Genomic DNA, 230,686 nt, shown 5'->3' with positions numbered 1-230,686 from the left:
TTTCCCTAAGATCAGGTTTGACAAAACTTTTTTCGCCGCTAAGATAAGCCTCCACAACGATTCCTCTGTAGTTCAGTCGGTAGAACGGCGGACTGTTAATCCGTATGTCACTGGTTCGAGTCCAGTCAGAGGAGCCAAATTTAAAAAGCCTGCTTTTAAAGCAGGCTTTTTGCTTTGCTGGTGAGGGGAAATATGAACGCTCTGTTTGTCTACGGCACGCTGCGCCCGGGCCACTCTAATGCGCATATCCTTGAAAACATTGGCGGCGCATGGCTGGCCGGTTTCGTAACCGGCACGTTCTATGAACGTGGCTGGGGAGCGGCGGCAGATTTTCCGGGGATCGTCCTCCACCCTGATGGCCCCCGCGTAGAAGGTTATCTGTTTATTTCCGATAACCTTGCCGCACACTGGCAAATGCTGGATGAATTTGAAGACGGTTATGACCGGGTCGAGGTCATGGTGACCACACCTGACGAGCAACAGGTTAAGGCCTGGATTTACCAGCTACAACCGCGCTCTGAGTCATAAAAAAAGGCTCTCTGTCACCAGAGAGCCTTTTTCACAATTCACTGCGATTACTCGCTTTTTGCTTCGCCGTTCTTGATTTCACCCATCACTTTCAGCTTCTTAGAGATGTCACGACGTTCTTTAGACAGCTCAGCATTTTTGATGATGTAATCATCAACACGGTCTTCGTAGTCGCTTTTCATGCTGGCAATGATGCCCTGAATAGCTTCAACGCTCATGCCTGGTTTGATGTAGTCGCTCAGGTTGTCGAGCAGCAGAACACGTTTCTGGTTGTCACGGATCTTCTTCTCAACGTCCTGGATTTCACGCTGCAGTTTGTTTTTGCGGCGGAACAGGCGGACGAATTCCAGAACATCCTGGAACGAAGGCTTGGTAGTTTCCATTTTTACACCCCTGATAATGTGAGATTCGGATTCGTTAAAGCAACCGTTGTAACATTAACCTTACTGACAGCGGCCGCGAATGACAATGAGTATATCGTTTAAAGCTATCATAACCCCAATTGCTGCTGAATCGAAGCAGCAGGCGTCACATCCGCGTTTTATTTGCGCAGTGCCCGGCAAATCAGATGTGATAACAGCTCAAGCTGTCGCGCCAGTTCCATGCTCAGCCAGACATAGCCATGAATAGGTGTTTCGGCCACGTTATCGCTCTGGCGTTCGTTGATTAACTGCTTAAGCTCAGCGACGATCTCATTCAGACGCTCGCTGTTGGCCAGTATCGGCTGCGGGTTACCTTCGTAGAGCGCATGGGCGATGGTCAGCAGTGTTTGCTGCGTCATCTGCTGGGTCTCTTTGAGAGTCTGCGCGTTAAGCATCAACAGATGACTCGGGCGAGAAGCCCAGTGCGCGTTAATTTGCAGCTCAAGCATGCATACCAGATTGCGGCTTACCGTCTGGATAGCTTCGAAAATCGCTTTCTGAATATGGGTTTCTTTGCTGGCGGGCGTGATCAGGCCGCGCATTTTGACCACGTCGTTGAGGATGGTTTGCAGATGCTTTTCCAGCCTGGGGCGCTCAACCAGATTAGGGGAAAAACCGGCCTGATAGACGCGGTTAAACGCGGTGACGTAGTTGGCCATCTGAATACGCCAGTGCAGAAAAGCACGCTGCGGCCAGATACCGGTAAAGAGCATGGCCAGCAGTGACCCCAGGATAACATCCCCGCTTCGCCACAGCGCCGTGGTCATATCTCCGGCAGGGGCACCGACAACCACCGCGAGGGTAATCCCGATCAGCAGCGCCTGATACGGTCTTTTGCCCAACGCCAGCCAACCGCAAAGGAACATAGCGGCACCGCACCATGCCAGCATGACCGGAAACGAAATAAGCTCCAGCTTCAGGGCAATGAGCCCGAGTGCCGAACCTAAAACGGTCCCACCAATTCGCTCGAAGGCACGCGGAACAACGTTTCCCCAAAACGAGATGGGCCCCATCACCACAACAAGCGTAATAAGCGGCCACGTCCCTTCCGGAACATCCAGCAAGCGGACCAGGACAAACGTCAGCACAAACGCCAGCGCGATGCGACACCCATGCACCACACGGTAATGTTTGTACAACCGAATTTCAAAAGGGGTTAATGATTTGTCGGGACGCACACCCGCACTCCAGCTACACGGCAAACCACAATTGTACTGTGTTTTCAGCCGGGCGGATCACACCCGACTGAAAAACCCTTCATTTAGCAGGTTTAAACCGTTTTATGCTCAACGGCGATAAACATTTCGATATCCCAGTAGCCGTCTGCGTTGCCATCATTAAGATAGCGCTCGAAACAGGGTTTAGGGGCAATCTGGTATTTATTATCCTGTAGAAGGGAGTTGAAGAATTGATACCACGGGGTCGCAAAGTCGTAGTTTTCCACGCGCGCCATCGCCACGGCATAATCGCCGGCCACGATTTCCGTCATCATGACGCCTTCGCTGTTTTCCGGAATAACGAAATCGTCCGGTACCGTCACAGCCGTATCACAGCGCAGTTTTTCTGCCGGAACCTCATCCGGGTTATCGTAATAAACCGCAACCCACTCAAGAGGCTGAATGTGGCGACCGTCCACCCACATCACCAGCTGCTCAAAGCCCTGTTTTACCGTTTGTTCCCACGGTCCAACCAAATGAAAACCGGCAATCTTACGTTTCTGTTGCTGCTTAATGCTGTAGTCCATGCTGCCTCCACCCATTACTGTATATTTATACACTATAAAGCAGATTTTAACTGTTCAGCAAACGAAGAGTGTTTATTATGTGAGCAGACTCGCAACCCTGCCAGTCTGCTCACAAGCATTAACAGATGTATTTAAAGTGAGTGATGAAGGTAATCGCTCAGACGAGAGAAGACACCGCCTTTATCAACAGCTTCCAGGGTGACCAGAGGCCAGTGCGCGACGACTTTATCACGGTCATAGAGCTGAATCTCCCCAACCCGCTGATGCGCCGCAATCGGTGCTTCCAGCTCTTTTTTATCCAGCACATATTTGGCTTTGATGTTGGGGACTTCCGCTTTTGGCAGCGCCAGCCAGAAGTCCTGGTCGGTACCCAGTTTCACCTGCTCCTTATCGCCGTACCAGATACGCTCTGTACCTACTTTTTTACCGTTTTGCAGGATCTGCACCGTATCGAAGTTCTGCTGCCCCCAGTGCAGCAGTTTACGGGCCTGGTCCTCACGCCCTTTCGGACTGTCGGCCCCCATCACCACCGCGATTAAACGGCGCTGCCCATCAACCGCGGAAGCAATCAGATTAAAACCTGCGCCCGAGGTGTGCCCCGTTTTAAGCCCATCTACGTTCATGGTTTTATCCCACAGCAGGCCGTTACGGTTTTGCTGGGTGATCCCGTTCCAGGTGAGGCTCTTTTCACTGTACATATGGTAAAAATCAGGTTCGCCATGAATGATGGCCCGGGAGAGGACGGCCAGGTCATAAGCGGAACTGTGCTGCCCTGGCGCATCCAGCCCGTGAACGGTTTCGAAATGGGTATCGCGCAGGTTCAGCTTTTGCACATAGTCGTTCATCATCTTCACAAACTGCGGCTGCCCGCCCGCCACGTGATCGGCCAGCGCCACGCAGGCATCGTTACCGGAATCCACAATCAGACCACGGCTCAGGTCGCGCACGGTGACGCGATCGCCCTCTTTCAGAAACATCAGCGACGAACCGTCAAAAACCGGGTTGCCTTTTGCCCAGGCATCGCGCCCGACGGTGACAACGTCATCGGGTGAAATACGATGGCTATCAATGGCCCGATCAACCACATACCCCGTCATCAGCTTGGTCAGGCTTGCCGGATTACGTTGTTGATGTTCGTTGCCCGCCGTTAAGATTTGACCAGTCGTGTAATCCATCAGCACCCAGGAGCCAGCCTGAATAGCAGGAGGCTGCGGCGAAAAATCCAGTGGTTCGGCCGCAAAAGCAGATGAGACACTCGAAGCGAGTAAAGAAACAGCAATAAACAGACGGCGTTTCAACGGTATATCCTCAGGTCATTAAAAATCGCTGACCTTTTTACGGGAGTTCTGATGTCGTTACCTGGCTTAATTGCAAAAAAATGTGACAGGAAGCCAATTTTCCGCTGAAGTCGTCTCGCAAATTTTTACCCCAGAGGTGCTTTTTATTCGGTCTGACCCGTACGATCGTTTACCATAGTGGCGTCATTTTTTAACAGGATGGTATTACTGGTGTCTGACTCTGCCGCTCGCCCGACTTTTTTATTTCACGACTACGAAACCTTTGGTACGCACCCGGCGCTGGACCGACCGGCGCAGTTTGCCGCCATCCGTACCGATGACGACTTCAATATTATCGGCGAGCCTGAGGTCTTTTACTGCAAACCGGCTGATGACTACCTGCCGCAGCCTGGCGCGGTTATGGTTACCGGGATTACCCCGCAGGAAGCGCGGGAAAAAGGCGTTAACGAGGCAGAGTTCGCCCGACGCATCCACGATCTGTTTACCGTCCCCAATACATGCGTGGTGGGTTATAACAACATTCGTTTTGATGATGAAGTGACGCGCAATATTTTCTATCGCAACTTCTACGACCCATATGCCTGGAGCTGGCAGAACCGTAATTCTCGCTGGGATTTACTCGACATAATGCGCGCCTGCTACGCATTACGCCCGGAAGGTATTAACTGGCCGGAGAATGATGAAGGACTGACGAGCTTCAGGCTGGAACATCTGACGCGTGCCAATGGCATTGAGCACAGTAATGCCCACGATGCGATGGCAGACGTGTATGCCACCATTGCCATGGCGAAGCTGGTGAAAACCGCTCAGCCAAGGCTGTTTGAGTATCTGCTGAGCCACCGCAGCAAACAGAAATTGACCACGCTGATTGATGTACCGCAGATGAAACCACTGGTGCATATCTCCGGTATGTTCGGTGCCTGGCGCGGCAACACCAGTTGGGTTGCGCCACTGGCCTGGCATCCGGACAACCGTAATGCGGTCATTATGGTGGATTTAGCTGGCGATATCTCGCCGCTGCTGGAACTCGACAGCGATACCCTGCGTGAACGGCTTTACACACCAAAAAATGAACTCGGCGATCTGCCTGCGGTGCCGGTCAAACTGGTGCATATCAATAAATGTCCGGTACTGGCGCAGGCCAATACGCTGCGCCCGGAAGATGCTGACAGACTGGGCATTAACCGACAACACTGCCTGGATAACCTGAAAGTGCTGCGCGAAAACCCGCAGGTGCGTGAGAAAGTGGTCGCCATTTTTGCAGAAGCAGAACCGTTCGTTCCGTCTGAAAATGTGGATGCCCAGCTATACAACGGTTTCTTCAGCGATGCCGACCGCGCGGCGATGAATATCGTCCTGCAAACCGAGCCGCGTAACCTGCCGGCGCTGGATATCACTTTCGCTGACAAGCGCATTGAAAAGTTGATGTTTAATTACCGTGCGCGTAACTACCCGGGAACCCTCGATGAAGCGGAACAGGAACGCTGGTTGCAGCATCGTCGTAATGTCTTTACGCCGGAGTTCTTGCATAGCTATGCTCAGGAGCTGGAGATGCTTTATGCACAATATGAAGGGAATTCTGAGAAACAGGCACTGTTGAAATCCCTGTTCCAGTACGCGCAAGAGATAGTCTGAGTGATGGGTATAAAAAAAGCCGGAGGCGATGTCTCCGGCTTTTTTTTATTGCGTTAAAACTCAGGCAACATCTTCGTCGTACTGAGGAACCGGGTTGCGGAAGCTTTTTGTTACGCAGGCCAGGTAAATCAGACCGATAGCACCCCAGATCAGACCCAGAACCATAGAGCTCTCTTCCAGGTTAATCCACAGTGCACCAACAGTCAGTGCACCACACACAGGCAGCACCAGATAGTTGAAGTGGTCTTTCAGCGTCTTGTTGCGCTTCTCACGGATCCAGAACTGAGAGATCACAGAGAGGTTAACGAAGGTGAACGCCACCAGCGCACCGAAGTTAATCAGCGCAGTTGCTGTCACCAGGTCAAATTTAATCGCCAGCAGAGCAATAGCACCAACCAGCAGTACGTTCCATGCAGGAGTACGCCATTTCGGATGAACATAACCGAAGAAGCGAGTCGGGAACACACCGTCGCGACCCATCACGTACATCAGACGAGAAACACCTGCGTGTGCCGCCATGCCGGACGCCAGTACGGTTACGCTTGAGAAGATCAGCACGCCCCACTGGAAGGTTTTACCTGCCACGTACAGCATGATTTCAGGCTGTGACGCATCCGGATCTTTAAAGCGAGAGATATCCGGGAAGTACAGCTGCAGGAAGTAAGAGGCACCGATGAAGATCATGCCGCCAATCAGCGCTGTCAGGAAAATCGCTTTCGGGATCACGCGCTCAGCGTCTTTGGTCTCTTCTGACAGAGAAGAGATGCCGTCAAAGCCGAGGAACGAGAAGCACAGAATTGTCGCACCGGTGATCATCGGCACAACATGCGCACCTTCAGACCAGAATGGACGCGTGCTGGTCAATGTACCTGCACCTTCACCGTGAGAAACACCGTAAATGATCAGGCCAACGATTACCGCAACAATACCCATCTGCAGAATAACAATCAGGGTGTTGAAGTTAGCCACGGTCTTGATGCTACGCAGGTTAGAGATGGTCATAAAGGCCACCAGCGCCACAACGAAGATCCACGACGGTACGGAAGGTACCAGTGCTTCAAAGTAAATTTTTGCCAGCAGAATGTTGATCATCGGCATGAACAGGTAGTCCAGCAGTGATGACCAGCCCACCATAAACCCTACCGCCGGGCTAATGGATTTCTGTGCATAGGTGTACGCAGAGCCTGCGGACGGGAAACGGCGAACCAGTTTACCGTAGCTCAGCGCAGTAAAGAGAATAGCGACCAGCGCAAAGGCATACGCCGTTGCAACGTGACCGTCAGTGAGGCCTGATACGATACCGAATGTATCGAACAGCGTCATCGGTTGCATATAGGCCAGGCCCATCATAACAACCGGAATCAACGTAAGTGTTTTACGTAATTCCACGCGAGAGGTGTTTGGAGTTGCGTTATGCGACATAGTTATTCTCCTTTACGGTGATAACCGCCACGTAAGCGAAAAATTGCCCCATTTCTTTATTCCTCAGCGACAACAACTGTCGGATTTTAGTAAATATCTATCCGGTACGAAGCCCGGCCTCTTGGTTTTTAGTTTCGTTTCGTACATGCAAAAAAAAATAACCGACGCCTTTTATATCGTCGATTATTCATTTGGTTGCAGCGGCCGCATTTTGCCCCACATCGGATACAAAAGGCAATACTTTGCAATGCCCTGGGTGATTTTCTTTTTGCTAACTGGCTGATTTCTCGACGCTGGCCTGAGAGTAAACGGCAGCGATAGCACTATTTGCTAAAATCTCGTCTCGCCACCAGCTGCTTGCCAGTCCAGAGGTTTGTTCATTCCAGCCCACCCACGCTGATTCATTACTGCTTTGAGCAAGCACCTGTTTTTCAACCAGCGCCCCGCTATCAATAAACCGCTGCGCAAGATAACGAGGCAAATAGCCGCAACCCAGACCACTGATTTGCAATTCCAGCTTGGTTTTAAAGTCAAAAACGGTAATGGCTTCCTGCTCATCAAGTAATTGCGAGGAAACCGCACACTCTGGCCGTGAACTGTCCCCCACTACAATCGCACGGTAGCCTTTAATAATCCGGCGATTAATAGGCTCTGGCTCCTGAGCAAGCGGATGATGCGGCGCAACGGCGAAAACCTGCTCCAGCACGCCCAGACGGGCAAAACCAAAATCACTCAACTGGGGAGGTTCATGGAGCGCACCGACGAAAATATCCGCCCTTCCCTGAATTAACGCATCCCAGGAACCGCCCAGCACACCGTTTATAAAGATAAGCCGGGTCACGCTGTGGTGTTGATAAAATGCCTCAATCAGCGGCGTAAGAAGCGAAAACGGAAAGGTATCATCGACTCCTATAACCAGCTCATTTTCCCATCCCTGATGAAGTTTGATGGCCTGTTTTTCCAGTTCGCGAACGGTATGGAGGACTTCACGTCCTTTTTCCAGCAGCATCTGCCCGGTACGGGTAAAACGCGCGCGGTGCCCGGAGCGATCGAGGATCTGAATATTGAGATCGCTTTCCAGTTTTTGAACGGTGTAGCTCAGCGCCGAAGGGGTTTTGTAGAGCTTTGCTGAGGCGGCTGCAAAGCTCCCTTCTTTTTCCAGTGCATCCAGAATAATAAGAACATCAAGCAGCGGTTTCATGCTCGCCCCCTTCTGGTGTGCGATCGTCTCCGCTGCGAGACTTATTCCATGGGCATCACCAGCGGATCGGGATACTGATACTCAAACCCCAGCTCATGACAAATGCGATTGCCATCAACAATTTTGCCTTTACTTTCATCCTTTGTCTCACCAAAAACCGGCGGAGCCAGGCCCAACTGACGTGCCATAAGCGGGTAAAACGTACTACGCGTCGGATGAGAAGGCGCACATATATTATAGATGTGTCCACCTTTGGGAGCCTGTAAGAGTAGCTCAATTGCGCCAATAACATCGTCAAGATGCACAAGATTGACAACATGTTGCCCGTCTGGCGCTGACTTCCCGGCAAAAAAACGCCCTGGATGACGCCCAGGCCCCACCAGACCCGCCAGACGGACGATATCAACCTGCGTGCCAGGAAGATTATGCAGCCAGTCTTCCAGCTCTTTCAGTACCTGACCGCTCGCGGTAACAGGATTGCGCCCGGAGCTCTCTTTCACCACACCTTCGACATCGCCATAGACTGACGTCGAGCTGGTAAAAATAATGCGCGGAACATGGTGTGCCAGCGCGCTGTCGACAATCTCCTGCATCGCCTGCAGATAAAACGACTCACCCGGGCCACTGCGCCGCGCGGGTAGCGTAATCACCAGCGCATCGACGTTCATCAGCGTGTCCAGATCGTCAGCATCACACACCAGTTCGGGTTCCAGACGCAGTTCGACACCATCAATACCGCACATGCGCGCTGCTTCTACCCCATCCGCCGTGGTTTTGCTCCCGGTCACTTGCCAGCCTTTCGCGGCTAATGACATCGCCAGCGGCATTCCCAGCCATCCTAAACCGACAATCGCGACCTTTTTCATGCGAATTCTCCTGACTCGTACTCGTCTTTCATAAGGCTACGCCAGCCCGGCAGAACACACAATTCATAGCATCAATATGAAATGAATTAATGATCAAAAAAAGCCCTTGCAATATGTTGCACAACTGGTTTAGGTTAAAAGACATCAAATGAATAAGCATTCATCGAGAATTTATATGACACGCGTTCAATTTAAACACCACCATCATCACCATCATCCTGACTAGTCTTTCAGGCGATGTGTGCTGGAAGACGTTTGGATCTTCCAGAGGTGCATGAACGCATGAAAAAGCCCCCGGAAGATCTTCTTCCGGGGGCTTTTTTTTGGACAAAATTCAGACAGGTTAAAACAGGTTAACGAGGAATAAAGAATGTTAGATAACTCACGTTTACGCATAGCTATTCAAAAATCAGGTCGTTTGAGTGACGATTCACGCGAACTGCTGGCCCGCTGCGGGATCAAAATTAACCTGCACACCCAGCGCCTGATTGCTCTGGCTGAAAACATGCCCATCGACATTCTGCGTGTGCGTGATGACGATATCCCTGGCCTGGTGATGGATGGCGTCGTTGACCTCGGCATCATCGGTGAAAACGTGCTGGAAGAAGAACTTCTCACCCGCCGAGCACAAGGCGAAGACCCGCGTTACTTCACCCTGCGTCGTCTGGATTTCGGCGGTTGCCGCCTGTCACTGGCAACGCCGGTCGATGAAGCCTGGGACGGCCCGGCTGCACTGAACGGCAAACGTATCGCCACTTCCTACCCTCACCTGTTAAAGCGTTACCTGGATCAAAAAGGCGTGCAGTTTAAATCCTGTCTGCTGAACGGCTCTGTTGAAGTTGCACCGCGTGCGGGTCTGGCGGACGCCATCTGTGACCTCGTCTCAACTGGCGCGACGCTGGAAGCGAACGGCCTGCGCGAAGTGGAAGTTATCTATCGCTCAAAAGCCTGTCTGATTCAGCGTGACGGCGACATGGCCGATGCCAAGCAGCAGTTGATCGACAAGCTCCTGACCCGTATTCAGGGCGTGATCCAGGCGCGTGAATCCAAATACATCATGATGCACGCGCCAACCGAGCGTCTGGATGAAGTGATTGCTCTGTTACCAGGTGCCGAGCGCCCAACCATTCTTCCACTGGCGGGCGATCAGCAGCGCGTGGCGATGCATATGGTGAGCAGCGAAACCCTGTTCTGGGAAACCATGGAAAAACTGAAGGCGCTGGGGGCAAGCTCTATCCTGGTGCTGCCTATTGAGAAGATGATGGAGTAACGGCCATGGGTTTTAACACAATCATCGACTGGAATAATTGTAGCGACGCACAACAGCGTGAGTTGCTGATGCGCCCGGCGATTTCCGCCTCCGAAAGCATTTCACGCACCGTGGCGGAGATCCTTGAGAACGTCAAAGCTCGTGGCGATGACGCGCTGCGTGAATACAGTGCCAAATTTGATAAGACTGAAGTGGATGCGCTGAAGGTTACTGAACGGGAAATCATTGATGCCAGTAATCGTCTGGGTGATGACATCAAGCAGGCGATGGCCGTCGCGGTGAAAAACATCGAGACCTTCCACACCGCGCAAAAGCTGCAAACTGTGGATGTTGAAACCCTGCCAGGTGTGCGTTGCCAGCAGGTGACCCGCCCGGTAGCGTCCGTTGGGCTGTATATCCCTGGCGGTTCGGCTCCACTGTTCTCCACCGTATTGATGCTGGCTACCCCGGCGCGTATCGCGGGTTGTCAGAAAGTGGTGCTCTGCTCTCCGCCACCGATTGCCGATGAGATCCTCTACGCAGCAAAGCTGTGCGGCGTACAGGCGGTCTATAAAGTGGGTGGCGCACAGGCGATTTCCGCCCTTGCGTTTGGCACCGAATCCATTCCAAAGGTCGACAAAATTTTTGGCCCGGGCAACGCCTTCGTGACCGAAGCCAAGCGCCAGGTCAGCCAGCGTCTGGACGGTGCGGCAATCGACATGCCTGCCGGTCCGTCTGAAGTGTTGGTCATTGCCGACAGCGGTGCAACACCGGACTTCGTCGCGTCCGACCTGCTGTCTCAGGCGGAACACGGCCCTGACTCGCAGGTCATTCTGTTGACGCCGGATGCCGATATGGCAACACGCGTCGGTGAAGCCGTTGAGCGCCAGCTTGCAGACCTGCCCCGCGCCGAAACAGCACGTCAGGCGTTAGCCGCCAGCCGTCTGATTGTGGCGCGCGATCTGGCGCAGTGCATTGCCATCTCTAACCAGTACGGCCCGGAGCACCTGATTATTCAGACTCGTAATGCACGCGATCTGGTCGAAAGCATCACCAGCGCAGGTTCGGTTTTTCTGGGTGACTGGTCACCGGAATCCGCTGGCGATTACGCGTCCGGCACCAACCACGTTCTGCCGACGTATGGTTATACCTCAACCTGTTCAAGCCTCGGCCTGGCGGATTTCCAGAAACGCATGACTGTGCAGGAGCTGTCCCGCGAAGGGTTTGCCTCACTGGCGTCCACCATTGAGACACTGGCTGCTGCTGAACGCCTGACCGCCCACAAAAATGCCGTTACGCTGCGCGTTGCAGCCCTGAAGGAGCAAGCATGAACATTGAAGAATTAGCCCGTGAAAATGTCCGTCAACTGACTCCGTATCAGTCTGCACGTCGTTTAGGTGGTAAAGGTGATGTCTGGCTGAACGCTAACGAATTTCCGACAGCAGTACAGTTCGAGCTGTCTCAGCAAACGCTGAACCGCTACCCGGAGTGTCAGCCAAAGGCCGTTATCGAAAACTACGCGCAGTATGCAGGAGTGAAGCCGGAGCAGGTGCTGGTTAGCCGTGGAGCCGATGAAGGTATTGAGCTGCTGATCCGCGCCTTCTGCGAGCCGGGCAAAGATGCGGTGATGTACTGCCAGCCTACCTACGGCATGTACAGCGTCAGCGCGGAAACCTTCGGCGTGGCGTGTCGCAACGTCCTCTCGCTCGACAACTGGCAGCTGGATCTGCAGAGCATTGCCGATAATCTCGATGGCGTAAAGGTGGTGTTTGTCTGTAGCCCAAACAACCCAACCGGGCAGATTATCAACCCGCAGGATATCCGCACCCTGCTGGAGATGACGCGTGGGAAAGCCGTGGTGGTCGCTGACGAAGCCTACATTGAGTTCTGCCCGCAGGCGACGCTGACAGGCTGGCTGGAAGAATATCCGCACCTGGTCGTGCTGCGTACGTTGTCGAAAGCTTTCGCCCTCGCCGGTCTGCGCTGTGGATTCACACTGGCCAATAAAGAGGTCATCGACCTGCTGTTGAAAGTGATCGCCCCTTACCCGCTTTCGACGCCGGTTGCCGATATTGCAGCACAGGCGCTGACCCCACAGGGGATCAACGCGATGCGCGATCGTGTGGCGCAAATCCTGGAGGAACGTCAGTATCTGGTGACCGCCCTGAAGGATATCCCGTGCGTGGAGCAGGTGTTCGATTCGGAAACCAACTACATCCTGGTGCGTTTCACTGCCTCCAGTGCCGTATTTAAATCTTTATGGGATCAGGGCATTATCTTACGAGACCAGAATAAACAACCTTCCCTGAGCGGTTGCCTGCGCATTACCGTAGGCACCCGCGCAGAGAGCCAGCGCGTGATTGACGCCCTGAAAGCGGAGAAAGTATGACCCAGAAGATCCTTTTTATCGATCGTGACGGCACCCTTATTTCGGAGCCACCAGCCGATTTTCAGGTCGATCGTTTCGACAAGCTGGCTTTTGAACCGGACGTGATCCCCGTACTGCTTAAGCTGCAAAAAGCCGGGTATAAGCTGGTGATGATCACCAATCAGGACGGTCTGGGTACCGACAGCTTCCCGCAGGCGGACTTTGACGGCCCACATAATCTGATGATGCAGGTGCTGACCTCACAGGGTGTGGTCTTTGATGAAGTGCTGATTTGCCCGCATATGCCAGCCGATGAGTGCGACTGCCGTAAGCCGAAAGTGAAACTGGTGGAGCGCTATCTGGCGGAAGATTTGCTGGATAAAACCAACAGCTATGTCATCGGCGATCGCATCACCGATATTACGCTGGCGGAAAACATGGGTATTGCGGGGCTGCGCTACGATCGTAACGGTCTTAACTGGGCGAAAATTGGTGAGCAGCTAACCAAACGTGACCGCTATTCCCACGTTGAGCGCAACACCAAAGAGACGCAGATTGACGTGAAGGTCTGGCTGGATCGCGAAGGTGGCAGCAAGATCCACACCGGTGTGGGATTCTTCGACCATATGCTGGATCAGATTGCCACCCACGGCGGTTTCCGCATGGAAATTACCGTAAAAGGCGACCTTTACATTGACGATCACCACACCGTGGAAGATACCGGCCTGGCGCTGGGTGAAGCCCTGAAGCTGGCGCTCGGCGATAAGCGCGGCATCAACCGTTTTGGCTTTGTCCTGCCGATGGACGAGTGCCTGGCGCGCTGCGCTATGGATATCTCCGGACGTCCGCACCTTGAATATAAAGCCGATTTCAACTACCAGCGCGTGGGTGATCTCAGCACTGAAATGGTTGAGCACTTCTTCCGTTCATTGTCATACACCATGGGCCTGACGTTGCACCTCAAGACCAAGGGCAAAAACGACCACCACCGCGTGGAGAGTCTGTTCAAGGCTTTTGGCCGTACCCTTCGCCAGGCGATCCGCGTGGAAGGTGACGCCCTGCCTTCATCGAAAGGAGTGCTGTAATGAATGTGGTGATTCTGGATACCGGATGCGCCAACCTGAACTCCGTAAAATCGGCGATTGCGCGCCACGGCTATGAGCCGGTGGTGAGCCGTGACCCGGACGTGGTGCTGCGCGCCGACAAACTCTTTTTACCGGGCGTGGGAACCGCGCAGGCCGCGATGGATCAGATTCGCGAACGCGAGTTGGTCGACCTGATCAAAGCCTGTACCCAGCCGGTGCTGGGCATTTGCCTGGGTATGCAGATCCTGGGCCGCCGCAGTGAAGAGAGCAACGGCGTCGACCTGCTGGGTATTATTGAAGAAGACGTGCCGAAAATGACCGACCACGGCCTGCCTCTGCCGCATATGGGCTGGAACCGCGTGTACGCCAAAGCGGGCGACAGGCTGTTTCGCGGCATTGAAGACGGCGCATATTTTTACTTCGTGCACAGCTACGCCATGCCGGTGAATCCGTACACCATCGCTCAGTGCAATTATGGAGAAGCGTTTACCGCAGCGGTGCAGAAAGATAACTTCTTCGGCGTGCAGTTTCACCCGGAACGCTCTGGCGCCGCAGGCGCGCAGCTGCTGAAAAACTTCCTGGAGATGTGATGATTATTCCCGCTTTAGATTTAATTGACGGCACGGTTGTTCGTCTTCATCAGGGCGATTACGGGCAGCAGCGTGACTACGGGAACGACCCACTGCCACGTCTGCAGGATTACGCGGCTCAGGGTGCAGAAGTGCTGCACCTGGTGGATCTCACGGGCGCGAAGGACCCGGCGAAACGCCAGATCCCGCTACTCAAAAAGCTGGTCGCTGGCGTGAATGTCCCCGTCCAGGTAGGTGGTGGCGTGCGCACTGAAGAGGACGTTGCGGCTCTGCTTGAAGCTGGTGTGGCGCGCGTTGTCGTTGGCTCTACCGCCGTAAAAGACCCCGAAGTGGTCAAAGGCTGGTTCCGCCGTTTCGGCGCAGATGCGCTGGTACTGGCGCTGGATGTGCGCATCGACGAACAGGGCCGCAAACAGGTCGCGGTCAGCGGCTGGCAGGAGAACTCTGGCGTGACGCTGGAAGAGCTGGTTGCTATTTATCAGCCCGTTGGCCTGAAGCACGTGCTGTGCACTGATATCTCCCGCGACGGCACGCTGGCGGGCTCTAACGTCTCGCTGTATGACGAGGTCTGTGCACGTTTTCCGCAGGTGGCTTTCCAGTCTTCGGGTGGAATTGGCGATCTGAAAGATATCGCCGCACTGCGCGGAACGGGCGTGCAGGGCGTGATCGTTGGACGCGCCCTGCTGGAAGGAAAATTTACTGTGACGGAGGCGATTCAATGCTGGCAAAACGGATAATTCCTTGCCTGGACGTGCGCGATGGCCAGGTGGTGAAAGGCGTGCAGTTCCGCAACCACGAGATCATTGGCGATATCGTCCCGCTGGCAAAACGCTATGCTGATGAAGGGGCTGACGAGCTGGTGTTTTACGATATCACCGCTTCCAGTGATGGCCGAGTGGTCGATAAAAGCTGGGTAGCGCGCGTAGCAGAAGTGATTGATATTCCATTCTGCGTGGCGGGTGGGATTAAATCAGCTGAAGACGCGGCCAAAATTCTCTCGTTTGGTGCCGACAAGATTTCCATCAACTCCCCTGCCCTGGCAGATCCGGAGCTGATTACTCGCCTGGCCGATCGCTTTGGCGTGCAGTGCATTGTCGTTGGGATCGACACCTGGTATGACGACGCAACGGGCAAATATCACGTTAATCAGTATACCGGCGATGAAAGTCGAACCCGTGTTACCCAATGGGAAACTCTCGACTGGGTGCAGGAAGTGCAGAAGCGTGGCGCGGGCGAAATTGTCCTCAACATGATGAACCAGGACGGCGTGCGTAACGGCTATGACCTCGAACAGCTGAAAAAAGTGCGTGCGGTTTGCCACGTCCCGCTGATCGCCTCCGGCGGTGCGGGCACCATGGAACACTTCCTGGAAGCCTTCCGCGATGCAAACGTCGATGGCGCACTGGCGGCGTCCGTGTTCCACAAGCAGATTATTAATATTGGTGAGTTAAAAACGTTCCTGGCCGGCCAGGGCGTGGAGATCAGGGTATGTTAACAGAGCAACAACAGGCACAGCTGGACTGGGAAAAAACGGATGGATTACTGCCCGTGGTTGTCCAGCATGCCGTTTCCGGCGAAGTATTGATGCTGGGGTATATGAACCAGGACGCCTTAGCCAAAACCGTCGAGACCGGTAAAGTTACCTTCTTCTCGCGCACCAAACAGCGTCTGTGGACCAAAGGTGAAACCTCAGGTCATTTTCTGAACGTGGTCAGTATAACGCCGGATTGCGATAACGATACCCTGCTGGTTCTGGCAAACCCAATCGGACCAACCTGCCACAAAGGGACCAGTAGCTGCTTTGGCGAGGCGAGCCACCAGTGGCTGTTCCTGTATCAACTGGAACAACTGCTGGCAGAGCGTAAAACAGCGGACCCTGAGAGCTCCTATACCGCGAAGCTGTATGCGAGTGGAACCAAGCGTATCGCGCAAAAGGTAGGAGAAGAAGGCGTTGAAACGGCTCTGGCCGCGACGGTGCATGACCGCGAGGAACTGACCAATGAAGCGTCTGATTTGATGTATCACCTGCTGGTGCTGCTGCAGGATCAGGAGCTGGATTTGACGGCAGTGATAGAGAATCTTCGGAAGCGTCACAAATAAAAAAGACCGGGGAAACCCGGTCTTTTTTTGTCTGCGAATCAGGCTTTTGGCTTGTAGCTGCGCAGCGCGTTGCGACCCAGTACCACGCCAGAACCGATAATGCCGCCAAGCAGGACTGCCAGAATTAACGCGATGGCCTTTTTCGGGCTGTCACGACGGACAGGGAGATCTGGCTTCATGACGTAACGATATACGTGGATGGTGTCCGGATTCACGTTCAACTTCTCGATATCGAGTAAGTTTTGTTTCGTCTGATAATACGTGCCTGAGAAGACCAGCGGGCGAGACGCTTCGTTATCAATCATCGATTTCAGCGCTTCGCTTCCCAGTAAGAACATCGTCTCCTGGGTTACATCCTGGGTTTGCTGGATCTGCGGTGAGCTAATTTTCGCCGCTTCCGCATTCTTGAGCGCTTCAGAGATCTGTTTGATACGTAGTTCTTTCTGCTCCTGAGCAACCTTCTCCTGGTTTTCCAGCGAGTCATTTAGCATTGTGATCTGCTGCTTGATGTTGTCCTTGAGGTCAAGAGAGAGCTCTTTCGCCGTTTGCTCATCTACCTGCTGAATGTACTGCGCCAGCTGTTTTTGCGCTGCCTCTGCAGATTCCCCCTGATAGGAGACGCTTAACGGCAACGGCTGGCCCTTCACTGCTGGTTCAATAACTAGTTTTTCAGGAAACTTCTGGTTTTCTAGCGCTTGAGACAATGCCGAGAAAGATGAGTTAAAACGACCGATAGCGCGCGTTTGAATGTCAAGCATGGAAGGTGCTGCACTACCATATAGAATGTTCAGTGCATTGGAGTAAGTTGCTACCTGTGCTGCGTCAGGCTGAGCAATGATAGCGGACGAGGTCCATTTTTCTTTTGCGACAGTGATATAAATACCCGCCAGGACGATAAAAACAGCAACAAAAGCGCCAATTACCCACTTTCCACGCCACAGTTGAAGCACTAAATCAAGTAAATCAATTTGCTCCGGACCATTACTGCTATTAACCGGAGTATTGTTGTTCTGCGTCATACAATCCCTAACAGATAAAAAAGGGCAAAAACATGATGATTACATAGTGTATCTGTTGGCAGCGATTTTTCTATCAGAATCCGATGAGTTATATCGGAAAGATGGGTTATATAACTCGCGGCCAACGCGCTATCATATAGCAATTCTGATGCCTCTGGCATCGACAAGATCGAAAAGTTAACGAGGGAAATATGAAATTTTTAGTTACTGGCGCGGCAGGTTTTATCGGCTCTCATGTCAGCAAACGCTTACTGGATGCCGGACACCAGGTCGTCGGGATTGATAATCTGAATGATTACTACGATGTCAATCTCAAGCTGGCACGTCTGGACTTGCTGAAATCCGGGAATTTCACCTTCCACAAAATGGAGTTGGCCGATCGTGAAGGAATGGCGACATTGTTCGCCACTGAGAAGTTTGATCGCGTGATTCATCTGGCCGCGCAGGCAGGCGTGCGCTACTCGCTTGAAAATCCGCACGCTTATGCGGATGCTAACCTGGTCGGTCACCTTAACGTGCTGGAAGGTTGTCGTCATAACAAGGTACAACACCTGCTGTATGCGTCATCAAGCTCCGTTTATGGTCTGAACCGCAAGATGCCGTTCTCAACAGATGACTCCGTAGACCACCCGGTGTCACTCTATGCGGCGACCAAAAAAGCCAATGAGCTGATGTCGCATACCTATTCCCATCTGTATAACCTGCCAACCACCGGCCTGCGCTTCTTTACCGTGTATGGTCCATGGGGCCGTCCGGATATGGCGCTGTTTAAATTCACCAAAGCGATGATTGAAGGCAAAAGCATCGACGTTTACAACTACGGCAAGATGAAGCGCGACTTCACTTACATTGACGACATCGCCGAAGCCATTATTCGTCTGCAGGATGTTATTCCTCAGGCCGATGCAGACTGGACCGTCGAAACCGGCTCCCCGGCGACCAGCTCCGCGCCTTATCGTGTTTACAACATTGGTAACAGCTCCCCGGTCGAGCTAATGGATTACATTACGGCTCTGGAAGAGGCGCTCGGTAAAGAAGCAGAGAAAAACATGATGCCAATTCAACCGGGTGACGTGCTGGAGACCAGCGCAGATACGAAAGCGTTGTATGATGTTATTGGCTTTAAACCGCAGACCTCGGTCAAAGATGGGGTTAAAAACTTTGTCGACTGGTATCGCGCCTTCTACAAAGTCTGAAAATAAAAAAACCCGGTTATATGACCGGGTTTTTTTACGCGCTTTAAGGGTAATCAATCGCTACCGAACAGATCGCGGGTATACACTTTATCCGCCACGTCCGCTAGCTCTTCTGCCATGCGGTTAGAGATGATCACATCTGCTTCCTTCTTGAAAGCATCCAGATCGCGAATCACGCGGGAGTGGAAGAACTCATCTTCCTGCATTGCAGGTTCATAAATAATGACCTGAACACCCTTCGCCTTAATACGCTTCATAATCCCCTGAATGGAAGAGGCGCGAAAATTATCGGAACCGCTCTTCATAATCAGACGATACACGCCCACCACTTTCGGCTGACGCGCGAGGATGGAATCAGAGATGAAATCCTTACGTGTGCGGTTGGCATCAACAATCGCTGAAATCAGGTTGTTTGGTACAGCCTGATAGTTGGCCAGCAGCTGCTTGGTATCTTTTGGCAGACAGTAGCCACCATAACCAAATGACGGGTTGTTATAGTGGTTACCGATGCGTGGGTCAAGGCAAACACCTTCGATGATCTGGCGGGTGTTCAAACCCAGGCTCTCTGCGTAGCTGTCCAGCTCGTTAAAGTAAGCGACACGCATTGCCAGGTAGGTGTTTGCGAAGAGCTTGATCGCCTCGGCTTCGGTAGAGTCGGTAAACAGTACCGCAATATCCTTTTTGACAGCACCTTCCTGAAGCAGTGCTGCAAAACGCTCGGCACGCTCTGAACGCTCCCCAATAACGATACGCGAAGGATGCAGGTTATCGTACAGCGCCCTTCCCTCACGGAGGAATTCCGGTGAGAAGAAGATATTATCGATACCGAACTTTTCTTTAATGGATTTTGTGAAACCAACTGGGATAGTTGATTTGATAACCATCACCGCCTTTGGATTAATCGCGATAACGTCTTTGATCACCGCTTCCACCGTAGAGGTGTTGAAGTAGTTGGTTTTTGGATCGTAGTCCGTTGGTGTCGCGATGATAACGAAATCCGCATCACGATAGGCGTCTTCTTTATCCGTTGTTGCACGGAAATTCAGTGGCTTGTTAGCAAGATACTCCTGGATCTCTTTATCGACGATCGGGGACTTCTTCTGGTTAAGCATGTCCACTTTGGCCTGCACGATATCCAGCGCGACTACTTCATTATTCTGCGCAATCAGGATACCGTTTGAAAGGCCAACATAGCCTGTTCCGGAAATGGTTATTTTCATTCGTTTGGCTTCTTCAGTATGAGTTTCTGGTGACATTCAAACAGTCACCACAATGATTAACTGGTGGTTTTTTATCGCTAACACTATTTAGCTGTCAAGGTTACCCATGGGCAGATGAACGCACTTCATCCAGCATAGTGACTGCCGGAACAGCGCTCAAAGCGCCTTATTTCCAGCAGTATTGCGCATTTTCATGATGCCGCAGACCTTATTACATGCAGGTTCAAATCAGACTAATCCCTTAGTCAGATTTTGTAGGTATTGCCCGTAACCAGTCTTTTTCAAAGGCTCCGCAAGTTCACGAAGTTGTTCAGCACTGATAAACCCTCTGCGGAATGCAATCTCTTCAGGACAAGACACTTTCAGCCCCTGACGTTCTTCGATTGTCGCGATGAAATTACTTGCCTCAATCATGCTCTGGTGCGTCCCGGTATCCAGCCATGCATAACCGCGTCGCATCATCGCGACAGATAATCGACCCTGCTGCATATAAAGTCGGTTGATATCAGTTATTTCCAGTTCACCCCGCGCTGAAGGGCTCAAGCTTTTCGCCATCTCAATGACATCGTTATCGTAAAAATAGAGGCCCGTTATGGCGTAGTTACTTTTCGGTTGCAGAGGCTTTTCTTCAAGACCGATCGCCGTCCCGTCTTTGTCGAACTCAACCACGCCGTAACGCTCTGGATCGCGGACATGATAGGCAAATACGGTCGCCCCATCTTCCTTGCTGGCTGCGTCCTCAAGCAATCGGGGGAGATCGTGTCCATAGAAAATATTATCCCCTAAAACCAGCGCACAATTGTCTTCTCCGATAAACTCTTCACCAAGAATAAACGCCTGAGCTAAACCGTCGGGGCTCGGCTGTATCTGATATTGAAGGCGCAGCCCCCATTGACTGCCATCACCCAGAAGTTGCTCAAAGCGAGGGGTATCCTGCGGTGTACTGATGATCAGAATATCTTTAATGCCGGCGAGCATCAGTGTTGAAAGCGGATAGTAGATCATCGGCTTGTCGTAAATGGGCAACAATTGCTTACTTACCGCCATTGTGACGGGGTAAAGACGAGTGCCCGAACCACCCGCTAAGATAATACCTTTACGCTTCGCCATTACTTGCGCTCTCCATAATTCTGCTCAATCCAGCTCTTATAGGCACCACTTTTTACATTAGAGACCCATTCCGAATTGTTCAAATACCATTCAACCGTTTTACGTATACCGCTCTCGAAGGTTTCCAGCGGTGTCCAGCCTAGTTCACGACTAATCTTATGTGCATCTATAGCATAACGACGGTCGTGGCCAGGACGATCTGCAACATAGGTTATCTGTTCGCGATATGATTTTTCCTTCGGAACGATTTCATCCAGCAAATCACAAATGGTGTGTACAACCTCAATATTTTTCTTTTCGTTGTGACCGCCAATATTATACGTTTCACCAGGTTTACCTGTTGTCAGAACGGTATAAAGCGCACGAGCGTGATCTTCCACATACAGCCAGTCGCGAATTTGGTCACCTTTACCGTAAATCGGTAAAGGCTTGTTCTCAATAGCATTAAGAATAACCAGCGGGATAAGTTTTTCCGGGAAGTGGAAAGGTCCATAATTGTTTGAGCAGTTAGTGACTATTGCTGGCAAGCCGTAAGTACGGATCCACGCCCGGACTAAGTGATCGCTGGACGCTTTTGAAGCGGAATACGGGCTACTCGGTGCGTATGACGTCGTTTCTGTGAAGAGCGGTAATGGTGCGGAATCAGCTTGTTCATCAGGGTGAGGTAAATCACCATACACTTCATCAGTCGAAATATGATGAAAACGGAATGCTGCTTTTGCCATGCCATCCAGTGAAGACCAGTAAGCGCGGCTGGTTTCCAGCAGAACGTAGGTACCGACAATATTGGTTTCAATGAACGCTGCTGGCCCTGTAATAGAGCGATCGACATGACTTTCCGCCGCCAGATGCATTACTGCATCCGGACGATGAACGGCAAAAATGCGCTCCATGACCGCTTTGTCACAGATGTCAGCATGTTCGAATTCGTAACGTGCGTTATCGCTGACGTCTCGCAATGATTCCAGGTTACCGGCATAGGTCAGTTTATCAACGTTAACAACGCTATCCCGAGTATTGCTAATAATGTGTCGGATAACCGCGGAACCGATAAAACCGGCCCCGCCAGTAACAAGAATTTTCACGCAATCTATTCCGTTAAAAAGTGAGTGGACTGGGCGGGATAAAAAAGCCCGGTATCGCTACCGGGCTTGATGGAATGGCAACAACTAAATCAGATTAATCGAGCCATTCGGTGTGGAACACACCTTCTTTATCAGTGCGTTTGTAGGTATGCGCACCGAAGTAGTCACGCTGTGCCTGAATCAGGTTGGCAGGTAGAACGGCAGCACGGTAGCTGTCGTAGTAAGCCACTGCAGCGGAGAAGGTCGGAACCGGGATACCGTTCTGGACAGCGTAAGCAACCACGTCACGCAGCGCCTGCTGGTATTCGTCCGCAATTTTCTTGAAGTACGGTGCCAGCAGCAGGTTCGCGATACCGGCGTTTTCTGCATACGCATCGGTGATTTTCTGCAGGAACTGCGCACGAATGATGCAGCCCGCACGGAAAATCTTCGCGATCTCACCGTAGTTCAGATCCCAGTTATTTTCGTCTGATGCCGCACGCAGCTGAGAGAAGCCCTGTGCGTAAGAAACGATTTTACCCAGGTACAGGGCACGGCGCACTTTCTCAACGAACTCGGCTTTGTCACCTGCTGGTTTGGCCTGCGGGCCAGACAGCACTTTGGATGCCGCAACGCGCTGCTCTTTCAGAGAAGATATGTAGCGAGCGAATACGGATTCAGTAATCAGAGACAGTGGTTCGCCCAGATCCAGAGAGCTCTGGCTGGTCCATTTACCAGTACCTTTGTTTGCTGCTTCATCCAGAATCACATCAACCAGGTATTTACCCTCTTCATCTTTCTTGGTGAAGATATCTTTGGTGATGTCGATCAGATAGCTGTTCAGCTCGCCCTTGTTCCACTCGCTGAAGGTCTCTGCGAGTTCTTCATTAGAGAGGTTCAGGCCACCTTTCAGTAAGGAGTACGCTTCAGCGATCAGCTGCATGTCGCCGTATTCGATACCATTGTGAACCATCTTCACATAATGGCCCGCACCGTCTGCACCGATATAGGTCACGCATGGCTCACCATCTTCAGCAACAGCGGCAATTTTAGTCAGGATAGGAGCAACCAACTCGTACGCTTCTTTCTGACCACCAGGCATGATGGATGGGCCTTTCAGCGCCCCCTCTTCACCACCGGAAACACCGGTACCGATAAAGTTGAAGCCTTCGGCAGACAATTCACGGTTACGACGGATGGTGTCCTGGAAGAAGGTGTTACCGCCATCAATGATGATGTCACCTTTATCCAGGTAAGGTTTCAGGGAATCGATAGCAGCATCGGTACCTGCGCCCGCTTTCACCATTAACAGGATACGACGAGGCGTTTCCAGGGACTCAACAAACTCTTTAACCGTGTAGAAAGGAACCAGTTTCTTACCTGGGTTCTCAGCGATGACTTCTTCGGTCTTATCACGGGAGCGGTTGAAAACGGAGACGGTATAACCACGGCTTTCGATGTTGAGCGCCAGGTTGCGCCCCATCACTGCCATACCGACAACGCCGATCTGTTGCTTGGACATTACATACTCCTGTCAGGTGTGGTCACCACGGCTTATGCGCGGCTTGAAATGTGGTTGAGATGTTAACTCAGTATTAGGTGACATGAATAGCTTTTGCTGATCTATGTCACACTGATTGCACAATCCAGGTACAGTCAAGCCGCCAGAATTACGCTGGCGGCGGCCCCTCACTTCCTGAGCAAAGCCAGAATTTCTTGTGTCTTCTCTTCCATCAGCGCCGTATCCGCACGGGACTCCACGTTCAGGCGTACCACCGGCTCAGTGTTCGAAGAGCGCAGATTGAAGCGCCACTGCGGGAACGCCATGCTGATACCGTCCGTGCGGTCAATTTCCAGCGCGTGCAGGGCAAAGTGGTGCTCCACGCGGGCAATGGCCTCGGCTGGCTGTGCCAGCTTGCTGTTGATCTCCCCGCTCGCCGGGAATGCCGCCATACGGTCGCGTACCAGCTCGCCCAGGGTCTGCCCCTTCAGGCACAGCAATTCCGTCACCAGCAGCCACGGGATCATCCCGCTGTCGCAGTAGGCAAAATCACGGAAGTAGTGGTGTGCGCTCATCTCGCCGCCGTAAATGGCGTCTTCTTCGCGCATGCGCTCTTTGATAAAGGCGTGGCCGGTTTTGGACATCACCGGCGTACCGCCCGCCGCGGACACCACATCGACGGTGTTCCAGGAGAGACGCGGGTCATGAATGATTTTCGCGCCCGGGTTTTTCTCGAGGAACGCTTCCGCCAGCAGACCGACAATGTAATAGCCTTCGATGAACTGTCCTTTCTCGTCGAACAGGAAGCAGCGGTCGAAATCGCCGTCAAAGGCGATACCCATATCCGCGCCGTGCTCAATTACCGCGTTGCGGGTGTCGTCGCGGCACTCCGGCAGCAGCGGGTTAGGAATACCGTTCGGGAAATTGCCGTCCGGGGTGTTGTGCACTTTGACGAAGGTCACCGGCACGTTCAGCTCTTTAAAGCGCGCTTCCAGGGCATCGACAACCGGGCCGGCCGCGCCGTTACCGGAGTTAATGACCAGCTTCAGCGGCTTGAGGTTCGCCACGTTGATGTAGCCCAGCAGGTGGTCGATGTACTCTTTTTGCAGATTGATTTTTTTGTAGCTGCCGCGCTTCGCGTCGTTCACCGGCGGGAAATCATTAGCTTCCGCCAGACGCTGCACGTCGCGCAGACCGGTGTCGCCGCTGATTGGGCGCGCGCCCTTGCGCACCAGCTTCATACCGTTGTAGTCCATCGGGTTGTGGCTGGCCGTCACTTCGATACCGCCATCCACGCCCAGGTGGAAGGTGGCAAAGTAAATCTCTTCGGTCCCGGAGAGACCGATGTCCAGCACGTCCACGCCCGCATCCTGCAGCCCTTTCGCCAGCGCCAGCTTCAGGGATTCGCTGGTCAGACGCACATCACCGCCCAGCACGATGGTCTGCGGTTTTAAATATTCGCCGTACGCGCGACCAATGCGCCACGCGATGTCTTCATTCAACTCTTCGCCCAGCTTGCCGCGAATATCGTAGGCTTTAAAACAAGTTAATATATCCATCATATAATTTATAACCGAGTAGTAAGAATAATCAAGGCTTTAGGAATAACTGCATACATTTTGCCAATTTTCGGTATAAAATAGCGAACCGCCAATTAATTTGATGTTTTTTCATTATAGAAATTATTTCTTGAGTACTTGAAATGGCATTCTCTATTTTAGTACTTTCCCCTCCCAGTCGCATTTTAACAAAAATCTCATTAAGATAGGATACTTTAATGTTATCGCGCTGTAACATTCTAATCATTTGATCATAATCAGCTGCGATTTTGAAATTAAGATCAAAAAGACCATTGTCTTGGTACAGCTTTTTTTTCATATAAAATGATGGATGAGGAGGAGCCCAACCGAATGATATTTTACTTTTCCTGAACTCACCACTTCGCCAATAACGTTTTATTTTACTGGTGTTTTCTCTATCAATAAAAACCAAATCACCATAGACAAGATCAGCGTTTGAGAAATGAAACTCATTCACAATTTTTTCTACGATATCAGGATTAGCTAAAATATCATCGGAGTGGATAAAACCAATGACATCACCCGTCGCCATTTTGACACCTTTATTCAAAGCATCATAAATACCCTTGTCTTTTTCGGAAACGATTTTTGTCACCCGAGATGAAAGTCGGTTTATAAGTTCAAGTGTGCCATCTGTGGATGCACCATCAACGATTATATATTCAATGTTTTGATATGTCTGAGATTCAACAGAATTCAAAGTGTCAGCTAAGATTTTCTCACTATTATAAGTTGCGGTAATTATACTTACCTTCATAATTGGTCCCAACCAATGAAATTTATATCATAAAATAAATAAGGTAACTAATATCCTACGCCGTCAGATGATATTCTGACAACATCATCCTCGCCCAAATATGCACCTGAACGAACCTCTATTATTTCAAGTGGAATCTTCCCTGGATTCTCAATTGCATGAGGAACACCTACGGGAATAAAAGTTGACTCGTTCTCAGCAATTAAATAGCTTTCGTTCTCTAAATGTACTTTTGCTGTGCCGCTGACGACAACCCAGTGTTCAGTTCGATGAAAGTGAATTTGCTTAGCCGTTATCTGACCCGGCAAAACTATGACATGTTTAACCTGGAAGCGATTACCTTCAGCAATAGTGTCATGACTACCCCACGGCCGAAAAATTTCTCTGTGCTGAAGATATTCAGAACGATTTTTACTTTTAAGTTGCGAAACTATGTTTTTAACTTGCTGTACTTTGTCTTTATGTGCAACAAGTACTGCATCTTTAGTTTCGACAACTACGAGATCTTTTATGCCTACAGCTCCAATTAACCTGTGTTGCGAATAAAGATAACTGTTTGATGATTCTTCAGTTAACACATCTCCTCGGACGGCATTTCCTTGCTCATCCTTACTACTTATTTCCCATAAAGCTGACCATGAACCAACATCGCTCCATTTTGCATCTAAGGGAACAACAACTGCATCTTTCGTTTTTTCCATTACAGCGTAGTCAATAGAATCTTCAGGGCAATCATTGAAAATTTTCTGATCAAGTCTGATGAAGTCAAGATCAATACAGGAATTCATCAAAGTTTTCTTACAAACGTCTAAAATATCAGGGCGATATTTTTGTAATTCTTTAAGGAATATGGAGGCCTTGAACATAAAAATCCCGCTATTCCATAAATAATCACCGCTTGACAAATACGCTTCAGCGACCGTCTTTTCAGGTTTTTCGACGAAATCAGCAACTTCGTAGCCACCGTCAGCAATTTTGGTTCCAGTATGAATATAGCCATATCCAGTTTCCGGTGTTGTAGGAACTATACCGAAAGTGACCAATTTATTCTGCTTGGCAAAATGTTCCGCTTGTTCTAGAGCCTTGGTAAAACTAGTTTCATCCTGGATCTCATGATCAGCAGCCAAAACCAGAAGAATTGGATCGTCACCATCCGCGCAAGCCTTAAGAGCAGCAAGCGTAACAGCAGGAGCAGTATTACGACCAGCGGGTTCCAGTATAATGCCACTATGTTTAATCTCTTCTTTTCTTAATTGCTCTGCAACAATAAAACGATGAGCTTCGTTACAAATAATCAATGCTGGACAGTGTTCAACACTATGCAGGCGACGTAACGTCTCTTGGAGCATAGTTAAATTAGTATTAAGAGACAGAAATTGCTTTGGATATAATGTACGAGATAGTGGCCACAATCTTGTACCAGATCCACCAGCCATAACAACAGGAAGTAACATTGAAATTACCTTGCGATAAAATAGTTTTTGGTAAACTGATGTACTGTGGAATCGTTCAACAGATCATCTATCCTAAACCACTGGAAGCGATCATGCTGCTCAGAGGGTAGATTTAATAGCTCAATATCGATAATTATTTCATAGCCATGAACAATATAATGCGTCGAAAAATCATGTCCCGAGAAGTTATCGATATAGAAATGTTCGTAGATCCCCAAGAACGTTGCTGATTTTCTATATATATTTACCCCTAACTCCTCGGTTCCAATCCGATTAAATGCTTCATCTAAAAGCTCATCTTTTAAAATTCTGCCACCGGGGACAAACCAGTAATCTTGGGCTGGACGATTAAGGCGCTGCCCGAGCAGCACCTTACCATTACTATTTTTAATAATGAGGTCAATTGAAATAAGAGGAGCATTTTTAACTACAGTCTGGAATAAACCTCGCTCTAATTTCATCTAATTATCAACTCCTGAAAGAAGCAAGATTGTCGAGATACCATGCATACGTAAGTTTAAGGCCAGCCTCCAATTCATAGCGGTATTCCCAGCCTATTTCCTTTAGACGATTGACGTTCATTAGTTTTCTCGGCGTTCCATCCGGTTTTGTAGAATCGAAGATAATTTCGCCAGTAAAGTTGACAACGCGTGCAATAGTTTCCGCCATCTCTCGTATTGTACAATCAACACCGGTACCCACGTTAATATGGGAAAGCATTGGTTCTGTGATGCTAGCATAAACTGCAGGTTCAAGTTCCATTACATGAACTGATGCTGCAGCCATATCATCTACATAGAGAAACTCACGCATTGGTTTGCCAGTCCCCCATACAACAACCTCTTTATCTCCTGCAACTTTAGCTTCATGAAAGCGTCTCAGTAATGCTGGAATGACGTGTGAATTCTCGGGATGAAAATTATCATTTATGCCGTAAAGATTTGTTGGCATTACACTGCGATAATCTCTACCATACTGGCGATTATAAGATTCGCAGAGTTTTATGCCTGCTATCTTAGCTATTGCATATGGTTCATTAGTGGCTTCAAGTGTGCCAGTTAATAGCGCTGACTCACTCATTGGCTGCTCGGCATGTTTCGGATAGATACAGCTTGAACCCAAGAAAAGAAGTTTTTGAACACCAGTAATATGTGCAGAATGAATGATATTGCTTTCAATCATTAAATTCTGATAAATAAATTCAGCGGGAAAAGTGTTATTTGCATGAATCCCACCAACTTTTGCCGCTGCTAAATAAACTTCATCTATTTTTTCATTCTTAAAAAAGTCGAGCACATTTTTTTGTGATGTGAGATCTAGCTCAGAATGAGTTTTTACAATAAGTTCAACATCATTTCTAGTATCCAAATTACGACATATAGCCGAACCAACCATACCTCTATGACCAGCAACAAAAACTCGTTTCATCATTATTCGCCTTAGTGTTCTAATGATACAGAAACATCGTAGCCGTGACTCTTCAGAAGAGCATGCTGTTTCGCTTTCTCTAAATCACTAGCAACCATTTCAGCGCACATTTCTTCAACTGTAATTTCTGGAGTCCAACCCAATTTGTTTTTAGCATTTGCAGGATCACCTAAAAGGGTTTCAACCTCTGCTGGACGGAAGTAACGCGGGTCAACACGGACAATGACGTCGCCAATACTTACACCTGTAGCACATTCAGAAGTTTTAGCAATAACAGTAGCAATTTCGTCGACACCAGTACCCGTAAATTCAATTTCAATACCAGCCTCTTTTGCCGACATTCGAACAAACTCGCGCACAGTAATCTGCTTACCCGTTGCAATAACAAAATCTTCAGGTTTTTCCTGTTGTAACATCATCCACTGCATTCTGACGTAATCTTTAGCATGTCCCCAGTCACGAAGTGAATCCATATTACCTAGATAAAGGCAACTTTCTATACCTTGCGAAATATTTGCAATTGCACGGGTAATTTTTCGGGTAACGAAAGTTTCACCACGACGCGGAGATTCATGATTAAATAATATTCCGTTGCAAGCGTACATTCCGTAAGACTCTCGATAGTTGACAGTTATCCAATACGCATACAATTTCGCAACAGCATAAGGAGAGCGAGGGTAGAACGGTGTAGTTTCTTTTTGAGGTATTTCCTGTACTAAACCGTACAATTCGGAAGTAGAAGCTTGATAGAATCGAGTGTGTTTTTCAAGACCACATATTCTTATAGCTTCCAGTAAACGAAGAGTCCCAATAGCATCAACGTCAGCAGTATACTCTGGCGATTCGAATGACACAGCTACATGCGATTGAGCTCCAAGGTTGTAAACTTCATCTGGTTTAATTTCTTGAATAAGTCTCACAAGGTTAGATGTGTCAGTAAGGTCACCATAGTGTAAGAAAAATCTCTTATTCTCAGCATGAAGATCTTGGTATATATGATCAACCCGCTCGGTGTTTAACGATGATGCACGTCGTTTAATGCCATGTACTTCATATCCTTTTTCTAATAAAAACTCAGCAAGGTAGGAACCATCTTGTCCAGTAACACCAGTAATGAGAGCTTTTTTCATTTTATACTCCTATGAAACCTTTTAATCTATTCAACAAAATTGCGAGCGAATTCTTCTTTAAAAGAACACAACGAAATACCGCATTACCAAAAAACAATATACAATCAACTATAATCTTTGTACTTAAATGTTTCTTTATTAACTTCCTAAATAATGCCCCCTGACCATAAGCATACAATAAATGTTTAGAATAATCAGTTGGTCTTGGGGGGTGGTAGACAGCTACGTTTTTATCACTAGAAACTTTAACTAGATTATTTTCACTAAAATAGTCAAATAAAAAAATAACGTCCTCACCACTTTTATAGCGAGTGTTAACACCTGGTCCATAGTTAGTGTCAAAACGTAAATCTTTAAGATTATCGACTCGTAACAAATAAGACCATACATACGTATTGTACACAGGATCTGCTTTAACTACTGCAATATCATTACTCCCATTACTTTCAACACCCACAATTTTTGGACTATCAAAAATGATATTAACCTTCGGTGTTTCTCTACAAAATCTATATTTATGTATGAATTCTGAAGCCTGTATTGACCAATAAATGGTAGCATCGTGGAAAATCAAGAAAGTGGTTTTCAATTCAATGCTTTTTTCTATACACATGTTTCGGGCATTTGAAACACCAAGCATTTTAATTCTACTGATATACAACCATTCCTCTTCTGTTTGGTAAAAGAGTTGCTCTGTAAAACTTTCGTCCTGTATAACGACATAAGCAATACATCCCTCACCGAAAACAGATCGCAAATTATTAATTGAACTCTTTAGTTCAAACTTATGAAGTTCCCATTCCTTATTGGTGATAGCAACACCAATAAGCAACTCAATATTATTTTCCACATAATACTCCAGCCATAATCAATTTAGCTCTGATAAATTGGTAGGGCAAGGCAAATATACCACGCTTACTCATTATAATTTTCATTTGAAGTGGCAAACTAGAATCCCAAATACTTCTGAGCCTCTCAATCCACATTTTATATTTATTGCAATCCTGAGAACTAATTCCAGTATTGTCAAATACTGAAACGATGAAATTCATTTTATGTGAGACTATATTTAAAAAATTATCAATCAAGTGTTTATAATCTGCACAATACTTGTAATCAATGGAAAATGTTCCATTATCAAATAAGCTTCTGCGGTAGAATATGCTTTGATGATTTATCATGTATGATGTTAAAAATTTGATATTTAAATCCTGCTCATACTCAACACCGTCTGAGAGATATTTTCCAAACATGAAATTTACATCATCACTAGCCTCTAATATATTTTCTTTAACCTTACTTAAGGTATTTCCATCATAAAAAACATCTCCAGCATTTAAAAAAACAATCCATTCACCTGAAGAAAGAGCAAGGCCTTTGTTCATCGCATCGTAAATGCCATTGTCTTTTTCACTTATGTATTTAGTTATTAATCGGCTATTCTCCAGCAAAGCAACTGTACTATCTGTTGATTTACCATCCACAACAATATATTCAAAATCAACATTGCTAGACTGTTCATTTACTGAGGATAATGTTTTCTTAAGACCTAAATAATCATTATATACAACAGTAATAATAGTGATCAATGGCATCACAAACTTCTCCCGGTAAAGAACAAAAACGAATCTATGATATTATAAAAATCCATTGTTCCTTTCATTGCATACTGGTAAATGTTTCCCTCAGTATCACTAAGATGAATAAGCAATTTAGATACCGACAGGATCAAGAAAATAGAAAGAATAAATCGATTCTTTGTAACCGTAAGCGACATTAAAACTAATGGAGATAACATCAAAACATAGCGATTTGAGATATCCGAAAAAGATGGGTAAAGACCGATAATATAAAAGCCAATTAGAATCAAATATATATCAAACCGATAATCAGAAAACTTAATTATTTTTGAATCAAATACATTATATACGCCAAGTATAAATGTAAAGAACAATATGTAGACGAGATATTTAGCAGGTGTGTAGTTAATATTTTCAACTTCTGAGTATGCTCCAAACTTTGCAATAATAGCGGAGTAAGTCAAATATAAAGCTATAAAAGATAGCACTATTAACGGAAGGAAATATTTTGAAAATAAAAGGCGAACCCCTTTCCTTAAAGCCTCCATTAATATAACTATAGGTATAAACATAATATGACTTAAACCAGTCAATGGTAAAAAAATAAATCTACTTTTTTTATCCCAAAGAGTTAAGTATATAACAAAAAATGAAAGCCCCCATGCTTGTCTATATAAATGATAAAATGTATAAGGTATTGTGTAGGCAAAAAAGCATATACCTATACTAAAAATCACTACCGCATATCTTTCACTTGCTTTAATGGAAAAAACCATAAAGCAAATTGACCAAATTAAAACCTGAATGAACAATATAACATTAACATTAAAGCCAATTTGGCTGAACAACCACCAATAAAATCTGGAAAATGGCTCAATACTAAAAACATCAAGTTGTGAAGTCAAGGCATGTAAAAGTGATGAATTTGAGATTTCTTTGATAAAAGGTATATAACGAGTTGTGTCATCTCCGCTTTGCTCACTAAATCTAATAAAATATTCTCTATTTACGATCAAAATAGAGTATGAAGCACATATTAAGAAACAGATTCCTTTATTAATCTTAACTAATACATTAATGAAAGAAATTAGCACAATTGACAAAAGGGGATGGAGGAATAAAATTAATCCAATACTTGTAAAACCACCTATTAGGCTATTTATGTAAGGCTGTTGCTGAATATTTAATTTTGTATTCACGTAATCCCTGTTTTATATTAAATTACTTCGTATTACTGAACTTGGCAATAGCATCTTGGTAGACTTTAATATATTTAGGCATTAAGTATACAGATGACCATTTTTTCCTTGCATCACTTGATGCATTTTGTCTCAGAATGGATTCCTGTTCAGGGTTATTAAGTACCCATGCAATCCCTGCAGCTAAGTCATTATAGTCAAAAGCGTTTGCTAAATAACCGGTTACTTGATGAGAAATAATATCCGGTAAACCAGTGCAATTGAATGCCACAACAGGACAACCACAGGCTTGTGCCTCAGTCGCTGTTTGCGGTAAATTATCCTGACGGGATGGAACGACCATTACATTTGCCGCGCTGTAAATCAATGCCAGCGTAGTATCATCGTGAATATGCCCCAACCATTTTACCTTAACTGGAAGATTAATATCTCTTTCCGGTTTACTTTGACCAAAAACCATGCATTGTACATCATCAATATTAGGAACCTTGTTGGCCAACTCTTCGATTGCGGCGCTAAAGAGATCGTAGCCTTTTCTCATATCCAGACTACCTCCGAAAGCGCCAAATAAAATTATTTTTTTATTCTTATCAAGATTTAATACATCCCTGCAAAATTCTTTTTCAATCGGCTTAAATACTGAAATATCTAAAATATTCGGAAGTGTGTATATGGTATTATTTTTAAACAACGCACTCTTTTCTATGCAACTTGATAACCACTTGCTTGGTGAAATGATTGCCATATCAGTATCCCAGGAACGCCGTTTTCTCCTCCATACAATTCTATCTAAATCAATTGTTTTATTCCGAATATAACCATTAAGCCATCGACTTTCTGTCGTGTCACAAGCGTAATGCTCCAAACCACAAAATGGCCACATATCATGGAATGTCCATATGATGGGCTTATTAATTTTTCCAATATCCTCTATTGATAAAGTCTCACCACCCACCCAATGAATATGTACAACATCAATGTCCATTTGATTAATTATTTTCGCCCAAGCAGAAGGTAACCAATTACCGCTACGATAGCCAGATCCATCTGTTTTCGTTATATTGTTAATAATATTACCGACAGGAGTTCTAATTTTATCAATTATTTTTTTCAGTTTCCCCTGAGGTCCAATAACGGTGTAATCATCAGATAGCTTGTTTCTAACCATCATCCTAGAATCAACATTCGCCTCAACTAAAGAACGATGGTGCCTGTAGGCTGCAATAGCAGCCCCACCGACTTTATCTGAATTTGATAATATCAATATTTTCAAGAGAATATCCTTTTTTATAATAGAGTACTATATGCAAATTATTATTTTAGCATCCTATAATATCTCTGATATCAATCGTAACGTTTTAGTGTTTTTTTAAATTGAAGACTAAATGTTAAATTATCAAGTATATTACCTTTACACTCTTCTTTATTTTTTGAGAGGGTATCTTTCAGAGCATTTATTAGTTCTTTTTGAGTCATATCGGAAAGAGAAATTGCCTGTGAATTGTATTTCTCTGCTAAAGATTGCACCTTACCCTTACCAAGGGTATAGTCAAGCGCTATTGATGGAATATCAAACGCGAGGCCGAATACAAAGGAATGGAACCGCATTGCTAACAATGCATCAGCCTGCACAAATTGCTTGCAGTATTCTCGTGGTTCTAATTCTCTACCACAAAGAGAATAATCTATATTTTCATTAGGAATTTGACAATTTCTAAATAATTTCCTGTAAAACCATCTATCATCAGATCCAAAATGATTCGTGCACATAGGCAATGGTTTAATAACAATATCTTTATTTTCTTTCACTAAAATTTCTAACGATTCAACGACTACTTTTTCATAATTGTCTTTTATAGCTATTGCATCATCTTTACTGAGGTGTTTCGCATATTCTTTCCACGGAAAGTCTCTGAGTCCAAGGAGCAGTATCTTAGAATTGCCTTTCTCTTTTACCTCATCTGGTAATGCACTATTTTTAAGTTCGGCATTCACTGATTTAAGCCAAGTAAATGCGGGGTCTTCTGCCACAACATCATTTTGCGCATCGACGCCAAGATATATCGCATTCTGCTTAGATTTCTGGTCTCTATAAATCCTCTCATCAGATAGCTCAAGAATTCTCTTAATACTATTATTAAATCTTGCATCGCCAAGCGGGCCCACACCACAACCGGCAATGATGGTCTTCGCATTAGCTTTTTTCGCATTTTCAAAAATAACTTGCATTGGTGCGATAGAATCGATAGCCATTAATGGCCCCCCACCAAACATTACAAAATCGGATTTACCGGATAGCAGTAGGGCTTGCTCAATTGTGACCACTTTACAATTTTTAAATTCGACCATTTGTCTGGTCGTCATTTCTGTGATGTATGGATACAAAGATGCAATGTGAATGAGTACATTATTACCAAGAGCATCTTTTATAGTTTGAATTATCCCACCAATAATTGCTTTATCACCTAAAGTCTCTGTTCCGTACCATCCACATATCAAAATATTTATTTTTGAATCATCAAAACTTACTACATCAGTAATATTTTGCCGATAATTTATAATACTTTTATTGTATTTATAAATATTTCTTTTTTCATTAATTACAGAAAAGAATGGTATTTTCTTGATTTTGGTTTTAACATTAAATCTTTTATCCAAATTTTCAAGAAAGATTTTACGATAATGTTGTGGAGATGGAATTCCTACATAGTCATGATGACATGTATCGCATTTATTTTGTACAATCGTACGGAGATGCTCCTGATTGTCAAAAAATGCTTTTTCCGGATCTCCTGTTGATATATCCGACATTAGTACTTTACTTTCAACTGCACAATATGCCAATTCACCTCTAGCAGTGATAGTTGCCCCTCGATGTTTCCAGTCACAACCTGCAGCTCGCGGCGCATTATGAATAATTTGTCCTATAAGTGAACGGTAAAAATGTTTTTGCAGAGGGCTTTGCTCATAATGTTCAATAAGTCCTTCCAGAAACTCAACGAACTCATATTTTTCTTCAAAGGTTAAAGCATAAGGTTCAATAAGATTTTCAGTATATAACCTTTTATGAGGTACCCCTTGACGATATTTTATGTAAACCTTGTTTTTTATGCAGAATTCTAGCAATTCATGTAAATGATATACATTTTCTTTTATTACTGTGCATCCAATTCGAATGTTACTAACGAATTCACATTTTTTAAGATGCTTAAGAACGTGTTGAGCATTTTCAAAATTTCCACTCCGACCACGTACAGCATCATGTACTTTGCCATATCCGTCTAATGAAACCATTACATCAAAGAGAATGTTAGTACCTGGCAACAAGGCACCGATTTTATTAATTTGCTCAATAACCTGTTTATACTTATAGCCATTAGTAATTAAAGAAATCTGTTTTAGTTTTGGAAGAGCCTTGATACAAGTTGCGACAATATCACTAAGATCTTCACGAAGGGTAGGTTCTCCACCATTAAAACCAATAGCTGCAACTTCACTAAATAGACTACTCTTTAGCCCTGATTGTAATTGTTCTACGGTTATGTCGTTGCTTTTTTTATTCTCCCAAATCCTACACATCTGACAACGAGAATTACAAATATCGATAACAGGAAACTGTATTACGATTGGTTTAGATAACTCTTTTGTCTCATCGATAAAAAGTGGTTTCAGACGTTGTACTATGCTTGTAATATTCATAATTTCACTTCATTTAAAAAATGTTTAATAGATTTAATCAAAATAAAAGGCGAGAATGCTGTTAACTTAAGCCAAAACATTCTTCTCAAATCTTTATGGAATAGATCGAAAAAGAAAAAAGCCATGGCAAGTCCCAAAACAGTCGCAACTGCAGCTCCTATACCGCCATATTGAGGAATGAGTAATATATTCAATGCAAAATTAAGAGCAAGCCCTGTTAAGTTTCTATAAAGATTTAGCTTTAGTTTTTTTTCTGCAACAAGCCACGAGCCCGAAACAATTCCCATACATAAGAATATGCCAGCCCAGATATGTAATTTTAGAATTATTGAACTTTCTGCATATTCAGCTCCATATACGATATGGATTATATAATCACCGATGAAATTTACAAAAAGACCTGCGGTTATTGATAACCAGACGAGTAAAGACATTATATTACTTAAGTGATTCATTACGTCTTGTTTATCAGTTTTGTATTTACGCATTAAAACTGGAAAAACTGCAGCGACTATCGCTGTAGGAATAAAATACCATGCTTCACTAATTCTCGTAGCTGCCGAGTAAATACCAACACTTGCGTCTCCTTGTAACCGCTGAAGCATTATTTGATCCATTTTCATGAATACAATTGCGCCAAAACCTGCAATTATTTCAGGCCATGACTCTTTCAAAAGCCCCTTAGCCTTAGGATATGAAAAATAACTCAAGGATATTTTGGTATAAACATTATATTTTGTTTGAGAAACAATTAATATTAGAATTCCAGCAACGGCATATTCGATTAAAATTGTTGCATAAAAATATATTATATCGGCTTGGATATAAACAAACCAGACACGAAGCGCAGATGATAGAATAAACCCCGCTACCCGACAACTTGTAGCGACTTTAAAAACAGATTGTCCTTGGAGATGATAATCGATCACATCAAATGATACGAAGAACACAGATAATAGTGATATTATGTATACGATATCATCAATATTACCAAGAGACAGTATGTATAGTGTTATGATTGCAATTGCACATAATGAAGATATCAACCTTAGTGTTAATGCGGTCGTGACTATTTGCTTATGTTCTATCTCAGTTGCGCAATTTGCTGATTCTCGAACGAGAATACGATTGAAACCTAATGAAGTTACAACTAAAACTATTGCAATGATTGCTGTTATATAATTATATTTCCCGAAACCTTCCGGACCTAGATATCTGGCCATAAGCGCACTTACAACCACGGTAACAGTCAACCTGATTATTTTCTCTGACAACTGCCAGATTACATTTTTAATTACCATTGAATAACAGTTCTTGACAAAAAAACACGCTACCGCCCCTGGCTCTACAGCTACCAGTGCACTGAATACAGCACGATTGATTATCGCGTAATCACTAACTTAAAATACCACATAGTAAAGCAGGATACTGCTCACATTTGTCGCTCACCTTATCTATTGACTTACCATAACATCGCATAACACATTGAAATATAAGAATTACGCGTTTTAATTTAGCTCTACGTTTTATACAAAATGGCAACATTCCAACTTGCACAAAGCTAGCATTGTATATGTTGCCATTTTGTAATACTTGTATCTATAACAACATCATACTCTTACTCGTTTTGTAAAATTTTATGGATAGTAGCCCTAAATTTTGCCCCTTCCTTCAGATTGCGCAGTCCATAGTTCACAAACGCCTGCATATACCCTATTTTCTTACCGCAGTCGTAGCTGTCACCAGTCATTAGCATAGCGTCAACAGACTGTTTTTTCGCCAGCTCAGCAATCGCGTCGGTCAGCTGAATACGGTCCCAGGCACCTGGCTCGGTTTTTTCCAGTTCGGCCCAGATATCGGCGTTCAGCACATAACGGCCAACCGCCATCAGGTCTGAATCCAGCGTCTGCGGCTGATCCGGTTTTTCGATGAACTCAACGATGCGGCTCACCTGCCCTTCTGTCTCCAGCGCTTCTTTAGTCTGGATAACAGAGTACTCGGACAGATCGCCTTTCATGCGTTTCGCCAGCACCTGGCTGCGGCCTGTTTCATTGAAACGTGCCACCATTGCCGCCAGGTTATAACGCAGCGGATCGGCAGAAGCGGTATCAATAATGATATCCGGCAGCACAACGATGAATGGGTTATCACCCACTACCGGACGTGCGCACAGAATGGAGTGGCCGAGGCCCAGCGGCTGCGCCTGACGCACGTTCATGATAGTCACGCCAGGAGGACAAATGGACTGCACTTCCGCTAGAAGTTGACGTTTAACACGCTGCTCCAGCAGCGCTTCGAGTTCGTAAGATGTGTCAAAGTGGTTTTCTACCGCATTCTTGGACGAGTGCGTAACAAGAACGATTTCTTTGATTCCTGCAGCAACAATCTCGTCGACGATGTATTGAATCATCGGCTTGTCGACGATCGGTAGCATCTCTTTTGGAATAGCTTTTGTGGCTGGCAGCATATGCATGCCCAGACCTGCTACCGGAATGACTGCTTTCAAATTGATCATTATCTCTTCCACCTTAAATGATTGACGTAGTATAGCCCTGACCAAGGAAAGTGCCTGAGGAAAGAAGGCTAACTCGTCTAATACGCATCAAGTTTCAATTCAGGACTCACTTTACTTCAAGTGTGACCCAGAATCGTCGGAAACCCTATCAATAAAGGCGAACAATAAGCTATTTCCGACAAATCCCAGTCCTGATTAGCTATTCAGAAATAAACGTGATGTCATCTTTCTTCTCATGCACAAACTCATACTTCAGCGTACGGTCCAACCCCTGAGATAAGGAATAAAGTGCTTTAAAACCAGAATTATGCACTTTGGTGGCATCAAACTGTGTGGTTGCGCAGAATTTTTTTACTCGCACTGAACTGATGGCATATTTCCTGCCAGTTATTCTACTCAAGATATCAAAGCAGTAACCACCCAACATCCCCACCGCATACGGAAGATGAACGGAAGGAATTTTTTTGTTAAGGCTTTTTTCAACCTCACTCACCAACTGGTTCATGTTTAGATCCGGCTTGTCGACGTAGTTAAAAACGTCGTAGCCTGGCTTAGTATTAGCCATCCTAAATTTGATGAACTCAACGATGTTGCCAACATAAGCCATTGATTTGTAGTTTGTGCCAGCCCCAACCATTGCGAATTTTCCACCAGCAATTTGCTTCAGCAGATTGTAGACATTCCCGCGGTTGCGCTCACCAAAGATAACTGTTGGACGGATAATCGTCAGAGAACGTTCCTCTGGAGCTTGGCTGAACCATTCGCGCAGTACTTCTTCCGCTTGCCATTTACTCTTACCATAATGATTGAATGGATCGTGCGGATGAGATTCGTCAGGGTTCACTTTATTGAGGCCATAGACGGCTACCGAACTGGTAAAGATAATGTTCTTAACATTATTTTTTTCCATAGCCGAGAGAACATTACGTGTACCCTGCACGTTTACATCATAATATAGCGACGTTGGACTAACATCATCTCGATGCTCAGCGGCAAGCAGTACTACGGTTTCAAAACCAGCAAGCGCCTGATCCAACTGATCCTGATTACGAATATCACCGGAAACAGTAATGTCTGGGTAGAAATGGCTCTGCTGTTTGTCGAAGTTAGTAACATCAAATTCTGTCTGTGAAATCTCGATCAAACGGGTCCCAACAAAACCTGACGCGCCAATAAACAAAACTTTATCGTTCATAAACCACTCAATGCGTTATGTATGTTTGGCCAACCTCCGGTTATCGCTATCTTCCCTGAGGTCTCGCTATTCATAAGACGAAAATTGCAAAATAGTGGCTTCGATTATAAACCCTAAATTCACTGAATTCAGTAACAAATTTTAGTGGACAACTCAGACTTATCGACGTAAGCCCAAGATACTTACTTTGCTTTAGAGGGAAGCGCAAAATTCAGCCTTTCCACATTCACAACCTGCTGATCCACCCGGTCAATATCCACCGAGCTTTGTCCCTTCTCATTAACGGCTTTGATGTTTGCCAGCGACAACAACGTCTCGTTTTTCGCCATAAACTTACCCCGCACATCCTTGCGCAGATCGAAGTTAATCTTCAGGGCTGGTCCCACGGCAGCTTCCTGCATCACGTTGATATTACGTAAAAAGAGATGTTGCGGTTTGTTGTGCAGTTCCAGGGTAGCACGCTGCATCTCGACGTTGGTAATCGCCACAAATGAAGTCGCGTTTCCGGATGAAATTTGTATTCCGCGCAGCTTATACGCCAACTGGCGATTATCAAGGTGGATATTGTTAAGCTTGAAGTTCTGCGGAATGGACAAATAATCGCCTTTTATTACCCCATAACCGATTAACATGCCGGCACTATTGACCATGTCGACATTATCAATAATGAAATTATCACAACCATAAATAGCGACGGTGGCGTTGTCTATTCCCGCCTTTTTACTGAAATCGGGGGTTATGTTTTTGGCCTTGATATTGCGGATAACAAAATGTTTACCGTTTTCAACGTGCACTAACTGACGACAGTTGCTGCCAGTGATGTTTGCCACCACAAAGTTCTTAACTGTCTGCTTTTCCGGGTAATCATTATCGTAAGTGCTCCCGGCAAGGCCAATGCCGATACCCCAGTTGATCTTGCCGTTAGTGCAGTTAATGTTGTCGATGACATGGTCGGAGATTAGGATATTGCGATCGTTGATGGCCACGTTCCACTCGATCGCGTCGCCCTGCAGATGGCTGAATTTGCTGTTGGTGATACGGGCACCGTCCACCTGGTTATGGAAGCCCTGGCGCAGGATGGCGTAGTTGGCCTGACTCACGCTGATGTTATCAATCACCAGATTGCGCATCACGCTGGGTTTCTTACCGCCGATGTAGATCTGCGCCACAGGGCCAAAACCGCTCATGGCCAGCCCTTTAATAACGCAGTCGGAGCCACGCACATCGAGAGTGATATTCTCTGTCCGTCCCTCGTCTTCACCGATCACTTTACTGCCTTCCTGCAGAACAAAGCGGCCACGCCCGTTGCCCGTTAACGCCCCGCGGATCAGCAGCGTTTTACCGTCAGGAATGAAAATACCCGTATTGATGTTTTCGCAGGTGAGCCCGGCAGGCACAACGACGGTATCTCCGTCGTTAAACGCCTGCTTAAAAGCGGCGATCCAGTCGTTGTTATTGTACTGATTAACGGAGACCGTTCTTCCGGCTGCCGCCCGCGCAATGCGGGACGACAACAGCGGCGTAGCTGCCAGAACGGACAGAGAAGAGACAAAGGTGCGTCGGGTAATCTTTTTCAGCATACAACCTCGGCGTTACAGCGTTTGCAGCAGGCTTGCTAACTGGCGATTAATCACCTGCTGGTTAAAATCAGTTTCAACTTTTTGTCGGGCATTGTGGAGCACAGGCTCCAGCGCCTGCTGGTCGATGTCGCTAAATGCCGCTAATCGATCGGCCAGCGCCAAAGCATTATTCTCCGGTACCAGCCAGCCGGAATGGTCAGACTTAATCAGCTCAGGGATCCCGCTGTGCAGCGTAGAAACCACCGGAATACCGACGGCCATCGCCTCCATCAGCGCCACCGGAATACCTTCCATATCACCATCGGCACCCGTCACCGAGGGCAGCAGAAACACATCCGCCTCATCAAGCATGACCTTCACTTCGTGGCTTGGCTTGAAGCCTGGCATCTCGATGACGTCTTCCAGTTGATACTGTTCAATCAGCGTGCGCAGTCGACGCTCCCACGGCCCAATGCCGAGAATGCGATAGTGGAAATCCACCCCGCGCGCTTTCAACTGGCGGCAGGCTTCGATGGCCACATGCAGACCTTTCTTTTCCGTCAAACGCGCAACAGAAATGATCTGCAGCGGTTTACCCGGCACCTTCACCGGGCGGCGGGTAAACCGCTCTAAATCAACGCCCATCCGCGAAACGGTAATTTTCTCCCCCGGACAGCCCATATTTTTCAGACGCCCGGCCCACAGGTCGCTGATGGGCAGCATCATATCTCCGCGCCGGAAAAGCTGCTGATACTCCGGCGTGTAGTGGTTCAAAACTTCGCGGCTGGAAATGTCGATACCGTGGAAAATGGTCGCAATTTTACCGTCAATCACGCCCAGCTCGCGCAATTTCGCGGCGGTGACACCCGCCGGGCCAAAGTGGGCGATAAACACATCCGCACGATACGGCTGCGCCGTTTGTCCGCAGATGGCCGACAGGATCAGATTGCGCGACTCCGCCCCATAGCGGGAAATATTCAGCGCCCGCCATGTCGATGCGCGATGGAATCCACGTAAAGTCTGGCTGGCGCGGTGGCGTAACTTATTCAGCTTCCCGGACGGCTCATCCTGCAGCCAGCGGGTTTTCGCCTCCAGCCCATACTGGGTATAGGCCGCATGGGTGTTTTTGGTATCGCCCTTTTGCAGGGCGATAATCTCCACGTCATATCCCATATCGATAAACGCGGTGATTTGGTTCAGGACAAACGTTTCAGACGACAGCGGAAATTTCAGTAAGAAGAAACCAACCTTCATTTCCCCTCCCTGATGCGGTCAAGCACCGATTTCACCATCCCGATCCCCTTTTCACGTTCGGCTTTCACCGCCACGGCCAGGCGTTCGTTAATGGCAGGTAACTGACCCAGGGTGTCCCCCACCATCGCCCCGAGCGAACCATCCAGCAGATGACGAATATCCACGGCCATTTCCGGCATTCCAAGCTGCTGCATAATCCCGGCTGACTTGTGCTCATAGTTAATGGCAATGGCTGGCGTACCGAAGTTCATGGAGATAATCGCCGAGTGCAGGCGGGTACCTACCGTCAGATCACAGGCAGAAAGCAGCTTGCCCATCTCAAGATCGTTCAGTTCATCCATCACCACGTGATAACGGGACGGGTCATTAACCAGGCTGCGCAGATTCAGCGCGACCATGCGATCATCTTTGTTGTAACTGTCGATACCGGTACAGGTGGAGAGCGCCAGCACCTGATAACCGCTGTCCAGCACGCGGTTCACCACGTCGGCGAAGGCTTTTTCATACGCTGCCTGCGTCGTGCCTAAACGTTTATCGAAAGGAGCGAGCTCACGCAGGGTAATGGCGACCGTCTTCTGTTTTGTCGCCACATCCAGCCAGTGCCGAACGGCGTAGCTTGGCTGGAAGCTGTCGTCCTGGTGATCCACCAGCCAGGCCGTGTCCACACCGTGCTCAACTTTTGAGGTGTCGATCTCGCTGCGTTTCATCATCTCAAGGCTGACTGACTCACGCAGGATCAGGGCATCGCAGTGGCCGAAGACATAGTTTGCCAGCTGGTTAAACTGCGGGTCCTGGAATGGCCCGACACTGTGACCAATCATAAACAGCGGCTTTTTCGCCATGAACGTACACAGCGCATGCTCAAACTGCGGCACGCCGTAGAGATCGACGAAGAACGAACCGCCGACCTGGATAATGGCGTCATAACCCGACAGCAGACGAACGAAATCAGTAAAGCCCTGCGCGATAGCGATGTTACGCAGTTTGCCAGTATCGGTCACACGGGAAAGTAGCACCTGGTGCTGGTAACGACGACGAAGGACTTTCTTCACGCGTCCCATCACGCCCGCGGCGTTGTTGTGCTGTTTCATCTGGCTGTAAAGCGGGTCACCCATTACCGGGCGGTTCAGTAGCCAGGATGAACTCACCGGATAACGGCTCATCACATCCACTTCGGTCTCAGGCTTAAGGGTGTTAATTGCATCCAGTAAACCGCGCAGGATGGCGCTGTCGCCACGGTTGCCGCAGGTATGGTTGCCAAGAATAAGTAATTTCATAATGGCCTCTTTAATAACTAGCCTGCGCGAAGCAGCGTTTTCATTTTTTCGTTACGGCAAAACTGACGTTTCATCTCCACCACCAGCGCATTGCGTGACAGCACAATCATCACGCCGAATGCCAGCGCACCCGCCACTACCTGCAGCACCAGCAGCGCGGCCAGCGGCAGATGACCATTGAGGAACACACCCAGGCCGTAGCTCACCGCCAGGGTTGGCAATGAGAGATAGAACGGTAGCCACAGGCTCAGGATGTACTGACGGTAGCTGGAGCCCAGCACCGGCTTGATCATGATGAAGTAGCTCAGCACGGTATTGACGATCTGCACCAGCAGGAAGCCCAGCGTAACGCCGATGGCCCCCGCCATATGTCCGCCGACAATAATCGCCGGAATAAACAGGAAGGTTTTGAACACGTTGAATTTAAAGCTGATATCCACGCGCGCCTTCGCCATCAGCAAAGACCCAATCGGATTCCCCACAGAGCGCAGCAGCCCCACCACGCACAGCAGCTGTAGGATCGGGATGATGCCGTTCCACTTCTCGCCAAACACCAGTGGCACGAAGTTGCTGGAGACAACCATCAACCCCAGCAGCACCGGGAAGTTAATAATCCCCACCACGGAAAGCAGCTTATAGAAGTTGACGCGCAGCTTTTCGGTGTCGTCCTGAATCTTGGCAAACGCCGGGAACAGCACGCGGGTAATAATCGGGTTGAGCTTCATCGGAGGAACGACCGCGACGTTATAGGCCAGGTTGTAGCCGCCAGCTACGCTCGCGCCGAGAATACGCGCCAGCACCAGCGTGGAAAGGTTGGTGTTGACGTAGTTGATAATGCTATCTGCCGTCAGCCACGCGCCAAATCGCAGGTTGGAGGAGACGGAGGCCAGTGAGAAATGCAGTCCCGGACGGTAAATCTTGCGGCCAAAATAACCGAACAGCAGCGTACGTACGGCAGAGTTAACCAGATACCCCAGAATCGCGGTCATCGCCAGCGGCCAGAAATGGGCGCTTACTACGGTGAAGGTAAAGCCCGCCAGAACGGCACTGGTCTCGATCATGCCGATCTTGTTGAATTCCAGCTCTTTTTGCATCAGCGCGCGGAACTGCTGCCCGTGCGGGATCACCACAAAGGCAAACGACAGCGTACGCATCAGGGGAGCCAAATCCGGGTTATGCAGCACGCTGGCGATGGTATCGCTCAGCAGGAACACCAGCACAAACACGAAAATCCCCAGCCCCACGTTCAGCCAGTAGAGCGTGGTCAGCTCAAGATGGCTGATCTCTTTACGCTGGATAATCGAGTTGGCGATACCAAAGTCAGACAGCGTATCGGCCAGGGCGATAATCACCAGCGAGACGGTCAGCAGGCCGAACTGGTGATTATCAATAATGCGCGCCAGCACGGTCATCTGCACCAGGCCGAGGCCAATGATGACGATGGTCGCCATCGCTGACCATTTGGCGCCGCTGATGGTTTTTTCACGTAAGCTCATCTTAGTACGCCGCTTTGTTCACGAAACCTTTGAAGATGGTCAGAAAAACAATCTTGATATCGAACCACAGACTCCATTCGCGAATGTATTCCAGGTCGAACTCGATGCGTTTTTCCATTTTTTCCAGCGTGTCGGTTTCTCCGCGCCAGCCGTTGATCTGTGCCCAGCCGGTAATACCTGGCTTCACTTTATGGCGCAGCATGTAACCTTCAATCAGCGAGCGGTACTGTTCGTTATGCGCCACCGCATGCGGACGCGGGCCGACAATCGACATCCCGCCGGTGAACACATTGATAAACTGCGGCAGCTCATCAAGAGAGGTACGACGCAGGAAGTTGCCCACACGGGTGACGCGCGGATCGTTCTGCGTTGCCTGCGTCACCACCTTGTCATTCTCCATCACCTTCATGGAGCGGAATTTCCACACCATGATCGGCTTACCGTCCATACCGTAGCGGGTCTGGCGGAAGATGACCGGCCCCGGAGAGCTCAGCTTCACCGCCAGGGCAATGCAGCACAGTACCGGAGAGATCAGCAGCAAAATCAGCGAAGAGAGCACGATATCTTCCAGGCGCTTCAGCACGCGGTTAATACCCGACAGCGGCGTGTCGTACAGCGGTACGACCGGCACACCGTTCACCTCTTCAATGCGGGAGTGAAGAATGTTGAAGGTAAAGACGTCCGGGATCAGGATCACCGAACAGGTGGTGTCCGCCAGTTCACGCATCAGTTTCTTAATACGGGATTCGTCTTTCATCTGCATGGCAATGTAGACGTTGTGAATTTTGCCGGCTTTCGCATCGTCAATAAGCTGATCGTAGTTGCCCGCCCAGTCCGACGGCACACCACCCGGTTTGGCGTCGTGGTAGATCCCCACCACTTCAAAACCTAACCACGGCTCTTTGCGGAAGCTTTCGAGCAACACCTGCCCCACCGGCAAATCACCGGCCACGGCGACAAAGCGACGGTTATAACCCCGGTTACGCAGCCAGCCCGCGCCAAAGCGGATCAGGGAACGGCACACCACCATGCCGACGCTGGTCAGCAGATACCAGCACAGATACGTCACCAGACGATTATCGAAATCATGGCTGAACGCTACCAGGCCCGCGCTGAAGATCAGGCTTAAGGTCCAGTTCTGCAGCAGCAGCATCAGTTCGGTGGTCATTTTCACACCGCGCCACGAGCGATAAAAATCGGTCATCCCACCGATCATCTGAAACACGACCAGCGCAATCAGTGCCATCAGCAGATGCATGTATAAGAACGATTGCCCGCTAATCCAACACACCGCCCATAATCCACCGACCATGATGGTGATATCAGAAAAACGCTGCACCATAGAGATTAACGATGCATTCGTTCTCGCTCGCTCGCGTTTTTTTAGATTCGTCATCGTTGTTCCTGTTTTCGGTTTCCCCTCCCACCGGGAGGGGCAATTTTTACTGATTCAACAGCGCCAGAATGTCCTTCGTTCGTGCTTCCATCAGCGCAGTATCCGCACGGGATTCCACGTTCAGGCGTACCACCGGCTCAGTGTTCGAAGAGCGCAGATTGAAGCGCCACTGCGGGAACGCCATGCTGATACCGTCCGTGCGGTCAATTTCCAGCGCGTGAATAGCAAAGTGCTGCTCCACGCGGGCAATGGCCTCGGCTGGCTGTGCCAGCTTGCTGTTGATCTCCCCGCTCGCCGGGAATGCCGCCATACGGTCGCGTACCAGCTCGCCCAGGGTCTGCCCCTTCAGGCACAGCAATTCCGTCACCAGCAGCCACGGGATCATCCCGCTGTCGCAGTAGGCAAAATCACGGAAGTAGTGGTGTGCGCTCATCTCGCCGCCGTAAATGGCGTCTTCTTCGCGCATGCGCTCTTTGATAAAGGCGTGGCCGGTTTTGGACATCACCGGCGTACCGCCCGCCGCGGACACCACATCGACGGTGTTCCAGGAGAGACGCGGGTCATGAATGATTTTCGCGCCCGGGTTTTTCTCGAGGAACGCTTCCGCCAGCAGACCGACAATGTAATAGCCTTCGATGAACTGTCCTTTCTCGTCGAACAGGAAGCAGCGGTCGAAATCGCCGTCAAAGGCGATACCCATATCCGCGCCGTGCTCAATTACCGCGTTGCGGGTGTCGTCGCGGCACTCCGGCAGCAGCGGGTTAGGAATACCGTTCGGGAAATTGCCGTCCGGGGTGTTGTGCACTTTGACGAAGGTCACCGGCACGTTCAGCTCTTTAAAGCGCGCTTCCAGGGCATCGACAACCGGGCCGGCCGCGCCGTTACCGGAGTTAATGACCAGCTTCAGCGGCTTGAGGTTCGCCACGTTGATGTAGCCCAGCAGGTGGTCGATGTACTCTTTTTGCAGATTGATTTTTTTGTAGCTGCCGCGCTTCGCGTCGTTCACCGGCGGGAAATCATTAGCTTCCGCCAGACGCTGCACGTCGCGCAGACCGGTGTCGCCGCTGATTGGGCGCGCGCCCTTGCGCACCAGCTTCATACCGTTGTAGTCCATCGGGTTGTGGCTGGCCGTCACTTCGATACCGCCATCCACGCCCAGGTGGAAGGTGGCAAAGTAAATCTCTTCGGTCCCGGAGAGACCGATGTCCAGCACGTCCACGCCCGCATCCTGCAGCCCTTTCGCCAGCGCCAGCTTCAGGGATTCGCTGGTCAGACGCACATCACCGCCCAGCACGATGGTCTGCGGTTTTAAATATTCGCCGTACGCGCGACCAATGCGCCACGCGATGTCTTCATTCAACTCTTCGCCCAGCTTGCCGCGAATATCGTAGGCTTTAAAACAAGTTAACTTTTCCATGATGACCCCTTTTTCAGGCAACAGTCAGCCCGCCCGATTAACAGGCAAAATTGTTTTTATTCATTCGTAGGCCGGATAAGCGAAGCGCCATCCGGCGTTAAAGACGGTGTTACACGCGCCCGTAGCGGTCCTGGAAGCGCACAATGTCGTCCTCTTCCAGATAAGAGCCAGAACGCACTTCAATTAAGTCGAGCGGAATTTTCCCGGGGTTCTCCAGACAGTGGGTCGCCCCCAGCGGAATATAAATGGACTCGTTTTCACCCAGCAGTTTGACTTCACCGTCAATGGTGACTTTAGCGGTACCCGCCACCACCACCCAGTGCTCGGCGCGGTGATGGTGCATCTGCACCGACAGACCCTCACCCGGTTTCACGGTGATGCGTTTCACCTGATAGCGATCGCCCGCGTCGATGGAGTCATATTTCCCCCACGGACGGTACACTTCGCGGTGAATGTGGTGTTCATGACGGCCATCGGCCTTAATCTTCTCCACCACTTTTTTAACGTCCTGCACTGCGTTACGGTCAGCAATCAACACTGCGTCTTTGGTCTGCACCACCACCAGATCTTTCACGCCCACCGTGGTAACCAGCCCGGATTCAGCGTAAACGTAGCTGTTTTCCGTCTTATGGCTGATTACATCACCATGGTGGACATTTCCCTCCGGGGTGTGGGCACTGATCTCCCAAAGTGATGACCAGGAGCCAACATCGCTCCAGCCCGCATCCATCGGTACCACGACGGCATCAGCCGTGCGTTCCATCACCGCATAGTCAATAGACTCTTCCGGGCAGGCGAGGAAAGACTCTTCATCCACGCGGATAAAGTCGAGATCCGGGTCCACCACTGCCATCGCTTTTTCGCAGGCGTTCAGAATATCCGGACGATATTTTTCCAGCTCTTCCAGATAACGTCCGGCGCGGAACAGGAACATCCCACTGTTCCAGTAGTATTCACCGCTGGCGACATACGCCTGCGCGGTTTCCAGATTCGGTTTTTCAACAAACTGCGCCACGTCAAACGCCACGCTGTCGCCTTCACCTGGCGTCACGCTACCACGGCGAATGTAGCCATAGCCAGTTTCCGGGAGATCCGGCACGATGCCGAACGTCACCAGTTTGCCGCTCTCGGCATAAGGAATGGCCGCACGCACTGCATTGCGAAACGCCTCTTCCTGCTGAATAACGTGGTCTGCCGCCAGCACCAGCATCAGCGGGTCGCAATCCGGACTGCTGCGCTTTGCTGCCAGTGCTGCCAGGGCGATAGCAGGCGCGGTATTACGACCGGCCGGCTCCAGAATGATGTTTTCGGTGAGTTTATTCAGCTGGCGCAATTGCTCAGCCACAATAAAACGGTGCTGTTCGTTACAAATCACCACCGGGCTTTCACACTCCACGCCATGCAGACGGTTCACCGTGGTCTGCAGCATGGTGAGATCCCCTTTCAGGCAGAGGAACTGTTTTGGATAGAGCACGCGGGACAGCGGCCACAACCGGCTACCAGAGCCACCAGCCATCACAACCGGATACAAAGTGGTTTGACTCATGATTTATCCCCGTATATCTGCAATAAATTGGCTCAACACGTTCTCTTTTTCGAGCGTGCGTTCGGCATATTCACGTGCCACCGTGTTCACTTTTGGCATGGCAAGTGCCTGTTCAATGCCGGTGACCAGCGCCGGGACCGATTCCGGCTCCACGCATACCGCAATCCCCGGATAGCTGTCACACAGCTGGCCTAATTCTGTTTCGGCTTCTGCCGTAATCACCGCGTTACCACCCACTGCCAGAATGTTGGTCAGTTTGGACGGCAGCACCGCATCCGCCGCGCCGCGCTTCTGCACAACCAGATGGCAATCACCCATCTTCAGTAGTGCAGGCAGAGCTTCGTAGGACTGAAGCGGGAAAAATTTCACGTTGGTCAGGCCGCGTTCGCTTGCCATTTTTTCCAGCCGCACCTTTCCACCGCCCTGCCCGACAATCACAAACATCCACGGCTGCTTGCTGAGCAACTGGGCCGCTTCAATCACGCTCTCCAGCCCCTGCTTTTCACCGATGTTGCCTGAATAAAGAATGATTTTTTGATCATCAGGCAAACCGAGCTGGGCGCGTAGCGCCTGAGCGTCACTTTCAGTTACGTCGCGAAAACGCGCCACTTCGGACCAGTTGGGGAAGAAGATCACCTTCTGAGCCGGAACGCCCTTCTCCTGCGCTTTGTTCATCATTGAGCGCGAGATGGTCGAGACATAATCCACGTTATGCAGACCGCTACGCTCAAACGCGCTGGCGAGTTTCGCCACTTTGCCGCCTTTACTCTTGCCTGCCATCCCCAGGCCAAGCATGGCGTCCACTTCATAATCCTGAATATGCAGCAAGGTGCGCGCGCCGGAGAGTTTGCCCAGCAGGCGCATGCCTGGTGTGCAAAACAGCGTCGGCACCACACCGATGATGCGATCCGGCTTCCAGCGACGTTGCGCCATCAGCGGGAAAAAACTGCTCAGGGCAAAGCTGCCAAGGTGAATCAAGCGTTTCAGCGTTGACGGCTGCTTAGGTACATACAGCGGGCAGCGCCAGACGGTCGCCGCGCCCTCTTCGCGACGGTAGCGCCAGCTTGAGTAGCGCTCGCCCACTTTCCATTCCGGGTAGTACGGCGGCGCGGTAATGACCCGCACGTCATGTCCCTGGCTCGCCATCCACTCGACCATCTCGCCGGTGTATTTCCCGATACCGGTTAATTCCGGCGAGTAGTTGATTCCATACACCAAAATTTTCATAAGCCCGGCACTCCAGCCTGACGATCCGCAAGGAAATACGCCCGACTGTTGTCGTGGACGTTGTCGCTCGCGAGCAACGCCTCTGGCGTCTGCCAGCGGTAGTCGTCATGCTGAGCATGAGGCAGACGCAGGTCTGCCTCACGCACCTTCAGGCGGAACCCCAGCACGATGTAGTGCGTGCTGAACCCGGAGCCCGAAAAGTTATCGTCATAGAAGTGCTGCCAGACCCCGAAAAACTGGCCCGCAGCCATCGGCTGTTGCAGACCCAGTTCGCCCAGAGTGAGGCGCTCAAAGGCATCTGTAAGCGTCTCATCCTTCTGCACGCGCCCGCCGGGCACGAACCAGAAGCCCTGTGCAGGACGGTTGGTTCGTTTCCCCAGCAAGAACTCGCCGCGTTCGTTCTCCACAATCAAATCTATTGAGATGAGCGGAGTGGAACGAACGATCGTGGCAAAATCTTCCTGACTTAAAAACATCATTACCCCCGGAAGCGGTGCTGGTTTTCCAGGAACCACTGGTAAGTACTGGCCAGCCCCTGCTCCAGTGACACCTCGTGGTACCAGCCCAACTGATGCAGACGAGTCACGTCCAGCAGTTTGCGCGGCGTGCCGTCCGGTTTCGTGGCGTCAAACACCACGCGGCCTTTGTAGCCCACCACCTGCGCGATGGTTTGCGCCAGCTCGCGGATGGTGCAGTCAATGCCAGTGCCCACGTTGATGTGCGACAGCATTGGCTCGGTGTTCTCCTGCCACACTTCGCGATCCAGCTCCATCACGTGAATGCTGGCGGCCGCCATGTCGTCCACGTGCAGGAATTCACGCATTGGCGTGCCACTGCCCCACACCACCACATCCGGCGCGTTTTCGGCGGTCGCCTCGTGAAAACGACGCAGCAGCGCCGGGATCACATGTGAGTTGCTCGGGTGGAAGTTGTCGTGCGGCCCGTACAGGTTGGTCGGCATCACCGAGCGATAGTCGCGGTTATATTGACGGTTGTAAGACTCGCACAGCTTGATCCCGGCAATCTTGGCGATGGCATAAGGTTCGTTGGTCGCTTCCAGCGTCCCCTGCAGCAGTTCGCTTTCGGCGATTGGTTGCTTCGCCATTTTCGGGTAGATACAGGATGAGCCGAGGAACAGCAGCTTATTCACGTTGTGCAGGTGCGCCGCGTGAATGATGTTGCTCTCAATCATCATGTTCTCGTAGATGAAATCTGCCGGGTAAGTGTTGTTGGCGACGATGCCACCCACTTTCGCCGCCGCCAGATACACCTGGTCAATGCGTTCGTTTGCAAAGAAGTCCTGTACCGCACGGCTATCGAGCAGGTTCAGCTCGTCACGCGTACGGACAACCACTTCAACGTCACCGCGCTGCTCCAGCTGGCGAACAATCGCGGAACCCACCATTCCGCGATGACCGGCGACAAAAATACGTTGTTTTGTCATTCTCAGGACTCCAGCGCGATGGCAACCTCGTAGCCATGAGACTTGAGCAGGGAGTGTTTTTTCGCTGCTTCAAGATCTTTGGCTACCATCTCGGAAACCATCTCCTGCAGAGTGGTCTCTGGTTTCCAGCCCAGGGTCTCGTGCGCTTTGGTTGGGTCACCCAGCAGGGTTTCCACTTCAGCAGGACGGAAGTAACGCGGGTCAACCTGAACAATCACGTCGCCTGGTTTCACGCCCGGTGCGTCGTGGCCAGTGACGGAAACCACAATGCCCTTCTCATCCACACCAGTGCCTTCGAAGCGCAGTTTGATGCCCAGCTGTGCCGCAGCCATTTCAACGAACTGACGGACGGAATACTGCACGCCGGTCGCAATGACGAAGTCTTCTGGTTTGTCCTGCTGCAGCATCATCCACTGCATTTTCACGTAGTCTTTGGCATGCCCCCAGTCACGCAGGGAGTCCATGTTGCCGAGGTGCAGGCAAGACTCCAGGCCCTGAGCGATGTTGGCAATTGCGCGGGTGATTTTACGGGTCACGAACGTTTCGCCGCGGCGTGGAGATTCGTGGTTGAACAGAATGCCGTTACAGGCGTACATGCCATAGGATTCACGGTAGTTTACGGTGATCCAGTAGGCGTACAGTTTTGCTACCGCGTAGGGTGAACGTGGGTAGAACGGCGTGGTCTCTTTCTGCGGGATTTCCTGCACCAGACCGTACAGCTCAGAGGTAGATGCCTGATAGAAACGGGTTTTCTTCTCAAGACCAAGGAAACGAATCGCTTCCAGCAGACGCAGCGTGCCCATGGCATCAACGTCAGCGGTGTATTCCGGGGATTCGAAGGAGACCGCAACGTGGCTCATCGCGCCCAGGTTGTACACTTCATCCGGCTGCACTTCCTGCAGAATACGGGTCAGGTTGGAGGTATCGGTCAGGTCGCCGTAGTGCAGATGGAATTTCGGGTTCGCCGCATGTGGATCCTGATAAATATGATCCACACGTTCAGTATTGAAAGAAGACGCACGACGTTTAATACCGTGCACTTCATACCCTTTTTCCAGCAGTAACTCTGCCAGGTAAGAACCATCCTGCCCGGTAACGCCGGTGATGAGAGCGACTTTAGACATGTTTTATTCCTCTACATATGAATTTAATCAGTTTCAACGCGTTCGCGTATCACCACTGCGGGGTTGCCACGGCAAACTTTATTTGCCGGTAGCGATTTAAAAACGCTGCTGCGGGCACCCACTACCGTGCCATCGCCAACAGAAACACCCGGTGCAACAAAAACATCTGTTGCCAGCCAGCATTTTTCACCGATCGCAATTGGTGACGCGGTAATATCAAAATGCTGACTCATAAAATCGTGGCTGCCGGTGCACAGATAACACTTCTGTGAAACCACCGAATTTGCGCCAATCGTAATTTCGCCAAGGGTATATAACACCGCGTCATCCCCTACCCATGCGTAATCCCCAAGTGTTAATTTCCATGGATAGGTAATTTTCACTGAAGGTCGGATGACTACGTTTTTTCCGATTTTTGCGCCAAACAGGCGTAATAAAAATGCCCGCCAGCGGTACAATATTTGTGGCGACCAGGCAAATAACGTTGCCTGAACGGCCCACCACAACTGCACCTTAATACCGTTGCCTCCGCGAAAGCCTTTCGGCACGGTGAATCCTTTAAGATCCTGCATTGCGTTTCCTTATATTTCAGGCTTTGTTATATAAGGCTTTGGTTTTACCCGTGGTCTTCAGACGTAATAAATAAGACAGTTCTGCCCAGAAAGCCGGCACGCGCAATATTTTACGCTGCACGCTTTTTGCATCCTTACACAATTCCAGATTATTCGAGGTTGACACACCGCCCATGGAAAACTCAGACACCAGGCCTTTAATTCGACGGAACGGGTAACCAGACTTATATAAACTGGCTGCCAGCGCATAATCGGATGACACTTTATATTGCAAGTCGTATGGCTGCTTTTTCAGACCTTTTACCGGAAAGAAAATGGCCTGATGACTGGCGGGTAAACTGTGGTAGATATACCAACCCGGCTTTGCACTACGGCAAACTTTATGACCATCACCGAAATCCAGCAGCGCATCACCAATCACCATGGCATCATCTTTCTGTCGTGACAGTTGACGAGCAAATTGCGCCACGTCGTCGTGGAACACATCGCCAGAGTTCAGGAAGATCGCATAGCGCCCCTGCGCCATCTCAATGCCTTTATTCATCGCATCGTAGATGCCTTTATCTTTCTCACTGATGTAGCGTAAATTGAACTCACCGTTGAGTTTTTCCAGAAACTCCGCCGTGCCATCGTTCGACCCACCATCAACCACGATCCATTCAAAAGTGAGGCTTGGATCGCGCGCCAGATTGCGCAGCGAGCGCCAGGTTTTTACCACCCCTTCGTAATTACGAAAAGCGACAGTAATGACGCTTAGAAACATAAGACCACCTCGTCATGAATTCGTAATATTAAGCGCTTTACGCAGAATAAACGGACAAACAATTAAGAAAGCATATTCCGGGCTAAATATTGAACCGGTAAAAAACAGCGACACTGGCGTAAACAGATAAAGTTGCACGCGAAAGTTCTGGTTATCACCAAACGCGTTAATCATCATTTTGAAAACTTTAAACAGATACCAAATTGTCAACAGTACGGCAAACCACGAAAAATAAATAATTAACAGATACAGACCATTGTCTATGGTTTTACCGACATCCGCACCGTTAAAGATTCCGAATGATGCAACATATTCGTAAAGTGAGCCGAATCTTACTACACCATCAATATGGGTTAAGGAATAACCCACCATCACCAGCGGACCAATGATGCGATAATAAGACGAAGACCCTTCTGTTCCCAAATCACCCAGACGTTCTGAGATGTAAGGGAAAGCAAATATCACGCCTACCATAAATACCGTCAGGGAGATAATCGCCAGCGGCAGTTTTTTCTTAATCGCCTCTTTGTTCAGATACTGGAACGCCCACTCAAGCAGGTAAAACAGGATAAATGTCATTACCCCTGAGAACGATCCTGACAGAACAATTCCTGCAAGAATCATAGCATCGGTCTTAGGCGTTTTGATACCAAACTGTTTGATGCTGAGCCAAATTGAGATTAACGCCAGAGCGAAAAACGCCGGTTCAAAATAGAGGGCTGTGGTACGCTTCCCGCCAAACTTGATGAAGTTCAATACATAGCTGTTACTGTAAATGAGATACTTCGAAATTATCTCCATCAGGCTGCTGCCACCGGTCAAAATAATTTGCATCATTTCCAGTGCAGCAAGCATAACAATTAACGCAACGGCAATATAAAAGAACCTAAGGATTTTCCGATAATTGTGCGGAGAAATCGTTTTAAACCGAATACTCCAGACCATTCCGATAATAATGACAATATAAACAAACAGCATGGTCGAGGTGACGTATTTACTGGCATCCAGTGACTGACCAAAGATGTAGTTAAATAACGTCAGGCCCGTGCCCATCCCCAGGGCAATCATCAGCTTCTTAAGGTTGATTTTATCGACATACAGCAGAAGCAGGACAGGCAAGAAAGTGACGATAGTTATCGGGAAGCTTTCGCCAAGCTGGGCAATCTTAACGTTAACCAGCAGGTAGATCAGCGGCAGCAGGAGATAACTACAGATTCTGATAGAACGAGACATACTCCTCCAGCATCTGTTGTCCACTGTAGGCCTTGCGGCTGCGCTTGCGGAACGATTCCAGGTCAGTACCAAATACGGCCTGCGCGATATCGGCTTTCGGCAGTTGCACCAGCGGCAGCACCTCGTTTTCAGCGAACGTTTTACCGCCCGATTTTTCCAGCACTTCGCGCGCAGCGTCGCTGTGGGTGGCAATCACCGGCACGCCGATAGAGAGCGCTTCGCAAAGGATCAGGGGGTAGTTATCCACCCGGGAGCTGAACACCAAGGCATCCATTTCGTTCAGTGCACTCATCAGTTTGCGTTTGTCGGTTTCAAATCCGTGATTGACCACGTTTGCCCCTTCGAACGGGGAAAACTTGCCGAAGGTGTGCAGCTCGATTTTGTCACCCAGCGCCATCATGTCGCGCACCAGTTGCTGATTGGTTTTACCGTCGTAACGCAGGTCATGCGCAACGATAGCGATTTTCGGTTTGCCCGTGGTTTCGGCCACCGGAGTCAGCTCGGCAAGAATGGCTTCCGTCGCCACGTCGATGCCGTTGTTGATAATCTTGCAGCGCCCTGCCCCGTAAAGACTGTTGAACGCATCCGCCACATGCTGGCTTGGAGAGATAAACGTGCACCCCAGCGAAAGCATGTCGCGGAACAGCTGGCGCTTACCTGCCACCAGTTGATGAGCACGATCCACTTTCACCGGTGGGTAGTTACTTAATGTCGGGCATTTCTGGCAGTTATTTTTCCAGCCTTCGCAACCGTCGGTAAACGCACAGCGGCCAGTTACACTCCAGTGATCGTGCAGCGTCCAGACAAAGCGGGTGTCCGGTTTATGTGCCTGCACGTTCTCACAAAACGCCACCACCTCTTCCAGGTTGAGCCAGTAGCTGTGCAACACATGAAAATGCAGCACCACCGGACCAGTGGTTCGCGTCACAGTGCGGTAAAGGTTATTCAGGTTGCCAAACAGATCGCGGTTAAACAGGCGAAACAGCGCAATGTTGGCAATCGACGTCAATCGTGGGGTCTGTTTCAACACCTGCGGATAGCGATCGTGGCTAACGCTTTTCTTGCCGCCCTTGCCATAGCCGTAAATAAAACGAGACTGAAGTCCTTTTTGCAGCGCGCGCTGATGCAGATCCAGCGCCACGCCGGCCGCCCCGCCTTCTGCGAGGCGTACGTTAAATTGCAGAATATTCATTTAATCACCTTCACGCGGGCTTTTTCTCCCACCACCAGCGCATTATCCGGAATGCTGTCCAGCACCACGCTGCCAGCGCCAATGGTGACGTTATTACCAATCGTAATATCGCCAATGATCACCACGTTCGCGCCGAGCTCGACGTTATTGCCGATAACCGGGCAGGCAAGACTGTCTGGCCCACGGTTACCGATGGTGACCGCATGACGAATAGTGAAATCATCCCCGGCGACCACGAACTTGTTGATCACCACCGCATAGCCGTGGTGGATGGTAAAGCGGCGGCCAATGGTGGCTGCGGCCTGAATCTCATAACCAAAAAAGCATTCGGTGATGATGCGGTACAGCACCAGCACCGGTGCCGCCCAGATATTGTTCAGCACATTTTTCTTGCGCCACACCGAGCAAAAGTGCGCGATGCGGTAGGCCAGGACCATGCAGCACGGGCGCAGGCTCCAGCTGTTTGCGCGGCAATCTTCCAGAAACATTATTTCCCCCGAAGCCCGTCAGCCAGACGCTTGCCGTTACGCACGGACAGCAATGTCAGCAACGTGCGCCAGTTCATGCGCTTGTTGCGAATCTGATAGAGGGTAAAGAGCTGATACTTCCGGCTGGCACGGTCAAACTTGTCCTTGTGCTTGCGGTAAAAATGGAAGTAACCCGAGAACTTCTTCGGCGAGGAGGTGATTTGCATCTCCCCGTGGTTGATATGCAGGATCTGCGTGGCCTCTTCCACTTTCCACGGCTCACCGTATTCCACCACCATCCGCAGGAAGATGTCGTAATCCTGCGCGGCCTTGAGTTCGGTATCGAACAGGCACTCTTTAAAGCGCCACGCCCAGGTAAAGACCTGGTTACCAATAATGTTGCGCTTGTAGAAAAGGCGTCGGGAGTACGGTGATTTCGGGTACAACGGCAGGCTGGCAGGCTGCGAGTAGACTTCGCCCTGACAAACATAATCGTTGGCATACAGGAAAGCATGCGTGACCAACTGTTCCTTGTGCGACAGGAATGTCGACAGACGGTTCGGCGTCCATTCGTCATCGTCATCAATTCCGGTCAGATATTGCCCTTTGGCCTGCATAATCGCCTGATTACGTACCGCACACGCGCCGGAGTTGATCGCGTTATGGGTATAGCTAACGCGTGGGTCATTGAGGTCAGTGACAAACTTTTGCAACTGCTCATACGAAGAGGAACAGTCATCTACGATGATCAGCTCCCAGTTATCGTAATCCTGTCGCAGGACGGATTTAATCGCGCGGATCGCCAGTTGCTGACGATTCCATGTCGGCATATAGATAGAAACTAAAGGGCGTTGTGTGGTCATGGTCTTCCCCTTATCCCTCACCCCGCCCCTCTCCCGGAAGGAGAGGGAGAAAAGCTGCTCTCCTCTCAGAGGAGAGGGTTAGGGTGAGGGGGATTTTTATTTGCTGTCAGATTTGTATTCGTACTCGTAGTAACCGTAATCCTGATACCCGCTCGCGCGACGGAAGATGGAGTTCAGGATCACCCCTTTGACCTCAATCCCGTTCTGTTCGAAGCGGCTCAGGCTGGTTTCCACTTCTTTAATGGTGTTCACCGCATAGCGCGCGACCATCAACGTAGTACCAGCAAGACGGCCAACCACGGCGGCATCGGTCACGGCCAGAATTGGCGGGGTATCAATTAGCACCAGGTCGTAATGCTTACTTGCCCACTCCACCAGCTCGGCAAAACGCTCGCTCATCAGCAGTTCAGATGGGTTCGGTGGTACCTGTCCACGTGGGATCAGGTCGAATTTCGGGATCGTTGTCGGTTTCGCACTCTGGCTGATCTCACCTTTGCCGAGCAGGATTTCCGACAGACCATTTGTGTTGTTGGTGCCCAGCAGTTCATGGGTATAGCCTTTGCGCATATCGCAGTCGATCAGCAGAACACGCTTGTTAGTCTGGCTGACCACCGCCGCCAGGTTGGCGCAGACAAAGGTCTTACCGATTGACGGGCTAACACCGGTTAACATCAGGACGTTGTTTTTGGCCTGCATCATGGCGAAATGCAGACTGGTGCGCAGGCTACGGATCGCTTCGATGGCAAGGTCGGTTGGGTTACCCACCGCCAGCAACTGGCTTTGTTTGTAACGCTTAACGCCTTTGATGGTTTTGACGCTGTCACGGGACTTTTGCCATTCAGACAGCGGGATGCTGGCGTAGACGTTGATACCATTCTCTTCCAGCACCTGCGGGCTTTCGATACCGCGGTTGAACAGCGAACGCAGCAGCACGCCAACGATGGAGAGCATCAGACCGAGAATAATGCTGCCGAGAATAATCAGCGCTTTCTTCGGCTTCAACACACCAGGCTGAGTAATGGCCGGGTCAACAATACGGACGTCCCCGACGGTACTGGCTTCGGTGATTTTCAGCTCCTGCTGTTTGTTCAGCAGTTGCATATAAACCTGCTGGCCCGATTCCACGTCGCGGGTCAGACGCACGATCTCCTGCTGCGTTTTCGGCATCGCGGTCACACGGCCGTTGAGTTTTTCCTTTTCCTCTTCCAGCGTGCGGCGTTTCTCAAGTAGCGTGCGGTAGGCCGGGTGACGTTTGGTATAGAGCTTAGAAATCTCGGCTTCTTTGAAGGTCAACTCGTTAAGCTGAGCATCAATGTTGACCATCGAATCGAGAACCGATTTCGCCTCCAGCGGCAGGTCGACAGAGTCTTTATCCTGACGATAAGCGTTCAGCTTGTTCTCTGCGTCGTCCAGGCGAGCGCGCACTTCCGGCAGCTGTTTCGCGAGAAAGGCCAGGCTTTTCGCTGCTTCAGCAGACTTACGCTCGACGTTCTGCTCAAGATAGTTGCGGGTGATGCTGTTCAGGATATTGCGAATCTGATCTTTATCTTCACCGGTAAAGGTCATGCTCAGTACACCTGTGTCCTTACCGTTTTCGGTGACGGTCAGATTGTTTTGCAGATTGTTGATCATCCCCAGTGTGGAGAATTTAGTGACGGTAAACTCCCCCCCTTCATGGGCGTTAATCGCGCTGACCATCATGCTGACGCCTTCTTTGGTCAGCATCTGTCCCACTTCGCCGCGCGCGCTAAAGCCCGCATCGCTGGTCAACTGGTACTGTTTCGGGCCAAGCACCGTCAGGGTAAACGTCTGATCGGCAGCCCCTTTCGGCAGCACGAAGTCAGTGACTTTCACCGTGTCATTGTTGCGCCCCATCAAACGATCCCAACCGGCACCAAATACCGGGAAGGTATTTTTGGTGACAGAGATATCGAGCCCGAGGTCGTGAACTGTTTTACCCAAAACCAGACGCGACTGGATCAGCTGAATTTCAGCGTCGGATGCCGGCGGTTTGTTCGCCAGCGCAGAACCGATATCCTGCACTAGCGAGTTGCCGGTATTTTGTTCAATCTGCACCAGCGCATCAGCGCTGTAGATAGGCGTTGCGAACAGCGTATAGACGACAGCGGCAGCGGCAAACACGGCGGTGATCCCAAGCACCCACCACTTTGCCTCTACGACCGTGCCGACCAGGCGCCCAATATCAATTTCATCACTGCCCGAAGTCGGGGCGGCAGAAAGTCTTGTTTTTTCTGTCATTGTTATCCCTGCTGAGCTTTCAGTGCCTGCGCCCATTGTTGGGCAGACTGGTCAAGTAAGGTGTAAACCGCCTCGAAGGCCTCATGGCTTTTGCGATACGGGTCAGGGATTTCGCGTTCATTGTCCCAGTGACCAAACAGCATCACTTTCCCGCGCATCTCCGGTGCGATATCGCATAGCGCATGAATATGGCGTTTTTCCATCGTCAGGATCAGGTCATATTCACGGCACATCCGGCCGGTGACCTGGCGGGCAATGTGGCCATCAAGAGAAAGGTTATGATCCCGGGCCACGCTCGTTGCGCGCTCATCAGCACCTTTGCCGACCAGCGCCCCCAGCCCTGCAGACTCAACGACCAATGCAGGCTGGTACTGTTTCAGCAACCGTTCAGCCGTGGGGGAACGGCAAATGTTCCCCACGCATACCACCAGAATTTTGTTAAACATCATGGATTACCAGGTATGAATGTCGCGCGCCGTATCCGTCATGTAGCGAACGCCACTGATGGTTGGCAGCAACTGGTTGATCAGACGGTTCCAGCGAGCAACCGGCGCGGTGGTGACGTACACCACATCGTATGGCTGGAGACGGAACTCCGTGGCCATTACCAGAGAGGTCGCATCGGACATATCCAACTGATAAATGTTGGCAATCTTGCCTTTCGCGCTGCCCTCACCTTTCAGCGGACGGATCACAAAGATGCCGCTGGCGTTAGACGAGGTCAGATCGATACCTTCCGCATTGCCCAGCGCTTCGGTCAGGGTCATACCGCTGAAGTCCATTTTGAGGGTGCTCTGTTTCTTCACTTCCCCCATCACAAAGACTTTCAGATCGTCATTGCGTGGCACGTAAAGAATGTCACCCGGATAGAGCAGCCGGTTCTGGGTCAGATCGCCGTTTTGCATCAGCGCCTGCAGAGAAATACGCTGCTCTTTACCGTTGTGGGTCAGCACCACGTTGCGCCAGTCGGCACCATCGGTTAAGCCACCCGCAGAGTTAATGGCGTCCAGCACAGTCAGTGGGACGTTGGTGATGGCCTGCTGACCTGATTTGTTCACCTGGCCGGAGATATAGGCCTTTTGCGAGCGGAATGCGGCGATATTAACGTCCACCTGCGGGTCAGCGATGTACTGCGCTAAGCGGCCGGTAATATCACTACGGATCTCGGCAAGCGTTTTGCCGGCAACATGAACTTTGCCGATATAGGGATAGAACATGGTGCCGTCAGACTGCACCCAGTTCCCGGTGTCGCTTGAGCTACGGTACTGACCCGCAGGGGTGGTCAGTTCAGGGTGGTCCCAGACGGTCACGTTGATAACGTCACCCGGCCCCACGCGGTACTGGTAAGCGGCAATCTCCTGGTCCAGAGACATATTCGGCTGGGCAACATTTGGACGTGGACGCAATTGTTCCACCAGACGCGGCGTGAGTGGATAAACATTCACCATTTTGTCGAGATCAAAATCGGCATCTTGTTGTTTAATCACGTCCTTGCCCATCGTGGACATATTGCTGCCGGGAAAGACCGTACAACCGCTCATCAAGAGTGCAGATACCAATAATGGCATCAATTTCATTTTGGATTTCATCATTGATTATTTATCACTTTGGCAGAGTAATTATCCCGTTCAATTTAAATAAGCTCGAGCTGTATTGGGTTTCAGCATGCAGTTAATCAAATAGAAATATAACTGGCATCAGTCCTAAAAAAAGCTTATTCATCCATTGGCTCTTGACAGAATAACCGGGGCTGATTCACACGCTTTCAGGCACGCTACCGCCCTTGGCTTTCAGTTACCAATCCACTGACTAAACAATGTGTTATGGATAGACGCCCTCTTGAGGATGGTCTTCTGGAAATATATCAACCGCCTGAAACATCCAACGGATAATGAATAGCCCTGTCTGAAGACCAAAACAATAATTGCAACACCGAGATTTAACATTTGGTGCCGGGAGAATTGTTGCAGCTTACCTAATAGCAGGCAAGGAGACATCTCTCTCAATATCTGTTTTTAAGATTAATATTAAGAGCAAAGTTTTTACCTTTTAGGATTTTCTTTATATTGACAATATAAAAATAAAAACCATTAGCTGCGATATATCCTAAAATTTCTTTCTGTAATTAAATCTACGTATTTACCTTATTTACAGTTTGAATCTCTGACACTCTGTTTAGCACAACGTATTAAGAGAAATCGCATCCCGGCATTGCAATTTCTTTCAGCTTTATCCATGATCGAAGTGTGACATTAGTCATATAACAGAAGGTATTGCTCTTACTATGGAATGGATTGCCGATCCATCAATCTGGGCCGGGTTGGTTACGCTGGTCGTCATCGAATTAGTTCTCGGTATTGATAATCTGGTCTTTATCGCCATCCTTGCTGAAAAGCTTCCCCCTTCCCAGCGCGACCGCGCGCGCGTGACGGGCTTACTGCTGGCGATGGCGATGCGATTGCTGCTGCTGGCGTCAATTTCCTGGCTGGTCACGCTAACTAAGCCGCTGATTACTCTCTACAGTCTCAGCTTTAGCGCCCGCGATCTGATCATGCTCTTCGGCGGGTTGTTCCTGTTGTTCAAAGCCACAGTAGAACTGAACGAACGGCTCGAAGGGAAAGACAGCGAAAATCCCACCCAGCGACGGGGAGCTAAATTCTGGCCGGTAGTGGCACAGATTGTGGTACTGGATGCGGTCTTCTCTCTGGACTCAGTGATCACTGCCGTCGGGATGGTGGACCATCTTGCCGTCATGATGGCTGCGGTGATTATCGCCATCACGCTGATGGTAATGGCGAGCAAAGCGTTGACGCGGTTTGTGAACAGCCACCCGACCATCGTCATCCTCTGCCTGAGCTTCCTGCTAATGATTGGCTTTAGCCTGGTAGCCGACGGTTTTGGCTTCCATATTCCTAAAGGCTACCTGTACGCCGCGATCGGCTTCTCGGTGATGATTGAGTCACTGAACCAGCTCGCCATATTCAACCGTCGCCGCTTTTTGTCGGCAAACCAGAGCCTGCGCCAGCGCACTGCCGATACCGTGATGCGCCTGCTCAGCGGACAAAAAGAGGACGCAGAATTAGATGCCGAATCTTCTGCGATGCTGGCCGATCATAACGACGGGCAGATCTTTAACCCGCAGGAGCGGCTAATGATTGAGCGGGTGCTCAATCTGAATCAGCGTTCAGTCAGCAGCATCATGACTTCACGTCATGATATCGAGCATATTGACCTGACAGCACCGGAAGAACACATTCGCGCATTGCTGGATAGAAATCAGCATACCCGTGTGGTCGTGACTGGCGGTGAGGAAGAGGAAGAGTTGCTGGGGGTGGTACATGTCATCGACCTGCTGCAACAACAGTTACACGGTGAAGCGTTAAACCTGCGCGTGCTGGTGCGCCAGCCACTGGTGTTCCCCGAGGGGTTGCATCTGCTCTCTGCCCTTGAGCAATTCCGTAACGCGCGCACACACTTCGCTTTTGTAGTAGATGAGTTTGGTTCGGTTGAAGGGCTGGTCACGCTCAGCGACGTGATGGAAACCATCGCCGGTAATTTGCCAAACGAGGTAGATGAGATTGATGCCCGCCACGACATCCAGAAAAATGCAGATGGCTCATGGACAGCCAACGGCCATATGCCGCTTGACGACTTGATTCAGTACGTCCCCCTGCCGCTGGATGAAAAACGTGAGTATCACACCATTGCTGGTCTGCTGATGGAGTATTTGCAACGTATCCCGCAGCCGGGGGAAGAGGTTCAGGTGGGGGACTATCGGCTCAAAACGCTACAGATTGAAAACCATCGCGTGCAGAAGGTTCAGATCATCCCCCTGCGGGATGAGGACGAGATGGATTTTGAGGTGTAAAAAAGCCGGGTGGCGCTTGCGCCTTACCCGGCACAACCTACATCAAAGCTTATCCAGCAACTTCTTCACATCCTTGCCTGTCTGTGAATCTTTATTACGATCCGCCCAGTTGTTAAGCCGACGTTTGGCCTCATCCTGCAGATGCTTACGCAGGATCTGATCCACCTGAAGACTGTAATTCAGCGCCTGCCATTTGCCATAAACGCTAAGCGGGACCGGTGTCTCTTTCAGGAAGTCAATCAGCTTACTTTCACCCTGCCAGCCGGAAAGTACCCTGATATTAAAACGTGTATCCGCCGTTTCTTTCACCAGATCCAGTGAACCCTCCCCCGTCAGCGACAGCACGGAAGAGACTCCCTCCATGCCGTCCAGAGTAAGCAGCCCGTTATCCAGCGTCATGTCGGTGGTGAAATTGTCGAGTCGCGTTGCGCTGTCGTAGTTTTCCTGGGCTTTCACATCACTGCTGCGTTCAACTGCCTGCTGCACCAGTTGCTGGAAGTTAAGCCCTTCCATACGGGAGTCTTTCAGGTCGACATGCGCCTGACCTTGCCACTCGCGACGGAAAGCATCGGCATCAATTTTTGTGCCGGAGAAGTCGCCTGCCAGCGTCAACTGCCCGGTCAGAGATATCGGGTAGTTAAATGCTTTCAGGATGGTGCCGATCTCCACGTTATCGAGACGCGGCTGGAATTCGGCGCTGGGAACATCTTTACGGACATCCAGAGTACCCGGCAGTGAGAGGTGTCCAGCCCCTAGTTTACCGCTCAGTTCGGAGATCACCAGCAAACCGTTATGGTTAAACATCTGGCTGCTTACATCAGTAAAATCAATACCGCGCCAGCGCAGGCTATTGGCTTTCAGCAGGATATCTGCTGTAAATCCGCGCAGCGCGTTATAGTCAGGTTGTTCAAGATTGGACGAGATAACCGGACGCGACATGGGTGCCTGGCTTTGCCCCGTTTGCGTGACATCGCTGTCTGTTTCGCTTGCAGGCAGAGGGGGCAGCAGGTTCTCCAGGTTAAGTTTGTCAAACTGTAGATTCAGAACCCACTTAGGTTTTTCCTCAAGAGAGACACTCGCCTGCCCTTTCAGGCTACTGTCATTCGCCTGCAGGTTGAGGTTATCCAGTTCCAGCTGTTTTTGTTCTTCGCGCCACACGGCCTGCAACGTCCCCTGACCGGTTATCCCCTGAGTGGGAAGATCGGCTCCCGTCAGTTGCCAGTTCAGTTGTTGAATGTCGGCGGTAAGCTGATGCGGATAATCGGACGCATTCACACTGGCATTCAGTGACAGGGTCAGATCGCGCTGATCGCGGTTCACCCGGCCGCTAAAATCCAGCGAGGCAAGATGATGCTCATCCTGCTCCATATTCAGGTTGATATTTCGTACGGTGACCTGCTCATCACCTTCATGCTGGAAAACCAACACACTATCGGCCACCTTCAGTTTGCCGATATCAAATGACCAGCCCGTATCAGACGGTTCATCTGGCAAGGTATTTTCTCGCGGCGCAACCGGCGCATTTGCGTTCCGCACAGCTTCGGTCTGCGGAGTGAGCTGGATCACCGCGCCTTTCAGCATCACCTGGTTAACCTGCAACTGGTGAGAAAAGAGCGGGATCAGCGCCACATCAAGACGCATGTTGTCTGCAGAGACCAGTGGTAAAGATGCCCCCGGCGCCGTTAATGACATACGACCAGAGAGAATGCTGAGTTGTGGCCAGACGTGCCAGCGCAGCGGCCCATCAAGCTTCAGTTGATAACCACTACGAGCCTCGACCTGCCGCACCATATAAGCGCGGAAATCATTTGGGTTAACCAGCAGAACCAACGCTGAAAGGCCAGCAACCAGCACCACCAGCAAAATCATCAGCGTTGTCAGAACTCTTCTCATGGCATCCTCAGTGGACTAACTGATCAGTCTTTATCAATACGGCTGGCAACCGCACCCTGCTGGTCGCGATATTTTGCGTCCTGACGGCGGTTATAAGGACGATCAGCCGGGCCAGTCAGCGGTTCAAAGCTCAGCGCACCAATCATCATGCCCGGGCGCAGCGCCAGAGGCAGTTTACCGGCATTGAAGAACTCCAGCACAATACGGCCAGACCAGCCGGGATCAATACGGTGCGCGGTCACGTGAACCATCAACCCCAGTCGCGCCAGTGAAGAGCGACCATCCAGCCAGCCAACCAGGTCCGCCGGCAGCGTCACGGATTCATACGTCACCGCCAGCGCCAGTTCACCTGGGTGCAAATAAAAGGCTTCGCCTTCGTCGATGACGATTTCATCACTCATCACGCGATCAAGCGCGGCGCTGACTTCATCCTTCGGCCCGCTGAGGTCGATGAACGGCGCGGTATGGCCACTAAAGGTACGGAATTTATTCCCCAACCGCACATCAACGGTCACACCATTGATACGCTCCACCGGTGGACGTGGGGTAATAGACAAACGGCCTTCATCCAGCCAGGCTTCAATATCGCGATCACAAAGACGCATGGCACTTTCTCCTTTCATGCATCGTACCCTGAGGCGGTAAACACTCAGGGTAAAACCAGGTTATCTCTGAACGGTACACAATTCACGCGGCTTATTCAAAAAACTGGCTGATTTTCGCTTTTAAGATATCAATAGCAATGCGGTTTTTGCCCCCACGCGGCACGATGATATCGGCGTATTGCTTGGACGGTTCAATGAATTGCAGGAACATTGGACGGACCGTTTTCTGGTATTGCGCCATGACGGAGTCCATCGAACGACCGCGCTCATTAACGTCACGTTTGATGCGGCGCATCAGGCAGATATCCAGCGGGGTATCGACGAAAATTGAAAAGTTCATGGATTCACGCAGACGGGCGTCCGTCAGGAGCAGAATGCCTTCAAGGATGATGACCTTCTTCGGCTCGATGCGGATAGTTTCCTGAGTGCGGGTATGTTCTACATAACTGTAAACGGGCAGTTCAATCGCCTGACCGCTCTTAAGTGCTTCCAGATGCTGGAACAGTAAACTGTGATCCATTGCATTTGGGTGGTCATAGTTGGTTTTTACGCGCTCTTCCATCGACAGATGGGATTGATCTTTGTAATAGCTGTCTTCGGGAATGACGCCGATGTGCTCATCACCTACTTGTTCACGCAGTTCGCGATAAAGCGTACTGGCAATTAGACTTTTACCTGAAGCCGATGCGCCGGCGATGCCTATAATGACGCACTGATGAGACTTATCAGTCATAAATTTAGCGACCTGATTAACCTGGATGTTAAGGAAGGACGACGCCGGAGCGTCAAACGCGGCAATTATAGGGATTTCGGGGGCGTGATACCAGTCGAAAGCGCAGGTTCTGCGAGACAGCCTGAAAAGTGACGTATTATTCCTTTAGTGAAATTTAAACGGACACTTTTTCAGCAATCAATATGAATTTTATAAAGAGTAACTATTTAATAAGTCTATGATGTCAAATTATGAGCAGTCACCATATGAATTGTAAATTGTTTGTACTAGCATAAACCAAATTATCAAATTCACTCGTCCGGACTTCTTTCCTGGCGGCATGGCGTCTCTGGATAAAGCGGTAATGAATAAACAATACCAGCGGGTTTTGGTTACCACCCCACATCCTTTATTACGACTTGTCTGTCTGGGCCTGGTCACCTTTATCTTTACCTTATTTTCGCTGGAGCTTACTCGCTTCGGTACTCTGCTGGCGCCGCTCTGGTTTCCCACCGCCATCATGATGGTGGCGTTTTACCGCCACGCCGGAAAAATGTGGCCGGGGATAGCCCTGGCCTGTTCGTTTGGCAATATTCTGGCTTCATGGATGCTGTTTTCGTGGGGGGCGACAAGCTTCATCTACCCCTCAATCAACGTTATTGAGGCTGTGATTGGCGCGTTGTTACTGCGTAAATTGCTCCCGTGGTATAACCCGCTGCAAAATCTGAATGACTGGATCCGTCTGGCCATTGGCAGTGCGCTGGTGCCACCACTGGTGGGCGGTGTTCTGGTCTATTTTCTGGCCCCCGCTCCAGAACCACTGCGTAATTTCCTCGTCTGGGTCTTGTCTGAAGCCATTGGTGCGCTGGCGCTGGTGCCATTAGGGTTGCTGTTTAAACCGCATTATCTGCTGCGACATCGTGACCCGAAATTGCTGCTGGAAACGCTGACCACCATGGCAGTGACGTTAGTCCTCAGTTGGGCAGCGATCACCTGGCTGCCGTGGCCCTTTACCTGCGTTATCGTTCTGCTCATGTGGAGTGCTGTGCGCCTGCCGCGAATGGAAGCGTTCATGGTGTTTCTGGTCACCGTCATGGTAGTTTCCCTGATGATCGCCCGTAACCCTGTGGCGCTGACCACTCAGCATACTAACGCCATGTTGAATGCGCCGTGGCTACCGTTCCTGATGCTGCTCCTGCCTGCCAACGTGATGACTATGGTGATGTATGCTTTCCGTGCAGAACGCAAACATATTACCGAGAGCGAGGAGCGTTTTCGTAACGCGATGGAGTATTCCGCCATCGGTATGGCGCTGGTCAGCATCGAGGGCAAATGGCTTCAGGCCAACAAGGCACTGTGCAACTTTCTCGGATACAGCCAGACCGAACTCCAGTCACTCACCTTCCAGCAGTTAACCTGGCCGGAAGATTTACATACCGACCTGGAACACCTGACACAACTGGTCAACGGAGAGATTAATACCTATACCCTCGAGAAGCGCTATTACACGCGCAATGGAGAGGTGGTCTGGGCGCTTCTTGCTGTCTCTGTCGTGCGCCATACCGACGGTTCACCCCTCTATTTTATCGCCCAGATCGAAGATATTAATGACCTGAAGCAGACCGAATGGGTCAACAAACGCCTGATGGAGCGTATTACGCTTGCCAACGAAGCAGGGGGTATCGGCATCTGGGAGTGGGATCTGGAGCCTGACATTATCAGTTGGGATAAGCGAATGTTCGAGCTGTATGAAATACCGCCGCACATCAAGCCCACCTGGCAACTCTGGCATGAAGCGATGCTGCCTGAAGATCGCGTACATGCAGAAAAAGTACTGCGGGACTCCCTGATTTCCCGTCTGCCGTTTAAGCTTGAATTCCGCATCCGCGTGAAGGAAGGCGTGCGCCATATCCGCTCCCTGGCGAACCGGGTGCTGAATAAGCAGGGCGAAGTTGAACGCCTGCTCGGTATCAACATGGACATGACCGAAGTTAAGCAACTCAACGAGGCCCTGTTCCAGGAAAAAGAGCGTCTGCACATAACCCTCGACTCTATCGGCGAAGCGGTGCTGTGCACCGATATCAACATGAATGTCACCTTCATGAACCCGGTTGCCGAGAAAATGAGTGGCTGGCTGCAGACCGAAGCTATCGGTCAGCCCATCCTGCGGGTGCTGCATATTACCTTTGGTGAAAAAGGGCCGCTGATGGAGAACATTCATAGCGGTGATATGTCCCGTTCCGATATCGATCAGGACGTGGTCCTGAACTGCCGCACCGGCGGTAATTTTGATATTCATTACAGCATTACGCCGCTCAGCACACTGGACGGACAAAACATTGGCTCGGTTATCGTGATTCAGGATGTGACTGAGTCGCGCAAAATGCTGCGCCAGTTGAGTTACAGCGCCTCCCACGATGCCCTGACCCACCTGGCAAACCGGGTTAGCTTTGAAAATCATCTCAAACGACTCTTGCAGACCGTTCGCGAAACGCGCCAGCGTCATGCTCTGGTCTTTATCGATCTTGATCGTTTCAAAGCGGTCAACGATACGGCAGGCCATGCCGCAGGTGATGCCCTGCTCCGGGAGCTCTCTTCATTAATGTTGACCATGCTCCGCTCGAGCGATGTGCTGGCGCGTCTGGGCGGAGACGAATTCGGTTTACTGTTACCGGACTGCAACATAGAGAGCGCACGTTATATCGCCAGCCGCCTGATCCATACCATTAATGGCTATCACTTTATGTGGGAAGGTCGCCTGCACAGAATTGGTGCCAGCGCAGGTATCACGTTGATTGATGAAAATAATCATCAGGCATCTGAGATCATGTCACAGGCTGATATCGCCTGTTATGCCTCGAAAAACAGTGGGCGCGGCATAGTCACGGTTTACGAACCTCAGCAGGAGCGGGATCACAGCGCACGTAGCATGATGTCACTGGATGAGCAGTGGCACATGATTAAAGACAATCATCTGATGATGATAGCCCGCAGTGTTGCCTCACCACGCATACCGGAAAGCTGTAACTTCTGGCTCATTTCGTTACGCCTGTGGACCAGCCAGGGCGAAGTACAGGAAGAACACGCCTTCCGATCTGGCCTGGCGGAACCTGAGCTGTTGCACGCTCTCGACAGACGTATCTTTAGTGAGTTTTTCCGTACCTCTGCCGCACAGGTCGCGAGTAAAGGTATGGGGGTCGCACTGCCGCTTTCTGAGGTCGGTTTAGCCAGCATAACGCTGGTCGATGAACTTCTCGACCTGCTGGATAAAAGCCCAATGCCAGGTCGCCTTCTGCATCTGGTTATTCCTGCCGATGTGGTATGCAACCCGGATGATAACCTGCAACGCGGGCTGCAAAAGCTTCGTCAGGCGGGCTGCCGTGTGATCTTCAGTCAGGTGGGGCGTGACATGAACGTCTTTACCCACCTGAGCGCGAATATGGCCGACTATCTGATGCTGGACGCGGAAGTGGTGACCAACGTTTATGGCAATCTGATGGATGAGATGATGGTGACTATCATCCAGGGCCATGCCCAGCGTCTGGGGATGAAAACCATCGCAGGTCCCTGTAATCAGCCGATCATGATGGATACACTCTCTGGCATCGGGCTCGATTTTATTTATGGTGACACGATTGCCGAGCCACAGCCGCTGGATCTACTGCTCAATACCAGTTATTTCGCTATCAACTGACGGCGCCCAGCCGTCGGTATACCAGATGTGCAGTAGTGCGTAAGAGCGCCAGGGCTGCCAGCGCTGAGCATAGCGACGAATTTGCGCTGGCGTCATCCCAGCGAAGCGTTGCTTAATCAGATAATCATCCGGCAGAAAAACATCCTTCGCCTGCCAGCCGCGCAGTGCCAGATAGTTTGCCGTCCAGCGCCCTATTCCAGGCCGCTGCTGTAACGCCTTCATGCCTGCCTCAACGTCCTCAGGTGGCGTCAGCGGAAACGTGCCGTCAATCACCGATTGCGCCAGATGAATCAACGACTCTGCACGTTTAACCGGCATCCCGAGCGCTTTCAGCGCCAGCGGGTCCGTTGCGGCCAGCGCTTGTGGTGTGGGGAAGCAGACATAGCCTGGCGAATCGTTTACTGGTTCACCACACAGCGCGACAACGCGTGAGGCCAGTTTTGCCGCCATTGCCACACTGACCAGTTGCCCGAGAATGGCTCGTACGCCCTGTTCGTAAGCATCCATTGCTCCCGGCAAACGTAAACCAGGCCGTGCAACGCCGAGATCGCCAAGCGTCTTGTGAATTTCATGCGGATCGCAGGCCAGATCGAACAGACGCCCAATACGCTCAAGACAGGTTTGCGCAACCGGGATTAACCCGGGGCTCAGTGTCACCTGTAGCGTGTGGGTCAGGTTATCCGGTGTGACGCGAAAGATCCCCTGGTGCCCCTCACAGGCGAAACTGCGCTCGTAATAGTGGTCAGTGACGGTCTCGACACCCTCTACCGCACGCGCGCCAAGAAAGCCAAACATCCATTGCCAGTCGTAAGGGGGTTGCCAGGTCAGGGTATACATTGTCGCTCCTTTTTTGTTCCCCTCAGCATAAACCGAAAGACCTTGTTTCGCCTTGCTTTCATATTCCTGTTGTCGCGATGCAGACATTTCGTTAAAGTCTCGCCCCTTCTCACTGGCATGGGGATTATTCGTGTTTATTGGATTTGACTACGGTACGGCAAACTGCTCGGTTGCAATTATGCAGGACGGACAGCCACAGCTCCTGAAAATGGAAAAAGAGAGCACGCTGCTGCCATCAATGCTCTGCGCACCTACCCGCGAAGCAGTCAGCGAATGGCTGTTCCGCCATCATCAGGTTCCGGCCACCGCGGCGGAGACTCAGGCATTACTGCGCCGGGCTGTCAGTTTTAACCGCGAGGAAGATATCGACGTTACGCCTTCCAGCGTGCAATTCGGCCTCTCTTCGCTCGGGCAGTACATCGAAGATCCCGAAGAGGTTTACTTCGTTAAATCACCAAAATCTTTCCTGGGTGCCAGCGGTCTGAAGCCACAGCAGGTGGCGATGTTTGAAGATCTGGTCTGCGCCATGATGCTGCACATTCGCAATCAGGCGCAAACCCAGGTGTCGGAAGCGATCACCCAGGCGGTGATTGGCCGTCCGATCAACTTCCAGGGACTGGGGGGAGATGACGCTAACCAGCAGGCGCAGGGTATCCTTGAACGTGCGGCGCACCGTGCTGGCTTCCGTGACGTAGTGTTCCAGTATGAGCCCGTTGCGGCGGGACTGGATTTTGAAGCCACACTGACGGAAGAGAAACGCGTATTAGTCGTGGATATCGGCGGCGGTACGACGGACTGCTCGCTGCTGCTGATGGGGCCACAATGGCATAACCGTCGCGACCGCGAAAACAGCTTGCTGGGGCACAGTGGTTGCCGCATCGGCGGTAACGATCTCGATATTGCCCTGGCATTCAAGAGCCTGATGCCACTGCTCGGCATGGGCGGACAAACTGAAAAAGGGATCGCTCTGCCAATCCTGCCATGGTGGAACGCTATCGCGATTAACGACGTTCCGGCGCAGAGTGATTTTTACAGCACGGCAAATGGCCGTTTCCTGAACGACCTGGTGCGCGACGCGCAGGACGCCGAAAAAGTCGCCCTGCTGTATAAAGTGTGGCGCCAGCGCCTGAGCTACCGTGTGGTGCGTACTGCAGAAGAGAGCAAAATCGCCCTTTCCGACCGCGCTGAGCATGCGGTCTCCTTGCCGTTTATCAGCGACGATCTGGCCACTGCGATTTCTCAGGACGGGCTGGAGGCCGCGCTCGCGCAGCCGCTGCAGCGTATTCTGGAGCAGGTGCAGCTGGCGCTGGAAAACGGTAAAGAGAAGCCGGACGTTATCTATCTGACCGGGGGGAGCGCGCGTTCACCGCTGATCAAAAAAGCGCTGGCGGAACAGCTGCCGGGTATTCCGATTGCGGGTGGCGATGACTTTGGCTCCGTTACCGCCGGTCTGGTGCGCTGGGCGCAGGTGATGTTTAGCTAGTCTCATTGTGCCGGGTGGCGTATCCGCTCCACCCGGCTAAAAAGAGCACCATACTCAGACCATTCCTGACAGTCTTCCATATTTCCTCCATTTTTCCGCTATGTTGCCTGACTAAACTAGTATCATTCCCCGAAGTATTCAGGATGAGAACGTATAACGATGAAAGGCCGTAATAAATCCCGCTGGGCAATCGCCGCTGGCATCATTGTGGTGGTCCTTGCCGCCGCCTGGTACTGGCACAGTCAATCCGCAAACTCCGCAGCCCCCGCGGGTGCCACCAGCCAGCCACAACGCCCAACGGGTGGAGGGCGTCACGGTATGCGCGGCGGTGCGCTGGCACCTGTACAGGCGGCTACGGCGGTAAATAAAGCCGTTCCGCGCTATCTTACGGGTCTTGGGACGATTACCGCCGCCAACACCGTAACAGTACGCAGCCGTGTCGATGGCCAACTGATGGCCATTCACTTCCAGGAAGGTCAGCAGGTCAAAGCGGGGGATCTGTTGGCGGAAATCGACCCGAGCCAGTTCAAGGTGGCGCTGGCCCAGGCGCAGGGACAGCTCGCGAAAGACAACGCCACGCTCGCCAACGCCCGGCGCGATTTAGCACGCTACCAGCAGCTGGTGAAAACCAACCTGGTATCGCGTCAGGAACTGGATACCCAGCAGTCGCTGGTCAACGAAACGCAGGGCACCATTAAAGCCGATGAAGCCGCCGTAGCCAGCGCACAACTGCAACTGGACTGGAGCCGCATCACCTCGCCGATTGACGGGCGCGTCGGCCTGAAGCAGGTCGATATCGGTAACCAAATCTCAAGTGGCGACACCACGGGTATCGTAGTGATCACCCAAACCCATCCGATCGATTTAGTCTTTACCCTGCCGGAAAGCGAAATTGCGACGGTGGTGCAAGCGCAAAAAGCCGGTAAGGGGCTGGTAGTGGAAGCCTGGGACCGCACCAACAAGCAGAAACTCAGCGAAGGTTCCCTGCTCAGTCTGGACAACCAGATCGACACCACCACCGGCACCATCAAGCTCAAAGCACGGTTTAATAACCAGGACGACGCCCTCTTCCCGAACCAGTTCGTCAATGCGCGGATGCTGGTTGCGACTGAAGAAAATGCAGTGGTGATCCCTTCGGCAGCCCTGCAGATGGGTAATGAGGGGAACTTTGTCTGGGTACTGAACAGCGACAATAAAGTCAGCAAGCATCTGGTGAAAACCGGGATTCAGGACAGCCAGATGGTGGTCATCAGCGCCGGGCTTTCCGCGGGCGACCGCGTGGTCACGGACGGCATTGACCGTCTGACCGAAGGGGCGAAAGTGGAAGTAGTTGAACCTGCGAAACAGGGGGAGAAAGCCTGATGCAGGTCATGCCTCCAGACTCGACAGGTGGGCCGTCACGCCTGTTCATTTTACGTCCTGTCGCTACCACGCTGCTGATGGTGGCAATTCTGCTGGCCGGGATTATCGGCTATCGCTTCCTGCCCGTTTCGGCGCTCCCGGAAGTGGATTACCCCACCATTCAGGTGGTAACGCTTTATCCTGGTGCCAGCCCGGACGTGGTGACGTCAGCCATTACCGCGCCGCTGGAGCGCCAGTTCGGTCAAATGTCTGGCCTGAAGCAGATGTCCTCCCAGAGCTCCGGCGGTGCATCCGTCGTGACGCTCCAGTTCCAGCTAACGCTGTCGCTGGACGTCGCCGAGCAGGAGGTACAGGCCGCCATCAACGCGGCCACCAACCTGCTGCCGTCAGACCTGCCTAATCCACCGGTCTACAGCAAGGTGAACCCGGCGGATCCGCCGATCATGACGCTTGCCGTCACCTCTTCCGCCATGCCGATGACGCAGGTGGAAGATATGGTCGAAACCCGCGTGGCGCAGAAAATTTCTCAGGTATCCGGTGTCGGCCTTGTCACACTGGCAGGCGGGCAACGCCCGGCGGTGCGCGTGAAGCTCAACGCTCAGGCGATTGCCGCACTGGGGCTGACCAGCGAAACCATTCGCAGCGCCATCAGCAATGCTAACGTCAACTCGGCAAAAGGCTCGCTGGACGGTCCAACCCGTGCCGTTACGCTCTCTGCAAACGACCAGATGCAGTCCGCCGATGAATACCGTCAGCTGATTATTGCTTACCAGAACGGTGCGCCGGTGCGTCTGGGTGATGTGGCGACCGTCGAACAAGGGGCGGAAAACAGCTGGCTGGGTGCCTGGGCGAACAAACAGCAGGCGATCGTGATGAACGTCCAGCGTCAGCCAGGCGCAAACATCATTGAAACCGCCGACAGCATTCGCACCATGCTGCCACAGTTGATTGAAAGCCTGCCGAAATCGGTCAGCGTAAAAGTGCTTTCCGACCGTACCACGAATATTCGCGCGTCGGTCGCCGACACCCAGTTTGAGCTGATGCTGGCGATTGCGCTGGTGGTGATGATTATCTATCTGTTCCTGCGCAACGTTCCGGCAACCATCATTCCCGCCGTCGCCGTCCCGCTCTCGCTGGTGGGGACGTTTGCGGTGATGGTGTTCCTTGATTTCTCGATCAATAACCTGACGCTGATGGCGCTCACCATCGCCACCGGGTTCGTGGTGGATGATGCCATCGTGGTCATCGAGAACATCTCGCGCTATATCGAGAAAGGGGAAAAACCGCTGGCGGCCGCGCTAAAAGGTGCGGGCGAGATCGGCTTTACCATCATCTCGCTGACCTTCTCGCTGATCGCGGTGCTGATCCCGCTGCTGTTTATGGGCGATATCGTCGGCCGTCTGTTCCGCGAGTTTGCCGTGACCCTGGCGGTCGCCATATTGATTTCTGCGGTCGTCTCGCTGACGCTGACCCCGATGATGTGCGCCCGCATGCTAAGCCATGAGTCCCTGCGCAAGCAAAACCGTTTCTCCCGCGCCTTCGAACGCATGTTTGAACGTGTTATCGCGGCGTACGGACGTCTGCTGGCGAAAGTGCTCAACCATCCGTGGGCAACGCTCGGCGTGGCACTCGGTACGCTGGCGCTCAGCGTCTTACTGTGGATCGTGATCCCGAAGGGCTTTTTCCCGATTCAGGACAACGGCATTATTCAGGGCACGCTTCAGGCACCGCAGTCGGTCTCCTTCGCTAACATGGCCCAGCGGCAGCAGCAGGTATCTGAGATCATCATGAAAGATCCGGCGGTGGAGAGCCTGACCTCCTATGTCGGCGTGGATGGCACCAACCCCTCTCTGAACAGCGCACGTCTGCAAATCAACCTTAAACCATTGAGTCAGCGCGACGATCGCGTAAACGCGGTGATTGAACGTCTGCAAGAGTCCGTGGCGCGCGTGCCTGGCGTGGAACTTTATCTGCAACCGATTCAGGATTTGACCATTGATACCCAGGTCAGCCGTACCCAGTACCAGTTCACGCTACAGGCCACCACACTGGACGCTCTCAGCACCTGGGTGCCGCAGCTGGTGGATAAGCTAAAAACCCTGCCGCAGCTCTCTGACGTCAGCAGCGACTGGCAGGACAAAGGTCTGGCAGCGTATGTGAATGTGAATCGTGACACCGCCAGCCGTCTGGGCATCACCATGGCAGACGTCGATAACGCGCTGTATAACGCCTTTGGGCAGCGACTGATCTCCACGATTTACACTCAGGCGAATCAGTATCGCGTGGTGCTGGAGCACAACACCGAGCACACGCCTGGCCTGGCGGGGCTGGACTCGGTACGCCTGACCAGCAAAGACGGGGGGATTGTGCCATTAAGCGCCATCTCGACCGTGGAAGAGCGCTATACCCCGCTGTCGATTAACCATCTGGACCAGTTCCCGTCCACCACCATTTCTTTCAACGTACCGGATAACTATTCTCTTGGCGAAGCCGTGGAAGCGATTCTGGCCGCAGAGAAAACGCTGAGCTTCCCGTCCGATATTCAGACCCAGTTCCAGGGCAGTACGCTGGCGTTTCAGGCGGCGCTCGGAAACACCATCTGGCTGATTGTCGCGGCGGTGGTCGCAATGTATATCGTGCTCGGCGTGCTGTATGAAAGCTTTATCCATCCGATCACCATCCTCTCTACCCTGCCAACAGCAGGCGTCGGGGCACTGCTGGCATTGATGCTGGCGGGGAGCGAGCTGGATGTGATTGCGATTATCGGTATCATCCTGCTTATCGGGATCGTGAAGAAAAACGCCATCATGATGATCGACTTTGCCCTTGCTGCCGAGCGCGAGCAGAGGATGAACCCGCGCGATGCGATTTTCCAGGCCTGTCTGCTGCGTTTTCGTCCGATCCTGATGACCACCCTGGCCGCCTTGCTGGGTGCGCTGCCGCTGATGCTCAGTACCGGCGTCGGCGCGGAATTGCGTCGTCCGCTGGGGATCGGCATGGTCGGCGGTCTGCTGGTGAGCCAGGTGCTGACCCTCTTCACCACGCCGGTGATCTACCTGCTGTTTGACCGCCTGGCGCTGTGGACCAAAAGCCGCTTCCCGAAACGTGAAGAGGAGGCATAAGTGAAGTTTTTCGCTCTCTTCATTTATCGCCCGGTGGCGACGATTTTAATCTCGCTCGCCATCACCCTTTGCGGCGTACTGGGCTTCCGGCTGCTGCCGGTGGCTCCCCTGCCGCAGGTAGATTTTCCGGTGATCATGGTTAGCGCCTCGCTGCCTGGCGCATCGCCGGAAACGATGGCCTCGTCAGTCGCCACACCGCTGGAACGTTCACTCGGGCGGATTGCCGGAATTAATGAGATGACCTCCAGCAGCTCGCTGGGCAGCACGCGTATCATTCTGGAGTTCAGCTTCGATCGGGATATTAACGGTGCGGCACGCGACGTGCAGGCCGCCATTAACGCCGCGCAAAGCCTGCTCCCGAGCGGAATGCCGAGCCGCCCGACCTACCGCAAGGCTAACCCGTCCGATGCGCCGATCATGATCCTGACGCTGACCTCGGATACCTACTCGCAGGGGCAGCTTTACGACTTTGCGTCTACCCAGCTGGCGCAGACAATCTCACAAATTAACGGCGTCGGTGACGTGAGCGTCGGCGGGAGCTCCCTGCCCGCCGTGCGCGTGGGCTTGAACCCGCAGGCGTTGTTCAATCAGGGCGTGTCGCTGGATGACATGCGCTCCGCCATCAGCACTGCCAACGTCCGTAAACCGCAGGGTGCCGTCGAGAACAACAGCCATCGCTGGCAGATCCAGACGAACGACGAGCTAAAAACTGCCGCCGAATATCAGCCGCTGATCGTCCACTATAACAACGGTGCAGCGGTACGTTTAAGCGACGTGGCCAGCGTCACGGACTCGGTGCAGGACGTGCGTAACGCCGGGATGACCAACGCCAAACCGGCGATTTTGCTGATGATCCGCAAGCTGCCGGAAGCCAACATTATTGAGACGGTGAACAGCATCCGCGCGCGTCTTCCGGTGTTGCAGGAGACGATCCCGGCTGAGATCGATTTGCAGATTGCCCAGGATCGCTCCCCGACCATCCGCGCCTCGCTTGAAGAGGTAGAGCAAACGCTGGTTATCTCCGTTGCACTGGTGATACTGGTGGTATTCCTGTTCCTGCGTTCAGGCCGCGCGACGCTGATCCCGGCAGTCGCCGTACCGGTGTCGCTGATTGGTACCTTTGCCGCCATGTATCTGTGTGGCTTTAGCCTCAACAACCTGTCGCTGATGGCCTTGACCATCGCAACGGGATTTGTGGTCGATGACGCCATCGTGGTGCTGGAAAATATATCCCGCCATCTGGAAGCAGGTGTCAAACCGCTACAGGCGGCGCTTCAGGGAACGCGCGAGGTGGGCTTTACGGTGCTCTCCATGAGCCTGTCGCTGGTGGCGGTGTTCCTGCCACTGCTGCTGATGGGCGGGTTGCCGGGCCGGTTACTGCGGGAGTTTGCCGTCACCCTCTCCGTCGCTATCGGTATTTCGCTGATCATCTCCCTTACGCTCACGCCAATGATGTGCGGCTGGATGCTCAAGCGCAGCAAACCGCACTCGCAGCCGCGTCGTAAAGGCTTTGGCCGTATCCTGATGGCCATACAGGAGCGCTACGGCAAATCGCTGAAATGGGTGCTGAACCATACCCGTCTGGTCGGCCTGGTGCTCATCGGAACCATTGTGCTCAATGTCTGGATGTACATCACCATCCCGAAAACATTCTTCCCGGAGCAGGATACCGGGGTGCTTATGGGCGGTATTCAGGCTGACCAGAGCATTTCGTTCCAGGCGATGCGCGGTAAGCTGCAGGACTTTATGAAGATCATTCGTGAAGACAAAGCCGTGGATAACGTCACCGGCTTTACCGGTGGGTCGCGCGTCAACAGCGGAATGATGTTTATTACCCTGAAACCGCGCGGCGAGCGCAACGAAACCGCCCAGCAGGTGATTGACCGCCTGCGGGTGAAACTCGCCAAAGAGCCCGGTGCCAATCTGTTTTTGATGGCCGTTCAGGATATCCGCGTTGGCGGGCGACAGGCGAATGCCAGCTATCAGTACACGCTGCTCTCTGATGATTTAGCCGCCCTGCGCGAGTGGGAGCCGAAGATCCGCAAGGCGCTGGCCGCCCTGCCGGAGCTAGCGGACGTGAATTCCGATCAGCAGGACAACGGTGCAGAGATGGCCCTGACCTACGACCGCGAGACCATGTCGCGTCTGGGTATTAACGTTGAAGCAGCCAACAGCCTGCTGAACAATGCCTTCGGTCAGCGCGAGATCTCCACCATCTATCAGCCGATGAACCAGTATAAGGTGGTGATGGAAGTTGATCCTCGTTACACCCAGGACATCAGTGCCCTGGACAAAATGTTTGTGATCAATAGCGACGGCAAGGCGATACCGCTCTCGTACTTCGCCAGCTGGCGGCCTGCCAACGCGCCGCTGTCGGTGAACCATCAGGGGCTGTCGGCAGCATCGACCATCTCCTTTAACCTGCCAGCCGGTTCATCACTTTCCGAGGCCAGTGATGCCATCAACCGCGCGATGACGCAGCTTGGCGTGCCGTCTACCGTACGCGGTAGCTTTGCCGGAACCGCGCAGGTATTCCAGGACACAATGAACTCGCAGGTGATTTTGATCCTGGCCGCCATTGCCACGGTCTATATTGTGCTTGGCGTACTGTATGAGAGTTACGTTCATCCGCTGACGATCCTCTCGACGCTGCCGTCGGCGGGTGTCGGGGCATTGCTGGCGCTGGAGTTGTTTGGTGCGCCATTCAGCTTAATCGCCTTAATCGGGATCATGCTATTAATCGGCATTGTGAAGAAAAATGCGATCATGATGGTGGACTTCGCGCTGGAAGCTCAGCGTAACGGTAACCTGTCGCCAGAAGAGGCGATATTCCAGGCCTGTCTGCTGCGTTTTCGTCCGATCATGATGACCACCCTGGCGGCGCTATTTGGCGCGCTGCCGCTGGTTATCTCGGGCGGAGACGGCTCAGAGCTGCGCCAGCCGCTGGGGATCACCATTGTCGGCGGTCTGGTCATGAGCCAGCTGCTGACGCTGTACACCACGCCGGTGGTCTATCTCTTCTTTGACCGTCTGCGACTGCGTTTTTCGCGAAAAAACAGAACTACGGTGACCGAATAAATGACCGACCTCCCCGCTAACGTTCGCTGGCAATTATGGATTGTCGCCTTCGGCTTCTTTATGCAGTCGCTGGACACGACCATCGTCAATACCGCCCTCCCCTCGATGGCGAAAAGTCTGGGGGAGAGTCCGCTGCATATGCATATGGTGATTGTCTCCTACGTACTGACGGTTGCGGTGATGCTGCCGGCCAGCGGCTGGCTGGCGGACAAAGTCGGCGTGCGGAATATCTTCTTTACCGCGATCGTCTTGTTTACCACGGGTTCGCTGTTTTGCGCTCAGGCCAACACCCTCGACCAGCTAATCATGGCACGGGTGTTGCAGGGCGTTGGCGGGGCGATGATGGTGCCCGTCGGGCGGTTAACGGTTATGAAGATTGTTCCACGTGAGCAATACATGGCGGCAATGACCTTTGTGACCCTTCCCGGTCAGGTGGGGCCGCTGCTGGGCCCGGCGCTGGGCGGTATGCTGGTGGAATACGCGTCCTGGCACTGGATCTTCTTAATCAACCTCCCTGTCGGCATCATCGGTGCCATTGCCACTCTGGCGTTGATGCCCAACTACACCATGCAAACCCGACGCTTCGATTTCTTTGGTTTTATCCTGCTGGCGGGAGGAATGGCAACGCTGACGCTGGCACTCGACGGACAAAAAGGTCTTGGGATTTCGCCCCTGACGCTCGGGCTCCTGATCGCGCTCGGCGTTACCGCCATACTGTGGTACCTGTGGCACGCCAGAGGTAACGATAAAGCGCTGTTCAGCCTGAACTTGTTTAAAAACCCGACCTATCGCCTTGGCCTGTTCGGCAGCTTCGCCGGGCGAGTCGGCAGCGGCATGCTGCCGTTTATGACACCCGTTTTCCTGCAAATCGGAATGGGATTTTCGCCGTTCCACGCGGGCCTGATGATGATCCCGATGGTGCTCGGCAGCATGGGAATGAAGCGAATCGTGGTGCAGGTAGTGAACCGCTTTGGCTACCGTCACGTGCTGGTAACCGCCACGCTGGGTCTGGCGCTGGTCAGCCTGCTGTTTATGGCCGTGGCGCTGATGGGCTGGTACTACGTTCTGCCGCTGGTGCTGTTCTGCCAGGGGATCATTAACTCCATGCGCTTCTCGTCGATGAACACGCTGACGCTGAAGGACCTGCCGGACGATATGGCGAGCAGCGGCAACAGCCTGCTGTCGATGGTTATGCAACTGTCGATGAGCGTGGGCGTCACCGTAGCGGGTTTACTGCTCGGTATGTACGGACAACACCATCTCAGCGTTGATACCCCGGTCGCGCATCAGGTCTTTTTATACACCTATCTCAGCATGGCGGTCATCATCGCCCTGCCCGCTTTCATCTTCGCCAGAGTGCCTGATGATACCAGCAAGAATGTCGTTATCCGGCGCAGTAAAAGGAGTGAATCATGAAATTCTGGCGACCGGGCATTACCGGTAAGCTCTTTGTCGCAATATTTGCCACCTGTATTGTCCTGCTGATCACCATGCACTGGGCCGTGCGGATCAGCTTTGAGCGCGGTTTTATTGATTACATCAAGCATGGCAATGAACAGCGTTTACAGGGCTTAAGCGATGCGCTGAGTGAACAGTACGCCCAGCACGGCAACTGGCGTTTTCTGCGCAATAACGACCGCTTTATTTTCCAGATCTTGCGCTCGCTTGAGCATGACACCGGTGACGATCGCCCTGGGCCAGGCATGCCCCCGCACGGCTGGCGCACGCAGTTCTGGGTGATCGATCAGGATATGCGCCAGCTGGTTGGCCCGCGTGCGCCAATTCCGCCGGACGGCACCCGTCGTGCGATCAAAGTGAATAACGCGACCGTCGGCTGGGTTATCGCCTCGCCGGTGGAGCGCCTGACGCGCAATACCGATATTAACTTTGACCGTCAGCAGCGCCGGACAAGCTGGTTGATTGTCGCCCTCTCCACCCTGCTCGCCGCGCTTGCCACCTTCCCGCTGGCGCGCGGTCTGCTCGCCCCGGTGAAACGGCTGGTGGAGGGCACGCACAAGCTGGCCGCTGGAGATTTCACGACCCGCGTCGATACCCGCAGCCAGGATGAACTGGGTAAGCTGGCTCAGGACTTTAACCAGCTCGCCAGTACCCTGGAGAAAAACCAGCAGATGCGCCGCGATTTTATGGCCGACATTTCGCACGAGCTGCGCACCCCTCTGGCGGTGCTGCGCGGCGAGCTGGAGGCCATTCAGGATGGTGTACGCCAGTTCACGCCTGAATCGGTGGCCTCATTGCAGGCCGAAGTGGGCACGCTCACCAAACTGGTGGATGACCTCCACCAGCTCTCTATGTCCGACGAAGGGGCGCTGGCTTACCAGAAAGCGCCCGTCGACGTGATTAGCGTCCTGGAAGTCACCACCGGCGCTTTCCGGGAACGTTTTGCCAGCCGCAATCTGAAAATTGATCTCTCCTTGCCAGACAGCGCGGTGGTGTTTGGCGACAAAGACCGGCTGATGCAGCTTTTCAACAACCTACTGGAAAACAGCCTGCGCTACACCGACAGCGGTGGCGGGCTGCATATCTCCGGCAAACAGGAAAACGGGAACTTTGCCCTGACCTTTGCCGATTCCACCCCCGGCGTGCAGGACGCACAGCTGGAAAAACTGTTTGAGCGTTTCTACCGTACCGAAGGTTCGCGCAACCGTGCCAGCGGCGGTTCCGGCCTGGGACTCGCGATTTGCGTTAACATCGTTGAGGCGCATAATGGCACGATCCGCGCCGCCCATTCGCCTTTTGGCGGGGTTAGCATTACAGTAGAGTTACCCCTGGAACGGGATTTATCGAGAGAAGCATGACCGAGTTACCGATTGACGAAAACACGCCACGTATTTTGATTGTGGAAGATGAGCCGAAACTTGGGCAGTTACTGATCGACTATTTACGCGCGGCAAGCTATGCCCCGTCGCTGATTAATCATGGCGACCAGGTGTTGCCGTACGTGCGCCAGACGCCGCCGGACCTGATCCTGCTGGATCTGATGCTCCCCGGTACCGACGGCCTGACCCTGTGCCGTGAAATTCGTCGCTTCTCCGACGTGCCTATCGTCATGGTCACTGCCAAAATTGAAGAGATTGATCGCCTGCTGGGTCTCGAAATCGGTGCAGATGATTACATCTGTAAACCCTACAGCCCACGTGAAGTCGTCGCCCGCGTGAAAACTATTCTGCGCCGCTGCAAGCCACATCGCGAACTGCAGGTGCTGGACGCAGAAAGTCCGCTGGTTGTGGATGAAAGCCGTTTTCAGGCAAGCTGGCGTAACAAGATGCTGGACCTGACCCCTGCTGAGTTCCGCCTGCTGAAAACCCTCTCCCACGAACCGGGGAAAGTCTTCTCCCGCGAGCAGTTGCTGAACCGCCTGTATGACGATTACCGGGTGGTGACCGACCGCACCATCGACAGCCATATCAAGAACCTGCGCCGTAAGCTGGAAGCGCTGGATGCCGAGCAGTCATTTATTCGCGCGGTGTATGGCGTGGGGTATCGATGGGAAGCGGATGCGTGCAGGATTGCGTGACATTTTCGCTATCAGACCCGCCACCGGCGGGTTTTTCATTTCTGGAATCCACACGATAATCAACCATACTCTCTTTACCGATGCGTTTATTTATCATCGGCACTGATAAATTCACTTTCGATCAAGGAGTTCTTATGTCTGGTTGGTACGAATTAAGCAAGAGTAGTGATGGTCAGTTCAGGTTCGTTCTTAAAGCAGGGAACGCAGAAACCATTCTTACCAGTGAGCTGTACACCACCAAAAGTGCCGCTGAGAACGGTATTGCCTCCGTGCGCTCAAACAGCCCGCTGGAGGAGCGTTATGAGAAGAAAATAGCCTCTAACGGCAAATTTCATTTCAACCTCAAAGCGGGCAATCATCAGGTGATTGGCACCAGCCAGATGTACGCATCTGAGCAATCGCGGGATAAGGGCATTGCATCAGTGAAAACTAATGGTCCGAGCCAAACCGTAAAAGACAACACCTGACACAGTTTAAACTCGCCGGGTTAGTGGCGTAACGCCCCGGCGCTTTACCTCCCCGTCCCGCAGCGCTACAATGCCCGCCCTTAAAGTGGGGGATCTCCCCTTACCGCTGCACCGGGTGCACGCGGATCTGACCTGTCATCAGAACGAGAACAAACATGTTTAAACCGGAACTCCTTTCCCCGGCGGGAACGCTGCAAAATATGCGTTACGCTTTCGCTTATGGTGCCGATGCTGTGTACGCGGGCCAACCGCGCTACTCGCTGCGCGTGCGCAACAACGAATTCAACCACGAGAACCTCCAGCTCGGCATCAACGAAGCGCATGCCCTGGGTAAAAAATTCTACGTGGTGGTGAACATCGCGCCGCACAACGCCAAGCTGAAAACGTTCATCCGTGACCTGAAGCCGGTGGTGGATATGGGGCCGGACGCGCTGATCATGTCGGACCCGGGTTTAATCATGCTGGTTCGGGAGAACTTCCCGGAGATGGATATTCACCTCTCCGTACAGGCTAACGCCGTTAACTGGGCGACGGTGAAGTTCTGGAAACAGATGGGGCTGACCCGCGTCATTCTGTCCCGCGAGCTTTCGCTGGAAGAGATCGAAGAGATCCGCACCCAGGTGCCGGATATGGAAATCGAAATCTTCGTTCACGGCGCGCTGTGCATGGCCTACTCCGGCCGCTGCCTGCTCTCCGGTTATATCAACAAGCGCGACCCGAACCAGGGCACCTGCACCAACGCTTGCCGCTGGGAGTATAACGTCCAGGAAGGTAAAGAAGATGACATCGGCAACATCGTTCACAAGCATGAGCCGATTCCGGTGACCAACGTTGAGCCTACGCTGGGCATCGGCGCGCCAACCGACAGCGTGTTTATGATTGAAGAAGCCAAACGTCCGGGCGAGTACATGACCGCTTTTGAAGACGAGCACGGCACCTACATCATGAACTCGAAAGATCTGCGCGCCATCGCCCACGTCGAGCGTCTGACCCAGATGGGCGTGCACTCACTGAAAATTGAGGGCCGCACCAAATCCTATTACTACTGCGCGCGTACCGCCCAGGTCTACCGCAAGGCCATCGACGATGCCGCCGCCGGTAAACCGTTCGATACCAGCCTGCTGGAAACCCTGGAAGGTCTGGCGCACCGCGGCTATACCGAAGGCTTCCTGCGCCGTCACACCCACGACGACTACCAGAACTACGAGCACGGCTACTCCGTTTCCGAGCGTCAGCAGTTTGTCGGTGACTTCACCGGCGAGCGCAAAGGCGCGCTGGCGGCTGTGGCGGTGAAAAACAAGTTCACCAAAGGCGACAGCCTGGAGCTGATGACCCCGCAAGGCAACATGAACTTCACGCTGGAACACCTGGAAAACGGCAAAGGCGAAGCGATTGAAGTTGCACCGGGTGACGGTCATACCGTCTGGCTGCCGGTTCCGGAAGAGGTGGAGCTGAAGTTCGCACTGCTGATGCGCAATTTCGATGGTGAAAGCACCCGAAACCCACACAGCAAATAGTTAATCAGGGGAATTTTTTCACGCTGGGATAATTCTTAGAAACGGATCACATACCGCTTCGTTCAATACGGGTATTATCCTCAGCGCTGAAAAACATAACCCATAAATGCTAGCTGTACCAGGAACCACCTCCTTAGCCTGCGTAATCTCCCTTACGCGGGCTTATTTTTTCCCTTTCATCCTGTTCTTACGCGCTTTTTTCCTGCCTGCTATACACTCTTACTAACGCTAAAAAAGGGAGCAGCGCGGATGGCAACCTATCCAGACAGTTTATTGATTCTCAATGGCAAAAGTGCAGGCAACGATCTGTTGCGTCAGGCAATTCAGGGTTTGCGTAAAGACGGTGCGCATATTCACGTGCGAGTGACATGGGAAAAAGGCGACGCGGCACGTTATATCAATGAAGCGCTCGGCCTGGGTGTCAAAACCATTATTTCCGGCGGCGGTGATGGCACCATCAATGAGATCGCGTCTGCCCTGATTGATTTAAACCAGGCCAACCGCCCGGTAATGGGGATTTTGCCGCTCGGCACCGCCAATGATTTTGCTACCAGCGTCGGGATCCCGGAAGATTTAGAGAAAGCACTCCAGCTGGCAATCCTTGGCAAGGCCACCGCCGTGGATATTGCCCAGGTGAATGACAAAACCTGCTTTATCAATATGGCGACCGGCGGATTTGGTACGCGCATTACCAGCGAAACGCCGGAAAAACTGAAGGCGGCGCTGGGCGGTGTTTCATACCTGATCCATGGACTGATGCGGATGGACACCCTGAAGCCAGACCGCTGTGAAATTCGCGGTGAAGATTTTCAGTGGCAAGGTGACGCGCTGGTGATTGGTATCGGTAATGGCCGTCAGGCAGGCGGTGGGCAACAGCTTTGCCCGGAAGCGCTGATTAATGACGGTCAGCTGCAGTTGCGTATTTTCACAGGTGATGGACTGCTGCCCGCACTGTTTACCACATTGACCCGCCCGGAAGAGAGCCCGAATATTATTGACGGGAAATCAGCATGGTTTGAAGTGAATGCTCCGCACGGGATGACGTTTAATCTGGACGGAGAGCCATTGAGCGGGAAGCATTTCCGCATAGAAGTTTTGCCCGGCGCGCTACAATGCAGATTGCCGCCAGATTGTGCGCTTTTGCGCTGATGTTTTACACAGTGCACGATGATGCCCTCACCCCAACCCTCTCCCACCGGGAGAGGGAGATAGAGGCGTCAGGCAATCGTTACTTTGCTGTCCAGATACACATCCTGAACGGCATTGATCAATTTTACCCCATCGGCCATTGATTTCTTAAACGCTTTACGGCCCAGGATCAGCCCCATGCCGCCCGCGCGTTTGTTAATCACCGCCGTACGCACCGCGTCGGACAGGTCGGTATCACCGCCCGCCGCACCACCGGAGTTGATAAGCCCCGCGCGTCCCATATAGCAGTTCGCCAGCTGGTAGCGCACCAGGTCGATAGGGTTATCGCTGGTCAGCTTGCTATAGACACGGTCATCGGTGTAACCAAAGTTTACCGCTTTGTACCCGCCGTTATTCTCGGCCATTTTCTGCTTCACAATATCTGCTCCGATGGTCGCCGCCAGGTGGTTCGCCTGGCCGGTCAGGTCAGCGGACACGTGATAGTCCACGCCGTCTTTTTTGAACGCCGGGTTACGCAGGTACGCCCACAGCACCGTCACCAACCCCAGCTCATGCGCGCGTTCAAAGGCCGCAGAGATCTCTTCAATCTGACGGCGCGACTGCTCGGAACCGAAGTAGATGGTCGCCCCGACGGCTACCGCGCCCATATTGAACGCCTGCTCTACGCTGGCGTAGAGGGTCTGGTCATATTCTGTCGGGTAGCTGAGGGTTTCGTTGTGGTTCAGCTTCACGAGGAACGGAATACGGTGGGCATAGCGACGTGAAACGGATGCCAGCACGCCATAGGTCGACGCCACACAGTTACAGCCCGCTTCAATCGCCAGCTCAACAATGTTCTTTGGATCGAAATAGAGCGGGTTAGCCGCAAAAGATGCACCGGCCGAATGTTCAACCCCCTGATCAACCGGCAGGATAGAGAGATACCCGGTGCCGCCGAGTCTCCCGGTGTTGTAGAGCGTCTGCATATTTCTCAGGACCGCAGGCGGACGGTTGTTATCAACCATTACACGGTCAACGTAGTCGTGACCAGGCAGATAGAGCTGGTCGGCTGGAATGGTCATACAACGATGCTGTAAAAGGCTGTCGGCGTCTTTGCCAAGCAACTGTGCAATATCAGTCATGTGATACTCCCGTAAGTCCGACGTCATGTCGGTGAATGTAATCCATTCCCACATATTTGCGGGCAGACTAAGCCTGGTACCGACTTAACAGATTTTCCACCTTTTGCATTTTTTTCAGCGCAATCTGCTGGCTCGTTTCGCGTACAACAAAACTGTTACACTGATCAAACAATCACCACAAAGGTATTTAAAAGGTATCATTGAATGGTATTTTAAAGGCGTACCCTTTCTGACATGCAGGATTAAAAAATGAAAACGAAAGTCCAACTGTCATTCATGATGTTTATTGAATGGTTTATCTGGGGCGCGTGGTTTGTGCCGCTGTGGCTGTGGCTGAGCAAAAGCGGTTTTACCGCCGGAGAAATTGGCTGGTCTTACGCCTGTACCGCGATTGCCGCCATCCTCTCACCGATTCTTGTCGGCTCGTTGACAGACCGTTTCTTCGCCGCGCAGAAAGTACTGGCGGTGCTGATGTTTGCCGGTGCCATTCTGATGTACTTCGCCGCACAGCAAACCCAGTTCAGCACCTTCTTCCCCCTGCTGCTGGTTTACTCTCTGACCTATATGCCCACTATCGCGTTGACTAACAGTATTGCCTTCGCCAACGTGGACGACGTCGAGGCCGATTTCCCACGTATCCGCGTGATGGGGACGATTGGCTGGATTGCCTCCGGTCTGGCATGCGGTTTCCTGCCGCAGATGCTGGGCTTTAGCGATATTTCCGATACCAATATACCGCTGTTGATGACCGCAGCCAGCTCCGCCCTGCTCGGCGTATTTGCTCTGTTCCTGCCGAACACGCCGCCGAAAAGTACCGGCAAACTGGATTTCAAAGTGATGCTGGGGCTGGATGCGTTAATCCTGCTGCGCGATAAAAACTTCCTCGTGTTCTTCTTCTGCTCGTTCCTGTTCGCCATGCCGCTGGCCTTCTATTACATCTTCGCTAACGGCTATCTCACCGAAGTGGGGATGAAAAACGCCACCGGCTGGATGACGCTCGGTCAGTTCTCCGAAATCTTCTTTATGCTGGCGCTGCCGTTCTTCACCAAACGCTTTGGTATTAAGAAGGTCTTACTGCTGGGCCTGATCACCGCCGCTATCCGCTACGGGTTCTTTGTTTACGGTGGTGCAGAACAGTACTTCACCTATGCCCTGCTATTCCTCGGCATTCTGCTGCATGGCGTGAGCTACGACTTCTACTACGTAACCGCGTATATCTACGTGGATAAAAAAGCGCCGGTGCATATGCGCACCGCCGCGCAAGGCCTGATTACGCTGTGCTGTCAGGGGTTTGGTAGCCTGCTGGGTTACCGTCTGGGCGGCGTGATGATGGAAAAAATGTTCGCATACAAAGAGCCGGTGAATGGGCTGACCTTCAACTGGGCCGGAATGTGGGCATTCGGAGGGATCATGATTGCCGTGATCGCCGTGCTGTTTATGCTGTTTTTCCGCGAATCGGATAAAGAGATCACCGCAATTGAGGTGGTTGATAGCGATGCCGCGCTGACACAAGGGGAAGTAAAATGAAACAAGAACGTGTTCTCGGTGCCCTTTACGGGCAGGCGTTAGGGGATGCAATGGGGATGCCGTCGGAGCTGTGGCCGAGAAAGCGTGTCAAAGCGCACTTTGGCTGGATCGACCGCTTTTTACCCGGCCCGGCAGAGAATAATGCGGCCTGCTATTTTAACCAGGCCGAGTTCACCGATGACACCTCCATGGCACTATGTCTGGCGGATGCGATTATCGAATGTGATGGGGAGATTAACGCGGACGTTATCGGCAAACATATTCTGCACTGGGCGCTCGATTTCGACGCGTTTAATAAAAACGTGCTCGGCCCGACCTCCAAAATCGCGCTTAACGCGATTCGCGACGGGAAACCGGTTAGCGAACTGGAAAACAACGGCGTGACTAACGGGGCGGCGATGCGCGCCTCCCCGCTGGGCTGCCTGCTCCCGGCCACGCGTCTGGAACACTTTGTTGAACAGGTGGCGCTGGCTTCCAGTCCGACCCATAAATCGGATCTCGCGATTGCTGGCGCGGTGGTGATTGCCTGGGCGGTTTCTCGCGCCATCGACGGCGAATGCTGGCAGAACATCGTCGATGCCCTGCCGGGTATCGCCCGCTATGCGCAGGAGGCGAAAACCACCACCTTCAGCGCGTCGCTGGCAGCACGTATTGAGCTGGCGCTTAAAACCGTGCGTGAAGCCAACGGCACAGAATCGGCCAGCGAGCAGGTGTATCAACTCATCGGGGCAGGAACCAGCACCATCGAGTCCGTTCCGGCGGCCATTGCGATGGTTGAACTGGCAGGAACCGACCCGAACCGCTGTGCCATTTTATGTGCCAACCTGGGCGGTGATACGGACACCATTGGCGCGATGGCGACGGCCATCTGCGGGGCGTTGCACGGCGTGCAGGCTATTGACCCGCAACTGAAAGAGGAACTCGACGCTGTAAACCAGCTCGATTTTGGTCGCTATTGCGAGAAACTGCTGCACTTCCGGGAGCAAAGGGAGGGCGTATGAATTCGTTTGCCCAACACCTTAAAACATTGCACGCGACACGACCGGTGACGGTACTGGGTGCAGCGGTCATTGACGTTATCGCCGATGCCTACGCCCTGCCCTGGCGCGGATGTGATATCGAGCTTAAACAGCAGGGTGTCAATATCGGCGGCTGTGCGCTGAACATTGCCATAGCCCTAAAACGGCTCGGCATCGCGTCGCAAAATGCACTTCCCGTCGGCCATGGCGTGTGGGCGGATATTATCCGTAACGCCATGGCAAAGCAGGATCTGCACAGCGCCGTGGACGCCGAAACCGGCGATAACGGCTGGTGTCTGGCGCTGGTAGAACCGGATGGTGAACGCACTTTTATGTCGTTTAGCGGCGTGGAGAACCAGTGGCAACAGCGCTGGTTGGATGCACTTCACGTGCCGCCAGCAAGCCTGGTTTATCTCTCCGGCTATCAACTGGCATCGCCGTGCGGCGAGCTCCTGACGTCCTGGCTGGAGGGGTTACAGGCGATCACCGCCTTTATTGATTTTGGCCCCCGCATCGCCGATATTCCTGACGCACTAATGGCGCGAATTATGGCCTGTAAACCGATCGTCTCGCTTAATCGCCAGGAGGCGCAGATTGCTGCTGAACGATTTGATATGGCACCTGCACGCTTAGGGGCACAGTGGCAGCAGCGTTTTGGCTCGGCGCTAATTATTCGCCACGACAAAGACGGTGCGACCTGGCATGACGGTGACGCCTCAGGTTCTGTTCCGGCGTTTCCCGCCACCGTGGTCGACACAATCGGGGCAGGTGACAGTCATGCTGGCGGAACGCTTGCCGGGCTGGCTGCGGGATGGAGTCTTGCAGACTCTGTCCTGCTGGGTAATGCGGTAGCCGCCTGGGTAGTCAGCCACCGTGGCGGTGATTGCGCCCCTACTCTCGAGGAATTACTCCTCGCACACAAAGACGTATAGATCGCTGCGACAGTAGCTGATGCTGTACTCAATCGGCCGGTGCTGTTGGTCAAGTGCAACCTGCTTGATCACCAGCACCGGAATTTTGTCATCCATCTTTATATGCGCCTGAAATTCGCTGTCCGGCATACGGGCGCTCACCCGTGAACGGGTACGCTGCGGGAAGATGTTCTGGCTGCGAAAATAGTCATACAGCGAGATGCCAATGGCGTCCGGATCGTGAATCAGCCCCACCGGAACCCACGACTCCTCAATCGACACCGCATCATCGTCGACATAGCGAATACGCTTAAGGAGAAAGACCTCGCTCTCCGGCTCTACCGACAGCTGGCTGGCGACCTCTTCCGGACACTTCACCACGCGTTTATTCACCCACAGCGTGTTAGGTTTTTTACCGCGTAACACCACCTGCTGAGAGAAACCGCGTGCTTCTTTGAGCGAATATTCAAAGATGTTGTTAATTTGCGTCCCGTAACCCCGGGCACGCGTCACCACCCCTTCGGACTCCAGAGCCTGCATCGCTTTGCGCACGGTAATGCGCGACACACCGGTTAACTGACTCAGATCGCGCTCGCCGGGCAGGATATTGCCGTGCTCCAGCACCCCGCTGCGCACCGCGTTTTTTACCGTTTCGGCAAATTTCAGATACAGCGGTGTATTGTCGGGCGCGGCGATCCGTTCATTCAGTTGATCGATTAACCGGGTATGCGCTTGTTCCATCTCTGTTTTTCTCAGGCGTGGTGTTTCCTGCCAGTATACGGCTTACCACCAGGCATGAAAATGGTGTACCGGCCCATTACCGTGACCCACCTCCAGAGTATCGGCTTTTGCCAGCGCGGCGGAGAGCCAGGTTTTCGCTTCGCTCACCGTATCGGCCCAGTTATCATGCCGTGGACGTAGCGCCGCCAGCGCAGCAGAGAGCGTGCAGCCGGTACCATGGGTGTTTTTAGTGCGTATGCGTGGCGCCGTGAAACGCCGCTCGCCGTCTCGGGTGAAGAGCCAGTCCGGGCTTTCGGCATCGTCAAGATGACCACCTTTCATCAGCACGGCCCCGCAGCCCATCGCCAGCAGCGCATTCCCCTGCTCTTTCATTTCCCGTTCATTTCGCGCGTGTGTTGCCCCCAACAGTGCCGCGGCCTCCGGCAAATTGGGCGTGATGAGAGCCACTTGCGGCAGCAGCTTTTTACGCAGCGTTTCAACAGCGGAGGCGGAGAGCAATGGATCGCCGCTTTTTGCCAGCATCACGGTATCCAGCACCACGTTTTGTACCTGAGAACGTTTAAGCCGTTCAGCCACCGCTTCAACAATATCTGTCTCTGCCAGCATACCGATCTTGGTGGTATCAATTCGCACGTCGCTGAATACGGAATCCAACTGCGCGGCAACAAAATCCGGTTCAATACGGTAAACCGACTGCACGCCACGCGTGTTTTGCGCCACCAGCGCGGTAATGACCGAGCATCCGTACGCGCCAAGGGCGGAGAAGGTTTTCAGGTCGGCCTGAATACCCGCGCCGCCGCTGGGATCGGTGCCGGCAATGGTCAGAGCGTTAATACGTTTCATGCCAGTTCCTCCAGGGTGTAGAGCACATCCAGGAACGTGCTGGCAAAACTGCCCGGGCCACGAGACTGTGCAGCGGCGACCGTTCCGGCTCGCTTCATAAATCCGCACGCGGCGGAGACGTTATCCAGCCTGTCGCCCGGCAGTGAGCAACTCGCCGCCACAACGGCAGAGAGTGCGCACCCGGTTCCCACGACGCGCGTCATCAACAGGTCACCGCCGGTAACCGTTCGGGTTCGTTGTCCATCAGTGATGTAATCCACCTCGCCGGTGACCACCACAATGGCATTGGTCTGGCGAGCCAGCGCCTGTGCAGCAGGTAACGCGCTGGCTGTGGAGTCAGTCGTATCGACGCCGCGACCACCGGTGCTCATCCCGGCAAGAGCGAGGATTTCCGAAGCATTACCGCGAATGGCGGCGGGTTTCAGGGCAAGGATTTGATGACAAAAGCGGGTGCGAAACGTCAGAGCGCCCACGGCAACCGGGTCCAGTGTCCAGGGTTTACCCGCAGTTACCGCACTCTCAATCGCCCGACGCATCGCCTGCGCTCGCGGTGAGGTCAGCGTGCCAACGTTTATCAGCAATGCATCGGCGATCGCGGCAAACTGCTCAGCTTCTTCGGCCTCAATCACCATCGCCGGAGAGGCGCCAAGCGCCAGCAGAACGTTGGCAGTAAAGGTCTGTACGACGTCGTTAGTCATACAATGCGTAAGCGGGGAACGGGTTCGGAACTGATGTAAAACGTGTAAATCGAGCAGGTCAGGCTGCATGGGTTCGCTCCTGCCTTGCGTGAAGAAGCGATGACCGGGAAGGCATCTGACTTCCCTACGCTGGCATTATCCAGATCAGGTAATACGGGTATTTCTCAGCCTTCATTTAAGAAGGGCACCCCGAGTCATGAAAATTGAATCTCTAAATTTTTTGTCAGATTAGGGGAAGTTGCTTGCTGTTGCAAGCCCACCCTACCAGTCATCGCCTCTTAACGCTGTACCACACCTTGTACCTCAGTTTGCACCCCATATCTGTATGACAAAACTTATTGATTATCTAAACGAGCTTCTAAAAACGCATCGCGTAGAAAACGTCACTGAAGAGTTTCGTCAGTGTAGTTACTAAGTGTTCTTTTTTCTGGATGCGGCTGGCAATGTACCAAACAGCGCGGAAAAACAAGAAGATGTAGAGCAAGGTAATAATAATCCTCTTGGTTAAAATGGTATTGAATCAAAATCTTCTTACGTTTACGGAGTAAAGAATTCTGTTCTTCCAGTGTGTTCAGAAACCGGAACTCTCAAAAAGTACATGGAATTAAAGCAGGGATACTTACAGTTCACTTACGCCCTTCCCTCTATCGTGGCTTCTTGCTTCCGTCAACGCTTCTTCATAGCTGGCAGATTTCAGCACTGCCCTACCCTTTTTTACTATCTCTTTGCACTCAGTAACTAGTTCATGTCTCTGCTTTTAAAATCTTTTTGTAATCTTATCAATCAAATTTTCTAATCGCGCGAAATAAAAGCATCATTTTTTACAACAATTCAATCACTGATTTATAGCAATCAAAACCCTGTTTTATTCTCGATTAAAAATATTTTTCTCCAGGTCAAAACACCTTTCATTCAAAAGTATTTTTTAATTCGAAAGGATGGGACATGCACAAATACATAAATTAACTTTAATGAAAGTGCTTGATTTGTACATTTTACGGACAAAATACATAAATGTATTTAATGTATTCGCAAAGGCTTGCTATGAGTTGATTTTGATGTAGATTTTTATATCTAGCTGTATTTATTGAATTTATTTAAAAGCCTTCACGTAAGGGTATTTTAGCTTTCAGTGCCTTTAGTGATCCAGATCAATGTTCATATTTATGTATTACAAGATAGTTACTGCACGTTACGAAATAAGTGACTAAAACCAAATCTCAATAGCTCGTATGAAATTATCTAGATATAACAAGGTGTTATATCTTCCCGCCAGGATAGCGATCTTACTTTTTTCAAATTTACATTATTGATGAGAGCTTTCTTATGAAACTTTTAAATAAATCCACTATCGCTGTTTTTGTACTTGGCGTTGTGTTTGCTGGCTCTATAAATGTAGCTAAAGCTGCTTTAACTGGTGCTGATCTTGCTGCTGCAAATTCTTACTTTAATTCACACCCAGACATTTTAAAATATGCGCCGTGGATTCGTAATAATGTGTTAGCAAGCAACACATTGAAAGATGCTAATTACACTCTCTTGAGCAATAGCTATTATGATAGCATGCAAGGTAAAGTAATTTATGTAAATCAGATCGGCGGTATCAATCCACCTGTACCAATGAGCACCTTAACCCCTTCAACGCCAGCACAAGTAAAGTTAACTACTACTGTACCCGTTGTAGTTTCAGGTAACACTGCTGCCACTAATACCAAAACAACTTTAAACGAGCCAGGGTTGATTGCAGCACCAACTAATACTACAAACAGTACAAGCGTTATAAGCACTCCAACTGCACAGCCTTACAATATTCCGAGCAAGCTCCCAACTGTACAAGTTAACTTAACTAACTCTCCAACTTTAGCTCCTACGCCTATCATTCAGGCTGTACCAGTGGCTACACCTGCTGCTGTTCCTACAATTAAGCAACAAATTCCGATGCCTGTTAATCAGGGTACTCCTTCACCGTTGATCGCATCAACAAAAATAACTCCTACATCATTAGTTACTTCCCCTAATGCTATTCCAAATCCATTACCACAAAGTACGACGAATAAAATTCCTACACCGTTAGCTAATAATGTACCTACTCCGTTGGTTGCTCTCGTTACCCCACAAACAACACCACCAAAACCAGTAATTCAAGCACCTGTAAAACAATTAGTACAAGCTGGAATTATTGATAATGGCTCACAGCAAGTAGGTTTAACTGCATCTATAAAACCAACTGTAACTGTGGTTGATACAAACATACCAACTCCATCAACGGTTACCCCAACTGCCGCACTTAAAACTGTTGCGCCATCTACAACTACTTCAATTGTTACTCTGAATGGTAAAGATGGTGTTGACGGTACTAACGGTAAAGATGGAGTAACAACCACCGTTACACAAATCCAGGTAGACACGGCTACACAAGCTAAAGTTGATAGCAATAGCAAACAAGTAGCTGCTAACACTGTTGCTGTTGATAACGTTCAGTCACGCCAACAAGCACAAGAAACTACTATTGAGAACCATAGCTCACAACTTTCTAATCATGAAAAACGTATTACAGCGTTAGAAAATGAAAGTAATAACAACTTCAAGAATCTGAAAAATGACGTAGATAACAACCGTAAACGCGCTGCTGTTGGTGTAGCTTCTGTTGCCGCAATGTCTAACATTCCGCAGGTTACAGACTCTCAATCTTTCGCTATTGGAGCTGGTGTAGGTGAGTATGACTCACAAGGTGCTGTCGCTGTCGGTTTCTCTGCTCGTGTAACAGAGCACGTAGTAACTAAAGCTTCTGTTGGTGCTGGTTCTTATGGCGGTGCTACTGTGGGTGCTGGCGTATCTTACGGATGGTAAGCCTTTAATTCTAGCCCTTCTAATGAGGGGCTTTGATTAAAAGTTTATTTAGATAGGTTTTCGATATGAAAAAGATTGTTGTAATCGTGGATCGAAATGTTGAAGCAGGCAAGATAGCTAACGCTATTGCTCATTGTAGCGCCGGAATCAACGTTTCAAAATATGATGAATATGAAACGAGCAACGGTATTACCTGCACTCTTTCTAATCATCCTATCATCATTCTTTCTGCAAAGAATAAGAATCAGGTTAAAAGCTCTTTAATCAAAGCAGATGAAGCAAAATTAGAATATTCTTTCTTTGCTTCTACAATGTGGAGAGAAACACCTGAAGAACAAGTAGCGGAAACTAAATCAACTTCCTTCGATGAACTGGAAATCATAGCTTGTGCTATCTATGGTGAATCAGAGGAAGTAGATCAGATATCTAAAAAGTTTTCTCTATATCGTTAGGAAGGGTGAAGTATGAAAAATGCTTATTTTGTTAAGTCTGATATTTTAGGGTGGTTTGCATATTTTGTAGTTGCTGTAATCATCGCTAAAACAATGGGTGTGTTTTAAAATAAAGCTAGTTAACCGCCGATGTAGCTACAAACTCACCCCATAAATTTTAGTTAACTGGTTACAGAATATTATGCTGATGATAGCGATTATGGCAAAGTATGTTTTTCTTTCTGCTGTGTTGTATCTGGTTTTAGTTGGAGTGGGAATATGGATTGGATTGATGTTAGATACGTATACCTATAGTTGTAACTACTAAGGTGATAAATGAAAAAATTCATTCTGTATGTTTTAGCAGTGCTAGTTTTTATATTAGTAACAATCTGTATAGCTGGTTATATAAAATTCGAGGTATTAATTTAATGAAAAAATTGGTGTTATTAGCTGCTGTAATGTCTCTCGCTGCATGTTCTTCACCTGCTCAACGTATGGCTGAGTGTGAAAGCAAGGGGGTTAGTAAAGACGCCTGTTATGTAGCTGAGCAAAACCGCACAGCGACACTTAACGCTGCGGCTGAAAAGCAGGCTTTAGAGAATGCTGCTCAACTTGCACAATCAGCACACAAGCACCTTCCTAAAGGCTGTACCCAGGTGATGGAAGCAAACGGTGAATGTGAAAATGCTCCAGCTAAGAAAGATAGTAGCTTTAAACAATTTTCCAGTGAAGCAGACCATGTTATGAACAAACCTATCTCTGATGCTGCTGAATATCTTCTCTCTAAAGGTTGGAAACCTAATCAGGGTGTATGGAAAAAGAAAGATTACACATTAACGCTTGTAGTTGAAAACGAGAAGGTTGTGAATGCACAACTATCAAAATAATTAATAAAGATCTATACCAGAATAATAAATAGCACCTAATTTACTTTATAAAGTTCTCACATCATGTAAACCTTTAGTGTATTGCTAAAGCCGCCCTTTAACAGATAGGCGTTTTTTTCAATTACATTTAAAGTGGGAGGTTAGAATGATTTGGTTTGTATGTTCAATCACTGTATTGATTTACTTGATTTGAATCGCCACGGATAATCTAGACACTTCCGAGCCGTTGATAATACTGGTTTTCATATTCTGTCGGTGACATCTGATTGCTCGAACCATGCCGATGCTTACTGTTATAAAACATTTCGATTTAATCAAAAATATCGCTGCGGGCTTCTTCCCGCGTTCCGTAGATCTTTTTCTTTATCCGTTCGCGTTTCAACAACTGGAAAAAGCTTTCTGCAACCGCATTATCGTGACAGTTACCGCGACGGCTCATACTCCCCTCCAGGCCGTGTGATTTCAGGAACGACTGCCACTCATGGCTTGTGTACTGACTGCCCTGGTCCGAGTGAACCAGCACCTGTTTTTGGGGATTACGCCGCCATACAGCCATCAGCAGTGCATTCAGGACAATGTCCTTTGTCATCCGGGATTGCATTGACCAGCCGATAATTTTGCGTGAGAACAGATCAACAACCACAGCAAGATACAGCCAGCCTTCGTGGGTCCTGATGTAGGTTATGTCCGTTACCCAACGCTTATCCGGAGCATCCGGATTGAACTGTCGCTGGAGCCTGTTGGGCGATACGATACTGGCCTCGCCTTTTCTTGCCCGCGGGCTCCGGTACCCGACCTGAGCCTTTATCCCGGCACGATTCATCAGTCGCCAGACTCTGTTCACTCCGCACTGTTGCCCGCTATCCCGCAAGTCCAGATGGATCTTGCGATAACCATAAACGCAACCGGACTCCAGCCAGAACTGTTTGATCTGTCCCGTCAGTCTCAGATCTACCTGGTGGCGCTGAGTATACGGTTGCTTAAACCAGGCGTAAAAGCCACTGGGATGAACACTCAGCACCCTGCAGAGCAGACGAACAGGCCAGCAACGGGAGTTGTCACGAATAAAGGCGTACCTCAGTCGGACAGCTTCGCGAAGTACGCCGCGGCTTTTTTTAATATGTCCCGTTCGTCAGTAACCCGCTTCAACTCCTTCTGGAGTCGGCGGATCTCGGCCTGAGCATCTGACTGTTCTTTATTAGTGGATGAGTCCGGACCGTACTTCTTTATCCAGGCGTAAAGGCTGTGGGTGGTGATATCGAGACGTGTTGCAACGCTGGAAACAGAATGACCGCGATCAATAACCTGTTTGACTGCTTCAATTTTAAACTCTTCGGGATAACGTTTACCGCTCATGGGCACCTCTCTTTAAGTCATCTTAAATGACTCCGAAGTGTCTGTTAAACCCGTGGCGATTCAATGTGTGCCATGTAGAATGCTCTTAAGTTGTCAACTACCACATAAAAAAAGAGGTCATGATGGATTTACAAGCATGGGATAATGTTATCTCTATCGCTTCGAATGCTGTAACAGCGTTGAGTGTGGTTGGCGGCGTCATCTTCGGAGGGGTTAAATTTCAGGAGATTGTGAAGACGAGAAAAATGGAGAGGGCAATTGATTCAGCAATCGCTCTTAAAGAAGAAATAGATGGCACCAGAAGCCGTTACAATCGTATGCGCTTTGACTTAAACCGCATTATGACTTTTCTCGACACACTGGAGAAATCAGGACAAAGAGCCGACGAAGAAAGCTATTATCATATTCAAGACTCCTTGAAAGACATGACGGAAAATACCTTTCGCATTGGTAGCTCTTTCATCAAGTTACGTCACTATAATGTTCTGATTAAAGAGGTTTCCTGGGAGCCATTCAACGCCCTTCTTCGCTCTGCTGGTAATACGCTAATTGCCATCTCAAAACTGATGACTCTCATCATGCAGGCTTTGCTTAAAGAACAGATAACACCAGAAGAATTCATGGCAATACGAAACGCTTATGATGAACATGGCGCAAAGATGAAAGATGTTAATCACGCAATCTCTGGATTAGATATCATTAAATTTGACAATCTTTTTGACTTCAGCAAAGTACATAACAAAAGCCGGGATTAACTCGGCTCTTATTTTTTCATTTTTCGTTGTCGCAGTTCGCTCAGGTAGTACCTGTAACCTGCTCCCCCGTATGCATTGCTGCGTTTTTAACACGCATTAGAAAATTAATTTTAAAACAGTAAATTACGGCAACACATAGAAACACACAGATGGGCTTACATTGGATTAACCTGAAAAACTGTAGCATTACTAACAGCCAATGAAGTTTAGCTTAAACTACTTTGATTTTAAAAGCTTTCCCGTAAAATCCTCTTTCATTACTAGTTCCTTTCAGGAGTATGATTCACGATCAATACCAACAAGGATTTAAGGGATATTGAATGCCAGTTGATGAAAGTATAATCCCAACATCAGGAACGGCTATACATCCTGGGGGAGTAAGGCAACTAACGTTAGGTGAGATAGCTCTTGCTAAAACGCTGTTCGGCGGCAGCCTTATCTATTATAAAATCTGGGTACATCGTGAAAGCTACCTTCCCTTCAATTTACAACCTGTAGACGTTGCCATGACGCCTAACGGTGAACTTTGGTTTAGAGAAGGAACCTATTCACCAGATTTTTCATTAGAGAGTGATATACAAAAGAAACATAGATTCATGCATGAAATGGTTCACGCATGGCAAGCGCAAAAGGGAATGTTTGTAAGAACCAGAGGGCTATTCTCTCGTTTCGCTCATTATGATTACAGCTTAGATAAAGCTGATTTCCTTCATTACGGACTAGAACAGCAAGCATCTATAGCTAGTGATTATTGGTTACTCGTAACTTATGGATTTAATAGAGACACAACATACTTAGCTGAATATAGAGATTATAATCCTAATATATCTAATCATGAATTAATAAGAAAATATAAAGCAGTGTTGAAAGGATTCCCCGGATGAAGAAATTACTAATCTTTCCAATAGCATTCCTCCTTTCCGGTTGCCCTGGCGGAGGTGTTCCGATAGCTGAACATCGTAGTGTGTTTATTCAAGGTGATACTATTTGCTTCACTGTAAATAAAACTGACGTTTTAGAACGTTATAGCATTTATTACTGGCCTAAAAAGAAATACACGGTAATTAAATCAGATAATAATATTTCTTTATCATATCCAAATACATGTTTCAACGTTAATCTAAAGAACGGCTATAAATATAATATTTCTTATAGCCTCAATGGAAAAAGTTATTCATACCAATTTTTTATTGACAATGATGGGAATCGATAATTATGTCACTACCAGCTTATTTATTTTTGTATGATGAAAATGGAATGCAAGTTGTAGGTAACTGTTTGGCACTTGGTCGAGAAGGTGCTATAGAGGTGATGAATAGTAGCTATGGTGTACGGCAACCTGTAGACAGCAATACCGGAAACATGACCGGATGTAGACAACATAGCCCTGTAGTTATTCATAAACAACTTGATAAAGTAAGTCCTTTCTTTGCTATTGCCGTATGTGAACAAAAAAGATTTCAAAAAGCCGTGCTTAAATATTATGAAATTATTGAGGCGGGAGTAGAGGAAGAAATTTATAATATCACTTTAGAAAGTGTTGTTGTTTCTTCTGTCGATTTTACTCATGTTTATTATCCAGGTAGTTCTACACCTAACATGCATGAAGTTGTAGGGCTTAGATTCCGTGGGATTGAATGGAATTATGTCAGAGGTAATATTAAGTATGATGATGCATGGATGAAACCAGCAAAACAGAAAGACACACAATAGCAAGGTACCCTTCTCTTCATCTTCTGTCGTGGGATCCGACTGCGCTGAGAAAATTAAATAGATACAAAAGGCGACATCGATCGCCTTTTTTAATTGCAGGCATTACAGAATATGGACGCCAGGACCACTGTAAGCCCCTACCCTGACGTCGCCCCTGTTAACCTAATTGCCATGCCCCGGCATCAATAAGCGATGCTGTCCCGGTCCAGGCGAACAATGCCAGCTCACGCCCCCCTGCATCGGGGTAAATACGGCTGCTGAGGCATGCCTCTCCCTCATTGACAAACACTTCTACGGAAGAGCAGTCAAAGAACAGGCGCAGACTGAGAGCATCGTTCAGGTTAAGCGCGACGCTTCGGGTACCGCACAGGCCATACTTTGGATAGTCTCGCTCCAGCACCAGGCGCTGCATCTGCGCATCAACATAAACACGCAACCCGCTTCCAAGACGAATGCCGTATTGTTCCGCGCTGCTATTAGCGCAATCCCACTGCAGAATAACATCCATCGCCTCACAGTGTTCCACCAGAGTCATCTGTTGATTTTTAAGCGTACTTATCGGCCAGGGAAACCATGCCCCACGGAGACCTTCGACCTCTCTGGCCGGCCGCATTTGCAGACGGTTATCCGTACTGAGCGTCAACTCGCGCGGTAAAGAGAGCATGCCAGCCCAACCATCCTCCTGTTCCGGCAGCGGGGATTCCCACATGTCCAGCCAGCCAATGACGATGCGGCGGCCATCAGGTGTCAGGAAACTTTGTGGTGCATAGAAATCATGCCCGCAATCCATCTCCACAAACTCACCTTCACGCACAAAGGGCTGACCAGGCTGCCACTCGCCCAACAGATAGCCGCTCTGGAAAAGATTACGATTTTTGTAGCCTTCAGCCACCAGCCCCTGAGGCGAAAACATCAGCACGCGCTTGCCATTGAGAATGAAAAAGTCCGGGCATTCCCACATATAGCCCATCTCTTTTTCCGCCACCGCAAGTACGCCCATATCCTGCCACGCGTGCAGATCCGCAGAACGATAAACGCGCACCTGGCCCGTCTCGCCATCCCGCGCACCGACAACCATGTACCAGCTATCCCCTTCACGCCACACTTTCGGATCGCGGAAGTGATGCAGGCCAGGTGGCGTATCAACTACCATTCCCTGTCGCTCAAAATGGACTCCATCACGGCTGGTTGCCAGACACTGCACCTGATAGAGATTAGCCTCGTCAGGATCGCCGTGGAATTTGTGTCCAGTGTAAATCAGCGCCAGCGTATCGCCATCCACAACCGCCGATCCGGAAAAACAGCCATCCTTGTCTTCGGGCCCTTCCGGTGCCAGTGCAACCGGGAGATGTTCCCAGTGAACTAAATCCTTGCTGCGCGCATGACCCCAGTGCATCGGACCCCATTGGGTGGAGTACGGATGATGTTGATAAAAAGCGTGATACCAGCCGTCAAACCAGACCAGGCCATTTGGGTCGTTCATCCAGCCAGCACGCGCAGCGAGGTGGTAACGCGGATACCAGCGCAGGTTAAGCCCTTCGCGTCTTGACTGAAGTTCCTGTTCTGCTTTCGTAATGGAATACGTCATTTCTCTACTCTTTCGATCAGATGGTTGAAGGTTGCGGCATGAGCGGGTCAGAAGAGGACTTACCCGAGCGCAACAGGAAGATGGAGATAAACGTGGTGCTGAATACCAGTAGCCCCATGATGAGATAGGACTGGGAAAAGCCGTACTTCTCATAGCTGTAACCAGCCAGCGGCGACAAGACCGAGGCAATCACCGAGCTTGTACAGGCAAAGCCCACCAGATAGAGGGTGGAAGAGAGCCGCTTATCAAAATGCAAGCTGTTGTATTTAAAGATTGAGACCAACAAAACGGGCAGCTCAACGGCGTGTAATAGCTTGGTAATGGAGATCAATACCGGCCCCTCAACCAGACCCGATGCCACCATACGCATCGCCATCACCATTCCCGCGAAAATCAGACCATTCTTCGCGCCAAGGCGATTCACCAGCCACGGGGCACAAAACATGCCCGCCGCCTCAAGGAAAACCTGGAAGGAGTTGAGATAACCGTACATGGCGTTCCCTTCCTGCAACGTCGGGAACTGGGAGGAGAAATAGACCGGGAACTGCTGGTCGTAAACGCCATAAATACAGGTGCCGATAACGAAAAACACCAGCGCCCAGAAGCGCGGCAGCGTCAGCAGCCGCAAGGCGTCTTCCAGCGTGACCTTACCGCCGGACACCGCCTCCTGCATGGCGTGCGGGGCGGAAGAGACCCTGAGACGCGCCAGCAACACAAAAAACACCAGCCCGGCGCAGCTCGCCACCGCGAAGTTCAGCTTCGGGTTAATGTTAAACAGGAGCCCCGCAAAAAAGGTTGCCGCCGCCCAGCCAAGCGATCCCCACATCCTCGCCTTGCCGAACTCAAACTGGCTCTGGCGGGCCACGCGCTCGGTATAGGACTCCAGTACCCCTATTCCGCCGTTAAACGTCAGGCCGATATAAATCCCGCCGAAAATGCTGCCAAGTAAAACGTTAACCTGCAGCAGATAACCAAATAGCAAAAAAGCCGGACCAGAAAGAATGAGCAGACAAGTCAGAAACCAGAGCAGGTTTTTACGCAGACCGAGTTTGTCCTGAATGAATCCATAGCAGATTTGAGCAAAAAGCGCGGAAACGGAAAGCACGGCATAGATAACGCCGGTATCCCCCGCTTTTAACCCCACGTCCTGATGAAGCCAGATGGAGAGCAACGAGCCTGAAGATGACCAGGTGACAAAAAAGAAAAACAGTAATGCGCTCAGTAAAGGGTAGCTGTGAGAGTGATGCGTTTTCATCATGACATTCTCATGTTGGAGTAATGACTCAATGGTAACGTTAACATCATTTCTTTCTCATGCTGTTTGGCTAAGATTTAAGATGTTAATCACGAAAGTTAACGTTAACATTGAGAGAATGAGATCGCGATCAAATATTCATCACAGAGGTAAGCATGACCTGACCTGGGCATCAGCCTTCCTTTTACATCAGCGACTTAGTTGTATACCCTCTCACACAGAGCACTAACGGAGTAAGAAAATGGCTTCCCTGAAGGACGTCGCAAAGCTGGCTAACGTATCGCTGATGACGGTTTCCCGCGCGCTTAACAGCCCGGAGCGCCTTAAACCGGAAACGCTGGCGCGCGTTCAGTTGGCTATCGAGCAGACCAGTTACGTGCCTGACCTGTCCGCCAAGAAAATACGCGGTGCGCATGCCTCACCTAAAACCATAGGCGTACTGGCGCTCGATACGGTGACGACACCTTTCTCGGTAGAGATTACGCTGTCCATTGAAGAGACGGCCCGGATGCACGGCTGGAACAGCTTCGTGATGAATATGTTTACCGATGACAACCCGGATGCCATTGTCGACCTTCTCCTCTCTCATCGGCCTGACGGAATTATCTACACCACAATGGGATTACGTCAGGTTCCTCTCCCTGCCAAACTCCTCACCCTTCCCTGCGTGCTGGCTAACTGCGAAAGTATCAATGAAAAAGTTGCCAGCTACATCCCTGATGATGAACAGGGACAGTACACCGCCGTGCAAGCATTACTCGCCGAGGGTTATCGACAGCCCCTGTGCCTGCATTTACCCGTGGACCATCTGGCCACAACCCGACGCCGTCAGGGGCTGGAACGTGCATGCCATGAAGCTGGGCTCGACCCGAACAGTCTGGAACATAGCTATATGGCGTTCGGGGACGAGCACTATCGTGACATTCCGTCAGTTTTGCTGACGCACATTCAGAACGGTATTCCCCGGTTCGACTCCGTTATCTGCGGCAACGATCGTATCGCATTGATGGTGTACCAGACGCTACTGGCTCAAGGGCTTCGCATCCCACAAGATATTGCGGTTATCGGTTATGACAATATGGTGGGCATTGGAGAACTCTTTCTCCCTCCTCTTTCAACGGTTCAACTGCCACATTATGAAATTGGACGTCTGAGTGCCCTGCATATTATTAACGGTGAAAACCATCGGGAAACGACGCGTGTTGAAAGTCCATTTTTAATGCGCGATTCCGTCGCACATCTATAGAGACCAGAGATTTTTGCATATCATGGTGGCAAGGAGGTCGTATACCTTCTTTTATGTCAGCGAATGGCACGATTTGTCACACTCTTTTTTCTGCTTTTACACTCCAGGCCGACTGCACATAACCGGCTGTTTTACTTTGTAATAAAGCGCAATTTTCTTTCAGAAAAGAGGGATATTCCCTCCCCTGTGCCCCATGTCACAAAACAGTAAACAAATTAACCATTGAGCCCCGTGGCAAAAGGCTCTATATTGGCGGCGTTTTTTTCAGGCCCCCATCTGTTTTTTTAACTTTTTATTCAATCGTGGCTCATAACGAAGCGGCGGTTGTAGGAGTGATATGATGACGGATAAAGTCCGTATTGACACCGTAGATGCCCACAAAAGCAACGAAACCTATCTGGCCCGTCAGGCCGAGTTTGAATCTAACGTCAGGAGTTATCCGCGCAAACTGCCTTTAGCCATCACTAAAGCAGAAGGCGTGTGGATCACCGATGCAGATAATAAAGAATACCTTGACTGTTTAGCAGGCGCAGGGACCCTTGCGCTTGGCCATAACCATCCTGATGTGCTGAAAAGCATCCAAAATGTCATTACCAGCGGCTTGCCGTTACATACCCTGGATCTGACTACGCCTCTGAAAGATGCGTTTTCAGAATACCTTCTCTCTCTGCTGCCAGGTCAGGGCAAAGAGTACTGCCTGCAGTTCACCGGTCCATCCGGTGCTGACGCCGTGGAAGCGGCGCTGAAACTGGCGAAAAAAGTCACCGGCCGTAGCGGTATCATCAGCTTCTCTGGTGGTTACCACGGTATGACCCACGGCGCACTGTCCGTGACCGGCAACCTGTCTCCGAAAGAAGCGGTTGACGGTATGATGCCAGAAGTACAGTTCATGCCTTACCCGCACGAATACCGTTGCCCGCTGGGTATCGGTGGTGAAGCGGGCGTGAAAGCGCTGACCTACTACTTCGAAAACCTGATTAACGACGTGGAAAGTGGCGTGCGCAAACCTGCAGCCGTCATTCTGGAAGCCGTTCAGGGTGAAGGCGGTGTGAACCCAGCTCCAGTTGAGTGGCTGCAGCGTATCCGCAAAGTGACTCAGGAACACGGCATTCTGCTGATCCTCGACGAAGTGCAGGCTGGCTTTGCGCGTACCGGTAAATTCTTCGCCTTCGAACACGCTGGCATCGAGCCAGACATCATCGTGATGTCTAAAGCTGTCGGTGGCGGTCTGCCACTGGCTGTGCTCGGTATCAAAAAGCAGTTCGATGCATGGGCTCCAGGTCACCACACCGGTACCTTCCGCGGCAACCAGCTGGCGATGGCAACCGGTCTGACCACGCTGAAAATCCTGAAAGATCAGAACATCGCAGGCAAAGTGGCTGCACAGGGCGAATGGCTGAAAGGCCAGCTGAAAGAGATGGCGAAACGCTATCCGGTAATCGGCCACGTTCGCGGTCTGGGCATGATGATCGGTATCGAGATTGTTAAGCCAAACGAAGCTGCTGACCACATGGGTTGCTTCCCGGGTGATGGCGAGCTGTCTGCCCTGATTCAGAAGAAGTGCTTCGAAGCTGGTCTGATTCTGGAGCGTGGTGGTCGCAACGGTATCGTTCTGCGTCTGCTGCCTTCCCTGCTGATCAGCGATGAAGAGCTGAAAATCTTCCTGGATAAATTCGAGCAGGCACTGCTTGCTGCGGGCGTTCGCCCGGCGTAACCGGAGTAGTTGAACACGATGTCAGATTCAAACCCAATTTTGTTCTCCTCTGCACAGAGCATTGAAGCTTACCAGCAGGCGATTGAACAAAGCACTCAGGCCGTGATGCAGTGGCTGAAACAGCCTGAGATGTACCAGGGCAAAACGGTCGCGGAACTGCGCGACCGTATTAAGCTGGATTTCAACCCGAAAGGTCTGGGCAACGAAGCGGCAATTGAACGCGCCGTGGAGTTCTTCCTGAAAGACAGTTTGTCCGTTCATCACCCACAGTGTGTGGCGCACCTGCACTGCCCAAGCCTGGTAGTAAGCCAGGCGGCAGAAGTGCTGATCAACGCCACTAACCAAAGTATGGACTCCTGGGATCAAAGCCCGTCCGCAACCATCATTGAGATCAAACTGATCGAATGGCTGCGTACCCGCGTGGGTTATCAGGCTGGCGACGCAGGTGTCTTCACCAGCGGTGGCACTCAGAGCAACCTGATGGGTCTGATGCTGGCTCGTGATGCGTTCTTCGCGCGTCAGGGCCACTCCGTTCAGCAGGATGGTCTGACGGGCGATCTGCGTAAGATCCGCGTACTGTGCTCAGAAAACGCGCACTTCTCAGTGCAGAAAAACATGGCGCTGATGGGTCTGGGTTACCAGTCCGTGGTGCAGGTGAAAACGGACGAATTCTCGCGCATGGATCTGACCGATCTGGCGGCGAAAATCGAACAGTGCAACGCGAATGGCGAACAGATCCTGGCGATTGTCGCGACAGCAGGGACCACCGATGCCGGTGCTATTGACCCTCTGCGTGCCATTGCTGAGCTCGCGGCGAAGCAGAATATCTGGGTACACGTTGATGCGGCATGGGGCGGCGCGCTGCTGATGTCTGAGCAGTATCGTCACTACCTGGACGGCATTGAACTGGTGGATTCCGTTACTCTGGACTTCCACAAGCAGTTCTTCCAGACCATCAGTTGCGGTGCGTTCCTGCTGAAAGAAGCACGTCACTATGAACTGATGCGCTATCAGGCGGCTTACCTGAACTCTGAGTTCGACGAAGAAGCGGGCGTGCCTAACCTGGTGTCTAAATCGCTGCAGACCACGCGCCGTTTCGACGCGCTGAAACTGTGGATGAGCCTGGAAGCGCTGGGTCAGGAGCAATACGCAGCGATCATCGATCACGGCGTGACGCTGGCACAGCAGGTTGCGGCTTATGTGAAAGAGCAGCCTGCTCTGGAACTGGTTATGCAACCGCAGCTGGCAAGCGTACTGTTCCGCTTCCGCGGACAGGTGCAGACCGATGAAGCGGGTATCGCCCTGCTGAACCAGAAAATTGGTGATGCGCTGCTGGAATCCGGCCGTGCAAACGTCGGCGTGACTGAGCATAACGGTATCACTTGCCTGAAGCTGACGCTGTTGAACCCAACCGTGACGCTGGAAGATATTAAAATCCTGCTGTCTCTGGTTGAGCGCACCGCTCAGGAAGTTCTGGCGAAGTAATACAAAACCCCTCTTCCGCAAGGAGAGGGGTTATTTTTATACCCCTGCCCACCACATTCTGGCTTTTACTCCCCAGTAACTCGTCCACCCCGTAGTCGTGCTGACAACGTTCCCCTTCGACACAATGACCAGCGTCGGCGTTACGCTCACCTGCCATGCCTGCGACAGCGCACCGTTTTCATCATTTATCACCGGCATTTTCAGCTGTTTCTTTTCAACCCAGCGCGCAAGCTTTGCATCATCACCGGAACGCATGGCAATACTCACCACATTGCCACCCTCTTCTGCCAGCTTATTGACTGCAGGCGTGGTATAACGGCAGATGCTGCACCAGGTGGCCCAGACGTAAATCAGCAGCGGTCGGTCCTGACTGAGCGCCGCAATGTCGTGCATCGTGCCATCAATACCCTGCATCGGAGTTGCACTAAACGTGGCAGGTAATGTCGGCTTGCGGTACTGATCCACACCCCACATCACAGCCAGCGCCAGCAGAACGAGTACGATCCCTTCCCGCGCCCAGCGGCGCAGTTTGCTGAATTTGCGGTTTTCCATTATGACCTCGTGAGTTAACGAAGGTCATCTTAGCGAGCTATGCGTCGTTTCGCTGTAAAGAAGTGTCGCGAGTGTACTGCTTTGCCACGCTGGTAAAACTTTAATCCTTGCACGGTTGCCGTGTCGTGCTATGGCCATATTCGTATTGACCATAGCCTGAGTGGTAATACAGAGCTGCTGATTTCACCACGTCGTTCAGCACGGTCCCTTTTATGCACGTCCCCATTTGTTGCAGGCGCTTGATGCAGTTCTCCATCTCTTTCAGGCTGGTCTTGCCAAAGCGAGCAACCAGCAGTGAAGTTGCAGCCACCCTGACTGCCACTGCGGCATCGGTAACAGCCAGCACCGGCGGGGTATCAAGGATCACAAGGTCATAATGTTCATCTGCCCACGTCATTAACACTCTGAAGCGATCGCTCATCAGCAGTTCTGAAGGTCGCGATGGAACCGGCCCACAGGTCAGCACATCAATATTGCCTTTTTCATAGCGCTGAATCGCCTCCTGGCACGCACATTTTCCGTCAAGCACCCCGGAAAGTCCGGTGTGGTTTTTTAAACCGAATACGTTATGGACATATCCCTCACGCATATCCGCGTCAATGAATAACACCCTGAGCCCGGCCTGTGCCTCAATGGCTGCCAGTGAGGTGCTGACCAGCGTTTTTCCGCAGTCCTGCGTTGGGCCAGAAATCATGACGATCCGGTTAGCGGCATCCTGCAGCGTGAAATGCAAGCTGGTGCGCAACCCCCGCACAGCCTCAACAAAAATATCTGCGGGCCGGTCGACAGGCAGGAAAGGCACATCGGTAATCTTGTGACTCCAGCGCGAGCCAAATACTCTTTTCCTGTGCAGGTGCGTTTTTTTCCACAGCCACATCGAACGCGGCAAGGTAGCCATCACCTGTACTCCCAGCCCTTCAAGCTGCTCGGCGGTGTTGAGACCACGTCTGAGCGCAATGCGAACCAGCACCAGCCCCATTGAAAATATCAGCCCCAGCAGGGTGCCAAAAACAATAATCAGCGGCTTTCGCGGTTTAACAGGATCAGGTTGCGTTACCGCGTTGTCGATAATTCGCACGTTACCGATGGCGCTGGAACGTGAGATGTTCAACTCTTGCTGACGTGTGAGTAGCTGTAGGTAGATTGTCCGACCTGACTCCACATCCCGACTGAGGCGCAAAATATCCTGTTGAGTCGAAGGCATGGCTGAGACACGCTGATTCAGGCGAACTTTCTCCTGTACCAGCGTCTGGCGTTTTTCACGCAATGCGCGGTAATTCGGGTGATCTTTCTTGAAGAGTTGAGAAATCTCCGCCTCACGAAACGTCAACTCGTTAAGCTGGTTTTCGATATTAACAATCTGTTCAAGAACCGATTTCGCTTCCAGTGAGAGATCGACCGAGTCACGCTGTTTGCGATACTGATTCAGCCGCTCTTCGGCCTGCTCGAGTTCGCTTCTGATTTTAGGTAACTGCTGCTGTAAAAATGCAAGACTTCGGGAATCCTGCGCTTCCTGACGGGCAATATTTTGCTGCAGGTAATTGTTGGCAATACGGTTGAGCACATGGGCAATACGATCAGGATCGTTGCCGGTCAGGGTGAGCGTCATTACCCCACTCTGTTTTGCCGATTCAACTACGCTAAATTGGTTGCTCAGCGCATTGATTGCCTCCAGACGGGAACAGGTTTGTAGCGTGAATTGCGTGCCCGTTGGGGCATTCAGTTTCGCCACCAGCAGGGAAATCCCCTCTTTTTCAAAAGGTTTTCCCTCCCTACCCTCAGCATAAAAATTGTCGCCCTCCAGCCGGTATGCACCTTTTTCCAGCACCGTGAGCACAAGGGATCGGGGTTTTCCTTCAACAAGTGGCAGTTGCAACCAACCAAGGGCGATCGTCGCTGGCTTACGGCCCTGCAACTGCGCCCACAACTGCCCTACGACAGGGAAAGTACGCCACGTCACCTGCTGCGTTAAACCTAATTCATCAACGGTAGCGCCCAGGATCATGCGTGATTTAAGCAGGAGTATTTCGGGTTCCACATCGGGAGACATCTCATTACCAAACTGTCTTAAATTTTTGAGCAGGCTATTATCCTGCTTTCCTTCCACCTGAATTAAGGCATCCGCGCGGTATACGGGCGTGGCCCAAAAAGCATACAGCCCCGCCAGCAAGGTAAAAATGACAGTCATCGATAAAATGACTGCACGATGATCGATCATTTCGCCGAGTAGACGAATGAGATCAATTTCATGATTTTCCGGTGTTGCTGCACCGTAACTGCCTGTTGTGTAAGACGACATTAACGCTTCATTCCTTGTTGACTCAATCGATGAGCCCATTCCTGGCTGGCTTTGCCCAGCAGCCCGAAAACATAGTCGAATGCTTCACGGCTTTTACGATAGGGATCGGGGATGTCCTGCGGCTCCAGCCATTGCCCAAAGAGCAGAGATTTGCCGCGAATTTCCGGGGCCATGGCAGAGATAAAACGAAGATGAGCAGGTTCCATCACCAGAATAAGATCCGATTCCCGCATGATCTGCGGAGTTAATTTGCGCGCGCGATGTTCACCGAGTGAGAGCCCATGTCGCCTGGCCACATCCTGAGCGTGGATATCCGCCGGGCTTCCTTCCAGCCCAAATATGCCTGCCGAGGTGATCTGTTTTCCCGGTAGCAACTGGCGTAACAACTGCTCTCCAATCGGTGAGCGACAAATATTGCCAGTGCAAACCACTAAGATGGAATCGAACATTATTGCGGCCACGATCTGATGTAACGAACCGTTTCGGTCAGATCATGAACACCGCTGATGGTCGGCACGAGCTGAGTAATGACGCGATTCCAGCGCGACAGTGGAGCCGTGGTGACATAAACAATGTCGTAAGGTTCAAGCTGGAATTCGGTGCCCAACACCATCGCAGAAGCATCCTGCGCATTAAGCTGATAAATGTTGGCTATTTTTCCCGCATTATTACCTTTAGCAATGGAGCGAATGACAAAAATACCCGTCGCATCGGCCATGTCCTGGTTCAACCCGCCCGCATTGCTCAGCGCTTCGGCAAGGGTCATCCCACTCCTGTCCATCTTCAGCGTGCTCTGCTTAATCACTTCCCCCATCACAAAGACCTTCAGTGCGTCATTGCGTGGAACAAAAAGAATATCGCCCGGGTAGAGCAGCTTATTTTGCGTCAGGTCGCCGTGCTGCATCAGCGCGTACAAAGAGAGGTGCGAATCTTTCCCCTCGTGAGTGAGAACCACATTGCGCCAGTCAGCGTCAGCAGAAAGCCCACCCGCCGCGTTGACGGCATCCATAACCGTCATTGGAATATTGGTAATAGCCTGCTGGCCAGATTTGGCGACTTCGCCAGTGACATAAGCTTTTTGCGAGCGGAAGGCCGCCACGCTGACATCCACCTGCGGACTTTCGATAACGCTCTCCAGTCGTGTGGCGATCTCCTCTCTCACTTCAGAGACCGTTTTTCCCGCCACAGTGACTTTTCCGACATAGGGATAAAAGAGGGTACCGTCCGCGTTCACCCAGTTACCGGCATCACTGGCACTACGATATTGCCCAGCCGGTGTTGTCAGTTCAGGGTGATCCCAAACGGTAACGGTTAAAACATCACCGGCTCCAATGCGGTACTCCCAGTTTCTGAGCTGCTCATCCAGCTTAGGATTTGGCTGAGATTTCACAACGGCAGGACGCAATTTTTCAATCAGGGAAGGGGTAAGTGGATAAAGATCCACACGCTTATCAACATTATTATATTCATCACCCGTCGTGATGATATTTTTCCCTGATGAGCTTAATGCTTGCCCGGGAGAAAATACACAGCCAGTCAACTGACTTATTGCTAAGAATATTACAAATAGTGTAGTTGTGTTTTTCATTAAAATTAATTTATCATTCATGAGCACAACAAACGTATAACAGAAAATTCAGGAAGAATTACTGAACCACTCAACGCTCTGTTTTTCATGCAGTTAAATAACTAAAACACATCATCGAATGATGCGCAGGATTAATTTAAGAAGCGGAAGGAAGTTGAATTGAAAATTAAACCGTTCCGCTTTTATAAGTTTAAGTTGTCTTTAAAAAAAACGCATGTCTTTCAGATCACAAACGTAGAGTAAACTTATACTTTCAGAATTAATTAAAAAACACATTTCTGTACTGAATTGCTCTTAGGAAATATCATTCATAAGCAAAATGGTATTAACCATTTGATCTACACAAAATCGTCCACTTTTGTTACATTTTTTTTCTAACAGGGTCTGCTGGGATACTTAAAATAGGCTGTCTGCCACATCGTCATCACAACAGCAGGCTGAGAGTATCAGTAACGGTTTAAGTGGAGAAAAAATGGTTAAGCGTAAATTGCTGCTTCTAGGTGTCTTACTGTCTCTGGCGGGATCTGCATTCGCAGCGCCATCCGGCATCAAGGCCTATGAAGAACAAGAGTTCATTGCTGATTTCACGAAGTTCAAAATTGGCGACACCGCACCTGCGCAGTATCAAACGCCCGAGTACACCATCAAACAGTACCAGTTGCGTAACCTCCCGGCACCGGATGCCGGTACACACTGGACCTATATGGGCGAGAATTACGTCCTGATCGGTGATGCTGATGGCAAGATCTACAAAGCCTATAACGGAGATATCTTCTATCATCGCTGATTCGATCCTGATTCGCCCGTGGCAGGAGAGCGATCGCCCTTTCCTGCGCACGCTCTATCTCCACGCCCGGCGTGAAGCCTGGCCGTGGCTGGACAATTCACAGTGGCAGCTTGAAGACTTTGATGCAGCAACCCGCGACGAAGTGATTTGGGTCGCCGTGCAGAACGGTCATCGCCTGGGTTTTGCTTCAGTCTGGACGAACGATAATTTCCTGCACAACCTGTTTGTTGACCCGCAGTATCAGAGCCTTGGAGTCGGACACTTGCTTCTGGAGCAGGTGCAGAAGACGTTTACCAGCACAGGTTCGCTTAAGTGTCTGGAGAAAAATTCGCGGGCTATTGCGTTTTACCAGCGACACGGCTGGCACATTGAGTCGAAGGGAATTTCTCCGGACGGAGAGTACTATCTGATGCATTACCGGCTTGGGTAAAGTCAGGTGGCGCTACGCTTACCTGACCTACAAAACCGTATTCCGTAGGCCGGGTAAGGCGAAGCCGCCACCCGGCAATTCGGAGCTGGGAACTTACACCGCGCGGAACGCGATTTCACCCGGTATCACTTCACCCTGCCAGTAGAGCTGCGCTGCAACGCGCCCCGCCAGCTGGCGATACATCTCAGCAAATTCGCTGTCCGGACGGCTGACGACCGTCGGTTTTCCGCTGTCGAGATCCTCACGCAGAGTAATATGCAGCGGCATCTGGCCGAGCAGTTGGGTGTGATATTTCGCGGCCAGTTTTTCTGCCCCACCCGTACCAAATATCGGTTCATGGTGACCGCAGTTGCTGCAGATATGCATGCTCATGTTTTCAACAATACCAAGCACCGGCACTTCCACTTTCTCGAACATCACGATGCCTTTTTTGGCGTCAATCAGCGCGATATCTTGCGGCGTGGTCACCACAACCGCTCCCGTGACTGGAATGTTTTGCGCCAGCGTGAGCTGAATATCACCGGTGCCCGGCGGCATGTCCAGCACCAGATAATCCAGATCCGGCCACATCGTCTCCTGCAGCATCTGCATCAGCGCTTTGCTGGCCATCGGGCCACGCCAGACCATGGCGTTATCATCGGTGACCAGATACCCAATGGAGTTGGTCGCCAGACCATGAGCCATGATGGGGGCCATGTGAGTGCCATCCGGCGAGGTTGGACGCTGGTTTTCCGCCCCCAGCATGTTTGGAATAGAAGGCCCGTAGATATCGGCATCAAGAATACCGACCTTTGCCCCTTCTGCCGCCAGCGCCAGCGCCAGGTTAACCGCGGTGGAGGATTTACCTACCCCGCCTTTGCCTGAACTCACGGCAATAATATTTTTCACACCGTTCACGCCCGGCTGGTTTTTCACCCGCTTCAGGGTAGCGATGCTGTGGGTCAGCTTCCAGTCAATCGCTTTTGCACCGGTAATGCGCAGCAGTTCAGAGCTGGTTTGCTCTTTCAACGCGTCAAATGCGCTGGTCCAGACGAACGGCATCTGCAACTCAATGTGCAGGGTATCGTCCAGCCAGGCGACGTGGTGCAACGCTTTCAGCGTCGTAAGATTATGTTTCAGGGTTGGATGCTGAAAGTTAGCCAGCGTCCCGGCGACCATTGCTCGTAAGGCTTCCGGTGATTTGGCCTGGGATTGAGAACTCATCCCGACTCCTTTGTTCTTGTGAATAAGACCTTAGATGAACAAGTTTACCTGAAAGGCCGTGGTTTGTGCTTACTTAATAATGCCCCTTTTGGTAATATCAAAAACCCTTTTCACAGTTAAAAGAAGTAATGCCTACTATGACTCAAGTCGCGAAGAAAATTCTGGTAACGTGCGCACTGCCGTACGCCAACGGCTCAATCCACCTCGGCCACATGCTGGAGCATATCCAGGCTGATGTCTGGGTCCGTTACCAGCGAATGCGCGGCCACGAGGTTAATTTCATCTGTGCGGACGATGCCCACGGCACGCCTATCATGCTGAAAGCTCAGCAACTGGGGATTTCTCCTGAGCAGATGATTGCCGAAATGAGTCAGGAGCATCAGACTGATTTTGCTGGCTTTGACATCAGCTACGACAACTATCACTCCACGCACAGCGACGAAAACCGTGAGCTGTCGGAGCTGATCTACACGCGTCTGAAAGAGAACGGTTTTATCAAAAACCGCACCATCTCCCAGCTGTACGATCCGGAAAAAGGCATGTTCCTGCCGGACCGTTTCGTCAAAGGCACCTGTCCGAAATGTAAATCCCCGGACCAGTACGGCGATAACTGCGAAGTGTGCGGCGCGACCTACAGCCCGACCGAGCTTATCGAGCCGAAATCCGTGGTGTCTGGCGCAACACCTGTGATGCGTGACTCCGAGCACTTCTTCTTCGACCTGCCATCCTTCAGCGAAATGCTGCAGGCGTGGACCCGAAGCGGCGCGCTGCAGGAGCAGGTAGCGAACAAGATGCAGGAGTGGTTCGAGTCCGGTCTGCAACAGTGGGATATCTCCCGCGATGCACCGTACTTTGGTTTCGAAATTCCGAATGCACCGGGTAAATATTTCTACGTCTGGCTGGACGCGCCAATCGGCTACATGGGCTCCTTCAAGAACCTGTGCGACAAGCGTGGCGATACCGTCAGCTTCGACGAATACTGGAAGAAAGATTCCACAGCCGAGCTGTATCACTTCATCGGTAAAGACATCGTCTACTTCCACAGTCTGTTCTGGCCAGCAATGCTGGAAGGCAGCAACTTCCGCAAGCCGACCAATTTGTTCGTACACGGCTACGTGACGGTAAACGGCGCGAAGATGTCCAAGTCCCGCGGGACGTTCATCAAAGCCAGCACCTGGCTGAACCACTTCGATGCGGACAGCCTGCGCTACTACTACACGGCAAAACTCTCTTCCCGCATCGACGATATCGACCTGAACCTGGAAGATTTCGTGCAGCGCGTGAACGCGGACATCGTCAACAAAGTGGTGAACCTGGCATCCCGTAACGCGGGCTTTATCGCCAAGCGTTTTGACGGCGTGATGGCAGCCGAACTGGCTGACCCAGCCCTGTACAAAACCTTCACCGATGCTGCAGCCACTATTGGCGAAGCGTGGGAAGCGCGTGAGTTCGGTAAAGCCGTGCGTGAAATTATGGCGCTGGCAGACCTGGCTAACCGCTATGTGGACGAGCAGGCTCCGTGGGTGGTGGCGAAACAGGAAGGCCGTGATGCCGATCTGCAGGCCATCTGCTCCATGGGTATCAACCTGTTCCGCGTGCTGATGACGTACCTGAAGCCAGTTCTGCCACAGCTTGCTGCACGTGCAGAAACGTTCCTGAACACTGAACTGACCTGGGATGCGATTGCTCAGCCGCTGCTCAGCCATAAAGTGAACACCTTCAAGGCGCTGTATAACCGCATTGAAATGAAACAGGTTGAAGCCCTGGTTGAAGCCTCTAAAGAAGAAGTGAAAGCCGCTGCGGCTCCAGTCACCGGCCCGCTGGCTGACGACCCGATTCAGGACACCATCACTTTTGATGACTTCGCGAAAGTTGATCTGCGCGTGGCGCTGATTGAAAACGCGGAGTTTGTGGATGGCTCCGATAAACTGCTGCGTCTGACGCTGGATCTGGGCGGCGAGAAACGTAACGTCTTCTCGGGTATTCGTTCTGCGTATCCAGACCCGCAGGTGCTGATTGGCCGCCAGACGGTCATGGTGGCTAACCTGGCACCACGCAAAATGCGCTTTGGTATTTCTGAAGGCATGGTGATGGCCGCAGGCCCTGGCGGGAAAGATATCTTCCTGTTAAGTCCTGACGAAGGCGCGAAGCCTGGTCAGCAGGTGAAATAACAAAAAAGCCGGAGATTAACTCCGGCTTTTTTTATGGCTTCGCGCTGTGTATGCGATTCGTCAGCCCGCGCAAGAAATAGCGCATAAACTGGTCTCCGCACTCGCGATAGTTCTTATGGTCCGGGGCACGCATCATGGCGGTGATCTCTGGCATCGAGACGCGGAATTTCTGCTCGGTCATGATCGCCAGGATGTCGTCAGTCTTCAGTGAAAACGCAATACGCAGCTTTTTCAGCACCGTATTGTTGTTTACGCGACGCTCCAGCGCCAGCTCTGGCGCAGACTCATCTTTACCGCGCTTGTCATAGATCAGACCGTTCAGGAAGCCAGACAGGATAATGTCCGGGCAGCGGACAAACCCCTCTTCGTCTTCTTTGGTCATCCAGGTATCGAAACCGGCCGACGTGGACTCCATGTCGGAGAGCGCAAGAATGCGCACCATGTCGTTATTATTCGCTTTCAGGGTGTAGCGCAGGCTACGGAGTATATCGTTACTGAGCATAGAGCCTTCGAATGTCGATGATGCAATGGCGCGCAGTGTACCAGCTTTACAGGCCAATCGCCTCTTTCAAACTCTTCAGGTAGCGACGGCTAACCGGCACCGTTTGCCCGGCGCGCAGCACCAGCTCTGCCTGACCGTTGTCTTCCAGGCGGATCTCTTTCAGGTGCGCCATATTGACCAGATACTGGCGATGGCAGCGAATGAGCGGCGTGCGGCTCTCCAGCGTCCGCAAGGTCAACTCGGTAAACCCTTCATTTCCTTCCGCACTGGTGACAAATACGCCGCTCAGGCGGCTGCTGACAAATGCCACATCATCCATCTGCAAAAGATAAATCCGGCTGTGTCCGGTGCAGGGGATAAACTTCAGCGGCTGCTGGTTCTCGGGCAACAGCGTGACATCCTGAACGGTACGCTCCTGGCGTAATCGGGTCAGGGTCTTTTCCAGCCGCTTCTCTTCAATTGGCTTGAGTAAATAATCAAACGCGTGCTCCTCAAAGGCTTTAACGGCATATTCGTCGAATGCGGTTAAAAACACGATGTAGGGACGATGCTCCGGATCGAGCATCCCGACCATCTCCAGCCCGCTGATTCGGGGCATCTGAATGTCGAGGAACAGCACGTCCGGGCGCAGTTTGTGGACAGCACCGATAGCCTCAATGGCGTTCGCACACTCACCCACAATCTCAATATCAGGCTGCTCCTGCAGCAGAACGCGCAGGTTTTCCCGTGCCAGCGGCTCGTCATCCACAATCAGCACTCTTAACATGCGTTTTCCTCCAGCGGCAGTCGTACGGTAATTCGGGTAAATCGATCGGGCTCACAGGCGACGGTGATGCCGCAGTCATCGCCAAAATGGGCACGCAGACGTTTATCTACCAGACTCATCCCTAAACCCCCTGTAGCGGAAGGCTGGTAAAGCCCGGCGTTATCTTCGATATCGAGCACCAGATGATGATTAAAACGGCTGGCGGAAATAGTGACCTCCCCGATACCCAGAAGCTGTGAGGTACCGTGTTTGATGGCATTTTCTACAATAGGCTGCAGGGTAAAAGCAGGAAGATGTTGATGGGCCAGTTCATCCGGGACGGAGAGCGACACCTGCAGGCGCGACTGGAAACGTGCCTGCTCAATCTGTAGATAAGCATTAACGTGCTCAATCTCATCGGCCAGGGTCACGATCTCAGAAGGACGCTTCAGGTTCTTACGGAAAAAGGTCGACAGAAACTGCACCAGCTGTGCGGCCTGATCGCTGTCGCGCCGAATGACCGCTTTGAGCGTATTAAGGGCATTAAACAGGAAGTGCGGGTTCACCTGAGCATGCAGGAGTTTGATCTCTGACTGGGTCAGCAACGCCTTCTGGCGCTCATATTGCCCGGCGAGAATCTGTGCGGAAAGCAACTGGGCGATCCCCTCCCCCAGCGTGCGGTTGATTGAACTGAACAGACGATTTTTCGCTTCATACAGTTTGATGGTACCCATCACTCTCTGGTTTTCTCCGCGCAACGGAATGACCAGCGTAGAACCCAGTTTGCACTGCGGATGCAGCGAACAGCGATAAGGCACTTCGTTACCGTCGGCATAAACCACTTCGCCGGTTTCAATGGCGCGCAACGTATAGGCAGAGGAGATGGGTTTACCAGGCAAATGGTGATCGTCTCCGGTACCAGTAAAGGCCAGCAGCCGCTCACGGTCGGTTATTGCCACGGCACCGATATCCAGCTCTTTATAGAGAACCAGCGCAACCTTCATGCTGTTTTCTTCGTTAAAGCCCTGACGCAGTATCCCTTCCGTCGAAGCGGCAACTTTAAGTGCTGTTGCTGAAAACGCCGAGGTGTACTTCTCAAACATGGCACGTTTATCGAGCAAAATACGCATAAACAGCGCCGCCCCCACGGTGTTGGTCACCATCATCGGGGCAGCAATACTGTTCACCAGATGAAGTGCATCCTCAAACGGGCGGGCGATCAGCAAAATGATCGCCATCTGTGCCATTTCGGCAACAAAGGTAATCGCACCTGCGGTCAGTGGGCTGAAGACTTTATCCGGACGGCCACGTTTGATCAGATAGCTATGCACCAGGCCACCGAGCAGCCCTTCTACGATCGTGGAGATCATGCAACTGAGTGCCGTCATCCCGCCCATGGAATAGCGATGCAGGCCCCCCGTTAAACCGACAAGACCACCGACGACGGGACCGCCAAGCAATCCCCCCATCACCGCGCCAATAGCGCGCGTATTAGCAATAGAATCTTCGATATGGAGGCCAAACCAGGTCCCCATAATGCAGAATATGGAAAATACCACGTAGCAGAGGAATTTGTGCGGCAGGCGGACGGTGACTTGCATCAGCGGAATAAACAGGCGCGTTTTACTCATCAGCCAGGCAATGACAAGGAACACGCACATCTGCTGAAGCAACAGCAGCACCAGATTAAACTCGTACATACTCAAAACCGCACACGCTAAAAACGCGTAACATACACTGATGAGGGGTTACTTTCTTTGAAGCACCCCAAAAAAGCGCAAAATCGTGTCCGTTATCACACCTTTTTCTGAATATCGCGCATGCTTCGCATTGTTTGTTCAAAAATCAATCAATTCTTCCTGGTTCGGCAAAGTGGGTCTACATTTAAACTGGGAAAGCGTGAGCCAGGGGGCGAATATGGCGCTTTACACAATAGGTGAAGTAGCACTCCTTTGTGATATCAATCCCGTTACTCTACGGGCGTGGCAACGGCGGTATGGATTACTCAAGCCGCAAAGAACAGATGGCGGACATCGCCTTTTCAACGATGCCGATATCGACCGGATCCGTGAGATTAAAAGCTGGATCGACAACGGTGTGCAGGTTGGCAAAGTAAAGTCTCTGCTTTGCCAGGACGATCCTGACACACAACACCTCTGGCGCGAACAACAGGAAACCCTGCTAAGACTTCTGCAGGCAGGCAACCTGCAGCGCCTGCGCGCATGGATAAAAGAGCAAGGGCGCGATTATCCAGCGCAAACACTGATCACACATCTTTTCATTCCGCTTCGCCGTCGTCTGCAGTGCCAGCAGTCCACCCTGCAGGCGCTGCTCAGTATGCTTGATGGTGTGCTTATCAACTACATCGCCGTCTGCCTTGCCTCCGCGAAGAACAAGGCCGGGAAAGATGCGCTGGTGGTCGGCTGGAACGTACACGATACAACCCGCCTGTGGCTGGAAGCCTGGATTGCGACGCAAAAGGGCTGGCGCGTGGATGTCCTTGCGCATTCGCTGGCGCAGCTGCGGCCCGAATTTTTCGATGGTCAGACTCTGCTGGTCTGGTGTGGCGAAGTGCCATCCGCCTCGCAGCAACAGCTGCTGACGGAATGGCGTGAACATGGTTACCCGGTTTACTCACTTGGCCCGGATGAACCGTAACGGCATTTAATGGTTCATTAACAGCTGCGCTTCACCGTATAATTGTTCCGTTAACAACAGGAGCAGATGATGAAGGCAACCAAACTGGCCATTATTACCCTTTTTGTCCTGATGGCCGTGAGCGGTATCGGCGGCGTGATGCTGGCAGGATACTCGTTTATTGTTCGCGGCGGTGTCGGCTGAGGTGCAGCGCCAGCCGCTCAAAAACGCGATCGACGACGATAGCCGCCAGCGCGACCAGCACCGCCCCCTGAACAATATAGGCCGTATTAAACCCGCTTAAGCCGATGATTATCGGCGTTCCCAGCGTATTGGCTCCGACCGTCGACGCAATTGTTGCCGTTCCGATGTTGATAATGACCGACGTGCGGATCCCGGCAATAATAACGGGCGCCGCTAATGGCAATTCAACCTTACGTAGCTGCTGCCCGCGATTCATTCCCATCCCTTCAGCCACACTCAATACAGATGCAGGTACTGCCGCGATACCCGCCAGCGTGCCCTGCAGAATGGGCAATACGCCATATAAAATCAGCGCAATAATTGCCGGTTGCTGACCAAAGCCCATCACCGGAACCGCAATCGCCAGCACCGCCACCGGCGGAAACGTCTGACCAATGGCCGCTATCGTCTCAACCAGCGGACGAAATTCCCGGCCTGCTGGCCGTGTCACCGCAATGCCCGCCCCCACTCCCAGCACAACAGCGATAGCGCTTGAGAGGGCCACCAGCCAGAGATGTGCCAAAGCAAGATTAATAAAGCTCTCCTGCTGATAGACCGGTCGTGGCAGCCCGGGAAAAAGGGTGCTGAACAGCGCCGCGCTGTGTGGCATCAGAAACAGTAAGGCGACAAAGATGACTACCAGCCAGAGAAGCGGATCACGCAGTGTCTTCACGTATCACCTCCCCGGCCAGCAGATCGCGAAAATGCAAAGCACCACACGGCGCACCGCGGGCGTCCGCAACAGGTAGCACCTCACACTGACCCGCAACAAACGCGGAGAGCGCATCCCGCAGGCTCATCTGCTCCTGCAACGGTTCACCACCCACCGGCGCATCTTCCCGACGCATATAGTCGCTGACCGTCCGCAGGGAGAGCAGCCTGACCCCCAGTTCACTACGGCCAAAAAACTCACGCACAAAATCACTTTTCGGATGGCTTAACAGTTCGAGCGGGGTCCCCTGCTGAACCACTTCGCCGTGATCCATCAGCACCAGATGGTCGGCCAGGCGCAGGGCTTCATCAATATCGTGCGTCACGAGAACGATCGTGCGTCCGAGAATGCGGTGAATACGGGTCATTTCCGCCTGCAGCGCCCCGCGCGTGACCGGGTCAAGCGCACCAAAGGGTTCATCCATCAACAATACCTGTGGGTTGGCCGCCAGGGCGCGCGCCACCCCCACCCGCTGCTGCTGTCCCCCGGAAAGCTGGTGCGGATAGCGGTCACGTAGTGCGGGCTCTAACCCCAGCAGAGACATCAGTTCATCAACCCTGTCAGCTATTTTTGCCCGCGACCACTTCTCCAGTTGCAGTACGGTGGCAATGTTCTGCGCCACTGTCCAGTGAGGAAACAGGCCTATCGACTGAATGGCATATCCCATCCGGCGACGCAATTCCAGCACCGGAAGGCTGCGGATCTCCTCTCCGGCAAAGCGGATCAAACCGCTATCATGCTCAACCAGACGATTGATCATCTTCAGGGTGGTAGATTTTCCCGAGCCCGAGGTACCTATCAGCACGGAAAACGCACCCTCGGCAAAGTTCAGGTTCAGATGGCTTGCCGCCGGGCGTCCCGCAAAAGTTTTACTGACATCGTGAAATTCAATCATTGGCTCTTCTCCTGAGCAGCGCGAGCCATAAGGCAAACAGCGCGTCGACAACAACCGCCAGCGCAATCGTAGGAACCACGCCTAATAACACCAGATCCAGGGCACTACTCAGCAGCCCCTGGAATACCAGCGCGCCGAAACCGCCCGCCCCAATCAGCGCCGCAATGACCGCCATGCCAACGGTCTGAACCGCCACTACCCGCAGGCTACGCAGCAGCAGGGGCAGTGCCAGCGGAAGCTGTATCTGCCAGAAACATTGTCGCGTGCTCATCCCCATCGCATGGGCGCTTTCCAGCACATCCGGGGCGACCTGGCTTAAGCCCGCGACTACACCACGCACCAGCGGCAACAGTGCATACAACACCAGCGCAATCAGAGCGGGGGTTAATCCCGTACCGGCGATACCTATTGTTCCCAACACAGGAAATGACTTCACCAGCCCGGCCAGAGGGGCAATCAGCAGACCAAACAGCGCAACGGAAGGGATAGTTTGGATAACGTTCAGCACGGCAAAAACGCCCCCCTGACGTGAAGGGTGACGATAGCACCACATGCCCAACGGGATCCCGAGCAGGAGAGCCGGGAAGAGCGTACCGAAGAGAATGGTCAGATGTTGCGTCAGGGCATCATCAAATACCTCCTGACGGTTGGCGTACTCCTTTAACAGCGAGAGATTGTTCAGCTCGCCGCTAAACAGCAGGAGCAATGGAATAACCCATATCTGCGCATTAAGTACCCAGCGCCAGACGGACGCAGAGATGAGGCGACGTATAGCATCGCTGCAGGCGAGCAGGCACAACGCCAGCCACAGCCACAGGCCGCTCCCCACAGTCGTTCTTGCCAGCGGACTTTCCGCCGAAGCCATATGTGTTGCCGCAAGCCCGGCTCCCCAGAAAAGGGTGATAAAAAGCCCTTCAGAGAGCAGCAACGTCAACCATTGTGCTGTACGACCTTGCCAGAGCGATAGCGCAACCCACGCCCCCGGTGCCACCGCAAGCAACCACGGTGTAAACGACCAGACTTCCCAGAGAGAACGCCCCTCCCCCGACATCAGGCGATTAGGGGCGACATTCACAAACGGTAACGCGACCGCTGCGATGGTCACACAGGCCAACAGCAGCAGGACGCGGTTATGACATTTTATTGGCACAGCCTTTTCCCGTTACTTCACAAGCCCTTGTTGTTTCAGGAAGTCGGCGGCCACTTTTTTGGCATCCAGCCCCTCGACGGCAATACTGGCATTCAGCTGTTGCAGCGTTTTTTCATCCAGTTTTTCGAAAACAGGTTTGAGCCAGTCGGCAATCTCCGGGTAGGCTTTCAGCACTGCCTCACGTACCACCGGCGTCGGGGCATAAATCGGCTGCACACCTTTTGGATCGGTCAGGGTTTGAAGGCCAAGTGCCGCGACCGGGCCGTCGGTACCGTAGGCCATTGCCGCGTTAACACCCGAAGTTTGCTGTGCTGCGGCTTTGATGGTCACCGCCGTATCGCCACCTGCCAGAGAGAGCAGTTGCGCCTGGTCAAGCTTGAAATCATAGGCTTTTTCGAATGCAGGCAGCGCATCAGGACGCTCGATAAACTCTGCCGACGCGGCAAGCTTAAAGTCGCCCTTCTCTTTCAGGTAGCGGCTGAGATCGGCCAGGCTTGTCAGCTTCCCTTTCTCCGCCACGTCTTTACGCACGGCGATAGTCCAGGTGTTGTTGGCCGGAGCCGGGGTCAGCCAGACCAGCTTGTTCTGTTCAGCATCGAGCTTTTTGACTTTGTCATATCCGGCTTTGGCGTTTTTCCATGCCGGATCGTTTTCATCTTTGAAGAAGAATGCGCCATTGCCGGTGTATTCCGGGTAGATATCCAGCTCACCGGAGGTAATCGCGCCTCGCACGACAGGCGTAGTGCCCAACTGGACTTTATTGACGGTTTTGACGCCGTGGCTTTCGAGCACCTGCAAAATGATATTGCCGAGCAGCGCGCCTTCGGTATCAATCTTTGAGCCCACTTTTACTGGCTCCGCCGCCTGTAGGGGCAGACTTATTGCCGCCAGCAACACCGCAGATCCCAACATCCCCTTTGCAATCGTCATTCCGCTATCCTCATATTTTTTGCTGCCTTTTTCAGAGGCTTGAGAGAAAAGCGTAGCTTAAAACGGCGTGATTAACCGTCAAAATGCCTTTTTAGCATAAGATAAGACGCATCCCCCGCGAACGGGGGATGCAAAGGAAGGAAAAGTTACAGCAGTTCGAACTCGCCTTTATTCACCCGGGCAGAATCCACGCCGATAAACACGTTGAATTTGCCAGGCTCAGCATCGTATTTCATCTGCTGATTCCAGAACTTCAGCGCGTCCACGTCAATTGGGAAGCTGATGGTTTTGGTTTCACCCGGTTTCAGGTTGACCTTTTCAAAGCCACGCAGTTGCTTCACCGGACGACTCATGGAGGCCGTCACATCCTGGACGTACATCTGGATCACCGTAGCCCCTTCGCGCTTACCGGTGTTTGTCACCTCAACGCTGGCTGTCACTTTACCGTCACGCTTCAGGCTCGGGGACGACATTTTTACGTCAGAGACCTTGAAGGTGGTGTAGCTCAGGCCATAACCAAACGGATACAGCGGGCCGTTAGCTTCGTCGAAGTAACGAGACGTGTACTTGTTCGGTTTGTCGGCGTTGTACGGACGACCGGTGTTAAGGTGGCTGTAGTAGACCGGGATCTGACCAACGGAGCGCGGGAAGGACATCGGCAATTTGCCTGACGGGTTGTAATCGCCAAACAGTACGTCGGCAATCGCATTACCGCCTTCGGTACCGGCGAACCAGGTTTCCAGAATCGCGTCAGCCTGCTGGTCTTCTTTCACCAGCGCCAGCGGACGACCGTTCATCAGCACCAACACCAGCGGCTTGCCGGTCGCTTTAAGAGCAGCGATCAAATCGCGCTGGCTTTGCGGAATGGTGATATCGGTACGGCTGGAAGCTTCATGCGCCATCCCCTGAGCTTCTCCCACAACCGCCACAACGACATCAGACTGTTTTGCCGTTTTAACCGCTTCGTCGATCATCTCTTTCGGCGTACGCGGGTCAACCTTCACCGCTTCCTCATACTGGTTGAGGAAGGTCACGATGTCTTTATCGTTAGTGACGTTAGCCCCTTTGGCATAGACCACCCTGGCGTTTTCACCGACAGCGTTCTTAATACCCGTCAGCACGGTCACGGACTGGTCAGCGACGCCCGCCGCGGACCAACTCCCCATCACATCGCGCTTGCTGTCGGCCAGCGGACCGACCACGGCAATGGTACCGGATTTTTTCAACGGCAGTGTGTCGAGGCGGTTCTTCAGCAGTACCAGGCTTTCACGCGCGACTTCACGCGCTTCTTTACGATGCAGGCGGCTTTCGGCGTTGGTATCTACCGGGTCAGAGTCTTTCGGCCCCAGGTGACTGTACGGATCGTTAAACAGCCCCATGTCATATTTCACGTTCAGCACATGACGCGTGGCATCGTCCAGCTCCGCCATCGTTACCTTGCCGCTCTTCACCAGCCCCGGCAGGTATTTGCTGTAGTACTCGTCGCTCATGCTCATGTTAATGCCGGACTTGAGCGCCACGCGCACGGCATCTTCCGGATCGGATGCGGTACCGTGTTTGATCAGTTCTTTAATGGCGCCGTGGTCAGAAACGGTGATGCCCTTAAAGCCCCACTGGTCGCGCAATACGTCTTTCAGCAGCCAGGAATCAGACGTCGCAGGCGTGCCGTTCAGCGAGTTGAGCGCCACCATCACCGCACCGCTGCCCGCGTCCAGACCTGCCTTGTACGGCGGCATATAGTCGTTGAACAGGCGCTGCGGGCTCATGTCAACGGTGTTGTACTCTTTGCCGCCCTCCACTGCACCGTAAGCGGCGAAATGCTTAACGCTGGTCATGACAGAGTAACGGTCTGCCGGGCTTTTGCCCTGCATCGCTTCCACCATGGTTTTGCCCATCGTGGCGGTTAAATAAGTATCTTCACCAAAGCCTTCGGACGCACGGCCCCAGCGCGGATCGCGGGAGACGTCGACCATCGGTGCCCAGGTCATATTCAGGCCATCATCTGCCGCTTCATACGCGGAAACTCGCCCCACGGTTTTCACCGCGTCGAGGTTAAAGGAGGAGGCTAAACCAAGGCTGATGGGGAAGACGGTGCGCTGACCGTGCAGCACGTCATAGGCGAAGAACAGCGGTATTTTCAGGCGACTGAGTTCCATCACCTGATCCTGCATTTTACGGATATCCTGGCGGGTAACGGTGTTAAAAATCGCCCCGACCTGACTATCCTTAATCATTTCACGGATGGCCTCTTTCGGGTTATCCGGGCCAACGCTGATAAGACGCAACTGGCCGATTTTCTCATCGACCGTCATTTTCTTGAGCAATTCCGTCACAAACGCGTCCCGGGCTTCAGGCGTAAGCGGATGATTGCCAAACAAATCCTCTGCCAGCGCGGGTTGCAGCGCCAGACTGACGGCAACACCTACAGAACATAGCCATTTCATGTTGTTATACTCTCTCATCAATAACCGCCGGAAGATCTCGGCCAAACCGTGCGAAAGGCGCAGTGTGCCACAAACCCTCTGAACGTTGCAGGGTTATTCTCTGATTTTTCTCGTGAATACTCGACCGCTTAACAGTTAATCGCGCTATGCTTTATTGCGAGAAATTTGCCCCACCACAAGGAGTGGAAGATGTCTTCTGTTCAAACTCACAATAACACGACGTTTATCAACGAACTGTCGCGCCTGGTTGGCTCCTCTCACCTGCTTACCGACCCGGCCAAAACCGCCCGCTACCGTAAGGGGTTTCGCTCCGGTCAGGGCGAGGCGCTGGCGGTGGTTTTCCCCGGCACGCTGCTGGAGCTATGGCGCGTGCTGAGCGTCTGCGTCGCCGCAGACAAGATTATATTAATGCAGGCGGCAAACACCGGCCTGACCGAAGGCTCAACGCCGAACGGCAACGATTACGATCGTGACATTGTCATCATCAGCACCCTGCGCCTCGACAAATTACACCTTCTGGATAAAGGTGAGCAGGTGCTCGCCTTCCCTGGTACAACGCTCTACTCTCTGGAAAAAGCACTTAAGCCGCTGGGTCGTGAGCCGCACTCGGTGATCGGTTCCTCCTGCATTGGCGCCTCGGTGGTCGGTGGGATCTGCAACAACTCCGGCGGTTCGCTGGTGCAGCGTGGTCCCGCTTATACCGAAATGTCGCTTTTTGCCCGTATTGACGAAAACGGCAAACTGACACTGGTTAACCATCTGGGGATTGATCTGGGCGTTACGCCGGAACAAATCCTCAGCAAACTTGACGACGATCGCGTTAAAGATGAAGACGTTCAGCACGATGGCCGTCATGCACACGATCACGATTACGTTACCCGCGTACGGGATATCGAAGCCGATACGCCAGCCCGTTACAACGCCGATCCGGATCGCCTGTTTGAATCTTCTGGCTGCGCGGGCAAGCTGGCGGTTTTTGCGGTACGCCTCGACACATTTCCGGCAGAGAAAAAACAACAGGTGTTTTACATCGGCACCAATCAGCCTGAGGTTCTGACCGAGATCCGTCGCCATATTCTGGGTGAATTCACGCACCTTCCCGTGGCGGGCGAATATATGCACCGGGATATTTACGACATTGCCGAGCGCTACGGCAAAGACACCTTCCTGATGATCGACAAGCTCGGCACCGAAAAAATGCCGTTCTTCTTCACCATGAAGGGCCGCACCGATGCGATGCTGGAGAAAGTGTCGCTGTTTAAACCTCACTTCACTGACCGCTTTATGCAGAAGTTAGGCAACGTCTTCCCGGCACATTTACCGGAGCGGATGAAAACCTGGCGCGACAAATATGAACACCATTTGCTGCTGAAAATGGCCGGTGACGGGATTACCGAGGCGCAGACCTGGTTGAGCGAATTCTTCAAAACTGCCGACGGGGATTTTTTTGCCTGTACTCCTGAAGAAGGTAGCAAAGCTTTCCTGCACCGTTTTGCCGCTGCGGGTGCCGCCATCCGTTATCAGGCGGTGCATTCAGAAGAGGTGGAAGATATTCTGGCACTGGATATCGCCCTGCGACGCAACGATACCGAGTGGTTTGAACACCTGCCGCCGGAGATCGACAGCAATCTGGTACACAAGCTCTATTATGGCCACTTTATGTGCTACGTCTTCCATCAGGATTACATCGTTAAAAAAGGGGTCGATGCGCACGAACTGAAAGAGCAGATGCTCACTCTGTTGCGTGAACGTGGCGCACAATATCCTGCGGAACACAACGTCGGTCATCTTTATAAAGCCCCTGACGCACTTAAGCAGTTTTATCGCCAGAATGATCCTACAAACAGCATGAATCCCGGTATCGGTAAAACAACGCGGAAGAAATACTGGAAAGAGAGTGCTGACACGGAATAGCAGATTACGCAAGCTTCTGATTAATTCCTACAGCCAAATTTGAGAGATTGTTAAGCGCTCCTTAATCGTAATAGAGTAACTGTCTGACGCCGGAGAAACGTTTCTCCGGCATTCTATAACGAGGAGCAGGCACATCATGTCGGCTGTTGATGTTTTATCCGAAACCGAACTGGAAGTGCGTGATGCCCTTCCCGATGATGTGCATGCCATCGCGGCCATCTATGCCTGGCATGTACTTCACGGGCGTGCGTCATTTGAAGAAGTTCCCCCCACCATTGACGAAATGCGTCAACGTATGAAAGGTGTGGCAGAGAACGGTTTACCGTGGCTTATCGCTCTTTATCGTGGCATCGTTGTGGGCTATTGCTATGCCACACCTTACCGCCCGCGACACGCCTATCGCTATACTCTGGAAGAGTCAATTTACGTGGATGCCAGCACCACCGGACGCGGTTTTGGCTCTGCATTAATGAGTGCGCTGATTGCGCGCTGCGAACAAGGTCCATGGCGTCAGATGATTGCCGTTGTGGGGGATGGCAGTAATAATCCCGGCTCGTTACGGCTGCACAAAAAACACGGCTTTGAGATTGTCGGTCAGTTGCGCAGCGTGGGATACAAGAAAGGCGACTGGCGGGATACGGTGATTATGCAGCGTCCACTCAACGATGGGGACTGGACGCTGCCGGAATAAAAACAAAACGGTAACCTGAGTTACCGTTTTTAGTGTTTTCTCCCTCGCCCTGTGGGAGAGGGTCGGGGTGAGGGCATCAGCGCGCAGAGGCGGCTCAGTCGTTTTGCGCGGTCGCCATCTGTTCAGCTTTCTGCTTTTTATAGGTCAATGCCGCAGCCGGAACAGGCTGCACTTTCCCCGTTTCAATCCAGGTACGCAGTCGGCTTGCATCCGCGAAGTGGGTGTATTTGCCGAAGGCATCCATCACCACCAGCGCTACCGGTTTGCCGTTAAAAACAGTACGCATGACCAGACAGTGTCCCGCCGCATTGGTAAAACCGGTTTTCGTTAACTGGATGTTCCAGTTATCCCGGTAAACCAGATGGTTAGTATTACGGAACGGCAGTGTATAGGCCGGGTTCGCAAACGTCGCCGTCTCTTCACGGGTGGTACTGAGCTGACCAATCAGCGGGTACTGTTTGCTGGCGATCAGCAGTTTTGTCAGATCGCGGGCGGTGGAGACGTTGTTAATCGACAGACCTGTCGGTTCAACATAATGCGTATTGTTCATCCCCAGCGATTTGGCTTTCGCATTCATCGCACGAATAAATGCGTCGTAGCCGCCCGGATAGTGGTGGGCGAGGCTCGCCGCAGCGCGGTTTTCAGATGACATCAGCGCCAGCAGCAGCATATTTTTACGGCTGATTTCACTGTTCAGTCGCACGCGGGAATAAATCCCTTTCATCTCCGGCGTGTGGCTAATATCCACTTTCAGTTTTTCGTCCAGCGGCAGATGTGCATCAAGCACCACCATCGCGGTCATTAATTTGGTAATGGAGGCAATCGGGCGCACCAGGTCCGGATGGCTGGCGTAAATGACCTTATTGGTGTTGAGATCAACAATCATCGCGCTGCCGGAAGCAATTTGCGGCTGGGCAGCAGCGGCGGTCACCGCGGGCGTTTTGGCGATGGCTGGCACGGCAGCGGACGCCCCCAGCAACAGTGCCAGGCTAAGTAAAGAGACTCGGAATTTCAGCATGGTGAGACTTCTGATAATTATTCACGCACGTAATGACGTACACCGCCTGTGTCGACGGTAAACACAGGCTGGCTTCGGCATCATAGCCGTCACCGCGCTTTGTCGCCAGCGGATAATCGTGAGCAGATGCTGCATTGCTGGCATTTACGCCAGCAATGCAGTGAACTTAGAAGAGACGGTATCCATAACCCCAAAGAATTACCGTCAGCGCCAGTAACGCCTCCAGCACCAGCACACCGATAGCGAGTGTTGAACTGGAGAAGCTCAGGCCCTCTTCTTTATTGATATTCAGGAAGGTTGGAACCCCCAGATACAGCAAATAACCGGTGTAAAAGAGGGCAATGGTACCGATCAGCGCGCACAACCAGACCAGTGGATAGAGCGCAACAATACCGCTTAAGAACAGCGGGGTCGCGACATATCCGGCGAAGACCATACAGTGCGCCAGCGATGGACGTTGCGGGTAGTTACGCGCCATCCAGTGAATGACACGCCCCATGACGGCAACACCAGCCAGCATCAGGCCATAAAAGATGATGGCCAGATAAAGCCCGGTAAACCATGAAAGCTGAACTACGGTGCCATCCCCGAAGTTCCAGCCGATTTGAGTTGTTCCGATAAAGGCGCATATTACCGGCACCGCTGCCATCAGCAACACATGGTGCGTGTAATGATGCGAGACGGTTTCATTCTCACTTTTGATGACGTGCATTTCACGATCGGGATGGGAGAAAAGTCCCCAGACATGGTTCATAGAGCCCCCTTGTTGTCGGTCCGTCAGTGATACTTTAAGTATAATGCAGGCTTTAGATTATTTTATGTACAGCAGGAAATTTCCGTTGATTTCCCCGCTGTTGATTCATGGGGTATATGATTAACGGAGGTATGCCGAGGGAGATGACGTTTACGTAATGGATATCAACAATCTTATTGAGCAATATGGATACGCCGCGCTGGTTGTTGGCAGCGTGGCAGAAGGCGAAACCATCACATTGCTCGGCGGCGTCGCCGCGCATCAGGGGTTACTGAAATTCCCGCTGGTCGTCGCCGCCGTCGCCCTGGGGGGGATGATTGGCGACCAGCTGCTCTACTTTCTGGGGCTGCGCTTTGGGCCAGGGCTACTTAAGCGTTTCAAAAAGCATCAGAAGAAAATTCGACGCGCTCAGCGGCTCATTCAACGTCATCCCTATCTGTTCGTCATTGGCACACGCTTTATGTACGGCTTTCGAATTATCGGCCCGATACTGATAGGTGCCAGCCATCTGCCTCCGAAAATTTTCCTGCCGCTCAATATTCTTGGCGCGATTGCCTGGGCGCTGATCTTTACGACGCTCGGTTACGTCGGTGGCGAAGTGATTGGTCCATGGCTGCATAACCTTGACCAGCACCTGAAGCACTGGGCGTGGTTAATTCTGGTGGTTATCGCGGTGATTGCAGTACGGCTGTGGCTCAAGCATCGCGAGAAAACTCGCGATGAGGATTGATAACCCTTTCAGCTATGATGATAACCGCCACCCAGTGCCGACGTCAGCTGCAACGTGGCGTCGATATACTGACCTTTCAGCATCAACCCGGCGAGGTGTTCTTTGAGTGCCGGTATTCTGGCTTCACTGACCCGTGAACCCGCGATGATACCCGCATTAAAACGTGCCTGCGCCAGGGCCACAACCCGCGCCGCATCATTTTCGACCTGCAGCTGTTGGCGATTTTTCGCCATCAGGGTTTCGACTTCACTGGCTGTACGTGCCACCTGATTAACCGCCTCCACCACCGCTTTGTTGTAACTGGCGACCGAGAGATTATTTTGCGCCTGGGCGATATCAAGGTTCGCATTCAGTCTACCGCTGTCGAAAATCGGCAGTGTCAGCCCCGCTGTCACCCCCATCTGCTGCGCTGAAGAACGGAACAGGTCGCTCAGGTGGAGCGCATCCTGCTGTAAGAATGCCATCAGATTCACATCAGGATAAAAAGCCGCTCTGGCCGCCTCCACCTCGCTCATGGAGGCTTCGATATACCAGTGTGCCTCCTGAAGATCCGGTCGACGCGCCAGCAGTTCATACCCCAGCGTTGACGGTAGAGAGGCATCGACCGTCGGCAGCGCATGCCGCGAAAGCGTCACAGAGGAGGAATTCGTTAGCGCAACCAGACGCGCCTCAACGGCTTTCATCTTCCCGTTAACTTCTGCCAGGTTCTCTTCGGTTTTGCTGGCATTGATATCCGTTTCGACCCCTTCCACAGAAGAGGTGATCCCGTGCTGATACAATTCGAGGTCTGCGCCAATAATATTGTCCTGTTCATGTTTGATCTGGACGAGGACATCCTGCACTGCGGCCTGAGTTTGCCACTCCCAGTAGAGCCGGGCCACGCTGCTGGCCAGCAGTTGTCGGGTTTGCTCCAGCTCCGCTTTTTGCGCATTCAATCGGCCTATACGGGCTTCAACCTGCGCGCGATTTTTCCCCCACAGATCGAGATCCCAGCCCGCGGTCAGCCCAAAGGTGCCGTTGGTGTACCACGGCCCGGTAGTACCTGCCGCCGGGTCGGTAATCGCAAAGGGTCCCATGAGCCCTTCAGCAGACATTTTCTGGCGTTCTGCATCAGCTGAAAAATCAATTTGCGGACCGTCGGCAGCCATTGTGGCTTTTGCCTGAGCCTCGGCAAGCGTAATACGCTGGCGGGCGATTTGCATATCCGGGGCGTCATTCAGCGCTTTGGCAATCAGCGAATTAAGCTCAGGATCGTTATAGTCTTTCCACCACTCATTTTTCGGCCATGCTGAAGGATGGAGTGTTGTATTAACCGACGCTGTTACTGATTGCGTATTCAGGGGAGAGACCGTGGTATGTTCCGGCGCGCAGGCCACCAGAATAAAAGCAAGGGGGAGACTCAGAGATAAAATAAGAAAACGTTTCATTACGCCACACACTCAAAAAATAAAGGCGAAAATTACGCTTAATGCTGTTTATTTTTTTAGGAATGCGTGGCAATGGGGACATTGTTATACATTTACATAATTGGAAAAATATTCACTAAATGAATTAATTATATATTCATATTTATTATTTTGATTGAATAACCCGCGCAATATCACCAGACGTTTGTAGTGTGCGGATCTCCTGAAACAGCCCCAACGCCTCGCTATATTCTTTGCGCAAATAACTCAGCCACTGTTTAATTCGCGCGACATGATATAGCCCGGTGTCACCCTGTTTTTCCAGACGACTGTATTTTTGCAGCAGCGTGACGACGTCTGCCCACGGCATTCGCGGTTCGTTATATTTTACCACCCGGCTGAGGTTAGGTACGTTAAGCGCGCCGCGGCCGATCATCACCGCATTGCAGCCTGTCTCTTTCAGACATGCCTGCGCGCTCTCGTAATCCCAGATTTCACCGTTGGCGATAACAGGAATAGTCAGCCTTTTACGGATCTCACCGATCGCCTGCCAGTTAATACGCTCGGCTTTGTAGCCATCTTCTTTGGTGCGACCATGCACCACCAGCTCCGTGGCACCGGCCTGCTGTACAGCATCGGCAATTTCAAACTGCCTGGCGTCGCTGTCCCAGCCCAGACGCACCTTTACCGTCACCGGCAAATGCGCAGGCACAGCTTCACGCATCGCCTTCGCACCGCGGTAAATGAGTTCTGGATCTTTCAGCAGTGTCGCCCCACCGCCGCTGCCGTTCACCAGCTTCGACGGACAGCCGCAGTTGAGATCCACCCCGTAGGAGCCCAGCTCAACCGCCCGGGCGGCGTTTTCCGCCAGCCATTCGGGGTACTGGCCGAGCAGCTGAATACGTACCAGCGTGCCGGAGGAGGTACGGCTCTGGTTGTGCAGCTCGGGGCAAAGTCGGTAGAAGGATTTTACTGGCAACAACATATCGACCACGCGCAGAAACTCCGTCACGCAGAGATCGTAGTCGTTCACCTCGGTCAGAAGCTCGCGCACGAGAGAGTCGAGCACGCCTTCCATTGGGGCCAGTAAAACACGCATATCAGTACCTGTGAAAAAAGACGCGCTATAGTATCTGCTCTGTATGTATGTGGAAAGCCCGACGTTCCATTCTGGAATGTCTGGTATGCTCAAAATTCATGATGTGATCCATGGCACATTTTCAGGTTTAATTGTATGATGAATGCGTTTCAGCAAGGACTTTCTTCATGAGCAAATCATTGAACATTATCTGGCAATATCTGCGTGCATTCGTCCTGATTTATGCCTGCCTGTATGCCGGGATTTTCATCGCGTCGCTGCTGCCCATCACGATCCCCGGTAGCATTATCGGTATGCTAATCCTGTTTGTTTTACTGGCGTTGCAAATTCTACCCGCTAAGTGGGTCAACCCTGGCTGCTTCGTCCTTATTCGCTATATGGCGCTGCTTTTCGTGCCTATTGGCGTCGGGGTCATGCAGTATTTTGATTTGCTTAAAGCCCAGTTCGGCCCGATCGTTGTCTCCTGTGCGGTCAGTACGTTGGTGGTTTTCCTGGTCGTGAGCTGGAGCTCTCATCTGGTGCATGGCGAACGTAAAGTTGTCGGGGAGAAAACAAAAAAATGATAGCCAATATCTGGTGGTCGCTACCGTTAACGCTGGTGGTGTTCTTCGCCGCACGCAAACTTGCCGCACGTTTCAAAATGCCGCTGCTGAATCCACTGCTGGTGGCCATGGTGGTGATTATTCCATTCCTGCTTCTCACCGGCATTCCTTACGAACGCTATTTTGCCGGCAGCAAAATTTTGAATGATTTGCTACAGCCCGCCGTTGTGGCACTCGCCTTTCCTTTATATGAGCAACTTCACCAGATCCGCGCTCGCTGGAAGTCCATCATTACGATCTGCTTTGTGGGTAGCCTGGTGGCAATGATCACCGGGACGTCGGTAGCGCTGTTGATGGGAGCGTCCCCACAAATCGCGGCCTCCATCCTGCCAAAATCTGTCACCACGCCAATTGCGATGGCGGTGGGCGGTAGCCTTGGAGGGATTCCAGCCATCAGCGCCATGTGTGTGATTTTCGTTGGTATTTTGGGTGCTGTGTTTGGACATACTCTGCTCAATGGCATGCGCATTCATACCAAAGCTGCGCGGGGCCTGGCAATGGGGACCGCATCGCACGCACTGGGGACAGCCCGCTGTGCAGAACTGGATTATCAGGAAGGGGCGTTTAGCTCACTGGCGCTGGTCATCTGCGGGATCATCACCTCCCTGCTGGCCCCGTTCATTTTCCCGCTGATTCTGGCGGTAATGGGCTAAAATTTGCGATGCGTCGCGCAAATTTCATTTTGATTTCATAAGTTGCATACATATTGAGAGCTGGATCACATATAAAGCCCTATCGGCTCCGTAAACTACCGATCCATTAACCTTTATGAGGCAAACGCAATGCATCCACGTTTTCAAGCTGCTTTCGCCCAGCTTGCCGAGAATTTGCAAACCGCTCTGACCCCGATTCTGGCGGATGAGCATTTCCCCTCCCTGCTGACGGCGGAGCAGGTCACGATGCTGAAACAGGCAACGGGACTGGACGAAGACGCGCTGGCTTTTGCTCTGCTGCCACTGGCTGCCGCCTGTGCGCGTGCTGACCTCTCCCACTTCAACGTCGGGGCCATTGCACGCGGTATCAGCGGGACATGGTACTTCGGCGGTAATATGGAGTTTCTGGGCGCGACCATGCAACAGACTGTTCACGCTGAGCAGAGCGCCATCAGCCATGCATGGCTGCGCGGTGAAAAAGCGCTGAACGCCATCACCGTTAACTACACACCGTGTGGTCACTGCCGTCAGTTTATGAATGAGCTGAACAGCGGGCTGCAACTGCGCATTAACCTGCCTGGCCGCGCACCGCATACGCTGGGGGATTACCTGCCTGATGCCTTTGGCCCGAAAGATCTTGAGATCAAAACACTGCTGATGGACGAACAGGACCACGGTTTTGCCCTGTCCGGTGATGACCTGGCCCAGGCAGCCATTCGCGCTGCCAACAAAAGCCACACGCCATACAGCAAATCCCCGAGCGGTGTCGCACTACAGTGTCGGGATGGTCGTATCTTTAGCGGCAGCTATGCCGAAAACGCCGCCTTTAACCCAACGCTGCCACCGCTGCAGGGCGCACTCAACCTGCTGAGCCTGAACGGCTATGACTATCCGGATATTCAGCGCGCCATTCTGGCAGAAATTGCCGATGCGCCACTGATTCAGTGGGATGCCACCGCTGCCACGTTAAAAGCGCTGGGCTGCACAACAATCGACCGCGTACTCCTCGCGTAATCCTTCCGGCGGGCAGAAATGCCCGCCGCGTTGCTGAAAAACCCCTCAGTTGAGTCGCTGTTTCTTGCGCTAACCAGGCGGGTAAAGTAGCCTGAGTTAAATTTCATCTTCGGAACGAGCCATCTGCATGTTAAAGCGCGTTTTTTACAGCCTGTCTGTCCTGGTCGGCATACTGCTGTTGATCGTGCTGGGCCTCGATCGCTGGATGAGCTGGAAAACCGCCCCCTATATTTTTGATGACCTGCAGGACCTGCCCTACCGCCAGGTGGGTGTGGTACTCGGTACGGCCAAGTATTACCGCACCGGTGTGATCAATCAGTACTACCGTTACCGAATTCAGGGCGCACTGAACGCCTACAACAGTGGCAAAGTGAATTACCTGCTGTTAAGCGGTGATAATGCCCTGCAAAGCTATAACGAACCGGTGACGATGCGTAAGGATTTGATTGCCGCTGGCGTCGACCCTGCGGATATCGTGCTCGATTACGCCGGGTTCCGCACCCTGGACTCCATCGTGCGCACGCGTAAAGTCTTCGACACCAACGACTTCATCATCATAACCCAGCGCTTCCACTGCGAGCGCGCGCTGTTTATCGCCCTGCATATGGGCATACAGGCGCAGTGCTACGCGGTACCGTCACCAAAAGATATGCTGAGCGTGCGTGTTCGCGAGTTTGGTGCCCGTTTTGGCGCGCTGGCAGACCTGTACATTTTCAAACGCGAACCGCGTTTTTTAGGCCCGCTGGTGCCGATCCCGGCGATGCATGAAGTGCCGGAAGATGCGCAGGGTTACCCGGCCGTCACACCTGAACAACTGCTTGATATGCAGAAAAAAGAGAAAAAATAGCGTCACCTTTATACTTTCTTTACGCCGGGCCTGACGCTTTTTATCCCGCCTTTACGCTGGCTCTTTTACGCTGAGTTCACTGCCGCTATGGCTTCATTGAAGAATGACTATGAACTCAATCATGAACGCGTTTTTCCTGAAAAGTCTCCGTCCGTATTTTAACTTCCCGGGCTTATCTCTCCCGACGGCGCTCAATTCAGGCCTCTGGCTGGATGAAAAAATTGAGGCGATGCAGCACAGTATCCCGATGGAGGTCACGGATTATCTGGAGCGTTATCCGCAAACAAAACATATTGATGTTTACCTGAACGATATCAATGGCATTATGCGCGGTAAGCGGCTCTCAGTGGAAAGCATGCTGACGCTAGAAAAAGGCTGTTATTTTCCTCTCTCCGTCTATTCCATGGGCCAGAAAGGCAAAATTTCCACCCCGCTTCATGATGAGCCAGACCGGCTGTGCGTCCCCATCGCCGGTTCCCTGTGCCCTTCTGCGCAAGAGCCACAGCACAACGCGCAGATCCTGCTGACGATGAAAGACAGCAACGACCAGCCCTGCCCGTTTGAACCACGGGTGATACTGCAAAATGTCCTGGCCCGTTTCCACCAGCACGGGCTATTCCCGGTGATTGCCCCGGAAATTGAGTTCTACCTGACGGGCCGTGAAACACTGGATCCACAGAATCAGGGCTGCTTTCATATGGATACCTCGACAGCGCACGCAGCGCTGTTTGACGAGCTGGAACAGCTAGCTCAACTTCAACGCATCCCTCTGACCGGGATCGTGGCAGAAGCTGAACCCGGCCAGTTCGAGTTAAACCTGAAGCATAGCCATCGTGTCGTTGAAGTATGTGATAACGTGCTGGCACTACGACGTCTGACCCGACACGTGGCTGAACAGCATGGCCTTCAGGCCAGTTTTATGGCAAAACCGTTCAGTCAGCAGTCCGGCAGCGGCCTGCATTTCCACTTCAGTCTGAACGATAGCCACGGCAAAAACGTCTTTGCCTCACCAGGAAATGAGCTTAATAGCATGATGCGTTTATGCATCGCGGGCCAGCTTGCACTAATGCCTGCCTCTATTGCCGTGATTGCTCCGGGCGTCAACGCGTTCCGCCGACTGCGTAAAAACCTGACAGAACCCTTATTTAACTCCTGGGGTTATAACACCCGCTCCGCTGCACTGCGCATTCCCTGCTCTGATGAGAACAACCGTCGTATTGAGTACCGACTGGCCGGGGCTGATGCGAATCCATATCTGGTAGCAGCCACCATCCTGACCGGGATGCTGTACGGGCTGGAAAACATCGACGAAGTAGATTTACCAGAACCGCAGCAGGATGACCCGGTTCTGCCGCTGTTTCAGCAGGAAGCCATTGAGACATTTGCCCGCTGTCAGTATCTCACCAACAGCCTGGGCGAGGCTTTTTCCGAACAGTGGATCGCCTGCAAGCTTGCTGAACTCGACTGGTTTGAGAGCATCGTGACCAAAGAAGAGTCGAATCTGGCGTGAGGAATAAAAAAGCCCGCTCAATGAGCGGGCCGGGTGACGCAAAAAGGCATTATTTTTTACGTGCGTACTTCAGGGAATCCAGCGCAACCGCGAAGATGATGATGGCGCCTTTGATGATGTACTGCCAGTACGGGTTCACACCGATGTAGGTCAGACCGTAGTTGATCACGGTGAAGATAATCACACCGGTCACCACGCCGAGCACAGTACCTACGCCACCGCTGAAGGAGACGCCACCCACCACACAGGCTGCGATCGCATCCAGCTCATACATGAAACCGAGGTTGTTGGTTGCAGAGCCGATACGGCCCGCTTCCAGCATCCCGCCGAAGGCGTAGAACACACCAGACAGGGCATAGATGATGAGCAGGTTCAGAGCAACGTTTACGCCGGAGACTTTCGCCGCTTCCGGGTTACCACCGATAGCGAAGATGTTCTTACCGAAACGGGTTTTGTTCCACAGGATCCAGACGAAGGCCACCGCAATCAGCGCATAGAAGGTGATATACGACAGGCGGAAGCTGCCCAGCGCGATAAACCCTTGCGTAAAGGTCGAGAAGCCGCTGTCGAAACCAGAAATTGGAGACGCACCGACGAAATCGTAGTACAGGGAGTTGATACCGTAAACGATGATCATCGTACCTAACGTGGTGATGAATGGCGTCACGTTCAGGTAAGCGATAATGATGCCGTTAATCAGACCAATCACCGCGCCAATGGCACAGACAATCAGGATCACCACGAAAATCGGCATGGTTGCCATTTCCGGGAACACTTTGTTGGCGTTTTCCATCGACTGCAACAGGGTGGCCGCAATAACCGCCGCAAGGCCAACCTGACGCCCTGCGGAAAGGTCAGTACCCTGGGTCACAATCAGCCCCGCCACGCCCAACGCGATGATAATACGCACGGATGACTGGGTCAGAATGTTACTCAGGTTCAGCAGACTTAAGAACGTAGGGTCCTGGAAAATGATGATAGCCAGCAGGACTAAAAGAACAACGTAAATACCGCCTTCTTTCAGGTAAGTGAGAAAACTTTTTTTATTTAACGCACTCATGAGGAGCCCCTGATCTTAAAGGTGCAAAGACGCTAAACGCAAAATTTCGTTTTGCGTTGTCGTTTTGGTGTCAACAATACCGGCAACGAGACCATTGCTCATAACCAGAATACGGTCTGTGATCCCTAACAATTCCGGCATTTCGGAAGAAATAATAATGATCCCTTTATTCTTTTTCGCCAGCTCAGCAATCAGTTGATATATTTCGAATTTCGCACCAACGTCAATACCGCGGGTCGGTTCATCCAGCATCAGAATTTCTGGCTGAGTTAATAACCAACGACCGATAATAACTTTCTGCTGATTACCGCCCGAAAGCGAACCAATTTGTGTGCGGTGGCCAGGTGTTTTAACACGCATGGAGTCAATTACCCATTGGGTATCGCTTTTCATGCGGGAGTTATCCAGCAGACCAACTTTGTTTTTATAGTTACGAATATTCGAAATTAACGAGTTAAAGTTAATATCCAGATAAGCGTAAATACCGGTAGAACGACGCTCTTCCGTCACCAGCGCAAAACCATTATTAATGGCTTCGTTGGCATTGTGGTTATTGATTTTCTTACCATGGAGCGTAATGGTGCCTTCCGCTTTCTCACGGATACCAAACAGGGTTTCCACGATATCGGTACGTTTGGCTCCAACCAGCCCTGCGATACCGAGAATTTCGCCTTTATGCAAGTCGAAGGAGACATCGCGAATGGATGGCTGACGCAGTGAAGTCAGGTTACGCACCTCAAGGATCACTTCACCCGGCTTGTTTTCTTTGTCCGGGAAACGCTGGTTCAGGGAACGACCTACCATCATGGCGATGATCTTGTCCATGTCCAGCCCTTCGAGAGGCTGAGTGGCAATCCACTGACCGTCACGCAGAATGGTAATCTCATCACAGAGCTGGAAGATCTCTTCCATTTTATGGGAGATATACACAATGCCGCAGCCGCGATCTTTGAGTTTACGAATAATGGTAAAAAGGTGGTTAACCTCTTTTTCCGTTAATGACGATGTTGGTTCGTCCATGATGACAATTTTTGCATCATAGGAGAACGCTTTGGCAATTTCGATCATCTGCATTTGAGATACAGATAATGTCCCGACGCGGGCGCGCGGATCAATATCAATATCCAGCTCATCGAAAATCGCTTTGGTGTCGCGGTACATTTTGTCCTGATCGACAAAGACGCCTTTGGTTGGATAACGCCCCAACCACATGTTATCCATGACTGAACGCTGCAGCACCAGGTTTAATTCCTGGTGAACCATTGAGATACCGTTTTCCAGTGCTTCTTTTGCTGAATGGAAATCGATCTCTTTCCCCTGAAAAAGAATGCTGCCAGAATCTTTTTGATAGATCCCAAAAAGACATTTTAATAATGTTGATTTACCTGCACCGTTCTCCCCCATCAAAGCATGAATAGAGTGAGGACGAACTTTTAAATTAACATTATCGAGTGCCTTAACACCGGGAAATGACTTGTTGATACCGTTCATTTCCAACAAGTATTCACCGGACGACTGAGTAGTTGTGCTGACCATAATTATACCTTGTTGGCCTCGCATATCGCGTTATAAAAGGGCGCAACAAGTTGCGCCCAGTGAAGACAGTACTAATTACTTATTTACCGATAAACTCAGCCAGGTTGGACTGGTCTACGCCCACATAAGGTACGCGAACGATTTTGTTTTCAATTTTCCAGTTGGTGCCATCAGCAGCGCCTTTACCGTCGGCCAGGTTTTTCGCCAGATCGAAGGTTGCTTTCGCCTGGTTGTTGGCATCGTTCAGCACGGTACCAGCCATCGCACCCGATTTAACCAGTGCCAGTGCTTCTGGCAGCGCATCCACACCAAATACAGGAATGGAAGATTTGTTGTGTGCTTTCAGCGCTTCTACTGCACCCATTGCCATTGCATCGTTGTTGGCGATAACCACTTCGATTTTGTTAGCATTCGGGCCAGACAGCCACGCGTCCATCTTATCTTTCGCCTGAGCGGTATCCCACATTGCGGTGTCTAACGCCAGCTGCTGGGTTTTCAGGCCTTTATCGTTCAGCTCTTTGATAACGTAAGTGGTACGGGCTTCAGCATCCGGATGGCCTGGTTCGCCTTTCAGCAGAACGAACTGGATCTGACCGTCTTTGTTCAGGTCCCAGTTCGGGTTCGCTGCCCAGTGTTTAGCAATCAGATCGCCCTGAATAATGCCGGACTCTTTGGAGTCGGTACCGACGTAATACGCTTTGTCATAGCTATCCAGCGCTTTACGGGAAGGTTCTTTGTTGAAGAAGACGATTGGCACATTCTGGCCGCGCGCTTTTTCGATAACTGTGCCTGCTGCAGCCGGGTCAACCAGGTTGATTGCCAGCGCTTTCACACCTTTAGCCAGCAGAACGTCGATCTGGTCGTTCTGTTTGGACTGGTCGTTCTGGGAGTCATTCATCAGCAGCTGAACATCTGGCGCTGCTTTAGCATCTTTCTCAATCGCTTTACGCACAACAGACATGAAGTTGTCGTCGTATTTATAGATGGTCACACCAATACGGGTATCCGCAGCGTGCGCTGCTGCACCAAAAAGCATGCTTGCCATTACAGCAGACAGGGTCAACACCTTCTTATTCATGGTATCTCCGGTTTTTTTTATGCAGGGTAGTTCTTGTGAATAACGATCGGCAGGCGGGTGTTAATAAAACGTTACTGACCGCCGAAGTTCACTTATAAAATTTCTATCTTCCGTGTTCGGTAACGCTCCAGAAATGCGTTTTATTCGTTGTTTGCGGCACATTGGCTATAGTGAAAGTGAATAATCACTGTTACATAGCGTTTCAGCCCCTAAAACGCTGACATCATAGTCAGCGCCTTGTTAAGATACTGTGAATTTACTCACAGATTGAAAACGGTTACACCACCTCATGTAATCAGTTAGTGATCGGAACCACAATTTGCCGGGCAGCGACAGAATGACGGCGTACTAAAGTCGGCATGAAACAGTGTGTTGCTCCTTGATCCAGCTGCCCTGCAGCCCCCTGTAACGCTAGCTCAGTCGCCAGTTTTGCCATGGAGGCAATGGGATAGCGCACCGTTGTCAGCTGTGGGTCGGTGTAACGGGCGATCGGGATATCATCAAAGCCAATCAGCGATAAATGCTGTGGCACCGCAATGCCGTTATCTTTCAGCGCTGTCAGTGCCCCTGCCGCCATGCTGTCGTTATAGGCAAACACTGCAGACAGTTGCAGATTACGACCCAGCAGCTCCACCATCGCCGCCTCGCCGCCCTGCATGTCCGGTGTACCGGTCCCCACCCAGCTTTCTGATGGCGTAATGCCATGATCTTTCAGGGCGTTTTGCCACCCCTCATGCCGCAACGTGTCATCTTCTATTTGATGGCTCGAGGCCAGATAACCAATCCGCTGATGCCCGTTGTTGATGAGCATTTTCGTTGCCATCATTGCACCGCTGACATTATCCAGCCCTACGCAGCGATGGGCATAACCAGGCAGGATGCGGTTGATTAACACCATACCTGGGATCTGGTCCATAAAACCGGTTAACTCTTCATCGCTCAGTGCTTTTGAATGGACAATCAAGGCGTTACAGCGCTGGCGAATCAATACTTCAATAGCATGGCGTTCTTTTTCCGCCTCATGGTAACTGTTACCTATCAACACATATTTCTGATGCTGCTGGGCGACCACATCTACCGCTTTCACCAGCGCGCCGAAAAAGGCATCCGAGACATCCATGACCACCACGCCGATGGTGTCGCTGACCTGCGTCGCAAGCGCCTGGGCATTGGCATTTGGCCGGTACCCGAGCTGGGTCACGGCTTTCATTACAGTTTCGCGGGTTTCAGGGCTGACAAGCGCGCTGTTATTCAGCACGCGCGAGACGGTAGCCACGGAAACACCCGCCTGACGGGCGACGTCACGAATGGTGATCATATTCACCATCCTTCAAAGGATTGCAGCAACTCACAGACACCCCCTGTGTTTAGCAAGGTGGCTATTTTGGCAGCGAGAGAAAGGGGACTACGTGAAGAAGCTCACACAGATGAAAACGCTTACATCCGTTTTGTTAATGATTGTGATCCAGATCGTTATCTGGATGTGTTTCTTAATGATATCCCTGAAGCAAGTGCGGTTAACTGACGCCACATCCACTCCAGCGGGCCCTGGCGGAAATAACGTAGCCAGATAACAGAAAACGCCAGGTTAACCACCCAGACCGGAATAACAAACGCCAGTAGCGCCAGACGGTCGAATTTCATAAACAGACCAAAGCGATAGAAAAGTGTAGTGCATATCAGGGTCTGCAGAATGTAATTGCTCAATGCCATACGACCCACACAGGCGATGGCGCTAACAATCCACAGGCGAGAAAGCGTTGGCCAGAAGCCATAGATCAGCGCCGCATAACCGATGGTCTGGAACGGCGCGCTCAGTTCGCGCGGTACCTGAAGGAGGAAAGCACACCAGCGGTAATCCCAGTGGAGGTGCCACTGCGCAATCACCGCCGGAAGGTTGATCAGCACGCCAAACAGGACCAGCCCGGCCCCCGTGCGACGATAGTGTCGCAGGCTGAATTCGCCTTTCAGCCAGCCGGTGCGCATCAATGACGCTCCCATCAGCATCATCCCCGCCAGTTGCCAGCCATATTGCGCCCCCAGCGCAAGCAGATTATCACCCAACATATCCGCACGGTTGCTTATCGCCTCCGTGCCACCTTTCAGCTTCCAGTATTGCTCGTACTGGAGGTTAGCGGCATCCGGGATCCAGGAACGGTTTGTTGCTTCGCCAGAGATCATCCCCAGGAGTAAAAGTACCCCAAGCCCCATGACATAGAGCATCACGCCGGTGTTAAACAGGCTTTTTACGCTGTGCGCATCGCGAATCAGACGCCAGCAAATGAGCCCGACTAACCCATACGCAAGAAGAATATCGCCGTCCCAGAAAAACAGGCCGTGGATAAAGCCGAGGAGAACCAGCAGCGTCAGGCGCGACTGGATCCAGCGCGTACCGCGTTTAAGAAGCAGTTGCAGACCAGCGCCAAACAGCAGGGCAAACAGGGTGAGGAATTTAACCTGTGCAAAGAGATCGAGGATTGCCCACGTCCAGGCATCGCTGCGCGTGATGTCGCCATACCAGGCTGGGTTGAGATAAGCCGCCTTCGGCAGACCGAAGGCGCTGATATTAAGCAGCAGGATACCGAGAATGGCGACGCCGCGAACAAAATCGAGCGTGACGTTTCGCTCCATGGTCCCTGCCCTGTAAGACTTAGTTGTGGTGACGCACTGCGCGCAGGAACTCCTGGCGGGTGTTCTGGCTCGATTTAAACAGACCGCCCAGCGACGTGGTGGTGGTCGCACTGGTGGCATCACGCACGCCGCGCGCTTTCACGCAGTAGTGAACCGCGTCGATAGAGACAGCTACGTTATTGGTGCCCAGCAACGTTTGCAGCGCGGTCAGGATCTGCTGCGTCAGACGCTCCTGTACCTGTGGACGCTGAGCAAAGAATTGCACGATGCGGTTAATCTTCGACAGACCAATCACCGTATCTTTTGGGATATATGCCACGGTTGCTTTACCGTCGATAGTCACGAAGTGGTGTTCACAGGTGCTGGTCAGCGTGATGTCACGTACCGTTACCATCTCATCCACTTTCATTTTATTTTCGATGACGGTGATTTTCGGGAAGTTGGCGTAATCCAGGCCTGAGAAAATTTCGTCGACGTACATTTTCGCGATGCGGTGCGGCGTCTCCATCAGACTGTCGTCACTCAGATCGAGATTCAGCAGCTCCATGATCTCGGTCATATGACCGGCAATCAGACGCTTGCGGGTTTCATTGTCCATTTCCTGAACGGGCGGACGCAGCGGCGTTTCAAGACCGCGCGCAACCAGGGCTTCGTGGACCAGGGCAGCTTCTTTACTGAGTGATGACATTTTGTTCTCCTGCAGGTGTGGCGTCTTTTGCCCTCGTTGTGGCAAAAGTATGCGCTCATTGTGCGTGAGGCCGCGCACATAATCCAGTATTCACGACGATAATTATTGCAATTGCTGTTGCCTTTCGGCGTGACGATTCCAGACCAGGGCACCGCCAACAAACAACGCGATACCCGCTAACCCCAGCGCAGGCTCCAGTCGATGGGTAAGCCAGGTTGATAACGCCGAGGTCATCGGACCAATCAATTGACCAATGGCGTAACCCGTGGTGAGCAGGCCTGCCATATAACGCGTGTGGTTTGGTGCCAGCTCGCGACCGTATAAAAGAGAGAGTTGCACGGCACACAAAAAGCCGCCGCCGACCAGCAGTCCCCCCGTCAGCAACCCGCCAATCCCCGGCAGCAGCCAGGCCGCCAGCACACCAGCACCCTGCAACCACAGCACAATAGCCAGCCTGCGGTTAGCCGTTGAGGTGTGGCGCAATAGAATGCTAAGCGCAATGCCCACCACAGCAGCGATACCAAAAATCGGCCAGACAAACTGGGCAAACAGGCTGCCGGGAAAACGCACTGCTGCCATTTGCGATAGAAAGGTTGCCGGAAGAATATAACCAAACCCGGCCAGACTGTAGCTCCAGACCAGGCGCTTTAAATCCGCCGTCAGCACCAGCGGCTCTGGCGCGGTACCTGGTCGATGGAGCTGCCCGGATCGCGGCAGGTAGCGCGCCACCAGGGCAATCAGTACCAGCGCCAGCACACCGTAGATTTGCCATGCGGCTCCGGCCGAGAGGGATTTCGCCTGGATATAGACGGCGAGTAGCCCGCTCAGGGCAATGCCCGCGCCTGGCCCGGCAAATACGGCAGCACTCAGGCCCGGTTTGCCCAACTGCCCCAGACGTTCGTTTGTCCATGCCGCAATCAACACCATAGACCAGCCGCTCATGCAGCCAATCACAAAGCGCAGCAGTCCGTGCACGATGGCGTTATCCGCCGCGGCGGAGAGCAGCGTCAGCGCGACCGCGCCAGTGATACCAAGCCAGAGGCGTGTTTCAACGAAGCGATGCGCACGCATTGCATCCCATGCGCCCACCAGATAGCCCAGATAATTCATCGCCGCCACCAGGCCCGCGCTGGTTAGCGTGAGCTGCCCGGCGGCAATCATCAATGGTACCTGAGGTGTAAAAGCAAAACGCCCTATCCCCATCGCCACCACCAGCACGACAAACCCACTGAGCGCAATACGCAGCGCCATGACCGCTCCAATTGTTAAAAAAAAGTAAATTTATGATGCAGCATCTCGTCGTCTGGCGAAAGTGAAAGTTACTCACAGGTCAATGAAAAGGCTGTATTATGGTTTTTATGAATACGCATTCTCATTAAGGAGCCTTGCATGGAACTGCTCGAAGAGCACCGTTGTTTTGAAGGTCGACAGCAGCGCTGGCGGCACGACTCCAGCGTCCTGAACTGCGCCATGACGTTCAGCATTTTCCTGCCGCCGACGGAAAATCCGCCGGTTTTGTTCTGGCTTTCAGGCCTGACCTGCAACGACGAAAACTTCACCACTAAAGCAGGTGCACAACGCATTGCAGCTGAGCTAAGTATTGCGCTGGTGATGCCTGATACCAGCCCGCGTGGGGATGATGTGGCTGACGATGCAGGATACGACCTTGGCAAAGGTGCCGGCTTCTATCTGAACGCGACTGAACAACCCTGGACAAACCATTACCGGATGTATGATTACATCCGTGACGAGTTGCCCGCACTGATTCAGGCTGAGTTTGCAGTAAGCAACCGTTGCGCCATCAGCGGGCATTCCATGGGTGGACACGGGGCGCTGATAATGGCGTTGAAAAACCCGGAAAAATACGTCAGTGTGTCGGCATTTGCACCAATTGTGAACCCAACTCAGGTGCCGTGGGGCCAGAAGGCATTCGCAAATTATCTGGGTGATGATGCGGAAAAATGGCTGGCGTGGGATAGCTGCGCACTGATGCTGGCCAGCAAGACCGAAGACGCTATTCCAACGCTTATCGATCAGGGTGATGCCGATCAGTTCCTCGCCGGGCAGTTACAACCTGCGGTACTGGCAGAAGCCGCACGCCAGAAGGACTGGCCACTGACGCTACGCATTCAGCCGGGATATGACCATAGTTATTACTTCATCGCGTCCTTTATTGAGGATCATCTCCGCTTCCATGCGGAGCATTTATTTGCATAAGCACCGCCTGTTTTGCCCGGTGGCGCTGCGCTTACCGGGCCTACGGGCCTGTGCCCTTATGTAGGCCGGGTAAGGCGCAGCCGCCACCCGGCACATGGCTGAATCAGAACTTATAATCCACGCCGACAAAGTAGCGACGGCCATCTTCCGTGTAGCTGTAATCGTCACGGCTCAGGTCTTTATCCAGCAAGTTCTGTACACCCGCGCGCAGCTTCACGCTTTTCGTCGCCTGCCACGCCGCACCCGTATTCCAGATCACATAGCCACCCGGTGTTGGTGCACTGCTGGTTAGCGCGCGTTTCTCACCGGTGTAGTTACCCTGAACATAGAACGACCAGTCCTGGGTCGCTTTCCAGTCAACGGTACCGTTGGCAGTGTGGAACGGCAGATCGGACAGCGGTTTGTTGCCGCCATTGCTGATGTCACGACCATCGTTATAGGTGTAGTTCAGCGTCACTTTCCAGTCTTCCGCCAGCGGGAATTTCAGCTCGGTCTCCACCCCACGGATGCGCGCCTTGTTGACGTTGTAATAACGGAAAATAGGCTCACCGTCCGCATTCAGACCAACGTAGTTAGGGTAACTCTGCGCCTGTTTAACATTGGCGGTACGGTTGATGCTGATGCGGTCATCCACATTATTCTGGAAGGTGGTGACGCTAGCCTGTACGCCCTCTAACCAGCCCTCTTCCCCGCTGTAGTACAGACCGAATTCGAAGCTCTCGCTGGTTTCAGGTTTCAGATCCGGATTACCGACAATCTCGCAGGCACCGCGGCACGAGCCGGTGACCCAGTCCGGGCTGAGCTGCAGCAGCGACGGCGCTTTAAACGCTGTTGCCCAACCCCCTTTCACCGTTACGGTATCGGTCGCGTTGTAGACCAGGTATGCACGCGGGCTCCAGTGGTCACCGTAGGTGTCATGGTCGTCCATACGGATGCCGGTGGTCAGCGCCAGGGGTTCAAAGAGACGCCACTCATCTTCAAGGAACAGGGCATACTGGCTTGCTGACGTACTGCTGCTGGAGCCCCCCGTCAGGTTGACCGGATCTTTCAGCTTATCGTGACGCCATTCGCCGCCGAAGGTCAGCAACTGGTTGATTTCGCCCAGCGGCAGCACGTATTTCCCGTCCACCGCATTACTCTCGGACGTGATCGGATTGCTGTTGCCCGGGTTTTTGTTATCTACTTTCTCGCCGTAAACTTTCAGCTCGCTGTTGCCGACGCCCCAACGACCATTGTGGCTCAGGGAGTAGTTCTGACGCTCAAGGCGGTTTTTGTCGAGGGAATCTGAGTCACGATCCTGACGGTCGAAACCGTAGCCCGCCGTAAAATCGTGATTTTCAGACGGTGTCCAGGCGAACTCCACATTGGCATCGCGGCTGGTAAAGCCCTCAATGCGCGGTGTTTCACCGCTCGCCGTGGTAGAGGATTTCTGCTGACCGTCTTTCTCACGCTTCGCGAGGCTACCGTAGGCTTTCAGGCCCAGCAGGCCGTCCACCAGCGGACCACTGGTATAGAACTGTCCGTTATACGTGTCTCCACGATCGCGATGTTCCTGAATCGTTGAATCGGCGCTCAGAGTGCCCGTCCATTTCTGCCCGATTTTTTTGGTGATAATGTTCACCACGCCGCCCAGCGCATCGGAGCCATAAAGAGAAGACATCGGTCCGCGCACCACCTCGATGCGTTCGATGGCGTCAACCGGCACCCAGTTGAGATCGAAATCATTATGACGGAATACGGCGTTGCGGGAGTTGACGCGCTTGCCGTCGATCAGGATTAACGTGTAGCTGCTGTCCAGTCCGCGAATACTTACCCCTTTACGGTTGTCCCCTTCGCTCGTGAGCTGAACGCCCGGCACATCCCGTAACACATCTTTCAGATTCTGAACGGGTTTGCGCTGCAAATCTTCCTGGGTAATCACGCTGATGCTTGCCGGTGCGTCTTTCAGGTTTTGCTCCGTCGCGGATGCCGTTACAACCATTGTGTCTCCGGATTCCGCTGCGATACCAGGCAGTGCCAGGGACATTGCGGACGCACAAAGTCCTCCCCTGACGAAGGGATTCAACCTAAACATTCCATATCTCCATGAGGTAAATACAACTAAATCAAATCATCATTGCTCACAGCGTCTTCCATGCCGCCCACATCTGCGGTGGGTCGGTGACACGCTTATTTTTGATAACGATAAAGCAAACGATAATTATTATCAATTAAATTGTTAAGAAATATATCTTTGTATCAGCCTGCGGGAATAAAAAAGCCCGCTCGAATGAGCGGGCTGAAAGAGAGGACGTGCGGTTATTTTTTAAATCGTTCCGGGAATTCCATTTCACTGTAGCGAACGAAGTGTGTTCCTTTCGTCAGTTTGTAGCCAAACCAGATAACCAGGAACAGCGGAATACCAATGTAGGTTGCCGTAACGGCGCCCCAGTCAATGGTGTCCGCCAGGAACGCTTCATAGTTCTGTCCCAGGGTAATAATCAGGCACAGAATGAAGGCGAAAATGGGACCCAGCGGGAAGAACCCTGAGCGATACGGCAGGTCGTTAATATCGTGCCCCTGCTTGACATAACCACGGCGGAAACGGTAGTGGCTAATGGCAATTCCCAGCCAGGCGATAAAGCCCGTCATCCCGGAGGTGTTAAGCAGCCACAGATATACCGTCTGGTTGCCAAACATAGAGGTCAAGAAGCACAGACCGGCAATCACCGTTGTGGCATACAGGGCGTTACGCGGAACACCGCCACGGGACAATTTTGAGAAAATACGCGGGGCTTTACCGTCGCATGCCAGGGTATAGAGCATACGAGTGGACGCGTACATACCGGAGTTACCCGCCGACAGGACCGCAGTCAGGATCACGGCATTCATCACTGCAGCGGCGGAAAGCAGACCGGCATGCTGGAAGACCAGCGTGAACGGGCTGACGCTGATGTCTTTCACATCATTACGCAGCAGGCTCGGATCGGTATACGGAATGATCAGGCTGATAATCAGGATCGCGAACACATAGAACAGCAGGATACGCCAGAAGACCTGACGGACCGCACGCGGAATATTTTTCTCCGGGTTCTCTGATTCACCCGCAGCGATACCAATCAACTCAGTGCCCTGGAAGGAGAAACCGACGATCATTGCCACGCCGATCATAGCCGAGAACCCACCGGCAAACGGTGCATCGCCTATCGTCCAGTTACTCCACCCGGCCGGTTCTGCGCCTTTGAAAATACCAACGATCATCGCTACACCGACGACGATAAAGATGATGACGGTTGCCACTTTGATCAAAGAGAACCAGTATTCCGCTTCGCCAAAACCACGAACGGAGATGTAGTTCAGCAGGAAGATGACGGCCAGGAACAGAGCACTCCAGATCCAGCCCGGCGTATCCGGGAACCACCAGTTCATCACCAGCTGTGCAGCAACCAGGTCAACGGCAATCGTTACGGCCCAGTTGTACCAGTAGTTCCAGCCCAGCGCGAAGCCAAAGCCTTCTTCAACGTATTGTTGACCATAGGTCGAAAACGAACCGGATACCGGCATGTACGCGGCCAGTTCGCCCAGACTGGTCATCAGGAAGTAAACCATCAGGCCAATCAGGATATAAGAGAAAAGTGCCCCACCCGGGCCTGCTGCCGAAATTGTTGCGCCAGACGCAACGAAAAGACCTGTACCGATGGAACCGCCAATGGCGATCATCGTCAGGTGACGCGCCTTCAGTTCACGACGTAGCGTGGGCGCTTCTGTGGTTTTAATTTCTGAAACCATGTGAAAATGCTGTCCATTTAATAAATGAGGCGCGATTGTAGCAGACGATCCGCGTTCCTTCCGGCAGAAATAGGCAGTTATAAGAGAGCTTCATGACTCGGCCAGGATTATAAGCAAAGCAGAAATCGGGTCTTTCCCCTATCCCCATTGGGATGAGGGGACGACTACATCTCGCAGTAGCGCAGAAAACGCTGCAAAGAGCTGGAAAGATGCTTCTGCCGATGGTGGATACACCAGAGCGTGCGCACCAGTTTCGGCAGTGGAACGGGGACTTCGACCAGCGAGCCCGTCTCAAGCTGCTCGGCAATGACCCGCCGGGAGAGGCAGCTAATACCTAAACCATGACGTACTGCATGTTTAATCGCCTCGGAGTTCCCCAGTTCCATCCCTAACTGGAAATGCGGCAGATGGGAAAGCAGCAGATAATCGACAATTTCACGCGTGCCGGAACCCTGTTCTCGCAGGATCCACTGTGCCTGTGCCAGTCTTTCCAGCGTGACTTCGCCCTGTAGCAAAGGCGAGGCCGGAGAAGCGAACACCACCAGTTCATCTTCCAGCCAGGGTTCAGCAATGATATCGACGTTGTGGCAGGGTCCTTCGATAAGACCGATATCCACACGAAAATCGATTACTGCGTTGATGACATCCTGGCTATTGCCAACGCTCATCTCCAGCGGCAGGGTCGGAAAATCCCGGCGGTAGCGGGCAATCACTTCCGGAAGGATGTAATTCCCAATCGTACTACTGGCAAACACGCGGATCGCACCGTTGTCTTCACGGAACAGCTGTTCGATTTCGGTAGCCTGTTCAAGCAGTGCCAAAGCACGCGGGTAGAGCAGACGACCATGTTCGTTGACGACTAAGCGCTTCCCTACCCTGTCGAAAAGCTGAACGCCTAGCTGTCCTTCGAGATCGGTCAATGCCGCACTAACCGCAGATTGAGAGAGGGCCAGCATCTGCGAGGCCTGTGTCGTCGACCCACTCTTCAGCACTTCGGCGAAAACTTCCAGCTGACGCAATGTAATGTGCATGGTTGCTTACCACTTATATAGATTAATTATAAGTATATAATCAATTTTATTTTTAAACCAGAGCGACGTAGTCTTTAGCCAGACAAAGGAGAAGGTTATGTCAGAACTCACCTTACAGCATCATCGTACATTGTGGCACTTCGTGCCGGGTCTTGCGCTCAGCGCAGTGGTAACCGGCGTCGCGTTATGGGGCGGCAGCATTCCAGCCATCGCTGGAGCAGGCTTTAGCGCCTTAACACTGGCGATATTGCTCGGCATGGTCGTGGGAAATACCGTTTACCCACATATCTGGAAATCCTGTGATGGCGGCGTAATTTTTGCCAAACAGCACCTGCTGCGCCTCGGGATTATTCTTTACGGTTTTCGTCTTACCTTTTCGCAGATCGCCGATGTCGGCGTCAGCGGGATTGCTATTGACGTCCTGACCCTGACCAGCACCTTTTTACTGGCCTGTTTTATTGGTCAGAAAGTCTTTGGGCTGGATAAGCAAACCAGCTGGTTAATCGGTGCAGGGAGCAGTATTTGTGGTGCAGCAGCGGTGCTGGCAACAGAACCTGTCGCTAAAGCCGAATCCAGTAAAGTGACAGTTGCAGTGGCGACAGTGGTAATTTTCGGTACGCTGGCGATTTTCCTCTATCCGGCTATGTATCCACTGGTGGCCCACTGGTTTAGCCCGGAAACCTATGGCATCTATATCGGCTCGACTGTACATGAAGTCGCGCAGGTGGTGGCAGCGGGTCACGCCATTAGCCCGGATGCAGAAAACGCGGCGGTAATTGCCAAAATGCTGCGCGTGATGATGCTGGCACCTTTCCTGATTTTCCTGGCAGCACGGGTAAAACAGCTGGCTCCAGCGGGTAGTAATCAGAAAAGTAAAATCACCATTCCGTGGTTTGCGATCCTGTTCATCGTGGTGGCGATTTTTAACTCTTTCCACCTTCTGCCCAAAGCGATAGTGGATATGCTGGTCACGCTGGATACCGTTCTGCTGGCGATGGCGATGGCGGCATTGGGTGTGACGACTCATGTCAGCGCGCTGAAAAAGGCCGGTGCAAAACCGCTGCTGATGGCGCTGGTACTCTTTGTCTGGCTGATTGTCGGCGGTGGTGCGATTAACCTTGTGGTCCATAGCCTGATGGCATAAACCACTACATCCTTCTCCTGTTAACCCGCTATCATAAGCATTTCGGGTTAACAGGAGTCCCTTTATGAAATATGTTGGAGCGCACGTTAGCGCTGCCGGTGGCCTTGCGAATGCCGCCATTCGCGCCGCCGAAATCGAGGCGACCGCTTTCGCCCTGTTCACCAAAAATCAGCGCCAGTGGCGCGCTGCACCGCTCACCACAGACGTGATTGATGATTTCAAAGCCGCCTGCGAGAAATATCATTACGGGCCGGGCCAAATCCTTCCCCACGACAGCTATCTGATCAACCTCGGCCATCCGGTTGAAGAGGCACTGGAAAAATCCCGCGAGGCGTTTCTTGATGAAGTCCAGCGCTGCGAACAGCTAGGGCTGACGCTGCTGAACTTCCATCCAGGGAGTCATCTGATGCAAATTGATGAAGATGCCTGTCTGGCGCGCATTGCCGAATCCATTAACATCACGCTGGATAAAACCAAAGGTGTCACCGCGGTGATTGAGAACACAGCTGGTCAGGGTAGCAACCTCGGCTTTAAGTTCGAACATCTGGCGGCGATTATCGACGGTGTTGAGGATAAAACCCGTGTCGGCGTGTGTATTGATACTTGCCACGCTTTTGCGGCTGGCTACGATCTGCGCACAATCGAGGCAACGAAAAACACATTTGAAGAGTTCGAGCGTATCGTTGGCTTTAAGTACCTGCGCGGAATGCACTTAAACGATGCGAAAAGCGCCTTTGGCAGCCGCGTTGACCGCCACCACAGTCTGGGCGAAGGCAATATTGGTCATGATGCGTTTCGCTTTATCATGCAGGACGCCCGCTTCGACGGCATTCCGATGGTGCTGGAAACCATCAACCCCGATATCTGGGCAGAAGAGATTGCCTGGTTGAAGGCGCAGCAGACCGCTGAACAAATGGCATAAAAAAAGCCGGGTTGCATTTGCACCCGGCTTTTTTGTTGTTTACCACTTAGGCTACTTTCGCGACCACTTCCGCTTCCGGACGTTTCAGCACGGCATAAGACAGACCCGCCACCAGCGTACCGGCAACAATCGCCATCAGGTACCCCAGAACCGGGGTGATAGCGCCAGGGATCAGCAGAACAAACAGACCACCGTGTGGAGCCATCAGTTTCGCGCCAATTGCCATCGAGATTGCACCTGTCACTGCACCACCCGCGATACAGCACGGCAGCACACGCATTGGGTCGCGCGCCGCGAACGGAATCGCCCCTTCGGTGATGAAGCACAGACCCAGGACCAGTGCCGCTTTGCCGCCTTCCTGCTGCGCTTTGTCGAACTTACGGCGGGCAACAATCGTCGCCAGACCGAGAGCCAGAGGCGGCACCATACCTGCCGCCATGATGGCAGCCATTGGTGCGTAGGTCTGGGTACTCAACAGGCCCACACCAAAGGCGTACGCCGCTTTGTTCACCGGACCACCCATGTCGGTACACATCATGCCACCGAGGATTGCACCCAGCAGAACCGCGTTCGCGGTACCCATGGTTTGCAGCCAGTGGGTCAGACCCGCCAGAATACCCGCAACAGGTTTACCGATGAGGTAAATCATTGCCAGACCGACCACCAGGCTGGAAATTAGCGGGATGATCAGAATCGGTTTCAGCGCTTCCATACTCTGCGGCAGTTTCAGCTTCGAGCTGATCAGCTTCGCAACGTAACCGGCCAGGAAACCGGCGATGATGCCGCCGATAAAACCAGAACCCGTGCTCACCGCCAACATACCGCCGATAAGACCTGGCGTCAGACCCGGACGGTCAGCGATGGAGAAGGCGATAAAACCCGCCAGCACAGGCACCATCAGCGCGAACGCAGAACCCCCACCAATCTGCATTAATGCAGCTGCCAACGTCCCCTGCTCTTTAAATGCGGTGATACCAAACGCGAATGACAGCGCGATACACAGACCACCCGCAACCACCATCGGCAGCATGTAAGACACACCGGTCAGCAGGTGGCGATAAGCGCCTGCTGACTCTTTCTTTCCTTCCGTCGCACTTTGACTGGTGCCCGTTGCCTGATAAGGCTTCGCTTCGACCAGCGCTTTATCAAACTCCTGAGCGGTCTTTTTCAGTGCCAGACCTGTCGAAGTGCGGTACATCGGCTTACCGGCAAATTTAGCCAGATCCACTTCGATATCCGCCGCCACAATCACCAGATCGGCTTCAGCCACTTCTTCTGGGGTAATGGCATTGCCGGCGCCAACGGAGCCGCGGGTTTCAACTTTTACCCACCAGCCGCGTTTTTTCGCTTCGGTTTCAATGGCTTCAGCCGCCATAAAGGTATGAGCTACCCCTGTAGGACAGGCCGTCACCGCAACAATGCGTTTTGGTCCAGAAGCCGCAACCGGTGCCGCAGCAACAGGGGCGCTGTAAACAGACGCGTGACCTTTCGCTTCGCTCAGGAACAGTTCCGGGTGTGCCACCGCACGATTAATATCGCCCAGCCACACATTTTTGCCATTAAGCGCACTGTCAGCCGGGATTTTATCGCCCAGAACAATGACCAGTTCGGCATCGCCCGGGTTATCAATCATCTCGAGATGTGCTTTGTTCGCCGCCGCTCCCAGCAAGGTCTTCGCCATATAGGCGCGAGCCTGTCCGAGACCGGAGTCAATGATCAGCAGCGTTTTCATTATTCCTCTCCTGCTGTTAGTTAAAAGGTTTTAAGTCAACGCGCGCCATCATCGCGGCTAACTGGGTACGATCGGTAATACCGACATTGCTCTGGCTTACAGCCAGGGCAGCAACGGCGGTGGCAAGACGTAAAGTATGCTCACTGGATTCACGCATCAGCAGACCATAAATCAGGCCGCCAACCATTGAATCCCCTGCGCCGACGGTGCTGACAACATCGACCGACGGCGGTTTGGCGATCCATTCGCCAGAAGCGTTAACCCACAACGCTCCTTCTGCACCAAGAGAGATAACTACGTGGGCGATACCCTGCTCGCGCAGTGCATGGGCAGCATCAATCACATCTTTTAATTCTGGCAGTTTACGACCGGCCCAGATTTCCAGTTCGCGGCGATTAGGTTTCACCAGCCACGGTGACGCTTTCAGTCCCGCGACCAGTGCATCACGGCTACTGTCAAAAATAATGCATGGACACTGGCTGCGCAGGCGCGTCATCCAGTCGGTAAATGCCTCCGGGCTGACGCCGGACGGCAGACTACCGCTGACGCACACCATGTCGAACTGACCAAGCCAGGTCAGAGAATCGTTAACAAAACGCTCCCAGTCTGACGGCGTCACTTCGAAGCCCGAGAAGTTCAGATCGGTCACTTCACCGTCTTTCTCCGTCAGCTTGACGTTGATACGGGTGCGGCCCTGAACAATCTGAAAACGGTTGGCAATGCCCAGCTCGCTGAACAACTGCTGGAAACCATCCTGGTTATCTTTACCGAGGAATCCACCCACGGTGACATCAATACCAAGGTCCTTGAGCACTTTCGCGACGTTAATCCCTTTACCCGCAGCATGCAGGCCAGTGGTACGCACGAGGTTTACTTCGCCGCGCTCAATCTCCGGGCAAAACCCCACCAGGTCGTAAGCCGGGTTCAGCGTAATAGTCGCAACACGTCTGCTCATTATGCGCCCTCCCCCAGACCTGCCGCGATGGCGTCGCCAATCGCTTTCAGCGCCTGTTCAGCATCCGCACCTTGTGCGGTAAAACGCAGACGGTGACCTTTCTTCACGCCCAGCGCGACAACTTTCATCAGACTACGGCCGTTGGCCGGTTTACCTGTGCCATCAAGGTTGGCCACGGTGATCTCACTTTCAAATTGTTTAATGGTATTTACCAGCATGGTACCTGGACGGGCATGCAGGCCGTGTTCGTTACGCACCACAAATTCAGCGTTTAGAACATCGTCAGTCAGCGCATCATCGCTGGTCAGCAGAGCCAGCACCGTAGCCGCATCCGCGTTCAGCAGTTTTTCAGCTTTGTTATTCAGCAGCAGATCGCCCAGGCGCTTCAGCACGGAAACCGGCTGCTCATCGTTCATCGCCACGGTCAGCAGCATGGCCGCACGCTCGCCGTCGACATCAAACGCATTTGCCGCACGGCTCACGGCGATAGCGCTACGCAGGTTGCCTTCAGCACTGTCGTTCAGCCAGATACCCTGACCGAGATTCAACGGCTTATCATTGATTACGCGCGTCACAAATGTGGCATCTGCTGCACCAGCTTCTTTCAGGCGACCGGCATTCAGCGCCTGGAGTGTCACCAGATCGGAGGCGGCTACATCCAGCGTCAGCGTTTCATTATCCAGTTTCAGCGCTTCACTCTGTTTTTCGCCCATCAGCAAGGCGCGCAGCTCTTCAGCAGTCGTTGCTGACTTCAGCTGTTCAGCAACGGAATCATCGCTCAGTACGTGGGTCAGTTGACGCAGCAGGCCTAAGTGTTCGTCGCTGCTGGCCGCGATACCGATGGCCACATACGCCACCTGACCGTCACCCCAGAGCACGCCCTGTGGGAACTGATAAACCTTCACCCCGGTTTTCAACACCTGGTCGCGGGTGTCGGTTGTGCCGTGCGGAATAGCAATGCCATTGCCGAGGAAGGTTGAGGTCTGCTGCTCACGCGCCAGCATGCCATTTACATAGCCATCCGCGACATTTCCCGCCTGCACAAGGGCAGCGGCAACCTGGCGAATGGCCTCTTCTTTATCCCCGGCCTGTGCGCCCGGGTGGATATCCTGAACAGATAACTGGAACATGGTTCTCCACTCCTGCTGAAATTGAATCGTTTCAGCCTTAATGAGAAAAAATGCGCTAGCCTGCTCCGTTTGCTTAAACAAGATAGCGCTGAAACGTTTCAAAAAGTCTTGCGCTTTCTGCAATGCCTTGCAAGTAAACTCGTATTTCTGATCTCAGAATTTAGAGATACAGCACATTTCTTCCTCGTTCAGCTGAATATTGCTGAAGTTCAGCAAGTCAGTTTCAGCTAAGGTCAGCCAAACCTTCTATAAGTTGAAATGCCATTTTGATTTTTCGTGGCGTAATTGACCGCACCCTCTGTTTATTTAATGAGTGCCAGCGTAAACTCCGCCTCTCTCTGTTACTCGTTAATTATAAAACATGCATAACACCCCCGCGGCCACCTCGCCAAAGCCCTTTGATTTGACTTCAGCGGCGTTCCTGATTGTTGCCTTTTTTACGGGTATTGCCGGTGCGTTACAGACGCCGACGCTGAGCTTATTTCTGACCAATGAGGTTCACGCTCGTCCGGCCATGGTGGGCTTCTTTTTTACCGGAAGCGCCATCATCGGCATTCTGGTGAGTCAGTTTCTGGCGGGACGATCCGACAGAAAAGGCGATCGTAAAAGCCTGATTGTCTTTTGCTGTCTGCTTGGGATGCTCGCCTGCGTTCTGTTTGCATGGAACCGCAACTATTTCATTTTGCTGTTCATCGGTGTATTTCTGAGCAGCTTTGGTTCGACGGCTAACCCACAGATGTTCGCGCTTGCCCGCGAGCACGCCGACCATACCGGGCGTGAAGCGGTGATGTTCAGCTCGGTAATGCGTGCTCAGGTGTCGCTGGCATGGGTGATCGGCCCCCCGCTGGCTTACGCGCTGGCGATGGGGTTTGGTTTTACGGTGATGTACCTGAGTGCGGCTGTCGCATTTGTGGTATGTGGCGTGCTGGTGTGGTTCTTTCTGCCGTCGATGCGCAAAGAGCCAAAAGTGGCGACGGGCACGCTGGAAGCCCCGCGTCGTAACCGCCGCGATGCTCTGCTCCTGTTTGTTATCTGTACCCTGATGTGGGGCACGAACAGCCTGTATATCATCAATATGCCGCTGTTTATTATTGATGAGCTGCATCTGCCAGAAAAGCTGGCAGGTATCATGATGGGGACAGCGGCCGGGCTTGAGATCCCGACGATGCTCATCGCAGGCTATTACGCTAAGCGCTTCGGTAAGCGTTTTCTGATGCGTATCGCCGCTGTCGCCGGTCTGCTTTTCTATATCGGTATGCTGACGGTACATACGCCGGGGTTGTTGCTGGCTTTACAGCTGCTGAACGCTATCTATATTGGCATTCTGGCCGGGATTGGCATGCTCTATTTCCAGGATCTGATGCCGGGTCAGGCAGGCTCAGCCACGACCCTTTATACTAATACCACCCGTGTGGGCTGGATTATCGCAGGTTCAATGGCCGGGGTCGTTGCAGAAATCTGGAACTATCACACGGTATTCTGGATTGCGCTGGTGATGTGCACACTGACGATTGGCTGTCTGGCGAGGATTAAAGACGTTTAAGGCGCGGTGAGCGATTCCAGCTCAAGCAGATACGTTATCGCCTGCGCTCGCGTGCTGCCACACATTTCGGCTGTTGGCTGAAGTCCGGAGCAAACCTTCGGGCGCAGGGGCGAACCAAAGATCATACACAGGTTAGTTTCAGAGAGCTGAACGCAGCGGGTATTGGCAGGCTTGCCCTCTGGCATTCCTGGAATGGGGCTTGAAATGGACGGTGCGGTACAGCACGCGCCGCAATCTGGACGACAATCCATAAACGCTCTCTTTCGCTGACGAAGGCCCGCGCAGTCGGGCATCGCGCGCACAGTAACACCTTTTGCGTATTGATAGCAAAAGCCACGAATTCCTCTTGCCTGAAAGGCCGCGCACGAGTAATTTGGCGCGATATTTTTTACCTTCCGTATACAGGATTACTGCAATGCCAAGAGCGAACGAAATTAAGAAAGGTATGGTACTGAATTACAACGGCAAACTGCTGATTGTGAAAGATATCGATATTCAGGCACCTAGCGCCCGTGGTGCAGCGACGCTGTACAAAATGCGTTTCGCCGATGTGCGTACCGGCCTGAAAGTTGAAGAGCGTTTTAAAGGTGACGATATCGTTGATACCGTGACCCTGACCCGTCGCTATGTCGATTTTTCCTATATCGACGGCAACGAATACGTGTTCATGGATAAAGAAGATTACACCCCGTATATCTTCACGAAAGATCAGATCGAAGAAGAGCTGCTGTTTATTCCTGAAGGCGGTATGCCGGACATGCAGGTTCTGACCTGGGATGGCGTGCTGCTGGCGCTGGAACTGCCTCAGACCGTCGATCTGGAAATCGTTGAAACTGCACCAGGTATCAAAGGCGCATCTGCAAGCGCCCGCAACAAACCGGCTACCCTGACTACCGGTCTGGTTGTTCAGGTCCCTGAATACCTGTCTGCAGGCGAGAAAATTCGCATCCATATCGAAGAAAAACGCTATATGGGTCGTGCTGACTAAGACAAAAAACCCGGCTTTGCGCCGGGTTTTTCTTTTACAGCAATTCAGGATACTTCGTCATCTTTAGCGCCAGCTCTATGCCGCGCACTTCCGCCATCCCTTTCAGACGACCGATTGCCGAATAACCTGGGTTCGTTTTTTTACGCAGATCGTCCAGCATCTGGTGCCCGTGATCCGGGCGGAACGGAATAGGACGCACATCTCCAACCTGCTTACGACGTACTTCTTCCGCCAGAATGGCATCCACCACCGCGACCATATTCACATCACCACCGAGGTGCGCTGCCTCGTGGAAGGTTTTTGGGTTCTCTTCACGACAGGTCGCGCGCAAGTGAGTAAAGTGAATACGATCGCCGAAGGTTTCAATCATCCGCACCAGATCGTTATCCGCGCGCACGCCGTAGGAGCCGGTACACATGGTAAAGCCGTTGTAGATACTGTCGACCGTCTCTTTTAGCCACTGCATATCTTCAATGGTTGAAACGATACGCGGCAAGCCGAGGATAGGACGCGGAGGATCGTCCGGATGTATCGCCAGGCGAACGCCCGCTTCTTCTGCGACTGGCACAATCGCGCGCAGGAAGTACGCCATGTTTTCACGAAGCTGATGCTTATCAATATCGCCATATTCCGCCAGACGCGCACGGAATTGATCCAGCGTATAACCTTCTTCCGCACCTGGCAGACCAGCAATAATATTGCGGGTCAGCTTTTCGATGTCCGCGTCACTGGCGGTGTTAAACCACGCGCGCGCCTGCTGCTGCTCTTTCGCAGTGTAATCCGCTTCGGCGCCAGGACGTTTCAGAATGTGCAGTTCAAATGCCGCAAAAGCAATTTGATCGAAACGCAGTGCTTTTGAACCGTCCGGCATCTGATATTCAAGGTCAGTGCGCGTCCAGTCCAGGATAGGCATGAAGTTATAGCACACCGTATCAATGCCGCATGCCGCGAGGTTACGAATACTCTGCTGATAGTTGGCAATCCAGGTCTGGTACTCCCCTGTATGGGTTTTGATATCTTCGTGAACCGGAATGCTTTCCACCACAGACCAGGTTAATCCCTTCTCTGCCAGCAGCGCCTGACGCTTTTGAATTTCATCAACCGGCCATACCTGGCCGTTAGGAATATGATGCAGTGCCGTGACGACACCCGTTGCGCCAGCCTGACGCACATCATCAAGAGAAACCGGATCGTTCGGCCCGTACCAACGCCAGGTTTGTTCCATTGCCCACCCCTCAAGTTGTTATACCAATATGTGTTAATGCGATGACGACTACCATACATGTTTACCATGAAGGGTCAATACACCGCCACACATTGATTGATCGAACTCACAGAACAGTGATAATTACGGCTCACCAATTTTATTTGTTGTCATATAACTTTACACTGGCATTGTTAATTAATGGTTAATCAGGTGTGTATTTCATGAAGACAATTGCCTCCACCGCCCTTCCTGCCCATGTTCAGCAACCCCGCTACGATCGTCAGCAATTACGCTCTCGCATCGTCCATTTTGGCTTCGGTGCGTTTCACCGCGCGCATCAGGCATTGTTAACAAACCGGGTGCTGAATGAAAAAGGCGGCGACTGGGGGATTTGTGAGATAAGCCTGTTTAGCGGTGATGTGCTCATGGGTCAGTTGCGTGCGCAGGATCATCTCTTTACCGTTCTGGAGAAAGGCGCTGAGGGGAATCAGCCAATCATTATTGGCGCCGTACATGAATGCCTGAACGCAAAGCTGGACTCTCTGCCCGCTATTATTGAGAAATTTTGTGAGCCTCAGGTGGCGATTGTGTCGCTCACCATCACGGAGAAAGGTTATTGCATCGATCCCTCCACCGGTAAACTGGATCTGCATAACCCGCGGATTATCCACGATCTGGAAAATCCATCTGAGCCGCATTCCGCCCCGGGGATCCTTGTCGAAGCACTCCATCGTCGCCGTGAGCGCGGCTTACCTGCTTTTACCGTGCTTTCTTGCGACAATATCCCTGACAACGGCCATGTGGTGAAAAATGCCGTGTTGGGCATGGCGCAAAAACGCTCCCCGGCACTCGCTGCGTGGATTGATAGCCATGTGAGTTTTCCCGGAACCATGGTCGACAGGATTGTTCCTGCTGCAACAGAGGCCTCACTGGCAGAAATCACCGAAGCGCTCGGCGTTGAAGATCCATGCGCCATCAGCTGCGAACCGTTTATTCAGTGGGTGATCGAAGATAACTTTGTCGCCGGACGTCCGGCGTGGGAAGTGGCAGGCGTCCAGATGGTGCAGGACGTTCTGCCCTGGGAACAGATGAAACTACGCATGCTCAACGGCAGCCACTCTTTTCTGGCGTATCTGGGGTATCTCGCGGGCTACGCCCATATTAATGAATGTATGGAGGATGCAGCATTCCGCGAAGCCGCCCGTCGGCTCATGCTCGATGAACAGGCACCCACATTACGCATTAAGGATGTCGATCTCACCTTATACGCCGATAGCCTGCTTGAACGCTTTGCTAACCCGGCCTTGCAGCACCGTACCTGGCAAATTGCAATGGACGGTAGCCAGAAACTGCCTCAGCGAATGCTGGATGGGGTGCGTATCCATCTTGAGCGAAAAACCGCCTGGCCATTGCTGGCTCTGGGGGTGGCTGGCTGGATCCGCTACGTCAGCGGGACTGACGAACGCGGAAACACAATTGACGTCCGCGATCCCCTCAGCGATAAAATCCGCGCGCTTGTTGTTGCCAGCAACGACACCGAACGCGTCAACGCGCTGCTGGGGCTAAACGAGGTCTTTGGACACGATCTCGCCCAAAATAGCGTTTTTGTTGAAGCTGTCAGCCAGGCTTATCAGCGCATTGCCCGCCACGGTGCACGTCTGGCTGTTATTGAAACGTTAAATCTTTAACGATTATTGCGCTTAACACGAACGGAGATTACCTCCGTTCGCCCTTCCCCTTCTCATTGCGCCCTTTTTTCGCCAGGATAAGAGATAATTGTTATAGCATCACAATTCTCTTCTGGAGCGCACGTGACCAAAACCAACCTCATCACCGGTTTTCTCGGCAGCGGTAAAACCACGTCAATTCTTCACCTGCTGGCGAATAAAGATCCAGCCGAGAAATGGGCCGTACTGGTAAATGAATTTGGCGAAGTGGGCATCGACGGCGCATTACTGTCAGACAGCGGCGCGATGATCAAAGAGATCCCAGGCGGATGCATGTGCTGCGTCAATGGTTTGCCCATGCAGGTAGGACTCAATACGCTGCTGCGCCAGGGAAAACCCGATCGCCTGCTGATTGAACCCACCGGGCTGGGTCACCCGAAGCAGATCCTTGATTTACTGACCGCACCGGTTTACGAACCGTGGATTGATCTGCGCGCCACCCTGTGCCTGCTTGACCCTCGTCAGCTTTTGGATGATAAAGCGGTGGCCAACGAGAACTTCCGCGATCAACTCGCCTCGGCAGACATTATCGTTGCTAATAAAGAAGATCGCGCGACGGCTGAAAGCCAGGCCGCGCTGGACGCGTGGTGGCAACATTACGGCGGTAATCGTCAACGGGTGCAGACCACTCAGGGGAGGATTGATAGCGCCCTGCTTGATCTTCCTCGTCTGAACATAGCGGAACTTCCGGCCAGTGCAGAACATGCCCATAGCCATCCGGTGAAACAGGGTCTGGCCGCCCTCAGCCTGCCGGAACACCAGCGCTGGCGTCGTAATCTGAATAGTGGCCAGGGGTATCAGGCCTGTGGATGGATCTTCGATGCAGATACCGTTTTTGACACCATCGGGATCCTTGAGTGGGCCAGACTTGCTCCGGTCGATCGCGTTAAAGGGATCATGCGCACACCAGACGGACTGGTACGGATCAACCGTCAGGGCGAAGATTTCTTCATTGAAACGCAAAATGTCGCCCCGCCGGACAGCCGAATTGAGTTAATTAGTGCGGTTAACGCCGACTGGAATGCCCTGCAGTCCAGCCTGTTGAAGCTTCGTTTAAGTTCGGGCGGCTAACGTTGCCCCTGTTTTCACTCTTTGCTGAACGTTATGACGACTCGATTTCCCCTGATATTACTGCTTAATGTCGCCGGTCTGGCGCTCTTTTTCTCCTGGTATATCCCGGCGAATCATGGTTTCTGGTTCCCGCTGGATTCTGCAATCTTTCACTTCTTCAACCAGGAGCTGGTGAAGAGCAATGCCTTTCTGTGGCTGGTCGCTATCACCAACAACCGCGCCTTCGACGGTTTTTCGTTGCTGGCAATGGGCTGCCTGATGCTCTCCTTCTGGTTGAAAGAGGATAAAGCAGGGCGTCGGCGTATTATGATTATCGGTCTGGTGATGCTGCTGTTTGCCGTGGTCATTAACCAGCTGGCAACCGCGATTATTCCGGTTAAGCGCTCTAGCCCAACGCTCTTCTTTAGCGATATTTATCGCGTCAGTGAGTTGCTGCATATTCCAACAAAAGATGCCTCGAAGGACAGTTTCCCTGGCGACCACGGCATGATGCTGCTTATTTTTTCCGCAGTTATGCTTCGTTATTTCGGCAAAATAGCCTTCGCAATAGCCCTGATTATTTTTGTGGTTTTTGCTTTTCCACGCGTAATGATTGGCGCCCACTGGTTCACCGATATTGCCGTCGGTTCGCTCTCCGTTGCTCTGATTGCTTTGCCGTGGTGTTTGATGACACCGTTGAGCGACGGGATAATAGCGCTGTTTGATCGCTATCTTCCCGGAAAAACGCAACAACAATTAAACAAATAACTAACCTAAATTTACGTTAGCTATCAGGGATCGACATGATCCCTGACAGGTCTCCTGCCGCGATCTTTTCTCACTGTCATATTCCTGTCATCACATTCATGATAAAAATGAATCAATTACGCGATAAGGTGGCGGATCTGTCGGTATTTTGAGCATTTCCATGTTTTTACTTTCTGTATCACAATTTCTTATAAAAAAAAGGCTTTTTTTACTCGCAATACCCCAGGCAATCGGTTAATCTCGAACTCGTTTTGCCCCATAGAGATAATTATTTCACTGGCTAATAATTTTGTGCGCTGTGCCACAAATGTGAGCAGAAAGAATTGTCTCAATGTGAACAGATAATTAGTCTCGTCACGTTTGGCATTTTTATAACGATATTTGTCGTTAAGGACTTCAAGGGAAAATAAACAAAATGGTCAAATCTCAACCGTTTCTGAGATATATCTTACGGGGGATCCCGGCGATAGCAGTCGCGGTACTGTTATCTGCATGTAGTACATCGAACACCGCAAAGAATATGCATCCTGAGACGCGTGTTGTGGGAATGGAAGATTCCTCGTCACTGCAAGCCTCTCAGGATGAATTTGAAAATATGGTACGTAATCTGGACGTGAAGTCCCGCATTATGGACCAGTATGCTGACTGGAAAGGCGTGCGTTACCGTCTTGGCGGCAGCACGAAAACAGGTATTGATTGTTCCGGTTTTGTACAGCGTACTTTCCGTGAGCAGTTCGGGTTAGATCTTCCGCGTTCGACTTACGAACAGCAGGAGATGGGCAAGTCGATTTCACGTACCAAACTGCGCACTGGTGATCTGGTCCTGTTCCGTGCAGGTTCTACAGGTCGACACGTTGGCATCTACATTGGTAATGACCAGTTTGTACATGCCTCCACCAGCAGCGGTGTGACCATTTCCAGCATGAACGAACCGTACTGGAAAAAGCGCTACAACGAAGCGCGTCGCGTATTGACCCGCAGTTAATATGGAAATTGTATCGTTGGTTATCCCTTGGCTGACGATATGATGAAAAAAAGCACTGCTTCGGCGGTGTTTTTTTTTGCCCGTTACACTGAATACATTCAGCGGCAATTCAGGAACCACAACGTCTATGTTCACCCGCTACTTCTCCAGTAATCGCAAGATACTGATCCTCAGCATTATCACCGGCCTGATCACTGCCCTGCTCCTGGGGTCATTGCAATTCTTCTGGAGCTACCACAAGCGGGACGTTAAATTCGACACCCTGATTACAGATGTCAGCCTCTACATGGAGAGCTATTTCGGAGAGTTAAAAACCTCTATCGACATCCTCCAGCCGCTCACGTTGAACAATTGCCATGACGTCAATGCAGAACTGACTTCACGTGCAGCCTTTAGCCTCAACGTGCGCGCCTTCCTGCTGGTCAGGGACAAAATCGCGTTCTGTTCTTCCGCCACAGGTCCGATGAATGTTCCGATGGAGGAGCTGATCCCCGAGCTGCACATCAATAAGCAGATCGATATGGCGTTGCTTCCGGGCACTCCTATGCTGCCCAACAAGCCCGCGATTGCCATCTGGTACCGTAATCCGTTAGTAAAAGATGGCGGTGTGTTCACCTCGGTAAATCTCAATCTGACACCCTATCTGCTCTACACTGAGCGCCAGGACGAGTTCGCAGGCATAGCGATTATCATTGGCGATGATGCGCTAACGACGATGTCCAGCAAGCTGGTCAAAGCGCGTGATTTAGATGAATCACCGAGCCGCACTGCTACGCTGAAAGATGTCCCCCTGACGATTAAACTGTATGCGGACGCCTGGACCAGCGATGAAATCCTTTATGCCCTGTTCTTCGGGTTGGTATGCGGCATTTGTGCCGGATCGCTCAATTACTATATCCTCAGCATACGGCTGAATCCGGGCAAAGAGATTTTAAGCGCCATTAAGCGCGGTCAATTCTATGTAGTCTATCAACCTGTTGTAGACGCAAAAGAGTTGAAAATGCGCGGCGTCGAGGTGTTGATGCGCTGGAAACACCCAACCATGGGTGAAATTCCGCCTGACGCCTTTATCAATTTTGCCGAAGCACAGAAGCTGATTGTTCCGTTGACGCTGCATCTTTTTGATCTCATCATTCGCGATGCGCCAACGTTACAGACCGTGCTGCCACCGGGTGCCAAACTGGGCATCAACATTGCGCCGGGACATCTGCATGCGGAAAGCTTCAAAGACGATATGCACACCTTCAAAGCGTTACTGCCGGCAGATCACTTCCAGATCGTGTTGGAAATCACCGAGCGCGACATGCTTAACCACCGGGAAGCCAACAATCTGTTTGAATGGCTACACAATGAAGGGTTCGAAATAGCGATTGATGATTTTGGTACAGGCCACAGTGCACTGATTTACCTTGAGCATTTCACTATGGACTATCTAAAAATCGACCGGGGTTTCGTTAACGCGATTGGTACAGAAACCGTCACCTCACCAGTGCTTGATGCCGTGCTGACACTGGCCAGACGCCTGAATATGTCGACCGTCGCGGAGGGTGTGGAAACGCCGGAACAGGCTGCATGGCTACGCGAACATGGCGTCAATTTCCTGCAGGGATACTGGATTAGCCGCCCGATGCCACTGGATCAATTCTGCAAATGGCGGCCTGACGCTTCCACCGGCGGTGAATAATTTCACATTACCTGTGACGTCACTTATTATTCAGCTTAACTGAGCTGGTCTGTAAAAAAGGGAGCCGCCGCGAGATGCTTATGCGCTTTATGTTGCTGATGTTGGCATTCACGAGCCTGTCCAGCCAGGCGCAAGCCATCAAAGAAAACATCGCATTCGCGGTGATTGGCGAGCCGAAATACGCGGTCAATTTTACACACTTCGACTACGTCAACCCGGCCGCCCCCAAAGGCGGGAAGGTAACACTTTCCGCTACGGGAACGTTCGACAACTTCAACCGCTACGCCCTGCGTGGCGTGGCGGCAGCACGAACGGAATCGCTTTACGATACGCTTTTTGTCACGTCTGATGATGAGCCCGGTAGCTACTATCCGCTGATTGCCGATAACGTGCGTTACGCGGATAACTTTGCCTGGGCTGAAATATCGATAAACCCCCGGGCACGTTTTCACGATGGTTCACCGGTTAAGGCCAGTGACGTCGCATTCACCTTTCATAAATTTATGACCGAAGGCGTTCCTCAGTTCCGCATTGTGTATAAAGGCGCGTCAGTCAAAGCCATTGCGCCGCTTACCGTTCGCATTGCGCTGAGCGAACCGAACAAAGAGAACATGCTCAGCTTGTTCTCGCTGCCGGTGATGCCTCAATCGTTCTGGAAAGTTCACAAACTGAGCGACCCGCTCTCTACTCCCCCTCTGGCTGGTGGTCCTTACCGCATTACCGACTGGCGAATGGGGCAATATGTGGTCTATTCCCGCGTCAAAGACTACTGGGCAGCAAATCTGCCAGTTAACCGCGGGCGCTGGAATTTCGACACCCTTCGTTATGATTACTACCTCGACGATAACGTGGCATTTGAAGCATTTAAAGCCGGTGCCTTCGATCTGCGCGTTGAGAGCAACGCCAAAAATTGGGCCACACGTTATATCGGGAAAAATTTCGCGAAAGGTTACATCGTTAAAGATGAGCACAAAAATGAATCCGCCCAGGACACCCGCTGGCTGGCATTTAATATTCAGCGTCCGGTATTTAATGACCGCCGGGTACGGGAAGCGATTTCCCTGGCTTTTGATTTTGAGTGGATGAACAAAGCGCTGTTTTACGGGGCCTACAGCCGTGCGAACAGTTATTTCCAGAACACGGAATATGCCGCGCGCGACTACCCGAAAGCCGACGAACTGGTCCTGCTGGCACCGCTGAAAGCGGAAGTACCCGCGGAAGTGTTCAGCTCGGTGTTTCAGCCGCCCGTGTCAAACGGTGGCGGCTACGACCGCGCCAACCTGCTGAAAGCCAGCAAGCTGCTGGAGGACGCGGGCTGGCCCCTGAAGAATCAAAAGCGTGTTGATGCCAAAACGGGTAAGCCTCTCAGCTTTGAGCTGCTGCTTTCGTCCGGGGGCGACGATCAATGGGTACTGCCGTTTAAGCACAACCTTGAGCGGTTGGGCGTTACCATGAACATTCGTCAGGTTGATAACGCGCAGATTACCAATCGCATGCGCAGCCGTGATTACGACATGATGCAGCGCTTGTGGCCCGCACAGCCGTGGCCAAGCTCCGATCTGCAAATTTCATGGGCCTCCAGCTACATCGACTCCTCATACAATGCACCGGGGGTGAAAAGCCCGGCGATTGATAGTCTGATTGCAAAAATAGTGGCGGCGCAAGGCGATAAAGAAAAGCTCCTGCCGCTCGGGCGGGCGCTCGACAGGGTCTTAACCTGGAACTACTACATGCTGCCGATGTGGTATATGGGTGAAGATCGTCTTGCTCGCTGGGACAAGTTCTCCGTGCCTTCCATACGCCCTGTCTATTCACTGGGCTTCGATACCTGGTGGTATGACGTCAACAAAGCCGCCAGACTCCCCGCTGAGCGACGATAAGGAATCATCATGGGTGCCTATCTTATCCGCCGTCTGCTGCTGGTCATCCCGACCCTGTGGGCCATCATCACGATTAACTTTTTTATCGTGCAAATCGCGCCTGGCGGCCCGGTTGATCAGGCTATTGCTGCTATCGAGTTTGGTAATAGCGGCGGTATGCCCGGCGGTGGTGGTGAAGGAATGGGCGCGAGCCATGCACGAACCGGTGTAGGGAATATCAGTGAAAGTCATTATCGCGGTGGGCGTGGACTGGATCCTGAAGTGATCGCCGAGATCACCCACCGCTATGGCTTTGACAAACCCATTCACGAGCGCTATTTCAAAATGCTCTGGGACTATATTCGCTTTGATTTCGGCGATAGCCTGTTTCGCAGTGCATCAGTCTTATCGTTGATTAAGCAAAGCCTGCCAGTGTCAATCACGCTGGGATTATGGGGAACGTTGATTATCTACCTGGTCTCGATTCCGCTCGGGATCCGTAAAGCCGTTTATAACGGCAGCCGTTTCGATATCTGGAGTAGCACGTTCATCATCATCGGTTATGCCATCCCGGCGTTTCTGTTTGCCGTCCTGCTGATTGTTTTTTTTGCCGGGGGGAGTTATTTCGATATCTTCCCGCTGCGAGGGTTAGTCTCCGCCGATTTCAGTACCCTGCCGTGGTACCAGAAAATCACCGACTATCTCTGGCATATCACGCTACCGGTTCTGGCAACGGTTATTGGCGGGTTTGCGGCTCTGACCATGCTGACCAAAAACGCCTTTCTTGATGAAATTCGAAAACAGTACGTCGTCACGGCCCGCGCCAAGGGCGTGAGTGAGAAGCAGATTATGTGGAAGCATGTATTCCGCAACGCCATGCTATTGGTGATTGCCGGATTTCCTGCCACGTTCATCAGTATGTTTTTTACCGGTTCACTGCTGATCGAGGTGATGTTCTCACTCAACGGGTTGGGCCTGTTGGGCTATGAAGCCACCGTCTCGCGCGATTATCCGGTGATGTTTGGCACACTCTACATTTTCACCCTGATTGGCCTGCTGCTGAATATCATCAGTGATATCAGCTATACGCTGGTTGATCCACGAATTGATTTTGAGGGCCGCTAATGTCGCGTTTAAGCCCCGTAAACCAGGCCCGCTGGGCCCGTTTTCGCCACAACCGCCGCGGCTACTGGTCACTGTGGATTTTTGCCGTGTTGTTTATTTTAAGCATGTGCTCTGAGTTGATTGCCAACGACAAGCCTTTGCTGGTGCATTTTAACGACCGCTGGTATGTACCGGTTCTCGCTAATTACAGTGAAAGCGATTTTGGTGGCCCGTTTGCAACGCCTGCGGAGTATCAGGACCCATGGCTTCGCCAGCAAATTGAGCAACATGGCTGGGCTATCTGGGCACCGGTGCGTTTTGGCGCAAACAGCATTAACTTCTCCACCACAACGCCCTTCCCTTCCCCACCTTCCGCGCAAAACTGGCTGGGAACGGATGCGAACGGTGGCGATGTCCTGGCGCGCATTCTCTATGGCACACGGATATCGCTCCTCTTTGGACTTATGCTGACGCTTTTTTCCAGCGTGATGGGGGTCGTGGCGGGTGCCGTTCAGGGTTACTATGGCGGGAAAATAGACCTGTGGGGCCAGCGTGTTATTGAAGTCTGGTCAGGCATGCCAACGCTGTTTCTGATCATCCTGCTTTCGAGTGTGGTACAGCCAAACTTCTGGTGGCTATTAGGCATCACCGTCTTGTTCGGCTGGATGGCGCTGGTGGGTGTCGTGCGAGCGGAATTTCTGCGCACCCGCAACTTTGACTATATTCGCGCCGCGCAGGCGCTGGGCGTGAGCGACCGCGGGATTATTTTCCGCCATATGCTGCCCAACGCGGTGGTAGCAACGCTTACCTTCCTGCCGTTTATTCTGTGCAGCTCTATCACCACCCTCACCTCACTGGATTTTCTCGGTTTCGGGCTACCGCTGGGTTCCCCGTCGCTCGGCGAGTTGCTGTTACAGGGCAAGAACAACCTACAGGCGCCGTGGCTGGGTATTACCGCCTTCCTGTCTGTGGCCGTGCTGCTTTCGCTACTGATTTTTATTGGCGAAGCCGTGCGCGATGCCTTCGATCCTAACAAGGCGGTATAAGATGACGCAGCCCCTTCTCAGTATTGATAACCTGTCGATTGCTTTTTCAACACAGGGTGAGATGCGCACCGTCGTCACCGACTTGTCGCTCCAGATCCAGCGCGGTGAAACGCTGGCGCTGGTGGGTGAGTCAGGTTCAGGCAAGAGCGTCTCAGCTCTCTCCATCCTGCGTCTGCTGCCCTCTCCGCCCGTGAGTTACCCGCAAGGCGACATTCTCTTTAACGGCAACTCGCTGTTGCATGCTGACGAACATACCCTGCGCGCAATCCGCGGTAATAAGATTGCCATGATTTTCCAGGAACCGATGGTTTCTCTTAACCCCCTTCACAGCCTGGAAAAACAGCTCTATGAAGTCCTGTCCCTGCACCGGGGTATGCGCAAAGAAGCCGCACGCGGGGAAATTCTGGACTGCCTTGAACGAACCGGCATACGCAATGCAGCCAAACGGCTGAATGATTTTCCGCATCAGCTTTCCGGCGGTGAACGTCAGCGTGTGATGATCGCCATGGCCCTGCTCACGCGACCAGAACTGTTGATTGCCGATGAACCTACAACGGCACTGGACGTGACGGTGCAGGCGCAAATTTTGACGCTGCTGCGCGAGTTGCGTGACGAGCTGAACATGAGTTTGCTGTTTATCACGCACAACCTGAGTATTGTGAAAAAGTTGGCCGACAGCGTTGCGGTGATGCAAAACGGGCGATGTGTCGAGCAGAATGTCGCGTCCACGCTGTTAAACGCGCCACAACACCCGTATACCCAGCGCCTGCTCGACAGTGAACCCTCTGGCGACCCGGTTCCGCTGCCAGCTGACAGCATACCGCTGTTGCGTGTTGACGATTTGTCCGTCTCGTTTCCCATTCGCAAAGGTATTCTGCGGCGCCTCGTCGACCAGAATCCGGTGTTGAAAAATATCCGCTTCTTTCTGCGCCCGGGGGAATCTCTGGGACTGGTAGGTGAATCCGGTTCGGGTAAAAGCACCACAGGCCTGGCGCTGCTGCGCTTAATCGCTTCTCAGGGCGAGATCCTCTTTGACAACATGCCACTGCATCTCTGGAACCGACGCCAGATGCTTCCCGTACGCCCTCGTATGCAGGTGGTATTTCAGGACCCCAACTCCTCGCTTAACCCACGGCTCAGCGTGTTACAGATCGTTGAAGAGGGTCTGCGTGTTCATCAGCCCAGCCTGAATGGCCAACAGCGGGAACAGGAGGTTATGCGGGTGATGGCCGAGGTCGGTTTAGATCCCGAGACCCGTCACCGCTATCCGGCAGAATTCTCCGGCGGGCAGCGTCAGCGTATCGCTATTGCCCGTGCGCTGATCCTGAAACCGGAACTGATTATTCTGGATGAACCGACCTCCTCTCTGGACAGAACCGTCCAGGCACAGATCCTGAAACTGCTCAAGGGGTTACAGGAAAAACACCGGCTGGCCTATATCTTTATCAGCCATGATTTACAGGTGGTTCGGGCGCTATGCCATCAAGTGATTGTGTTGCGACAGGGAGAAGTGGTCGAACAGGGGGAGTGCCAGCGCGTATTTACTGCGCCAACGCAGAGCTACACGCGCCAGCTGCTGTCAGCAGACTAGCGCTCAGAATGGATACTGGCCAGAGAAAGGCTCCGCAATAGCAACGCCAAAATTTTTCAAGCGGCAGGTCGCGGCAAATTCATCCTGGCTTTTAACAAACAGGCACGGCTCACCTTCGCACTCCAGTACAGAGCTGTCTACTTCGATATCCGTCAACGCCTGGCTTAAGCGCTCCATAACCGGCCATGCGTCTTCGTCGCTCGGGCTAAGCAGTTTGAGCGCAACCAGACAATTATCGCAGCCCGCGGCACTTTGCGGAATCGGTTCAACTTTCGAACCTGCAAAACCCGCTGACCAGCGATAGCTCTGGGGCAAGCGATGGACAATGGAGAGTTGTAATGTATTCACGTTCGTTCCCCGGAAGCAAAATTTACTTCACAATTTATTTACATTTATAGTAACACATCATCGCTAACCTGCACTATTCAGCGCTTTTTTATAGGTATCCAGGCTTGCGTCGGCGCTATATGTACCCGTTTCTGCGATCTAACTCAACCTTTTTGAATACAATGATGTGACTTTTTACATAAATAGATTTTACATAAAAGAAACAAACACCGGGTGTGTGAACGTGGGTTTGGTTGATATGCATCAACAAAAAAGGCCCTGTCGGGCCTTCTCTGTGCTTTAGTGAGCCGCTTTTCGCGGTCGACTTGCGTAAAGATAGAAGAGTATGGAGCTGGTTGCGCAAAAAGCCATCGCCCACAACATTGGCCAGGCCGTCGTAAAGGTAGCCATAGAAAGCAGCGCCCCGACAATCGCCCCAATACCAAAGCGGAAGGTTCCTGCCAGTGACGATGCCGTTCCCGCCATATGCGGGAATTCATCGAGGATCACCGCCATCGCATTCGACGATACCATCGACACGCAGCCGACAAAGGCCGCCACCCCCACCACCAGCGCCCAGAAGCCCACGCCCAGAACCGCGCTAACCACCAGCCAGATCGCCATCACAAACTGGATCCACAGTCCGGCACGGAACATGTTCAGTGCCCCCACCCGCCGGACAAAACGGCTGTTGATGATGGTCATGATGAACAGGAAGACGATGTTAAGCGCAAAGTAATAGCCGAAGTGCTGCGGCGAAACATGGTTCAGTTCGATATAAACAAACGGCCCGGCGCTCAGGAAGGAGAACATCCCGGCGAAGCTGAACCCACTCGCCAGCATATAACTCAGCACACGCTTGTGGCGAAACAGTGAGGCGAAGTTACCTATTGTGGTGCGGATGTGAAATTTCTGACGGCGCTCGACAGGAAGCGTTTCATCAATAAAGAAGAAAATCATCGCGGAGGCCAGCAGCGCAGCCAGCGCCAGGATCCAGAAAATCGCATGCCAGCTAAACCACACCAGCACCGCACCACCCGCCATCGGGGCCACCAGAGGTGCAATCGTCGTCACCAGCATCACGAACGACATCATGCGGGAGAACTCTTCTTTCGGGTAGATATCGCGCATCAGAGCGTTAATCACCACACTTGCCGCTGCAGCCGCCAGACCGTGGAAGAAGCGCATGATAATCAGATGATCGATGGTCTGCGCCAGCGCACAGGCAACTGCCGCGGCCGCAAAGACCAACGTCCCACCCAGAATAACAGGCTTGCGTCCCAGGCTATCCGCCATCGGGCCATAAAACAGCTGGCCGAGGGCAAAGCCGAGTATATAGGTGCTGAGTGTCATCTGCGCGCTGCCTGCTGGCACACCAAACTGCGCGGCAATAACCGGCAGCGCAGGCAGATACATATCGATAGACAGCGGCATCAACATGGCCAGCAGGCCAAGAATGAAGACAATTTTGAACGACGAGTGTGGCCTGGTGGTCACAGAGTTCTCCTGAGATTAATGCGAAGGCAGACCGACGCTGGCGATCTCTTCTTCCGTTAACGGGCGGTATTCGCCTGGCGCCAGGTCGTGATCGAGTTCAATCGCACCAATCCGCTCACGATGCAAGCCGACGACGTGGTTCCCCACTGCAGCAAACATCCGTTTTACCTGATGATATCGCCCTTCGCTGATGGTCAGACGAACTTCGGTCGGGGTGATCACCTCAAGTACGGCAGGTTTGGTGAGATCTTTCTCATTATGCAGTTGAACGCCTTTGGCGAATTGCTCTGCCGTGTCATCCGCCACCGGAGACTCCAGGGTCACCAGATAGGTTTTCTCGCAATGATGGCGCGGAGAGGTAATACGGTGCGACCACTGCCCGTCGTCAGTCATCAGTACCAGTCCGGTGGTGTCGATATCCAGGCGACCAGCGGCATGCAGCTTGTGCGCAACCGGTTCGTCGAGGAAATAGAGTACTGTCGGGTGGTCCGGATCGTCCGTTGAACAGACATAGCCTTCCGGCTTATTGAGCATGAAATAGCGTGGGCCATGCTGCTGGGTCAGCGGATTGCCGTCATACTCAACCTGATGGTCTGGTTGCAGTTTGAAAGCGCTGTCTCTCACAATGTCGCCGTCCACGGTAACGCGGCTGGCGCGAATTTCACGCCCGGCAATAGCGCGGCTTACGCCGAGTTGCTGAGCGATAAACTTATCAAGTCGCATGAAATCTTTTTAGCCTTAATGGTGCTGGAAGTCGAACAGTACGTCCGAAAAAGAAGCAGTCTGGAATGGTTCAGTATAATGGTCTGGTTGCACCACTCAAGGGAAAAAGTTTCGTGGCATACTATGTGCGAAATAATGAAACCGAGACCCCATGACTTTTACACTTCGTCCCTATCAGCAGGAAGCCGTCGATGCCACCCTCACCTGGTTCCGTAAACACCGTGAACCCGCGGCGATTGTGCTTCCGACTGGCGCAGGCAAGAGCCTGGTCATCGCCGAACTGGCACGTCTGGCCCGTGGTCGCGTGCTGGTCCTGGCGCACGTTAAAGAACTGGTCGCGCAGAACCATGCCAAATATTGCGCCCTTGGACTGGAAGCCGACATATTCGCCGCCGGACTAAAGCGTAAAGAGAGCCACGGTAAAGTGGTTTTTGGCAGCGTGCAGTCGGTAGCTCGCAACCTTGACCTGTTTCGCAGTGAATTTTCGCTGCTGATTGTTGACGAGTGTCACCGTATCAGCGATGACGACGACAGCCAGTATCAGCAAATCCTTACACACCTGAAAGAGGTGAATCCTCACTTACGTCTGCTCGGCCTGACCGCCACGCCGTTTCGTCTGGGTAAAGGCTGGATCTATCGCTTTCATTATCACGGTATGGTGCGTGGTGATGAAAAAGCGCTGTTCAGAGACTGTATCTATGAACTTCCGCTGCGCTACATGATTAAACACGGTTACCTGACGCCGCCTGAACGGCTGGATATGCCCGTGGTACAGTACGATTTCAGCCGATTACAGGTGCAGAGTAACGGGCTATTCAGCGAGGCTGACCTCAATCATGAACTGAAAAAACAAAAGCGCATTACGCCGCACATCATTAGCCAGATTGAGGAGTTCGCCGCGACACGTAAAGGGGTGATGATCTTTGCCGCCACCGTTGAACACGCGCGAGAAATTACCGGGTTACTGCCCCCTGACGACGCGGCATTAATTACTGGCGAGACCCCAGGCCCGGAACGCGACAGCCTGATTGACGCCTTTAAAGCCCAGCAGTTTCGTTATCTGGTTAACGTGTCGGTATTAACCACCGGTTTTGACGCCCCACATGTCGATCTGATCGCTATTTTACGTCCGACCGAATCGGTCAGTCTGTATCAACAGATCGTCGGCCGTGGCCTGCGTCTGGCTCCCGGTAAAACCGACTGCCTGATCCTCGATTACGCCGGTAACCCTCACGATCTCTACTCCCCGGAAGTGGGCACACCAAAAGGAAAAAGCGACAATGTGCCGGTACAGGTCTTTTGTCCTGCCTGCGGTTTTGCCAATACTTTCTGGGGTAAAACCACCGCCGACGGTACGCTAATTGAGCATTTTGGCCGCCGCTGTCAGGGCTGGTTTGAAGATGACGAAGGGCATCGCGAGCAGTGCGATTTCCGTTTCCGCTTCAAGAACTGCCCACAATGCAACGCCGAAAATGACATTGCCGCACGCCGCTGCCGGGAATGTGACACGGTACTGGTCGATCCTGACGACATGTTAAAAGCGGCACTGAAGTTAAAAGATGCATTGGTGCTCCGCTGCTCAGGCATGGCGCTACAGCCCGGTGCGGATGAAAAAGGCGAGTGGTTAAAAATCACCTACTACGATGAGGACGGGGCGGACGTCAGTGAGCGCTTCAGAGTACAAACTCCCGCTCAATGCACGGCCTTCGAGCAACTCTTTATTCGCCCGCACACCCGTACGCCAGGTGTACCTCTGCGCTGGATAACCGTGGCCGATATCGTGCACCAGCAGGCGTTACTGCGCCATCCGGATTTTGTTGTTGCTCGCAAGAAAGGTCAGTTCTGGCAGGTCCGTGAGAAGGTCTTTGACTATGAAGGTCGCTTTCGTCGCGCCAATGAATTGCGCGGTTCACCGGACTTTTCATTGATGTGAGGAGCATTTGAGTATAAAATGCCGCCCGCTTCACATCCGTGAGGCAGAACACTCACCTGCTGCTGGGTCGCCTGTAGTAGGGTTTTAAATACAGAGAGAAATCAATGTTTACTATCGAAGCAGAAGTACGTAACGTGCAGGGTAAGGGTGCGAGCCGCCGCCTGCGTAACGCTAACAAGTTCCCGGCTATCGTTTACGGTGGCGAAGCTGCTCCAGTTGCAATCGAACTGGATCACGACAAACTGTGGAACCTGCAGACCAAAGCTGAATTCTACAGCGAAGTTCTGACCATCGTTGTTGGCGGTAAAGAAGAAAAAGTGAAAGTTCAGGCTGTTCAGCGTCACGCGTTCAAGCCAAAACTGACTCACATCGACTTCGTTCGCGCGTAATCGCAAACTCGTCGAGAAAAACCCCGCTTCTGCGGGGTTTTTTGTGCCTGCTATTTACCGCCTGAAGTACGACGCTGAAGCTGATCGCGCAGGTTCGGCGGCGTTCCTTTAATGGTCAGCGTATCGGTGGCCGGATCCCAGAAAATGCGTTCTCCCAGCAACATCGCATCAAAGTTAATGGTTAACCCGCCGCCGCTGCCGGCAAACTTGGTTAACTGACGTAACGTACTGCGATCTGCCGGGAAGCTCTCTTCAAGCTCATAGCCTTTATCCGCGGTGAATTCCTGGAAGCTGACTTCGCTGACGCCCGCCAGCTCTTTTGACAGCGACTCCAGTTCAATCTCTTCCCCCGCCTGCAGTTGCTCGTTGCAGTAGCTATAGACTTGCTGACGCACGTTCTGGCGCTCGGATTTATCGAGCTGTGCTTCTGCCGTGAAGTCATCAACCGCCTGGAGCAAACCTTTGTTCTGCGCTTTGGCGTTCAGCCCTTCGCTGGCGCCGAGGAAGTCCATAAAGAAATCCGCCACTTTGCGGCCTACACGCCCCTTCAGGAAAGTCAGGTAGCGGGTCGACTCCGGGTTGGTTTCCCACTCGGTCAAATCAATGCGTGCCACAATATCCGCGTGGTTGATATCCAGATAATGTGTCGAGCTAATATCCAGTTGCTCGTTCACGCGCATGCTGCTTAAGTTATTCAGCACCGTCACCAGCAGATACTCTACCGCCAGATAGCGGTAATGGCAGAACAGAACGATCCCCCCGTCAGCGAACGGATATTTCGCCAGCTCGTCGCGCAGACGTCCGGTTGCGGCGCGGCTGAACGCCAGAAAATCTTCTTCGCCCTGACGTTGCAGACGCAGGCTATCTGCCAGTTCGCTCTCTTCACTGAACAGGCCATAGGCTTTGTTTTTTGCGCTGTAGACACGGTGTAACTCCGCCATCATCTCTACAACGGTAGGCGTGGGTTCCAGTAACGAATCGCGCAGCACCACTTCAAGGGTTTGCTCATCACGCTTGATAAGCTGGTGCAAGGCAATCTGGTTGATTTCCAGACTCATGATAAACTCTCCTTTTAGACCGGGCGGTATTCAACCACCACCAGGGCATGTGTGCAACAACAGATAAAAAAGGGGAAAAAAAGCTGTTGCTACGGTAATATGTTGCCCTTTCATCAACAAACTGATTTTGATTTATGCCACAACATTCCCGCTACAGTGATGAACACGTTGAACAGCTGCTCAGTGAGCTGGTTAACGTACTGGAAAAACATAAAACGCCGACCGATCTCTCCCTGATGGTTTTGGGAAATATGGTCACCAACCTTATCAATACCAGCGTTGCTCCGGCTCAGCGTCAGGCGATCGCCAAATCTTTCGCCCAGGCTTTACAGTCATCCGTCAGCAACGACCAGGCCCATTAAGGGATACGAACAACAGTTTATGGTGACGAATCGTCAGCGCTACCGTGAAAAAGTCTCCCAGATGGTCAGCTGGGGGCACTGGTTTGCCCTGTTCAACATTCTGTTAGCGACGGTAATTGGCTGTCGTTATCTGTTTGTCGCGGACTGGCCGACAACGCTAACCGGGCGTATCTACTCCTGGATAAGTGTTGTGGGTCATTTTAGCTTTTTGGTTTTCGCCACCTATCTGCTGATCCTGTTCCCTCTGACGTTTATCGTCATGTCGCAGCGTTTGATGCGATTCTTGTCGACCATCCTTGCAACAGCAGGGATGACGCTGTTGATTATCGACAGTGAAGTGTTCACCCGCTTCCACCTCCATCTCAACCCTATCGTCTGGGAACTGGTGATTAACCCCGACCAAAACGAGACGGCCCGTGACTGGCAACTGATGTTTATCAGCGTTCCGGTCATTCTGCTGATTGAGATGCTGTTTGCTACCTGGAGCTGGCAAAAACTTCGCAGCCTCACCCGGCGGCGACATTACGCCAAACCCGTCGCCACACTCTTTTTTGTCTCATTTATCAGCTCACATATCATGTATATCTGGGCGGATGCGAACTTCTATCGCCCTATTACCATGCAGCGCGCTAACCTGCCGCTCTCGTATCCAATGACCGCCCGTCGTTTCCTCGAAAAACACGGTCTGCTTGATGCGCAGGAGTACCAGCGCCGTCTGATCGAACAGGGTAATCCGGAGGCGGTCAGCGTTCAGTATCCTCTGAGCGATCTGCGTTATCGCGATATGGGTCGCGGGCAAAACGTCTTGCTGATCACCGTCGATGGCCTGAACTATTCCCGTTATGAGAAGCAGATGCCTGCGCTGGCCGATTTCGCGAGCAAAAACGTCACGTTCACCCAGCATATGAGCTCTGGTAATTCTACAGATGCGGGTATCTTTGGGCTGTTCTATGGCATCTCAGCTGGATACATGGACGGCGTGCTGTCTGCCCGTACGCCTGCGGCACTGATCACCGGGCTGAATCAGCAAGGTTATCAGTTAGGGTTGTTCTCCTCTGATGGCTTTAACAGCCCGCTTTACCGCCAGGCGCTGTTGTCTGATTTCTCACTGCCGGCGGCACAAAATCAGTCCGATGCGCAGACCGCCAGCCAATGGATAAACTGGCTGCAACGCTACGCCCAGGAAGATAACCGTTGGTTCTCATGGGTTGCGTTTAACGGTACCACGCTCAACGACAGTAACCAGAATGGCTTTACGCGCCGCTACAGTCGCGCGGCCAGTGACGTTGATTCACAAATAGGCCGCGTGCTTGACGCGCTACGTGAGTCAGGCAAGCTGGACAACACCGTAGTGATCGTGACAGCGGGTCATGGCGTGCCGTTAGGTGATGAGACGAAGAGTATGAGCTGGTCTCGTCCGAATCTGCAGGTTCCGCTGGTGATCCACTGGCCGGGCACACCGGCTCAGCGCATCACTACGCTCACCGAGCATAAAGACGTGATGACCACGCTGATGCAACGCCTGCTGCATGTCAGCACGCCAGCGAACGAATATTCGCAGGGGCAGGATCTCTTCAGTGCTGCGCGCCGTCATAGCTGGGTCACGGCTGCCGGGAATAACACCCTGGTGGTGACTACACCTAAGCTGACGCTAGTGCTGAACAGCAACGGAAATTATCAGACGTATAACCTGCAGGGCGAGCGGTTAAAAGACCAGAAACCGCAGTTAAGCCTGCTGCTGCAGGTCCTGACGGATGAGAAGCGCTTCATCGCTAACTGATTAATAATAAACCAGTTAGCGACAGATTCCCTTGCATTCAAAACGGAATCGAGTAGTATTCTTTTCATGCGTCGGCACGTAGCGCAGCCTGGTAGCGCACCGTCATGGGGTGTCGGGGGTCGGAGGTTCAAATCCTCTCGTGCCGACCAAAAATACATTGAAAACCAGCCTCTTATGGCTGGTTTTTTTATTGCGCCTCGCCCGGTGTTTTATGCAGATACGCCAGCGTAACCAGACAAATCACCGCTCCGGCATAAAACGTATATTGCGCGCCAAACATCTCCCAGATCGCTCCGGCGCTCACACTGGCGATTAACAATCCCACGCCACTGACCAGGCTAAAAATACCAAAAGCCGTACCTCGCAGATCGGCCGGAGCGGTTTTAGCAACCATGGCCGCCAGCAGCCCCTGAGTCATTCCCATATGAACGCCCCACAATGCGACACCGAGAATAATACCGATCCAGTGGCTACTCAGCGCCAGAACGACATCTGCGCTAATCAACACCATTAACCCCCACTGCAGGAGTCGAGTGTGGCTCATGCCATCAGAAAGTTTGCCAAAGGGATAGGCCGAGAGTGAATAGAGAACGTTCATTACCACCATCACCAGCGGAATAAAAGCCAGGGGAACACCCGACTGTTGCGCACGAAGCACAAGAAAAGCCTCGCTGAACCGGGCCAGAGTAAACACCGCGCCAAGGCCAATCACCCACCAGCACGCTTTCCCCAGACGCTTTAAATTCGCTCTTTTAATGGGGTTAGTGCGTTTGTGCTCAACAGGATTTTTCGGTTCCTGCAGACCAAAATAAAGCAGTGCAACTGAAAGCAGGCCGGGGATGAGCGCTATCCAGAAAACGGTACGGAAATCATTGTCCAGCAACAACATCAAACTCACCGCCAGTAAGGGTCCGAGAAAGGCTCCTGTGGTATCCATCGACTGACGCAGGCCATATGCCGCACCACGCATTTCCGGTGGTGTGACGTCTGCAACCAGTGCGTCACGTGGTGCTCCCCGGATCCCCTTCCCCGTTCGGTCCATCAGACGTGCACCTAAAACCATACCTGAGGAAGAGGCCAATGCGAAAAGGGGTTTGCTTAGCGCGCCCAGGCCATATCCCAACAGTGCCAGACCTTTGCGCTGACCAAGATAGTCGCTTATCGCCCCCGAAAAGACCTTAATAAAGAGAGCGGTTGCTTCCGCCAGCCCTTCAATCAGACCGATGAATAGCACGCTGGTCCCGAGTGTAGTCATCATAAAAAGAGGGAGCAGGCTGTGAATACTCTCTGAAGAGATGTCCATCAGCATACTGACGCCCCCCACAACCCAGACACCTTTTGGGATCTGGCTGAGTACTGGAAATCTGGAAAGCATGCGCGACTCCTGCTTTAAAAACAGTTGCCTGAATGTTTACAGAATAGAATATGGCGGATTAAAAAACCTGAGGAGGAATAATGGGACCACAAAAAAGCCAACCCTCAGGCTGGCTCATGAAGGCTTAGTGCTTTTCGCGTCCACCCAGGAAGAAAATACCCAGCGGGATGGCCAGCAGCACGGTGAACACCAGGCTGTAGACAAAGATCATCGCTGATTGCAGGACATACATGCTGGTCGTCCAGGCTGAGAGGGGGATGTTGTACTGTTCGATAACGCCAACAATGGTTGCCCGCCCAACGCACGCGGCAGCAATCATAAACACTACCAGTAGCGCCAGGAGGAACTTACGGCCTTCAGGTGTTTTAAGTTTTGCACGAACCATCTCACTTCCCTTTACAGATGAATAACATTATAGGGCACTTAAAATAACACGAACTATCACCAGACTCCATACCAGTACAAATAACCATTAAAACAGCAAAAATAAAGTTTATATCACTAAGAATATTGAAAATGTAAGTAAATCAAGCCAATCATTCATAAGCGCTATGCTAATCTGTTCAGGATCGTTTTGACATAAAGGAATGACAATGAAAAACGCACCTAAATTTGCCATCGCTCTGATCGCCGCCGCGTGCGTCAGCACCAGCGCTTTTGCCAGCGAAACCCCAAAAGAGCAGCCGCTGGAAAAAGTTGCCCCATATCCGAAAGCGGACAAAGGGATGAAGCGCCAGGTGATTCAATTACCGGCTCAGCTGGATGAAGCAAATTTCAAAGTGGAGCTGTTAATTGGCAAAACGCTGGAAGTGGATTGCAACCAGCACCGTCTGGGCGGTCAACTGGAAAGTAAAACGCTTGAAGGCTGGGGTTATGACTATTACGTCTTCGACAAAGTCACCTCTCCGGTCTCTACCATGATGGCCTGCCCGGATGGCAAGAAAGAGAAGAAATTTGTGACGGCGTATCTGGGTGACAACAGTCTGCTGCGCTACAACAGCAAGCTGCCAATCGTGGTCTATACGCCGGAAAACGTGGAAGTGAAGTATCGCGTCTGGAAGGCAGATGAGAATGTCGGACAAGCGGTAGTACGTTGAAAAAAAGCCGGGTAATCAATACCCGGCTTTTTTATTTACAGCGCGATATCCGCAACCGGTTTGTTTTCCGCCTGAGGTTTAAGTTCTGCTTTAGGCGCTGTATCAGCAGCCTGCGGCTTAACGTATTGCAGTTGCAGAACACGGCTGGTGTATTCCAGCTCCTGCTCCGTTGCCTCCACGTTACCGTTCAGCTTTGTACCGTAGGATGGAATAATGGTTTTCAGCTTAGCCTGCCATTCCGGGCTGGACACTTTATCTTTAAACACTTTTTCCATCAGGTGCAGCATGATTGGCGCAGCGGTAGATGCACCTGGTGACGCACCCAGCAGCGCAGCAATTGTGCCATCCTTATCGCTCACCACTTCGGTACCCAGGCGCAGCACACCACCCTCTTTCGGGTCGCGCTTGATGATCTGCACACGCTGACCCGCCTGCCACAGACGCCAGTCTTCTTTCTTCGCCTCTGGGTAGTACTCTTTCAGCGCTTCGAAACGATCGTCGTCAGAGAGCATCACCTGGCTAATCAGGTATTTCACCAGGTCGAAGTTATCCAGCCCCACATCCATCATTGGCTTAACGTTAGAGGTGGTGGTTGCACTGAGCAGATCCCACAGAGAGCCGTTTTTCAGGAACTTAGTTGAGAAGGTCGCGAACGGCCCGAACAGCACCACGCGTTTACCATCAAGCATACGGGTGTCGATGTGCGGAACTGACATTGGCGGCGCACCAACAGAAGCCTGACCGTACACTTTCGCCAGATGGCGATTTACCACTTCCGGGTTTTCGGACACCAGGAACTGGCCGCCGACCGGGAAACCGGCATAATCGTCAGCTTCCGGAATACCGGATTCCTGCAGCAGTTTCAGCGCCGCGCCACCCGCACCAATAAAGACAAACTTCGCCTTGATGACGTGCTCGGCTTCGTTGTTTTTCAGGTCAGCAACGGTCACGCTCCAGCTGTTGTCCGCGTTGCGCTTAAAGCCACGCACTTCGGTGCTGAGCTGCAGATTGAAGTTCTCTTTTTTCTTCAGAGACGTCACCAGCTGACGGGTTATTTCACCGTAGTTAACGTCAGTACCAATTTCAGTACGGGTTGCCGCCACTTTCTGGTTCGGGTCACGACCTTCCATAACCAGCGGGGCCCACTCTTTGATCTGAGCGTGGTCTTCAGAGTATTTCATACCGCGGAACAGCGTGCTCTGCTGCAGAGCAGCGTAACGCGCGCGCAGGAAGTTGACGTTCTGCTCGCCCCACACAAAGCTCATATGCGGCACGGTGTTAATGAAGGAGTGCGGGTCATGCATCACACCGCTGTTGACCTGGTGAGACCAGAACTGGCGTGAAATCTGGAATGCTTCGTTGATCTCTACCGCCTTCTCGATACTAATGGAACCGTCCTTTTTCTGCGGCGTATAGTTCAGTTCCATGAGTGCCGAATGTCCCGTACCGGCGTTGTTCCAGCCGTTCGAGCTCTCCTGCGCCACGCCATCGAGGCGTTCGACCATGGTCATTGACCAGTCTGGCTGCAGTTCCTGCAGATAGGTTCCCAGCGTGGCGCTCATGATACCGCCACCAATTAAAAGGACGTCCGTTTCCTGCTCTTTTGGTGCGTCAGCTTTCGCCGCCATTGAGACGGTGTTAAGCCCCACGGCCAGAGAAAAGAGCATGGCAGTCATTTTTTTCATAATTTATGCCTTAGTGTAAAAGTGCTTGATGCGTGGAAATTGCAGGTGAAAAAAGCTGCGGGGGCACGGTAACAACTTTTAAATATTGTTTAAAGGTTACGAAATTATTGTAATTGTGAAATTCAATGATGGATTGTTTGTGGGGAATTACGCAGGCTGCTGGTAATAGCGGGATTTTCTGGCTACTATGCCGAACTTTGTGATCGCGCGCACGGAAGCCTGCCCCAACCAGCGAATTGTTATGTCTTTACCCCATTCTGCTTTGCCCCGCGAAGTCCATGTCACCGCGGTCCTCGGTTCACCTAAACTTTTGATGCGTGAAACGCTGGCGGGCGTGATTACCGCTCTGGCACTGATCCCTGAAGTCATTTCGTTTTCCGTAGTCGCGGGCGTTGATCCGAAAGTCAGCCTGTTTGCCTCTGTGGTGCTGTGTCTTGCCCTGTCCGTGCTGGGCGGTCGCCCGGCAATGGTGACGGCAGCGGCCGGTTCCGTCGCACTGGTCATTGGTCCGATGGTGCATCAGCACGGCGTGCAGTACATTTTGCCAGCAGTGCTGATGGCTGGCGTGATTCAAATCCTGTTTGGGGTATCGGGCATGGCGCGTCTGATGCGCTTTATTCCTCAGGCCGTGATGACCGGGTTTGTTAACGCTCTCGGTATGTTGATTTTCTTCGCCCAGGTTCCCCACTTCTGGAGCCGCAGCCCGCTGATTGTCGGCCTGTTCGTGCTGACGCTGCTGATAGTGCTGTGGGTGCCGCGCTATATCAAAAGTGTCCCTTCCCCACTGATTGCCATTGTCGTGTTAACCCTGTTTACCGTGACCACCGGACAGATCCTGCCGACGGTCGGCGATGAAGGCTCCATGAGTGGCGGTTTGCCGGGGCTTACCGAACTGCTGGTACCGATGAATTTGCAAACGCTGAGTATTATCTGGCCGTGTGCCTTGAGCATCGCCTTCGTCGGCCTGCTGGAATCCCTGTTGACGGCAAAACTGGTGGATGAGCTGACCGCAACACCGTCGAGCAAACGCCGTGAAAGCATCGGGCTGGGTGTGGGTAATATTCTGTCTGGCTTTTATGGTGGTATTGCGGGCTGCGCAATGATCGGACAAACCATTGTTAACGTTGAGATGGGGAAAGGACGAAGCCGTATTTCAACCATTGCGGCGGGTATCGTGCTGCTGATCCTCGTAACGGCCCTCAGTGAAGTGATGGCTAAAATCCCGATGGTGGTGCTGGCCGGGATCATGGCGATTGTCGCCTTCAAAACCTTCAGCTGGCATAGCCTTCAGCCTGCAACCGTAAAAAATGCCCCCATTGCAGAAACGGTGGTAATGCTGGTGACCGTTGCGGCAACGGTTTCAACCGGTAACCTGGCGGTTGGTGTACTGGGCGGGATTATCATCATGGCACTGCTCCCCGCCCGTATTAAGCATCTGATTAAAGAAGAAAAATCGTCGCCAGCCCAAGAAAAATAAAGAAGCCACCGGTATCGGTGATAGCGGTGATCATCACGCTCGACCCCACTGCGGGGTCGCGCCCCAGTTTGGTCATCGTCAGAGGGATAATCACCCCCATCATTGATGCCACCAGCAGGTTTAATACCATCGCCAGCATCATCACGCCGCCTAACGCCATATCGTCGTACAGCCACCAGGTAATACCGCCCATAATGCCGCCCCATACCAGGCCGTTAATCAGCGCAACACCCATTTCTCTTAAGATCAGGAAAGTAAAATTGCCAGGCTGAATGTTCTCCAGCGCCAGCGCGCGGACGATCATGGTAATAGTCTGGTTTCCGGTGTTGCCGCCAATCCCGGCTACAATCGGCATCAGCGACGCTAGCGCGACTAACTGAGAAATAGTGTGTTCAAAACCATCAATCACGCGGGAAGCAATAAACGCAGTACACAGGTTAATGGCAAGCCATGCCCAGCGGGTTTTTACGGCCTTGCCAACGGATGCATGGACGTCGTCTTCCGCGCTGAGCCCGCCGAGAGCACGTAAATCGTTATCAGTTTCTTCGTAAACCACATCAACGATCTCATCAATGGTCAGACGCCCCATCAGCTTGCCGACAGAATCGACTACCGCTGCACTCACAAGGTCGTCACGTTCGAAAGTACGCGCCGCTTTTTCAGCATCGTCTTCCGGAGAGAAGACCATCGGCTCGGTCTCCATCACTTCACTCACCCGCCGTTGAGTACTGTTGAGCAGGATCGTTTTCAGCTCCAGCTCACCGAGCAACGTTTTATCCCGCGAGGTCACAAACAGTTTATCGGTGTTATCCGGCATACTGCCGAGGCGGCGCAGGTAGCGCTGGACGGTACCAAGCGTAACGTCCGGGCGTACCGTGATAACGCCAAACTCCATGATCGCGCCAACGCTGTGTTTCTCGTAGTGCATCACCTGACGCACACGTGCCCGCTCTTCGGCTGGCAAAGAGGCCAGCAGGCGGCCGGTCAGATTACGCGGCAGATGTTGAACAAGGTAAATCTGTTCGTCGATATCCAGCGTTTTCAGCGCATCAAGAATATCCCGGTCGCTCATCTCGTCGATAAGGTCATCCCAGACGTTTTCCGAGGCTTCAAGCAGCACCTGGCCACGCTCGTGATCCTGCACCAGACGCCACAACGCATGGCGCTCCTCCGAAGGAAGCGCTTCAAGGGTATCGGCCAGGTCAGGCGGGGGTAAGTGGGCAACCAGCGCACCTACCTCAGCAATATCGTCGGCTAAGGTGCCGACATCATATTGCTCAGCCAGGGTCAGTTTGCCCAATAATGCAGAAGTGACCGCTTTATCGGTCGTGAGAAGCCAGATCAGTCGCGCGCGTTCCTGGTCACGCTGTCTGGCGCTGTTTTTCGTTAATACCGACATCAATCATAAACCCATGAAATAAGTTGGTATTAAGCATAGCGCGGGGATATGTAAATAAGAATAAACAACGGGGCGGGACGGGTAAAAAAACAGCGAGGGCGGTTAAAAAAGTAGGCCGGGTAAGGCGAAGCCGCCACCCGGCACAATCACACTCAGGCAGTGCGCGCCACCGCGTCACGCGATGCCGCATCTCGCTCTTCACCGGTCAGCTCACTTAGTTGACCATCGCGCATCTCCAGCAGACGGTCGGCATGAATGAAGTAATGATCGTCGTGGCTGATGGCGAAAATGGTTTTACCCATCTCCTGCATCAGCGGCAGCAGCACCTGATAAAACTCGCGGCGGAAATGCGGATCCTGATCCGCTGCCCACTCATCCAGCAGGATAATGTCGCGCTCTTCCGCCAGTGCCAGCAGCAGCGCCACACGTTTTTTCTGCCCTTTAGAGAGTTTCAGGTTGAGGATCTTCCCGTCCTGTAACTCCAGCTTGTGCGACATCTGCAACTGCACCAGCCATTTCTCCACCAGCGCAGGATTGGCCTGTTGCCCTTCAGGCCCAAGCAGTTGTTCAAACGACCAGACATCGGTGAACACCGCCGAGAAAAGCTGGCGATAATCCTCGGGTTTCTCGGCGTTCAGCGCCCTACCGTCCAGCAAAATCTCACCCGACTGCGGCTGATAGAGCCCGGTCAGCAACATTGCCAGCGTCGATTTACCACTGCCGTTGCCCCCAATCAGGAACAACAGCTCACCGCGATGTATCGTCAGGTTGACCGGTCCTATGGAGAAGGCGTTGTCCTGATAGCGGAACGTAACGTTACGCAGCTCCAGCGTTTGCCAGTTGGGGAACGCCTGCGGACGTGGGAATTCAGCCTTAAACGGTGCGAGGTCAAACTTCTTCAGCTTGTTAAATGCCACCTGCGCACTCAGCAAGGTGGGCAATGCGCCCACAGCCGAGAGCAGCGGCGTGCGCAAAAACAGCAGCGTCAGCGAGTAGGTTGCCGCCACGTTGGTGTCCGCCCAGCCCAGGCTGTTCGCCATCCAGAATACCAGGCCAATGGCGCCCAGCATCATAATGTTTGACCAGTTCACCGCGCTCAGGTGGAAGGTATCGGCGCGAATGATGTGATGCCGGTATTCGCGCGCGTCCGGGATATAGAGGTTATTGAAGATATGCTCAGCGCGCTCGCGGTTCAGGGTCAGCTCTTTGCGCCCTTCCAGCACCGTCTGGTAATCGTTGTAAAGTTTATCTTCGGTTTCACGCAGTACAGCCATGTGTTTGTATACGCGCGACACCAGCAGGAACCCGCCCCAGATGGTGATGACAATCCACAGCGCGGTTACCGCCAGCATTTTAGTGGAGAGCCAGGCAAGGTAGGCTGCCGAACCGAAGGTCAAAATGATACCTTGCACCAGTTCAGGCAGACGCACAAAAGCGATGGTAATCGCACGCACGTCGCTGGTGAGCCCTGCCAGCAGGGAGGCACTGCCGAGCTGCTCCACGCGCTCAACCTGCGTGTCGAGGATCCGCTTGATAAATTCACTGCGTAAACGAAAAACGAAATGGTGCCCAAGCGCAGTCAGCGCCAGCTGAGAACCGAGCGTGACCGCCATCAGCAACAGCAACAGACCAAGAAACTCCGGCAAAACGGAGAGTGACGTGTCGACCATTTCAATCAGACGTACGTTAATAAACGCGATCAGGCCAATACCCAATGCGGCACTGGCAAGGCTTAACGCCATTACTGCAATGAAGGGCCAGCGATACTGACGCCAGACAAGAAGAAGTAGTTGCATGCAGGCAATCCGGACAATAAAAATCAGCCAGCAGTGTAAACTGCCCTGCGTGTACATCAAGAATAATTCTTATTTTTATTTACTCACTCCAGCCTGGCGAAAAGTCAGGTTATATCGGTACTCGCCAGTCAATGGGTGGACCCCAGGTTTCAGAGGCTGAATGCCGTGATAATAAAGCCGCGACTCCCTGCCCCACACCACCACATCGCCATGCTCCAGCATCAGGCGCTTGAGCGGGTCGTTGCGGCGTAACCCGCCGAACTGGAAGACGGCTGGTAGCCCCAGAGAGACGGATACAATAGGCGCGCGCAAGTCAGGCTCATCCTTGTCCTGATGCAACGAGAGTTTCGCACCTGCGGCGTAGCGGTTGATCAGACAGGCATCCGGACGGAAGTCTGGATAATCCGCAGCCACGGCGGCCTCGTGGCAGAGAGACTGAAAAACAGCAGGTATGGGAGGCCACGGCAGACCGGTTAAGGGATCGACAGGGGCATACAAATAGCCCCGTTCGTTCGTCGCCCAACCGAGTTCTCCGCAGTTGGCCATTGCCACCGACATGGTGTAGCCTCCCGGCGTCACCATATGGCGAAACGGTGAAACGGTCGTTACCTCTTCGATACCAGCAAGCAGCGCCTCTGCACGTGAAAGTGCAAAGCGGCGAAGGATCACCGCGCCCGGAGCAAGGGGTTCCTGCCAGGGTTCAGCATCCGCAAAAAGATCGAGCATTATCCCTCCTGGTGTTCCGCCTCACGCTTCAGTAATAACGCTTTTCGTTCAGTCCCCCATCGGTAACCCGATAGCGCACCGTCATTGCGAACAACGCGATGGCAGGGGATCACTATCGCCAGTTTGTTTGCAGCACAGGCTCCGGCAACGGCACGTACGGCATTAGGTTTACCAATTGCTTTTGCCACCTGCTGATAACTTGCCGTTTCACCGCAGGGGATGTCGCGAAGGGCCTGCCAGACGCGCTGCTGGAAAGCGGTTCCACGTATATCCAGCGGCAGTGACAGCGGCACTGCGCGGCTATCAATACTGGCGATAACCTGATGGGCACGCAGTGCAAAAGCGTCTTCCAACGGTACGCGCTCTGCTTTTGGAAACAGCGTAGCAAGCTCTTCGGTTAATTCTGTATCGCTATCACCCAGCAGTATCGCGCAGATCCCCCGCTCGCTTTCAGCAACCAGACAGCGTCCTAACGAACAGTCGTCGATGGCATAACGCACAACCACATCGCCTTTACGATACTGTTTCGCCGTCATACCCAGCGTATCGCTGGCTTTACGATAATAACTGCTGCTATCAGGAAATCCTGCCGCCAGCACGGCGTCGGTAATGTTGTCTCCCTGCGCAAGCGCCGTGCGCAGGCGCTGCCCCCGTGCCGCCTGCTGCCAGGCTTTTGGCGTCATACCGGTCACGGATTTAAACAGACGATGGAAATGGAAAGGACTCATGGCAACCTGGTTCGCCAGCTTTTCCAGTGTCAGGGTGGGATCCTGCTCCAGAAGGCGACAGGCGTGCTCTATTTTTGCCAGCTTCTGTTCCTGCGGATTGCCTTTATCCGGCATACAGCGCTTGCACGGGCGAAAACCTGCCTGAATGGCATGGTGAACATCGGGATAAAAGCAGACATTTTTACGCAGCGCGTGGCGGGCACGACAGGACGGACGACACACGATCCCCGTGGTCTGCACGGCAAAGACAAACTGTTCGTCAGCGCGTGGATCGCGGGCCAGCACGGCCTGCCAGCGCTCTTCATCGGTAATATAGGTCGGGTTTTTCATCATCAACTCCTCTTACAAGCATACATACAGCGTGCCTGAGTGCCACTGATAAAAAACCCGCAACCTTGCTTTTTAATTTTTGTCACTCACCAGGAAGCTGTTGAACTGCGGTGAATGCCAGGTTTTAAATCCGTCAGCCTCTTTGATGATCATATAAACCGCCAGCCCTTCCTGACGAACCACCTCTTTGGCTTTCTCCGGTCCGAGTACCATTAACCCGGTATCCCAGGCATCGGCTTCCAGCGCAGTGGGGGCAATGACCGTCACCGAAACCAGGTTATGTGTGATTGGGCGCCCGGTCTGTGGGTCAATGACATGCGAAATGCGTTTCCCGTCAAGTTCGTAATAGTTGCGGTAGCTTCCGGATGTACTGATGCCGTGCCCGTTGATATCCACCATCGCCTGCACGGCGTTTTGCTGATCGGTCGGCTTTTGGATGGCCACCCGCCAGGGTTTATCACTGGCGTTCATGCCGCGGCTCACTAAGGCCCCCCCCACAGACACCAGATAACGCGAAATCCCTTCCTGGGCCATCAACGCTGCCAGGTGATCTGCCGCATAACCTTCCCCAACCGTTGACAGGTCGACAAACAGATCGGGGATATCTTTTTGCAGATACTGTTGACCGTACTGATTGATCACCGTCAGATGTTGTAGACCAGTCCTGGCACGGGCGTCATCAATGGCTGCCTGATCGGGCGTGATGACCGGCTGCTTGTTGGGGCCAAAACCCCAGAGATTTACCAGCGGTCCAACGGTGACGTCCATCGCGCCGCCGGTTTTGTAACCCACGCGGAGTGACTCCGTCACGATATCGGCCATCGCTTCACTAACCGGCCACAGGGAAGTACTGCTTGAGAGATTAAAGCGCATCAGCGCCGAGTCATTTTTATACGTTGAAAGTAGTTGATCGTCAGCGTCCAGCTGTGACTGAATTTTGCCACGGAGTTCGTCTGCGCGCGTTTTATCAAGGTTCATCACGCTGACACGCCAGAAGGTGCCCATCGTTTTACCTTCAAGCACTGTCGCCGCAGGTGCATCGGCTTTCGCCACCGGCGGCGTGGAAGAGTCACAAGCGGTCAGGAAAAAAAAAGTAGCCAGAAAGCTGGCGCGTAAAAAAGTCATGTCCATTCATTATTATCCTCATGCCAGGGCGGCAAGAGTACACCAAAACGGGTGGATTGTGAGATCCTAAAAAAACAGACTAAAAAGGGGCCATCAGGCCCCTTTGTCAAATTGCGAAGCGATTAGAACTGGTAAACCAGACCCAGTGCTACGACATCGTCAGTGCTGATACCTGCACTACGGGTGAAGTCGTTTTCATCCAGCAGGTTGATTTTGTAGTCCACGTAGGTAGACATGTTTTTGTTGAAGTAGTAAGTCGCACCAACATCAACATATTTCAGGATATCCTGGTCGCCGTAGCCGTTTTCCAGGTCCTTACCTTTAGACTGCAGGTAAGCTACGGACGGACGCAGACCGAAGTCGAACTGGTATTGAGCAACAACTTCGAAGTTCTGCGCTTTGTTTGCCCAACCCAGATTACCTACGCGAGTCGCGTTGTAGGTCTGAGTATATTGAGTCGCCAGGTAGAGGTTGTTTGCATCGTATTTCAGACCGCCAGTGTAAGTTTCAGCGCGATCGCCATTACCGTAGTCCATATCGTTCTGGGAGTTGGTACGTTTAGAACTGGTTACTGCAGTACCGATACCGAAACCTTCGCCCAGGTTATAAGTGATAGAACCACCGACACCATCACCGTTCTGACGCAGCGGCCCACGGCCATTGGCGGTCTGGTCTTCACCGCTTACGCTACCGTTTTTACCCTGATACTGAACCGCGAAGTTCAGGCCATCAACCAACCCGAAGAAATCGCTGTTACGGTAGGTCGCGAAACCATTACCACGCTGCTGCATGAAGTTGTCAGAACCGTAGGTATCGCCGCCGAATTCCGGCAGAACGTCGGTCCATGAAGTAACATCGTAAACAACACCGTAGTTACGACCGTAGTCGAAAGAACCCGCATCACCAAATTTCAGACCGGCAAACGCCACACGGGTCCAGGACTGGTTTTCACTTTCAGCAGTGTTACCCTGAATCTGGTATTCCCACTGGCCGTACCCGGTCAGTTGATCGTTAATTTGCGTTTCGCCTTTGAAGCCAAGACGCATGTAGGTCTGGTCACCATCAACGCTGTCGTCATCAGAGAAATAGTGCAGACCATCAACTTTGCCGTACAGATCTAATTTGTTGCCATCTTTGTTATAAATTTCAGCCGCATTTGCTGCGCCTGCTACCAGCAGTGCTGGTACCAGGAGGGACAGTACTTTAACTTTCATTTTATTAACCCTCTGTTATATGCCTTATAATTACCACTGCTTACTGGTTAACCCTCATTAACCAGTCGGCAATTTCATTCTCCTCAAAATTGCAGAATAATCCAATGCGAATATGATACTAAAACTTTGAAGGTGTTTCATTTATGCATCAACATGTTTCAATTTGTAAATGCCAAGGAACTTTTACAAAGCACAAATAGCTTAAAAATTTAGCACTTATAATCAAACGAAAAAATCACCACTTAAACATCAATAAGTTACATTAAAATAGCATTACAGCACTGAATGACAAAACAAGATCACACCTAATCTCTAAAATAACTCTCGCTATCATCATTAACTTTATTTATTACCGTCATTCAGCTTTGAATGTCTGTTTATCCCTAATTCAACCGGATGCTTCGCATTCGGTTTTTTTTTACCTTTCTTTACGTAACCTTTCTTTTTTTGTGCTACCGCCCTGAAATTGTAACGACTATTAACTAAATTTTTACCGTGGCCCCCCTGACGGGGTGGAATTGATGCAGAACTTAATTTCTTGTTAATTCGTGCTATTCCCCTAATTATGGCATTCCTTATTTGTACACCACCGGCGAGTTTGTACATGTTTGATGCACTCTCCGCTATTGATAACGGCCGATGAAAAAGACGCTTCTTCCAGACCAGTGACGCTGGAAATTCAGTTATTACCCTTTATACTGCCCTATCGCGACAGAGCACGACCATCACAGGTTAGAGATATCAATGAGTCAGACTGAAACTACCGCCCCGAGCAAATTCTCCCTCCTCCCCGGGAGCATCACCCGTTTCTTTCTTCTTTTGATCGTTGTGCTGTTAGTCACAATGGGAGTTATGGTGCAGAGCGCGGTGAACGCCTGGCTGAAGGACAAAAGCTATCAGGTTGTTGATATCACCCATGCTGTGCACAAGCGCATTGATACCTGGCGCTACGCCACCTGGCAGATTTACGACAATATTGCGGCTGCGCCCGCAACCCCATCCGGAGATGGGCTACAGGAGACGCGTCTCAAGCAGGACGTCTATTATCTTGAAAAACCACAGCGCAAAACTGAGGCACTTATCTTTGGCTCTCACGACAGTGCGACGCTGGAGATGACGCAACGTATTTCGACCTATCTGGATACCCTTTGGGGAGCCGAAACAGTGCCGTGGTCGATGTACTATCTGAATGGTCAGGACAACAGCATGATCCTGATCTCGACGCTGCCGTTGAAAGATCTCTCTTCCGGGTTTAAAGAGACAACCGTGGGCAGCATTGTTGATTCCCGCCGGGCAGAAATGCTACAGCAGGCAAATGCTCTCGATGAACGTGAGAGCTTCTCATCACTGCGGCGGCTGGCCTGGCAAAATGGCCATTATTTTACCCTGCGCACCACGTTCAACCAGCCAGGGCATCTGGCGACAGTGGTGGCCTTCGATTTACCGATTAATGATTTAATCCCGCCGGATATGCCGCTCGACAGCTTCCGCCTGGAGCCAGACAGCAGCACCCAGAACATGCGTGCGACGTCTGACAAAGAGGCCGCAGAGAGCGTATCGATCTCTTTTAACGGCTCGAAAATTGAAATTGCCTCTTCGCTGAACTCAACCGGTATGCGTCTGGTGTGGCAGGTGCCGTTCGGCACGCTGTTGCTCGACACCCTGCAAAATATCCTGTTGCCCCTGCTGCTGAATATCGGTCTGCTGGCGCTGGCTCTGTTTGGCTACAGTACGTTTCGTTTCCAGCCGGGTCGTCAAAGCGATGCCTCTGCGGTTTCGGCGGGCACCACTAATGAGTTGCGCGTGTTACGTGCCTTGAATGAAGAGATTGTTTCCGTGCTGCCGCTTGGGGTCTTAGTTCACGACCAGGAAGCGAATCGTACGGTGATGAGCAACAAAATTGCCGACCATCTGCTGCCGCATCTTAACCTGCAAAACATCACCACCATGGCGGATCAGCACCAGGGGGTGATTCAGGCCACCATCAACAATGAACTGTACGAGATCCGTCAGTTCCGCAGTCAGATCGCCCCACGCACGCAAATTTTCATTATCCGCGATCAGGATAGAGAAGTGCTGGTGAATAAAAAGCTGAAGCAGGCGCAAAGGCTTTATGAGAAAAACCAGCAGGGGCGCGCGGCATTCATGCAGAATATTGGTGATGCATTCAAACAGCCATTAAAAACGCTGGCAACCCAGGCGGCAGCGTTAGATACGTCAGAAAGCCACCAGCTTGCCAGCCAGGCCGACTCACTGGTTCGTATGGTTGATGAGATCCAATTGGCGAATATGCTGGAGAATGATTTCTGGAAAGGAACACCTACCCTCTTCTCCATTCAGAATCTGATCGATGAAGTGGTTCCGGAAGTCCTGCCCGTGATTAAGCGCAAAGGGCTGCAACTGCTGATCAATAACCATTTATCCGCGAATGATGAACGTCACGGCGATCGCGAAGCACTGCGCCGCATTCTGCTGATGCTTATTCAGTATGCGGTGACCACCACCCAGATTGGCAAGATCACCCTGGAGGTGAGCACAGACGAGTCTGCTGAAGATCGTCTGACGTTCCGCATCCTGGACACCGGGGAAGGCGTCACAACGAGCGAAATTGATAATCTGCACTTCCCGTTCCTTAATGACACCCAGAGCGATCATTACGGCAAAGCCAATGCGCTGACCTTCTGGTTATGCGATCAACTGGCGCGTAAGCTTGGTGGTCACCTGAATATCAAGGCCCGTGAATCCCTCGGCACCCGGTACTCTCTGCACGTTAAAATGGCCGCCAATCCACAGGAAGAAGATGAAGAACGTCTGCTGGATGATGTTGTGGTGATGGTCGATGTGACCTCAAATGAGATCCGCAATATTGTGGTTCGTCAGTTAGAAAACTGGGGTGCGGCCTGCATCACGCCGGATGAAAGGCTGGCAAGTCAAGAATTTGATCTGTTTTTAACTGATAATCCGTCTAATCTTACTGCCTCCGGCTTGCTTTTAAGCGATGATGAGTCAGGCGTGCGGAAAATCGGCCCTGGCCAGCTGCGCGTCAATTTTAATATAAGCAATGCGATGCAGGAAGCTGTACTACAACTAATAGAAGAGCAGTTGGCGCAGGAAGAGATAGCGGAATCCCCGTTAGGCGGCAATGAAAATGCCGAGCTTCACGCCAGCGGATACTATTCACTCTTTGTTGATACAGTACCAGATGATGTTAAGCGGTTGTATACTGAGTCCGCTGCGAATGATTTTGCAGCGCTGGCACAGACAGCACACCGGCTTAAAGGGGTGTTTGCCATGCTTAATCTGGTTCCCGGCAAGCAGTTATGTGAGACGCTGGAACATCTAATTCGTGAGAAAGATGCCTCTGGCATTGAAAAATACATCAGCGACATTGACGCCTACGTCAAAAGCTTGCTGTAGCAAGGTAGCCTAATACATGAACAATATGAACGTAATTATTGCCGATGACCATCCGATTGTACTGTTCGGTATTCGCAAATCACTTGAACAGATCGAGTGGGTGAATGTGGTCGGTGAATTTGAAGACTCTACAGCTCTGATCAATAACCTCCCAAAGCTTGATGCACACGTGCTCATTACCGATCTCTCCATGCCTGGGGACAAGTACGGTGATGGGATCACGCTCATCAAATATATTAAACGTCACTTCCCGGATATCTCGATTATCGTTCTGACCATGAACAACAACCCGGCGATTCTGAGCGCCGTGTTGGATCTGGATATCGAAGGCATTGTGTTGAAACAAGGCGCACCGACCGATCTGCCAAAAGCACTCGCTGCGCTGCAGAAAGGCAAGAAATTCACGCCTGAGAGCGTCTCTCGCCTGCTGGAAAAAATCAGCGCAGGTGGTTACGGTGACAAACGCCTGTCACCGAAAGAGAGCGAAGTTCTGCGCCTGTTCGCTGAAGGTTTCCTGGTGACCGAGATTGCCAAGAAACTGAACCGCAGTATTAAAACCATCAGCAGCCAGAAAAAATCAGCGATGATGAAACTGGGTGTGGACAATGATATTGCCCTGCTGAACTATCTCTCCTCCGTCACGTTGAGCGCAACGGATAAGGATTGATTCCCTTCGGGGGTTCCTCTCCCACAGGGAAAGAGTGAAAAACGTAAAAGGCCCTTGCGGGCCTTTTTTATGTTCTCGTTTTTCTCACGCGCTCCGCATAAACAGACAATGTCTGCTTCAGCACATCCAGCGTCACCGGTTTTGATAAACAGCTGTCCATACCTGACTCCAGGCAGCGCTGTTTCTCTTCCGCCAGCGCGTTCGCCGTCACGCCCACAACCGGTAACGTCAGGCCAAGCTGGCGGATGCGCTGCGTCAGACGATAGCCATCCATATTCGGCATGTTTACGTCGCTGAGAACAATATCAATATGATTTTTACTCAGTACATTCAGCGCGTCCACGCCATCATTAGCCGTTTTGCACTGATAGCCAAGCGAACCAAGCTGGTCGGCCAGAAGGCGGCGGTTAATCGGATGGTCATCCACCACCAGGATCATCATATCGTCATTCACTGACGCCAGAGACTCCGGTGACGGTAATCCACCCGCACCGTCACTCTCTTCCAGATGCACTTTGTAGATGCGAGCCAGCAGGCTCATCAGTTCATGCGGCGTTGCTACGCTGTGTACCCATTCTCCCGGCGCACGTTCAACCGGGATGCCGATGTGACGGCGGCAGAAGAGTACCGTCCCTCTTCCCTGCCACGGCTGTTCCGGCATATCGTCGGTAATCAGCACATCGTCCACATCCGGTGTTTGACCTTCATAGCGGGACACCCTCACGCCGCTGTGAGTGAGCAGCGCAGTGAGATAGTCATTCAGTGAGGCATTATGCACCGCCAGCCAGCAGCGTTTATTGCTCAGACCGTCAACCGTCGTTTTTGCCGGATACTGCGCCGAATAGAGCGGAATGCGGATGGTAAACTGGCTACCCATACCGGGCTCGGTATCAACGGAGATATCACCGTCCATCATGCTGACGAGTTTCTCACAGATCGCCAACCCCAGCCCGGTGCCCTGGAAGTTACGCTGCACGCCGGTACCGACCTGGAAGAACGGGTCGAACAGACGAACCACTTCTTTCGCTGGAATACCTACTCCCGTGTCCCGCACGCGGATACTCAGGTAATCACCGGCCCGGCAAACATGTAATACAATACAGCCGATATCGGTGAATTTAATGGCGTTACTGAGCAGGTTAGAGATGACCTGCTGCAGGCGCATGGGATCACCGTGCAATGTCAGCGGCACATCCGGTTCGATAAAACAGTAAAGCCCCAGCTGTTTACGCACCACCAGCGGCAGATAGTTGGCGCTGATGTGGTTCATCACCTCACGCGGAGAGAACTCACGCGGTTCGATTTTCAGCTGCTCAGACTCAATTTTGGAGAAGTCGAGAATATCACTGATGATTTTCAGCAGCAGGCTGGAGGAGTTGTTCATCGCCGTCACCAGCCTGTCGACCCCTTTCGGCAGCTCTTTCGTCTGCAACAGGTCGAGGTTACCGATAATCCCGTACAACGGCGTACGCAACTCGTGGCTGACTGTCGCAAGGAACATCGATTTCGACTGACTGGCCTGCTCTGCCGCCTGCGCCATCTCCTGCAACGACTCTTCCATCTTCACGCGTGCAGAAACATCCACCAGCACGCAAATCGCCACGTTTTCATTGCGATAGCGGGAATGAACAAAGCTGATTTGCAGGTTAGTGTGCGTGCTGGTCAGCACGTCGACAAAGTTAACCTGCTGACCACAGATAATTTGCGTCAGCCTTTGCCGATCCTCATGCGTCAGCATGTTCAGGTAATTATGTGCCAGCTCATTACTCAGGATATTGGTCCCGTCCTGGGTACGCAGGATACAGATCCCCACCGGTGCCGAGGCGACAATTTTACGGTTAAATTGCTCATGTTCTTCAAGGCGTTGAGCATCCACCTCTGCCGGGATAAATATCCGACGTTCATACATGCGTGCCAGCATAAACAGCGCCACGCCCACCGCGATATTCAGCAAAATGGCGTTGAGGATCAGGATACGAATGCGTTCGAGCACCATATCCACCGGCAGCGAATAGACAATGCTCAGCGACGAAGGCGGCAGGTTCTTTTTCAGCACCAGCTCACGGAAGCCGGAGGTATAGCCAAACCACGATCGCTCCTGCATCCAGTGCGGATCGACGTTTAAACGGTTGTCTGGCCCAGCCAGGGAGATAAGCTGATGTCCATTTTCATCAAGAATAGTCACCCCCATTGGCAGACTGCCTGGGGTGAAGAAGTTTTCCATGCGAATGGTCTGTTCAATCCCCAGCAACGCCTGCAGGCGATTGCCCAGATACACCGGCGTCAGGGCGTAGAAATAACCCACCCCCGTGCGCGGGCCCTGGCTTATCCAGAAGATGTTATTTCCGCGCTCATCCTGCGGTGCGTTGCGGTATTTCACGATGCGTTCATGCAGGCTTTTCAACGCATCATCACGCTCGACGGGAAGATCGCGCAGGCCAAAATCCGCCACGCAGAGATTTTCACTGCCAATCAGGAATACGCGATTGAGGTCATAGGCAGCAGAAAAATTGTCGCGCCAGTAGCGCATAAACCAGGCAAGAGATTCCAGTGACCCACGCCAGGTATTGCTCATGGTGGAACAATCGGAATCCGGGAACAGCGGCTGGAAGTCCGGGACTTCAGTTTTGTCGTTACGACCGCGGAGGGCAAGAATACCATTTTCCGCCGTCAGACGATTTTCAGCAATGTACTTCAGCTCCTTCATTACATCAGACGTTCGCTGAATGTAGCGCTGGGCCTGGTCGGAGCTTAAATTAAACTCCTGGCGGATCTCCGCTTCTTTCTGATGCAGCGCGTTAACGATGTAAAACACCGAGAACAATGCCACCAGCAGCCAAAGCAAGAGCGCCAGCGCCCGAAACAGATAGCGAGAAACTTTCAGCGTAGTACGAAAGGAGACGAGGTATTTCAAAGGGGCGAGGCTCCGCCGTCGGGGTCAAAAGAATGTGGTTAAGGTAGCGGTAAACGCGCCAGGTCGCAACGTTGACTTATCTGCTTCTGCAAAAGAAAAGGGCCGGAATCCGGCCCTTTTTTGCATCATGCAATATTACTCGTCAGCGTCATCCGCTGCATCGTCGTCGGTGTCGGTTTCCGGTGCGATATCATCATCACCTTCTGCGACGCTGCCGTCGATGGAATCGAGTTCTTCGTCGTCCACCGGCTCAGCAACACGCTGCAGACCCACAACGTTTTCATCTTCCGCAGTACGGATGAGGATCACGCCCTGGGTGTTACGGCCCACCACGCTGATCTCAGAGACGCGCGTACGCACCAGCGTACCGGCATCGGTGATCATCATGATCTGGTCAGCATCGTCTACCTGTACCGCGCCAACAACGGAACCGTTGCGCTCGGTGACCTTGATAGAGATAACGCCCTGTGTTCCGCGAGACTTGGTTGGGTATTCCCCTTCCGCTGTACGTTTACCGTAACCATTCTGCGTCACGGTCAGGATAGCCCCTTCACCGCGCGGAATAATCAGGGAAACCACAGAGTCTTCACCAGCCAGCTTGATGCCACGAACGCCCGTAGCGGTACGACCCATCGCACGGACAGCGTTCTCTTTAAAGCGCACCACTTTACCGGCCGCAGAGAACAGCATCACTTCATCCGAACCGGAGGTCAGATCCACGCCAATCAGCTCATCACCTTCGTTCAGGTTCACCGCAATGATACCCGCAGAACGTGGACGGCTGAACTCGGTGAGCGCGGTTTTCTTCACGGTACCGCTGGCGGTCGCCATAAAGACGTTCACGCCCTCTTCGTACTCGCGTACCGGCAGAATGGCGGTGATACGTTCGTTCGCTTCCAGCGGCAGCAGGTTAACAATTGGACGACCACGCGCGCCACGGCTCGCTTCCGGCAACTGGTAGACCTTCATCCAGTACAGACGACCACGGCTTGAGAAGCAGAGGATCGTGTCATGGGTGTTCGCCACCAGCAGGCGGTCAATAAAGTCTTCTTCTTTAATACGTGCCGCAGACTTGCCTTTACCACCACGACGTTGTGCTTCGTAGTCGGTTAACGGCTGATACTTCACGTAGCCCTGGTGAGACAGGGTCACAACAACGTCTTCCTGGTTGATCAGGTCTTCAATGTTGATGTCCGCGGTGTTCGCGGTGATTTCGGTGCGACGCTCATCGCCGAACTGATCACGGACCAACTCCAGCTCTTCACGGATCACTTCCATCAGACGTTCTGCGCTACCCAGGATGTGCAGCAGCTCAGCAATCTGTTCCAGCAGTTCTTTGTATTCGTCGAGCAGTTTTTCATGCTCAAGGCCGGTCAGTTTCTGCAGACGCAGATCCAGAATCGCCTGGGCCTGCTGTTCAGTCAGATAGTATTGACCGTCACGCACGCCGAACTCAGGTTCCAGCCACTCAGGACGCGCAGCATCATCACCCGCACGTTCCAGCATCGCTGCAACGTTACCCAGATCCCACGGACGGGAAATCAGTGCGGCTTTCGCTTCTGCCGGAGTTGGCGCACGACGGATCAGTTCGATGATCGGATCGATGTTAGCCAGGGCAACCGCCAGCGCTTCAAGGATATGCGCACGGTCGCGCGCTTTGCGCAGTTCAAAGATGGTACGACGAGTCACCACTTCACGGCGGTGACGCACGAACGCGCTCAGGATCTCTTTCAGGTTCATGATCTTCGGCTGACCATGGTGCAGTGCAACCATGTTGATACCGAAGGAAACCTGGAGCTGAGTCTGGGAGTACAGGTTGTTCAGAACAACTTCACCCACCGCGTCACGTTTGATTTCAATCACGATGCGCATGCCGTCTTTATCAGACTCATCACGCAGCGCGCTGATACCTTCAACACGTTTTTCTTTTACCAGCTCGGCGATTTTTTCAATCAGACGCGCTTTGTTCACCTGATACGGGATCTCGTGAACAATGATCGTTTCACGGCCGGTTTTAGCGTCCGCTTCCACTTCTGCGCGGGCACGGATGTAAATCTTGCCGCGACCGGTGCGGTAAGCTTCTTCAATACCACGACGACCGTTGATGATCGCCGCCGTCGGGAAGTCCGGGCCCGGGATGTGTTCCATCAGCCCTTCAATGCTGATGTCTTCATCGTCGATATACGCCAGGCAACCGTTGATCACTTCCGTGATGTTGTGTGGCGGAATGTTGGTTGCCATACCGACGGCGATACCGGACGAACCGTTCACCAGCAGGTTAGGGATTTTCGTTGGCATAACGTCAGGAATTTTTTCCGTGCCGTCGTAGTTATCAACGAAATCAACCGTCTCTTTTTCCAGGTCGGCCATCAGCTCATGGGCAATCTTCGCCAGACGGATTTCCGTATAACGCATTGCCGCGGCGGAGTCGCCGTCGATAGAACCAAAGTTACCCTGACCATCTACCAGCATGTAACGCAGCGAGAATGGCTGCGCCATACGGACGATAGTGTCGTACACCGCGGAATCACCATGAGGATGGTATTTACCGATTACGTCACCAACGACACGGGCAGATTTTTTGTAGGCTTTATTCCAGTCATTGCCCAATACGTTCATGGCGTATAGTACGCGACGGTGTACCGGCTTCAGGCCATCGCGGACGTCCGGCAGCGCACGGCCAACAATGACCGACATCGCATAGTCCAGATAGGAGCTCTTCAGCTCTTCCTCGATGTTAACCGGTGTAATTTCTCTCGCAAGGTCGCTCATCTAACCGCTATCCCTCTACTGTATCCCGGATTCAAAGGTCGCAAATTATAACACAGCCGAGGTGATTGAGGTAAACCTATACGCTTTATTCACAGGGATTGCCTGATATACTCATTCGTCTTGCTAAATAAGGAGTAAAAGCGCCCATGAATGCCGAAAAATCCCCGGTGTCTCACAACGTTGACCATGAAGAGATTGCCAAATTTGAAGCGGTGGCGTCCCGCTGGTGGGATCTCGAGGGTGAGTTCAAACCTCTGCACCGTATTAACCCGCTGCGTCTGGGCTATATCGCGGAGCGTTCCGGCGGTCTGTTCGGTAAGAAAGTGCTCGATGTCGGTTGCGGTGGCGGTATCCTGGCAGAGAGTATGGCGCGCGAAGGGGCGACTGTCACGGGCCTGGACATGGGCTTTGAGCCGCTGCAGGTTGCCCGTCTCCATGCCCTGGAGTCCGGCATAAAGGTGGAATACGTGCAGGAAACCGTTGAAGAGCACGCGGCCAAACATGCGCATCAGTACGATGTGGTGACCTGCATGGAGATGCTGGAGCACGTTCCCGATCCACAGTCCGTGGTGCACGCCTGCGCAAAACTGGTGAAACCGGGTGGACAAGTCTTCTTCTCGACCATCAACCGTAATGGTAAAGCCTGGCTGATGGCCGTCGTCGGCGCAGAGTATGTGCTGCGCATGGTGCCGAAAGGGACACACGATGTGAAGAAATTCATTAAGCCTGCTGAGTTACTGAGCTGGGTCGACCAGACGTGGCTTAAAGAGCAACACATCACCGGTCTGCATTTCAATCCATTGACCGATAAATTCAAACTCGCACCGGGCGTAGATGTTAACTATATGTTGCATACAACCGCCAAAAACGACTAACGTCATCTGTTATTCTTATAAAGATTGCGCGACATCATGTTGCGCAATTCTGACCTCTCGTTGAAGAAATCAGCACTCGATCAAATTTTGAATTTTTTTTCTTAATTATTGACATGTCTTCCAGGCCTTACGGTACGAGGACTTACGCTTTTTTACCCTTTCACAACCTCAATTTAACGTCAAAATCAACCCTTGTGCTGAAAAGAATCGATACTAGAATACTCACCATATAGCGTTTTTCTTATCGCAAACCCCCTATATGTAGTATTTATCCACAGAGTTAGTCACAAGACGGATCTGTGGATAAACGGGGGATATTTTTTATTTCACGGACAGGTAAAACCCACATGAATCAGAGTCTGCTGGTGACAAAGCGCGACGGTACCACCGAGCGTATCAATCTGGACAAAATCCATCGAGTTCTCGACTGGGCAGCAGAAGGACTGAACAACGTATCTATCTCCCAGGTCGAACTGAAATCTCACATTCAGTTCTACGACGGCATCAAAACGTCTGATATCCACGAAACCATCATCAAAGCGGCAGCCGATCTGATCTCCCGCGAAGCACCGGATTATCAGTACCTCGCTGCACGTCTGGCGATTTTCCACCTGCGCAAAAAAGCCTACGGCCAGTTTGAGCCGCCAGCGCTTTACGATCACGTAGTGAAAATGGTTGAGCTGGGCAAATACGACACGCATCTGCTGGAAGACTATACGGAAGAAGAGTTCGAGCAGATGAACGGGTTTATCGATCACTGGCGCGACATGAACTTCTCCTACGCGGCGGTGAAGCAGCTCGAAGGCAAATACCTGGTTCAAAACCGTGTGACCGGTGAGATCTACGAAAGCGCCCAATTCCTCTATATTCTGGTGGCCGCCTGCCTGTTCTCTAACTACCCACGTGAAACCCGTCTGGAATACGTGAAGCGTTTCTACGATGCGGTATCCACGTTCAAAATTTCTTTGCCTACGCCAATCATGTCTGGCGTGCGCACCCCTACCCGCCAGTTCAGCTCCTGCGTGCTGATCGAGTGTGGTGACAGCCTGGATTCTATCAACGCCACCTCCAGCGCCATTGTGAAATACGTTTCCCAGCGTGCTGGTATCGGTATCAACGCCGGTCGCATCCGTGCTCTGGGCAGCCCGATTCGCGGCGGTGAAGCGTTCCACACCGGCTGTATCCCGTTCTATAAGCACTTCCAGACGGCAGTGAAATCCTGCTCTCAGGGCGGCGTACGCGGTGGTGCAGCAACCCTGTTCTACCCGATGTGGCACCTGGAAGTGGAAAGCCTGCTGGTACTGAAAAACAACCGTGGCGTGGAAGGCAACCGCGTGCGTCACATGGACTACGGCGTACAGATCAACAAACTGATGTACACCCGTCTGCTAAAAGGTGAAGACATCACCCTGTTCAGCCCGTCCGACGTCCCTGGCCTGTACGACGCGTTCTTCGCTGATCAGGATGAGTTCGAACGTCTGTACACCAAATATGAGAAAGACGACAGCATCCGTAAACAGCGTGTGAAAGCGGTAGACCTGTTCTCTCTGATGATGCAGGAACGTGCCTCTACCGGCCGTATCTACATCCAGAACGTTGACCACTGCAACACCCACAGCCCGTTTGATCCGGCCGTTGCGCCAGTGCGCCAGTCTAACCTGTGCCTGGAAATCGCCCTGCCGACCAAGCCGCTGGACGATGTTAACGACGAAAACGGTGAAATTGCGCTGTGTACGCTGTCTGCATTCAACCTGGGTGCAATTAAGAGCCTCGACGAGCTGGAAGAGCTGGCCGTGCTGGCGGTTCGTGCGCTGGATGCCCTGCTGGACTACCAGGATTATCCAATCCCGGCCGCTAAACGTGGTGCGATGGGTCGTCGTACCCTGGGTATTGGCGTGATCAACTTTGCCTACTGGCTGGCGAAAAACGGCAAGCGTTACTCTGACGGCAGCGCCAACAACCTGACCCACCAGACGTTTGAAGCTATTCAGTATTATCTGATGAAAGCGTCCAACGAACTGGCGAAAGAGCAAGGTGCGTGCCCGTGGTTTAACGAAACCACCTACGCGAAAGGCATTATGCCGATCGATACCTACAAAAAAGATCTGGACGCGATTGTCAGCGAGCCGCTGCATCTGGACTGGGAAGGCCTTCGCGAATCCATTAAGACTTATGGCCTGCGTAACTCTACGCTCTCTGCCCTGATGCCGTCTGAGACCTCTTCGCAGATCTCTAACGCTACCAACGGTATCGAGCCACCTCGCGGCCACGTCAGCATTAAAGCGTCTAAAGACGGTGTTCTGCGCCAGGTGGTGCCGGATTACGAGACGCTGGGCAGCAACTACGAGCTGCTGTGGGAAATGCCGAACAACGACGGCTACCTGCAGCTGGTTGGGATCATGCAGAAGTTTATCGACCAGTCGATCTCTGCAAACACCAACTACGACCCAACGCGCTTCCCGTCAGGTAAGGTACCGATGCAGCAACTGCTGAAAGACCTGCTCACTGCCTATAAATTTGGCGTGAAAACCCTGTACTATCACAACACCCGTGATGGTGCAGAAGACGCGCAGGACGACCTTGTACCGTCAATTCAGGACGATGGCTGCGAAAGCGGCGCATGTAAGATCTAATAAAGGGCGGGGATTTCCCCGCCTTTATTTCGTAAGACAGGACTCCAATTCATGGCATACACCACCTTTTCACAGACGAAAAACGACCAGCTCAAAGAGCCGATGTTCTTCGGCCAGCCAGTCAACGTGGCACGCTACGATCAGCAAAAATATGACATCTTCGAAAAGCTGATTGAAAAGCAACTCTCCTTCTTCTGGCGCCCGGAAGAGGTTGACGTCTCCCGCGACCGTATTGATTACCAGTCGCTGCCGGATCACGAAAAACATATCTTCATCAGCAACCTGAAGTACCAGACGCTGCTGGACTCCATTCAGGGCCGCAGCCCGAACGTGGCGCTGCTGCCGCTGATCTCCATTCCGGAACTGGAAACCTGGGTGGAAACCTGGGCGTTCTCTGAGACGATCCACTCCCGTTCTTACACCCATATCATTCGCAATATCGTTAACGATCCGGCGGTGGTGTTTGACGATATCGTCACTAACGAGCAGATCCAGAAACGCGCAGAAGGCATTGCTCACTACTACGACGAACTGATCGAGATGACCAGTTACTGGCATCTGCTGGGCGAAGGCACCCATAACGTGAACGGCAAAACCGTTACCGTTAATCTGCGTGCGCTGAAAAAACAGCTGTATCTGTGCCTGATGAGCGTTAACGCGCTGGAAGCCATTCGCTTCTACGTGAGCTTTGCCTGCTCTTTCGCCTTTGCCGAACGCAAACTGATGGAAGGTAACGCCAAAATCATCCGTCTTATCGCCCGTGACGAAGCCCTGCACCTGACCGGCACCCAGCACATGCTGAACTTGCTGCGCAGCGGCGTGGACGACCCGGAAATGGCGGAAATCGCCGAAGAGTGCAAACAGGAGTGCTATGACCTGTTCGTGCTGGCGGCTCAGCAGGAGAAAGAGTGGGCAGACTACCTGTTCCGCGACGGCTCCATGATTGGCCTGAACAAAGACATTCTGTGCCAGTACGTTGAGTACATCACCAACATCCGTATGCAGGCTGTCGGTCTCGATCTGCCGTTCCAGACGCGCTCCAACCCAATCCCGTGGATCAACACCTGGCTGGTGTCCGATAACGTGCAGGTTGCGCCGCAAGAAGTGGAAGTGAGTTCTTACCTGGTCGGTCAGATTGACTCCGAAGTTGATACTGACGACCTGAGCAACTTCCAGCTCTGATGACACGCGTAACGCTACGTCTTTCTGGCACCGAAGTGCTGTGTCAGGAAGAGCACCCTTCTCTGCTGGTGGCGCTTGAGGCGAACCAGGTTGAGGTTGAGTATCAGTGTCGTGAAGGCTATTGCGGCTCCTGTCGCTGCCGTCTGGTGACCGGCCAGGTGGACTGGCTGACCGAGCCGCTGGCTTTTATCAGTGAAGGGGAAATTTTGCCCTGCTGCTGCCGGGCAAAAGGCGATATCGAGATCGAGATGTAAAAAAAGGGCCTTACGGCCCTTTTTCTATTTTAAGAACGTCACCGCTTTATCCGGGAAATCCGTAAACAGTCCGTCCACGCCCGCCTGGTTATACAGCACGTCGTAAAGCTGATTCACGTCCGTGGCATACGGCGGCAACTGGTCTGCACGCACCGTATAGGGATGGACCTGCATCTTGCTGGCATGCGCCTCTTTTACCATCGCCGTCAACTTCACGTGCCCCGGCGTTGAGCCTTCCGCCACCAGCATGTGATAATCCGGCCCGATGCCATCGGCGTACTGCGCTATCTGCTTCATCGCCCCCGGCTTAAACATCCAGTCGTAGTTGTAGTTCACCCACTTCCCGTCCGGCTGCTTCTCCTGGGTTTCGTTCCAGTCGGTATAGGCAATCAGCTGCACCAGATTGAGATCCATCCCCCTCTTCGGCTCCAGCTCGGTTTTGATACGCTTCAACTCAGCGGCGTCAAAACACTGCAGATACACCTTGTCCTTCTTGCTGGTGTATCCGTACTGCTTCAGTACGTCCAGCGTTTTGGCCGCAATGTCTTTCCCTTCCTGGTGGTGGAACCACGGCGCCTTGATTTCCGGGTAGATGCCGATGTTTTTACCGGTTGAGTGGTTCAGCCCCTGAACAAACTCAATCTCTTCCTGGAAGGTATGGATCCGGAAGTCAGATTTGCCCATCGGGAAGCGTCCCGGATAGACCTGCACCTTCTTGCCGTTTTCGATCTCAAAGCCTTCGGTAAATTTCAGCGAGCGAATTTCCGCCAGCGTGAAGTCGATGGCGTAGAAACGGCCATCTTTGCGGGCACGATCCGGGAAACGCTCCGCCACGTCCGTCACGCGGTCAAGATAGTGGTCATGCAGGACGACCAACTGGTCGTCCTTCGTCATCACCAGATCCTGCTCCAGGTAATCCGCGCCCTGCGCATAGGCCATCGCTTTTGCCGGGAGCGTATGCTCCGGCAGATAGCCGCTTGCGCCGCGGTGGGCAATAACGATTTTATCTGCCGCCAGCGCGGAGCCTGTCATCAAACCGGCTAGCAGCAGACCGGTGGCTAACTGAGTTAATTTCATTGCAATGCTCCTTATTGACGACGCGCCAGCACTTCAGCGTGGTGACGTTTTTCGCCGATCATCACAACAATCAGCAGCAGAACCGCCAGCACGCTACCGCCAATCATCACCATAAAGCCGCCGTCCCAGCCAAAGAAGTCAACGGTGTAGCCCACAATGGCACTTGCCGCGACCGACCCACCCAGGTAGCCAAACAGACCGGTAAAGCCCGCCGCCGTGCCCGCCGCTTTTTTCGGCGCCAGTTCCAGGGCGTGCAGACCAATCAGCATTACCGGGCCGTAAATCAGGAAGCCGATGACAATCATACAAGCCATGTCCACACCCGGGTTGCCCGGCGGGTTAAGCCAGTACACCACGGTGGCGATGGTCACCAGGGTCATAAAGAAGACGCCCGTTGCGCCACGGTTGCCTTTAAACACCTTGTCCGACATCCAACCGCAAATCAGCGTACCCGGGATCCCGGCATATTCGTACAGGAAGTAGGCCCAGGAAGATTTATCCAGCGCGAAGTGCTTCACCTCTTTCAGGTAGGTCGGAGACCAGTCCAGAATGCCGTAGCGCAGCAGGTAAACGAACACGTTCGCCACCGCGATGTACCACAGCAGTTTGTTTGGCAGCACGTACTTCATGAAAATCTGTTTCGCGGTCAGCTCTTCTTCGTGCTTCTCGCTGTAATCATCCGGGTAGTCGTTTTTGTACTCTTCGATCGGCGGCAGACCGCAGGATTGCGGTGTATCGCGCATCAGGGCGAAGGCAATAATCGCCACCAGAATAGCGCCAAAGGCAGGCATATAGAGCGCCGCGTGCCAGTCGTTGAACCAGGCCATCCCCAACAGGAACAGAAGAGGTGGAATACCGCCCCCCACGTTATGCGCACAGTTCCACACTGACACGATGCCGCCACGTTCCTTCTGCGACCACCAGTGCACCATGGTGCGTCCGCATGGCGGCCATCCCATCCCCTGGAACCAGCCACAGAGGAACAGCAGCACGAACATGATGGCAATACTGGAGGTTGCCCACGGCACAAAGCCCATAAACAACATCACCGCTGCCGCCAGGATCAGACCGGCTGGCAGAAACACACGCGGGTTCGAGCGATCCGACACGGAACCCATAATGAATTTGGAAAAACCGTAGGCAATGGAAATTCCCGACAGCGCGAACCCCAAATCACCACGCGAAAAGCCCTGCTCCACCAGATAAGGCATGGCGAGCGCGAAGTTTTTACGCACCAGGTAGTACGCCGCGTACCCGAAGAAAATCCCCAGGAAAATTTGCCAACGCAGACGACGGTATAGCGGATCAATTTCTGCCTCAGGCAGACGCGCACGATGCGGCGCGGGTTTGAAGATACTGAGCATGACAGCCTCCGTGGCCAGGTATTGAATTTACTGGGGTTTTACTGCCCCATACTCCAGAGAGGCGGCGATGTTAAGAAATCACGGTGATTGTTACTGTGAATCAACGCACAGATTGTTACAGAAATATGACAGAATGCGCAAAAAAGCGCATGAAATCACGTTTCACTTTCGAATTTCGCTCGTTTGTGTTCGAAATCAAACAAACCATAGTTTTCATGTGGCTAAATGGTAAAAAAACGAACACAGAGGGATGACAATGACAATTCACGATCCACGCTACAGCGATGTGATTATCATTGGCGGCGGTGCGACCGGTGCCGGCATCGCACGTGATTGCGCACTCAGGGGGTTGAGCGTCACGCTTCTGGAGCGCCATGATATTGCGACAGGCGCCACCGGGCGCAATCATGGCCTGCTTCACAGCGGTGCCCGCTACGCCGTTACCGATGGCGAATCGGCCCGTGAATGTATTGCCGAAAACCAGATCCTGCGGCGGATTGCTCGCCACTGCATTGAACCAACAGACGGCTTGTTTATCACGCTTCCCGAAGACGATCTCGCCTTTCAGGCTACCTTTATTACCGCCTGCCGCGCGGCGGGGATTCAGGCCGAGGCCATTGACCCGGCCCTGGCGCGGAGCATTGAGCCCTCCGTCAACCCGATCCTGACAGGGGCGGTAAAAGTACCAGATGGCACGGTTGATCCCTTCCGCCTGACGGCCGCCAATATGCTTGATGCCCGCGAACATAGTGCACGCATCCTGACCGGGCATGAAGTGACCGGGCTTATCCGGGAAGGTCACCGCGTCTGTGGCGTGCGGCTTTTTAATACGCAATATAACGAACACAGCGAACTGTATGCTTCCGTGGTCGTCAACGCGGCGGGGATCTGGGGGCAGCGGATTGCGGAGTATGCCGACTTGTCTGTTCGCATGTTTCCGGCAAAAGGCTCGCTGCTGATCCTCGACCATCGCATCAATAACCATGTGATCAACCGCTGCCGCAAACCGTCTGATGCCGATATTCTGGTTCCGGGCGATACCATTTCGTTAATCGGTACCACCTCAACCCACGTGGACTACAGCGAGATTGATTACAACCGTGTAACCGCCGAAGAGGTGGATATTCTGCTGCGTGAAGGGGAAAAACTGGCCCCGGTGATGGCTCAGACCCGGATCCTGCGCGCCTACGCGGGTGTGCGTCCGTTGGTTGCCAGCGATAACGACCCAAGCGGGCGTAACGTCAGCAGGGGCATTGTGCTACTCGATCACGCTGAACGCGACGGCATGGAAGGGTTTATCACCATCACCGGTGGCAAACTGATGACCTATCGTCTGATGGCCGAATGGGCAACCGATGCCGTCTGCCGCAAACTGGGTAATACCGAGCCGTGCAAAACGGCAGAACAACCCCTGCCCGGCTCACGTCAGTCTACCGAGAAGACACTGCAAAAAATTATCTCTCTGCCCGCCCCCCTGCGCGGTTCGGCTATCTATCGTCATGGTGACAGGACACCGGTCTGGCTGGGCGAAGGCCGGCTTAGTCGCAGCCTGGTCTGCGAGTGCGAAGCCGTAACCGCGGGCGAAGTACAATATGCGGTGGAGAATCTGACCGTCAATTCTCTGCTCGATCTCCGCCGCCGCACCCGGGTTGGAATGGGGACGTGTCAGGGTGAGTTGTGCGCCTGCCGTGCTGCCGGGTTATTGCAACGCTTTCATACCACCACCGCGACCCAGTCGCTCGATCAACTCAGTGCTTTTTTAAACGAGCGCTGGAAAGGCATTCAGCCTGTCGCCTGGGGAGATGCTCTGCGTGAAAGTGAATTTACCCGCTGGGTCTACCAGGGGCTTTGCGGACTTGAGAAGGAGCAACACGATGAAATTTGATACCGTGATCGTCGGCGGCGGGCTGGCGGGTCTGCTCTGTGGCATCAAACTCACGAAGCAGGGGCTACGCTGCGCCATTATCACCCGGGGCCAGAGCGCCCTGCACTTCTCGTCGGGCTCGCTGGATCTGGTGGACGAAACGTACCGAGAAAAACTTCCGCCAGAGCATCCTTATCATCTGACTGGCGCGCAGCATATTGATCGCTTTGCCCTGGAAACCGAAGCGTTATTGGGCGATTGCGGCGCACGCCTGCAGGGAAGCGCCAGGCAAAATCATCAGCGCGTTACACCACTCGGCACCCTACGCTCCGCCTGGCTCAGCCCGGAGGAGGTGCCCGTCGCACCGTTCAACTCCGCGCGTGTGCGGGTGGTGGGTATTAGCGGTTTTCTGGATTTTCAGCCCCATCTCGCGGCGGCATCACTTTGTCGCCAGGGGGTAAACGCTGAAACAGCAGAAATAGAGCTGCCTGAGCTTGATGTCCTGCGCGACAACCCGAGCGAGTTTCGCGCGGTGAATATTGCCCGTTTTCTTGATCATGAAGAGAGATGGCCGCTGCTGTATGAGGCGCTCAAACCGCTTGCAGAAGGGTGCGATGCGCTGTTTATGCCCGCCTGCTTTGGCTTAAACGACAATCGACTCTGGCGCTGGCTGTCCGATCGACTGCCCTGCACACTCGGTTTACTGCCGACGCTGCCCCCGTCGGTTACCGGTATTCGCCTGCATACCCAGCTCCAGCGCAAATTTGTTGCGCAGGGTGGCGTCTGGATGGCGGGTGATGAGGTGAAAAAAATCACCCTGACTGACGGGGAAGTGAGCGAAATCTGGACGCGCAACCACGATGATATTCCGCTTCGCGCCCGCTTTACGGTGCTGGCAAGCGGCAGTTTCTTCAGTAACGGGCTACTGAGCAGTCGGGACGGCATCCGCGAGGCCATAATGGGCCTGGATGTCCGGCAAAGCGCCTCCCGAGCGGACTGGTATCAGAGTGATTTCTTCACGCCACAGCCCTGGCAACAGTTCGGCGTCATTGTCGATAACCACCTGCACCCGCAACTTTCGGGTAAGTCAGTCAGGAATCTCTTTGCTATCGGCTCGCTTCTTGGCGGATATGATCCTATCGCCCAGGGCTGCGGTGGCGGGGTCTGCGCCGTCACGGCGCTGTATGTGGCAGAGCAGATTAGCCAGCGCATGGAGGCTGAACAATGAGCGATACCCGTTTCGAAAGCTGCATTAAATGCACAGTGTGTACTACCGTCTGCCCGGTCAGCGGCGTAAATCCACGTTATCCAGGTCCGAAACAGGCCGGGCCAGACGGTGAGCGTCTGCGACTGAAAGACGGTAAGTTGTATGATGAGGCACTGAAGTACTGCATCAACTGCAAACGCTGTGAAGTTGCCTGCCCGTCGGATGTCAACATTGGCGACATTATCCAGCGCGCCCGGGCGCGTTATAGCACGCAAAAACCATCATTGCGGGATGCCATTCTCAGTCACACCGATTTGATGGGGAGCATCTCGACGCCGTTCGCCCCACTGGTGAATGCCGCGACAGCTCTCAAACCGGTGCGCCAGCTGCTGGATGCGACACTGAAAATAGACCATCACCGCAGCCTGCCGAAATATTCTCACGGTACCTTCCGTCGCTGGTATAAATCCGTCGCGGCGCAACAGGCGCAGTATGCCGAACAGGTGGCGTTCTTCCATGGCTGCTATGTAAATTACAACCACCCACAGCTGGGTAAAGATCTGCTTAAAGTGCTGAATGCGATGGGGACGGGCGTTCAGTTGCTCAGTAAGGAAAAATGCTGCGGCGTACCACTGATCGCCAACGGATTTACGGATAAAGCGCGCAAGCAGGCCAAAAGCAATGTCACCTCACTGCGTGAAGCCATCGTCGACAAGGGGATTCCGGTGCTGGCCACCTCGTCTACCTGTACCTTCACCCTGCGCGATGAGTACCCGCATCTGCTGGACGTGGATAACACCGGGCTGCGCGAGCACATTGAACTGGCAACACGCTTCCTGTGGCGCAAACTGGATAGCGGGCAGACGTTGTCGCTGGGGAAATTGCCGCTCAAAGTGGTTTATCACACGCCCTGCCACATGGAAAAAATGGGCTGGTCGCTCTATACGCTTGAACTGCTACGCTTAATTCCAGGGCTTGAACTGACGGTGTTGGATTCCCGCTGCTGCGGTATTGCGGGAACGTACGGTTTCAAAAGTGAAAACTACGAAACGTCACAGGCGATTGGCGCCCCACTGTTCCGTCAGATTGAGGAAAGCGGCGCGGATATCGTGGTAACCGACTGCGAAACCTGCAAGTGGCAAATAGAGATGTCCACCAGTAAGCGCTGCGAACATCCGATCACCTTACTGGCGAGGGCTCTGGGCTGAACATGACCGGGGCGAGAAGCCCCGGCCAACGTTTTACTCAACGAACAGCGACTCGACAACGTTTATCCAGCCGTGCTCGCTGGCTACCTCTTTGCCATTCAACCAGCGGCGCAGCATGTTCAGCGCCATCATGGCGCAAACTTCCTGCCGTATCGCCAGGCTGTGGCGGGTGATACTCATTTTTACCCTCAGGGCATACGTGCCTTCCGGTGTCGCCAGCGCAAAGTTAAGGTATTCCTCATCCAGCCCACCGACAAACAGCGCCAGCCCGGCAAAATGTTTCACCCTACGCTCAGAAGCCCAACGGGCGGTCTGCGCCAGTGTTTCTTGCTGGAACGGCACCACTTCGCTGGCCAGCAACGGCGCATTGACGCGCGATAACTGCAGCGCCAGCAGGCCGCCGGTGAACTGCTCGCTTAAGGTCACGCTCAGTTGACGAGACTGCAACTGCTTCGCAATCTGCGCGGGCAACCCTTCCGTCCCTTCAAAGATCAAGCTTTCACCCGCCACACGCTGCACCTCAGGCCAGAGTGCCAACATCGCCGCTTTCTGCTCTGCAGGCCCCGTCAGCTTGAGTTCAATGATCGGCATGGAGGACCGATACCCCATTGATACGTCTGGCGGCAGTTGCAGGTGATCAAGACTCTGGGCCAGATCGCTTTCAGAGCGGCCAAAAGTCGTCAGACGCAGGCAAAGCGGCGGTTCCGGCAGGGTAAAACGATCGCGAAGGCGCGGCAGGATCTGCTGCTCAACCATCACTTTAAATTCTGAGGGTACACCTGGCGTGAAGAACATCAGACAGCGGTTCAGTTGCATGGCAAATCCACATGCGGTACCGACCGGGTTATCAACCAACTCAGCGCTGGCGGGAATTTCAGCTTGTTTGCGGTTGCTGGGTGCCATGACACGGCCGCGTTCGGAGAAAAAGCGTTCCATCTGCGCCAACCACGCCTCATGTAATACCAGCCCTTCACCTTTTGCTGTGGCAGCGGCCAGTGCGCTGAGATCGTCACTGGTGGGGCCAAGTCCGCCATTCACAATCAACACGTCACACTGTTCGCTGCGCTCGCGCAGGATATTGACCAGTGACTCAAGATTGTCGCCCACCGTGTTGCGTCGCGTTAACGGTAATCCTTGCTCAAAGAAAAGATCGGCAAGCCAGGCAGCATTGGTGTCGATAATCTGTCCATGCAGCACTTCGTCGCCGGTGGATAACATCTCCACGTTAATCATTATGTTCTCCCGCTTAAATAGTCAAAACACTATAACGCAAACGCGGGATGGAGCAGAGAGAAACTGGCGCGACAGAATGCCGCGCCGGAGTGATTAGAAACCTGCGCTGACGCCCACGTACGGGCCGTCGGCCAGCGCGTTGTCGCGGTTGCCGTCTTTACCAGCCAGGTTCAGATAGCGATAGCCTGCTTCGATGGTAATTGGACGCATAATGGTCCAGCGCGCACCGGCGTTGGCTTCTTCATAGCTTTCAATACCGCTGGAGAGCGAGTCCGGGGAATAGTAATACTCACCAAACAGACCGAAGCTGTCGCCAATTTTCCACTGCAGACCGCCACCCACTGCCGCCGCATAGCCTTCATCACCGTCGTTCGGGTTGGTATAAATACCTTTACCGCCGACCGTGGCCAGGAATGGACCAAGAGGAATGTTCAGACCCAGGCCAAGGCTGGCTGCGTCGCCGTCGTCATCGTTATGCGTCCAGCCACCGGTCATTGCCAGACCGGACGTCTCGGTGCCTACGCCAAAGCCCAGGTGGGTGTAATCCTCACCCGCTGAACCATTAATGCTAATGGCGTTTGCCGCCGCAGAAACAACCATCAGGCCGAAGCCCAGTAATGCCACTTTTTTCATTGTCGTGATCCCGCACAATTTATAGAGAAGTCCCAAAAACGCGAGATTTTAACCGGAGTCTCCCGGGGATCAAGCACTCTGCGTGCGGCGGACAGGTAGATTGTAACGAATTGATACCGCGGTTTTTTTTACGTGAGCAGCGGAAAGCGCATTTTTACGCTCAATCCGCCTAATGTTTCGCTGCGGGTTAGTTGAAGAGGGCTGCGGTGCAGCCGGGCGATATCGCTCACCAGCGCCAGACCGATCCCGGACCCGGCAGCCTCTCCGACATTATCCAGCCGATGGAACGGCAGCATCGCCTGGTGGATCTGATCCTCCTCAATACCGGGACCACTGTCTTCCACGCTCAGCTCAACGGTGCCCGCATCTATTCGCAGGGAAACGGTCACCATCCCTCCCGGCGGAGTATATTTAATCGCGTTCTCCAGCAGGTTGGCACACAGTTCTCCCAGCAGAACCTCATCGCCTTCAACCATTACCGCCTGTTGTACACCCTCATAACCCAGATCGATCGCCTTGCTGCGCGCCTGGGCCAGCCGTGAGAAACAGCAACTTTGTACCACCTGCACCAAATCCACAGGCGTAAAATGACGCTCCCCCTGCTCTTTACGTTTCACCGCCGAAAGTTGTAACAACCGCTCTGTGAGCACAATAGTGTCATCCAGAGTCGCATTCATCGCCCGCAGACTCTCCTGCCACAGCGCAGGATCCTGGCGAGTCAAGGCGACAGAGGCCTGGGTTTTGAGTACCGCCAACGGAGTTTTGAGCTGATGCGAAGCATCCGCATTGAAGCGTTCCTGACGCGAAAGCACACCGCGCAGCCTGTCGATATAGCGGTTAAAGGCCACGATCAACAGCCGGGTCTCAGACCAGGGTAATAATTCTGGTAGCGGCGTGAGCAAGCCCGGCTCACGGCGTACCATCAGCGACGAAAGCTGGCGCATCGGGCGCAGTACGCGACGCAACATCCACGCGGTTAGCACCAGGGTCAGCAGCACCAGCAGCCCCTGGGAAACCCATGATGAAAAAAGCAACTGGCTGGCAAGATAACGACGGGACTGGAGCGTCTCCGCGACGTAAATCTCGGCCATACCCATGATATTACCTTCATTGACGGGCTGCAGCAGACGCGCCACCCGAATCGCCTGCCCACGATATTCAGTATGGTAAAACCATGCCAGTGCCGGGTAGAGCGTGGTACGTGATGTCGCTGGCGGCATCTTCGGTAGATCGTCATAACCGGAGATCACCCGTCCGTCAGGGTCGACCACTTTATAGTAGAGCCGATCGTTCATATTGAGTTCAAAGCTGTCGAGAACCACCCAGGGCACATTTACTCCCAGCTTACCGTCATGAACGACCAGCCGTTCCGATATGGTGCGGGCAGAGGACAACAGCGTGCGGTCGTAAGCCTGCGTAGCCGCCTGCAATGCGCTGACATAGCTGTTAAAGGCTGAGAGCCCCCACAGCAACAGCAGTGGCAGACCGAGAAAAAGCAAGAGTTGCAGGTAAAGCGACTGCGGTTTAGCCCACTTCATCACCGCACTCCAGCACATAACCGAGTCCCCGCAGGGTCGTTACCCGCACGCCGCTGCCGCTCAGCTTTTTGCGCAGGCGATGGATGTAGAGATCGATGCTCTCCGGACTGACATCATCGTTCAGGCTGAACACCTGGTCGAAAAGCTGCTGCCGTGAGACAGGACGGGTTCGGCGAAGCATTAGCACCTTCAGCAGCGAAAGTTCACGCGGAGTGAGCGAAAGCGGCTCATCGCGCAGCAGAAAAAAGCCCTCATCGTCATACTCCAGCTCCCCCAGACGCTGACGCTCCTGGGTGCGCCCCTCGCTTCTGCGCAGCAGAGCGCGTAGTCGAGCATCAAGCTCCTCCAGCTCAAACGGTTTTGGCAGATAGTCATCCGCCCCGGCGTTCAGGCCCTTTACCCGGTCCGCCACATTGCTGCGCGCGGTGAGGAACAGAACCGGAAGCGTCTGTCCCCGCTTTCTGAGGCGTTGGACCACTTCGAGACCGTCAAAGCCGGGCATGCCGATATCCAGAATAGCAACCGCGTAGTTTTCACCCTGCAGCAGATGGTCGGCGGCACGCCCGTCGGAGACGCAGTCCACGGCAAAACCTTCCTGCACCAGCGCCTTCTCCAGCCAGTGAGCCAGCTCACGGTTATCTTCCGCCAGTAAGAGACGCATGTCACATCCTGTAAAGTTGGTGTCCCATTGAAAGGGAAATGAAAGGTTATTGTTTTAACAATCACGCAACGGAACCGCTACAAGGTGGTTCACATAATCAGAAAAAAACCGATACCCGTACCCCGGCGTGAGGATAAACAATGAAAAAACAATTACTTTCGACCCTTGCTGTAAGCGTATTGATGATGAGTGCCTCTGTCGTTCAGGCGCAGGATGCGCCATCCCGCACCGAGTGCATCGCACCGGCCAAGCCGGGCGGCGGCTTTGATCTCACCTGTAAACTGATTCAGGTCAGTCTGCTGGAAACAAAGACCATCGAGAAACCGATGCGCGTGACCTACATGCCTGGTGGTGTGGGCGCTGTGGCTTACAACGCCATCGTGGCGCAACGTCCTGCGGAAGCGGGCACGGTGGTGGCCTTCTCCGGTGGCTCACTGCTGAATTTGTCTCAGGGCAAATTTGGCCGCTACGGCGTGGATGATGTGCGCTGGCTGGCCACCGTCGGTACCGACTACGGCATGATTGCCGTGCGCGCGGATTCCCCGTGGAAATCCCTGAAAGATCTGCTGACCGCCATGGAAAAAGACCCAAACAGCGTGGTAATTGGCGCAGGTGCGTCTATTGGCAGTCAGGACTGGATGAAAGCCGCTCTGCTGGCGCAGCAGGCCAAAGTGGATCCGCACAAGATGCGCTACGTGGCCTTTGAAGGTGGCGGTGAGCCGGTCACGGCGCTGATGGGGAATCACGTTCAGGCGGTTTCCGGCGATCTCAGCGAAATGGTGCCGTACCTGAGCGGGGATAAAATCCGCGTGCTGGCGGTCTTCTCCGAAAACCGTCTGCCGGGGCAGCTGGCGAACGTCCCAACCGCCAAAGAACAGGGTTATAACCTGGTCTGGCCGATTATCCGTGGATTCTTCGTCGGGCCAAAAGTGACCGATGCGGAATATCAGTGGTGGGTCGAAAGCTTCAACAAACTCCAGCAGACCGAAGAGTTTAAAAAACAGCGCGATCTGCGCGGACTGTTTGAGTTCAACCTGACAGGTAAACCGCTGGACGAGTATGTCAAAAAACAGGTCAATGACTATCGCGAACAGGCTAAAGCCTTTGGCCTGGCCAAATAACCGGAGGGGATATGAGCGATCGTATTTTTGCCGGAATATGGCTGCTGCTCTGCATTGGCGGACTGTTCGTCGCCTGGCAGATCCACAGCGAATACAGTTATGAACCCGTGGGGCCACGTCCTTTCCCAATGGGCATTGTCGGCCTGATGCTACTCTGCTCAGTAGCCCTGCTGCTCCGCCACCCGGATACGGTGGAGTGGCCACCACGCCGCATTCTTCAACGTCTGCTGGTGATGGTAATAGTGCTGCTGATGTATGCCTGGGGATTTGAGTGGCTCGGTTTCCCGGTTGCCACCGCCATCCTGACAATGGTGATTGGCATGCTGTTCAACGCCACCCTCCCCGCTGCGGGGATCTCAGGTGCCGTGATGGGGATTTTACTGTGGTACGCCTTTGACCGCCTGCTGGACGTGACGTTACCCCTCGGTGCATGGCTTAATTAACGGAGCACGCTATGGATACCTGGATTTATCTCTCACAGGGGTTCGCCGTGGCGATGACCCCGGAAAACCTGGTGATCGCCCTGATCGGCTGCTTCGTCGGGACCATTGTCGGCCTGCTTCCTGGTCTTGGGCCGATCAACGGTGTAGCCATTTTACTCCCGCTGGCATTTGCCCTTCATCTACCTGCGGAATCAGCACTGATCCTGCTGGCGACGGTCTATATTGGCTGCGAATATGGCGGACGTATTTCGTCAATATTGCTCAACGTGCCAGGAGATGCTGCGGCGATTATGACCGCACTGGATGGTTACCCGATGGCGCGCCAGGGGCGCGGTGGTGTGGCGCTTTCTATCTCTGCGGTCAGTTCGTTCTTTGGCTCGCTGATTGCCATTGGCGGCATCATTCTGTTCGCCCCTGCACTGGCGCAATGGTCGCTGGCGTTTGGCCCGGCAGAATATTTTGCCCTGATGGTGTTTGCTATCGCCTGCCTCGGCAGCATGATGGCGCAAAATCCGCTGAAGTCATTTTTGTCTGCGCTGATTGGCTTAGGGTTAGCCACTGTCGGCGTGGATGCCAACACCGGGGTGTATCGCTTTACCTTCGACAGTGTTCACCTGTCCGACGGCGTGCAGTTTATCGTGGTCGTGATTGGTCTGTTCTCTGTCTCTGAGATCTTACTGATGCTGGAACATACCAGCAGCGGGCAGACGCTGGTGCGTAAAACCGGGCGCATGCTCTTTAGTGCCAAAGAAGGTGCACAGTGTATCGGCACCACGCTGCGCTCCTCAGTAATTGGCTTCTTTGTCGGTATTCTGCCGGGGGCCGGTGCCACCATTGCCAGCGCCATTACCTACATGACCGAGAAAAAGCTCAGTGGCAACAGCGACAGCTTCGGCAAAGGGGATATTCGCGGCGTTGCTGCGCCTGAGGCAGCCAATAACGCTTCGGCCTGCGGCTCGTTTATTCCCATGCTGACGCTCGGTGTTCCCGGCTCCGGTACCACGGCGGTGATGATGGGTGCACTGACGCTCTATAACATCACTCCGGGGCCGGCCATGTTTACCGAGCAACCGGACATCGTCTGGGGGCTGATTGCAGCGCTGTTGATCGCCAACGTGATGTTGCTGGTGATGAATATCCCGCTGATTGGGCTCTTCACCCGCATGCTGACGATCCCGCTGTGGTTCCTGGTACCTGCCATTGCGGCCGTCTCGGCGGTTGGGGTGTATGCGGTACACAGTACCACCTTCGACCTGATTCTGATGGTGGTACTGGGAGTATTCGGCTACATCTTACGTAAAATGCACTTCCCGATGTCGCCGCTGATTTTAGGCTTTGTGCTGGGAGAGATGCTGGAGCAGAACCTGCGCCGCGCCCTGTCCATCAGTAATGGCAATATGTCCATCCTGTGGGGCAGCAGTGTGGCGAAGGTCCTGTTAGCGATGGCTATCATGGTCATTGTCGTACCACCGGTATTACGCCTGCTGCGTCGCCGCCAGCGTAAACCTGCGTCGGATATCGGCTGATTACCCTTTTAACAACGTCGTGACCCACTGTTTCAACGCCTGGCGGGAGATCTTAATCCCGCCATTTTTTAGCGCTGTCGGCAACACCAGCCAGTGAGCTGGCTGCTCAAAGCGAGCCAGTTTGTCCTGTACCCAGTTCGGGAAATGGGTAATATCCGTTCCCGGTTCGCACTCCACCACTGCCACCGGGCGCTGCCCAAACTCAGCATCGTCCAGCGGGACGATAAACACCTGGTTAATTTGCGGATGACGGGCGATAACCCGTTCAAGACTTTCAGGCTGGATCCCTTCTCCACCGCTAAAAAAGAGGTTGTCCATACGCCCCAGAATTGTCAGCCGGTCATCATGCCATTCACCGCGATCGCGGGTAGCGAACCAGCCCTGCTCATTCGTCAGTGGGATCAACGCCCCGTCACGCCAGTAGCCTGAAGCTATGCTTTGCGCTTTGATCCAGACTTCACCATCAACCACCTGCACTTCTCTGCCCGGCAGCACACTGCCTACGTCCGGCTCGCCGTCCGCCTCTTTCGCACAGACAGTTGAAGCAAACTCCGTCAGGCCATAGCCACAGAAGGTGCGAACGCCCTGTTTTCGTGCTTCCTCTGTCATTTCAACAGGAATTGCCGCTCCGCCGAGCAGAACAGCTTTCAGCGCAATATGTTGCTGAGTGTTAAGCAGACGCCAGAGCTGTGTCGGTACCAGAGAAGCGTGGGTACAGCCCTGCAGTGCCTGCTCAAGCGGCTGCTTTTCGCGAACGGTTAAGCGAGCTCCGGCCAGCAACCAGCGCCATAAAATTCCCTGACCGGAAACATGAAACAGCGGTAGCGAAAGTAGCCAGTCATCGTCATTACCGTAGGGTATAAGCGACAGGACGCCTCGCGCACTGGCAAGATGGGCGGCGCAGGTATGAACCGCAGCCTTAGGCAGCCCGGTCGAGCCGGAGGTCAGCGTCATGGAGGCCAGTCGTGTGGGCTGCCACGTAACACGATATTCACCAGCGTGCTCGCGCATGTTCAGGGCAGGAAGACCATCGTAGGTGCCATTCAACACCAGCGCAAAGCGCAGTGTCATCTGCGGAAGTAACACCTCCAGCAGATGACGCGGCAACTGCGGGTTAACGGGAAGAATACGTGCCCCGCACTGGAGCAGTGCCAGCCATGCCATCAAGGTTTGCGGATGATTATGGGCAAGCAGCAGCACACCGTCGCCCTCTCCGACGCCCTGCTGCTGAAATCCTGCCGCAAAGCGGTCGACACGTGCACATAGCTGTTGCCAGGTAAGCACCTCATCGTTCAGCCTCAGCGCCGGCTTATCCGCAGCCTGCGCACACCAGTGCCGCCACGGCCAGTCGGTAAAACTCATAGCAATGGCTCCAGCGCCTCAATATCGAGGCACGGCAGCGAACTGTCCGGCCACTGGCGAATAAGCTGAGCCTGCATCAGGTTTAGCGTGTCGAGACCCGGGATCGTGTCTGGCGTTAACCAGGCAGCGATGCGTGCCAGTTGGGTCAGCCCAAGGCTGGATTCTATGGAGGAGCTGATCACCGCCGTCAACCCCAACGCATGTGCTGCTGCGACCTGCTCACGCACTTTCGCCAGAGTGCCAGTCAACGTTGGTTTAATCACTACCGCGCTGACGCCGGGCTCGGCGACAAATTCGAAATCCGCTTCGCGCAGGCTTTCATCCCAGGCGATGGCAATCCCCGTTTCCCGGGCAAACGCACGCGAATCATCGCGGGTTTTACACGGTTCTTCCAGGAAGGCAATGCGACTGCGGTATGCCGGATTAACGTACTTCGCGAATTGCTGCGCCTTCAGTGGCGTCCACGCGCGGTTAGCATCCAGACGCAGATGCAGATCCGGGATCGCTTCCAGCAGGAGGTTAGCGACCATTCCATCTCGCACCGCTTCGTACAGGCCAACTTTGATTTTCGCCACTTTCTCACCGGGCATGGCGGAAAGCAGGGCGAACAGTTCGTCCGGATCGCCGGTGCAAAGCGGTGCTGCGCGGTAATTAGCTTCTTGAGGCAAACTACCGTCGAGTTCCGCCAGCGCACAGCTAATGCCAAAAGCCGCGGAAGGAACGTCCGGCAACGCCGGATCTGCCCCATCACGCCACTCTCCGGCCCACGCCAGTAATGCAGACTGCGCGTCATCCAGCGACTCAAGGCTAAAGCCTGGCAGAGGTGAAATCTCCCCCCAGCCTTCCCGCTCACCCTGCTGCAGATGAACGAAGAAGCCGTCACGGGTTTTTAACCGCCGTTCACGCAGTACCACACCCGCGTCCATCGGTATCTGCCAGCGGTAAACCTGCGCGCGACGCATTACGGGTTCCGTTTGTATTTGCTGAAATCTGGCTGGCGTTTTTCGTTAAACGCGTTGCGCCCTTCCTGACCTTCTTCGGTCATATAGAACAGCATCGTGGCGTTGCCCGCCAGTTCCTGCAGACCCGCCTGACCGTCACAGTCGGCGTTCAGCGCGGCTTTCAGGCAGCGCAGCGCCATCGGGCTGTTTTGCAGCATTTCACGACACCAGCGCACGGTCTCTTTTTCGAGATCGGCAATCGGTACGATAGTATTGACCAGCCCCATATCCAGCGCTTCCTGAGCATTATACTGACGGCACAGGAACCAGATTTCGCGGGCTTTTTTCTGCCCGACAATGCGCGCCATGTAAGAGGCACCCCACCCACCGTCGAAAGAGCCCACTTTCGGGCCGGTCTGGCCGAAAATAGCGTTCTCTGCAGCAATCGTCAGATCGCACATCATGTGCAGCACGTGACCGCCACCGATGGAATAGCCCGCCACCATCGCCACCACCGGTTTTGGACAGGTGCGGATCTGACGCTGGAAATCGAGGACGTTCAGGTGGTGTGTACCCGCATCATCCTGGTATCCGCCGTAGTCACCGCGCACTTTCTGATCGCCACCGGAGCAAAACGCTTTGTCACCTTCGCCAGTCAGAACAATCACGCCGATGTTGTCGTCATAGCGCGCATCTGCCAGCGCCTGGATCATCTCTTTCACGGTCAGCGGACGAAAGGCGTTACGCACCTGTGGACGGTTGATGGTGATTTTGGCAATGCCGTCTGCGGATTTGTGGTAACGAATGTCAGTATAACCTTCGGAGCAGTCTTGCCATTCAACCGGAGCATAGAGCATGTGTTCATCAGGATAGATCATAGAGAGTCCTTTATTCGAAGACGCAGTATCTGAGCCAGACACGCAGCAACTGCACCCGGGTTTTCCCGGTGGGCGTTGTGTCCGGCGTTGGGAATTGCATGGCGAACGGCGTTCAGTTCCGCGGCAAGAGCCGCAAACTTGTCATCATGTTCACCATATAAATATTCAAATGGGAAATTGCGGGCGCTGAGCGCGGCACGCAAATCAGGCTGCACG

Annotated in this window: 197 protein-coding genes, 2 tRNA genes, 1 pseudogene, 1 riboswitch and 1 other annotated feature (1 of these 202 only partly in view); of the genes and pseudogenes, 84 read left to right on the top strand and 116 right to left on the bottom strand. The window is 52.3% G+C overall.

Annotated features, from left to right (window positions below; all coding sequences use genetic code 11):
- The first annotated feature begins 61 nt into the window (after window positions 1-61).
- Both WB237_RS02335 and WB237_RS02330 read left to right on the top strand, forming a co-directional pair.
- Window positions 62-137: transfer RNA gene (locus tag WB237_RS02335), tRNA-Asn, on the top strand.
- A gap of 55 nt (window positions 138-192) precedes the next feature.
- On the top strand, window positions 193-528 hold the full coding sequence (locus tag WB237_RS02330) for a gamma-glutamylcyclotransferase family protein (protein WP_336209891.1): 336 nt from the start codon (window positions 193-195) through the stop codon (window positions 526-528).
- Window positions 529-575: 47 nt separating this feature from the next.
- Here WB237_RS02330 and WB237_RS02325 read toward each other — a convergent pair whose 3' ends face one another.
- From WB237_RS02325 to dacD, 4 genes are all read right to left on the bottom strand, one after another.
- On the bottom strand, window positions 576-911 hold the full coding sequence (locus WB237_RS02325) for a DUF496 family protein (protein ID WP_008499467.1): 336 nt from the start codon (window positions 909-911) through the stop codon (window positions 576-578).
- Window positions 912-1,069: 158 nt separating this feature from the next.
- Window positions 1,070-2,128 carry an FUSC family protein gene (locus WB237_RS02320; protein WP_047346451.1) on the bottom strand — a complete coding sequence of 353 codons (1,059 nt, stop codon included), beginning with the start codon at window positions 2,126-2,128 and terminating at the stop codon, window positions 1,070-1,072.
- A gap of 92 nt (window positions 2,129-2,220) precedes the next feature.
- Window positions 2,221-2,694, bottom strand: coding sequence for a DNA gyrase inhibitor SbmC (gene sbmC / locus WB237_RS02315; RefSeq protein ID WP_049008318.1), 474 nt, complete (start codon window positions 2,692-2,694; stop codon window positions 2,221-2,223).
- A 131-nt stretch (window positions 2,695-2,825) separates the two neighbouring features.
- Window positions 2,826-3,992: a serine-type D-Ala-D-Ala carboxypeptidase DacD gene (gene dacD / locus WB237_RS02310; RefSeq protein WP_049008316.1), complete on the bottom strand. Its 1,167-nt coding sequence runs from the start codon at window positions 3,990-3,992 to the stop codon at window positions 2,826-2,828.
- Window positions 3,993-4,190: 198 nt separating this feature from the next.
- On the opposite strand from dacD, the gene sbcB reads away from it, so the two are divergent.
- Window positions 4,191-5,627, top strand: coding sequence for an exodeoxyribonuclease I (sbcB, locus tag WB237_RS02305; protein WP_442892499.1), 1,437 nt, complete (start codon window positions 4,191-4,193; stop codon window positions 5,625-5,627).
- Between the two features lie 60 nt (window positions 5,628-5,687).
- Here the strand turns inward: sbcB and WB237_RS02300 are convergent, their stop codons facing one another.
- The 4 genes from WB237_RS02300 to WB237_RS02285 form a co-directional block, all read right to left on the bottom strand.
- The gene (locus WB237_RS02300) at window positions 5,688-7,049 is read right to left on the bottom strand and encodes an APC family permease (RefSeq protein ID WP_165383577.1); all 1,362 of its coding nucleotides are present in this window, start codon (window positions 7,047-7,049) and stop codon (window positions 5,688-5,690) included.
- Window positions 7,039-7,101 carry a membrane protein YoeI gene (gene yoeI / locus WB237_RS02295; RefSeq protein WP_099458931.1) on the bottom strand — a complete coding sequence of 21 codons (63 nt, stop codon included), beginning with the start codon at window positions 7,099-7,101 and terminating at the stop codon, window positions 7,039-7,041. The genes WB237_RS02300 and yoeI overlap by 11 nt, the downstream gene beginning before the upstream one ends.
- Before the next feature lie 219 nt (window positions 7,102-7,320).
- Window positions 7,321-8,250, bottom strand: a complete 930-nt coding sequence (locus tag WB237_RS02290) for a LysR substrate-binding domain-containing protein (RefSeq protein WP_336209880.1) — start codon at window positions 8,248-8,250, stop codon at window positions 7,321-7,323.
- A gap of 41 nt (window positions 8,251-8,291) precedes the next feature.
- The gene (locus WB237_RS02285) at window positions 8,292-9,116 is read right to left on the bottom strand and encodes an SDR family oxidoreductase (RefSeq protein WP_114977803.1); all 825 of its coding nucleotides are present in this window, start codon (window positions 9,114-9,116) and stop codon (window positions 8,292-8,294) included.
- A gap of 175 nt (window positions 9,117-9,291) precedes the next feature.
- Here WB237_RS02285 and hisL point away from each other — a divergent pair, with 175 nt between their 5' ends.
- From hisL to hisIE, 9 genes are all read left to right on the top strand, one after another.
- Window positions 9,292-9,342 (top strand): his operon leader peptide, encoded by a 51-nt coding sequence (gene hisL / locus WB237_RS02280; protein WP_001364200.1) that lies wholly within the window; start codon window positions 9,292-9,294, stop codon window positions 9,340-9,342.
- Window positions 9,318-9,441 (top strand) — a sequence feature (His leader region). (Overlaps the previous gene by 25 nt.)
- Window positions 9,442-9,486: 45 nt before the next feature.
- Window positions 9,487-10,386: an ATP phosphoribosyltransferase gene (hisG, locus tag WB237_RS02275; RefSeq protein WP_028018500.1), complete on the top strand. Its 900-nt coding sequence runs from the start codon at window positions 9,487-9,489 to the stop codon at window positions 10,384-10,386.
- Window positions 10,387-10,391: 5 nt separating this feature from the next.
- Window positions 10,392-11,696: a histidinol dehydrogenase gene (hisD, locus tag WB237_RS02270; protein WP_336209876.1), complete on the top strand. Its 1,305-nt coding sequence runs from the start codon at window positions 10,392-10,394 to the stop codon at window positions 11,694-11,696.
- Complete coding sequence (gene hisC / locus WB237_RS02265) at window positions 11,693-12,754, top strand: histidinol-phosphate transaminase (protein ID WP_336209873.1); 1,062 nt, start codon at window positions 11,693-11,695, stop codon at window positions 12,752-12,754. Before hisD ends, hisC begins: the two co-directional genes overlap by 4 nt.
- A complete protein-coding gene (gene hisB, locus WB237_RS02260) occupies window positions 12,751-13,818 on the top strand; it encodes a bifunctional histidinol-phosphatase/imidazoleglycerol-phosphate dehydratase HisB (RefSeq protein ID WP_336209870.1) in 1,068 nt (355 codons plus the stop codon). The genes hisC and hisB overlap by 4 nt, the downstream gene beginning before the upstream one ends.
- Entirely contained in the window at window positions 13,818-14,408 is a 591-nt protein-coding gene (hisH, locus tag WB237_RS02255; RefSeq protein WP_028018504.1) for an imidazole glycerol phosphate synthase subunit HisH, read from the top strand. Before hisB ends, hisH begins: the two co-directional genes overlap by 1 nt.
- Window positions 14,408-15,145 carry a 1-(5-phosphoribosyl)-5-[(5-phosphoribosylamino)methylideneamino]imidazole-4-carboxamide isomerase gene (gene hisA, locus WB237_RS02250; RefSeq protein WP_336209867.1) on the top strand — a complete coding sequence of 246 codons (738 nt, stop codon included), beginning with the start codon at window positions 14,408-14,410 and terminating at the stop codon, window positions 15,143-15,145. The genes hisH and hisA overlap by 1 nt, the downstream gene beginning before the upstream one ends.
- On the top strand, window positions 15,127-15,903 hold the full coding sequence (gene hisF / locus WB237_RS02245) for an imidazole glycerol phosphate synthase subunit HisF (protein WP_129325233.1): 777 nt from the start codon (window positions 15,127-15,129) through the stop codon (window positions 15,901-15,903). Before hisA ends, hisF begins: the two co-directional genes overlap by 19 nt.
- A complete protein-coding gene (hisIE, locus tag WB237_RS02240) occupies window positions 15,897-16,508 on the top strand; it encodes a bifunctional phosphoribosyl-AMP cyclohydrolase/phosphoribosyl-ATP diphosphatase HisIE (RefSeq protein WP_129995417.1) in 612 nt (203 codons plus the stop codon). Before hisF ends, hisIE begins: the two co-directional genes overlap by 7 nt.
- Window positions 16,509-16,546: 38 nt before the next feature.
- On the opposite strand, the gene wzzB is transcribed toward hisIE, so the two are convergent.
- On the bottom strand, window positions 16,547-17,527 hold the full coding sequence (gene wzzB / locus WB237_RS02235; protein ID WP_336209858.1) for an LPS O-antigen chain length determinant protein WzzB: 981 nt from the start codon (window positions 17,525-17,527) through the stop codon (window positions 16,547-16,549).
- A 191-nt stretch (window positions 17,528-17,718) separates the two neighbouring features.
- On the opposite strand from wzzB, the gene WB237_RS02230 reads away from it, so the two are divergent.
- Window positions 17,719-18,723, top strand: a complete 1,005-nt coding sequence (locus WB237_RS02230; RefSeq protein ID WP_336209855.1) for an NAD-dependent epimerase — start codon at window positions 17,719-17,721, stop codon at window positions 18,721-18,723.
- Between the two features lie 53 nt (window positions 18,724-18,776).
- On the opposite strand, the gene ugd is transcribed toward WB237_RS02230, so the two are convergent.
- The 38 genes from ugd to WB237_RS02040 form a co-directional block, all read right to left on the bottom strand.
- Entirely contained in the window at window positions 18,777-19,943 is a 1,167-nt protein-coding gene (gene ugd / locus WB237_RS02225) for a UDP-glucose 6-dehydrogenase (protein ID WP_336209851.1), read from the bottom strand.
- Window positions 19,944-20,171: 228 nt separating this feature from the next.
- Window positions 20,172-21,053, bottom strand: a complete 882-nt coding sequence (gene rfbA, locus WB237_RS02220; RefSeq protein ID WP_336209849.1) for a glucose-1-phosphate thymidylyltransferase RfbA — start codon at window positions 21,051-21,053, stop codon at window positions 20,172-20,174.
- The gene (rfbB, locus tag WB237_RS02215; RefSeq protein WP_336209846.1) at window positions 21,053-22,138 is read right to left on the bottom strand and encodes a dTDP-glucose 4,6-dehydratase; all 1,086 of its coding nucleotides are present in this window, start codon (window positions 22,136-22,138) and stop codon (window positions 21,053-21,055) included. The genes rfbA and rfbB overlap by 1 nt, the downstream gene beginning before the upstream one ends.
- 94 nt (window positions 22,139-22,232) lie before the next feature.
- Window positions 22,233-23,639: an NADP-dependent phosphogluconate dehydrogenase gene (gene gndA, locus WB237_RS02210; protein ID WP_025759323.1), complete on the bottom strand. Its 1,407-nt coding sequence runs from the start codon at window positions 23,637-23,639 to the stop codon at window positions 22,233-22,235.
- 167 nt (window positions 23,640-23,806) lie between these two features.
- Window positions 23,807-25,177 carry a colanic acid biosynthesis phosphomannomutase CpsG gene (gene cpsG / locus WB237_RS02205; protein WP_336213449.1) on the bottom strand — a complete coding sequence of 457 codons (1,371 nt, stop codon included), beginning with the start codon at window positions 25,175-25,177 and terminating at the stop codon, window positions 23,807-23,809.
- Window positions 25,178-25,208: 31 nt separating this feature from the next.
- Window positions 25,209-25,955 carry a glycosyltransferase family 2 protein gene (locus WB237_RS02200; RefSeq protein ID WP_336209841.1) on the bottom strand — a complete coding sequence of 249 codons (747 nt, stop codon included), beginning with the start codon at window positions 25,953-25,955 and terminating at the stop codon, window positions 25,209-25,211.
- A 47-nt stretch (window positions 25,956-26,002) separates the two neighbouring features.
- Complete coding sequence (locus WB237_RS02195; RefSeq protein WP_336209838.1) at window positions 26,003-27,409, bottom strand: mannose-1-phosphate guanylyltransferase/mannose-6-phosphate isomerase; 1,407 nt, start codon at window positions 27,407-27,409, stop codon at window positions 26,003-26,005.
- Window positions 27,410-27,414: 5 nt separating this feature from the next.
- A complete protein-coding gene (locus WB237_RS02190) occupies window positions 27,415-27,870 on the bottom strand; it encodes a GDP-mannose mannosyl hydrolase (protein ID WP_336209835.1) in 456 nt (151 codons plus the stop codon).
- A 7-nt stretch (window positions 27,871-27,877) separates the two neighbouring features.
- Window positions 27,878-28,843, bottom strand: a complete 966-nt coding sequence (fcl, locus tag WB237_RS02185) for a GDP-L-fucose synthase (protein WP_336213447.1) — start codon at window positions 28,841-28,843, stop codon at window positions 27,878-27,880.
- A gap of 5 nt (window positions 28,844-28,848) precedes the next feature.
- Window positions 28,849-29,967 (bottom strand): GDP-mannose 4,6-dehydratase, encoded by a 1,119-nt coding sequence (gene gmd, locus WB237_RS02180; protein ID WP_336209833.1) that lies wholly within the window; start codon window positions 29,965-29,967, stop codon window positions 28,849-28,851.
- A gap of 1 nt (window position 29,968) precedes the next feature.
- Window positions 29,969-30,817 (bottom strand): hypothetical protein, encoded by an 849-nt coding sequence (locus WB237_RS02175; RefSeq protein WP_336209831.1) that lies wholly within the window; start codon window positions 30,815-30,817, stop codon window positions 29,969-29,971.
- The gene (locus WB237_RS02170) at window positions 30,807-31,562 is read right to left on the bottom strand and encodes a glycosyltransferase family 2 protein (RefSeq protein WP_336213445.1); all 756 of its coding nucleotides are present in this window, start codon (window positions 31,560-31,562) and stop codon (window positions 30,807-30,809) included. The genes WB237_RS02175 and WB237_RS02170 overlap by 11 nt, the downstream gene beginning before the upstream one ends.
- Window positions 31,562-32,746 carry an EpsG family protein gene (locus WB237_RS02165; RefSeq protein ID WP_336209829.1) on the bottom strand — a complete coding sequence of 395 codons (1,185 nt, stop codon included), beginning with the start codon at window positions 32,744-32,746 and terminating at the stop codon, window positions 31,562-31,564. The genes WB237_RS02170 and WB237_RS02165 overlap by 1 nt, the downstream gene beginning before the upstream one ends.
- A gap of 22 nt (window positions 32,747-32,768) precedes the next feature.
- Window positions 32,769-34,019, bottom strand: a complete 1,251-nt coding sequence (locus tag WB237_RS02160) for a glycosyltransferase (RefSeq protein ID WP_336209827.1) — start codon at window positions 34,017-34,019, stop codon at window positions 32,769-32,771.
- 71 nt (window positions 34,020-34,090) lie between these two features.
- A complete protein-coding gene (locus WB237_RS02155) occupies window positions 34,091-36,445 on the bottom strand; it encodes a polysaccharide pyruvyl transferase family protein (protein WP_336209825.1) in 2,355 nt (784 codons plus the stop codon).
- Entirely contained in the window at window positions 36,442-37,746 is a 1,305-nt protein-coding gene (locus WB237_RS02150) for a flippase (protein ID WP_336209823.1), read from the bottom strand. The genes WB237_RS02155 and WB237_RS02150 overlap by 4 nt, the downstream gene beginning before the upstream one ends.
- A gap of 317 nt (window positions 37,747-38,063) precedes the next feature.
- Window positions 38,064-38,960 carry a GalU regulator GalF gene (galF, locus tag WB237_RS02145; RefSeq protein WP_336209821.1) on the bottom strand — a complete coding sequence of 299 codons (897 nt, stop codon included), beginning with the start codon at window positions 38,958-38,960 and terminating at the stop codon, window positions 38,064-38,066.
- Window positions 38,961-39,159: 199 nt separating this feature from the next.
- A complete protein-coding gene (locus WB237_RS02140) occupies window positions 39,160-40,155 on the bottom strand; it encodes an NAD-dependent epimerase/dehydratase family protein (RefSeq protein ID WP_336209819.1) in 996 nt (331 codons plus the stop codon).
- A 182-nt stretch (window positions 40,156-40,337) separates the two neighbouring features.
- Entirely contained in the window at window positions 40,338-41,735 is a 1,398-nt protein-coding gene (gene wcaM / locus WB237_RS02135; protein WP_336209817.1) for a colanic acid biosynthesis protein WcaM, read from the bottom strand.
- A 12-nt stretch (window positions 41,736-41,747) separates the two neighbouring features.
- A complete protein-coding gene (wcaL, locus tag WB237_RS02130; RefSeq protein WP_336209816.1) occupies window positions 41,748-42,968 on the bottom strand; it encodes a colanic acid biosynthesis glycosyltransferase WcaL in 1,221 nt (406 codons plus the stop codon).
- Window positions 42,965-44,245, bottom strand: coding sequence for a colanic acid biosynthesis pyruvyl transferase WcaK (gene wcaK / locus WB237_RS02125; protein WP_336209814.1), 1,281 nt, complete (start codon window positions 44,243-44,245; stop codon window positions 42,965-42,967). The genes wcaL and wcaK overlap by 4 nt, the downstream gene beginning before the upstream one ends.
- A 17-nt stretch (window positions 44,246-44,262) precedes the next feature.
- Complete coding sequence (gene wzxC / locus WB237_RS02120) at window positions 44,263-45,741, bottom strand: colanic acid undecaprenyl disphosphate flippase WzxC (RefSeq protein WP_336209812.1); 1,479 nt, start codon at window positions 45,739-45,741, stop codon at window positions 44,263-44,265.
- A gap of 1 nt (window position 45,742) precedes the next feature.
- Window positions 45,743-47,137, bottom strand: coding sequence for an undecaprenyl-phosphate glucose phosphotransferase (gene wcaJ / locus WB237_RS02115; protein WP_336209810.1), 1,395 nt, complete (start codon window positions 47,135-47,137; stop codon window positions 45,743-45,745).
- A gap of 46 nt (window positions 47,138-47,183) precedes the next feature.
- Window positions 47,184-48,554 carry a colanic acid biosynthesis phosphomannomutase CpsG gene (cpsG, locus tag WB237_RS02110; RefSeq protein ID WP_336209808.1) on the bottom strand — a complete coding sequence of 457 codons (1,371 nt, stop codon included), beginning with the start codon at window positions 48,552-48,554 and terminating at the stop codon, window positions 47,184-47,186.
- Window positions 48,555-48,663: 109 nt separating this feature from the next.
- Entirely contained in the window at window positions 48,664-50,100 is a 1,437-nt protein-coding gene (gene cpsB, locus WB237_RS02105) for a mannose-1-phosphate guanyltransferase (protein WP_336209806.1), read from the bottom strand.
- Between the two features lie 3 nt (window positions 50,101-50,103).
- A complete protein-coding gene (wcaI, locus tag WB237_RS02100; RefSeq protein ID WP_336209804.1) occupies window positions 50,104-51,327 on the bottom strand; it encodes a colanic acid biosynthesis fucosyltransferase WcaI in 1,224 nt (407 codons plus the stop codon).
- Window positions 51,324-51,803 carry a GDP-mannose mannosyl hydrolase gene (locus WB237_RS02095; RefSeq protein ID WP_336213443.1) on the bottom strand — a complete coding sequence of 160 codons (480 nt, stop codon included), beginning with the start codon at window positions 51,801-51,803 and terminating at the stop codon, window positions 51,324-51,326. Before WB237_RS02095 ends, wcaI begins: the two co-directional genes overlap by 4 nt.
- 2 nt (window positions 51,804-51,805) lie before the next feature.
- The gene (gene fcl / locus WB237_RS02090; RefSeq protein WP_028016375.1) at window positions 51,806-52,771 is read right to left on the bottom strand and encodes a GDP-L-fucose synthase; all 966 of its coding nucleotides are present in this window, start codon (window positions 52,769-52,771) and stop codon (window positions 51,806-51,808) included.
- A gap of 2 nt (window positions 52,772-52,773) precedes the next feature.
- The gene (gene gmd, locus WB237_RS02085) at window positions 52,774-53,895 is read right to left on the bottom strand and encodes a GDP-mannose 4,6-dehydratase (protein ID WP_028016374.1); all 1,122 of its coding nucleotides are present in this window, start codon (window positions 53,893-53,895) and stop codon (window positions 52,774-52,776) included.
- Window positions 53,896-53,918: 23 nt separating this feature from the next.
- Window positions 53,919-54,467: a colanic acid biosynthesis acetyltransferase WcaF gene (gene wcaF, locus WB237_RS02080; protein WP_049008267.1), complete on the bottom strand. Its 549-nt coding sequence runs from the start codon at window positions 54,465-54,467 to the stop codon at window positions 53,919-53,921.
- Window positions 54,468-54,483: 16 nt separating this feature from the next.
- Window positions 54,484-55,230: a colanic acid biosynthesis glycosyltransferase WcaE gene (gene wcaE / locus WB237_RS02075; protein WP_114977770.1), complete on the bottom strand. Its 747-nt coding sequence runs from the start codon at window positions 55,228-55,230 to the stop codon at window positions 54,484-54,486.
- Window positions 55,231-55,242: 12 nt separating this feature from the next.
- A complete protein-coding gene (gene wcaD, locus WB237_RS02070; RefSeq protein WP_134707762.1) occupies window positions 55,243-56,463 on the bottom strand; it encodes a colanic acid polymerase WcaD in 1,221 nt (406 codons plus the stop codon).
- Window positions 56,438-57,655 (bottom strand): colanic acid biosynthesis glycosyltransferase WcaC, encoded by a 1,218-nt coding sequence (wcaC, locus tag WB237_RS02065; protein ID WP_336209797.1) that lies wholly within the window; start codon window positions 57,653-57,655, stop codon window positions 56,438-56,440. Before wcaC ends, wcaD begins: the two co-directional genes overlap by 26 nt.
- A complete protein-coding gene (wcaB, locus tag WB237_RS02060) occupies window positions 57,652-58,143 on the bottom strand; it encodes a colanic acid biosynthesis acetyltransferase WcaB (protein ID WP_023312402.1) in 492 nt (163 codons plus the stop codon). The genes wcaC and wcaB overlap by 4 nt, the downstream gene beginning before the upstream one ends.
- Window positions 58,143-58,985 (bottom strand): colanic acid biosynthesis glycosyltransferase WcaA, encoded by an 843-nt coding sequence (wcaA, locus tag WB237_RS02055; RefSeq protein WP_114977768.1) that lies wholly within the window; start codon window positions 58,983-58,985, stop codon window positions 58,143-58,145. Before wcaA ends, wcaB begins: the two co-directional genes overlap by 1 nt.
- Window positions 58,986-59,081: 96 nt before the next feature.
- Complete coding sequence (gene wzc, locus WB237_RS02050; RefSeq protein WP_336209792.1) at window positions 59,082-61,244, bottom strand: tyrosine-protein kinase Wzc; 2,163 nt, start codon at window positions 61,242-61,244, stop codon at window positions 59,082-59,084.
- A gap of 2 nt (window positions 61,245-61,246) precedes the next feature.
- The gene (wzb, locus tag WB237_RS02045; protein ID WP_336213441.1) at window positions 61,247-61,690 is read right to left on the bottom strand and encodes a low molecular weight protein-tyrosine-phosphatase Wzb; all 444 of its coding nucleotides are present in this window, start codon (window positions 61,688-61,690) and stop codon (window positions 61,247-61,249) included.
- A 6-nt stretch (window positions 61,691-61,696) separates the two neighbouring features.
- Window positions 61,697-62,836, bottom strand: a complete 1,140-nt coding sequence (locus WB237_RS02040) for a polysaccharide export protein (protein WP_028016366.1) — start codon at window positions 62,834-62,836, stop codon at window positions 61,697-61,699.
- 692 nt (window positions 62,837-63,528) lie between these two features.
- On the opposite strand from WB237_RS02040, the gene WB237_RS02035 reads away from it, so the two are divergent.
- Window positions 63,529-65,112, top strand: coding sequence for a TerC family protein (locus WB237_RS02035; protein WP_336209790.1), 1,584 nt, complete (start codon window positions 63,529-63,531; stop codon window positions 65,110-65,112).
- Between the two features lie 42 nt (window positions 65,113-65,154).
- Here the strand turns inward: WB237_RS02035 and asmA are convergent, their stop codons facing one another.
- The 3 genes from asmA to udk all read right to left on the bottom strand — a co-directional run bounded on the left by asmA (window position 65,155) and on the right by udk (window position 68,343).
- Window positions 65,155-67,005: an outer membrane assembly protein AsmA gene (gene asmA, locus WB237_RS02030; RefSeq protein WP_336209788.1), complete on the bottom strand. Its 1,851-nt coding sequence runs from the start codon at window positions 67,003-67,005 to the stop codon at window positions 65,155-65,157.
- A 23-nt stretch (window positions 67,006-67,028) separates the two neighbouring features.
- Window positions 67,029-67,610 carry a dCTP deaminase gene (gene dcd, locus WB237_RS02025; RefSeq protein WP_020883257.1) on the bottom strand — a complete coding sequence of 194 codons (582 nt, stop codon included), beginning with the start codon at window positions 67,608-67,610 and terminating at the stop codon, window positions 67,029-67,031.
- 91 nt (window positions 67,611-67,701) lie between these two features.
- Window positions 67,702-68,343: a uridine kinase gene (udk, locus tag WB237_RS02020; RefSeq protein WP_008500855.1), complete on the bottom strand. Its 642-nt coding sequence runs from the start codon at window positions 68,341-68,343 to the stop codon at window positions 67,702-67,704.
- Between the two features lie 343 nt (window positions 68,344-68,686).
- Here udk and WB237_RS02015 point away from each other — a divergent pair, with 343 nt between their 5' ends.
- Window positions 68,687-72,016 carry a diguanylate cyclase gene (locus tag WB237_RS02015; protein WP_336209784.1) on the top strand — a complete coding sequence of 1,110 codons (3,330 nt, stop codon included), beginning with the start codon at window positions 68,687-68,689 and terminating at the stop codon, window positions 72,014-72,016.
- On the opposite strand, the gene alkA is transcribed toward WB237_RS02015, so the two are convergent.
- Window positions 71,981-72,853, bottom strand: coding sequence for a DNA-3-methyladenine glycosylase 2 (gene alkA / locus WB237_RS02010; RefSeq protein ID WP_336209783.1), 873 nt, complete (start codon window positions 72,851-72,853; stop codon window positions 71,981-71,983). The two genes, WB237_RS02015 and alkA, sit on opposite strands and share 36 nt — an antisense overlap.
- A 130-nt stretch (window positions 72,854-72,983) precedes the next feature.
- Between alkA and yegD the strand changes: the two genes are divergently transcribed.
- The 10 genes from yegD (at window position 72,984) to yegS (ending at window position 88,566) form a co-directional block, all read left to right on the top strand.
- On the top strand, window positions 72,984-74,336 hold the full coding sequence (gene yegD, locus WB237_RS02005; protein WP_336209782.1) for a molecular chaperone: 1,353 nt from the start codon (window positions 72,984-72,986) through the stop codon (window positions 74,334-74,336).
- Between the two features lie 159 nt (window positions 74,337-74,495).
- Entirely contained in the window at window positions 74,496-75,698 is a 1,203-nt protein-coding gene (locus WB237_RS02000) for an MdtA/MuxA family multidrug efflux RND transporter periplasmic adaptor subunit (RefSeq protein ID WP_336209781.1), read from the top strand.
- A complete protein-coding gene (locus WB237_RS01995) occupies window positions 75,698-78,820 on the top strand; it encodes an MdtB/MuxB family multidrug efflux RND transporter permease subunit (protein ID WP_336209780.1) in 3,123 nt (1,040 codons plus the stop codon). The genes WB237_RS02000 and WB237_RS01995 overlap by 1 nt, the downstream gene beginning before the upstream one ends.
- Window positions 78,821-81,898 (top strand): multidrug efflux RND transporter permease subunit MdtC, encoded by a 3,078-nt coding sequence (mdtC, locus tag WB237_RS01990; RefSeq protein WP_336209779.1) that lies wholly within the window; start codon window positions 78,821-78,823, stop codon window positions 81,896-81,898. It abuts the gene before it with no gap.
- On the top strand, window positions 81,899-83,314 hold the full coding sequence (locus WB237_RS01985; protein WP_336209778.1) for an MFS transporter: 1,416 nt from the start codon (window positions 81,899-81,901) through the stop codon (window positions 83,312-83,314).
- Window positions 83,311-84,714 (top strand): two-component system sensor histidine kinase BaeS, encoded by a 1,404-nt coding sequence (gene baeS / locus WB237_RS01980; protein ID WP_336209777.1) that lies wholly within the window; start codon window positions 83,311-83,313, stop codon window positions 84,712-84,714. The genes WB237_RS01985 and baeS overlap by 4 nt, the downstream gene beginning before the upstream one ends.
- Window positions 84,711-85,433: a two-component system response regulator BaeR gene (gene baeR, locus WB237_RS01975; protein ID WP_114977755.1), complete on the top strand. Its 723-nt coding sequence runs from the start codon at window positions 84,711-84,713 to the stop codon at window positions 85,431-85,433. Before baeS ends, baeR begins: the two co-directional genes overlap by 4 nt.
- Before the next feature lie 134 nt (window positions 85,434-85,567).
- On the top strand, window positions 85,568-85,900 hold the full coding sequence (locus WB237_RS01970; RefSeq protein WP_336209776.1) for a YegP family protein: 333 nt from the start codon (window positions 85,568-85,570) through the stop codon (window positions 85,898-85,900).
- Window positions 85,901-86,055: 155 nt separating this feature from the next.
- Window positions 86,056-87,417: a prephenate-dependent tRNA uridine(34) hydroxylase TrhP gene (gene trhP, locus WB237_RS01965; RefSeq protein ID WP_049008242.1), complete on the top strand. Its 1,362-nt coding sequence runs from the start codon at window positions 86,056-86,058 to the stop codon at window positions 87,415-87,417.
- 249 nt (window positions 87,418-87,666) lie between these two features.
- On the top strand, window positions 87,667-88,566 hold the full coding sequence (gene yegS, locus WB237_RS01960; RefSeq protein WP_336209775.1) for a lipid kinase YegS: 900 nt from the start codon (window positions 87,667-87,669) through the stop codon (window positions 88,564-88,566).
- A gap of 68 nt (window positions 88,567-88,634) precedes the next feature.
- Here the strand turns inward: yegS and fbaB are convergent, their stop codons facing one another.
- Window positions 88,635-89,687, bottom strand: a complete 1,053-nt coding sequence (gene fbaB / locus WB237_RS01955) for a class I fructose-bisphosphate aldolase (RefSeq protein WP_045328077.1) — start codon at window positions 89,685-89,687, stop codon at window positions 88,635-88,637.
- Window positions 89,688-89,936: 249 nt separating this feature from the next.
- Here fbaB and WB237_RS01950 point away from each other — a divergent pair, with 249 nt between their 5' ends.
- From WB237_RS01950 to WB237_RS01940, 3 genes are read left to right on the top strand one after another with little or no spacing between them, the layout of a single operon-like run.
- Complete coding sequence (locus tag WB237_RS01950; protein ID WP_336209774.1) at window positions 89,937-91,214, top strand: nucleoside permease; 1,278 nt, start codon at window positions 89,937-89,939, stop codon at window positions 91,212-91,214.
- A complete protein-coding gene (locus tag WB237_RS01945) occupies window positions 91,211-92,215 on the top strand; it encodes an ADP-ribosylglycohydrolase family protein (RefSeq protein ID WP_336209773.1) in 1,005 nt (334 codons plus the stop codon). Before WB237_RS01950 ends, WB237_RS01945 begins: the two co-directional genes overlap by 4 nt.
- Complete coding sequence (locus WB237_RS01940) at window positions 92,212-93,165, top strand: PfkB family carbohydrate kinase (protein WP_336209771.1); 954 nt, start codon at window positions 92,212-92,214, stop codon at window positions 93,163-93,165. Before WB237_RS01945 ends, WB237_RS01940 begins: the two co-directional genes overlap by 4 nt.
- Here WB237_RS01940 and WB237_RS01935 read toward each other — a convergent pair.
- Genes WB237_RS01935 through thiM form a run of 3 tightly spaced genes read right to left on the bottom strand, consistent with a single transcriptional unit; the run spans window position 93,139 to window position 95,495 of the window.
- On the bottom strand, window positions 93,139-93,885 hold the full coding sequence (locus tag WB237_RS01935; protein WP_028016344.1) for a GntR family transcriptional regulator: 747 nt from the start codon (window positions 93,883-93,885) through the stop codon (window positions 93,139-93,141). The genes WB237_RS01940 and WB237_RS01935 overlap by 27 nt on opposite strands.
- A 42-nt stretch (window positions 93,886-93,927) precedes the next feature.
- Window positions 93,928-94,728 (bottom strand): bifunctional hydroxymethylpyrimidine kinase/phosphomethylpyrimidine kinase, encoded by an 801-nt coding sequence (thiD, locus tag WB237_RS01930; RefSeq protein WP_336209769.1) that lies wholly within the window; start codon window positions 94,726-94,728, stop codon window positions 93,928-93,930.
- The gene (gene thiM, locus WB237_RS01925; RefSeq protein ID WP_336209767.1) at window positions 94,725-95,495 is read right to left on the bottom strand and encodes a hydroxyethylthiazole kinase; all 771 of its coding nucleotides are present in this window, start codon (window positions 95,493-95,495) and stop codon (window positions 94,725-94,727) included. Before thiM ends, thiD begins: the two co-directional genes overlap by 4 nt.
- A 35-nt stretch (window positions 95,496-95,530) precedes the next feature.
- Window positions 95,531-95,628, bottom strand: a riboswitch (TPP riboswitch).
- Between the two features lie 1,124 nt (window positions 95,629-96,752).
- Here thiM and WB237_RS01920 point away from each other — a divergent pair.
- The 3 genes from WB237_RS01920 to WB237_RS01910 all read left to right on the top strand — a co-directional run bounded on the left by WB237_RS01920 (window position 96,753) and on the right by WB237_RS01910 (window position 99,597).
- Window positions 96,753-98,276 (top strand): YadA C-terminal domain-containing protein, encoded by a 1,524-nt coding sequence (locus WB237_RS01920; protein ID WP_336209765.1) that lies wholly within the window; start codon window positions 96,753-96,755, stop codon window positions 98,274-98,276.
- A 65-nt stretch (window positions 98,277-98,341) separates the two neighbouring features.
- Window positions 98,342-98,728 (top strand): DUF2000 family protein, encoded by a 387-nt coding sequence (locus WB237_RS01915; protein ID WP_336209763.1) that lies wholly within the window; start codon window positions 98,342-98,344, stop codon window positions 98,726-98,728.
- 410 nt (window positions 98,729-99,138) lie between these two features.
- Window positions 99,139-99,597: a hypothetical protein gene (locus WB237_RS01910; RefSeq protein ID WP_336209761.1), complete on the top strand. Its 459-nt coding sequence runs from the start codon at window positions 99,139-99,141 to the stop codon at window positions 99,595-99,597.
- Window positions 99,598-99,805: 208 nt separating this feature from the next.
- Here WB237_RS01910 and WB237_RS01905 read toward each other — a convergent pair.
- Window positions 99,806-100,953 (bottom strand): annotated as a pseudogene (locus tag WB237_RS01905) (IS3 family transposase).
- A gap of 119 nt (window positions 100,954-101,072) precedes the next feature.
- On the opposite strand from WB237_RS01905, the gene WB237_RS01900 reads away from it, so the two are divergent.
- The 4 genes from WB237_RS01900 to WB237_RS01885 all read left to right on the top strand — a co-directional run bounded on the left by WB237_RS01900 (window position 101,073) and on the right by WB237_RS01885 (window position 103,421).
- Window positions 101,073-101,708, top strand: a complete 636-nt coding sequence (locus tag WB237_RS01900) for a hypothetical protein (protein WP_336209759.1) — start codon at window positions 101,073-101,075, stop codon at window positions 101,706-101,708.
- Between the two features lie 320 nt (window positions 101,709-102,028).
- Window positions 102,029-102,592 carry a type IV secretion protein Rhs gene (locus tag WB237_RS01895; protein ID WP_336209757.1) on the top strand — a complete coding sequence of 188 codons (564 nt, stop codon included), beginning with the start codon at window positions 102,029-102,031 and terminating at the stop codon, window positions 102,590-102,592.
- On the top strand, window positions 102,589-102,921 hold the full coding sequence (locus WB237_RS01890) for a putative T6SS immunity periplasmic lipoprotein (RefSeq protein WP_336209755.1): 333 nt from the start codon (window positions 102,589-102,591) through the stop codon (window positions 102,919-102,921). The genes WB237_RS01895 and WB237_RS01890 overlap by 4 nt, the downstream gene beginning before the upstream one ends.
- A gap of 2 nt (window positions 102,922-102,923) precedes the next feature.
- Window positions 102,924-103,421 carry an Hcp family type VI secretion system effector gene (locus WB237_RS01885; RefSeq protein WP_336209754.1) on the top strand — a complete coding sequence of 166 codons (498 nt, stop codon included), beginning with the start codon at window positions 102,924-102,926 and terminating at the stop codon, window positions 103,419-103,421.
- A 157-nt stretch (window positions 103,422-103,578) separates the two neighbouring features.
- On the opposite strand, the gene WB237_RS01880 is transcribed toward WB237_RS01885, so the two are convergent.
- Both WB237_RS01880 and WB237_RS01875 read right to left on the bottom strand, forming a co-directional pair.
- A complete protein-coding gene (locus WB237_RS01880) occupies window positions 103,579-105,009 on the bottom strand; it encodes a glycoside hydrolase family 32 protein (RefSeq protein ID WP_336209751.1) in 1,431 nt (476 codons plus the stop codon).
- A gap of 16 nt (window positions 105,010-105,025) precedes the next feature.
- A complete protein-coding gene (locus WB237_RS01875) occupies window positions 105,026-106,267 on the bottom strand; it encodes an MFS transporter (RefSeq protein WP_336209749.1) in 1,242 nt (413 codons plus the stop codon).
- A 238-nt stretch (window positions 106,268-106,505) separates the two neighbouring features.
- On the opposite strand from WB237_RS01875, the gene WB237_RS01870 reads away from it, so the two are divergent.
- The 3 genes from WB237_RS01870 (at window position 106,506) to WB237_RS01860 (ending at window position 110,709) form a co-directional block, all read left to right on the top strand.
- Window positions 106,506-107,510, top strand: coding sequence for a LacI family DNA-binding transcriptional regulator (locus tag WB237_RS01870; RefSeq protein ID WP_336209747.1), 1,005 nt, complete (start codon window positions 106,506-106,508; stop codon window positions 107,508-107,510).
- Between the two features lie 337 nt (window positions 107,511-107,847).
- On the top strand, window positions 107,848-109,224 hold the full coding sequence (locus WB237_RS01865; protein WP_028016338.1) for a diaminobutyrate--2-oxoglutarate transaminase: 1,377 nt from the start codon (window positions 107,848-107,850) through the stop codon (window positions 109,222-109,224).
- A gap of 18 nt (window positions 109,225-109,242) precedes the next feature.
- Window positions 109,243-110,709, top strand: coding sequence for a pyridoxal phosphate-dependent decarboxylase family protein (locus WB237_RS01860; protein WP_336209745.1), 1,467 nt, complete (start codon window positions 109,243-109,245; stop codon window positions 110,707-110,709).
- 36 nt (window positions 110,710-110,745) lie between these two features.
- On the opposite strand, the gene WB237_RS01855 is transcribed toward WB237_RS01860, so the two are convergent.
- The 4 genes from WB237_RS01855 to WB237_RS01840 all read right to left on the bottom strand — a co-directional run bounded on the left by WB237_RS01855 (window position 110,746) and on the right by WB237_RS01840 (window position 115,148).
- Window positions 110,746-111,261: a protein disulfide oxidoreductase gene (locus WB237_RS01855; RefSeq protein WP_336209743.1), complete on the bottom strand. Its 516-nt coding sequence runs from the start codon at window positions 111,259-111,261 to the stop codon at window positions 110,746-110,748.
- A gap of 100 nt (window positions 111,262-111,361) precedes the next feature.
- On the bottom strand, window positions 111,362-113,560 hold the full coding sequence (gene etk, locus WB237_RS01850; protein ID WP_336209742.1) for a tyrosine-protein kinase: 2,199 nt from the start codon (window positions 113,558-113,560) through the stop codon (window positions 111,362-111,364).
- Window positions 113,560-114,009, bottom strand: coding sequence for an arsenate reductase/protein-tyrosine-phosphatase family protein (locus tag WB237_RS01845; protein ID WP_336209740.1), 450 nt, complete (start codon window positions 114,007-114,009; stop codon window positions 113,560-113,562). The genes etk and WB237_RS01845 overlap by 1 nt, the downstream gene beginning before the upstream one ends.
- On the bottom strand, window positions 114,009-115,148 hold the full coding sequence (locus tag WB237_RS01840) for a polysaccharide export protein (protein ID WP_336209734.1): 1,140 nt from the start codon (window positions 115,146-115,148) through the stop codon (window positions 114,009-114,011). The genes WB237_RS01845 and WB237_RS01840 overlap by 1 nt, the downstream gene beginning before the upstream one ends.
- A 472-nt stretch (window positions 115,149-115,620) precedes the next feature.
- On the opposite strand from WB237_RS01840, the gene WB237_RS01835 reads away from it, so the two are divergent.
- Both WB237_RS01835 and WB237_RS01830 read left to right on the top strand, forming a co-directional pair.
- The gene (locus tag WB237_RS01835) at window positions 115,621-115,935 is read left to right on the top strand and encodes an RcnB family protein (RefSeq protein WP_316943753.1); all 315 of its coding nucleotides are present in this window, start codon (window positions 115,621-115,623) and stop codon (window positions 115,933-115,935) included.
- Window positions 115,886-116,365, top strand: a complete 480-nt coding sequence (locus tag WB237_RS01830) for a GNAT family N-acetyltransferase (RefSeq protein ID WP_336209730.1) — start codon at window positions 115,886-115,888, stop codon at window positions 116,363-116,365. The genes WB237_RS01835 and WB237_RS01830 overlap by 50 nt, the downstream gene beginning before the upstream one ends.
- 93 nt (window positions 116,366-116,458) lie before the next feature.
- Here the strand turns inward: WB237_RS01830 and apbC are convergent, their stop codons facing one another.
- The gene (gene apbC, locus WB237_RS01825; protein WP_114977730.1) at window positions 116,459-117,568 is read right to left on the bottom strand and encodes an iron-sulfur cluster carrier protein ApbC; all 1,110 of its coding nucleotides are present in this window, start codon (window positions 117,566-117,568) and stop codon (window positions 116,459-116,461) included.
- A 137-nt stretch (window positions 117,569-117,705) separates the two neighbouring features.
- Here apbC and metG point away from each other — a divergent pair, with 137 nt between their 5' ends.
- Window positions 117,706-119,739, top strand: coding sequence for a methionine--tRNA ligase (metG, locus tag WB237_RS01820; RefSeq protein WP_336209727.1), 2,034 nt, complete (start codon window positions 117,706-117,708; stop codon window positions 119,737-119,739).
- 31 nt (window positions 119,740-119,770) lie between these two features.
- Here the strand turns inward: metG and WB237_RS01815 are convergent, their stop codons facing one another.
- The 3 genes from WB237_RS01815 to WB237_RS01805 are packed head-to-tail and all read right to left on the bottom strand — an operon-like array spanning window position 119,771 to window position 122,686.
- Window positions 119,771-120,241: a DUF1456 family protein gene (locus WB237_RS01815; RefSeq protein WP_028016328.1), complete on the bottom strand. Its 471-nt coding sequence runs from the start codon at window positions 120,239-120,241 to the stop codon at window positions 119,771-119,773.
- A 46-nt stretch (window positions 120,242-120,287) separates the two neighbouring features.
- Window positions 120,288-121,007, bottom strand: coding sequence for a two-component system response regulator BtsR (gene btsR / locus WB237_RS01810; RefSeq protein ID WP_024908144.1), 720 nt, complete (start codon window positions 121,005-121,007; stop codon window positions 120,288-120,290).
- Window positions 121,001-122,686, bottom strand: coding sequence for a sensor histidine kinase (locus WB237_RS01805; RefSeq protein ID WP_336209723.1), 1,686 nt, complete (start codon window positions 122,684-122,686; stop codon window positions 121,001-121,003). The genes btsR and WB237_RS01805 overlap by 7 nt, the downstream gene beginning before the upstream one ends.
- 217 nt (window positions 122,687-122,903) lie before the next feature.
- On the opposite strand from WB237_RS01805, the gene mlrA reads away from it, so the two are divergent.
- Both mlrA and WB237_RS01795 read left to right on the top strand, forming a co-directional pair.
- Window positions 122,904-123,644 (top strand): HTH-type transcriptional regulator MlrA, encoded by a 741-nt coding sequence (mlrA, locus tag WB237_RS01800; protein ID WP_049008217.1) that lies wholly within the window; start codon window positions 122,904-122,906, stop codon window positions 123,642-123,644.
- A 69-nt stretch (window positions 123,645-123,713) separates the two neighbouring features.
- Window positions 123,714-123,827 carry a protein YohO gene (locus tag WB237_RS01795; protein ID WP_008500895.1) on the top strand — a complete coding sequence of 38 codons (114 nt, stop codon included), beginning with the start codon at window positions 123,714-123,716 and terminating at the stop codon, window positions 123,825-123,827.
- On the opposite strand, the gene WB237_RS01790 is transcribed toward WB237_RS01795, so the two are convergent.
- The 5 genes from WB237_RS01790 to bglX all read right to left on the bottom strand — a co-directional run bounded on the left by WB237_RS01790 (window position 123,802) and on the right by bglX (window position 129,997).
- Complete coding sequence (locus WB237_RS01790) at window positions 123,802-124,539, bottom strand: ABC transporter permease (protein WP_336209722.1); 738 nt, start codon at window positions 124,537-124,539, stop codon at window positions 123,802-123,804. The two genes, WB237_RS01795 and WB237_RS01790, sit on opposite strands and share 26 nt — an antisense overlap.
- Window positions 124,523-125,473, bottom strand: coding sequence for an ABC transporter ATP-binding protein (locus tag WB237_RS01785; protein ID WP_236921210.1), 951 nt, complete (start codon window positions 125,471-125,473; stop codon window positions 124,523-124,525). The genes WB237_RS01790 and WB237_RS01785 overlap by 17 nt, the downstream gene beginning before the upstream one ends.
- Window positions 125,466-126,623, bottom strand: a complete 1,158-nt coding sequence (locus tag WB237_RS01780) for an ABC transporter permease (protein WP_108090790.1) — start codon at window positions 126,621-126,623, stop codon at window positions 125,466-125,468. The genes WB237_RS01785 and WB237_RS01780 overlap by 8 nt, the downstream gene beginning before the upstream one ends.
- Window positions 126,624-126,635: 12 nt before the next feature.
- Window positions 126,636-127,553 carry a glycine betaine ABC transporter substrate-binding protein OsmF gene (gene osmF / locus WB237_RS01775; RefSeq protein WP_336209718.1) on the bottom strand — a complete coding sequence of 306 codons (918 nt, stop codon included), beginning with the start codon at window positions 127,551-127,553 and terminating at the stop codon, window positions 126,636-126,638.
- Window positions 127,554-127,699: 146 nt separating this feature from the next.
- Window positions 127,700-129,997 (bottom strand): beta-glucosidase BglX, encoded by a 2,298-nt coding sequence (bglX, locus tag WB237_RS01770; RefSeq protein WP_236921213.1) that lies wholly within the window; start codon window positions 129,995-129,997, stop codon window positions 127,700-127,702.
- A 189-nt stretch (window positions 129,998-130,186) separates the two neighbouring features.
- Here bglX and dld point away from each other — a divergent pair, with 189 nt between their 5' ends.
- Complete coding sequence (gene dld / locus WB237_RS01765) at window positions 130,187-131,911, top strand: D-lactate dehydrogenase (RefSeq protein ID WP_336209716.1); 1,725 nt, start codon at window positions 130,187-130,189, stop codon at window positions 131,909-131,911.
- Window positions 131,912-132,047: 136 nt separating this feature from the next.
- Complete coding sequence (locus WB237_RS01760) at window positions 132,048-132,602, top strand: GNAT family N-acetyltransferase (protein ID WP_028016320.1); 555 nt, start codon at window positions 132,048-132,050, stop codon at window positions 132,600-132,602.
- A gap of 94 nt (window positions 132,603-132,696) precedes the next feature.
- On the opposite strand, the gene pbpG is transcribed toward WB237_RS01760, so the two are convergent.
- Both pbpG and WB237_RS01750 read right to left on the bottom strand, forming a co-directional pair.
- Window positions 132,697-133,620: a D-alanyl-D-alanine endopeptidase gene (gene pbpG / locus WB237_RS01755; RefSeq protein ID WP_028016319.1), complete on the bottom strand. Its 924-nt coding sequence runs from the start codon at window positions 133,618-133,620 to the stop codon at window positions 132,697-132,699.
- Window positions 133,621-133,786: 166 nt separating this feature from the next.
- On the bottom strand, window positions 133,787-134,374 hold the full coding sequence (locus WB237_RS01750) for a Yip1 family protein (protein ID WP_008500904.1): 588 nt from the start codon (window positions 134,372-134,374) through the stop codon (window positions 133,787-133,789).
- A 157-nt stretch (window positions 134,375-134,531) separates the two neighbouring features.
- On the opposite strand from WB237_RS01750, the gene WB237_RS01745 reads away from it, so the two are divergent.
- The gene (locus WB237_RS01745) at window positions 134,532-135,104 is read left to right on the top strand and encodes a DedA family protein (protein ID WP_336209713.1); all 573 of its coding nucleotides are present in this window, start codon (window positions 134,532-134,534) and stop codon (window positions 135,102-135,104) included.
- A gap of 8 nt (window positions 135,105-135,112) precedes the next feature.
- On the opposite strand, the gene mdtQ is transcribed toward WB237_RS01745, so the two are convergent.
- Together mdtQ and dusC are read right to left on the bottom strand one after the other, a co-directional pair.
- Entirely contained in the window at window positions 135,113-136,531 is a 1,419-nt protein-coding gene (gene mdtQ, locus WB237_RS01740; RefSeq protein WP_336209711.1) for a multidrug resistance outer membrane protein MdtQ, read from the bottom strand.
- A 145-nt stretch (window positions 136,532-136,676) separates the two neighbouring features.
- On the bottom strand, window positions 136,677-137,609 hold the full coding sequence (gene dusC / locus WB237_RS01735; protein WP_049008206.1) for a tRNA dihydrouridine(16) synthase DusC: 933 nt from the start codon (window positions 137,607-137,609) through the stop codon (window positions 136,677-136,679).
- Window positions 137,610-137,776: 167 nt separating this feature from the next.
- On the opposite strand from dusC, the gene WB237_RS01730 reads away from it, so the two are divergent.
- The 5 genes from WB237_RS01730 to WB237_RS01710 all read left to right on the top strand — a co-directional run bounded on the left by WB237_RS01730 (window position 137,777) and on the right by WB237_RS01710 (window position 142,235).
- On the top strand, window positions 137,777-138,172 hold the full coding sequence (locus WB237_RS01730) for a CidA/LrgA family protein (protein WP_049008205.1): 396 nt from the start codon (window positions 137,777-137,779) through the stop codon (window positions 138,170-138,172).
- Window positions 138,169-138,864: a CidB/LrgB family autolysis modulator gene (locus tag WB237_RS01725; RefSeq protein WP_128347441.1), complete on the top strand. Its 696-nt coding sequence runs from the start codon at window positions 138,169-138,171 to the stop codon at window positions 138,862-138,864. The genes WB237_RS01730 and WB237_RS01725 overlap by 4 nt, the downstream gene beginning before the upstream one ends.
- A gap of 129 nt (window positions 138,865-138,993) precedes the next feature.
- On the top strand, window positions 138,994-139,878 hold the full coding sequence (gene cdd / locus WB237_RS01720; RefSeq protein WP_336209706.1) for a cytidine deaminase: 885 nt from the start codon (window positions 138,994-138,996) through the stop codon (window positions 139,876-139,878).
- Window positions 139,879-140,005: 127 nt separating this feature from the next.
- The gene (gene sanA, locus WB237_RS01715) at window positions 140,006-140,725 is read left to right on the top strand and encodes an outer membrane permeability protein SanA (protein WP_014884561.1); all 720 of its coding nucleotides are present in this window, start codon (window positions 140,006-140,008) and stop codon (window positions 140,723-140,725) included.
- A 121-nt stretch (window positions 140,726-140,846) separates the two neighbouring features.
- The gene (locus WB237_RS01710) at window positions 140,847-142,235 is read left to right on the top strand and encodes a glutamine synthetase family protein (protein WP_336213438.1); all 1,389 of its coding nucleotides are present in this window, start codon (window positions 140,847-140,849) and stop codon (window positions 142,233-142,235) included.
- Window positions 142,236-142,284: 49 nt separating this feature from the next.
- On the opposite strand, the gene mglC is transcribed toward WB237_RS01710, so the two are convergent.
- From mglC to WB237_RS01675, 7 genes are all read right to left on the bottom strand, one after another.
- Window positions 142,285-143,295, bottom strand: coding sequence for a galactose/methyl galactoside ABC transporter permease MglC (gene mglC / locus WB237_RS01705; protein ID WP_008500921.1), 1,011 nt, complete (start codon window positions 143,293-143,295; stop codon window positions 142,285-142,287).
- 15 nt (window positions 143,296-143,310) lie between these two features.
- Window positions 143,311-144,831: a galactose/methyl galactoside ABC transporter ATP-binding protein MglA gene (gene mglA, locus WB237_RS01700; protein WP_028016311.1), complete on the bottom strand. Its 1,521-nt coding sequence runs from the start codon at window positions 144,829-144,831 to the stop codon at window positions 143,311-143,313.
- Between the two features lie 79 nt (window positions 144,832-144,910).
- Window positions 144,911-145,909, bottom strand: coding sequence for a galactose/glucose ABC transporter substrate-binding protein MglB (gene mglB, locus WB237_RS01695; protein WP_024908164.1), 999 nt, complete (start codon window positions 145,907-145,909; stop codon window positions 144,911-144,913).
- A 295-nt stretch (window positions 145,910-146,204) separates the two neighbouring features.
- Window positions 146,205-147,227, bottom strand: a complete 1,023-nt coding sequence (gene galS, locus WB237_RS01690; protein ID WP_236919727.1) for an HTH-type transcriptional regulator GalS — start codon at window positions 147,225-147,227, stop codon at window positions 146,205-146,207.
- A 155-nt stretch (window positions 147,228-147,382) separates the two neighbouring features.
- Complete coding sequence (gene yeiB / locus WB237_RS01685) at window positions 147,383-148,540, bottom strand: DUF418 domain-containing protein YeiB (protein WP_336209698.1); 1,158 nt, start codon at window positions 148,538-148,540, stop codon at window positions 147,383-147,385.
- 19 nt (window positions 148,541-148,559) lie between these two features.
- The gene (gene folE, locus WB237_RS01680; RefSeq protein ID WP_114977709.1) at window positions 148,560-149,228 is read right to left on the bottom strand and encodes a GTP cyclohydrolase I FolE; all 669 of its coding nucleotides are present in this window, start codon (window positions 149,226-149,228) and stop codon (window positions 148,560-148,562) included.
- Window positions 149,229-149,330: 102 nt separating this feature from the next.
- A complete protein-coding gene (locus tag WB237_RS01675; RefSeq protein WP_049008202.1) occupies window positions 149,331-150,479 on the bottom strand; it encodes a YbfB/YjiJ family MFS transporter in 1,149 nt (382 codons plus the stop codon).
- Window positions 150,480-150,617: 138 nt separating this feature from the next.
- Between WB237_RS01675 and fghA the strand changes: the two genes are divergently transcribed.
- Entirely contained in the window at window positions 150,618-151,445 is an 828-nt protein-coding gene (fghA, locus tag WB237_RS01670) for an S-formylglutathione hydrolase (protein WP_336209693.1), read from the top strand.
- Between the two features lie 103 nt (window positions 151,446-151,548).
- On the opposite strand, the gene cirA is transcribed toward fghA, so the two are convergent.
- From cirA to yieE, 3 genes are all read right to left on the bottom strand, one after another.
- A complete protein-coding gene (gene cirA, locus WB237_RS01665; RefSeq protein ID WP_336209691.1) occupies window positions 151,549-153,519 on the bottom strand; it encodes a catecholate siderophore receptor CirA in 1,971 nt (656 codons plus the stop codon).
- A 224-nt stretch (window positions 153,520-153,743) separates the two neighbouring features.
- Window positions 153,744-155,213 carry an amino acid permease gene (locus tag WB237_RS01660; protein WP_028016304.1) on the bottom strand — a complete coding sequence of 490 codons (1,470 nt, stop codon included), beginning with the start codon at window positions 155,211-155,213 and terminating at the stop codon, window positions 153,744-153,746.
- Window positions 155,214-155,377: 164 nt separating this feature from the next.
- A complete protein-coding gene (yieE, locus tag WB237_RS01655; RefSeq protein WP_028016303.1) occupies window positions 155,378-156,244 on the bottom strand; it encodes a DNA-binding transcriptional regulator YeiE in 867 nt (288 codons plus the stop codon).
- Window positions 156,245-156,341: 97 nt separating this feature from the next.
- Here yieE and WB237_RS01650 point away from each other — a divergent pair, with 97 nt between their 5' ends.
- On the top strand, window positions 156,342-157,388 hold the full coding sequence (locus WB237_RS01650) for a YeiH family protein (protein ID WP_336209686.1): 1,047 nt from the start codon (window positions 156,342-156,344) through the stop codon (window positions 157,386-157,388).
- A gap of 64 nt (window positions 157,389-157,452) precedes the next feature.
- Complete coding sequence (gene nfo, locus WB237_RS01645) at window positions 157,453-158,310, top strand: deoxyribonuclease IV (protein WP_336209684.1); 858 nt, start codon at window positions 157,453-157,455, stop codon at window positions 158,308-158,310.
- Window positions 158,311-158,356: 46 nt separating this feature from the next.
- Here the strand turns inward: nfo and fruA are convergent, their stop codons facing one another.
- The 3 genes from fruA to fruB are packed head-to-tail and all read right to left on the bottom strand — an operon-like array spanning window position 158,357 to window position 162,127.
- Window positions 158,357-160,042, bottom strand: a complete 1,686-nt coding sequence (fruA, locus tag WB237_RS01640) for a PTS fructose transporter subunit IIBC (RefSeq protein WP_336209682.1) — start codon at window positions 160,040-160,042, stop codon at window positions 158,357-158,359.
- A 16-nt stretch (window positions 160,043-160,058) separates the two neighbouring features.
- On the bottom strand, window positions 160,059-160,997 hold the full coding sequence (gene fruK / locus WB237_RS01635) for a 1-phosphofructokinase (protein WP_047346570.1): 939 nt from the start codon (window positions 160,995-160,997) through the stop codon (window positions 160,059-160,061).
- Window positions 160,997-162,127: a fused PTS fructose transporter subunit IIA/HPr protein gene (fruB, locus tag WB237_RS01630; RefSeq protein ID WP_128347503.1), complete on the bottom strand. Its 1,131-nt coding sequence runs from the start codon at window positions 162,125-162,127 to the stop codon at window positions 160,997-160,999. Before fruB ends, fruK begins: the two co-directional genes overlap by 1 nt.
- A gap of 361 nt (window positions 162,128-162,488) precedes the next feature.
- Here fruB and setB point away from each other — a divergent pair, with 361 nt between their 5' ends.
- Window positions 162,489-163,670, top strand: a complete 1,182-nt coding sequence (setB, locus tag WB237_RS01625; protein ID WP_336209677.1) for a sugar efflux transporter SetB — start codon at window positions 162,489-162,491, stop codon at window positions 163,668-163,670.
- On the opposite strand, the gene WB237_RS01620 is transcribed toward setB, so the two are convergent.
- Window positions 163,667-163,921 (bottom strand): YkgJ family cysteine cluster protein, encoded by a 255-nt coding sequence (locus WB237_RS01620; RefSeq protein WP_336209674.1) that lies wholly within the window; start codon window positions 163,919-163,921, stop codon window positions 163,667-163,669. The genes setB and WB237_RS01620 overlap by 4 nt on opposite strands.
- A gap of 164 nt (window positions 163,922-164,085) precedes the next feature.
- On the opposite strand from WB237_RS01620, the gene yeiP reads away from it, so the two are divergent.
- Window positions 164,086-164,658, top strand: a complete 573-nt coding sequence (gene yeiP / locus WB237_RS01615) for an elongation factor P-like protein YeiP (protein ID WP_008500940.1) — start codon at window positions 164,086-164,088, stop codon at window positions 164,656-164,658.
- A gap of 34 nt (window positions 164,659-164,692) precedes the next feature.
- Here the strand turns inward: yeiP and uxuA are convergent, their stop codons facing one another.
- Window positions 164,693-165,883, bottom strand: coding sequence for a mannonate dehydratase (gene uxuA, locus WB237_RS01610; RefSeq protein WP_336209667.1), 1,191 nt, complete (start codon window positions 165,881-165,883; stop codon window positions 164,693-164,695).
- Between the two features lie 203 nt (window positions 165,884-166,086).
- On the opposite strand from uxuA, the gene WB237_RS01605 reads away from it, so the two are divergent.
- The 9 genes from WB237_RS01605 to yejF all read left to right on the top strand — a co-directional run bounded on the left by WB237_RS01605 (window position 166,087) and on the right by yejF (window position 177,679).
- Complete coding sequence (locus WB237_RS01605) at window positions 166,087-167,553, top strand: mannitol dehydrogenase family protein (protein WP_336209665.1); 1,467 nt, start codon at window positions 166,087-166,089, stop codon at window positions 167,551-167,553.
- A gap of 123 nt (window positions 167,554-167,676) precedes the next feature.
- Entirely contained in the window at window positions 167,677-168,663 is a 987-nt protein-coding gene (locus tag WB237_RS01600; RefSeq protein ID WP_336209663.1) for a CobW family GTP-binding protein, read from the top strand.
- A gap of 33 nt (window positions 168,664-168,696) precedes the next feature.
- Window positions 168,697-169,410, top strand: a complete 714-nt coding sequence (locus WB237_RS01595; RefSeq protein ID WP_336209661.1) for a phosphatase PAP2 family protein — start codon at window positions 168,697-168,699, stop codon at window positions 169,408-169,410.
- A 415-nt stretch (window positions 169,411-169,825) separates the two neighbouring features.
- Entirely contained in the window at window positions 169,826-170,395 is a 570-nt protein-coding gene (mepS, locus tag WB237_RS01590) for a bifunctional murein DD-endopeptidase/murein LD-carboxypeptidase (RefSeq protein WP_008500946.1), read from the top strand.
- A 127-nt stretch (window positions 170,396-170,522) separates the two neighbouring features.
- Entirely contained in the window at window positions 170,523-172,079 is a 1,557-nt protein-coding gene (locus WB237_RS01585; RefSeq protein WP_336209656.1) for a cyclic di-GMP phosphodiesterase, read from the top strand.
- Window positions 172,080-172,153: 74 nt separating this feature from the next.
- The gene (locus WB237_RS01580) at window positions 172,154-173,959 is read left to right on the top strand and encodes an extracellular solute-binding protein (RefSeq protein WP_336209654.1); all 1,806 of its coding nucleotides are present in this window, start codon (window positions 172,154-172,156) and stop codon (window positions 173,957-173,959) included.
- A 9-nt stretch (window positions 173,960-173,968) separates the two neighbouring features.
- The gene (locus tag WB237_RS01575) at window positions 173,969-175,063 is read left to right on the top strand and encodes a microcin C ABC transporter permease YejB (protein ID WP_114977692.1); all 1,095 of its coding nucleotides are present in this window, start codon (window positions 173,969-173,971) and stop codon (window positions 175,061-175,063) included.
- A complete protein-coding gene (locus WB237_RS01570; RefSeq protein WP_336209651.1) occupies window positions 175,063-176,088 on the top strand; it encodes an ABC transporter permease in 1,026 nt (341 codons plus the stop codon). The genes WB237_RS01575 and WB237_RS01570 overlap by 1 nt, the downstream gene beginning before the upstream one ends.
- A 1-nt stretch (window position 176,089) precedes the next feature.
- Complete coding sequence (yejF, locus tag WB237_RS01565; RefSeq protein ID WP_336209649.1) at window positions 176,090-177,679, top strand: microcin C ABC transporter ATP-binding protein YejF; 1,590 nt, start codon at window positions 176,090-176,092, stop codon at window positions 177,677-177,679.
- A 3-nt stretch (window positions 177,680-177,682) separates the two neighbouring features.
- Here yejF and WB237_RS01560 read toward each other — a convergent pair whose 3' ends face one another.
- The 3 genes from WB237_RS01560 to rsuA form a co-directional block, all read right to left on the bottom strand.
- Window positions 177,683-178,027, bottom strand: coding sequence for a YejG family protein (locus tag WB237_RS01560; RefSeq protein ID WP_114977689.1), 345 nt, complete (start codon window positions 178,025-178,027; stop codon window positions 177,683-177,685).
- A 279-nt stretch (window positions 178,028-178,306) separates the two neighbouring features.
- On the bottom strand, window positions 178,307-179,503 hold the full coding sequence (locus tag WB237_RS01555) for a Bcr/CflA family multidrug efflux MFS transporter (protein ID WP_129324291.1): 1,197 nt from the start codon (window positions 179,501-179,503) through the stop codon (window positions 178,307-178,309).
- A 15-nt stretch (window positions 179,504-179,518) separates the two neighbouring features.
- Window positions 179,519-180,226 (bottom strand): 16S rRNA pseudouridine(516) synthase RsuA, encoded by a 708-nt coding sequence (gene rsuA / locus WB237_RS01550; protein ID WP_028016286.1) that lies wholly within the window; start codon window positions 180,224-180,226, stop codon window positions 179,519-179,521.
- Between the two features lie 151 nt (window positions 180,227-180,377).
- Between rsuA and WB237_RS01545 the strand changes: the two genes are divergently transcribed.
- Entirely contained in the window at window positions 180,378-182,159 is a 1,782-nt protein-coding gene (locus tag WB237_RS01545; protein ID WP_336209643.1) for a DEAD/DEAH box helicase, read from the top strand.
- A gap of 104 nt (window positions 182,160-182,263) precedes the next feature.
- The gene (rplY, locus tag WB237_RS01540; RefSeq protein ID WP_023312497.1) at window positions 182,264-182,548 is read left to right on the top strand and encodes a 50S ribosomal protein L25; all 285 of its coding nucleotides are present in this window, start codon (window positions 182,264-182,266) and stop codon (window positions 182,546-182,548) included.
- Between the two features lie 50 nt (window positions 182,549-182,598).
- On the opposite strand, the gene yejK is transcribed toward rplY, so the two are convergent.
- A complete protein-coding gene (gene yejK / locus WB237_RS01535; protein WP_028016284.1) occupies window positions 182,599-183,606 on the bottom strand; it encodes a nucleoid-associated protein YejK in 1,008 nt (335 codons plus the stop codon).
- Between the two features lie 134 nt (window positions 183,607-183,740).
- Between yejK and WB237_RS01530 the strand changes: the two genes are divergently transcribed.
- The 3 genes from WB237_RS01530 (at window position 183,741) to WB237_RS01520 (ending at window position 185,897) form a co-directional block, all read left to right on the top strand.
- Window positions 183,741-183,968 carry a YejL family protein gene (locus WB237_RS01530; RefSeq protein ID WP_014884596.1) on the top strand — a complete coding sequence of 76 codons (228 nt, stop codon included), beginning with the start codon at window positions 183,741-183,743 and terminating at the stop codon, window positions 183,966-183,968.
- Window positions 183,969-183,987: 19 nt separating this feature from the next.
- Window positions 183,988-185,748 carry an LPS biosynthesis-modulating metalloenzyme YejM gene (gene yejM / locus WB237_RS01525; protein ID WP_114977686.1) on the top strand — a complete coding sequence of 587 codons (1,761 nt, stop codon included), beginning with the start codon at window positions 183,988-183,990 and terminating at the stop codon, window positions 185,746-185,748.
- A gap of 72 nt (window positions 185,749-185,820) precedes the next feature.
- Window positions 185,821-185,897: transfer RNA gene (locus WB237_RS01520), tRNA-Pro, on the top strand.
- 38 nt (window positions 185,898-185,935) lie between these two features.
- Here WB237_RS01520 and WB237_RS01515 read toward each other — a convergent pair.
- Together WB237_RS01515 and WB237_RS01510 are read right to left on the bottom strand one after the other, a co-directional pair.
- Window positions 185,936-187,123: an MFS transporter gene (locus tag WB237_RS01515; protein WP_336209637.1), complete on the bottom strand. Its 1,188-nt coding sequence runs from the start codon at window positions 187,121-187,123 to the stop codon at window positions 185,936-185,938.
- Between the two features lie 124 nt (window positions 187,124-187,247).
- Window positions 187,248-187,508 (bottom strand): DUF2534 family protein, encoded by a 261-nt coding sequence (locus tag WB237_RS01510; protein ID WP_008500962.1) that lies wholly within the window; start codon window positions 187,506-187,508, stop codon window positions 187,248-187,250.
- Window positions 187,509-187,716: 208 nt separating this feature from the next.
- On the opposite strand from WB237_RS01510, the gene eco reads away from it, so the two are divergent.
- Window positions 187,717-188,220, top strand: a complete 504-nt coding sequence (gene eco, locus WB237_RS01505) for a serine protease inhibitor ecotin (RefSeq protein WP_336209631.1) — start codon at window positions 187,717-187,719, stop codon at window positions 188,218-188,220.
- Between the two features lie 35 nt (window positions 188,221-188,255).
- Here the strand turns inward: eco and mqo are convergent, their stop codons facing one another.
- On the bottom strand, window positions 188,256-189,905 hold the full coding sequence (mqo, locus tag WB237_RS01500; RefSeq protein WP_336209629.1) for a malate dehydrogenase (quinone): 1,650 nt from the start codon (window positions 189,903-189,905) through the stop codon (window positions 188,256-188,258).
- Window positions 189,906-190,092: 187 nt separating this feature from the next.
- On the opposite strand from mqo, the gene WB237_RS01495 reads away from it, so the two are divergent.
- Entirely contained in the window at window positions 190,093-191,382 is a 1,290-nt protein-coding gene (locus WB237_RS01495; protein WP_336209627.1) for a SulP family inorganic anion transporter, read from the top strand.
- On the opposite strand, the gene mgtE is transcribed toward WB237_RS01495, so the two are convergent.
- From mgtE to WB237_RS01460, 7 genes are all read right to left on the bottom strand, one after another.
- On the bottom strand, window positions 191,345-192,781 hold the full coding sequence (gene mgtE, locus WB237_RS01490; protein ID WP_129995308.1) for a magnesium transporter: 1,437 nt from the start codon (window positions 192,779-192,781) through the stop codon (window positions 191,345-191,347). The genes WB237_RS01495 and mgtE overlap by 38 nt on opposite strands.
- A 152-nt stretch (window positions 192,782-192,933) precedes the next feature.
- Window positions 192,934-194,577, bottom strand: coding sequence for a multidrug ABC transporter permease/ATP-binding protein (locus WB237_RS01485; RefSeq protein ID WP_336209624.1), 1,644 nt, complete (start codon window positions 194,575-194,577; stop codon window positions 192,934-192,936).
- A gap of 75 nt (window positions 194,578-194,652) precedes the next feature.
- Window positions 194,653-195,303, bottom strand: coding sequence for a DNA oxidative demethylase AlkB (gene alkB / locus WB237_RS01480; protein WP_336209622.1), 651 nt, complete (start codon window positions 195,301-195,303; stop codon window positions 194,653-194,655).
- Window positions 195,303-196,361, bottom strand: coding sequence for a bifunctional DNA-binding transcriptional regulator/O6-methylguanine-DNA methyltransferase Ada (ada, locus tag WB237_RS01475; protein ID WP_336213436.1), 1,059 nt, complete (start codon window positions 196,359-196,361; stop codon window positions 195,303-195,305). The genes alkB and ada overlap by 1 nt, the downstream gene beginning before the upstream one ends.
- A gap of 72 nt (window positions 196,362-196,433) precedes the next feature.
- Window positions 196,434-197,492: an FAD:protein FMN transferase ApbE gene (gene apbE, locus WB237_RS01470; protein WP_129995305.1), complete on the bottom strand. Its 1,059-nt coding sequence runs from the start codon at window positions 197,490-197,492 to the stop codon at window positions 196,434-196,436.
- A gap of 116 nt (window positions 197,493-197,608) precedes the next feature.
- Window positions 197,609-198,700 (bottom strand): porin OmpC, encoded by a 1,092-nt coding sequence (locus tag WB237_RS01465; RefSeq protein WP_336209619.1) that lies wholly within the window; start codon window positions 198,698-198,700, stop codon window positions 197,609-197,611.
- 342 nt (window positions 198,701-199,042) lie between these two features.
- Window positions 199,043-199,306 carry a hypothetical protein gene (locus WB237_RS01460; RefSeq protein ID WP_336209617.1) on the bottom strand — a complete coding sequence of 88 codons (264 nt, stop codon included), beginning with the start codon at window positions 199,304-199,306 and terminating at the stop codon, window positions 199,043-199,045.
- A gap of 138 nt (window positions 199,307-199,444) precedes the next feature.
- Here WB237_RS01460 and rcsD point away from each other — a divergent pair, with 138 nt between their 5' ends.
- Both rcsD and rcsB read left to right on the top strand, forming a co-directional pair.
- Window positions 199,445-202,117: a phosphotransferase RcsD gene (rcsD, locus tag WB237_RS01455; protein WP_336209615.1), complete on the top strand. Its 2,673-nt coding sequence runs from the start codon at window positions 199,445-199,447 to the stop codon at window positions 202,115-202,117.
- Between the two features lie 16 nt (window positions 202,118-202,133).
- Window positions 202,134-202,784, top strand: coding sequence for a response regulator transcription factor RcsB (gene rcsB / locus WB237_RS01450; protein ID WP_003859405.1), 651 nt, complete (start codon window positions 202,134-202,136; stop codon window positions 202,782-202,784).
- 67 nt (window positions 202,785-202,851) lie between these two features.
- On the opposite strand, the gene rcsC is transcribed toward rcsB, so the two are convergent.
- Together rcsC and gyrA are read right to left on the bottom strand one after the other, a co-directional pair.
- A complete protein-coding gene (rcsC, locus tag WB237_RS01445) occupies window positions 202,852-205,698 on the bottom strand; it encodes a two-component system sensor histidine kinase RcsC (RefSeq protein WP_336209613.1) in 2,847 nt (948 codons plus the stop codon).
- A 135-nt stretch (window positions 205,699-205,833) separates the two neighbouring features.
- Entirely contained in the window at window positions 205,834-208,470 is a 2,637-nt protein-coding gene (gyrA, locus tag WB237_RS01440) for a DNA topoisomerase (ATP-hydrolyzing) subunit A (RefSeq protein WP_114977672.1), read from the bottom strand.
- Between the two features lie 146 nt (window positions 208,471-208,616).
- Here gyrA and ubiG point away from each other — a divergent pair, with 146 nt between their 5' ends.
- The 4 genes from ubiG (at window position 208,617) to yfaE (ending at window position 213,414) form a co-directional block, all read left to right on the top strand.
- Window positions 208,617-209,345 (top strand): bifunctional 2-polyprenyl-6-hydroxyphenol methylase/3-demethylubiquinol 3-O-methyltransferase UbiG, encoded by a 729-nt coding sequence (gene ubiG / locus WB237_RS01435; protein ID WP_028016270.1) that lies wholly within the window; start codon window positions 208,617-208,619, stop codon window positions 209,343-209,345.
- Between the two features lie 347 nt (window positions 209,346-209,692).
- Window positions 209,693-211,978: a class 1a ribonucleoside-diphosphate reductase subunit alpha gene (gene nrdA, locus WB237_RS01430; protein WP_336209609.1), complete on the top strand. Its 2,286-nt coding sequence runs from the start codon at window positions 209,693-209,695 to the stop codon at window positions 211,976-211,978.
- A gap of 51 nt (window positions 211,979-212,029) precedes the next feature.
- Window positions 212,030-213,160, top strand: coding sequence for a class Ia ribonucleoside-diphosphate reductase subunit beta (gene nrdB, locus WB237_RS01425; RefSeq protein ID WP_028016268.1), 1,131 nt, complete (start codon window positions 212,030-212,032; stop codon window positions 213,158-213,160).
- Window positions 213,160-213,414, top strand: coding sequence for a class I ribonucleotide reductase maintenance protein YfaE (gene yfaE, locus WB237_RS01420; protein ID WP_114977668.1), 255 nt, complete (start codon window positions 213,160-213,162; stop codon window positions 213,412-213,414). Before nrdB ends, yfaE begins: the two co-directional genes overlap by 1 nt.
- A 24-nt stretch (window positions 213,415-213,438) precedes the next feature.
- Here the strand turns inward: yfaE and glpQ are convergent, their stop codons facing one another.
- Together glpQ and glpT are read right to left on the bottom strand one after the other, a co-directional pair.
- Entirely contained in the window at window positions 213,439-214,491 is a 1,053-nt protein-coding gene (gene glpQ, locus WB237_RS01415; RefSeq protein WP_208594210.1) for a glycerophosphodiester phosphodiesterase, read from the bottom strand.
- 11 nt (window positions 214,492-214,502) lie between these two features.
- A complete protein-coding gene (gene glpT, locus WB237_RS01410; RefSeq protein ID WP_008500232.1) occupies window positions 214,503-215,855 on the bottom strand; it encodes a glycerol-3-phosphate transporter in 1,353 nt (450 codons plus the stop codon).
- A gap of 256 nt (window positions 215,856-216,111) precedes the next feature.
- Between glpT and glpA the strand changes: the two genes are divergently transcribed.
- The 3 genes from glpA to glpC are packed head-to-tail and all read left to right on the top strand — an operon-like array spanning window position 216,112 to window position 220,134.
- Window positions 216,112-217,740 (top strand): anaerobic glycerol-3-phosphate dehydrogenase subunit A, encoded by a 1,629-nt coding sequence (gene glpA / locus WB237_RS01405; protein WP_336209601.1) that lies wholly within the window; start codon window positions 216,112-216,114, stop codon window positions 217,738-217,740.
- Window positions 217,730-218,947, top strand: a complete 1,218-nt coding sequence (gene glpB, locus WB237_RS01400) for a glycerol-3-phosphate dehydrogenase subunit GlpB (RefSeq protein ID WP_336209599.1) — start codon at window positions 217,730-217,732, stop codon at window positions 218,945-218,947. The genes glpA and glpB overlap by 11 nt, the downstream gene beginning before the upstream one ends.
- A complete protein-coding gene (glpC, locus tag WB237_RS01395) occupies window positions 218,944-220,134 on the top strand; it encodes an anaerobic glycerol-3-phosphate dehydrogenase subunit GlpC (RefSeq protein ID WP_336209597.1) in 1,191 nt (396 codons plus the stop codon). Before glpB ends, glpC begins: the two co-directional genes overlap by 4 nt.
- Before the next feature lie 33 nt (window positions 220,135-220,167).
- On the opposite strand, the gene WB237_RS01390 is transcribed toward glpC, so the two are convergent.
- The 4 genes from WB237_RS01390 to tctD all read right to left on the bottom strand — a co-directional run bounded on the left by WB237_RS01390 (window position 220,168) and on the right by tctD (window position 224,199).
- On the bottom strand, window positions 220,168-221,367 hold the full coding sequence (locus WB237_RS01390) for a nicotinamide mononucleotide deamidase-related protein YfaY (protein WP_336209595.1): 1,200 nt from the start codon (window positions 221,365-221,367) through the stop codon (window positions 220,168-220,170).
- Between the two features lie 93 nt (window positions 221,368-221,460).
- On the bottom strand, window positions 221,461-222,000 hold the full coding sequence (locus tag WB237_RS01385; RefSeq protein WP_114977662.1) for a YfaZ family outer membrane protein: 540 nt from the start codon (window positions 221,998-222,000) through the stop codon (window positions 221,461-221,463).
- A 128-nt stretch (window positions 222,001-222,128) separates the two neighbouring features.
- A complete protein-coding gene (locus WB237_RS01380) occupies window positions 222,129-223,538 on the bottom strand; it encodes a sensor histidine kinase (protein ID WP_336209590.1) in 1,410 nt (469 codons plus the stop codon).
- Entirely contained in the window at window positions 223,525-224,199 is a 675-nt protein-coding gene (tctD, locus tag WB237_RS01375) for a transcriptional regulator TctD (RefSeq protein ID WP_336209588.1), read from the bottom strand. Before tctD ends, WB237_RS01380 begins: the two co-directional genes overlap by 14 nt.
- 140 nt (window positions 224,200-224,339) lie before the next feature.
- On the opposite strand from tctD, the gene WB237_RS01370 reads away from it, so the two are divergent.
- From WB237_RS01370 to WB237_RS01360, 3 genes are read left to right on the top strand one after another with little or no spacing between them, the layout of a single operon-like run.
- Window positions 224,340-225,320 carry a Bug family tripartite tricarboxylate transporter substrate binding protein gene (locus tag WB237_RS01370; RefSeq protein ID WP_336209586.1) on the top strand — a complete coding sequence of 327 codons (981 nt, stop codon included), beginning with the start codon at window positions 224,340-224,342 and terminating at the stop codon, window positions 225,318-225,320.
- Between the two features lie 11 nt (window positions 225,321-225,331).
- Window positions 225,332-225,763, top strand: a complete 432-nt coding sequence (locus WB237_RS01365) for a tripartite tricarboxylate transporter TctB family protein (protein ID WP_114977658.1) — start codon at window positions 225,332-225,334, stop codon at window positions 225,761-225,763.
- An 11-nt stretch (window positions 225,764-225,774) separates the two neighbouring features.
- Entirely contained in the window at window positions 225,775-227,289 is a 1,515-nt protein-coding gene (locus WB237_RS01360) for a tripartite tricarboxylate transporter permease (protein ID WP_114977657.1), read from the top strand.
- On the opposite strand, the gene menE is transcribed toward WB237_RS01360, so the two are convergent.
- The 4 genes in view from menE to menH are tightly spaced (each overlapping or abutting the next) and all read right to left on the bottom strand, a layout consistent with a single transcriptional unit that may run on beyond the window.
- Window positions 227,290-228,651, bottom strand: a complete 1,362-nt coding sequence (gene menE, locus WB237_RS01355; protein ID WP_336209585.1) for an o-succinylbenzoate--CoA ligase — start codon at window positions 228,649-228,651, stop codon at window positions 227,290-227,292.
- Window positions 228,648-229,613 (bottom strand): o-succinylbenzoate synthase, encoded by a 966-nt coding sequence (menC, locus tag WB237_RS01350; RefSeq protein ID WP_336209583.1) that lies wholly within the window; start codon window positions 229,611-229,613, stop codon window positions 228,648-228,650. The genes menE and menC overlap by 4 nt, the downstream gene beginning before the upstream one ends.
- On the bottom strand, window positions 229,613-230,470 hold the full coding sequence (gene menB / locus WB237_RS01345) for a 1,4-dihydroxy-2-naphthoyl-CoA synthase (protein ID WP_336209581.1): 858 nt from the start codon (window positions 230,468-230,470) through the stop codon (window positions 229,613-229,615). Before menB ends, menC begins: the two co-directional genes overlap by 1 nt.
- A protein-coding gene (menH, locus tag WB237_RS01340; protein WP_336209579.1) for a 2-succinyl-6-hydroxy-2,4-cyclohexadiene-1-carboxylate synthase crosses the window boundary here: on the bottom strand, window positions 230,467-230,686 show its 3' portion. It continues 557 nt past the right edge of the window; the window shows 220 of its 777 coding nt (coding positions 558-777); its start codon lies beyond the right edge, outside the window — the gene reads right to left on this strand; the stop codon is at window positions 230,467-230,469. The genes menB and menH overlap by 4 nt, the downstream gene beginning before the upstream one ends.

It is taken from the genome of Enterobacter sp. P82 (assembly GCF_037053385.1).
Taxonomy (GTDB): Bacteria; Pseudomonadota; Gammaproteobacteria; order Enterobacterales; family Enterobacteriaceae; genus Enterobacter.
This window is presented reverse-complemented; position numbering and strand designations above follow the sequence as displayed.

Excerpts from the sequence above, each read along its gene's own strand:
- WB237_RS01900 (WP_336209759.1), top strand. The coding sequence starts at position 101,073 with ATGATGGATTTACAAGCATGGGATAATGTTATCTCTATCGCTTCGAAT.
- WB237_RS01920 (WP_336209765.1), top strand. The coding sequence starts at position 96,753 with ATGAAACTTTTAAATAAATCCACTATCGCTGTTTTTGTACTTGGCGTT.
- fcl (WP_028016375.1), bottom strand. The coding sequence starts at position 52,771 with ATGACAAAACAACGTATTTTTGTCGCCGGTCATCGCGGAATGGTGGGT.
- WB237_RS01495 (WP_336209627.1), top strand. The coding sequence starts at position 190,093 with ATGCCGAACTTTGTGATCGCGCGCACGGAAGCCTGCCCCAACCAGCGA.
- WB237_RS01745 (WP_336209713.1), top strand. The coding sequence starts at position 134,532 with ATGGATATCAACAATCTTATTGAGCAATATGGATACGCCGCGCTGGTT.
- menB (WP_336209581.1), bottom strand. The coding sequence starts at position 230,470 with ATGATCTATCCTGATGAACACATGCTCTATGCTCCGGTTGAATGGCAA.
- WB237_RS01390 (WP_336209595.1), bottom strand. The coding sequence starts at position 221,367 with ATGATTAACGTGGAGATGTTATCCACCGGCGACGAAGTGCTGCATGGA.
- WB237_RS01365 (WP_114977658.1), top strand. The coding sequence starts at position 225,332 with ATGAGCGATCGTATTTTTGCCGGAATATGGCTGCTGCTCTGCATTGGC.
- wcaI (WP_336209804.1), bottom strand. The coding sequence starts at position 51,327 with ATGAAAATTTTGGTGTATGGAATCAACTACTCGCCGGAATTAACCGGT.
- WB237_RS02040 (WP_028016366.1), bottom strand. The coding sequence starts at position 62,836 with ATGATGAAATCCAAAATGAAATTGATGCCATTATTGGTATCTGCACTC.
- nfo (WP_336209684.1), top strand. The coding sequence starts at position 157,453 with ATGAAATATGTTGGAGCGCACGTTAGCGCTGCCGGTGGCCTTGCGAAT.
- WB237_RS01730 (WP_049008205.1), top strand. The coding sequence starts at position 137,777 with ATGAGCAAATCATTGAACATTATCTGGCAATATCTGCGTGCATTCGTC.
- hisA (WP_336209867.1), top strand. The coding sequence starts at position 14,408 with ATGATTATTCCCGCTTTAGATTTAATTGACGGCACGGTTGTTCGTCTT.
- WB237_RS02015 (WP_336209784.1), top strand. The coding sequence starts at position 68,687 with ATGAATAAACAATACCAGCGGGTTTTGGTTACCACCCCACATCCTTTA.
- uxuA (WP_336209667.1), bottom strand. The coding sequence starts at position 165,883 with ATGGAACAAACCTGGCGTTGGTACGGGCCGAACGATCCGGTTTCTCTT.
- ugd (WP_336209851.1), bottom strand. The coding sequence starts at position 19,943 with ATGAAAATAACCATTTCCGGAACAGGCTATGTTGGCCTTTCAAACGGT.
- setB (WP_336209677.1), top strand. The coding sequence starts at position 162,489 with ATGCATAACACCCCCGCGGCCACCTCGCCAAAGCCCTTTGATTTGACT.
- asmA (WP_336209788.1), bottom strand. The coding sequence starts at position 67,005 with ATGAGAAGAGTTCTGACAACGCTGATGATTTTGCTGGTGGTGCTGGTT.
- glpQ (WP_208594210.1), bottom strand. The coding sequence starts at position 214,491 with ATGAAATTAACTCAGTTAGCCACCGGTCTGCTGCTAGCCGGTTTGATG.
- WB237_RS01585 (WP_336209656.1), top strand. The coding sequence starts at position 170,523 with ATGTTCACCCGCTACTTCTCCAGTAATCGCAAGATACTGATCCTCAGC.
- WB237_RS01460 (WP_336209617.1), bottom strand. The coding sequence starts at position 199,306 with ATGTACAAACTCGCCGGTGGTGTACAAATAAGGAATGCCATAATTAGG.
- wcaL (WP_336209816.1), bottom strand. The coding sequence starts at position 42,968 with ATGAAGGTTGGTTTCTTCTTACTGAAATTTCCGCTGTCGTCTGAAACG.
- glpC (WP_336209597.1), top strand. The coding sequence starts at position 218,944 with ATGAGCGATACCCGTTTCGAAAGCTGCATTAAATGCACAGTGTGTACT.
- WB237_RS02330 (WP_336209891.1), top strand. The coding sequence starts at position 193 with ATGAACGCTCTGTTTGTCTACGGCACGCTGCGCCCGGGCCACTCTAAT.
- WB237_RS01915 (WP_336209763.1), top strand. The coding sequence starts at position 98,342 with ATGAAAAAGATTGTTGTAATCGTGGATCGAAATGTTGAAGCAGGCAAG.
- udk (WP_008500855.1), bottom strand. The coding sequence starts at position 68,343 with ATGACTGATAAGTCTCATCAGTGCGTCATTATAGGCATCGCCGGCGCA.
- cirA (WP_336209691.1), bottom strand. The coding sequence starts at position 153,519 with ATGTTTAGGTTGAATCCCTTCGTCAGGGGAGGACTTTGTGCGTCCGCA.
- rplY (WP_023312497.1), top strand. The coding sequence starts at position 182,264 with ATGTTTACTATCGAAGCAGAAGTACGTAACGTGCAGGGTAAGGGTGCG.
- WB237_RS01465 (WP_336209619.1), bottom strand. The coding sequence starts at position 198,700 with ATGAAAGTTAAAGTACTGTCCCTCCTGGTACCAGCACTGCTGGTAGCA.
- baeS (WP_336209777.1), top strand. The coding sequence starts at position 83,311 with ATGAAATTCTGGCGACCGGGCATTACCGGTAAGCTCTTTGTCGCAATA.
- WB237_RS01970 (WP_336209776.1), top strand. The coding sequence starts at position 85,568 with ATGTCTGGTTGGTACGAATTAAGCAAGAGTAGTGATGGTCAGTTCAGG.
- WB237_RS01830 (WP_336209730.1), top strand. The coding sequence starts at position 115,886 with ATGGCAAGATCTACAAAGCCTATAACGGAGATATCTTCTATCATCGCT.
- WB237_RS01890 (WP_336209755.1), top strand. The coding sequence starts at position 102,589 with ATGAAGAAATTACTAATCTTTCCAATAGCATTCCTCCTTTCCGGTTGC.
- WB237_RS01750 (WP_008500904.1), bottom strand. The coding sequence starts at position 134,374 with ATGAACCATGTCTGGGGACTTTTCTCCCATCCCGATCGTGAAATGCAC.
- WB237_RS01710 (WP_336213438.1), top strand. The coding sequence starts at position 140,847 with ATGAACGCGTTTTTCCTGAAAAGTCTCCGTCCGTATTTTAACTTCCCG.
- ubiG (WP_028016270.1), top strand. The coding sequence starts at position 208,617 with ATGAATGCCGAAAAATCCCCGGTGTCTCACAACGTTGACCATGAAGAG.
- WB237_RS01910 (WP_336209761.1), top strand. The coding sequence starts at position 99,139 with ATGAAAAAATTGGTGTTATTAGCTGCTGTAATGTCTCTCGCTGCATGT.
- WB237_RS01785 (WP_236921210.1), bottom strand. The coding sequence starts at position 125,473 with ATGATTGAATTTCACGATGTCAGTAAAACTTTTGCGGGACGCCCGGCG.
- WB237_RS01895 (WP_336209757.1), top strand. The coding sequence starts at position 102,029 with ATGCCAGTTGATGAAAGTATAATCCCAACATCAGGAACGGCTATACAT.
- btsR (WP_024908144.1), bottom strand. The coding sequence starts at position 121,007 with ATGTTAAGAGTGCTGATTGTGGATGACGAGCCGCTGGCACGGGAAAAC.
- cdd (WP_336209706.1), top strand. The coding sequence starts at position 138,994 with ATGCATCCACGTTTTCAAGCTGCTTTCGCCCAGCTTGCCGAGAATTTG.
- mqo (WP_336209629.1), bottom strand. The coding sequence starts at position 189,905 with ATGAAAAAAATGACTGCCATGCTCTTTTCTCTGGCCGTGGGGCTTAAC.
- wcaM (WP_336209817.1), bottom strand. The coding sequence starts at position 41,735 with ATGCTGAAAAAGATTACCCGACGCACCTTTGTCTCTTCTCTGTCCGTT.
- WB237_RS02195 (WP_336209838.1), bottom strand. The coding sequence starts at position 27,409 with ATGTTACTTCCTGTTGTTATGGCTGGTGGATCTGGTACAAGATTGTGG.
- apbC (WP_114977730.1), bottom strand. The coding sequence starts at position 117,568 with ATGAGTTCTCAATCCCAGGCCAAATCACCGGAAGCCTTACGAGCAATG.
- fruB (WP_128347503.1), bottom strand. The coding sequence starts at position 162,127 with ATGTTCCAGTTATCTGTTCAGGATATCCACCCGGGCGCACAGGCCGGG.
- WB237_RS01950 (WP_336209774.1), top strand. The coding sequence starts at position 89,937 with ATGAAAACGAAAGTCCAACTGTCATTCATGATGTTTATTGAATGGTTT.
- WB237_RS02300 (WP_165383577.1), bottom strand. The coding sequence starts at position 7,049 with ATGTCGCATAACGCAACTCCAAACACCTCTCGCGTGGAATTACGTAAA.
- hisC (WP_336209873.1), top strand. The coding sequence starts at position 11,693 with ATGAACATTGAAGAATTAGCCCGTGAAAATGTCCGTCAACTGACTCCG.
- WB237_RS01360 (WP_114977657.1), top strand. The coding sequence starts at position 225,775 with ATGGATACCTGGATTTATCTCTCACAGGGGTTCGCCGTGGCGATGACC.
- fruK (WP_047346570.1), bottom strand. The coding sequence starts at position 160,997 with ATGAGCAGACGTGTTGCGACTATTACGCTGAACCCGGCTTACGACCTG.
- gmd (WP_336209833.1), bottom strand. The coding sequence starts at position 29,967 with ATGAAAAAAGCTCTCATTACTGGTGTTACTGGACAAGATGGTTCCTAC.
- glpB (WP_336209599.1), top strand. The coding sequence starts at position 217,730 with ATGAAATTTGATACCGTGATCGTCGGCGGCGGGCTGGCGGGTCTGCTC.
- sbmC (WP_049008318.1), bottom strand. The coding sequence starts at position 2,694 with ATGGACTACAGCATTAAGCAGCAACAGAAACGTAAGATTGCCGGTTTT.
- hisH (WP_028018504.1), top strand. The coding sequence starts at position 13,818 with ATGAATGTGGTGATTCTGGATACCGGATGCGCCAACCTGAACTCCGTA.
- WB237_RS01805 (WP_336209723.1), bottom strand. The coding sequence starts at position 122,686 with ATGTACGAGTTTAATCTGGTGCTGCTGTTGCTTCAGCAGATGTGCGTG.
- galS (WP_236919727.1), bottom strand. The coding sequence starts at position 147,227 with ATGATCACCATTCGTGACGTCGCCCGTCAGGCGGGTGTTTCCGTGGCT.
- WB237_RS01935 (WP_028016344.1), bottom strand. The coding sequence starts at position 93,885 with ATGGAACAAGCGCATACCCGGTTAATCGATCAACTGAATGAACGGATC.
- WB237_RS01580 (WP_336209654.1), top strand. The coding sequence starts at position 172,154 with ATGCTTATGCGCTTTATGTTGCTGATGTTGGCATTCACGAGCCTGTCC.
- wzzB (WP_336209858.1), bottom strand. The coding sequence starts at position 17,527 with ATGACGCAGAACAACAATACTCCGGTTAATAGCAGTAATGGTCCGGAG.
- mglC (WP_008500921.1), bottom strand. The coding sequence starts at position 143,295 with ATGAGTGCGTTAAATAAAAAAAGTTTTCTCACTTACCTGAAAGAAGGC.
- bglX (WP_236921213.1), bottom strand. The coding sequence starts at position 129,997 with ATGAAATGGCTATGTTCTGTAGGTGTTGCCGTCAGTCTGGCGCTGCAA.
- hisF (WP_129325233.1), top strand. The coding sequence starts at position 15,127 with ATGCTGGCAAAACGGATAATTCCTTGCCTGGACGTGCGCGATGGCCAG.
- mlrA (WP_049008217.1), top strand. The coding sequence starts at position 122,904 with ATGGCGCTTTACACAATAGGTGAAGTAGCACTCCTTTGTGATATCAAT.
- etk (WP_336209742.1), bottom strand. The coding sequence starts at position 113,560 with ATGTCGTCTTACACAACAGGCAGTTACGGTGCAGCAACACCGGAAAAT.
- WB237_RS01840 (WP_336209734.1), bottom strand. The coding sequence starts at position 115,148 with ATGAAAAACACAACTACACTATTTGTAATATTCTTAGCAATAAGTCAG.
- yfaE (WP_114977668.1), top strand. The coding sequence starts at position 213,160 with ATGACACGCGTAACGCTACGTCTTTCTGGCACCGAAGTGCTGTGTCAG.
- WB237_RS02285 (WP_114977803.1), bottom strand. The coding sequence starts at position 9,116 with ATGAAAAAGGTCGCGATTGTCGGTTTAGGATGGCTGGGAATGCCGCTG.
- galF (WP_336209821.1), bottom strand. The coding sequence starts at position 38,960 with ATGATCAATTTGAAAGCAGTCATTCCGGTAGCAGGTCTGGGCATGCAT.
- fbaB (WP_045328077.1), bottom strand. The coding sequence starts at position 89,687 with ATGACTGATATTGCACAGTTGCTTGGCAAAGACGCCGACAGCCTTTTA.
- WB237_RS01875 (WP_336209749.1), bottom strand. The coding sequence starts at position 106,267 with ATGATGAAAACGCATCACTCTCACAGCTACCCTTTACTGAGCGCATTA.
- tctD (WP_336209588.1), bottom strand. The coding sequence starts at position 224,199 with ATGCGTCTCTTACTGGCGGAAGATAACCGTGAGCTGGCTCACTGGCTG.
- WB237_RS01515 (WP_336209637.1), bottom strand. The coding sequence starts at position 187,123 with ATGCTTTCCAGATTTCCAGTACTCAGCCAGATCCCAAAAGGTGTCTGG.
- WB237_RS01605 (WP_336209665.1), top strand. The coding sequence starts at position 166,087 with ATGAAGACAATTGCCTCCACCGCCCTTCCTGCCCATGTTCAGCAACCC.
- WB237_RS01760 (WP_028016320.1), top strand. The coding sequence starts at position 132,048 with ATGTCGGCTGTTGATGTTTTATCCGAAACCGAACTGGAAGTGCGTGAT.
- mgtE (WP_129995308.1), bottom strand. The coding sequence starts at position 192,781 with ATGTCGGTATTAACGAAAAACAGCGCCAGACAGCGTGACCAGGAACGC.
- thiM (WP_336209767.1), bottom strand. The coding sequence starts at position 95,495 with ATGCAGCCTGACCTGCTCGATTTACACGTTTTACATCAGTTCCGAACC.
- glpT (WP_008500232.1), bottom strand. The coding sequence starts at position 215,855 with ATGCTCAGTATCTTCAAACCCGCGCCGCATCGTGCGCGTCTGCCTGAG.
- WB237_RS02200 (WP_336209841.1), bottom strand. The coding sequence starts at position 25,955 with ATGAAGGTAAGTATAATTACCGCAACTTATAATAGTGAGAAAATCTTA.
- WB237_RS01725 (WP_128347441.1), top strand. The coding sequence starts at position 138,169 with ATGATAGCCAATATCTGGTGGTCGCTACCGTTAACGCTGGTGGTGTTC.
- WB237_RS01945 (WP_336209773.1), top strand. The coding sequence starts at position 91,211 with ATGAAACAAGAACGTGTTCTCGGTGCCCTTTACGGGCAGGCGTTAGGG.
- menC (WP_336209583.1), bottom strand. The coding sequence starts at position 229,613 with ATGCGTCGCGCGCAGGTTTACCGCTGGCAGATACCGATGGACGCGGGT.
- mepS (WP_008500946.1), top strand. The coding sequence starts at position 169,826 with ATGGTCAAATCTCAACCGTTTCTGAGATATATCTTACGGGGGATCCCG.
- yeiP (WP_008500940.1), top strand. The coding sequence starts at position 164,086 with ATGCCAAGAGCGAACGAAATTAAGAAAGGTATGGTACTGAATTACAAC.
- trhP (WP_049008242.1), top strand. The coding sequence starts at position 86,056 with ATGTTTAAACCGGAACTCCTTTCCCCGGCGGGAACGCTGCAAAATATG.
- wcaD (WP_134707762.1), bottom strand. The coding sequence starts at position 56,463 with ATGTCTCGTTCTATCAGAATCTGTAGTTATCTCCTGCTGCCGCTGATC.
- rcsB (WP_003859405.1), top strand. The coding sequence starts at position 202,134 with ATGAACAATATGAACGTAATTATTGCCGATGACCATCCGATTGTACTG.
- nrdA (WP_336209609.1), top strand. The coding sequence starts at position 209,693 with ATGAATCAGAGTCTGCTGGTGACAAAGCGCGACGGTACCACCGAGCGT.
- WB237_RS02155 (WP_336209825.1), bottom strand. The coding sequence starts at position 36,445 with ATGAATATTACAAGCATAGTACAACGTCTGAAACCACTTTTTATCGAT.
- wzxC (WP_336209812.1), bottom strand. The coding sequence starts at position 45,741 with ATGAGCTTACGTGAAAAAACCATCAGCGGCGCCAAATGGTCAGCGATG.
- nrdB (WP_028016268.1), top strand. The coding sequence starts at position 212,030 with ATGGCATACACCACCTTTTCACAGACGAAAAACGACCAGCTCAAAGAG.
- WB237_RS01595 (WP_336209661.1), top strand. The coding sequence starts at position 168,697 with ATGACGACTCGATTTCCCCTGATATTACTGCTTAATGTCGCCGGTCTG.
- cpsG (WP_336209808.1), bottom strand. The coding sequence starts at position 48,554 with ATGGAAAAGTTAACTTGTTTTAAAGCCTACGATATTCGCGGCAAGCTG.
- yejM (WP_114977686.1), top strand. The coding sequence starts at position 183,988 with ATGGTGACGAATCGTCAGCGCTACCGTGAAAAAGTCTCCCAGATGGTC.
- WB237_RS02095 (WP_336213443.1), bottom strand. The coding sequence starts at position 51,803 with ATGTTTTTAAGTCAGGAAGATTTTGCCACGATCGTTCGTTCCACTCCG.
- gmd (WP_028016374.1), bottom strand. The coding sequence starts at position 53,895 with ATGTCTAAAGTCGCTCTCATCACCGGCGTTACCGGGCAGGATGGTTCT.
- fghA (WP_336209693.1), top strand. The coding sequence starts at position 150,618 with ATGGAACTGCTCGAAGAGCACCGTTGTTTTGAAGGTCGACAGCAGCGC.
- sanA (WP_014884561.1), top strand. The coding sequence starts at position 140,006 with ATGTTAAAGCGCGTTTTTTACAGCCTGTCTGTCCTGGTCGGCATACTG.
- yejK (WP_028016284.1), bottom strand. The coding sequence starts at position 183,606 with ATGAGTCTGGAAATCAACCAGATTGCCTTGCACCAGCTTATCAAGCGT.
- alkB (WP_336209622.1), bottom strand. The coding sequence starts at position 195,303 with ATGCTCGATCTTTTTGCGGATGCTGAACCCTGGCAGGAACCCCTTGCT.
- WB237_RS02325 (WP_008499467.1), bottom strand. The coding sequence starts at position 911 with ATGGAAACTACCAAGCCTTCGTTCCAGGATGTTCTGGAATTCGTCCGC.
- wcaB (WP_023312402.1), bottom strand. The coding sequence starts at position 58,143 with ATGTTTCTGGAAGATTGCCGCGCAAACAGCTGGAGCCTGCGCCCGTGC.
- alkA (WP_336209783.1), bottom strand. The coding sequence starts at position 72,853 with ATGTATACCCTGACCTGGCAACCCCCTTACGACTGGCAATGGATGTTT.
- WB237_RS01995 (WP_336209780.1), top strand. The coding sequence starts at position 75,698 with ATGCAGGTCATGCCTCCAGACTCGACAGGTGGGCCGTCACGCCTGTTC.
- WB237_RS01815 (WP_028016328.1), bottom strand. The coding sequence starts at position 120,241 with ATGCTCAGTAACGATATACTCCGTAGCCTGCGCTACACCCTGAAAGCG.
- WB237_RS01660 (WP_028016304.1), bottom strand. The coding sequence starts at position 155,213 with ATGGTTTCAGAAATTAAAACCACAGAAGCGCCCACGCTACGTCGTGAA.
- gyrA (WP_114977672.1), bottom strand. The coding sequence starts at position 208,470 with ATGAGCGACCTTGCGAGAGAAATTACACCGGTTAACATCGAGGAAGAG.
- hisIE (WP_129995417.1), top strand. The coding sequence starts at position 15,897 with ATGTTAACAGAGCAACAACAGGCACAGCTGGACTGGGAAAAAACGGAT.
- gndA (WP_025759323.1), bottom strand. The coding sequence starts at position 23,639 with ATGTCCAAGCAACAGATCGGCGTTGTCGGTATGGCAGTGATGGGGCGC.
- WB237_RS02190 (WP_336209835.1), bottom strand. The coding sequence starts at position 27,870 with ATGAAATTAGAGCGAGGTTTATTCCAGACTGTAGTTAAAAATGCTCCT.
- WB237_RS02000 (WP_336209781.1), top strand. The coding sequence starts at position 74,496 with ATGAAAGGCCGTAATAAATCCCGCTGGGCAATCGCCGCTGGCATCATT.
- osmF (WP_336209718.1), bottom strand. The coding sequence starts at position 127,553 with ATGACGATTGCAAAGGGGATGTTGGGATCTGCGGTGTTGCTGGCGGCA.
- dusC (WP_049008206.1), bottom strand. The coding sequence starts at position 137,609 with ATGCGTGTTTTACTGGCCCCAATGGAAGGCGTGCTCGACTCTCTCGTG.
- WB237_RS02170 (WP_336213445.1), bottom strand. The coding sequence starts at position 31,562 with ATGCCATTGATCACTATTATTACTGTTGTATATAATGATTATTTAGGT.
- menE (WP_336209585.1), bottom strand. The coding sequence starts at position 228,651 with ATGAGTTTTACCGACTGGCCGTGGCGGCACTGGTGTGCGCAGGCTGCG.
- dcd (WP_020883257.1), bottom strand. The coding sequence starts at position 67,610 with ATGCGTCTTTGTGATCGCGATATTGAAGCCTGGCTGGATGAAGGCCGT.
- cpsG (WP_336213449.1), bottom strand. The coding sequence starts at position 25,177 with ATGGATATATTAACTTGTTTTAAAGCCTACGATATTCGCGGCAAGCTG.
- WB237_RS01880 (WP_336209751.1), bottom strand. The coding sequence starts at position 105,009 with ATGACGTATTCCATTACGAAAGCAGAACAGGAACTTCAGTCAAGACGC.
- wzb (WP_336213441.1), bottom strand. The coding sequence starts at position 61,690 with ATGTTTAACAAAATTCTGGTGGTATGCGTGGGGAACATTTGCCGTTCC.
- WB237_RS02230 (WP_336209855.1), top strand. The coding sequence starts at position 17,719 with ATGAAATTTTTAGTTACTGGCGCGGCAGGTTTTATCGGCTCTCATGTC.
- yejF (WP_336209649.1), top strand. The coding sequence starts at position 176,090 with ATGACGCAGCCCCTTCTCAGTATTGATAACCTGTCGATTGCTTTTTCA.
- hisG (WP_028018500.1), top strand. The coding sequence starts at position 9,487 with ATGTTAGATAACTCACGTTTACGCATAGCTATTCAAAAATCAGGTCGT.
- folE (WP_114977709.1), bottom strand. The coding sequence starts at position 149,228 with ATGTCATCACTCAGTAAAGAAGCTGCCCTGGTCCACGAAGCCCTGGTT.
- WB237_RS02035 (WP_336209790.1), top strand. The coding sequence starts at position 63,529 with ATGGAATGGATTGCCGATCCATCAATCTGGGCCGGGTTGGTTACGCTG.
- WB237_RS01845 (WP_336209740.1), bottom strand. The coding sequence starts at position 114,009 with ATGTTCGATTCCATCTTAGTGGTTTGCACTGGCAATATTTGTCGCTCA.
- WB237_RS01650 (WP_336209686.1), top strand. The coding sequence starts at position 156,342 with ATGTCAGAACTCACCTTACAGCATCATCGTACATTGTGGCACTTCGTG.
- wcaA (WP_114977768.1), bottom strand. The coding sequence starts at position 58,985 with ATGACCACACAACGCCCTTTAGTTTCTATCTATATGCCGACATGGAAT.
- wzc (WP_336209792.1), bottom strand. The coding sequence starts at position 61,244 with ATGACAGAAAAAACAAGACTTTCTGCCGCCCCGACTTCGGGCAGTGAT.
- wcaK (WP_336209814.1), bottom strand. The coding sequence starts at position 44,245 with ATGAAATTACTTATTCTTGGCAACCATACCTGCGGCAACCGTGGCGAC.
- WB237_RS01940 (WP_336209771.1), top strand. The coding sequence starts at position 92,212 with ATGAATTCGTTTGCCCAACACCTTAAAACATTGCACGCGACACGACCG.
- pbpG (WP_028016319.1), bottom strand. The coding sequence starts at position 133,620 with ATGCTGAAATTCCGAGTCTCTTTACTTAGCCTGGCACTGTTGCTGGGG.
- WB237_RS01380 (WP_336209590.1), bottom strand. The coding sequence starts at position 223,538 with ATGAAGTGGGCTAAACCGCAGTCGCTTTACCTGCAACTCTTGCTTTTT.
- WB237_RS01530 (WP_014884596.1), top strand. The coding sequence starts at position 183,741 with ATGCCACAACATTCCCGCTACAGTGATGAACACGTTGAACAGCTGCTC.
- WB237_RS01855 (WP_336209743.1), bottom strand. The coding sequence starts at position 111,261 with ATGGAAAACCGCAAATTCAGCAAACTGCGCCGCTGGGCGCGGGAAGGG.
- rfbA (WP_336209849.1), bottom strand. The coding sequence starts at position 21,053 with ATGGCGAAGCGTAAAGGTATTATCTTAGCGGGTGGTTCGGGCACTCGT.
- fruA (WP_336209682.1), bottom strand. The coding sequence starts at position 160,042 with ATGAAAACGCTGCTGATCATTGACTCCGGTCTCGGACAGGCTCGCGCC.
- WB237_RS01870 (WP_336209747.1), top strand. The coding sequence starts at position 106,506 with ATGGCTTCCCTGAAGGACGTCGCAAAGCTGGCTAACGTATCGCTGATG.
- wcaC (WP_336209797.1), bottom strand. The coding sequence starts at position 57,655 with ATGAATATTCTGCAATTTAACGTACGCCTCGCAGAAGGCGGGGCGGCC.
- mglA (WP_028016311.1), bottom strand. The coding sequence starts at position 144,831 with ATGGTCAGCACAACTACTCAGTCGTCCGGTGAATACTTGTTGGAAATG.
- WB237_RS01370 (WP_336209586.1), top strand. The coding sequence starts at position 224,340 with ATGAAAAAACAATTACTTTCGACCCTTGCTGTAAGCGTATTGATGATG.
- hisB (WP_336209870.1), top strand. The coding sequence starts at position 12,751 with ATGACCCAGAAGATCCTTTTTATCGATCGTGACGGCACCCTTATTTCG.
- WB237_RS01985 (WP_336209778.1), top strand. The coding sequence starts at position 81,899 with ATGACCGACCTCCCCGCTAACGTTCGCTGGCAATTATGGATTGTCGCC.
- WB237_RS01545 (WP_336209643.1), top strand. The coding sequence starts at position 180,378 with ATGACTTTTACACTTCGTCCCTATCAGCAGGAAGCCGTCGATGCCACC.
- WB237_RS01385 (WP_114977662.1), bottom strand. The coding sequence starts at position 222,000 with ATGAAAAAAGTGGCATTACTGGGCTTCGGCCTGATGGTTGTTTCTGCG.
- wcaF (WP_049008267.1), bottom strand. The coding sequence starts at position 54,467 with ATGCAGGATCTTAAAGGATTCACCGTGCCGAAAGGCTTTCGCGGAGGC.
- baeR (WP_114977755.1), top strand. The coding sequence starts at position 84,711 with ATGACCGAGTTACCGATTGACGAAAACACGCCACGTATTTTGATTGTG.
- yieE (WP_028016303.1), bottom strand. The coding sequence starts at position 156,244 with ATGCACATTACATTGCGTCAGCTGGAAGTTTTCGCCGAAGTGCTGAAG.
- yeiB (WP_336209698.1), bottom strand. The coding sequence starts at position 148,540 with ATGGAGCGAAACGTCACGCTCGATTTTGTTCGCGGCGTCGCCATTCTC.
- rcsD (WP_336209615.1), top strand. The coding sequence starts at position 199,445 with ATGAGTCAGACTGAAACTACCGCCCCGAGCAAATTCTCCCTCCTCCCC.
- WB237_RS01620 (WP_336209674.1), bottom strand. The coding sequence starts at position 163,921 with ATGGATTGTCGTCCAGATTGCGGCGCGTGCTGTACCGCACCGTCCATT.
- cpsB (WP_336209806.1), bottom strand. The coding sequence starts at position 50,100 with ATGAGTCAAACCACTTTGTATCCGGTTGTGATGGCTGGTGGCTCTGGT.
- WB237_RS02290 (WP_336209880.1), bottom strand. The coding sequence starts at position 8,250 with ATGAAACCGCTGCTTGATGTTCTTATTATTCTGGATGCACTGGAAAAA.
- WB237_RS01835 (WP_316943753.1), top strand. The coding sequence starts at position 115,621 with ATGGTTAAGCGTAAATTGCTGCTTCTAGGTGTCTTACTGTCTCTGGCG.
- thiD (WP_336209769.1), bottom strand. The coding sequence starts at position 94,728 with ATGAAACGTATTAACGCTCTGACCATTGCCGGCACCGATCCCAGCGGC.
- WB237_RS01860 (WP_336209745.1), top strand. The coding sequence starts at position 109,243 with ATGTCAGATTCAAACCCAATTTTGTTCTCCTCTGCACAGAGCATTGAA.
- WB237_RS01795 (WP_008500895.1), top strand. The coding sequence starts at position 123,714 with ATGAAGGCAACCAAACTGGCCATTATTACCCTTTTTGTCCTGATGGCC.
- wcaJ (WP_336209810.1), bottom strand. The coding sequence starts at position 47,137 with ATGACGAATCTAAAAAAACGCGAGCGAGCGAGAACGAATGCATCGTTA.
- WB237_RS02140 (WP_336209819.1), bottom strand. The coding sequence starts at position 40,155 with ATGAACGATAAAGTTTTGTTTATTGGCGCGTCAGGTTTTGTTGGGACC.
- WB237_RS01575 (WP_114977692.1), top strand. The coding sequence starts at position 173,969 with ATGGGTGCCTATCTTATCCGCCGTCTGCTGCTGGTCATCCCGACCCTG.
- metG (WP_336209727.1), top strand. The coding sequence starts at position 117,706 with ATGACTCAAGTCGCGAAGAAAATTCTGGTAACGTGCGCACTGCCGTAC.
- mdtQ (WP_336209711.1), bottom strand. The coding sequence starts at position 136,531 with ATGAAACGTTTTCTTATTTTATCTCTGAGTCTCCCCCTTGCTTTTATT.
- apbE (WP_129995305.1), bottom strand. The coding sequence starts at position 197,492 with ATGGACATGACTTTTTTACGCGCCAGCTTTCTGGCTACTTTTTTTTTC.
- glpA (WP_336209601.1), top strand. The coding sequence starts at position 216,112 with ATGACAATTCACGATCCACGCTACAGCGATGTGATTATCATTGGCGGC.
- WB237_RS01510 (WP_008500962.1), bottom strand. The coding sequence starts at position 187,508 with ATGGTTCGTGCAAAACTTAAAACACCTGAAGGCCGTAAGTTCCTCCTG.
- eco (WP_336209631.1), top strand. The coding sequence starts at position 187,717 with ATGAAAAACGCACCTAAATTTGCCATCGCTCTGATCGCCGCCGCGTGC.
- wcaE (WP_114977770.1), bottom strand. The coding sequence starts at position 55,230 with ATGTTTCTAAGCGTCATTACTGTCGCTTTTCGTAATTACGAAGGGGTG.
- WB237_RS01865 (WP_028016338.1), top strand. The coding sequence starts at position 107,848 with ATGATGACGGATAAAGTCCGTATTGACACCGTAGATGCCCACAAAAGC.
- WB237_RS01675 (WP_049008202.1), bottom strand. The coding sequence starts at position 150,479 with ATGGCGCTGCGTATTGCGCTCAGTGGGTTTGTCGTGCTGGTGGTGGCG.
- WB237_RS01485 (WP_336209624.1), bottom strand. The coding sequence starts at position 194,577 with ATGCAACTACTTCTTCTTGTCTGGCGTCAGTATCGCTGGCCCTTCATT.
- sbcB (WP_442892499.1), top strand. The coding sequence starts at position 4,191 with ATGGTATTACTGGTGTCTGACTCTGCCGCTCGCCCGACTTTTTTATTT.
- dld (WP_336209716.1), top strand. The coding sequence starts at position 130,187 with ATGTCTTCTGTTCAAACTCACAATAACACGACGTTTATCAACGAACTG.
- ada (WP_336213436.1), bottom strand. The coding sequence starts at position 196,361 with ATGAAAAACCCGACCTATATTACCGATGAAGAGCGCTGGCAGGCCGTG.
- WB237_RS01885 (WP_336209754.1), top strand. The coding sequence starts at position 102,924 with ATGTCACTACCAGCTTATTTATTTTTGTATGATGAAAATGGAATGCAA.
- yegS (WP_336209775.1), top strand. The coding sequence starts at position 87,667 with ATGGCAACCTATCCAGACAGTTTATTGATTCTCAATGGCAAAAGTGCA.
- rsuA (WP_028016286.1), bottom strand. The coding sequence starts at position 180,226 with ATGCGACTTGATAAGTTTATCGCTCAGCAACTCGGCGTAAGCCGCGCT.
- mglB (WP_024908164.1), bottom strand. The coding sequence starts at position 145,909 with ATGAATAAGAAGGTGTTGACCCTGTCTGCTGTAATGGCAAGCATGCTT.
- WB237_RS01570 (WP_336209651.1), top strand. The coding sequence starts at position 175,063 with ATGTCGCGTTTAAGCCCCGTAAACCAGGCCCGCTGGGCCCGTTTTCGC.
- WB237_RS02150 (WP_336209823.1), bottom strand. The coding sequence starts at position 37,746 with ATGGTAATTAAAAATGTAATCTGGCAGTTGTCAGAGAAAATAATCAGG.
- hisD (WP_336209876.1), top strand. The coding sequence starts at position 10,392 with ATGGGTTTTAACACAATCATCGACTGGAATAATTGTAGCGACGCACAA.